The 165642-nt window shown below is 54.2% G+C and carries 152 protein-coding genes, 1 pseudogene and 1 riboswitch (1 of these 154 only partly in view); of the genes and pseudogenes, 101 read left to right on the top strand and 52 right to left on the bottom strand.

Annotated elements, in window-relative coordinates; translation table 11 throughout:
• The 9 genes from EDC54_RS03655 to EDC54_RS03695 form a co-directional block, all read left to right on the top strand.
• Positions 1-226: the 3' end of an iron chelate uptake ABC transporter family permease subunit gene (locus tag EDC54_RS03655; protein WP_132453290.1), read on the top strand. 782 nt of this gene lie to the left of the window's left edge; the window shows 226 of its 1008 coding nt (coding positions 783-1008); its start codon lies beyond the left edge, outside the window; its stop codon occupies positions 224-226.
• On the top strand, positions 223-981 hold the full coding sequence (locus EDC54_RS03660) for an iron ABC transporter ATP-binding protein (protein ID WP_132453291.1): 759 nt from the start codon (positions 223-225) through the stop codon (positions 979-981). Before EDC54_RS03655 ends, EDC54_RS03660 begins: the two co-directional genes overlap by 4 nt.
• A 131-nt stretch (positions 982-1112) precedes the next feature.
• Positions 1113-1430 (top strand): PTS system regulator TmaR, encoded by a 318-nt coding sequence (gene tmaR, locus EDC54_RS03665; RefSeq protein WP_132453293.1) that lies wholly within the window; start codon positions 1113-1115, stop codon positions 1428-1430.
• 352 nt (positions 1431-1782) lie between these two features.
• On the top strand, positions 1783-4056 hold the full coding sequence (locus tag EDC54_RS03670) for a ComEC family protein (RefSeq protein WP_132453662.1): 2274 nt from the start codon (positions 1783-1785) through the stop codon (positions 4054-4056).
• A gap of 36 nt (positions 4057-4092) precedes the next feature.
• Positions 4093-5841, top strand: coding sequence for a lipid A ABC transporter ATP-binding protein/permease MsbA (msbA, locus tag EDC54_RS03675; RefSeq protein ID WP_132453295.1), 1749 nt, complete (start codon positions 4093-4095; stop codon positions 5839-5841).
• On the top strand, positions 5838-6833 hold the full coding sequence (gene lpxK / locus EDC54_RS03680) for a tetraacyldisaccharide 4'-kinase (RefSeq protein WP_132453297.1): 996 nt from the start codon (positions 5838-5840) through the stop codon (positions 6831-6833). Before msbA ends, lpxK begins: the two co-directional genes overlap by 4 nt.
• Before the next feature lie 227 nt (positions 6834-7060).
• Positions 7061-7243: a Trm112 family protein gene (locus EDC54_RS03685; protein WP_132453299.1), complete on the top strand. Its 183-nt coding sequence runs from the start codon at positions 7061-7063 to the stop codon at positions 7241-7243.
• On the top strand, positions 7240-7992 hold the full coding sequence (kdsB, locus tag EDC54_RS03690; protein WP_132453301.1) for a 3-deoxy-manno-octulosonate cytidylyltransferase: 753 nt from the start codon (positions 7240-7242) through the stop codon (positions 7990-7992). The genes EDC54_RS03685 and kdsB overlap by 4 nt, the downstream gene beginning before the upstream one ends.
• A gap of 343 nt (positions 7993-8335) precedes the next feature.
• Positions 8336-9229: a YcbJ family phosphotransferase gene (locus tag EDC54_RS03695; protein ID WP_132453303.1), complete on the top strand. Its 894-nt coding sequence runs from the start codon at positions 8336-8338 to the stop codon at positions 9227-9229.
• On the opposite strand, the gene elyC is transcribed toward EDC54_RS03695, so the two are convergent.
• Positions 9181-10020 (bottom strand): envelope biogenesis factor ElyC, encoded by an 840-nt coding sequence (elyC, locus tag EDC54_RS03700; RefSeq protein ID WP_132453305.1) that lies wholly within the window; start codon positions 10018-10020, stop codon positions 9181-9183. The genes EDC54_RS03695 and elyC overlap by 49 nt on opposite strands.
• Positions 10021-10187: 167 nt before the next feature.
• On the opposite strand from elyC, the gene cmoM reads away from it, so the two are divergent.
• The 7 genes from cmoM to EDC54_RS03735 all read left to right on the top strand — a co-directional run bounded on the left by cmoM (position 10188) and on the right by EDC54_RS03735 (position 21036).
• Positions 10188-10973: a tRNA uridine 5-oxyacetic acid(34) methyltransferase CmoM gene (gene cmoM, locus EDC54_RS03705; RefSeq protein ID WP_132453307.1), complete on the top strand. Its 786-nt coding sequence runs from the start codon at positions 10188-10190 to the stop codon at positions 10971-10973.
• Entirely contained in the window at positions 10970-12295 is a 1326-nt protein-coding gene (gene mukF / locus EDC54_RS03710) for a chromosome partition protein MukF (protein ID WP_132453309.1), read from the top strand. Before cmoM ends, mukF begins: the two co-directional genes overlap by 4 nt.
• Positions 12276-12998 carry a chromosome partition protein MukE gene (mukE, locus tag EDC54_RS03715; RefSeq protein ID WP_132453311.1) on the top strand — a complete coding sequence of 241 codons (723 nt, stop codon included), beginning with the start codon at positions 12276-12278 and terminating at the stop codon, positions 12996-12998. Before mukF ends, mukE begins: the two co-directional genes overlap by 20 nt.
• Before the next feature lie 19 nt (positions 12999-13017).
• Positions 13018-17460 carry a chromosome partition protein MukB gene (mukB, locus tag EDC54_RS03720; RefSeq protein ID WP_132453313.1) on the top strand — a complete coding sequence of 1481 codons (4443 nt, stop codon included), beginning with the start codon at positions 13018-13020 and terminating at the stop codon, positions 17458-17460.
• A gap of 388 nt (positions 17461-17848) precedes the next feature.
• Positions 17849-19582, top strand: a complete 1734-nt coding sequence (gene ldtD / locus EDC54_RS03725) for a L,D-transpeptidase (RefSeq protein ID WP_132453315.1) — start codon at positions 17849-17851, stop codon at positions 19580-19582.
• Positions 19583-19760: 178 nt separating this feature from the next.
• On the top strand, positions 19761-20309 hold the full coding sequence (locus EDC54_RS03730; RefSeq protein WP_132453317.1) for a YcbK family protein: 549 nt from the start codon (positions 19761-19763) through the stop codon (positions 20307-20309).
• 79 nt (positions 20310-20388) lie between these two features.
• Complete coding sequence (locus tag EDC54_RS03735) at positions 20389-21036, top strand: MBL fold metallo-hydrolase (RefSeq protein WP_132453319.1); 648 nt, start codon at positions 20389-20391, stop codon at positions 21034-21036.
• Between the two features lie 81 nt (positions 21037-21117).
• Here EDC54_RS03735 and EDC54_RS03740 read toward each other — a convergent pair whose 3' ends face one another.
• The 4 genes from EDC54_RS03740 to pncB all read right to left on the bottom strand — a co-directional run bounded on the left by EDC54_RS03740 (position 21118) and on the right by pncB (position 26752).
• Entirely contained in the window at positions 21118-22308 is a 1191-nt protein-coding gene (locus EDC54_RS03740) for an amino acid aminotransferase (protein ID WP_132453321.1), read from the bottom strand.
• Between the two features lie 244 nt (positions 22309-22552).
• Positions 22553-23656 carry a porin gene (locus EDC54_RS03745; RefSeq protein ID WP_329957838.1) on the bottom strand — a complete coding sequence of 368 codons (1104 nt, stop codon included), beginning with the start codon at positions 23654-23656 and terminating at the stop codon, positions 22553-22555.
• A 295-nt stretch (positions 23657-23951) separates the two neighbouring features.
• Positions 23952-25352 carry an asparagine--tRNA ligase gene (asnS, locus tag EDC54_RS03750; protein ID WP_132453323.1) on the bottom strand — a complete coding sequence of 467 codons (1401 nt, stop codon included), beginning with the start codon at positions 25350-25352 and terminating at the stop codon, positions 23952-23954.
• 194 nt (positions 25353-25546) lie between these two features.
• A complete protein-coding gene (gene pncB, locus EDC54_RS03755) occupies positions 25547-26752 on the bottom strand; it encodes a nicotinate phosphoribosyltransferase (RefSeq protein WP_132453325.1) in 1206 nt (401 codons plus the stop codon).
• A 231-nt stretch (positions 26753-26983) separates the two neighbouring features.
• On the opposite strand from pncB, the gene pepN reads away from it, so the two are divergent.
• The 3 genes from pepN to EDC54_RS03770 all read left to right on the top strand — a co-directional run bounded on the left by pepN (position 26984) and on the right by EDC54_RS03770 (position 31601).
• Positions 26984-29599, top strand: a complete 2616-nt coding sequence (gene pepN / locus EDC54_RS03760) for an aminopeptidase N (protein ID WP_132453327.1) — start codon at positions 26984-26986, stop codon at positions 29597-29599.
• A 203-nt stretch (positions 29600-29802) separates the two neighbouring features.
• Entirely contained in the window at positions 29803-30813 is a 1011-nt protein-coding gene (pyrD, locus tag EDC54_RS03765) for a quinone-dependent dihydroorotate dehydrogenase (RefSeq protein ID WP_132453329.1), read from the top strand.
• A gap of 200 nt (positions 30814-31013) precedes the next feature.
• Positions 31014-31601, top strand: coding sequence for a cell division protein ZapC (locus EDC54_RS03770; protein ID WP_132453331.1), 588 nt, complete (start codon positions 31014-31016; stop codon positions 31599-31601).
• A 45-nt stretch (positions 31602-31646) separates the two neighbouring features.
• On the opposite strand, the gene EDC54_RS03775 is transcribed toward EDC54_RS03770, so the two are convergent.
• Positions 31647-32750, bottom strand: coding sequence for a YcbX family protein (locus EDC54_RS03775; protein ID WP_132453333.1), 1104 nt, complete (start codon positions 32748-32750; stop codon positions 31647-31649).
• A gap of 114 nt (positions 32751-32864) precedes the next feature.
• Here EDC54_RS03775 and rlmKL point away from each other — a divergent pair, with 114 nt between their 5' ends.
• The 6 genes from rlmKL to rmf all read left to right on the top strand — a co-directional run bounded on the left by rlmKL (position 32865) and on the right by rmf (position 40961).
• Positions 32865-34982 (top strand): bifunctional 23S rRNA (guanine(2069)-N(7))-methyltransferase RlmK/23S rRNA (guanine(2445)-N(2))-methyltransferase RlmL, encoded by a 2118-nt coding sequence (rlmKL, locus tag EDC54_RS03780; RefSeq protein ID WP_132453335.1) that lies wholly within the window; start codon positions 32865-32867, stop codon positions 34980-34982.
• Between the two features lie 3 nt (positions 34983-34985).
• Positions 34986-36896, top strand: a complete 1911-nt coding sequence (locus EDC54_RS03785; protein WP_132453337.1) for an ABC transporter ATP-binding protein — start codon at positions 34986-34988, stop codon at positions 36894-36896.
• Between the two features lie 120 nt (positions 36897-37016).
• Positions 37017-38318 carry a membrane integrity-associated transporter subunit PqiA gene (pqiA, locus tag EDC54_RS03790; RefSeq protein WP_268991089.1) on the top strand — a complete coding sequence of 434 codons (1302 nt, stop codon included), beginning with the start codon at positions 37017-37019 and terminating at the stop codon, positions 38316-38318.
• Positions 38305-39948, top strand: a complete 1644-nt coding sequence (gene pqiB / locus EDC54_RS03795) for an intermembrane transport protein PqiB (protein ID WP_132453339.1) — start codon at positions 38305-38307, stop codon at positions 39946-39948. Before pqiA ends, pqiB begins: the two co-directional genes overlap by 14 nt.
• Positions 39945-40508, top strand: a complete 564-nt coding sequence (gene pqiC / locus EDC54_RS03800; protein ID WP_132453341.1) for a membrane integrity-associated transporter subunit PqiC — start codon at positions 39945-39947, stop codon at positions 40506-40508. The genes pqiB and pqiC overlap by 4 nt, the downstream gene beginning before the upstream one ends.
• Positions 40509-40793: 285 nt before the next feature.
• Positions 40794-40961, top strand: coding sequence for a ribosome modulation factor (gene rmf / locus EDC54_RS03805; RefSeq protein ID WP_132453343.1), 168 nt, complete (start codon positions 40794-40796; stop codon positions 40959-40961).
• Here the strand turns inward: rmf and EDC54_RS03810 are convergent.
• Entirely contained in the window at positions 40951-41157 is a 207-nt protein-coding gene (locus EDC54_RS03810) for a hypothetical protein (protein ID WP_132453344.1), read from the bottom strand. The two genes, rmf and EDC54_RS03810, sit on opposite strands and share 11 nt — an antisense overlap.
• Positions 41158-41185: 28 nt before the next feature.
• Here EDC54_RS03810 and EDC54_RS03815 point away from each other — a divergent pair, with 28 nt between their 5' ends.
• Together EDC54_RS03815 and EDC54_RS03820 are read left to right on the top strand one after the other, a co-directional pair.
• The gene (locus tag EDC54_RS03815; protein WP_132453346.1) at positions 41186-41353 is read left to right on the top strand and encodes a YqaE/Pmp3 family membrane protein; all 168 of its coding nucleotides are present in this window, start codon (positions 41186-41188) and stop codon (positions 41351-41353) included.
• 185 nt (positions 41354-41538) lie between these two features.
• Positions 41539-42444, top strand: coding sequence for a lipid kinase (locus EDC54_RS03820; RefSeq protein ID WP_132453348.1), 906 nt, complete (start codon positions 41539-41541; stop codon positions 42442-42444).
• A gap of 64 nt (positions 42445-42508) precedes the next feature.
• Here the strand turns inward: EDC54_RS03820 and EDC54_RS03825 are convergent, their stop codons facing one another.
• The 3 genes from EDC54_RS03825 to moeA form a co-directional block, all read right to left on the bottom strand.
• Entirely contained in the window at positions 42509-43108 is a 600-nt protein-coding gene (locus EDC54_RS03825) for a nitroreductase family protein (RefSeq protein WP_132453350.1), read from the bottom strand.
• A 92-nt stretch (positions 43109-43200) separates the two neighbouring features.
• Positions 43201-43953 carry a molybdopterin-synthase adenylyltransferase MoeB gene (moeB, locus tag EDC54_RS03830; RefSeq protein ID WP_132453668.1) on the bottom strand — a complete coding sequence of 251 codons (753 nt, stop codon included), beginning with the start codon at positions 43951-43953 and terminating at the stop codon, positions 43201-43203.
• Positions 43954-43955: 2 nt separating this feature from the next.
• Entirely contained in the window at positions 43956-45191 is a 1236-nt protein-coding gene (moeA, locus tag EDC54_RS03835) for a molybdopterin molybdotransferase MoeA (protein WP_132453352.1), read from the bottom strand.
• A 439-nt stretch (positions 45192-45630) separates the two neighbouring features.
• On the opposite strand from moeA, the gene EDC54_RS03840 reads away from it, so the two are divergent.
• The 4 genes from EDC54_RS03840 to gsiD all read left to right on the top strand — a co-directional run bounded on the left by EDC54_RS03840 (position 45631) and on the right by gsiD (position 51049).
• Positions 45631-47532, top strand: a complete 1902-nt coding sequence (locus EDC54_RS03840; protein WP_132453354.1) for a dipeptide ABC transporter ATP-binding protein — start codon at positions 45631-45633, stop codon at positions 47530-47532.
• A 25-nt stretch (positions 47533-47557) separates the two neighbouring features.
• Positions 47558-49102, top strand: a complete 1545-nt coding sequence (gene gsiB / locus EDC54_RS03845; RefSeq protein WP_196238432.1) for a glutathione ABC transporter substrate-binding protein GsiB — start codon at positions 47558-47560, stop codon at positions 49100-49102.
• A gap of 111 nt (positions 49103-49213) precedes the next feature.
• On the top strand, positions 49214-50134 hold the full coding sequence (gene gsiC / locus EDC54_RS03850; RefSeq protein WP_132453356.1) for a glutathione ABC transporter permease GsiC: 921 nt from the start codon (positions 49214-49216) through the stop codon (positions 50132-50134).
• A gap of 9 nt (positions 50135-50143) precedes the next feature.
• Complete coding sequence (gene gsiD / locus EDC54_RS03855; protein ID WP_132453358.1) at positions 50144-51049, top strand: glutathione ABC transporter permease GsiD; 906 nt, start codon at positions 50144-50146, stop codon at positions 51047-51049.
• A 52-nt stretch (positions 51050-51101) separates the two neighbouring features.
• Here the strand turns inward: gsiD and EDC54_RS03860 are convergent, their stop codons facing one another.
• From EDC54_RS03860 to bioA, 5 genes are all read right to left on the bottom strand, one after another.
• Entirely contained in the window at positions 51102-52799 is a 1698-nt protein-coding gene (locus tag EDC54_RS03860; RefSeq protein ID WP_132453360.1) for an NAD-dependent malic enzyme, read from the bottom strand.
• Positions 52800-53007: 208 nt separating this feature from the next.
• Complete coding sequence (gene cdd / locus EDC54_RS03865) at positions 53008-53904, bottom strand: cytidine deaminase (protein WP_132453362.1); 897 nt, start codon at positions 53902-53904, stop codon at positions 53008-53010.
• Positions 53905-54062: 158 nt separating this feature from the next.
• Positions 54063-54764: a CidB/LrgB family autolysis modulator gene (locus tag EDC54_RS03870; RefSeq protein ID WP_132453363.1), complete on the bottom strand. Its 702-nt coding sequence runs from the start codon at positions 54762-54764 to the stop codon at positions 54063-54065.
• Positions 54764-55171: a CidA/LrgA family protein gene (locus EDC54_RS03875; protein WP_132453365.1), complete on the bottom strand. Its 408-nt coding sequence runs from the start codon at positions 55169-55171 to the stop codon at positions 54764-54766. Before EDC54_RS03875 ends, EDC54_RS03870 begins: the two co-directional genes overlap by 1 nt.
• 298 nt (positions 55172-55469) lie before the next feature.
• The gene (bioA, locus tag EDC54_RS03880) at positions 55470-56774 is read right to left on the bottom strand and encodes an adenosylmethionine--8-amino-7-oxononanoate transaminase (RefSeq protein ID WP_132453367.1); all 1305 of its coding nucleotides are present in this window, start codon (positions 56772-56774) and stop codon (positions 55470-55472) included.
• A 95-nt stretch (positions 56775-56869) separates the two neighbouring features.
• Between bioA and bioB the strand changes: the two genes are divergently transcribed.
• From bioB to EDC54_RS03910, 6 genes are all read left to right on the top strand, one after another.
• A complete protein-coding gene (bioB, locus tag EDC54_RS03885) occupies positions 56870-57907 on the top strand; it encodes a biotin synthase BioB (protein WP_132453369.1) in 1038 nt (345 codons plus the stop codon).
• A 39-nt stretch (positions 57908-57946) separates the two neighbouring features.
• Complete coding sequence (bioF, locus tag EDC54_RS03890; RefSeq protein ID WP_132453371.1) at positions 57947-59104, top strand: 8-amino-7-oxononanoate synthase; 1158 nt, start codon at positions 57947-57949, stop codon at positions 59102-59104.
• On the top strand, positions 59085-59846 hold the full coding sequence (gene bioC, locus EDC54_RS03895) for a malonyl-ACP O-methyltransferase BioC (protein WP_132453373.1): 762 nt from the start codon (positions 59085-59087) through the stop codon (positions 59844-59846). Before bioF ends, bioC begins: the two co-directional genes overlap by 20 nt.
• Entirely contained in the window at positions 59839-60531 is a 693-nt protein-coding gene (bioD, locus tag EDC54_RS03900; protein ID WP_132453376.1) for a dethiobiotin synthase, read from the top strand. Before bioC ends, bioD begins: the two co-directional genes overlap by 8 nt.
• Positions 60532-61484: 953 nt before the next feature.
• Positions 61485-63497: an excinuclease ABC subunit UvrB gene (gene uvrB / locus EDC54_RS03905; protein ID WP_132453378.1), complete on the top strand. Its 2013-nt coding sequence runs from the start codon at positions 61485-61487 to the stop codon at positions 63495-63497.
• Between the two features lie 28 nt (positions 63498-63525).
• Positions 63526-63957 carry a VOC family protein gene (locus EDC54_RS03910; RefSeq protein WP_132453380.1) on the top strand — a complete coding sequence of 144 codons (432 nt, stop codon included), beginning with the start codon at positions 63526-63528 and terminating at the stop codon, positions 63955-63957.
• Here EDC54_RS03910 and yvcK read toward each other — a convergent pair.
• Positions 63933-64865: a uridine diphosphate-N-acetylglucosamine-binding protein YvcK gene (gene yvcK, locus EDC54_RS03915; protein ID WP_132453382.1), complete on the bottom strand. Its 933-nt coding sequence runs from the start codon at positions 64863-64865 to the stop codon at positions 63933-63935. The two genes, EDC54_RS03910 and yvcK, sit on opposite strands and share 25 nt — an antisense overlap.
• Before the next feature lie 285 nt (positions 64866-65150).
• Positions 65151-65299: riboswitch (molybdenum cofactor riboswitch) on the top strand.
• On the opposite strand from yvcK, the gene moaA reads away from it, so the two are divergent.
• The 6 genes from moaA to EDC54_RS03945 all read left to right on the top strand — a co-directional run bounded on the left by moaA (position 65287) and on the right by EDC54_RS03945 (position 68859).
• A complete protein-coding gene (gene moaA / locus EDC54_RS03920) occupies positions 65287-66276 on the top strand; it encodes a GTP 3',8-cyclase MoaA (protein ID WP_132453384.1) in 990 nt (329 codons plus the stop codon). (Overlaps the previous riboswitch by 13 nt.)
• Before the next feature lie 34 nt (positions 66277-66310).
• On the top strand, positions 66311-66829 hold the full coding sequence (moaB, locus tag EDC54_RS03925) for a molybdenum cofactor biosynthesis protein B (protein ID WP_132453386.1): 519 nt from the start codon (positions 66311-66313) through the stop codon (positions 66827-66829).
• 18 nt (positions 66830-66847) lie between these two features.
• The gene (gene moaC, locus EDC54_RS03930) at positions 66848-67342 is read left to right on the top strand and encodes a cyclic pyranopterin monophosphate synthase MoaC (protein WP_132453388.1); all 495 of its coding nucleotides are present in this window, start codon (positions 66848-66850) and stop codon (positions 67340-67342) included.
• Entirely contained in the window at positions 67339-67584 is a 246-nt protein-coding gene (gene moaD / locus EDC54_RS03935; RefSeq protein ID WP_132453390.1) for a molybdopterin synthase sulfur carrier subunit, read from the top strand. The genes moaC and moaD overlap by 4 nt, the downstream gene beginning before the upstream one ends.
• A gap of 2 nt (positions 67585-67586) precedes the next feature.
• On the top strand, positions 67587-68039 hold the full coding sequence (moaE, locus tag EDC54_RS03940; protein ID WP_132453392.1) for a molybdopterin synthase catalytic subunit MoaE: 453 nt from the start codon (positions 67587-67589) through the stop codon (positions 68037-68039).
• A gap of 112 nt (positions 68040-68151) precedes the next feature.
• The gene (locus EDC54_RS03945) at positions 68152-68859 is read left to right on the top strand and encodes a Bax inhibitor-1/YccA family protein (protein ID WP_132453394.1); all 708 of its coding nucleotides are present in this window, start codon (positions 68152-68154) and stop codon (positions 68857-68859) included.
• On the opposite strand, the gene EDC54_RS17855 is transcribed toward EDC54_RS03945, so the two are convergent.
• Both EDC54_RS17855 and EDC54_RS03950 read right to left on the bottom strand, forming a co-directional pair.
• The gene (locus EDC54_RS17855) at positions 68856-68993 is read right to left on the bottom strand and encodes a hypothetical protein (protein WP_165904259.1); all 138 of its coding nucleotides are present in this window, start codon (positions 68991-68993) and stop codon (positions 68856-68858) included. The two genes, EDC54_RS03945 and EDC54_RS17855, sit on opposite strands and share 4 nt — an antisense overlap.
• Positions 68994-69060: 67 nt before the next feature.
• Positions 69061-69270 carry a hypothetical protein gene (locus tag EDC54_RS03950; protein ID WP_132453396.1) on the bottom strand — a complete coding sequence of 70 codons (210 nt, stop codon included), beginning with the start codon at positions 69268-69270 and terminating at the stop codon, positions 69061-69063.
• A 39-nt stretch (positions 69271-69309) separates the two neighbouring features.
• Between EDC54_RS03950 and EDC54_RS03955 the strand changes: the two are divergent.
• The 8 genes and pseudogenes from EDC54_RS03955 (at position 69310) to EDC54_RS03990 (ending at position 78256) form a co-directional block, all read left to right on the top strand.
• Positions 69310-71414 (top strand): annotated as a pseudogene (locus EDC54_RS03955) (TonB-dependent receptor).
• Positions 71404-72423 (top strand): ABC transporter substrate-binding protein, encoded by a 1020-nt coding sequence (locus EDC54_RS03960; RefSeq protein ID WP_132453398.1) that lies wholly within the window; start codon positions 71404-71406, stop codon positions 72421-72423. The pseudogene EDC54_RS03955 and the gene EDC54_RS03960 overlap by 11 nt, the downstream one beginning before the upstream one ends.
• A complete protein-coding gene (locus tag EDC54_RS03965; RefSeq protein ID WP_132453400.1) occupies positions 72420-73409 on the top strand; it encodes a FecCD family ABC transporter permease in 990 nt (329 codons plus the stop codon). The genes EDC54_RS03960 and EDC54_RS03965 overlap by 4 nt, the downstream gene beginning before the upstream one ends.
• A complete protein-coding gene (locus tag EDC54_RS03970; protein ID WP_132453402.1) occupies positions 73402-74433 on the top strand; it encodes a FecCD family ABC transporter permease in 1032 nt (343 codons plus the stop codon). Before EDC54_RS03965 ends, EDC54_RS03970 begins: the two co-directional genes overlap by 8 nt.
• Positions 74434-74445: 12 nt before the next feature.
• Positions 74446-75297 carry an ABC transporter ATP-binding protein gene (locus EDC54_RS03975; protein ID WP_132453672.1) on the top strand — a complete coding sequence of 284 codons (852 nt, stop codon included), beginning with the start codon at positions 74446-74448 and terminating at the stop codon, positions 75295-75297.
• Complete coding sequence (locus tag EDC54_RS03980) at positions 75287-76093, top strand: IucA/IucC family C-terminal-domain containing protein (RefSeq protein WP_132453404.1); 807 nt, start codon at positions 75287-75289, stop codon at positions 76091-76093. Before EDC54_RS03975 ends, EDC54_RS03980 begins: the two co-directional genes overlap by 11 nt.
• A gap of 240 nt (positions 76094-76333) precedes the next feature.
• The gene (rhlE, locus tag EDC54_RS03985; protein WP_132453406.1) at positions 76334-77719 is read left to right on the top strand and encodes an ATP-dependent RNA helicase RhlE; all 1386 of its coding nucleotides are present in this window, start codon (positions 76334-76336) and stop codon (positions 77717-77719) included.
• A 201-nt stretch (positions 77720-77920) separates the two neighbouring features.
• Positions 77921-78256: a YegP family protein gene (locus EDC54_RS03990; RefSeq protein ID WP_132453408.1), complete on the top strand. Its 336-nt coding sequence runs from the start codon at positions 77921-77923 to the stop codon at positions 78254-78256.
• Between the two features lie 96 nt (positions 78257-78352).
• Here EDC54_RS03990 and EDC54_RS03995 read toward each other — a convergent pair whose 3' ends face one another.
• Entirely contained in the window at positions 78353-79024 is a 672-nt protein-coding gene (locus EDC54_RS03995; RefSeq protein ID WP_132453410.1) for an epoxyqueuosine reductase QueH, read from the bottom strand.
• A 204-nt stretch (positions 79025-79228) separates the two neighbouring features.
• Between EDC54_RS03995 and dusC the strand changes: the two genes are divergently transcribed.
• The 6 genes from dusC to pbpG all read left to right on the top strand — a co-directional run bounded on the left by dusC (position 79229) and on the right by pbpG (position 83726).
• Entirely contained in the window at positions 79229-80215 is a 987-nt protein-coding gene (gene dusC / locus EDC54_RS04000) for a tRNA dihydrouridine(16) synthase DusC (protein ID WP_132453412.1), read from the top strand.
• 20 nt (positions 80216-80235) lie between these two features.
• Complete coding sequence (locus tag EDC54_RS04005; protein ID WP_132453414.1) at positions 80236-80784, top strand: hypothetical protein; 549 nt, start codon at positions 80236-80238, stop codon at positions 80782-80784.
• Between the two features lie 337 nt (positions 80785-81121).
• Positions 81122-81685 carry a class IV adenylate cyclase gene (cyaB, locus tag EDC54_RS04010; protein ID WP_132453416.1) on the top strand — a complete coding sequence of 188 codons (564 nt, stop codon included), beginning with the start codon at positions 81122-81124 and terminating at the stop codon, positions 81683-81685.
• A gap of 36 nt (positions 81686-81721) precedes the next feature.
• Entirely contained in the window at positions 81722-82072 is a 351-nt protein-coding gene (locus EDC54_RS04015) for an FMN-binding protein (RefSeq protein ID WP_132453417.1), read from the top strand.
• Between the two features lie 48 nt (positions 82073-82120).
• Entirely contained in the window at positions 82121-82639 is a 519-nt protein-coding gene (locus tag EDC54_RS04020) for a DUF6622 family protein (RefSeq protein ID WP_132453419.1), read from the top strand.
• A 139-nt stretch (positions 82640-82778) separates the two neighbouring features.
• Complete coding sequence (pbpG, locus tag EDC54_RS04025) at positions 82779-83726, top strand: D-alanyl-D-alanine endopeptidase (RefSeq protein ID WP_132453421.1); 948 nt, start codon at positions 82779-82781, stop codon at positions 83724-83726.
• Positions 83727-83771: 45 nt separating this feature from the next.
• Here pbpG and EDC54_RS04030 read toward each other — a convergent pair whose 3' ends face one another.
• Entirely contained in the window at positions 83772-84458 is a 687-nt protein-coding gene (locus EDC54_RS04030; protein WP_132453423.1) for a glutathione S-transferase family protein, read from the bottom strand.
• A 389-nt stretch (positions 84459-84847) separates the two neighbouring features.
• Between EDC54_RS04030 and bglX the strand changes: the two genes are divergently transcribed.
• A complete protein-coding gene (gene bglX / locus EDC54_RS04035) occupies positions 84848-87154 on the top strand; it encodes a beta-glucosidase BglX (RefSeq protein WP_132453425.1) in 2307 nt (768 codons plus the stop codon).
• A gap of 86 nt (positions 87155-87240) precedes the next feature.
• On the top strand, positions 87241-87780 hold the full coding sequence (gene idi, locus EDC54_RS04040) for an isopentenyl-diphosphate Delta-isomerase (RefSeq protein ID WP_132453427.1): 540 nt from the start codon (positions 87241-87243) through the stop codon (positions 87778-87780).
• Positions 87781-87824: 44 nt separating this feature from the next.
• On the opposite strand, the gene EDC54_RS18280 is transcribed toward idi, so the two are convergent.
• The 3 genes from EDC54_RS18280 to EDC54_RS04050 form a co-directional block, all read right to left on the bottom strand.
• Positions 87825-87932, bottom strand: coding sequence for a hypothetical protein (locus EDC54_RS18280; protein ID WP_230514451.1), 108 nt, complete (start codon positions 87930-87932; stop codon positions 87825-87827).
• Positions 87933-88022: 90 nt separating this feature from the next.
• Complete coding sequence (locus EDC54_RS04045; protein ID WP_132453429.1) at positions 88023-88685, bottom strand: LysE family translocator; 663 nt, start codon at positions 88683-88685, stop codon at positions 88023-88025.
• A gap of 52 nt (positions 88686-88737) precedes the next feature.
• Complete coding sequence (locus EDC54_RS04050; RefSeq protein ID WP_132453431.1) at positions 88738-89583, bottom strand: helix-turn-helix domain-containing protein; 846 nt, start codon at positions 89581-89583, stop codon at positions 88738-88740.
• 147 nt (positions 89584-89730) lie between these two features.
• Between EDC54_RS04050 and dinG the strand changes: the two genes are divergently transcribed.
• The 26 genes from dinG to EDC54_RS17995 all read left to right on the top strand — a co-directional run bounded on the left by dinG (position 89731) and on the right by EDC54_RS17995 (position 113624).
• Complete coding sequence (dinG, locus tag EDC54_RS04055; RefSeq protein WP_132453433.1) at positions 89731-91833, top strand: ATP-dependent DNA helicase DinG; 2103 nt, start codon at positions 89731-89733, stop codon at positions 91831-91833.
• A 569-nt stretch (positions 91834-92402) separates the two neighbouring features.
• On the top strand, positions 92403-93833 hold the full coding sequence (locus tag EDC54_RS04060; protein WP_132453435.1) for a serralysin family metalloprotease: 1431 nt from the start codon (positions 92403-92405) through the stop codon (positions 93831-93833).
• A 103-nt stretch (positions 93834-93936) separates the two neighbouring features.
• On the top strand, positions 93937-94248 hold the full coding sequence (locus EDC54_RS04065) for a protease inhibitor Inh/omp19 family protein (protein ID WP_132453674.1): 312 nt from the start codon (positions 93937-93939) through the stop codon (positions 94246-94248).
• A 17-nt stretch (positions 94249-94265) separates the two neighbouring features.
• Positions 94266-95993, top strand: coding sequence for a type I secretion system permease/ATPase (locus EDC54_RS04070; RefSeq protein ID WP_132453437.1), 1728 nt, complete (start codon positions 94266-94268; stop codon positions 95991-95993).
• A gap of 27 nt (positions 95994-96020) precedes the next feature.
• Positions 96021-97349, top strand: a complete 1329-nt coding sequence (locus EDC54_RS04075; protein WP_132453439.1) for an HlyD family type I secretion periplasmic adaptor subunit — start codon at positions 96021-96023, stop codon at positions 97347-97349.
• A gap of 2 nt (positions 97350-97351) precedes the next feature.
• Positions 97352-98689, top strand: a complete 1338-nt coding sequence (locus tag EDC54_RS04080; RefSeq protein ID WP_132453441.1) for a TolC family outer membrane protein — start codon at positions 97352-97354, stop codon at positions 98687-98689.
• 75 nt (positions 98690-98764) lie between these two features.
• The gene (locus EDC54_RS04085) at positions 98765-99094 is read left to right on the top strand and encodes a putative holin (RefSeq protein ID WP_132453443.1); all 330 of its coding nucleotides are present in this window, start codon (positions 98765-98767) and stop codon (positions 99092-99094) included.
• A gap of 1 nt (position 99095) precedes the next feature.
• Entirely contained in the window at positions 99096-99692 is a 597-nt protein-coding gene (locus EDC54_RS04090) for a transglycosylase SLT domain-containing protein (RefSeq protein ID WP_132453445.1), read from the top strand.
• Positions 99682-100335 carry a hypothetical protein gene (locus EDC54_RS04095; protein WP_230514453.1) on the top strand — a complete coding sequence of 218 codons (654 nt, stop codon included), beginning with the start codon at positions 99682-99684 and terminating at the stop codon, positions 100333-100335. Before EDC54_RS04090 ends, EDC54_RS04095 begins: the two co-directional genes overlap by 11 nt.
• On the top strand, positions 100325-100654 hold the full coding sequence (locus EDC54_RS04100; protein ID WP_132453447.1) for a hypothetical protein: 330 nt from the start codon (positions 100325-100327) through the stop codon (positions 100652-100654). The genes EDC54_RS04095 and EDC54_RS04100 overlap by 11 nt, the downstream gene beginning before the upstream one ends.
• Positions 100647-100958: a hypothetical protein gene (locus tag EDC54_RS04105; protein WP_132453449.1), complete on the top strand. Its 312-nt coding sequence runs from the start codon at positions 100647-100649 to the stop codon at positions 100956-100958. Before EDC54_RS04100 ends, EDC54_RS04105 begins: the two co-directional genes overlap by 8 nt.
• 210 nt (positions 100959-101168) lie before the next feature.
• The gene (locus tag EDC54_RS04110) at positions 101169-101633 is read left to right on the top strand and encodes a Gp37 family protein (protein ID WP_132453451.1); all 465 of its coding nucleotides are present in this window, start codon (positions 101169-101171) and stop codon (positions 101631-101633) included.
• Positions 101630-101827: a hypothetical protein gene (locus EDC54_RS04115; RefSeq protein WP_132453453.1), complete on the top strand. Its 198-nt coding sequence runs from the start codon at positions 101630-101632 to the stop codon at positions 101825-101827. The genes EDC54_RS04110 and EDC54_RS04115 overlap by 4 nt, the downstream gene beginning before the upstream one ends.
• Positions 101817-103244 (top strand): phage tail sheath subtilisin-like domain-containing protein, encoded by a 1428-nt coding sequence (locus EDC54_RS04120; protein WP_132453456.1) that lies wholly within the window; start codon positions 101817-101819, stop codon positions 103242-103244. The genes EDC54_RS04115 and EDC54_RS04120 overlap by 11 nt, the downstream gene beginning before the upstream one ends.
• Complete coding sequence (locus EDC54_RS04125; protein ID WP_132453458.1) at positions 103244-103768, top strand: phage major tail tube protein; 525 nt, start codon at positions 103244-103246, stop codon at positions 103766-103768. The genes EDC54_RS04120 and EDC54_RS04125 overlap by 1 nt, the downstream gene beginning before the upstream one ends.
• Before the next feature lie 138 nt (positions 103769-103906).
• Positions 103907-104227 (top strand): phage tail assembly protein, encoded by a 321-nt coding sequence (locus EDC54_RS04130; RefSeq protein WP_132453460.1) that lies wholly within the window; start codon positions 103907-103909, stop codon positions 104225-104227.
• Positions 104172-104318: a GpE family phage tail protein gene (locus EDC54_RS18175; RefSeq protein ID WP_132453678.1), complete on the top strand. Its 147-nt coding sequence runs from the start codon at positions 104172-104174 to the stop codon at positions 104316-104318. The genes EDC54_RS04130 and EDC54_RS18175 overlap by 56 nt, the downstream gene beginning before the upstream one ends.
• Before the next feature lie 215 nt (positions 104319-104533).
• Positions 104534-106918, top strand: coding sequence for a phage tail tape measure protein (locus EDC54_RS04140; RefSeq protein ID WP_132453680.1), 2385 nt, complete (start codon positions 104534-104536; stop codon positions 106916-106918).
• Positions 106918-107844, top strand: coding sequence for a phage tail protein (locus EDC54_RS04145; RefSeq protein WP_132453462.1), 927 nt, complete (start codon positions 106918-106920; stop codon positions 107842-107844). The genes EDC54_RS04140 and EDC54_RS04145 overlap by 1 nt, the downstream gene beginning before the upstream one ends.
• Positions 107834-108046, top strand: a complete 213-nt coding sequence (locus EDC54_RS04150; protein ID WP_132453464.1) for a tail protein X — start codon at positions 107834-107836, stop codon at positions 108044-108046. Before EDC54_RS04145 ends, EDC54_RS04150 begins: the two co-directional genes overlap by 11 nt.
• Positions 108034-109188, top strand: coding sequence for a phage late control D family protein (locus EDC54_RS04155; protein WP_132453466.1), 1155 nt, complete (start codon positions 108034-108036; stop codon positions 109186-109188). Before EDC54_RS04150 ends, EDC54_RS04155 begins: the two co-directional genes overlap by 13 nt.
• The gene (locus EDC54_RS04160; RefSeq protein ID WP_132453468.1) at positions 109185-109766 is read left to right on the top strand and encodes a phage baseplate assembly protein V; all 582 of its coding nucleotides are present in this window, start codon (positions 109185-109187) and stop codon (positions 109764-109766) included. Before EDC54_RS04155 ends, EDC54_RS04160 begins: the two co-directional genes overlap by 4 nt.
• A 58-nt stretch (positions 109767-109824) precedes the next feature.
• Positions 109825-110172 carry a GPW/gp25 family protein gene (locus EDC54_RS04165; RefSeq protein ID WP_132453470.1) on the top strand — a complete coding sequence of 116 codons (348 nt, stop codon included), beginning with the start codon at positions 109825-109827 and terminating at the stop codon, positions 110170-110172.
• The gene (locus EDC54_RS04170; RefSeq protein WP_132453472.1) at positions 110163-111266 is read left to right on the top strand and encodes a baseplate assembly protein; all 1104 of its coding nucleotides are present in this window, start codon (positions 110163-110165) and stop codon (positions 111264-111266) included. The genes EDC54_RS04165 and EDC54_RS04170 overlap by 10 nt, the downstream gene beginning before the upstream one ends.
• Complete coding sequence (locus EDC54_RS04175) at positions 111259-111840, top strand: phage tail protein I (RefSeq protein ID WP_132453474.1); 582 nt, start codon at positions 111259-111261, stop codon at positions 111838-111840. The genes EDC54_RS04170 and EDC54_RS04175 overlap by 8 nt, the downstream gene beginning before the upstream one ends.
• Before the next feature lie 2 nt (positions 111841-111842).
• Positions 111843-113624 (top strand): pyocin knob domain-containing protein, encoded by a 1782-nt coding sequence (locus tag EDC54_RS17995; protein WP_230514454.1) that lies wholly within the window; start codon positions 111843-111845, stop codon positions 113622-113624.
• A 570-nt stretch (positions 113625-114194) separates the two neighbouring features.
• Here EDC54_RS17995 and EDC54_RS04185 read toward each other — a convergent pair.
• Complete coding sequence (locus EDC54_RS04185; RefSeq protein ID WP_132453476.1) at positions 114195-115118, bottom strand: IS5 family transposase; 924 nt, start codon at positions 115116-115118, stop codon at positions 114195-114197.
• Positions 115119-115141: 23 nt separating this feature from the next.
• Here EDC54_RS04185 and EDC54_RS04190 point away from each other — a divergent pair, with 23 nt between their 5' ends.
• The 3 genes from EDC54_RS04190 (at position 115142) to EDC54_RS04200 (ending at position 118841) form a co-directional block, all read left to right on the top strand.
• Entirely contained in the window at positions 115142-115696 is a 555-nt protein-coding gene (locus EDC54_RS04190; protein WP_132453478.1) for a recombinase family protein, read from the top strand.
• Positions 115697-115915: 219 nt separating this feature from the next.
• Complete coding sequence (gene ybiB, locus EDC54_RS04195) at positions 115916-116884, top strand: DNA-binding protein YbiB (protein ID WP_132453480.1); 969 nt, start codon at positions 115916-115918, stop codon at positions 116882-116884.
• An 88-nt stretch (positions 116885-116972) separates the two neighbouring features.
• The gene (locus EDC54_RS04200) at positions 116973-118841 is read left to right on the top strand and encodes a M3 family metallopeptidase (protein ID WP_132453482.1); all 1869 of its coding nucleotides are present in this window, start codon (positions 116973-116975) and stop codon (positions 118839-118841) included.
• A 53-nt stretch (positions 118842-118894) separates the two neighbouring features.
• On the opposite strand, the gene glnQ is transcribed toward EDC54_RS04200, so the two are convergent.
• From glnQ to rhtA, 5 genes are all read right to left on the bottom strand, one after another.
• Complete coding sequence (gene glnQ, locus EDC54_RS04205; protein ID WP_132453484.1) at positions 118895-119617, bottom strand: glutamine ABC transporter ATP-binding protein GlnQ; 723 nt, start codon at positions 119615-119617, stop codon at positions 118895-118897.
• Positions 119614-120273, bottom strand: coding sequence for a glutamine ABC transporter permease GlnP (glnP, locus tag EDC54_RS04210; protein WP_132453486.1), 660 nt, complete (start codon positions 120271-120273; stop codon positions 119614-119616). Before glnP ends, glnQ begins: the two co-directional genes overlap by 4 nt.
• 26 nt (positions 120274-120299) lie before the next feature.
• Complete coding sequence (gene glnH, locus EDC54_RS04215; protein WP_132453488.1) at positions 120300-121046, bottom strand: glutamine ABC transporter substrate-binding protein GlnH; 747 nt, start codon at positions 121044-121046, stop codon at positions 120300-120302.
• Positions 121047-121438: 392 nt separating this feature from the next.
• Positions 121439-121942 (bottom strand): DNA starvation/stationary phase protection protein Dps, encoded by a 504-nt coding sequence (gene dps, locus EDC54_RS04220; protein WP_132453490.1) that lies wholly within the window; start codon positions 121940-121942, stop codon positions 121439-121441.
• A gap of 409 nt (positions 121943-122351) precedes the next feature.
• Entirely contained in the window at positions 122352-123218 is an 867-nt protein-coding gene (rhtA, locus tag EDC54_RS04225; RefSeq protein WP_132453492.1) for a threonine/homoserine exporter RhtA, read from the bottom strand.
• A gap of 382 nt (positions 123219-123600) precedes the next feature.
• Here rhtA and ompX point away from each other — a divergent pair, with 382 nt between their 5' ends.
• Positions 123601-124116, top strand: a complete 516-nt coding sequence (gene ompX, locus EDC54_RS04230; protein ID WP_132453494.1) for an outer membrane protein OmpX — start codon at positions 123601-123603, stop codon at positions 124114-124116.
• An 80-nt stretch (positions 124117-124196) separates the two neighbouring features.
• Here the strand turns inward: ompX and EDC54_RS04235 are convergent, their stop codons facing one another.
• Positions 124197-124694, bottom strand: a complete 498-nt coding sequence (locus EDC54_RS04235; RefSeq protein WP_132453496.1) for a MarR family winged helix-turn-helix transcriptional regulator — start codon at positions 124692-124694, stop codon at positions 124197-124199.
• An 86-nt stretch (positions 124695-124780) separates the two neighbouring features.
• Between EDC54_RS04235 and EDC54_RS04240 the strand changes: the two genes are divergently transcribed.
• A complete protein-coding gene (locus tag EDC54_RS04240) occupies positions 124781-125950 on the top strand; it encodes an MFS transporter (RefSeq protein WP_132453498.1) in 1170 nt (389 codons plus the stop codon).
• 43 nt (positions 125951-125993) lie between these two features.
• Here EDC54_RS04240 and EDC54_RS04245 read toward each other — a convergent pair whose 3' ends face one another.
• Positions 125994-127397: an EmmdR/YeeO family multidrug/toxin efflux MATE transporter gene (locus tag EDC54_RS04245; protein WP_132453500.1), complete on the bottom strand. Its 1404-nt coding sequence runs from the start codon at positions 127395-127397 to the stop codon at positions 125994-125996.
• A 400-nt stretch (positions 127398-127797) separates the two neighbouring features.
• A complete protein-coding gene (locus tag EDC54_RS04250; protein ID WP_132453502.1) occupies positions 127798-128619 on the bottom strand; it encodes a TIM barrel protein in 822 nt (273 codons plus the stop codon).
• 352 nt (positions 128620-128971) lie between these two features.
• Between EDC54_RS04250 and EDC54_RS04255 the strand changes: the two genes are divergently transcribed.
• Positions 128972-130474 carry a CoA-acylating methylmalonate-semialdehyde dehydrogenase gene (locus tag EDC54_RS04255; protein ID WP_132453504.1) on the top strand — a complete coding sequence of 501 codons (1503 nt, stop codon included), beginning with the start codon at positions 128972-128974 and terminating at the stop codon, positions 130472-130474.
• 19 nt (positions 130475-130493) lie between these two features.
• Positions 130494-131303, top strand: a complete 810-nt coding sequence (gene iolB / locus EDC54_RS04260) for a 5-deoxy-glucuronate isomerase (RefSeq protein ID WP_132453506.1) — start codon at positions 130494-130496, stop codon at positions 131301-131303.
• Positions 131304-131457: 154 nt separating this feature from the next.
• Here iolB and EDC54_RS04265 read toward each other — a convergent pair whose 3' ends face one another.
• Entirely contained in the window at positions 131458-132303 is an 846-nt protein-coding gene (locus EDC54_RS04265; protein ID WP_132453508.1) for a MurR/RpiR family transcriptional regulator, read from the bottom strand.
• Positions 132304-132447: 144 nt separating this feature from the next.
• A complete protein-coding gene (locus EDC54_RS04270; RefSeq protein WP_132453510.1) occupies positions 132448-134364 on the bottom strand; it encodes a bifunctional 5-dehydro-2-deoxygluconokinase/5-dehydro-2-deoxyphosphogluconate aldolase in 1917 nt (638 codons plus the stop codon).
• A gap of 618 nt (positions 134365-134982) precedes the next feature.
• Here EDC54_RS04270 and EDC54_RS04275 point away from each other — a divergent pair.
• Both EDC54_RS04275 and EDC54_RS17860 read left to right on the top strand, forming a co-directional pair.
• Positions 134983-136476: a sugar porter family MFS transporter gene (locus EDC54_RS04275; protein WP_230514455.1), complete on the top strand. Its 1494-nt coding sequence runs from the start codon at positions 134983-134985 to the stop codon at positions 136474-136476.
• Positions 136477-136664: 188 nt separating this feature from the next.
• Positions 136665-136808 carry a hypothetical protein gene (locus EDC54_RS17860; protein WP_165904260.1) on the top strand — a complete coding sequence of 48 codons (144 nt, stop codon included), beginning with the start codon at positions 136665-136667 and terminating at the stop codon, positions 136806-136808.
• Between the two features lie 121 nt (positions 136809-136929).
• On the opposite strand, the gene EDC54_RS04280 is transcribed toward EDC54_RS17860, so the two are convergent.
• On the bottom strand, positions 136930-137415 hold the full coding sequence (locus EDC54_RS04280) for a cupin domain-containing protein (RefSeq protein ID WP_132453512.1): 486 nt from the start codon (positions 137413-137415) through the stop codon (positions 136930-136932).
• Positions 137416-137659: 244 nt separating this feature from the next.
• On the opposite strand from EDC54_RS04280, the gene EDC54_RS04285 reads away from it, so the two are divergent.
• Both EDC54_RS04285 and EDC54_RS04290 read left to right on the top strand, forming a co-directional pair.
• Complete coding sequence (locus tag EDC54_RS04285) at positions 137660-138718, top strand: malate/lactate/ureidoglycolate dehydrogenase (protein ID WP_132453514.1); 1059 nt, start codon at positions 137660-137662, stop codon at positions 138716-138718.
• Positions 138719-138762: 44 nt separating this feature from the next.
• Complete coding sequence (locus EDC54_RS04290) at positions 138763-139458, top strand: extensin-like domain-containing protein (protein ID WP_132453516.1); 696 nt, start codon at positions 138763-138765, stop codon at positions 139456-139458.
• Between the two features lie 16 nt (positions 139459-139474).
• Here the strand turns inward: EDC54_RS04290 and EDC54_RS04295 are convergent, their stop codons facing one another.
• From EDC54_RS04295 to yebS, 4 genes are all read right to left on the bottom strand, one after another.
• On the bottom strand, positions 139475-139666 hold the full coding sequence (locus EDC54_RS04295) for a YdfD/YebW family protein (RefSeq protein ID WP_132453518.1): 192 nt from the start codon (positions 139664-139666) through the stop codon (positions 139475-139477).
• Positions 139667-139793: 127 nt separating this feature from the next.
• A complete protein-coding gene (gene rsmF / locus EDC54_RS04300; protein WP_132453520.1) occupies positions 139794-141248 on the bottom strand; it encodes a 16S rRNA (cytosine(1407)-C(5))-methyltransferase RsmF in 1455 nt (484 codons plus the stop codon).
• 102 nt (positions 141249-141350) lie between these two features.
• The gene (locus EDC54_RS04305) at positions 141351-143984 is read right to left on the bottom strand and encodes a PqiB family protein (protein ID WP_132453522.1); all 2634 of its coding nucleotides are present in this window, start codon (positions 143982-143984) and stop codon (positions 141351-141353) included.
• A complete protein-coding gene (gene yebS, locus EDC54_RS04310; protein ID WP_132453524.1) occupies positions 143974-145251 on the bottom strand; it encodes a membrane integrity lipid transport subunit YebS in 1278 nt (425 codons plus the stop codon). The genes EDC54_RS04305 and yebS overlap by 11 nt, the downstream gene beginning before the upstream one ends.
• Positions 145252-145535: 284 nt before the next feature.
• Between yebS and EDC54_RS04315 the strand changes: the two genes are divergently transcribed.
• The 3 genes from EDC54_RS04315 to prc all read left to right on the top strand — a co-directional run bounded on the left by EDC54_RS04315 (position 145536) and on the right by prc (position 148860).
• Complete coding sequence (locus EDC54_RS04315; protein WP_132453526.1) at positions 145536-146042, top strand: GAF domain-containing protein; 507 nt, start codon at positions 145536-145538, stop codon at positions 146040-146042.
• Positions 146043-146126: 84 nt separating this feature from the next.
• On the top strand, positions 146127-146825 hold the full coding sequence (gene proQ / locus EDC54_RS04320; protein WP_132453528.1) for an RNA chaperone ProQ: 699 nt from the start codon (positions 146127-146129) through the stop codon (positions 146823-146825).
• Between the two features lie 19 nt (positions 146826-146844).
• A complete protein-coding gene (gene prc / locus EDC54_RS04325) occupies positions 146845-148860 on the top strand; it encodes a carboxy terminal-processing peptidase (RefSeq protein WP_132453530.1) in 2016 nt (671 codons plus the stop codon).
• Positions 148861-149001: 141 nt separating this feature from the next.
• Here the strand turns inward: prc and potD are convergent, their stop codons facing one another.
• The 4 genes from potD to potA all read right to left on the bottom strand — a co-directional run bounded on the left by potD (position 149002) and on the right by potA (position 152863).
• On the bottom strand, positions 149002-150045 hold the full coding sequence (gene potD, locus EDC54_RS04330) for a spermidine/putrescine ABC transporter substrate-binding protein PotD (protein ID WP_132453532.1): 1044 nt from the start codon (positions 150043-150045) through the stop codon (positions 149002-149004).
• Positions 150046-150130: 85 nt separating this feature from the next.
• Positions 150131-150907 carry a spermidine/putrescine ABC transporter permease PotC gene (gene potC, locus EDC54_RS04335; protein WP_132453534.1) on the bottom strand — a complete coding sequence of 259 codons (777 nt, stop codon included), beginning with the start codon at positions 150905-150907 and terminating at the stop codon, positions 150131-150133.
• On the bottom strand, positions 150904-151764 hold the full coding sequence (gene potB, locus EDC54_RS04340; protein WP_132453536.1) for a spermidine/putrescine ABC transporter permease PotB: 861 nt from the start codon (positions 151762-151764) through the stop codon (positions 150904-150906). Before potB ends, potC begins: the two co-directional genes overlap by 4 nt.
• The gene (potA, locus tag EDC54_RS04345; protein ID WP_132453538.1) at positions 151748-152863 is read right to left on the bottom strand and encodes a spermidine/putrescine ABC transporter ATP-binding protein PotA; all 1116 of its coding nucleotides are present in this window, start codon (positions 152861-152863) and stop codon (positions 151748-151750) included. Before potA ends, potB begins: the two co-directional genes overlap by 17 nt.
• 365 nt (positions 152864-153228) lie before the next feature.
• Between potA and pepT the strand changes: the two genes are divergently transcribed.
• Positions 153229-154461 carry a peptidase T gene (gene pepT / locus EDC54_RS04350; RefSeq protein WP_132453540.1) on the top strand — a complete coding sequence of 411 codons (1233 nt, stop codon included), beginning with the start codon at positions 153229-153231 and terminating at the stop codon, positions 154459-154461.
• Between the two features lie 56 nt (positions 154462-154517).
• Here pepT and EDC54_RS04355 read toward each other — a convergent pair whose 3' ends face one another.
• The 8 genes from EDC54_RS04355 to rluE all read right to left on the bottom strand — a co-directional run bounded on the left by EDC54_RS04355 (position 154518) and on the right by rluE (position 162671).
• A complete protein-coding gene (locus EDC54_RS04355; RefSeq protein WP_132453542.1) occupies positions 154518-155639 on the bottom strand; it encodes a ribosomal protein uL16 3-hydroxylase in 1122 nt (373 codons plus the stop codon).
• Between the two features lie 123 nt (positions 155640-155762).
• Positions 155763-157217, bottom strand: coding sequence for a two-component system sensor histidine kinase PhoQ (phoQ, locus tag EDC54_RS04360; RefSeq protein WP_132453544.1), 1455 nt, complete (start codon positions 157215-157217; stop codon positions 155763-155765).
• A complete protein-coding gene (phoP, locus tag EDC54_RS04365; protein WP_132453546.1) occupies positions 157214-157903 on the bottom strand; it encodes a two-component system response regulator PhoP in 690 nt (229 codons plus the stop codon). Before phoP ends, phoQ begins: the two co-directional genes overlap by 4 nt.
• A gap of 242 nt (positions 157904-158145) precedes the next feature.
• Positions 158146-159516, bottom strand: coding sequence for an adenylosuccinate lyase (gene purB / locus EDC54_RS04370; protein ID WP_132453548.1), 1371 nt, complete (start codon positions 159514-159516; stop codon positions 158146-158148).
• A 206-nt stretch (positions 159517-159722) separates the two neighbouring features.
• Positions 159723-160361: a high frequency lysogenization protein HflD gene (hflD, locus tag EDC54_RS04375; protein ID WP_132453550.1), complete on the bottom strand. Its 639-nt coding sequence runs from the start codon at positions 160359-160361 to the stop codon at positions 159723-159725.
• A 2-nt stretch (positions 160362-160363) separates the two neighbouring features.
• Entirely contained in the window at positions 160364-161470 is a 1107-nt protein-coding gene (mnmA, locus tag EDC54_RS04380; protein WP_132453552.1) for a tRNA 2-thiouridine(34) synthase MnmA, read from the bottom strand.
• A 135-nt stretch (positions 161471-161605) separates the two neighbouring features.
• Positions 161606-162052 carry an NUDIX hydrolase gene (locus EDC54_RS04385; protein ID WP_132453554.1) on the bottom strand — a complete coding sequence of 149 codons (447 nt, stop codon included), beginning with the start codon at positions 162050-162052 and terminating at the stop codon, positions 161606-161608.
• The gene (rluE, locus tag EDC54_RS04390; RefSeq protein WP_165904268.1) at positions 162045-162671 is read right to left on the bottom strand and encodes a 23S rRNA pseudouridine(2457) synthase RluE; all 627 of its coding nucleotides are present in this window, start codon (positions 162669-162671) and stop codon (positions 162045-162047) included. Before rluE ends, EDC54_RS04385 begins: the two co-directional genes overlap by 8 nt.
• A gap of 131 nt (positions 162672-162802) precedes the next feature.
• Between rluE and icd the strand changes: the two genes are divergently transcribed.
• Entirely contained in the window at positions 162803-164056 is a 1254-nt protein-coding gene (icd, locus tag EDC54_RS04395; RefSeq protein WP_132453558.1) for an NADP-dependent isocitrate dehydrogenase, read from the top strand.
• A 51-nt stretch (positions 164057-164107) separates the two neighbouring features.
• Here icd and EDC54_RS04400 read toward each other — a convergent pair whose 3' ends face one another.
• Complete coding sequence (locus EDC54_RS04400; RefSeq protein ID WP_132453560.1) at positions 164108-165211, bottom strand: 4Fe-4S binding protein; 1104 nt, start codon at positions 165209-165211, stop codon at positions 164108-164110.
• Positions 165212-165642 lie beyond the last annotated feature (431 nt).

Here is a 165642-nt window from a genome sequence, read left to right on the forward strand (position 1 = left end):
CACCTTTTTAGGTTTTATGGTCGCCAACCTTGCCTATCTGGTGATCGGTTCCAGCCAGCACCGCCTGTTGTTGCCTGCGGCTTTCCTGTTGGGGGTGATTTCACTGGTTGGCGGGCAACTGGTGCTTGAGCACCTGCTTGATATGTCCGGGGCGCTGTCGGTCGTGATCGAATTTGTGGGCGGTTCGCTGTTTATTGTGTTGTTACTGAAAAAGGTTTCTGTGTGATTGAGATCGACAATGTAACGAAAACGTATCATAACGTGACGGTGTTAAATCATGTCACGGCAACGGTGCCTCGCGGTGGCGTCACGTCGATTATCGGCCCGAATGGCGCAGGCAAATCGACATTATTGTCCATCATCAGCCGCCTGCTGGCAGCGGATCAAGGACAGGTCAAGGTCAACGGTATGGATGTGACCACCACGCCAAGCGATAAGCTTGCCATGTGTTTGTCCGTGCTGCGGCAGGAAAACCAGTTTACCAGCCGCCTGACCGTGGCGGAGCTGGTGGGGTTTGGTCGCTATCCTTATACCAAAGGGCGATTGAATGCGGACGATCGTGAACGCATTGGCGCTGCGCTGGCTTTCCTTAACCTGACTGAACTGAAGGACCGGTTTTTAGATGAACTTTCCGGCGGCCAGCGTCAGCGAGCCTATGTGGCAATGGTACTGTGTCAGGATACGGAATATGTGCTGCTGGATGAGCCGCTGAATAATCTGGATATGAAACACGCGGTGGCGATGATGAAGCAGATCCGTCGTGCCGCCGATGAATTAGGCAAAACCATTGTGCTGGTAATCCACGATATCAACTTTGCCTCCGCCTATTCCGACTACATTATCGCGATGCGCAAAGGGCAGATCGTCTATACCGGGAAGCCGGAAGAGATTATGGTTTCCGAGATACTGGAAGATATTTTCGATACGCAAGTGGCGATTGAGCAGCTTCATAACCAGCGCATCGCAGTATATTATCGCTGATAAGTGATGACAGGTTATCCGCTTAGCGGCACGTTTACGCAATGGTTGAAGCATGACTTGAAAGTAGTCGGGTATAACCTGTATGGTGACGACATAATGCATTTATGTATGACTTGAGGTAGGGGTAAAAGATGGATAAGGACACTAAGCCGTGCTTCCAGGATGTGCTGGAATTCGTGCGCATGTTTCGTCGTAAAAACAAGCTTCAGCGTGAAATCATCGATAATGAAAAGAAAATTCGTGATAACCAGAAACGTGTTCTGTTGCTGGATAACCTGAGCGAATACCTTAAACCCGGTATGTCTATTGAGGATGTGCAAAATATCATCGCCAATATGCGCAGTGATTATGAAGATCGCGTTGATGACTACATCATCAAAAATGCCGATCTGTCCAAGGAGCGTCGTGAACTGTCGAAGAAATTGAAAGCCATGGGTGAGTTGAAGTAGGCTCAGGCACAAGACGTTTACCGTTTTTTGACCGGAAAGGATCGCGCAAGCGATCCTTTTTGTCTTTTTGTCCAGAGAAAGCCCGACGCGGCGTATTTATTGCTTTTTGCTTCTGCGCGCCGCTTACTTTTCCTTTTCTTCCCCTTCTGATTCAGCCGCCCGTCGCGATTGCAAACTGTACGGATGACTGGAATCGCGTTCGCATAATGGATATGACTCGCTGAAACGACAGCGTTTTATTGCGAGGCGTTTCCTTGTCTGACGATTCTGCGCTGTTGAGCCATCAGGGTTTACGGCACCATGCCGCGAGAACCTCTTGGGAAGGGAGAAGAAAGTGTCATGGCAATGGAGGATGTCGCTCAATCGTCTGGCCTGCGCGAGCACACTGGGCATTCTGCCACTAATTTTTTTCGCGCGGCTCCCCGCGCCGGAAGCGCTGTGGTGGATTACCGGATGCTCTTTCGTTGCCATGTTCATCGGTTATCGCTGGGCTGGCGTTCGATTTCTGACGATTACTGCACTGGGCTGTTGCTGGGCATCTTTTTGCGCTCACACTCTGTTGCTGCAAATTGAACGCGCCACGCAAGATGCCGTTCATGCCGTGGTAACGATTAGCAGCGTTCGCTTTAGCGAACATGACGACGCACAGATAACGGTACGTCTGGACGAGGTGAATCAGCGCCGGGTTTTCCCTCCGCTCTACGCCCAACTGAGGTTATCTGCCGACATGCAAGACTGGTGCGGCGGTCAACGATGGGCGATAGCCGCACGCTTTCGCCCCGTTCACAGCCGGTTGAATGAAGGCGGTTTTGATAGCCAGCGCTGGGCGGTTGCCAAACGCCAGCCGCTTTCGGGGCGAGTGCTTTCGGCAACGCTCGTTGACCGCCGCTGTGATTTTCGTCAGCGTGCGATTGCACAGGCGGAACAGCAGACGCTCTCGCTGCCCTGGCGCTCGATTCTGTTAGCACTGACGTTTGGTGAGATGAAAACAGTCAGCCCGGAACTGAAAGCCTTGCTTAAGAATACGGGGACGATGCACCTGATGGCGATTTCCGGTCTGCATATCGCGCTTGCCGGCCTGTTGGGTTGGGGAATGGCGCGGGCGCTACAGTATTGCTTTCCCACTTCGTGGATCGGCTATCGCTTTCCGCTACTGACTAGCGCGCTGGTTGCCTGGGGATATGTCTGGCTGGCGGGAGGAAACCCGCCGGCGGTGCGCTCGGCGCTCGCGCTGAGCGTCTGGATTTGCCTGAGGTTGCGGAGCATCACCTGTTCAGCCTGGCAAGTCTGGCTATGGTGTGTTGCGCTGATTCTGGTCAGCGATCCATTAAGCGCATTATCAGACAGCTTCTGGCTCTCCTGTTTTGCGGTCGCTTCACTGATTTTCTGGTTTCAATGGGCGCCGCTTCCCCATCGGCTACAAACCCGACGACGCTGGTTCTGGCTACGCTGGATCCATCTGCAAACCGGGATTACCGTGCTACTGATGCCCTTGCAGCTTCACATTTTCCACGGGTTCAGCATGGTGTCGCTGCCAGCCAATCTCTGGGCGGTGCCTTTGGTATCATTTGTGACGACGCCGCTCATATTATTGGCATTGAGCACCATCGCGTTCAGACCGCTGAGTGAAATGCTGTGGTGGCTGGCGGATATCTCATTGCAATGGGTGTTTGCGCTGTTGACCCCCTTACAGAAAGGGTGGATCGACCTTGGGGACTCGTGGCTATTCACGAGCGTCGCGGGGTGGGGGGCGGTCGTGATATGGCGCTTTAGCTGGTGGCGGAGCCATCCCTTAAGCGTTGGCGTTTTCGTGCTTGTCCTGCTGGCTTTTCGCATGAAAAGTCATGAACCCGACTGGCGTGTGGACATGTTGGATGTCGGCCATGGTCTGGCCGTCGTGATCGAACGGCATGGAAAAGCGGTGCTGTACGACACGGGGAATCGCTGGGAAAATGCGGATATGGCGACGCGGGAGATTTTGCCGTACCTACGCTGGCGCGGCTTAAGTGTGGAAAAAATTATCCTCAGTCATAGCCATATGGATCACGTAGGCGGCCTACAGACATTACAGGCGGCTTACCCGGCAGCGGAAATATACAGCACGACTAACGATAAGGCGCATTATCGCTGCCAGCGGGGAGAACGCTGGCATTGGCAGGGGCTCACTTTTACGGTGCTGTGGCCGCTGACCCGCGTTGTAAGAGCGGAGAATAACGACTCCTGCGTTATTCGCATTGACGATGGAAAATATCGCGTTTTGCTTACCGGCGATCTGGAAGCGGACGCGGAAAAACACCTGATCGGGTTAGGACGCCATGCGCTGCGTGCCAATTTGTTACAAATCCCTCACCACGGCAGCAATACGTCTTCATCACCGCCTTTCATTCGGGCAGTGAATGCTGAGGTTATCCTGGCCTCTGTGGCGCGTTATAACCCATGGCGGCTGCCTTCGGTGAAAGTTGTCGCGCGCTATCGGCACTACGGCTATTCCTGGCTTGATACCGCATCATCCGGGCAGTTAAGTGCGCGTTTTTTCAGCGATTCATGGCGGGTTTTGTCTTTCAGAACGCACATATCGCCGCGTTGGTATCATCAGTGGTTTGGCGTAGAGAGGGATAATGAGTAAAATGAGCGGCTATTCTTTCCAATTCAGGTTTACTACATGCTGAATGATAAAGATCTCTCCACCTGGCAGACATTTCGTCGCCTATGGCCGATGATCTCTCCTTTTAAAGCAGGGCTTGCTGTTGCTGCCGTCGCACTCATTATTAACGCAGCGGGTGATACATTGATGATCTCGCTGCTTAAACCTCTGTTGGACGAAGGATTTGGCAAAGCCGAACGTTCCGTATTGCTCTGGATGCCGATAGCGGTCATTGGATTGATGCTGGTACGCGGGGCGTCAGGGTTTGTCTCCAGCTACTGCGTTTCCTGGGTTTCAGGTAAAGTTGTCATGAATATGCGCCGCCGTCTTTTCTCCCATATCATGGGGATGCCGGTGTCCTTCTTCGATCAACAATCAACCGGGACGCTGTTATCCCGCATTACCTATGATTCGGAACAGGTTGCGGCCTCTTCCTCCGGCGCGCTGATTACCGTCGTTCGGGAAGGGGCGTCGATTATCGGCCTGTTTGTGCTGATGTTTTATTATAGCTGGCAGCTTTCCATCATCCTGATTCTGATTGCGCCGATTGTGTCGATCGCGATGCGCATGGTGTCTAAGCGTTTTCGCAGTATCAGTAAAAATATGCAGGATACGATGGGGCATGTCACCACCAGCACGGAGCAGATGCTGAAAGGCCATAAAGAAGTGCTGATGTTTGGTGGTCAGGAAGTTGAGACCCGACGTTTTGATCAGGTCAGCAACCGGATGCGTCAGCAGGGGATGAAAATGGTGTCCGCCTCCGCCATTTCCGATCCGATCATTCAGTTGATTGCTTCGCTGGCCCTGGCGTTTGTGCTGTATGCCGCCAGTTTCCCCAGCGTGATGGAGTCGTTGACCGCCGGGACGATCACGGTGGTGTTTTCTTCCATGATTGCCCTGATGCGTCCGTTAAAATCACTGACTAACGTTAACGCCCAGTTCCAACGCGGCATGGCCGCATGCCAGACGCTGTTTGCTATTCTGGATATGGAACAGGAACGCGATACGGGAAAATTAGCGATCGATCGTGCGAAAGGCGAGCTTGAATTTCGTCAGGTGAACTTTGCCTATCCGGGGAAAGAAAATCTGGCGCTGAAAAATATCAATCTGCATATAGCGCCGGGGAAAACGGTGGCATTGGTGGGGCGCTCCGGTTCGGGTAAATCGACGATCGCCAGTTTGATCACCCGTTTTTACGATATTCAGTCCGGAGAAATTCTGCTCGATGGGCATGATTTGCGCGAATACCGTCTGCCTTCCTTGCGTAATCAGGTCGCGCTGGTTTCACAAAGCGTCCATCTGTTTAACGATACGATAGCAAATAACATTGCCTATGCGTGTAACGACCGCTACAGCCGCGAGGAAATCGAGCGTGCGGCGACAATGGCCTATGCGATGGATTTTATCAGCAAGATGGAAAATGGTCTGGATACGATCATTGGTGAAAATGGCGTGATGCTCTCCGGTGGTCAACGCCAGCGTATTGCCATTGCTCGTGCGCTATTACGCGATTGTCCTATCCTGATACTGGATGAGGCCACCTCGGCGCTGGATACCGAGTCGGAACGCGCTATTCAGTCTGCGTTAGATGCGTTGCAAAAAGATCGTACCGCATTGGTGATCGCTCATCGCCTTTCCACCATTGAAAAAGCGGATGAAATTCTGGTGGTTGAAGAGGGGAGAATCATTGAACGAGGCAATCATGCAGCCTTGCTGGCCGAAAACGGCGCCTATGCGCAGTTGCACAAAATGCAGTTTGGCGAATGATTGAACGCATCTGGTCTGGACGTTCGCGACTCTATTGGTTGCTACTGCCGCTGTCGTTGCTATACGGATGCATCACGTTTCTTATCCGTCAGAGTTATCGTCTGGGGTGGCGGAAACGTTGGCGAGCGCCGGTGCCTGTCGTGGTCGTCGGCAATTTGACCGCCGGTGGAAATGGTAAAACGCCGCTGGTTATCTGGCTTGTCGAGCAACTGCAACACAGAGGCTACCGCGTTGGTGTCGTGTCGCGTGGCTATGGCGGCAAAGCGGAACGCTATCCGCTGCTGCTGGAGGATAACGTGACAACGGCGCAGGCCGGCGATGAGCCGGTGCTGATTTTCCAACGTACCGGTGCGCCTGTCGCCGTCGCGCCTCGTCGTCGAGAGGCTGTTGAGGCTCTGCTTTCACAGCACGCGCTGGATGCCGTGATTGCCGATGATGGGTTGCAGCACTATGCGCTGGCGCGGGATGTTGAGCTGGTTGTGGTTGATGGCGCGCGTCGTTTTGGCAACGGGTGGTGGCTGCCGGCCGGGCCGATGCGGGAAAGGGCAAGCCGTCTGGCGTCGGTGGATGCGGTCATTGTCAATGGTGGCGTTCCGCGAGCGGGCGAGATCGGGATGACGCTAACGGCAGGAATGGCGGTTAACTTACTGTCTGGCGAAACCCGCCCGCTGAACCAGTTGCATGATGTGGTCGCGATGGCGGGGATTGGGCATCCCCCGCGTTTTTTTGCTACGCTGCGTGACGCCGGCGTCAGTATTTCACGTGAAGTCGCGTTTGCAGACCATCAATCCTATCAGCCGGAACGACTTGAACGGTTGACTCGCGATGCGGATCAACCGTTGTTGATGACGGAAAAAGACGCGGTAAAATGTCGCGCATTCGCCCGGCATAACTGGTGGTATTTACCGGTTGATGCAGTGCTATCTGAGCCACTGGCCACACAATTGCTCGTCAGGCTGGAAAATGTATTGAATCGGAATAGCAAAGAGTAGCGTATGACGCTCCCTGCTATCACGGTTTTAGGCCCCATCTGGGGATATCCTTATTCGTTCGCTGCCATACCCGAAAGCGTCGCGTTGCGTGATAAAACATTAGCGGTTGAAACAAGGTGATGCTTTAGATCGTGAGGACAAGTCTCATTTGTACCAGAGACGGGAAGATGACGGGTATAGAGTGGAAAAGCAGTAAGCCGGTCGTGTGCCGGCCAAATGGAGGAAGCATGGATCACCGTTTACTTGAGATAGTCGCCTGTCCTGTTTGTCATGGCCGGCTGTATTTTAATAAAGAGAAACTGGAACTGATTTGTAAGGCTGATGGACTGGCTTATCCGGTCCGCGATGGCATCCCGGTATTGCTGGAGAACGAAGCGCGAAAACTCGACGCTGATGAGATAACGCAATGAAATTTAACGTGATTATCCCTGCCCGTTTTGCGTCAAGCCGCTTGCCGGGCAAACCGCTGGCGGATATCAACGGTAAACCGATGATCGTTCATGTGATGGCCAGAGCTCAGGAGTCAGGCGCGCAGCGCATCATCGTGGCAACCGATCATCCTGATGTCGAGGCGGCGGTGCGCCAGGCCGGCGGTGAAGTTTGCCTGACGCGAGCCGATCACAATTCGGGTACGGAACGTCTGGCTGAAGTGATTGAGCGATATGGTTTTGCCGATGATGAAGTGATTGTTAACGTTCAGGGGGATGAGCCGCTGATCCCTTCCGTCATCATCCATCAGGTGGCGGAAAACCTCGCTGCCAGCAGCGCGGGGATGGCGACGCTGGCGGTGCCGATTGACACGCCAGAAGAAGCATTCAATCCGAACGCGGTAAAAGTGGTGACGGATGCCGAAGGATACGCACTGTATTTTTCCCGAGCGACGATCCCCTGGGAGCGGGAGCGCTTTGCACGGTCGAAGGAGACCATCGGCGATCATTTTCTGCGCCACATTGGCATTTATGCTTACCGTGCGGGTTTTGTGCGTCGCTATGTCAGCTGGGCGCCCAGCCAACTGGAGCAAATTGAATTGCTGGAGCAGTTGCGTGTGCTGTGGTATGGCGAGAAGATCCATGTCGCGGTGGCTAAAGCGGTTCCGAGCGTGGGCGTTGATACGCCGGAAGATTTGGCGCGTGTGCGACAGGCGATGGCGGGTCAGTAAGTTCGCAAGTGTTTATTCAGCACACCTGTTATCAGGAAGGAATTTATTCGGATTAGAATACGTTTCTTCCTTCAATATCTTCTTGCCTGATGGTGGGTTCCCTTCATTTTTTTGTGACTATTCTCTTCTCCCTCTCTTAAAACGGTTTGAATGACACGACCATTTCTTTATTCATGCCAGAGGCGTATCTTCGTTATGTGGGATGTGTTGGCGAGTAACGATAACGATGGGGATGTCCTGCGACATTGATCCCGGCTTGTTTGATCTGCGTTGATGAATCTGTCACTCGCTCGCCGCATCATGGTACACGGAACCATTTGGTTCAACTGAGGTAGCGTCGTTTATGGAACAGTTGAAAACGGAACTCAGTGCGGTGTTGGGCGAAAGCCTTAGCCGGCTTGAACGTATAAGCGAACAGCCCTATGCAGACCTGTATGCCTTATATGATAAAGAAGGCAACGCGATTCCGTTATTGGCTAAAAGTTACGTTTGCCAGGGGGTGGCGCAACAGGAAGCTTACAAGCTCTCCATGCTGGCGCGTGAAGGGGATGTTCGCTTGCCAACCGTTTACGGGCTGGTATTGACGCAGCAGCATCCTTACCGGGAATTACTGCTGATTGAACGCCTGCGCGGCGTGTCGGTGGAAGCGCCGCCAAGAACGCACCAGCGCTGGGTTCTCCTGATGGATCAAATTGTTGAAAGCGTGCTGGCCTGGCACCGTATTGATAGCCACGGTTGTGTGGGATCCGTCGACAGTACACAGGATAACGATTGGGTGAGTTGGTATCGGCAACGCCTTGAAGTCCTCTGGTCGACGTTGCTCAATGTCAGCGCGCCTCAACTCACGCAGCAGGATCGGACGGTGCTTTATCGTTCCCGGCAGTGTCTGGACAGGCTTTTTGAAGATTTTGAAGACAGCTGCGTATTGGTGCATGGTAACCTGTCGCTGCGCAGTATGCTGAAAGATGCCCGCAGCGATCAGCTATTGGCGATGATTAATCCGGGTATGATGTTATGGGCGCCCAGAGAGTATGAGCTGTTCCGGCTCTGTCAATCGGGCATGCCGGAACAGTTGCTCTATCACTATTTGAAACAGGCGCCGGTTTCTGAATCTTTTGTCTACCGGCGCTGGCTGTATGTGATTTGGGAAGCGGTAAGCCGCTATATCCATACGGGCCAACTGGATCGTCAGCTCTTCGATGTGGCATCCCGCGAGCTGTCGCCCTGGCTGGAATGATCTGTCGGCGCCGCACTAGGTGGCGTAGCCCCTTTCAGTGACTGCCAGATTCGACCCAGCGTTTCATACCAGACCCTCTCGCTGTGCGATAAATAGTAAGCGGAAGGGAAGGTTTTTTCCCACGGGTTAAGGGCGGAGGTGATTGCCATCTGATTCGCGGGTGCGGGGATCGGGATTAACCCCTGAGCCTGAAAGAAGCGTAGGGCGCGGGGGAGATGGTTAGCCGAGGTCACGAGCAAAAAAGGCTGCCTGCCGACAATCTTTGCCGTAGCCGCGGCTTCTTCCTCGGTATCTCTTGGCGTATCCAGAATGACAATGTCCTGATTGGGGATCCCCAGACTTTCCGCCACCAGCGCCGCGGTTTTCGCATTGCTTACCGGGTTTCCCTGTGCCGCCGCGCCGGTAAAAATCAGTTTTGCCCCCGGGTTGGCATGATAGAGGCGAATCCCTTCCGTGACGCGTGGCAGGCTGTTGCCGATGAGATTAGAACTGGGTGCCCATTCCGCGTTATAGGTATATCCCCCTCCGAGCACGACAATATAGTCGATATCGTTCGTCTGTGTCGTTTTTCGCCAGGTCGGATAGTGTGATTCCAGCGGTAGCAGCAGCCGATCGGCAACGGGTTGCAGGCTAAGCAAGATCAGCAACAGCCAACTGACTGCGATTATCGTCTTCCCCGCGCGTTGCCGCTGGGTGAACCAGAGTAACAACAGACCGGCACCCATCAGAAGTAATAGCAATGGCAACGGCTGCAACAGGCTGCCAACGAACTTTTTGAGTGCGAAAAGCATAAAATCGCGTTCCTTTTGAGTGAAAAACCCGCATCCGGGAAGATATCATGCGGTAAGGCCATTTATTCTAGGCTAGCCTGTGCCAAAATGGCAGGCTGGAAAAACTCATCGCGCGGACATTCGCAGCACGAGACAAACCCGTTTATTATGATGCGGAACAATGACTGATGCAGGATCGCAATTTTAACGATATTGCCGAAAAATTCGCTCAGAATATCTACGGCACGACGAAAGGGAAACTTCGGCAGGCGGTATTGTGGCAGGACCTTAGCGACCTGTTGACTCAACTCCCGGCCCGGCCTTTGCGCATCCTCGATGCGGGGGGCGGCGAAGGGCATATGGCATGCCGTCTCGCGGCTTTAGGACATCAGGTATTGTTGTGCGATGTCTCCGATGAGATGATTCAGCGCGCGAAAAATGCGGCGATGGCGCAGGGCGTCATTGATAATATGCGTTTTGTCCCCTGTTCCGCTCAGGATATTGCACAATATATGGAAAGTCCCGCCGATCTGATATTGTTCCATGCGGTGTTGGAGTGGGTGGCACAACCACAGCAAGTGCTGAAAATATTGTATGATTGTCTGTCGCCGGGAGGCGCGCTGTCTCTGATGTTCTATAACTATCACGGGCTGTTGATGCGTAACATCCTGCTGGGCAACTTTGATTACGTCCAGGCAGGTATGCCGAAGCGCAAGCGGCGCTCGCTATCGCCGGATCATCCGTTGGATCCGCAAGAGGTCTATAGTTGGCTTGAAGCGATGGGGTTAACGATCAGCGGCAAAACCGGCGTGCGCGTGTTTCATGACTATTTGCAGAATAAGCAGCAGCAAATTGATAGGTTTGCCGACATTCTGGCGCTTGAACAGCAGCATTGCCGGCAGGAGCCTTTTGTCAGTTTGGGCCGTTATATCCATGTCATGGCGCATAAACCCCATTTGAAGGATGCATTATGAGTGATTTTTCCCAGACTGTACCCGAACTGGTCGCCTGGGCACGCAAAAATGATTTTTCCATTTCCCTTCCCACCGAGCGCCTGGCTTTTCTGATGGCGATCGCCACGCTGAACGGCGAACGTATGGACGGTGAAATGAGCGAAGGCGAACTGGTCGATGCCTTCCGCCATGTGAGTCAGGGATTTGATCAGACGAATGAGACCATTACTGTCCGCGCCAATAATGCAATCAACGATCTGGTGCGTCAGCGGTTAATTAACCGTTTTACCAGCGAACACGCGGAAGGTAACGCGATCTATCGTCTGACGCCGCTGGGGATCGGCATTACCGACTACTATATTCGCCAGCGTGAGTTCTCGACGCTGCGGCTTTCCATGCAGCTTTCTATCGTCGCACAAGAGCTACGTCGTGCAGCCGACGCGGCGGAAGAAGGCGGCGATGAGTTTCACTGGCACCGCAATGTGTTCGCGCCGCTGAAATATTCCGTTGCCGAAATTTTTGACAGTATCGATCTGTCACAGCGCGTGATGGATGAGCAGCAGCAAGGCGTTAAGGATGATATCGCCGCGCTGTTGAATCAGGATTGGCGGGCGGCGATTAGCAGCTGTGAACAACTGCTGACGGAAACCTCATCCACGCTGCGTGAATTACAGGACACGCTCGAAGCGGCGGGCGATAAGTTGCAGGCAAGCTTGCTGAGTATTCAGGATGCGATTCTGAATAATCCGCATAACCTGGAGGTTGTCGACAAGCTGGTGTTTGACCTGCAAAACAAACTCGACCGCATTGTGAGCTGGGGACAGCAGACGATAGATCTGTGGATTGGTTACGATCGCCACGTGCATAAGTTTATCCGTACCGCGATCGACATGGATAAAAACCGCGTCTTTGCCCAGCGTCTGCGTCAGTCGGTGCAGAGCTATTTCGAACACCCCTGGGCATTGACGTTTGCGAATGCGGATCGCCTGTTGGATATGCGCGACGAAGAATTGACGTTGCGTAGCGAAGAAGTGACCGGTGAATTGCCGCCGGAGCTGGAATACGAAGAGTTTAGTGAAATGCGCGAGCAGCTTATCGCGTTGGTTGAGCAGGCGCTGCAAAAATACAAAACGCAGCAGATCCCGCTTGATTTGAGTGAAGTGATGCGGGCCTACCTTGCTCAGCATCCGCGCTCGCGGCATTTTGATGTTGCACGAATCGTGGTCGACCAGGCGGTACGTCTGGGCGTTGCCGAAGCCGATTTTACCGGATTGCCCGCGTTGTGGCAGGCAATCAATGATTACGGAGCCAAGGTGCAGGCCCATGTCATCGACAAATATTGAACAACTTATGCCAGTGAAGCTGGCAACCGCGCTGTCAAATAATCTGTTCCCTGCGCTGGACAGCCAATTGCGCGCCGGGCGCCATATTGGCGTTGAAGAACTGGAAAACCACGTTTTTTTGATGGATTTTCAGGATGTGCTGGAAGAATTCTACAGCCGCTACAACGTGGAGCTGATTCGCGCGCCGGAAGGGTTTTTCTATCTGCGTCCGCGTTCCACCACGCTGATTTCCCGCTCGGTGTTGTCTGAACTGGATATGATGGTGGGGAAAATCCTCTGCTACCTTTACCTGAGTCCGGAGCGCCTGGCGCACGAAGGGATTTTTAGCCAGCAGGAGCTTTACGAAGAGCTGCTGAATCTGGCGGATGAAAGCAAGCTGTTGAAGCTGGTTAACCAGCGCTCTACCGGTTCCGATCTGGATCGTCAGAAATTGCAGGAAAAAGTCAGAACCTCGCTTAACCGCCTGCGCCGGTTGGGGATGATCTACTTTATGGGCAGTGACAACAGCAAATTCAGAATTACCGAATCGGTGTTCCGTTTCGGTGCTGATGTACGCAGCGGCGATGATGCTCGCGAAGCGCAGTTACGCATGATTCGCGATGGTGAAGCGATGCCTGTTGAAGGTAGTTTGTCGCTGAAAGATGACAGCGAAGATAACGATCGCACCGACGATGCCGCGCCAGAAACGGGCGAGGATGAATAAGTGTTGAGGATGAACAGGAATGATTGAACGCGGTAAATTTCGCTCATTAACGCTGGTCAACTGGAATGGTTTTTTCGCCCGTACCTTCGATCTGGATGAGCTGGTGACGACATTGTCCGGCGGTAATGGCGCGGGGAAATCCACCACGATGGCGGCTTTCATTACGGCACTGATCCCCGACCTGACGCTGCTGCACTTCAGAAACACCACGGAGGCCGGCGCCACCAGTGGTTCACGCGATAAGGGTTTGCACGGCAAGCTGCGGGCCGGCGTCTGCTACTCCACGCTGGATGTGGTGAACTCGCGCCATCAGCGCGTGCTGGTTGGCGTTCGTCTCCAGCAGGTGGCTGGTCGCGATCGTAAGGTCGATATCAAACCTTTCACGATTCAGGGGTTGCCGACGGCGATACAGCCCACGCAGATTCTGACGCAGGTTGTCGGCGATCGTCAGGCGCGCGTGCTCTCGCTGCAAGAGTTGAAAGACCGCGTTGAGGAGATGGAAGGCGTTCAGTTCAAGCAGTTTAACTCCATTACCGACTATCACTCGCTGATGTTTGATTTAGGCGTGGTGCCGCGCCGTTTGCGCTCGGCCTCCGATCGCAGCAAATTTTACCGATTGATTGAAGCTTCGCTCTACGGCGGCATTTCGAGTGCGATTACCCGATCGCTGCGCGACTACCTGCTGCCGGAAAACAGCGGCGTGCGTAAAGCGTTTCAGGATATGGAAGCGGCGCTGCGTGAAAACCGCATGACGTTGGAAGCGATCCGCGTGACGCAGTCCGACCGCGATTTGTTTAAGCACCTGATTTCTGAAGCAACCTCCTACGTGGCCGCTGACTACATGCGCCACGCCAATGAACGCCGCATTCATCTGGATGGGGCGTTAGCGTTGCGTCGCGATCTGTTTTCCAGCCGTAAGCAGCTGTCCAGCGAGCAATATCGCCATGTGGAAATGGCGCGCGAACTGGCGGAGCAAAGCGGAGCGGAAGGGGATTTAGAAACCGATTATCAGGCCGCCAGCGACCACCTGAATCTGGTGCAGACGGCGATGCGTCAGCAGGAGAAAATCGAACGTTATAACGCCGATTTGGAAGAGCTGAGCTATCGCCTCGAAGAACAGAACGTTGTGGTGGAAGAGGCGCGGGAACAGCAAGCGGAAAACGAAGAACGCGCCGATGCCGCAGAATTAGAGGTGGATGAGCTCAAAAGCCAGCTTGCCGATTATCAGCAGGCGTTGGACGTACAGCAAACGCGCGCGATTCAGTATCAGCAGGCGCAGCAAGCGCTGGAGCGCGCCCGGACGCTGTGCCAATTGCCCGATTTGACGGCGGATAATGCGGATGAGTGGCTGGACAGCTTTCAGGCGAAAGAGCAGGAAGCCACGGAGATTCTGCTGATGCTGGAGCAGAAACTGAGCGTAGCGGATGCCGCGCACGATCAGTTTGAGCAAGCCTACCAGCTCGTGAGCAACATCGCCGGGGCGGTTAGCCGCAGCGAAGCCTGGCAGGTCGCGCGCGATCTACTGCGTGACAGTTCCTCCCAGCGCTATCAGGCGGAGCGGGTGCAGCCGCTGCGCATGCGTCTGTCGGAGTTGGAACAGCGCCTGCGTGAGCAGCAGGAGGCCGAGCGGCTATTGCAGGATTTCTGCAAACGCAGCGGTCAGGACTATCAGCCGGAGGAGCTGGAGTCGCTTCAGCAAGCGCTTGATGAGCGGATCGCATCGCTATCCGCACTGGTGGCGGAAGCGGGCGAACGTCGCATGGCGTTGCGACAGGAGCTGGAGCAAACGCAGCAGCGCATTCAGCAACTGACGTCACGCGCGCCGATCTGGTTGGCCGCGCAAGAAATGTTGACGCAGTTGAGTGAGCAAAGCGGCGAAACCTTTGAAGATGGCCGTCAGGTGACGGAATACATGCAGCAACTGCTGGAGCGTGAGCGCGAAACCACGGTTGAACGTGATGAAATCGCTGCGCGTAAGCGGCAGGCAGAAGCGCAGATCGAGCGCTTGAGTCAGCCGGGCGGTTCGGAAGATCCGCGTCTTAATGCGCTGGCGGAACGCTTTGGCGGCGTGCTGCTGTCTGAAATTTATGATGACGTGACGCTGGATGACGCCCCGTATTTTTCGGCGTTGTATGGTCCCTCCCGTCATGCCATTGTGGTCGCCGATCTCTCACTGGTGCGGGAACAGCTGGGCGGTCTGGAAGATTGCCCGGAAGATCTGTATCTGATCGAAGGCGATCCGCAATCCTTTGATGACAGCGTCTTTGCCGTCGAAGAGCTGGAGCGGGCGGTGGTCGTTAAGGTAGCGGAACGCCAGTGGCGCTACTCTCGTTTTCCCGAGGTGCCGCTATTTGGCCGCGCCGCGCGGGAAGCGCGTCTGGAAAGCCTGCGCGATGAGCGCGAAGCGCTGGCGGAACAGTACGCGACGCTCTCTTTTGACGTACAAAAAACCCAGCGTTTGCATCAGTCTTTCAGCCGTTTCATTGGTGCGCATCTGGCCGTTGCTTTTGATAGCGATCCTGAGGCGGAGATCCGCACGCTCAGTTCCCGTCGTGGTGAACTGGATCGCGCGATGGCCAGTTTTGATGGTGAAAATCAGCAGCAGCGCCAACAGTTCGAGCAGGCGAAAGAGGCCAGCGTGCTGCTGAATAAATTGATCCCGCGTATTAGCCTGCTTTGCGACGACACCTTGCAGGATCGCGTGGAAGAGATCCGCGCCGAATTGGATGAGGCGGAAGAGTCCGCGCGTTTTATTCATCAACACGGTGGGGCGCTGACTAAACTGGAGCCGTTGATTTCGGTCTTGCAAAGTGACCCGCAGCAGCACGAACAGTTGCAGGAAGATTATGCTCAGGCGCAGAACGCACAGCGGCAGGCGAAACAGCAGGCGTTCGCGCTAACGGAAGTTGTACAGCGTCGCGCTCACTTCAGCTACGCGGATTCCGCCGGCATGTTAGGCGAAAATGCCGATCTGAACGACAAGCTGCGCCACCGTCTGGAACAGGCGGAAGCGGAGAGAACACGCGCACGTGAACAGTTACGCCAGCATCAGGCTCAGTTGACGCAGTACAGCCAGGTTCAGGCATCGCTGAAAAGTTCTTACGACGCCAAGCAGGACATGTTGAAGGAACTGACGCAGGAACTTCAGGATATCGGTGTGCGTGCCGATGCTGATTCTGAAGCGCGCGCCCGTCAGCGCCGTGATGAACTTCATGCCGCATTGAGCGCCAACCGCTCACGCCGCAATCAGTTGGAAAAACAGATTACGTTCTGTGAAGCGGAAATGGACAGTTTGCAAAAGAAATTACGCAAGCTGGAACGTGATTATCACCAGATGCGCGAGCAGGTAGTAACGGCGAAAGCGGGCTGGTGTGCGGTCATGCGTCTGGTGAAAGATAACGGCGTTGAACGTCGTCTTCACCGCCGTGAACTGGCGTATATGGATGGCGACGAGCTGCGTTCCATGTCGGATAAGGCGCTGGGCGCGCTGCGTCTGGCCGTTGCGGATAATGAACACCTGCGCGATGTGCTGCGGCTTTCTGAAGATCCCAAACGACCGGAACGCAAGATCCAGTTCTACATTGCCGTTTATCAGCATCTGCGTGAGCGTATCCGGCAGGATATTATCCGTACCGATGACCCGGTAGAAGCGATTGAACAGATGGAGATCGAGCTCAATCGTTTGACTGAAGAACTGACGGCGCGTGAGCAGATGCTGGCAATCAGCTCACGCAGCGTAGCCAACATCATTCGCAAAACGATCCAGCGTGAGCAGAACCGGATCCGTATGCTGAATCAGGGGTTACAGGCGGTGGCTTTTGGTCAGGTGAAGAGCGTTCGGCTTAACGTCAACGTGCGTGAAACGCATACTACGCTGCTTAACGTGTTGTCTGAACAGCAGGAAATACATCAGGATCTGTTCAACAGTAACCGTCTGACCTTCTCAGAGGCGTTGGCAAAACTGTATCAACGTCTGAACCCTGAAATTGATATGGGACAGCGCACGCCGCAAACTATCGGTGAAGAACTGCTGGATTACCGCAACTACCTTGAAATGGAAGTGGAGGTTAACCGCGGAGCGGATGGTTGGCTACGGGCGGAAAGTGGCGCGCTGTCAACCGGGGAGGCGATCGGTACCGGTATGTCGATTCTGGTCATGGTGGTTCAAAGTTGGGAAGAGGAATCTAAACGTCTGCGGGGTAAAGACATTATCCCATGTCGTTTGTTGTTCCTGGATGAGGCGGCCCGTCTGGATGCCAAATCGATTGCGACGCTATTTGAGCTTTGCGATCGATTGGAAATGCAACTGGTTATCGCTGCGCCAGAGAATATCAGCCCGGAGAAAGGAACGACCTATAAGCTGGTGCGTAAAGTTTACCAGAACCATGAACATGTTCATGTGGTCGGGCTGCGTGGTTTCGGCGCCGAAGCGTCAGAAACACAAGAACAACTCTCGCAGTGATTTACCGTCGTCATGCAAAAGCCGCTTTTAAGCGGCTTTTTTTTTTGGGGTGCGGCGCTCGTCTTTTGCACAAACTTCGTCGCGCGCAACCGCAAGATAAATCGCGGGAAGAGGAAGCAAAAATCGTTTTCTCTTTATATACTGACGATGTAACAATTACAGGGCGTTAGGGATCCCCGGTTGTGTGCTGTAAAAAGCGGCCCTCATAACGGGCGCCATAAATATATAAGATGATTTTTTCATTCTTTAATCGTTTTGACCGTAGGGATACGTCATGGTGATGTTTGGCCAGCATGATCTTAATGCGGGCGAATTCAGTTTGTTATTTCCACATTCAATGTAGATTGTCGTGAAGGCACGGTGGTTGATGAGTTCAGGGGATAAATGGATGTTGTTATATAAGCGAAAAGTCGTCAGGCTGCTGTTAAGCGCAGGTTGTGTTTTTGCGGGTAGCCTGTCTCCTTCGTTTTCGGTGCTGGCAGCATCTCCGGCTGTCTCCGGTTTCTCGCAAAATGCTGGCGCAGTTTCTGCAGGGGATAGCCGGGCGGCGCTTTTGGCGGCGTTGCCGAAGGGGATGATGCCGTACTATCTTTCCGAGCTGTCCTCGCTTTATGCACAATACCAGATGCAACCGATGTGGGCGGATAATCGGGCGGTTCAGCAATTCCAGCAGCAGCTCGCCGAGCTGGCTATCGCGGGGGTACAGCCGCAGTTTTCGACGTGGGTGACCTGGTTGACCGATCCACAGGTAACGGGGTTCGCGCGTGATGTGGTGTTATCGGACGCGATGCTGGGCTATTTGCAGTTTGTTTCGGGAGTGGAGCGCAACGGTAACGATTGGCTGTACAGTAGCGTGCCTTATCGCCTGAGAGCGCCGGCGGCCAATATTGTCGATCGATGGCAGCAGGCGGTGAAATCCGGCACCGGAGCCGCTTTTGTCGTTTCTCTGGCGCCTCAGCATTCGCAATACGCCAAAATGCATGAGGCGCTCAAAACGATGCTGGCCGATAATCGCCCGTGGCCGAATCTGAATCTAACGGAGTCTCTGCGGCCTGAGCAGCAGAGTCGCGAGCTGGCGGTGCTGCGTGAAATTTTACAGCGTACCGGCATGTTGTCATCGACAGAAAATATCACGCTGTTTAACGAAAATGTCGCCGCGGCGCCGACAGTCACTGAACCGACGTCCGCCGTTGAAGACGTTGCCGCTTATGACGAACGCTACACGGGCGAATTGGTTGAAGCCGTTAAGCGATTTCAGCACTGGCAAGGGCTGGAGAGTGACGGGATCATCGGTAAGCGCACGCGGGAGTGGCTCAATGTTTCGCCGCAAATGCGGGCGACACTGCTGGCGCTGAATATACAGCGTCTTCGTCTGTTGCCGGATAATGTCCACACCGGCATCTTGGTCAATATCCCCAATTATTCGCTGATCTATTATCAGGATGGCGCTGAACGCCTGTCATCACGCGTCATCGTCGGGCAGCCCAGACGCAAGACGCCCTTGATGAGTAGTTCGCTGTATAACGTAGTGGTTAACCCGCCGTGGAATGTCCCGACGACGCTGACCCGGCAGGATATTATTCCGAAAGTCGTGCGCGATCCGGGCTATCTGGAGCGTCATGGTTATACGGTTTTGTCCAGTTGGGGGCAGGATGCCGAAGCGATCGATCCCGCGATGATCGATTGGCAGATGGTGGCGCCAGAGCGTTTTCCATACCGTCTGCGTCAGGCGCCCGGCACGAATAATGCGCTTGGACGCTATAAATTTAATATGCCGAATTCGGAAGCGATTTATTTGCATGATACGCCGAACCACAACCTGTTCCGGCGTGATATCCGTGCGCTCAGTTCTGGTTGCGTGCGCGTCAATAAAGCATCGGAACTGGCTGGTATGCTGTTGCAGGATGCGGGATGGAATAGTAACCGCATTTCATCCACGCTGGATCAGGGGAATACCACCTATGTTTCAATGAAACACCGGATTCCGGTAAACCTTTATTATCTGACGGCGTGGGTGGCGGAAGATGGTCGCCCGCAGTTCCGTACAGATATTTACAATTATGATAATAGCGCGCGCGCTGGGGCGAAAGTGCTGCCCAGTGCGGGGTTATTGCTCCAGTAAGTCTTGAAAATACGAGCATTAGGCGTATTGAAATTTTTGCGTTCTGTGGGGGAACGGTGCGATCTCCCGCAAACGTAGAAGCAAAGCGGGTTGACTCACTTTTCTCTGGCGGTTAAGGTTCAAAGCGGTGCATTTTGCGCCGCCTTTATACCGTTCTTTTAGCCTGGGTATTTGTTCTATGGATCACATTGACAATCATCGCCGTAAGTGGCTTGCGCTGGGCGGCGCCGCGTTGGGCATCGCACTGCTTCCCGGTCAGGCATTTGCGACGTTCTCTACGCCCCGACCGCGAATTCTGACGCTGAATAATCTGAATACGGGTGAACGACTAAAAGCAGAGTTCTTTGATGGCAAAGGCTATAACAAAGCAGAACTTTCCCGCCTGAATCATTTTTTCCGCGACTATCGTGCCAATAAAGTTAAAACCATTGACCCACGACTGTTCGATCAGCTCTATCGTCTACAGGTCATGCTGGGAACCAACAAACCCGTACAGCTGATTTCTGGCTATCGCGCGCTGGATACCAATAATGAACTGCGTGCGCACAGACGGGGTGTGGCGAAGCAGAGTTACCATACGAAGGGGCAGGCGATGGATTTCCACATCGAAGGCGTTCAACTGGCAAATATTCGCAAAGCGGCTGTGAAGCTGCGTGCCGGCGGCGTTGGCTACTATCCACGCAGTAATTTCGTTCATATTGACACCGGCCCAGTCCGAACCTGGTAATTCGCTATCGTCGCGCTAAGTTTTTGATCAGGCCCGCTCATCGCTAGCGGGTTGTTCAGCGTATGCAACATGGAGTGGTATGAAATATCAAATTGTCCCGGTGACGGCATTTAGTCAGAATTGCACGTTGTTATGGTGTGAAAAAACCAACGATGCGGCCATTGTTGATCCCGGTGGTGACGCGGAGAAAATTAAACGTGCCGTCGAGGATGCGGGAATTTCAATCAAGCAGATTTTACTGACGCACGGCCATCTGGATCACGTGGGGGCCGCAGCAGAATTGGCTGAGCATTATCAGGTTCCTATCGTTGGCCCACAGATTGACGATACTTTCTGGCTGGAAGGGTTGCCGGCGCAGAGTCGTATGTTTGGTCTTGAAGAGTGTGCGCCGCTAACGCCATCGCGTTGGTTACAGGAAGGTGATGAAGTCAGGGTAGGTGAGACGACGTTGGCGGTTTTGCATTGTCCTGGTCACACGCCTGGGCACATTATCTTCTTTGATGCGCAATCGCGACTGGCTCAGGTGGGTGATGTCATTTTCAACGGTGGTGTCGGACGGAGTGATTTCCCGCAGGGTAACCATCAGGCGCTGATTGCTTCCATCAAGGATAAGCTACTGCCGCTGGGGGATGATGTGACGTTTATTCCCGGGCATGGCCCGATGTCGACATTCGGGCACGAACGTCAGACAAATCCTTTCCTGCGTGAAGATGCCGCAATCTGGTAGTTTGCCGCGTTTTTCATGAGCACAGGCAGAAACGAAAAAGCCGACACTCAGTGTCGGCTTTTTCGATTGCAGAATGCGCAATCAGAGTACGGCAACAATCGCTTCGCAAAGCGGCGCCATGTTTTCCGGTGTCATACCGGCGACGTTAATACGACCAGAATTCACGGCATAGACGCCAAATTCATCGCGCAGGCGCAGAACCTGCTCTTTCGTCAAACCGCTGAATGAGAACATCCCGTTCTGCTCGATGATGAAAGAGAAATCCTGTTTTGCACCTTTTTCCTGTAGCGTGTTAACGAACAGCTGACGCATGCGTTGGATGCGTTCGCGCATCGCTGTCAATTCCTGTTCCCAAATGGCTTTTAACGCGTCGTTACCCAGGATCGTGGCAACAATGGCGGCACCGTGTGACGGCGGGTTGGAGTAGTTCGCGCGGATGGCCGCTTTCACCTGGCTGAACGCGTTGTCGGCCGTTGCAGCATCGGCGGCGACCAGCGTACAGGCCCCGACACGCTCATTGTACAAACCAAAGTTCTTGGAATAGGAACTGCATACGATCAGTTCATCGTGAAGGGCAGCAAAAATGCGCAGACCTTCCGCATCTTCTTCTATGCCGCGAGCAAAGCCCTGATAGGCAAAGTCAAACAGCGGTAACCAGCCTTTCGCTACCGACAGTTCGGCCAGTTTAGTCCATTGCTCAGCCGTAGGATCGATACCTGTAGGATTATGGCAGCAGCCGTGGAACAACACGACGTCACCCGCCTGCGCGGCGTTCAGGCTGGTGAGCAAGCCATCAAAGTCGAGTGCATGGTTGGCGGCATCATAGTAATTGTATTCGCACACATCCAGACCGACAGCGGAGAAAACATTCTTATGGTTAGGCCAGGTAGGGTTACTGATCCAAATGCGCTTTGCAGAGGTCTGATGAGCGATGAAATCCGCGGCCACGCGTAAGGCCCCGGTACCGCCAGGCGTTTGAGCGGTGCGGGCTCGTTTGTTCGCAATAATGGCATTCTGCTGACCAAATAATAGTGTCTGCGTGCACTGACCGAAAGCCGGTAAACCGTCAATACCCAGATAGTTTTTGGTATTTTCATTTTCCAGCAGAAAGTGTTCTGCTTTTTTTACGCTCGTCAGAACCGGCGTTTTACCGGTTTCATCTTTGTAAACGCCAATCCCCAGATTGATTTTATTCGTACGATCGTCGGCGCGAAAAAGATCGGTCAGCCCGAGAATAGGATCGGCTGGTGCAGCAGAAATATTTTCAAACATTGCCAGAATGTTCCATAACTGAGAAGAAATAAGAATTCTCAGAGTACCGTCAGGCGCGGGCTTTGCCAACCGTTGCTCATAAAAAGAAGCTGAAATAACAGAGAGAACGAAAGAGACGAAATAAACGACTGCTTACAGCGTGATAATTGGCGCAGCGTGAGGAAAAACAGAAACAAAAAAAGACAGAGCCAAAGCTCTGTCTTTTTATGCAATACGAACGATTAACTCGTTACGTCATGCTCACTTAGAACTGGTAAATGATACCTACGTCAACGCGATCGCCGTAGTTGCTGGTTCTGCTACGATAATCGCTGTCGTCATCCAGCAGATCGATATCGTATTCAGCATAGGCAGAGAAGTTTTTGTTGAACGCATAAGTGCCGCCGACGCTGACATACTGTACAGAGTAGTCATTGGCACGGGTGCTGTTGATACCGCTTTCAACTTTGTCTTTTCTGGAAACATAAGCCAGTTGAGGAGTCAGACCGAAGTCGAAGGTGTACTGAGCAACGGCTTCGAAGATTTGGCTCTTATCGGCGATGGTTTTAGTATCCGCGTCGCTATAGCCCGTTCTGAAGAAGTTACGACCTTCGCCATAGGTGGCAGCCAGATAGACGTTGTTGGCATCATATTTCACGCCGGTCGTCCAGATTTCTGCTCTGCGACCTTTGCCATCGTTTTGTTGGTTCAGCGTACGCTTATAAGAAGCGTAAGAACCGACGAAGCTCAGACCGATGTCTGTGTCATAAGACAGAGAAGTACCCCAAGCGTCGCCGTGCTGGCGATCGATACGGGTGGTGCCGTTATCCTGATCTTTGGCAACATACTGCAAACCGAAGTTCAGGCCGTCCACCAGACCAAAGAAGTTGTTGTTACGGTAAGTTGCTGCGTTACCGGTACGGCCAGTCAGCGTATCAGTGATAGACGATTCACCGCCGTTTTCTGGCAGGACGTCGGTATAAGCCAGACCGTCGTAGGCAATACCCAGGTTACGACCATAGTCGAAAGAACCAAAATCGCCGAATTTCAGACCGGCAAAAGCGTAGCGGGTTTTGCTGTCAGAACCGTCAGTTTCACTTTCCGGAACGCTGCCGTCGAATTGGTATTCAAAACGACCATAACCAGTCAGTTCGTTAGAGATTTGAGTTTCACCTTTGAAGCCCAGACGAGCATAGGTGTTATCGCTGTTTGTATCGTCTTCAAAACTAGAATTGAACGTATAGCCTGCATGCACACGACCATTCAGATCCAGCTTGTTGCCATCTTTGTTATAGACTTCTGCGGCGTTTGCTGCGCCTGCGGCTAACAGAGCTGGGATTACTACTGCAAGAATATTGCGTTTCATCATTATTACCCTCATTGGTGTTATTTAGACACCTGCCACTGCCATAAACAATTCTTTACGGAACCATTCCTGAAAGTTTGGTGTCTTCCTGTGTCTGAACGCAGTTTTCCATTCACTCGGCTGTTAATCCACCCTAAAGATGCTACAAACTTCTTAATCAGGTAACAAATGGAAAAAATGTGTTTCTAAATGTAAAAATCAGGGAACTTTGTGAGGTATAACAAAAATTCAAAAAAAAGAGCCGGGAGACCCGACTCTTCTTTTCTACATATTTGTTTTACTTATATTAAATTTTTATTTAGAAACTGGCATTTCTCGGCGTGCGTGGGAAAGGGATCACGTCGCGCACATTTTGTACACCGGTAACATAGGCGATTAATCGTTCGAAGCCTAATCCGAAACCCGAATGTGGGATGGTGCCGTAGCGGCGCAGATCACGATACCACCAGTAATCTTCCTGATTAAGCCCCATCTCTTCCAGACGACTATCCAACTGCGCCAGTCGCTCTTCACGCTGGGAACCGCCGATGATTTCGCCGATTCCCGGCGCCAGAACATCCATCGCGGCGACGGTTTTGCCGTCGTCGTTCATGCGCATGTAGAAGGCTTTGATGTCTTTCGGATAGTTTTTAACCACAACCGGGGCTTTGAAGTGTTTCTCCGCCAGATAGCGCTCATGTTCTGAGGAGAGATCCACGCCCCAGTAAACCGGGTTCTCGAACGTTTGTCCGCAGTTCAGCAGGATGTCCACGGCATCGGTGTAATCCACCTGCGCGAAATCAGAGCTGATGAATTTTTCCAGCCGGGTGACCGCGTCTTTATCGACCCGCTCGGCAAAAAACGCCATGTCGTCCGCGCGTTCATCCAGTACAGCCTTGAAAACGTATTTCAGCAGATTTTCAGCCAATCCGGCAATATCATCCAGAGAGGCGAACGCCACTTCCGGCTCGATCATCCAAAATTCGGCCAGGTGACGGCTGGTATTGGAATTCTCCGCGCGGAAAGTCGGGCCAAATGTATACACCTTGGACAGCGCACAGGCATACGTTTCCCCATTTAACTGACCCGATACGGTAAGAAACGCTTCCTTACCGAAGAAATCTTCGCTGAAATCGACCTTGCCTTGCTCGGTACGCGGCAGGTTTTCCAGATCGAGCGTGGACACGCGGAACATTTCACCAGCGCCTTCGGTATCCGATGCGGTAATCAGCGGCGTCGACACCCAGAAATAGCCGTTCTCGTGGAAGAAGCGATGAATCGCCTGCGCCAGCGTATGGCGCACGCGCGCAACCGCCCCGATAAGGTTAGTGCGCGGACGTAGGTGTGCCACTTCACGCAGGTATTCGATACTGTGACGTTTCGCCGCCATCGGGTAGGTGTCGGGGTCGTCAACCCAGCCCACAACGTTAACGCGGGTCGCTTGCAGCTCAAAGCTCTGACCCTCACCCGGTGACGCGACAACATTTCCGGTGATTTCAACCGAACAGCCGGTCGTCAGGTGCAGGACGTCATTCTGGTAATTAGAGAGATTATTATTAACAACAGCCTGTAATGGATTAAAGCAGGAGCCGTCATAAACGGCGATAAAGGAGATACCGGCTTTAGAATCTCTCCGGGTACGTACCCAGCCGCGCACGGTGACTTCACTGTCAACGGCAACACGGCCTTGCAGTACATCGACTACAGGCACTACGCTCATAAAATTCTCTCTTTTAATTAATCGTGTTTAAGAAATAGATCGTGTTTAAACGGTAAATGGCCCAAATCCGGGCCATTAACTATGTTACTTGCGATGCAACAGGACACAAGCAGAAATCGCCGGAACAGCGCGAAGTTTTCGCGCATTGCGGCGAATCTGCTGTAAAGTTAGCCAATGCCTGTGGTAAGCGGGTATCAACTGGCCTTTTTCACGCGGGGTAAATCAAACGCCTTGCGCAACTCACACACGAAATTCTGATCCTGACAGATCGTTTTGCCCGGACTATCGGAGAGTTTCGCCACCGGCTTGCCGTTACATTCCACCAGCTTGATCACGATATTCAGCGGCTTCACGCCGGGAATATCGCACGTCAGCCGCGTACCGATGCCGAACACCAGATTCACGCGCTGCCAGAAATGACGGTACAGCGCCAGCGCTTTATCCAGATTCAGATTATCGGAAAAGACCAGCGTTTTGCTCATTGGATCGATATTCAGGCGCTGATAGTGTGCAATGGCTTTCTCTCCCCAATCGATGGGATCGCCGGAATCGTGACGCAGCCCCTGATAGGCTTCGGCGAACGGTAAATCGAAATCGCGCAGGAAGGCATCCATAGTAATGCAGTCGGTCAGCGCGATCCCCAAATGCGCGGGATATTCTTGCAGCCACATTTGCAGCGCGGCGCGCTGGCTATTTGCCAACGTCGGGCTGATCTGCTGGTGCGCCTGAAACCACTCATGCGCCTGCGTGCCGACAGGGGTAATGCCCAAACGACGCGCCAGATCGTAATTACTGGTGCCGATGAAATGAGGTAATTCGGCCTTGAGGGTTGTGACAATCGTCTGCTGGACTTCACGTGAGAAGCGGCGACGTGTGCCAAAGTCCATCAATTTGAATGGCGTGAGATCGACATCCCCACTCTTGTGGCGGAACGCCTCCAGCGAGGTTGAAAGCTGAGCGACAGCCTGTTCAGTCGTAACGTCTGGCGAGCGGTGGCGATGGACGACTTCACTGATCACCGCTAACAGCGGGACTTCCCATAAAATCACCTCACGCCACGGCCCGGCGATACGGATATCCAGCTTGCCGGCATTATTCCTAATGATGACCTGCTGTGGGTTAAAGCGGAAGCTCCGCAGCCAGTGAAGATAATCCTGCTTAAAGAAGGGCAGGGAAGAAAGATAGAGAAATTCGTCATCGCGCAATGACAAGAAACGCATCAGGTCAACCTGGTGGGCGATCTCATCGGCATAGGCGCCTAATAACTCATCACCACGGCAGCGAAATTCAGCCGCAACGTCAACGTCATAATAATGATGGTATACCGCCTGCTGCATATGCAGCTTGTAGGCATCGGTATCCAGTAATGAGTGCAGAATCGGGGAAGTGTGCGAAGTCATAATGCGTTACAGCATCCTCGTTAGATGCATATCCACCATCGGGACAATCAGCAAGGTTTGATCAGTATACCTTGATTATCTTCTTATTACATTATGACAACATAGCCAGATGTGCGCCGGTGAGGCGAGTGAACGGCGGGCGCCGATGATCCGCATGTTTTTGTCGTGGTAACATTGGGGAGACAAGCCTAGACTGGAACTTTGATGCTGATAACGAGGTGGAAACTTTATATGAATCAACAGCCGCAAATAAAATATCGCCATGACTACCGGGCGCCGGATTATACCATTACCGACATTGCACTGGATTTCGATCTTCATGCAGACAAAACCCGGGTGAAAGCGGTTAGTCAGGTGGTGTTACAGGGAGAGCAGGGCGCGCCGTTGAAGCTGGATGGAGAGGGGCTAACGCTGATTAGCCTGAGCGTTGATGGTCTGCCGTGGACGCACTATCAGCAACAGCGTGATGGCCTGCTCCTGACGCAATTGCCTGCTCGTTTTACGCTCAGCATTGAAACGGAAATCAATCCGGCAACGAATAGCGCGCTGGAAGGGTTATATCAATCCGGCGACGCGTTGTGCACACAGTGCGAGGCCGAAGGTTTCCGCCATATTACCTATTATCTCGACAGGCCGGATGTGCTGGCGAAATTCACGACGCGGATTACAGCGGATAAAGCTCGTTACCCTTATTTGCTTTCGAATGGTAATCGCATGGCGCAGGGGGAACTGGACGATGGGCGTCATTGGGTTGAATGGCAGGATCCGTTCCCGAAACCCGCTTACCTGTTTGCGCTGGTGGCCGGCGATTTTGATGTCCTTCAGGATCGCTTTACCACTCGCTCTGGCCGTGATGTCGCGCTGGAGCTGTATGTCGATCGCGGCAATCTGGATCGTGCCGGTTGGGCGATGACCTCGCTGAAAAATGCGATGAAATGGGACGAAGAACGTTTCGGTCTGGAATACGATCTCGACATTTATATGATCGTCGCCGTTGATTTCTTCAACATGGGGGCGATGGAAAACAAAGGGCTGAACGTATTCAACTCTAAATATGTGCTGGCCAAGGCGGAAACCGCCACGGATCAAGACTACCTGAACATTGAAGCCGTGATCGGCCATGAATATTTTCACAACTGGACGGGCAACCGCGTCACCTGCCGCGACTGGTTCCAACTGAGCCTGAAAGAAGGGTTGACGGTGTTCCGCGATCAGGAGTTCAGTTCCGACCTGGGGTCACGCGCGGTGAATCGCATTAACAATGTACGCGTAATGCGTGGCGCCCAGTTTGCCGAAGACGCCAGCCCGATGTCGCATCCGATTCGTCCCGATCAGGTGATCGAGATGAATAACTTCTACACGCTGACGGTCTATGAAAAGGGATCGGAAGTGATCCGCATGATGCATACCTTATTGGGTGAAGAAGGCTTCCAGGCTGGTATTCGGCTGTACTTTGAACGTCACGACGGCAGCGCAGCGACCTGTGATGATTTTGTTCAGGCGATGGAAGATGCCTCCGGCGTCGATCTCACGCAGTTCCGTCGTTGGTACAGCCAGTCGGGCACACCGGTGCTGACGGTGCGTGATGATTACGATCCGCAGACGCAACAGTACTTGCTGAGCGTGAGCCAGATGACGCCGGTCGGCGCGGATAAGCAGCCGAAACTGCCGCTGCACATCCCGTTCGATATTGAGTTGTACGATGCGCAAGGGCAGGTGATCCCGCTACAAAAAGACGGTCAACTGCTGTCGTCAGTGCTTAATGTGACTGAATCAGAGCAGACGTTCATTTTCGATCGGGTGCCTGGCCGTCCGATTCCTTCTTTATTACGTGAGTTTTCTGCGCCGGTAAAACTGAACTATGCCTGGAGTGATGAGCAACTGACGTTCCTGATGCGTCATGCGAGCAATGCGTTTTCACGTTGGGACGCCGCACAGAGCCTGCTGACCAACCATATCCGGCTCAATGTCTCCCGTTATCAGCAGAAACAGCCGCTGTCCGTTCCGCTGCACGTGATCGATGCCTTCCGCGGCGTGCTGCTGGATGAGGAATTGGATCCGATGCTGGCCTCTCAAATTCTGACGCTGCCGAGTGAAAATGAGATAGCCGAAATGTTTGATGTCATCGATCCTACCGCGATTGCCGCGGTTCGTGACAGCATGACGCGCACAATGGCACAAGAGATGGCGGATGAATGGCTGGCGGTCTATCGCGCGAATCATGCGCCGCAGTATCGTATCGAACATGCGGACATGGGGAAACGTGCGCTGCGCAACATCTGTCTGTACTATCTGGCCTTCAGTGATGAGGCGCAGGCGGACAAGCTGGTGCAGGCGCAGTTCCGTCAGGCGGATAACATGACGGATTCACTGGCGGCGCTGTCGGCGGCCGTGGCGGCGCAGCTGCCCGCGCGTGATGAGCTGCTGGCGCAATTTGATGGTCGCTGGCATCAGGATGGTCTGGTGATGGACAAATGGTTTGTATTGCAAGCCACCAGCCCCGCAGCCGATGTGTTGAGCCGCGTGCGCGAACTGCTGCAACACCGTTCATTCAGCCTGAACAACCCTAACCGATTGCGCTCTCTTATCGGGGCTTTCGCGGCGTCGAATCCGTCAGCTTTCCATGCAGAGGACGGTAGCGGTTATCGTTTCCTGACAGAGATTCTGACCGATCTGAATACGCGTAATCCGCAGGTTGCGGCGCGGATTATCGAACCGCTGATCCGCTTGAAACGTTATGATGCTAAACGTCAGGCGCTGATGCGTCAGGCGCTGGAGCAGTTGAAAGCGTTGGACGGTTTGTCTGGCGATCTGTTTGAGAAGATAACGAAAGCGTTACAAGACTAAGACCGAAGCGTTTCGAGTACAGCCACGCGCGCGCGTCTGCCGCGTGTGGCGATGATTCCCCCACGCGTTTCCTTTTCCCGCAAACGTTTTACTTTCCGCAGAGATGGAATTACCATCACCGACCGTGAGTTAAACCATCATCCACCGTTGCTTACTTTCCGCGTAGGCAAAATACCTTTGCGATAGGGATCTCAGGAGACAATATGTTCTATCCCGTTATCAAAAAAGCCCTGTTTCAGCTCGATCCAGAGCGCGCACATGAGCTGACCTTCCAACAATTACGCCGCATAACCAATACGCCTTTTGAATTTCTCGTCCGCCAGTCAGTGCCCACCAAGCCGGTAACCTGCATGGGGTTATCCTTTAAAAACCCGCTCGGTCTGGCGGCAGGATTGGATAAAGACGGGGAATGTATTGATGCGTTGGGCGCAATGGGATTTGGTTTTATTGAAGTGGGAACGGTAACGCCGCGTCCGCAATCGGGTAATGATAAACCGAGATTATTCCGCGTAGTGGAAGCGGAAGGATTGATCAATCGGATGGGCTTCAATAATAAAGGTGTGGATCATCTGATCGAGAATGTAAAGAAAACGCGTTTTGGTGGAGTATTGGGGATCAATATCGGCAAGAATAAAGATACGCCGGTTGAACAAGGAAAAGATGATTATTTGATCGGTATGGATAAGGTTTATCCTCATGCAGGCTATATCGCGATTAACATTTCATCACCCAATACGCCGGGATTACGCAGCTTGCAATACGGTGAAGCGCTTGACGATCTTTTGTCGGCAATAAAGAACAAGCAGACGGAATTAAAAGACAAGCACCAGAAATATGTGCCGGTCGCCGTGAAGATCGCGCCGGATCTTTCTGAGGAAGAATTGATCCAGATTGCCGATAGTCTGGTTCGTCATCATCTTGACGGTGTTATTGCCACCAATACGACGCTCGACAGGACGTTAATTCAGGGATTAAATCACTGTGGGCAGACGGGGGGATTAAGTGGCCGTCCGTTACAGGCCTCTAGTACGGCTATTATCCGCCGCTTGTCGCAGGAATTAGCCGGACGTTTGCCCATTATCGGCGTGGGCGGAATTGATTCTCTGGTTGCGGCGCGCGAAAAAATGGATGCAGGGGCAACGCTGGTACAAATATATTCAGGTTTTATTTTCCACGGCCCTCGTCTGATTAAAGATATCGTTACGCATATTTAATCCTATATTCCTTTCATTTTACGCTGGGGGTTTATTTATTCCCCCAGCTAGTCTATATTTTATTCGTTTGCGTAAATAACCGACATGTTGATGTTTGGTTTTGTTACTGTGACGTTTATGGCGATGAACGATTATTGCAACGTAAGAAATGCAATCAGCCATTTCCGATATTTTCACTGTGAAAGCGAAAGGTAAATAATATGAAGTTAAAACCTGATGATAACTGGCGCTGGTATTTTGATACCGAACACGACCGCCTGATGTTGGATCTGGCTAACGGCATGTTATTTCGTTCTCGTTTTCCCGCTAAAATGTTAACGCCGGATGCTTTTAATGAATGTGCATTTTGTGTTGACGACGCCGCGTTATTTTTTACCTATAACGAGAAATGCCAGAAAACGGCGTTGAGCCGCGACCATCAGGGGGAGTTAGTGTTGAACGCGCTGGTGGCGAGCCGTTTCCTGAAACCGTTAATGCCGAAGAGCTGGCATTTCGTTCAGCAGTCTGACACCGACGGATATTTGCCACAGACTGGCGATGTTGTGCAGGTACAGTTAACCGAAACCCATGAAACGGCCTGTTTTCTGGTGGCGGAAGCGGGGGAGAAAGCCTGCCTCTGTCTGCTGGCGCAAGCGCAGTTGTTATTGGGCGGTAAGACGATGGGGCTGGGCGACGCCATAAAAATTATGCATGACAGGTTGATGCCCGTGGTTGTACAACGCAGCCAGGTGCAGGAGAGTTCGCTGGGTGACGGCACATCGGCATTTGAGTATGCCAGGGTTGTCTAAACCGCCGATGCTCCCTCGTCAGCTTGTGCGTTGGCTTTTCTTTGTCTATTGCAGATGAATGTCACTCCGCGGAATACAGCTACAGGCGAGAATTTCGCCGTTTTCTCTGATTGCGCTTTGTTTTAGCGCCGCAACGTCCCCGCTGACCAGCGTCAATTTACAGCAGCCGCAAAGTCCTGCCCGACAGGAATAGGGGATTCGCACACCGTGTTGTTCCAACTGTTCCAGCAAAATTTGCTGATTATTCCCTTGTAATGTTTTTCCCTGATAGTGAATAGTGACCGCCTGTTCATGGGTTTCGGGGGTCGCAAGGCTTTCTCCCGCCTCAGCGGAACCGTAAGGACGCGGCGGTTTGGTCGCCAACACCTCCACAGTGTCACCTACTCGAATAATGCCGGTATTTCTGGCGACCAGATTTTGTCCGAAATCGACGTCCCCGTTTGCGGCCGTACGGAAAGATTGCAGCGTTGCCAACGGTTCTGCGGATGGGTGTTTGCGGCCACGCTCGGTGCTGACCGTGGTCAGAATACAACGGCTACAGGGTTTCACCACGTCAAACGTCACCTCGCCGATGCGAAGGGTTTTCCAGCCGTCTTCGGCAAAAGCCTCCGCGCCGGTCACTACCAGATTGGGGCGGAATTGTTCGATTTTAATGCCGGCGGCGCAGCGCTGGCGCAGCGCCTGAAAGGATGCGTTATTGATTAATAGGTAGGGGTAGCCGTCGGCAAACGCCAGGGGGACATCAGGATAACCTTTCACTCGCCGCGACGGTTCACCGCCCACCCAGCGAAGCTGGACGGCGCGCTGAAAATAGCGGCTTAGCCAGACATTGATGGCATCGGGCGCCACCTGTGCCGTGAAGTTGTTGCCCCAGACCTCTGTCGGTTGTGGCGCCTCGGTGAAGTCGGCAAAACGAATCGTGGCAGTTTGACCATCCGGCGCGGCGATAAACAGCCCGTCCGGCAGCAGCGCGGGAGTAAATAGCACCATCTGTGGATACTGGCGAGCGGTAATAAAGGTTCCATCAAGATCGGTAATCATAAAGGCGCGATCGTTCGCCAGACCGCTGACGGACGCCATCGCATGGGAAAGCTGTAGCCCCCGCATTGATTTTACCGGATGAATATAAAGCCGTGCTACGCCAATCACTGAGTCTGCTCCTTGCTCGTGTAAAACGGCAACTTTATGACAAGCGTCTCGGATTAGCTATAATGCGCCTCAATTTCTTCCTTTAATGTATTTCTTTTTGGTGATAGTGACGACATGAATGCTTTGTTTGCCAGCACGGCGCGGGGACTGGAAGAGTTATTAAAAAGCGAGCTCGAAGCACTGGGAGCGCAGTCCTGTACGGTGGTGCAGGGTGGCGTCCACTTCGAAGGGGATGACCGCCTGCTGTACCGGAGCCTGCTGTGGAGCCGTCTGGCGTCGCGCATTCTGCTGCCGCTCAATGAATTTAAGGTACACAGCGATTTGGATTTGTATCTGGGCGTGCAGGCGATTGACTGGTCCGTGGTCTTCAGCGTCGATAAAACCTTTGCCGTGCACTTTACCGGTACGAATGACGATATCCGTAACAGCCAGTACGGTGCGTTAAAAGTGAAAGATGCAATTGTGGACAGCTTTACGCGCAAAACCGGACAGCGACCGGATGTGGCGAAACAGCAGCCCGATATTCGCATTAACGTCTTTTTACAGCGTGATACGGCCAGCGTCTCATTGGACTTAAGCGGTGACGGACTGCACCAGCGCGGTTACCGCGATGTGGCCGGTCTGGCGCCGCTAAAAGAAAATCTGGCGGCGGCGATTGTGCTGCGCTCCGGCTGGCAAAATGGCACGCCGCTGGTCGATCCGATGTGTGGTTCCGGGACGTTGCTTATCGAAGCGGCGATGATGGCGGCCGATCGCGCACCGGGTTTACATCGTACACACTGGGGGTTTAACGCCTGGTTACAACACAATGCCGAACTGTGGCGCGATGCGATCGCGGAAGCGCAGCAGCGCGCCCGTCAGGGGCTACAGGCGACCACGTCACGCTTCTTCGGATCGGATAATGACCGTCGGGTGATAGACATCGCCAAAGCGAATGCCCGCCGCGCAGGGGTCGCTGAACTGATTTCCTTCAGCGTGAAAGACGCGGCGCAGTTACAGAACCCGCTGCCGGAGGGCCCGAAAGGGACCGTTATCAGTAATCCGCCTTACGGTGAGCGTCTGGAAAGCGAACCTGCGCTGATTGCCCTGCATAATATGCTGGGGCGTAAGATGAAAAGCGACTTCGGCGGCTGGCAACTTTCGCTGTTCAGCGCATCGCCGGAGCTGCTGAGCTGTCTGCAACTGCGCGCTGAGCGCCAGTTCAAGGCGAAAAACGGCCCGCTGGACTGCGTGCAGAAGAATTATCAACTGGCGGAAACCCAAGGGGAGTCCGCCGGGCAAATCGCGGAAGATTTCGCCAACCGACTGCGTAAGAATCGGCGTAAGCTGGAGAAGTGGGCGAAGCAGCAGGGGATTGAGTGCTATCGCCTCTATGATGCCGATCTTCCTGAATACAATGTGGCGGTCGATCGCTACGGCAGTTGGGTTGTGGTTCAAGAGTATGCGCCACCGAAAACCGTTGATGCGCAGAAAGCGCGTCAACGCCTGTTTGATGTGATTAACGCTACCCTCAGCGTGCTGGAGTTGCCGTCAAATCGTCTGGTGCTGAAAACGCGCGAACGTCAGAAAGGGAAAAACCAGTATGAGAAACTGGCGCAGAAAGGCGATTTCCTGCTGATGGAGGAATTTGGCGCCAAACTATGGGTCAACCTGACCGACTACCTTGATACCGGCTTGTTCCTTGATCATCGGATCGCCCGTAAAATGTTGGGTGAGATGAGCTGCGGTAAAGATTTTCTCAACCTGTTTGCCTACACCGGCACGGCGAGCGTGCACGCCGGGTTGGGCGGCGCCCGTTCAACGACCACCGTCGACATGTCACGCACCTATCTGGAATGGGCGGAGAAAAACCTGCGGGCGAACGGCCTGACCGGGCGTCAGCATCGGCTGATACAGGCGGACTGCCTGTCATGGCTACATAACGCGCATGAGCAGTTTGACGTGATTTTCATCGATCCGCCGACCTTCTCTAACTCAAAACGGATGGACGAATCGTTTGATGTTCAGCGCGATCATCTGGCGCTGATGAACGATCTTAAACGTTTGTTGCGCCGTGGCGGCACCATCATGTTCTCGAATAATAAACGCGGTTTCCAGATGGATATCGCCGGGCTGACCGCGTTGGGGCTGAACGCCAAAGAAATTACCGCGCAGACTCAATCGCAGGATTTTGCCCGTAATCGTCAGATTCATAACTGCTGGCTGCTGACGCATGCCGGTGAGGAAAAGTAACCGATGTCTTTAATCAGTGTTTCAGGCGCGTGGCTGTCGTTCAGCGACGCACCGCTGTTGGATAACACCGAACTCCATATCGAAGAGAATGAGCGCGTTTGTCTGGTGGGGCGCAATGGCGCGGGTAAATCGACGCTGCTGAAAATTCTGGCCAAAGAGATCCCGCTGGATGACGGGCGCATTACCTACGAACAGGATCTGATCGTGGCGCGACTGCAACAGGATCCCCCGCGGGATGTGGCCGGCAGCGTCTTTGATTTTGTCGCTGAAGGTGTCGCGGAACAGGCGGATTACCTGAAAAGTTACCATGCGATGCTACGTTTGGTCGAAAGCGATCCCAGCGAGAAGAATCTCAATCAGTTGGCGAAGTTGCAGGATATTCTGGAACATCAGGGGTTGTGGCAGTTGGAGAGCCGCATTCATGAAGTGCTGGAACAGCTTGGGCTGTCGGCCGATGTGCCGCTGGCGTCGCTTTCGGGCGGCTGGCTGCGTAAAGCGGCGTTAGGCCGGGCGCTGGTGAGTTCACCGCGAGTGCTGCTGCTGGATGAGCCAACCAACCATCTGGATATTGAAACGATCGACTGGCTGGAAACCTTTTTAAAAACGTTTCAGGGGAGCATTGTCTTTATCTCCCATGACCGTTCGTTTATTCGTAATATGGCGACGCGCATTGTCGATCTCGACCGGGGTAAGCTGGTTTCCTGGCCGGGTAACTACGACCACTATCTGGAAGGGAAGGAAGAAGCGCTGCGGGTGGAAGATCTGCAAAATGCGGAGTTCGATCGCAAACTGGCGCAGGAAGAAGTGTGGATCCGTCAGGGCATTAAAGCACGCCGTACCCGTAATGAAGGGCGTGTGCGGGCGCTGAAGGCGATGCGTCAGGAACGCGCTCAGCGCCGTGAAGTGATGGGGTCGGCGAAAATGCAGGTTGAAGAAGCCGCCCGCTCCGGCAAGATTGTGTTCGAGTTGGAAGACGTTAATTATCAGGTTGGTCATAAAATACTGGTGCGTGACTTTTCTGCGCAGGTGCAGCGCGGCGACAAAATTGCGCTGGTCGGGCCGAATGGCTGTGGTAAAACGACGCTGCTAAAATTAATGTTGGGCGAACTGGCGCCCGTCAGTGGGCGACTGCACTGCGGCACCAAACTGGAAGTGGCGTATTTCGATCAGCACAGGGCCGAGCTTGATCCTGAACGCACGGTGATGGATAACCTGGCGGAAGGCAAACAGGAAGTGATGGTCAACGGTCGTTCGCGGCATGTGTTGGGCTACTTGCAGGACTTTCTGTTCCATCCGAAGCGGGCAATGACGCCGGTAAAAGCGCTGTCGGGAGGGGAACGCAATCGCCTGCTGCTGGCGCGTTTGTTTCTCAAGCCCAGCAACCTGCTGATTCTTGATGAACCGACCAACGATCTGGACGTGGAAACGCTGGAACTGCTGGAAGAGCTCATTGAGAGCTATCAGGGGACGGTGCTGCTGGTCAGCCATGACCGTCAGTTCGTCGATAACTCGGTCACCGAATGCTGGATTTTTGAAGGCGAGGGCAAGATTGCTCGCTATGTCGGCGGATATTACGATGCACAGCAGCAGCGTGCGACGACAACGCCGTTGCGTACAACGGCCGCGCCAGCCGTCACCGCATCAGCGCCGACCAAGGGGACCGCACAGCCCGCTAAACGCAGCGCCGGAAAATTAAGTTATAACCAGCAGCGCGAGTTAGAGCAATTGCCGCAGCGGATTGAACAGCTGGAGCGGGATATTGAGGCATTGCAGGCGCAGATGAATGATGCCAGCTTCTTTAGTCGTCCGCATGAAGAGACACAGCCGATTCTGGCTGCGCTGGCGGAAAAGGAAAGCGAGCTGGAAACCTGCTTTGAGCGCTGGGAGGCGTTGGAAGCACAGAAAAACGGCTGAATTGTGCCGTTTTCACCGACGGATCCGCGGAACTCAAACCGTGTATTTTGTCGCTGGCTTTATCGGTATTGATAGCGATACTTTTGGTCAGACGCTGACGAGTTTTGAAGGAGATGATGAGTGTGTTCCCATCACGATCGGCATGACCATGGTTCTCAACATCATCATGATGATTATATGCTCTGCCCGCAGTGCGATTTGCTGTTGGCGTTGCCGGTGTTGTCGCATGGGCAGAAGGCGACCTGTCCACGCTGTAAAACGGGTTTAACCAGCCGCCAGATTGAACCGCGTAAACGATTGATCGGTTACGCGGTCAGCGCGCTGTTTATGCTGCTGCTGGCGAATCTGTTTCCCTTTGTTTCGATGCGGGTGGCGGGGATCGCCAGCGAAATTACGCTGGCGCAAATTCCCAAAGTGATGGTCGCGGAGGACTACGTTAGCCTGGCGACGGTGTTTATGCTGTTTGTTCAACTGGTTCCGGCCTTCAGCATGGCGACGCTGATCTTGCTTTGTTTGCCTGTCTCGCTGCCGCTGACGTTGAAAAAAAGCATGGGTAAAATCCTCTTCCACCTTAAAAGCTGGGGGATGGCGGAAATCTTTCTCGCCGGCGTGTTGGTCAGCTTCGTTAAGCTGGTAGCCTATGGCGATATTGGCATCGAAACCAGCTTCATTCCGTTCGTCCTGTTTTGTGTGCTGCAACTGATGGCCTTTCAAAAACTCGATCGCCGCTGGTTGTGGAACACTATCCTGCCGCCGCCAACGCTTCCTGCGGCGGCCGCGGTGGGGCAAAGCGGTTTATCGCAAGGGCTGCGCTCGTGCTCATGCTGTAGTGCGATTTTGCCTGCCAACCAGCTCGTATGCCCGCGTTGTCGCTCTCGGGGTCATGCGCGCAAGCAGCATAGCCTGCAATGGACGTTGGCTTTGCTGATCACTTCTATAATGCTGTATATCCCCTCGAATGTGCTGCCTATCATGGTGACGGAAGCGTTAGGCGAGCGGATGGGATCGACGATCATGTCGGGGGTGATTGCCCTGTGGGGGATGGGATCTTATCCCGTCGCGATGGTAATTTTTGTCGCCAGCGTTATGGTGCCATCGCTAAAAATGCTGGCGTTAGCCTGGCTTTGCTGGCAGGCGAATGGCAAAACCAAAGGCACGAAAGACAGCGAACGGATGCATGTGGTGTATGAAATTGTTGAGTTTGTCGGGCGCTGGTCAATGATTGATGTGTTCGTCATTGCCGTACTGTCTGCAATGGTACGCATTGGCCGGCTGATGGGTGTTTATCCCGCCATTGGGGCGGTATTATTTGCGGCCGTGGTGATCTTGACCATGTTTGCCGCTATGGCGTTCGATCCCCGGCTTTTGTGGGATCGTCGCGATGATGTTCTTCATAAGGAGTCTTCCGTTGACGAAAGATAATCATGCCGTTGCGGATGTAGAAACGATTAAACGCTGGTCGCCAGTCTGGATTGTACCGATCGTTACGGTGCTCATCGGGGCCTGGATACTGTTCTATCATTTTAGCCATCAGGGGCCGCAAATCACGCTGGTCACCAGCAACGCCGAAGGCATTGAGGCGGGGAAAACCGCCATCAAAAGCCGTAGTGTCGATGTGGGGGTCGTCGAGAGCGTGGTGCTGAGTAACGATCTTCATCAGGTGGAGATCAAAGCGCGACTGCATGATGGTATGGATAAGCTGCTAAAGCAGGACTCGGCTTTTTGGGTAGTGAAACCACAGATTGGACGGGAAGGGGTGTCCGGACTGGGTACGCTGCTATCGGGCGCCTATATTGAGCTACAGCCGGGTACCCATAAGGAGGAGAAGCGCGCGTTTACCCTGCTGGATTCGCCGCCGCTGGCCTCCCCGGATGCAAAAGGAATTCGGGTGATTTTAGATAGCGATCAATCCGGCCAGCTGAACGCCGGCGATCCGGTACTGTTTCGCGGCTATCGGGTCGGATCGGTGGAAACCAGCGAATTCGATCCGAAAGCGCGCAAGATGCGCTATCAGCTCTTTATTTCAGCCCCGTATGACGGCCTGGTGACGACCAACGTGCGCTTCTGGAAAGATAGCGGCGTGGCATTTGATATGTCGGCGCAGGGAATGCGTGTCGAGATGGGATCTCTTACCACGCTGTTCAGCGGCGGCGTCAGTTTTGATGTCCCTTCTGGTTGGGAGCTGGGCGAAGCCGCGACGGAGAAAGCGCAGTATCGACTTTTTGATAATCAGCGCAGTATTCAGGATTCGCTGTATACCGAATATAAAGAGTATCTGCTGTTCTTTAGCGAATCGATTCGTGGTTTGCAGTCGGGGGCGCCGGTGGAATTCCGTGGGATCCGACTGGGAACCGTTGCTGAAGCGCCGTTCTTCCCGCGTAATCTGACGCAGACGCTGGATGATGATTATCGCATTCCTGTGATGATCCGCATTGAGCCCGATCGCTTTGATAAGAAGGTCGGTGGTTCATTTGATTTTGAGCAGCATCTGAAGCAGGCGCAATCACTGGGTCTGCGCGCCTCGTTGAAATCGGCAAATCTTCTGACCGGCGCGCTCTATATCGATCTTGATTTTTATCCGAAAGAAAAAGTGGATAAAGCGCTGTATGTCGTGGATGGCTATCCTGTGCTGCCGACGATCGATGGCGGACTGTCGCAGATCCAGCAGAAGTTGATGGCGGTGCTGGATAAGGTGAATAACTTGCCGCTGAACCCGATGATCAACGAAGCGACGAAGACGCTGGCCTCAAGTCAGGCGACGATGCGTGAGATGCAAAAAACGCTGGCGGCGCTGAACAACATCACGAGCAGCAAGGCCATGCAGGACCTGCCGCAAGACATGCAAAAAACGCTGCTTGAACTGAACCGCAGTATGAAAGGCTTCCAGCCCGGCTCGCCTGCGTATAACAAGATGGTGGCGGATATGCAGCGGCTGGATCAGGTGTTGCGGGAGCTACAGCCGGTACTGCGCACGTTGAATGAGAAAAGTAATGCGTTGATTTTTGAGGCATCAGGCCGTCAGGATCCTCAGCCGAAGAGGGCAAAACAATGATGAAAGGATGGGCGCTGGCGCTGGCTTTCGTGTTAAGCGCATGCAGCAGCAGTAATGAGAAAACGTACTATCAGCTTCCGACGGTGGTGGAAACCAATGCCACGCAGGCGAGGGGGGCTCACGTTCACCCGCTTTGGGTTGAGCATGTGAGCGTGTCGGACTACCTCGCTAACGCAGGGCTGGTTTATCAGACGAACGATGTGCAATATGTCATCGCGAGTAACAACCTGTGGGCCAGCCCGCTGGATCAACAATTGCAGCAGGCGCTGGTGACGAATCTGGGGCATCAGCTGCCCGGTTGGACTGTGACCACGCAGCCGCAGGGCGTCGATCAGGCCGTACTGAATGTCTCTGTCAGCGGTTTTCATGGTCGTTATGACGGCAATGTCGTGATCCGTGGCGAGTGGCTGCTGACGCATCAGGGTAACGTGATTAAGCGGCCATTTGATATCGTGCTGCCACAGACAGACGATGGCTATGACGCACTGGTAAGAGCGTTGGCGCAGGGCTGGAAGCAGGTCGCCCAATCGATCGCCCGTCAGGCGGGAGAACTGAATTAAGCGTTAGGTCCGTTGTACCGCTGATGGTTGTTTGAAATGCCTGAACCCCTGAAAAGGTAATGCCGTGATTGCATTATGTTTCAGGGGTTTTTTATTTTTTTTTTCAATGGGTTATATTTTTCTCCCCCGGGCGGGGGAAAATTCCTATTTTTGATCACAAATATGACACTGGCGTGAATTTTGCGCCTTGACCTTTGATGACAGAATCGGTATTGATACTCTGTGGTTGCTTATAAAGTAATCATTGTTTTCTTTCCACCAGATAAATAATGAGGGAAATAAGGCATGAAGAGACAGAAACGCGATCGCCTGGAACGGGCTCATTCACGGGGTTACCAGGCCGGTATTGTCGGTAGACCGAAGGAGTTATGTCCTTATCAATCAATTAATGCCCGATCTCACTGGTTGGGAGGCTGGCGAAAAGCCATGGAAGACAGGGCTGTTACTGCTTAGTCGCCTTGTCATGAAAGGGAACGCCTCCGCCTTGGCGGAGGCTTTTGGTTGTACGTTTGCGCCCACCAGGATTTATTCCTGTCCTGCCTTCCGCCGCCATTGCCAGTGCGAAACGCTCAGACTGGTTGTTCTGCAACGATTTATCCCAATTATCCCGACCCGTGATGACAAACGCCATTATCTGAACTAGTTTCATAAATAATCATTACGTTACGGAGATTGATATGGGATTCTGGCGCATTGTATTTACCATCCTTCTGCCCCCGCTGGGCGTGTTATTGGGGAAAGGCGTGGGTGGCGCGTTTATTCTGAATATTATTTTGACGCTGTTAGGTTACTTTCCCGGATTGGTGCACGCCTTTTGGGTTCAGATGAAAGACGATGGCATTTAATCGGTAAAACGCGCGAGTCAACGGTAATGATGAAATCACGGGGAAGCTCATGGCTTCCCCGTCGTTTTTTATCTGTTCTGCTGTGTCATGTTTTGTATTTTATTGTGGGCTTGTTAAAGCACCCTTGTCGGTCTGGTTATCTCTGTGGTTATATTCAATCTGATAACGATGTTGGGTGGATAACCATGAGCAATTCTGTAGCAGAGACGGGATCAGGCCCAACAGCGCTTTTATTCATTAATAAACATGCGCGAAGCGGCGAAGCTTCTGCCCGTTACGTGAAGCAATTATTACAGGAAAACCGGATTTCCATCATTGAACCGGATGAGAAGGCCGGTTCATGCAGCGATATTATCCGAGCCTATGCGGATCGGGTCGATTTTGTCATTATCGGCGGCGGTGATGGTACGCTCAATTCCGCTGCGCCCGCGTTGATGGAGACGGGATTGGCGTTGGGGGTACTGCCACTCGGAACGGCAAATGATTTTGCCCGCACGGTAGGGATCCCCAGAGAGATTCGGCAGGCGGTTCAGGTGATTGCCGCGGGTCAGCGGCGTGCGGTTGATTTGGGCGAGGTCAACGGGCACCTGTTCTTTAATGTGTCCAGTATCGGATTTTCTGCGGCGCTGGCGCGTGGCTTGTCGGCAGAGTCTAAGAAGCGCTGGGGCACGCTGGGCTATGCGCTGGCGGCGTTTAAGCTGCTGAAGCAAAGCCGCCCTTTTCGCGTTGAGATTGAGCATGATGGGGTGAAGGAGCAGGTTAAAACGGTGCAGGTCTCGGTGGGGAACGGGCGTTTTTACGGCGGTGGAATGGCGGTCGCGCGCAGTGCGGCCCCGGACGATGGTCAGTTGGATGTGTACAGTCTGGAAGTTTCTCACTGGTGGGAAATGGTGGCGTTGATCCCCTTTATCCGGCGGGGGACGCATGGCCGCTGGCGCAACGTTCGTGCGTTTTCCGCCAGACAACTGACGTTGCACACCCCAAAGCCGCACGATATTAATGCGGATGGCGAGTTAATCGGCAAAACGCCGGCGGTGTTTGGTATCCGGAAAAAAGCGATTCAGGTTTTTGTCCCGCCGACGGCGAGGTAATTGCGCGAGTGGGAAAAGAGGGGCACCGTACGGGCCTCTCTTTGTTAATGATGAGATTTCTGGATTATTTAAATACGCGGAAACGTTCGTCAAACGAGATGTAGGTCTTTTCTCCAGCCGGTTGTTCGATGGAGCCGAAGGGCAGTTGGGCACGCAGCTTCCAACTGGCAGGGAGATTCCACTGCGCCTTGACGTCATCGTCGATCAGCGGGTTATAGTGCTGGAGCGATGCGCCAATCTTTTCCTGTGCCAGCGCGGTCCACACGGAAAATTGCGCGATCCCGGTTGAATGTTCGGACCAGATCGGGAAGTTATCCGCATAGAGCGCAAATTTTTCCTGTAGCGCCTTTATCACGTCGGTATCTTCAAAAAAGAGAACGCTCCCCGCGCCGGCGGCAAAAGAGGCTAGTTTCTTTTCTGTCGGCGCAAACGCATCCGCAGGAACAATTTTCTTCAACTGCTGCTTAACGATATCCCACAGTTTGTGGTGTTGCTCGCCGAACAAAATCACAACGCGGGAGCTTTGGGAATTAAAAGCGGAGGGGCTTTCATTAACCGCTTCGGTAATGAGTGCGGTAACCTGATCTTCTGATATCGGTAACTTATCACCGATGGCATAGATTGAACGACGAGCCTTGATTGATTGCAAAAAAGCGTTACTCATGGTGTGTTCCTCAGTTTGCTTAATAGCTTACTTTTATACTGTGTCACTGATTTTCGCCGTGTTCAATGGCTTTTGCGGCGGGCGTCTTTTCCTTATCCGCTGCAAACATCGCAGTGCGGGTTTTTCGGCAGCGTGATTTTGCGAAATTGCAGCGTCATCGCATCGAAAATCAGCAGTTGACCGGTGGCCAATTTACCATAGTGAGTGAGCAGTTTAATGGCTTCCATCGCCTGTAAACTCCCGATCGTTCCCACCAGCGGCGACATCACGCCCGCTTCGACGCAGGTCAGCGCGTTGGCCCCGAACAGACGACTGAGACAATGATAGCAGGGTTCATCACTTTGGTAGGTAAACACGCTGATTTGACCTTCCATGCGAATGGCGGCTCCGGAGATCAGCGGTTTTTTAAGCTGGAAACCCATCCGGTTCAGGCGGTCGCGAATGGCAACGTTGTCCGTGCAGTCCAGTACCGCATCGTGCTGGCTGATCAGGTCGCGCAAGGCATCGTCATCTAAATCGGCATGCACCGTTTCAAGCGAAAGAAAAGGGTTCATCTCCGAAAGCGTTATGCGGGCCGATTCGACCTTAGCCATGCCGATGCGGGCGTCGCGGTGCAGCACCTGACGTTGCAGATTGGACAAAGAGACGGTGTCGAAATCCAACAGCGTCAGGTGTCCGATGCCCGCGGCGGCCAGATATTGCGCCGCTGCGCAACCCAACCCCCCCAGCCCGACAATGAGCAAGCGTGACGCTTTGAGTTTTTCCTGCCCGTCAAAATCAAAACCGCGCAGCACAATTTGTCGATTGTAGCGCAGCATCTCTTCGTCGCTCAGTTCCGCTTGCATCATCAGTGTCCCAGCAGTGCATTGAAGGGTTCGATCTCGACCCACTCGCCGGCAGCGACGTTGCCGCGCGCCTGCTCAAGAACGATAAAGCAGTTGCCGAGACTGAAAGAACTGAAAACGTGCGACCCCTGGTGTCCGGTGGTTCTCACTTCCAACTCCCCCTGCGCGTTGCGGCTGAAAATACCACGCTGGAAATCGGTACGGCCCGGCGTCTTTTTCAGCGCGCTGACGGTTTTAACCCGTATACGCGGCGGCTGACGCCATTGTGTGTAGCCAGACAGGCGCGCCAACAGCGGTTGAACCAGCTGATAGAATGTCAACGCGGCGGAAACCGGATTCCCCGGCAGCCCGCAGAACCCGCTATGCTGCAATTTGCCAAAGGCAAAAGGTTTACCGGGCTTGATCGCCAGCTTCCAGAAATGGATATCACCCAGTTCATCGAGTATCTGTTTGGTGTAGTCCGCTTCGCCAACGGAAACGCCGCCGCTGCTAATGACCAGATCGGCAAGCTGGTCAGCCTTCTGGAAGGCGGCGCGCAAGGCTGCTGGATCGTCGCGGACAATCCCCAGATCGTGTACGTCGCAGCCAAATTTCTCCAGCATCAGGCGAACGGTAAAACGGTTGGTGTCATAAATCTGCCCCTCTTCCAGCGCTTCGCCGACGGGTTGCAATTCATCGCCGGTGGAAAACACCGCGACCTTCAGACGACGAATGACGTCCACCTGCGTAATGCCCAGCGAGGCCAGCAGCGGCAGCTCAGCCACCCCCAACTTGCTGCCGGCGGGCAGCACGCGGGCGCCCGCGGCGATATCTTCACCCGCCAGACGAATGTTCTGACCGGGCTTCACTTGATGCGGAAAACGGATGCCGTCTTCGCTGACTTCCGCCTGTTCCTGCATGATCACCGCATCGGCCTGAGCGGGGATCGCCGCGCCGGTCATAATGCGAATGCAGGTTCCGGCAGGCCATTCGCCGGTGAAGGGCGCGCCCGCAAACGCTTTACCAGCCAACGGCAGCGGCGCAGCGGCGGATAAATCCGCGCAGCGCACGGCATAGCCATCCATTGCCGAGTTGGCGAAAGGCGGGACGTTAATCGGGGAGGTGATGTCATGGGCGGCGATCCGGCCAATAGCGTCGAACAGGGAGACACGCTCTGTCTCGGTGAGGGAAGAAACCTGAGAAAACATGTTTTCCAGAGCTTGTTCAAGAGTCAGTAAACCTGAGTTAACGCTTTCCATCTGCACTCCACTGCTTATTTCACCAATACGGATGTTGTTTCGCCAGCATGGCATGCATGGGCGAAAATCGGTTTCATATACCCGTTACCAGCGTCGATTATGTCAGAGTTCCTAACGTGGGTGAATGTAAGCAGGTCAATGAATACGGATTTTGCCGTCAGATTACGCTCAGACTTCAAGGGCGAGCCTGTGCTTCAGAACCGCAATGTTTACCCGGTATCTGACCTATTCGAGCGGTGCGCGCCGCTCCGCGAAACACGCCGACATGATATTAACTTAATGAATTTATTCGTTTAATGTTACAAGAGGTGTTTGTTTTGATGATTTCAGTTTCTGCTTTACATCACACCTTGCGCTAAATATAGTCAAAATTGTTGGTAACTTGTCTCTGACTGCGCCGGGCTGATTCCAGCCGTACTTATATGGAGATTCACTGTTCATGTCGCTCACACAGGATCGCTATACCTCTCTGTCCCCGCCTGAACCGAGGCTTATGCTGCCTGAAGCGCGCATTCTGGATGTGCGCGATCTGAGTGTTTCTTTCGAGCAGCAAGGGCGGCGGACGGAAGCCGTCCGCGACTTGACGTTTCACGTGGATCGGCATGAAACCTTAGCTATCGTGGGGGAGTCGGGCTCGGGTAAGTCGGTCACGTCCTTGGCGTTGATGCGTCTGGTTGAACAAGCCGGCGGGGTGATCCAGCAGGGGGAGATGTTGTTTCGTCGTCGCGATGGGCAGGTGATGGATCTCCGGCAGGCCCGTCAGCGGGTGATGCGCAAACTACGCGGGGCGGATCTGGCGATGGTTTTTCAGGAGCCGATGACATCGCTGAATCCGGTTTTCCCGGTCGGCGAGCAGATCGCCGAGTCTATTCGCTTGCATCAGGGGATGGACAGGCGCGCCGCACGGGCGGAAACCCTGCGTATGCTGGATCGCGTCAGAATACCGGAGGCGCGCAATGTACTGGATCGCTATCCTCACCAACTCTCCGGCGGTATGCGTCAGCGGGTCATGATTGCAATGGCGCTCTCCTGTAAGCCGTCGCTGCTGATTGCCGATGAACCGACAACCGCGCTGGATGTCACCATTCAGGCGCAAATTCTGCAATTGATTCGCGTGCTCCAGCATGAGATGTCCATGTCCGTGATTTTTATCACGCACGACATGGGCGTGGTGGCGGAAATGGCCGATCGCGTGCTGGTCATGCATCGCGGCGAGCGCGTTGAAGCGGCAAACGTCGGGGACATTTTTACTGCGCCGCAGCACCCGTATACGCGGGGGCTTTTATCGGCTGTGCCCAGATTAGGCGCCATGCGTGGGCAACCGTTTCCGGCCGCCTTTCCCTTGCTGAGTCAGCAAACGGCGCCGGAGGCGGACAACCCGACGCAGGATACCATTCCTGCTCATGCAGCGCCGATATTGCAAGTCCGTAATCTGGTCACCCGCTTCCCGATGCGCAGCGGGCTATTGAACCGCGTGACGCGTCAGGTGCACGCGGTGGAAAATGTGAGCTTCGATCTCTGGCCGGGAGAGACGCTTTCACTGGTTGGCGAGTCAGGGTGCGGTAAGTCGACAACCGGTCGGGCGCTGCTACAGTTGGTTGACAGCCAGCGGGGCGACATCACGTTTAACGGCCAGAAAATCCATCAGCTAAAAGGTGCGGCGCTACAGCATCTGCGCCGTGATATCCAGCTTATTTTTCAGGATCCGTATGCTTCGCTGGATCCCCGGCTGACCGTCGGTTTTTCCATTATGGAGCCGCTATTGGTGCATAACATCTGCCGTCGGCAGGAGGCGGAAAAACGGGTTGACGCATTGCTGACTCGCGTAGGGCTGAGTCCGGAGGCGGCGCGGCGCTACCCGCACGAATTTTCCGGCGGGCAGCGCCAGCGCGTGTGCATCGCCAGAGCGCTGGCGCTGAACCCCAGAGTGGTGATTGCGGACGAGGCGGTGTCCGCGCTGGACGTGTCGATTCAGGCGCAAATCATCAATCTGATGATGGAATTGCAGCGCGAGTTTGGCATCGCGTTCCTGTTTATCTCACATGATATGGCGGTGGTCGAGCGTATCAGCCATCGTGTGGCGGTGATGTACATGGGGCAGATTGTCGAGATTGGCCTGCGGCAGGACATTTTTGAACGGCCTCAGCATCCGTATACCCGCAAACTGATGTCGGCAGTACCGATTGCCGACCCTTCGCGCCGCCAGCGTGAGCAGGTGTTGCTGGTTGATGAAATACCCAGCCCGATCCGGGCCATTGGCGACGAGCCGATAACCGCGCCTCTGATTCAGGTTGGTGAGCGACATTTTGTTGCGCACCACCCGATAGCAGGGGCTTATTGATAGCGATTCATAAGGAGAAGATAGCATGAGGGGAATGACAAGACAGCGGCGCTGGTTAGTGGCCGCATGGGTGGCTGCGGCCATGGCGGCATCACCGGTTTGGGCCGCTAAAGATGTGGTTGTTGCCGTAGGTTCCACGTTCACCAGTCTGGATCCGTATGATGCCAATGATTCGCTGTCGCAGACGGTGGCGAAATCGTTTTATCAGGGATTATTCGGCTTCGATAAAGACATGAAGTTGGTGAACGTGTTGGCGGACCGCTATGAAGTCAGCCCGGATGGCCTGACGTACACGATCACGCTACACCCCGGCGTTAAATTTCACGATGGCTCGGCTTTTAACGCCGCGGCTGTCAAAGTGAATCTGGATCGCGCGAGCAATCCGGATAATCGTCTGAAGCGCTACAACCTGTTCAAGATGATCGATAAAACCGAGGTGGTGGACGACCAAACGGTCAAAATCACGCTGAAGGCGCCATTCTCGGCGTTTATCAACAATCTGGCGCATCCGGCGGCGGTCATGATTTCGCCGGCGGCACTGAAACAGTACGGCAAGGAGATTGGTTTTCATCCGGTCGGTACGGGGCCATACCGCTTTGTGAGCTGGAACCAGACCGATTTTGTCAAAGTGGAGAAGTTCAACGGTTACTGGAAGGCGGGGCTGCCGAAACTGGATAGTATTACCTGGCGTCCGGTGGTGGATAACAACACCCGTGCGGCGATGCTGCAAACCGGTGAAGCACAGTTCGCTTACCCGATCCCGTTCGAGCAGGCCAAGGTGCTGGAGAAGAATGACAAACTGTCGCTGGTGGCGTCTCCGTCGATTTTGCACCGCTACATCAGTATGAATGTGACACAGAAGCCGTTTGATAACCTGAAAGTACGGCAGGCGTTGAATTACGCCATTAACAAGGAAGCGCTGATTAAGGTGGCGTTTTCCGGCTATGGGACGCCAGCCGAAGGGCCGCTGCCGACCAGCATCGATTATTCGGTGAAATTCAACCCGTGGCCTTACGACCCTGCTAAAGCGCGTGAACTGTTGAAAGAGGCGGGTTATCCGAATGGCTTTACCACCACGCTCTGGTCATCGCATAACCACAGTACGGCGCAGAAAGTCTTGCAATTTACCCAGCAGCAACTGGCGCAGGTAGGCGTGAAAGCGCAGGTCACTGCGATGGACGCAGGGCAACGCGCCGCCGAAGTGGAAGGCAAGGGGGTTAAAGAGACGGGCGTGCGTCTGTTCTACACCGGGTGGTCCGCCTCAACGGGGGAAGCGGACTGGGCGCTGTCGCCGCTGTTTGCTACCGCTTCCTGGCCGCCAGCTCAGTTCAACACCGCCTTTTACAGTAATCCTCAGGTTGATGCCGATCTGGCTAACGCGCTGAAAACCACGGATCGGGCCGAAAAACAAAAACTGTATCAGGATGCACAGGAAAAAATCTGGGCTGACGCGCCGTGGATTTTCCTGGCGACGGAGCGTTTGGTCTCGGCTAACAGCAAGAAACTGACCGGATTCTATGTCATGCCGGATACCCTGTTCAGTTTTGAGGATGCCGACCTGACGGAGTAATCCGCCGGGGAAAGCAGGATTAAAATCATCGGGTGGCCATAAGGCTGCCCGTTATTTTCAGTCTGTGTTTATTTACCGGAGAGTCTGACGCATGCCTGTGGAAAACCGTTCATGCTGAATTATTTTATTAAACGGTTATTGGGACTGATCCCCACGCTCCTGATTGTTATGGTGCTGGTGTTCCTGTTTGTCCACCTTTTGCCCGGCGACCCGGCGCGTTTGGTCGCCGGACAGGAAGCCGACACCACGGTTGTTGAGATGGTTCGACAGGATTTGGGGTTAGATAAACCGCTGCCGCACCAGTTCTGGCACTTTTTAACCAATATCCTGCAAGGGGATTTGGGGACATCGATGGTGTCAAAGCGGCCGGTAACGGAAGAGATCGCCATGCGGTTTATGCCGACGTTCTGGCTGACGGTATGCAGTATGGCGTGGGCCGTGATGTTTGGGATGACGATTGGCGTGGTGTCTGCCGTATGGCGTAACGGCTGGCCGGACAGAATCGGGATGACGCTGGCGGTGTCCGGCCTCTCGTTTCCCGCGTTCGCGCTGGGTATGTTGTTGATGCAGGTTTTTTCCGTCGAGCTCGGGTGGCTGCCAACGGTGGGGGCGGACAGCTGGCGACACTATATTTTGCCGTCCCTGACGTTGGGCGCGGCGGTTGCGGCAGTGATGGCGCGCTTTACCCGCGCATCCTTTGTCGATGTCTTGCAGGAAGATTATATGCGCACGGCACGGGCGAAAGGCGTGCGTGAATGGCTGGTGGTCGTCAAGCACGGGTTGCGCAACGCGTTAATTCCGGTTGTGACGATGATGGGGCTGCAATTTGGCTTTTTGCTCGGTGGTTCCATTATCGTGGAGAAGGTTTTCAACTGGCCGGGACTGGGAAGGTTGCTGGTTGATTCGGTAGAAATGCGTGACTATCCGGTGATTCAGGCTGAAGTGTTACTGTTTTCACTGGAGTTTATTCTGATCAACCTACTGGTCGATATGTTGTATGCCGCGATTAACCCCGCTATCCGTTACAAATAAGGAAAGAGAATGAAACACTGGCGACGCAAAGCCGTGCTGGCGACGCTTCCTGTCATCACGGGTAAACCGGTTCGTACACCGTGGCGTGAATTCTGGCGGCGTTTTCTTCGGCAACACGTCGCGGTTGTTGCCGGGGTCGTCGTACTCCTGATGATGGCGCTCGCGATTCTGGCGCCGCACCTGACGCCTTACGATGCCGAAAACTATTTTGACTATGAACGGTTAAATGAAGGCCCCTCTGCGGCGCACTGGCTGGGCGTCGACTCGCTGGGACGCGATATTTTTAGCCGTATCCTGATGGGGGCGCGCATCTCGCTGGCGGCAGGGGTGTTCTCCGTATTGCTGGGGATGGTGATAGGGACGACGCTGGGCCTGCTCGCGGGCTATTACGAAGGGTGGTGGGACCGAATCATTATGCGCATTTGCGATGTGCTGTTTGCCTTTCCTGGCATCCTGCTGGCGATTGCGGTCGTGGCGGTCATGGGCAGCGGCATGACGAATGTCATCGTCGCCGTCGCGATTTTCAGCATTCCGGCCTTTGCACGTTTGGTGCGGGGGAACACGCTGGTGCTTAAGCAGCTTACCTATATCGAGTCTGCCCGGAGCATTGGCGCCAGTGATTGGACGATCCTGTTTCGGCATATTTTGCCCGGTTCGGTATCGACCATCGTGGTGTTTTTCTCCATGCGGATTGGCATGTCGATCATTACCGCCGCCAGCCTGTCATTTTTAGGGCTTGGCGCGCAACCGCCGACGCCGGAGTGGGGCGCGATGCTGAATGAAGCGCGCTCGGACATGGTAATAGCACCGCACGTAGCGCTCTTTCCCAGTCTGGCAATCTTTCTGACGGTGTTGGCGTTTAATCTGTTAGGCGACGGCTTGCGTGATGCGCTGGACCCGAAACTGAAAGGCTAAATGAAAAAAGCGCGGCACAGGCCGCGCTTTTCAGTAGTAAAACGCAGAGCGCTTAGAACGAGGTGCGTTTATAACTGCGGTACTGTGGCTGCCAGAAATTGTGATCAATGGATTTCTGCAATGCATCCGCGGATGTCACGACGGCAACGCCTTGCAACTGTGCGGCTTTGCCCACTTCCAGCGCGATACGTTTGGACACCTGCTGGATGTTAGCCAGATCCGGCAGCAGCGCGCCTTCGCCGTTGTTCGCCAGCGGTGAGCAATCAGCCAGGGCGCGGCTGGCGGCCATCAACATACCATCAGTGATACGTTTGGCGCCTGACGCCAGCACGCCTAATCCAATACCCGGGAAGATATAGGAGTTGTTGCATTGGGCGATCGGGAACACGTTGTCCTGATAGTTCACCGGCGTGAACGGACTGCCGGTCGCGACCAGCGCCGCGCCTTCCGTCCAGCGAATGATATCTTCAGGGCGCGCTTCAACGCGCGATGTCGGGTTAGACAGCGGCATTACGATAGGACGCGCGCAGTGTTTATGCATTTCACGGATGATTTCTTCCGTGAACAGTCCCGGCTGGCCGGACACGCCGATCAGGATAGTCGGCTTGGCATTACGTACCACTTCCAGCAGTGAGATGGCATCGCTGTTGCAATCCCAGTCCGCCAGCAACTCGCTCTTCTGTACCAGCTTGGTCTGGAAATCGAGCAGGTTTGGCAGTTTGTCGGTCAGTAGCCCGAAGCGGTCAACCATGAAGACGCGGGCGCGTGCTTCTTCTTCACTCAGCCCTTCGGACTTCATCTGCGCGATGATTTGCTCGGCGATACCGCAACCCGCGGAACCCGCGCCCAGGAAGGTGACGGTCTGGTCGCGCAGTTGCGTCCCCGCGGCACGACTGGCGGCTATCAGGCTGCCCAGCGCAACCGCAGCGGTGCCCTGAATATCATCGTTAAAGCTACAGATTTCATCGCGATAGCGGTTCAGCAGCGGCGTGGCGTTTTTCTGTGCGAAGTCTTCGAACTGCAACAGCACATTTGGCCAGCGGCGTTTAACGGCCTGAATGAATTCGTCAACGAATTCGTAATATTCGTCATCGGTGATACGTGGATGGCGCCAGCCCATATACAGCGGATCGTTTAAACGCTGCGGGTTGTTGGTGCCGACATCCAGTACAACCGGCAGGGTATAGGCCGGGCTGATGCCTCCACAGGCGGTGTACAGCGACAGTTTACCGATTGGGATCCCCATGCCGCCGATGCCCTGATCGCCCAGTCCGAGGATACGTTCGCCGTCCGTGACCACGATGACTTTCACGTTCTGCTTAGTGGCGTTTTGCAGCATATCGTCGATATGGGCGCGGTTGGGGTAGGAGATGAACAGGCCGCGAGCGCGACGGTAGATATCAGAGAAGTGTTCACAGGCTTCCCCCACGGTCGGGGTGTAGATGATGGGCATCATCTCGCTGAGGTGCCCTTCCAGCAGGCGATAGAACAGCGTTTCGTTGGTGTCCTGAATGTTGCGCAGGTAAACGTGTTTCTCAATATCGTGTTTGAATTCCTGATATTGGCGCCAGGCGCGTTCTGCCTGTTCTTCTATGGTTTCAACGGCTTCTGGCAGCAATCCTGCAAGATTAAAATCCGCGCGTTCTTCTTCGGTGAATGCGCTGCCTTTATTCAGCAAGGGAAATTCGAGTAAGATCGGACCAGCATAAGGGATGTAGAGAGGGCGTTTGCTTTCGTATTCTAATTCCATGACTTTTTTACTCTTCGGATAACGGAAAAGAAGTTCAGGTGTTGTCGATGAAAAACTGTTGCGGATCTTAAATTACCCAGAGAATATGTACAGAAATTGTTAATTAAAATAGTTACAGATGGCTTGCATATTCGCTGAAACACTGGCTTTATCGATTCACCCCACGTTTTTCACTCTTTTTTGCTCAACATCTGCGCTTATCTCGCCGCTACTCCTTAATAAAATACAGTTCAACATCCGTGCAACCCAGCTCGGCCAGCATCGTTTGCGAAATGGCCCCGTGGCTGACAACCGCATTGCGACGTTCCACGACCGCGCCGCGTTTAATCGTGCATAGCGCTTCGCCGGCAAGACTCATCAGATTTAACGCAGCTTGCAAAGGGGGCAGGCTGGGGTTGAAAGCGGCATTTTCCGCGTAACGTCCGGTGTAAATGCGGCCGCTTGTCGTTTCCAGAGCAATACCGCTGATGGCGTTGCTGTAGGGGGCATGGCTGCGATTGGCGGCATCGAGCGCCTGACGCGCCAGCGCGTTCGCATTCGCGTTTTGCAATGTTGCGCCGTGATTAATGTCATCCATCAATAGCGTATCAATGTTCAGATCGACGGGGCCAAAGGCATCCGGCAGATAGTGGCTGAGAACGGCAGGCTGGCGACCCGGCAACTGAATACGCAGCGTGTCAGCATGGCGCAATTCATTCATGAACTGACGACAATGCCCGCACGGCGTGTAGTTCACCGTCACCGAACGCAGCCCGCGCTCGTTGCGAAGCCAGGCATGACTAATGGCGCTCTGTTCGGCGTGAACCGTCTGCTGAAGCTGAACACCGTTAAACTCCATATTCGCGCCAAAGTAGAAATTACCGCTCAACCCCTGTGCAATCGCGCCAACCTGAAAATGGGAGATTGAGGGCTGCGCGCAGGCGGCGGCCAGAGGTAAGAGTGCAAACGCCAGCGCATCGGTATCTAACCGGCTGGCTTCACAGAGAGTATTGACCTCATCAGCGGTGAGCATAGCGGCGAAGTCCGGTTGGCTGATGAGTGGAGCGAGTGCGGTTTGCAAATGAACAGGTAGCTGCTGAAAGGCATTTTCAAAGCGTGCGTGCATGGCGGATTACTCTTTTTTACCCGTTTAATGAAAGAATGTTAGGCGGCAGAGTAGCAATAATTTGTGATTTATATCTCGTTATTCGGTGAATATGTGCAAATTAAATTATAAATGTGAGAGTTATCTCAACTTTATAACCGTCGTGCGCAAGGCTTCCCTCAGTACGCACCAAAGAAATGCAGCAGCATCGGGAACATCAACGGCGCAATCAGTGAGGTAATGATGCCGCATATGACCAACGCCAACGAGCTGAAAGCGCCTTCCTGATGATCCACTTCTGCACAACGTGCCGTGCCGAGCGCGTGCGAGGCGCTTCCCATTGACAGCCCTCGCGCCGCTTTGGTTTTGATGCCGACGCAATCGAACAGGCTGTGTCCCAGTACGGCGCCCAGAATGCCGACAAAAATCACACAAGCCGCGCTAATCGCCGGAATACCGCCAATGGAACTGGCGATGGCCATCGCAATGGGCGTCGTGACGGATTTAGGTAGTATCGAGGCGGCAATTTCGGGTGATGCGCCCATCCATAGCGCCACCAGCGTACCGGAGATAATGGCCGTCAGGCTACCGATGAAGCACACGCTGATGATGGATTTCCACCGCATCCGAATTTGGTGCAGCTGTTCATAAAGAGGGTATGCCAGAGCAACCACTGCCGGTTGCAGCAGGTCGTTAAGGACACGGCTGCCTTGAAAATAGTGTTGGTAAGGTATGTCCAGGACCAGCAGCAATGGAATGATGATCGCCATCGATACCAGCAGCGGGTTCAGAAAGGTGAGTCGGGTCAATACGAACAGCTTGCGCGCAGCAAAAAAGACCAGCAACGTCAGAGGAAGAGACCACCACAGATAGCTAAACATTATTTGTTGTCCTTTGGCGGTGTGCGATCGCGAAACGCGGGGCGTTCGCGCTGCATGATCTGGGTACTGAAACCCACCGCAAGCATTACAATCAACGTACTGATCGCACAGGACACCACAATGGGGCCAAGCTGTTGGCTGACGAGATCGTAATAATTCATGATGCCGACGCCGATGGGAACGAACAGAAGCGCCATATGGCGAATCAGAAGGCGACAACCTGGCTTTACCCACTGCGCGGGTAAAATCTGCGAGGCGAGGAGGACGAACAGTATCAGCATGCCGATGATACTGCCGGGAAGGGAGAACGGAAGTAACGCGGAGACCGCGTTGCCAGCCAGCAGACAGAGATAAATCAACGCGAAAGCGCGTAAATACTGCCAGAAAAACACGAACTTATTACGCATGGGACATTCCTGATCGACGGAAGTATCATCATAGCGCTAATGAAATTAACGTGCCACAGATCACGAATTTTGCCGGGTAAAGGCGAGTAAAGGTATCGCTGCCGGGCGATTTTTATCCAGTCAAAAAGGGATGGGATAAATTGGGTGAGATCCCGGCTGGCGTGAGTCAGGGTACTGAGCCAGCGGGGGGGAAGACCGCTTTACGGTTTCACACCACTCCTATCTCGGCGCCAAGCCCAACGCTGCGTATCTCCTTTTCGTTACTCATCCAGCGCTGTTATCCAACTTCATGGGCTAATTATTGAAAGTGCTGCTCGTGATGAAGGGCGGCGCCGACGGCGTCGGTCAGCTTACGCAGTTCATCGGGCTGAATGATAAACGGCGGCATCAGATAAATGAGTCGGCCAAAGGGGCGGATCCAGACGCCGCGCGCCACGAAAAAATGCTGTAGTCGCGCCATATTAACTGGCCGTCGTGTTTCCACCACGCCGATAGCACCCAGTACGCGAACATCCGCCACCCTGGAGGAGTCCTTGCAGGGGTGCAGGGCATCGCGCAACTGCTGTTCAATATTTTTCACTTGCTGCTGCCAACGTTGCTCTGCCAGCAGCGACAGACAGGCGTTTGCCGCGGCGCAGGCCAGTGGGTTGCCCATGAACGTAGGGCCGTGCATAAAACAGCCGGCCTCACCGTTGCTGATGGTTTCGGCGATCATCCGGGTGGTCAGCGTGGCTGAAAGCGTCATATAGCCACCAGTCAGCGCTTTTCCCAGACAGAGAATATCGGGTGAAATGTCTGCATGTTCGCAGGCAAATAGCTTGCCGGTACGGCCAAACCCGGTGGCAATCTCATCGGCAATCAGTAAAACTCCCCATTGGTCGCACAGTTCACGTACCCGACGCAGGTAGGTTGGATGATAAAAGCGCATACCGCCCGCGCCTTGCACAATGGGTTCCAGAATTACGGCGGCTATCTCATGAGCGTACGCCGACAGCTTCGCCTGTAGCGGTGCAATATCGGTTTCCTGCCACACATCGCTAAAGCCGCCGTTGTTGAGGGAAGCACATGGAGGCGCGTCGACGAACAGGTGGTTCGGCAAATAGCCCTGATACAGACTGTGCATCGAGTTCCGTGGATCGCACACGGACATGGCGCCGAAAGTATCGCCGTGATAGCCATGGCGCAGCGTGAGGAAGCGTTGACGCACGTTACCGCGAGCCTGCCAATATTGCAGCGCCATTTTCATCGCCACTTCCACGGCCACCGAGCCGGAGTCGGCCAGAAAAACACATTCCAGCGCATCCGGCGTGATGTCCACCAGTTGACGACACAGCGCCACCGCGGCCGGATGAGTAATCCCGCCGAACATGACGTGTGACATCTGGCTAAGCTGCGCCTTCACCGCCCGGTTGATCGCCGGATGGTTGTAACCGTGGATCGCGGCCCACCACGATGACATCCCGTCGATCAGACGGCGACCATCATCCAGATGAAGCTCGACGCCACGGGCTGATGTGACCGGATAGCAGGGCAGTGGTTCGGTCATCGAAGTATAGGGATGCCATATGTGGCGCCGATCAAATGCCATGTCTTCTGAGTCCATAATGACCTATTGTAAATCAAATTAAACCATATTTGGTTGACAGTGTATCGCGATAATTTACACTGGCGAAACTTTTTTAGTTTGGAGATGCTGAGATGGCTGACCGCATATACTGGACGCTTGAGCAGGCGCAGGACTTATTCAATAAACCTTTTCTGGAACTGATGTTCGAGGCGCAGCAGATCCATCGTCGGCATTTTGATCCGCGCCAGGTGCAGGTCAGTACGCTGTTGTCGATAAAAACGGGCGCCTGCCCGGAGGACTGTAAATATTGTCCGCAGAGTTCTCGCTATCGTACCGGGATAGATACCGAGCGCTTAATGCAAGTTGAACAGGTGCTGGAATCCGCTCGTCAGGCGAAAGCCGCAGGGTCGACGCGCTTTTGTATGGGCGCGGCGTGGAAAAACCCGCACGAACGCGACATGCCGTATCTGGAACAAATGGTCAAGGGCGTTAAAGCGATGGGGATGGAGACCTGTATGACGCTGGGGATGCTGCACAACGACCAGGCCGAGCGTCTGGCCTCAGCTGGGTTGGATTTCTATAACCATAACCTCGATACCTCGCCGGAATTTTACGGCAATATCATCACTACCCGCACATATCAGGAACGTCTGGATACGCTGGAGAAAGTGCGCGGCGCGGGTATTAAAGTCTGCTCGGGCGGCATCATCGGGCTGGGGGAAACCGTGCGCGATCGTGCCGGGCTGTTGGTGCAACTGGCTAACCTGCCAACGCCGCCGGAGAGCGTGCCAATCAACATGCTGGTTAAAGTTAAAGGGACGCCGCTGGCGGAAAATGATGATGTCGATCCCTTTGACTTCATTCGGACTATTGCTGTGGCGCGCATCATGATGCCTGCTTCCTATGTACGCCTGTCCGCCGGACGTGAGCAGATGAGTGAACAAACGCAGGCGATGTGCTTTATGGCCGGCGCGAATTCTATTTTCTACGGCTGCAAGCTGCTTACGACGCCAAACCCGAAAGAAGATAAGGATCTGGCGTTGTTCCTCAAACTTGGTCTTAATCCGCAGCAAACGGCGACCGAATACGGCGATAACCAACAGCAGCAACGGTTGACGGAACGGCTGATTAACGCCGATAGCGAGCAGTTTTACAATGCTGCGGTATAAGCGCCGGTCTAGTAACCGTCAGGTAAGGCGCGGTCTATCATGAGTTGGCTACAACGTATTGAGGCCGCGCTGGTTCAGCGTCAGCATGCTGATGCTTACCGTATGAGACTGGCGAATCAGGGCGGTAGCGGGCGCTGGCTGATGCAGAATGAACGGCGCTACCTGAATTTTTCAAGCAACGACTATCTGGGACTGAGCCACCATCCAGAGGTGGTGCGCGCCTGGCAGCGGGGCGCTGAGCAATACGGCGTGGGCAGCGGAGGTTCCGGGCATGTAACGGGGTATACGGAAGCCCATGCCGAGCTGGAACATCAACTGGCCGTCTGGCTGGGTTATCCACGCGCGCTGCTGTTTATTTCCGGCTATGCCGCGAATCAGGCCGTGGTGGCCGCGCTGGCACAGGCAGACGATCGTATTTTGGCGGACAAGTTCAGCCATGCGTCGCTGCTGGAAGCGGCTGCACAGTCACCCGCGACACTACGGCGATTTCAGCATAATCGAGCAGATAGCCTGAAGATGCTGCTGGAAAAACCGGTGCAAGGCCAGACGCTGGTAGTCACCGAAGGCGTATTCAGCATGGATGGCGATACCGCGCCGCTGCCAGCGTTGCAGGCACAGTGCCGTGCGCATCATGCCTGGCTGATGGTCGACGATGCGCACGGGATCGGCGTACTGGGTGATGAAGGGCGCGGGAGCTGCTGGCAGCAGGGTGTTAAGCCTGAGATCCTGATCGTTACGTTCGGCAAAGCGTTTGGCGTGAGCGGTGCGGCGGTACTGTGCGCCGAGCCGTTGGCTGAATACTTGCTGCAATTTGCTCGTCATTTGATTTACAGCACCTCGATGCCAGCGGCACAGGCTTGTGCGCTGCGGGCGTCGCTTAACTGTGTCCGCCAGGGCGACGCGCGACGTGAAGCGTTACGGCGTAACATTGCGCAGTTTCGCGCGGGCTTCTCCCAATCGTCTTATCGGCTGATGGATTCGCGGAGCGCCATTCAACCGCTGATTGTCGGTGAGAACGCGCTGGTGCTGGCGTTGATGCGCCATCTGCGTGAGCTGGGCGTATGGGTGAGCGCGATGCGGCCGCCGACGGTACCGCCCGGTAGTGCGCGCCTGCGAATTACGCTGACGGCGGAACACCAGCCGGAAGATATCAGCCGCTTACTCACGGTATTACATCATGCTGACAAAAAACCATAACAAGCAGGCGATTGCGCAGGCGTTTGGACGTGCGGCGGGAGGCTATGATCGCTTTGCCGAGCTGCAACGTACTAGCGGAGAACGCCTTCTGGCACTGATGCCATCACATTGCGGTACGCGGGTGCTGGATGCTGGGTGCGGTACCGGGCACTTTAGCCGTCATTGGCGTCAGCAGGGAAAAACGGTGATAGCGCTGGATTTGTCGGGGGAGATGCTGAGGTATGCCCGTCAGCAGCAGGTTGCGGACCATTATCAGGAAGGCGATATCGAAAACCTACCGCTGGCGGATGGCAGCGTGGATATCACCTATAGCAATCTGGCTGTGCAGTGGTGTGATTCGCTACCGCGTGCGCTGGCGGAGTTGTACCGGGTTACGCGCCCGGGGGGCGTGATTGCGTTTACGACGCTGGCGGAAGGCTCCTTAAGCGAGTTGGCGCAGGCATGGCGGCGGTTGGACGGCACACAGCGGACGAATCGTTTTCTTCCGCTCACCGCTATCGAGGTCGCCTGTCAGCCCTATCAGCACCAGTTGGTTCATGAACCTGAGGTCTGCGTTTTTCCCGAGGTATTGACGCTGCTTAAATCCCTGAAGGGGATTGGCGCCACCTGGCTGCATCAGGGAAGATCCCGCGGCTTGCTGAGTCGGGCGCGTTTGGCGGCGTTATCCGCCCACTATCCGCGCGAGCAGGGCGGCTACCCGCTTAGCTATCAACTGGTCTATGGCGTGATTAATCGTGATTGAGCGTTGGTTTGTGACGGGCACGGATACCGAGGTTGGAAAAACGGTTGCCAGTATGGCGCTACTTCAGGCGGCGGGCCAGGTCGGGTATCGTACCGCCGGCTATAAACCTGTGGCGTCCGGTTGCGAGATGATGGTCGACGGTTTGCGTAACAGCGATGCGCTGGCGCTTCAGGCCAATAGCCGCGTTCAACTGGATTATCAGGCGGTGAATCCGGTGGCGTTCAGGACGCCAACCGCACCGCATATCATCAGCGCGGAAGAGCAGCGGCCTATTCTGCTGTCAACCTTATCCGCGGGCCTGCGCGCATTAGAAACACAGGCCGATTGGGTACTCGTTGAAGGCGCGGGGGGATGGTTTACGCCGCTATCGCCGCAGGACACGTTTGCTGACTGGGTGGTTCTGGAACAGCTTCCGGTGATTTTGGTGGTCGGAATCAAATTGGGCTGCATCAATCACGCGATGTTAACAGCGCATGCCATTCAGCATGCGGGCCTGCGGTTTGGTGGCTGGATCGCTAACAATGTCATGCCCAAGGGAAAATGGCACCAGCCGTATCTGCAAACGTTGCAACAGCGCCTGCCCGCCCCGATGCTGGGCGAGATCCCTTATGTATCAAATCCTAACCAGCATGATTTGGGGCAGTATATGATGATTACACGATTAAGAAATGAACAAAATCGCTAAAAATGTTGGGAGGTGTTTTTCTCTGTTGGCGGATGAATATCATGTAAAGGGTAAGGGGGGAATTTCTCCTGTAATGGGTAATGGCGACAGAGTTAATCGGGCGCTAATCGTTGGCTTTATCCTAAACGCCATCGGCTGAATTTTTTGACCGACCAACGTTCATGCGGATAAAAAATAAATTTTATGAATATTGATAGTTAAAACCTTCTTGAATTCTTCTCTGATTCCCCGTTTTACCTGAATCGGCGTGATAGCGTCCCTTTCCGCTTTTAGTCTTTTTCCGTCTAACACTTATGCAATAAATCACAGAAAGAGTGTGAAGAAAACCCATGTCAGGGGAGATCGTGAACGAAGCCGGCATTTCTCTAACTCAGGGCTGATGCGGGGTTGTGGGAGTTATCCACTATTTCTGTGGATAACTGTGTGTATTATGGATAGAAAAAGTGTGCTAGCCGAGAGCTGGCGCGGTCTGTCGCCAGGTTGGCGCTATTCTCCACCGTTTTTCTAATCTATTTATTATCATATAGTTAAGTAAAATCAAGCCGCTCGTGCACGTGCAGCGCGTCGTTGCATAAATTAACGCCATAGGTTTTCCCCTTAGTCTCCAGGTTTATTGATCCTGGGGATAAACCATGTTGATTTTGTCTGGTAGATTGCGCCTGAATGTGCTAGCAGATTTATTTGTTGGCTAATCATCCGTTTCTGCGATAATTCCTTTCAATGCTGTTTTTATCCCCAGTATTATGACAGTGGCAAATTTCGTTTCCGGCGGTCAAAATAAAGTGCTTATGCTTAATCTTGTTGGCATGAATGCGTGTCATTAGCGGCAATGTTGTCCGTGCTGGCGTCGTCAGCCGGTGCCATTTGCCTGTCTCCGGGCATGAATCCACGAATATCAATCCACGAACATCGTCTCTGGCGATGAGTCATAACGATAAGTAGCGTGCTTAACGATGAGTAAGGTATTTACACTGCATTCCGAATTTAAACCGGCAGGCGACCAGCCTGAGGCTATTCGTCGCTTAAAGGAAGGGCTGGAAGACGGTCTGGCACATCAGACGCTGCTTGGCGTGACCGGCTCGGGTAAGACATTCACGATTGCCAATGTGATCGCCGATCTGAATCGGCCCACGATGATGCTGGCGCCCAATAAAACGCTGGCGGCGCAGCTGTACAGCGAGATGAAGGCGTTCTTTCCCAATAACGCCGTTGAGTACTTCGTGTCGTACTACGATTATTACCAGCCGGAAGCCTACGTGCCGAGTTCAGACACCTTTATCGAAAAAGATGCCTCGGTTAATGAACACATTGAACAGATGCGTCTTTCCGCGACAAAAGCGTTGCTGGAGCGGCGCGATGTGATCGTCGTGGCCTCCGTGTCCGCTATCTATGGTCTCGGCGATCCCGATTTATATCTGAAAATGATGCTGCACCTGACGCAGGGGATGTTGATTGACCAGCGTGCGATTTTGCGGCGTCTTACTGAATTACAGTATGCCCGTAACGATCAGGCCTTTCAGCGCGGCACATTCCGCGTGCGCGGCGAGGTGATCGATATCTTCCCGGCGGAATCCGATGAGATTGCGCTGCGCGTGGAACTGTTTGATGAGGAAGTGGAGAGGCTGTCGCTGTTTGACCCGCTGACCGGCCATGTGATCCAGACCGTGCCGCGCTACACCATCTACCCCAAGACGCACTACGTGACGCCACGCGAGCGTATTTTACAGGCGATGGAAGAGATAAAAGTCGAGCTGGCCGAGCGCAGAAAGGTGCTCCTGGCGAATAATAAACTGCTGGAAGAACAGCGTCTGAGCCAGCGTACTCAGTTCGATCTGGAGATGATGAATGAGCTGGGTTACTGCTCCGGCATCGAAAATTATTCTCGTTATCTCTCCGGTCGCGGCCCCGGCGAACCGCCGCCGACGCTGTTTGATTATCTGCCTGCCGATGGGCTGCTGGTCATTGATGAATCCCACGTGACGGTGCCGCAGATTGGCGGTATGTATCGTGGCGACCGTGCGCGTAAAGAAACGCTGGTTGAATACGGTTTCCGGCTGCCTTCGGCACTGGATAACCGGCCAATGAAGTTTGAAGAATTTGAAGCGCTGGCGCCGCAGACGATCTACGTGTCTGCGACGCCCGGTCACTACGAGCTGGAAAAATCAGGCGGTGAAGTCATCGATCAGGTGGTGCGCCCAACCGGGCTGCTCGATCCGATTGTGGAAGTGCGGCCCGTGGCGACGCAGGTGGACGATCTGCTTTCCGAAATACGTAAGCGCGTCGAGATTAACGAACGTGTGCTGGTGACGACGCTGACCAAACGGATGGCGGAAGATTTAACGGAGTATCTGGAAGAGCACGGCGAGCGGGTACGCTACCTGCATTCCGATATTGATACCGTTGAACGTGTGGAGATCATCCGTGATTTACGTCTGGGTGAATTTGATGTGCTGGTGGGTATCAACCTGTTGCGCGAAGGGTTGGATATGCCTGAGGTGTCGCTGGTGGCGATTCTGGATGCCGATAAAGAAGGCTTCCTGCGCTCCGAACGTTCGCTGATCCAGACCATTGGACGCGCGGCGCGTAACCTGAGTGGCAAAGCCATTCTCTACGGCGACAAAATTACCCCGTCGATGGCGAAAGCGATCGGTGAAACGGAGCGTCGTCGAGAGAAACAGGAAGCCTACAACGCGAAACACGGCATTATCCCGCAGGGGATCAATAAGAAAATTTCGGATATCTTGCAGTTAGGGCAACCCGTCAATAAAGGGAAAGGGCGAGGCAGCCGTAAAGCGGCGGAACCGTCGGCACGTTATGAGCTGATGACGCCGAAGGCGCTGGAGCTGAAAATCCGCGAGTTGGAAAGCAGGATGTTGACGCACGCGCAGAATCTTGAATTTGAAGAGGCAGCCGCGCTGCGCGATGAGGTACAGGCGCTGCGCGCGCAATTTATCGCGGCATCCTAACGTTATTAACGCTCACTGAGGCTCAATAATGGAACACGTTATTCCGGGGGTGAATGTGTTATTTGTGGCGGGGTTCGGGCCGATTGTGAAATCGCTGTCTGCCAGCCACGCGCTCTATGTCGATACGCTGAGATTACCGCTGAAACCGATTGCGCAAGATAACGACTATCTCGTGACAGATGCGATCGATGGCGTGAAGCATTTTGCGCTGTGGCCGCTGTCACAGGCCAGTGAATCCTGTTTTGGGCAGGAAGATTGGCCCGCGGATCGTCCTGAACCGCAAAGTTGGTTGGAATTCGAAGTGTCTGACATGACGGAAGCGACCAGAACGCTGAAAGCGCAAGGCTACGAACTGTTGGTGGAGAATCGTCTTGAGCCTTGGGGACAACAGGTCACGCGCTTCCTGAGTCCCGAAGGCATGCTGCTTGGCGTGACTCATACGCCATGGCTGCGGGACTGAGAGCCCAGCAGCTGTAGCGCACGTTCGATGGCCTGACGCAGCAACGCCCGGTCGTGATGATGGGGGACATCTTCTGCGGCCAGCGCCTGCTGTACGATCAAGCGGTCACCGATGTCGCTGATATCGACTTTCGGACCGACGATGGCGACATCCACCATGGATTTACCCACCTTGCGCTCAATCCAGGACAGTTTCTCCGCCAGCGTCAGGCGAGCGGCAGGGTTGCTTTGCTCACCGCCGAGATTCCCGATGTAGACCATGGGCGCGGGCGTACGGCGCAGCGCCTGCGTCAGATCCTCCAGCAGTAACAGTGGCATCAGGCTGGTCAGAAAACTGCCGGGGCCAATCAAAATCAGGTCGGCTTTTGCGATAGCATCAATCGCCTCGCGCGTCGCCTGCACGCTTGGATATAGCATCAAATCCTGCGGTAACGCCGCCAGTTGGTCGATCTCGACTTCGCCATAAACGGGATTGCCCAGTTCATCAATCGCCATTAAATCGACAGGCTGCTCGGACATCGGAATTAAAAAAGCCTCGACCTTGAGCAGGTTGCGAATCAGGTTGATCGCTTCCAGCGGTCGCACGCTCAGGTGATCGAGCGCCTTTAGCATCAGATTCCCTAAATTGTGCCCGGCAAGTTCGCCGTTACCGTTAAAGCGGTATTCAAACATCGCAGACGCCACGCTCGGCGTCGTAATCAGTTGATTCAGGCAATTGCGGGTATCGCCCCAGGCGATGCCGCCTTCAGATTGGCGAATGCGGCCGGTGGAGCCGCCGTTATCCGTCGTGGTAACAATGCCGGTCAGCCGTGACCCCAGAGAAGAGAGTGAAGACATCACACGGCCCAAGCCGTGCCCGCCGCCTAATGCGACAACCCTATCGAGATCGGCCAACGTGCGATTGCGCATAGAAAACCTTATGAATGAGCCAGAGAAAGAGGAATAACCTGTGACGATCGCCGCTAAGGTAGCGGATTTTGCCCTAAAAGGCGAAAAATCCGCATGCAGGCATGACCTGAAACAATATCTGCTACCTATTTTCCCGTATGCTGCGCATCATAAGGTATTGAAAAATCGATATGTATTTATTTATATAGCGTTTTTCAGAGTGGTTGACTGCACTTTTTCGCAGTAAACTGTTAATGAAAGCACGGTTCTTGATCGGTTTCTTTGCTGCTGTCCAAAGAACAACCGGCAGGAATCAAACTCCTAGCCTTGGTGCCTAAGTGATGCGCTTCTTGCGTGTGATACGGTGCCCTGGCCGTGGTCTTTGAGGCCACCAGGGTGCGAGGTAGAAATGCCTGCATCTCCCGTATTTGGAAAGGTGTTTATGGCGAGTCAACTGACTGATGCGTTTGCGCGCAAGTTCTATTATCTGCGTTTATCGATTACCGACGTCTGCAATTTTCGTTGTACCTACTGTCTGCCGGACGGCTATCAGGCCAATGGCGTTAATCCGCGTCGCTTTTTATCGCTCGATGAGATCCGTCGCGTCAGCCGCGCTTTTGCTGAATTAGGCACGGAAAAAGTCCGTCTCACCGGCGGCGAACCCTCCCTGCGGCGTGATTTTGTCGACATCATCGCGACGATCCGTGAAAACCCGGCGATTCGCACGCTGGCGGTAACCACCAATGGCTACCGGTTGGCGCGTGACGTTGCGCACTGGCGCGATGCCGGACTGACGGCGCTGAATGTCAGCGTCGATAGTCTGGATGCGCGCCAGTTTCATGCCATTACCGGGCAGGATAAATTCCGGCAGGTGATGGCGGGCATCGACGCGGCCTTCGCCTGCGGGTTTGAGAAAGTCAAAGTCAACACCGTACTGATGCGCGACGTGAATGCGGGTAGCCTGCACACGTTTCTCGACTGGATTAAACACCGTCCTATCCAGCTCCGTTTTATTGAATTGATGGAAACAGGGGAAGGGGGCGAGCTGTTTCGCCGTCACCACGTTTCCGGCGCGGTGATCCGCCAGCAGCTGTTGCAACAAGGCTGGCAGCCGCAACAGCGCGCGCGCAGCGACGGCCCGGCACAGGTATTCCGGCACCCTGACTTTCAGGGGGAAATCGGGCTGATTATGCCTTACGAGAAAGATTTCTGTCTGAGCTGCAACCGTCTGCGCGTTTCCGCTGTGGGTAATCTGCACCTGTGCCTGTTTGGCGAACAGGGCATTCCTCTGCGCGATTTGCTGGCCGACGATCGCCATATCGAGGATTTGAAGATGCGCATCTCCGGCGGACTGTCGGCGAAGAAGCAGACGCATTTCCTGCACGAAGGCAACAGCGGCATCACGCAAAATCTGTCATTTATCGGCGGTTAATCCGCGACATCATTGATTCTTAAAGGAGCCTGACATGAGTAGCGTCAGCAGCGAATTCATTCCACTTAATCTTGCGGTGCTTACCGTATCCTCGCGTCGCACGGCGGAAGATGACACCTCCGGCGACTATCTGCGCGAAGCGGCGCAGTCCGCAGGGCACCGAATTGTCGATAGCGCCATCGTGAAAGAGAACCTGTACCTGATTCGGGCAACGGTCTCGGCGTGGATTGCCAGCGATGAGGTGCAGGGCATTCTGATTAATGGCGGAACGGGCTTTACGGCGGGAGACGTCGTGCCGGAAGCGATTAGCGTCTTGTTCGATCGCGAAATTGAAGGTTTCGGCGAACTGTTCCGCATGGTGTCGTATGAAGATATCGGCACGGCGACGCTGCAATCCCGTGCGCTAGCCGGTCTGGCGAATCAGACGGTGATTTTTGCGATGCCGGGGTCGACGCGCGCCTGTCGAACCGCATGGGAACGCATTATTCAGCAACAGCTCGATGCGCGTCAGAAACCGTGCAACTTCTACCCACACTTGAAAAAATCCTCTTAACGGTGAGCCTGATTCATTATGTCATCATCTAAGCCACAATTGACCCACCTTAACGCCGCAGGGGAGGCCACCATGGTGGATGTTTCCGCAAAAGCGGAGACCGTGCGGGAGGCCCGTGCGGAAGCCTTCGTCGAGATGGCGCCGCAGACCCTGGCTATGATTATCGACGGCCGCCACCACAAAGGCGACGTGTTCGCCACGGCGCGCATTGCCGGCATTCAGGCTGCGAAACGCACCTGGGAGCTGATCCCGCTCTGTCATCCGCTGTTGCTGAGTAAAGTCGCTGTCGAACTGGAGGCTCAGCCAGCGTACAACCGGGTGCGTATCGAATCCGTCTGTCGACTGACGGGAAAAACCGGCGTAGAGATGGAAGCGCTGACGGCTGCTTCCGTTGCGGCGCTGACAATCTATGACATGTGCAAGGCCGTGCAGAAAGATATGGTGATTGGCCCGGTGCGTCTGCTGGCGAAAAGCGGCGGCAAATCCGGCGATTTTACGGCGGAGGACGCATGATTACGGTTCTGTTTTTTGCCCAAGTGCGTGAACTGGTCGAGACTGACAGCCTGTCGCTGCCCGCCGATTACGCCACCGTGGAGGATGTTCGGCAGGCGTTGTGCCAACGCGGCGCGCGCTGGGCGCTGGCGCTGGAGCCCGGCAAGCTGCTGGCCGCGGTAAATCAGTCGCTGGTTGAGCCGTCGCACCCGCTACAGGACGGCGATGAAGTGGCGTTTTTCCCGCCGGTAACGGGGGGCTGATCGTGACAGAAACACGCATTCGGGTTGGCGAAGCAAACTTCAATGTCGGGGATGAATACCAGTGGCTGGCGCAGTGTGATGAAGATGGCGCGGTCGTCACGTTTACCGGTAAGGTACGTAATCATAATCTGGCGAAAAACGTCAGCGCGTTGACGCTGGAATATTACCCCGGTATGACGGAAAAGGCGCTGGAGGAAATTGTGGCGCTGGCGCGTGAACGCTGGCAACTGCCGCGTGTGAGCGTAATTCATCGGGTAGGCGCGCTCTATCCGGGGGATGAAATTGTGTTCGTCGGCGTCAGCGCCGCACACCGCAGCGCGGCGTTTGATGCCGCCCAGTTTATTATGGACTACCTGAAAACCCGCGCGCCGTTCTGGAAGCGCGAAGCGACGCCGGAAGGGGAACGCTGGGTGGAATCACGCGACAGCGATAAACAGGCCGCGCAGCGCTGGTAGTGGGTTTCTGTGTTAGGATTGAAGGTGAGTGGGGGCGCATCTTCAGTCTCGATCCTCTAAACGAGCGGGTTGTGCCGCGTTAATCAGATAACTTTATGTAAAAGGTAACATCATGGACAGATATCCACGTTCGGATTCGATCGTTGAACGCTCGCAGTCGGGTCTCCAGACCTATATGGCACAAGTTTATGGCTGGATGACCTGCGGTCTGCTGCTGACGGCGTTTGTCTCCTGGTATGCGGCGAATACGCCAGCGGTGCTGAATTTTGTTTTCTCCAGCAAAATCACCTTCTTCGGTCTGATCATTGCGCAACTGGGGCTGGTGTTTGTCATTTCCGGCATGGTTCATCGCCTGAGCGGCGCGGTCGCCACCACGCTGTTTATGCTCTATTCCGCGCTGACGGGGCTGACGCTTTCCAGCATTTTTATCATCTACTCCGGTGAGTCCATCGCCAGCACGTTTGTGATCACCGCGGGGATGTTCGGCGCCATGAGTCTGTACGGCTACACCACGAAACGCGACTTAAGCGGCTTTGGCAGCATGCTGTTCATGGCGCTGATCGGGATTGTGCTCGCCTCGCTGGTGAACCTGTGGCTGAAAAGTGAAGCGCTGATGTGGGCGGTGACGTATATCGGGGTGGTGGTGTTTGTCGGTTTGACCGCGTATGACACCCAGAAGTTGAAGAACATCGGCGAGCAACTGTCTGTCGATGACAAAGAGAGCTTCCGTAAATATTCCATCGTGGGCGCGTTGACCCTGTACCTCGACTTCATCAACCTGTTCCTGATGCTGCTGCGTATTTTCGGTAACCGTCGTTAATTTATCTTTCCTGTCTGGCGCGACGCGTTGCGCCAGACATCTTCCTCTCCGCTATTTCCCTTTCTTATACGATATTTCGCCGGAACATCGCGCAGGCCGCCGAGCGGATAGTCAGCGTGACGAACAGTAGCCATATCAGCACGCATCCTCCCCTTGTGTATCCACGGCAGGCTTGTCGGCGGCTGCGATACCTATTGTAATTCACTTCATTGAATGATAATAATTGTCATTAGCAATTACATAACGTTCTGTCGGCATTGATTCAGTGTAAGCGTAGAGGGGCATACCCCTGCGTTCAGTGCCTGACTGGTAATCACCGCCAAAGTGTTTCGCGTAAGGCGAAGCAGTTTGGCGTTTTTTTGTCTCTGCGGCGAGAGCAAATCGCTCGTTAAAGATGATGACTTCATTCATGCCTGGATACTTAACCAAAGGGGAAAGACAGTGAACCAGATGCGTACTTTATTCGCATTGATGCCATGCGTGCTGATTGCGCCAGCCTATGCACAGGATGACACGACGAAACAGGATGAGGGGAGCGATGATGAGATGGTGATTACCGCTTCACGCTCGAACATCCAGCAGCAAAAAGCGCCGCAGGTGGTCACTGTGATTACCAAAGAACAAATCGAGCAGCAGATGCAGGTCACGTCCGACTCGTCGCAGATCCTGAGCAACCTGCTGCCTTCGTTCTCCCCCAGCCGTCAGAAAATGAGCGGCAGTGGTGAAACGTTCCGTGGTCGTGCCGCTTTGGTGATGATTGACGGCATTCCGCAATCAAACCCGCTGCGTCCTACCGGGCGTGAGATGCATACGGTGGACTACTCGATGGTCGAGCGTATCGAAGTCATTCACGGCGCTAATGCCACCAATGGCATGGGCGCGACGGGCGGAGTGATTAATATCATCACGCGTCGACCGGAAAACGGTTCGTTTAATCAGCATGTCAGCGTGCAGACCACGCTCCCGTCCGAGAAAATTCGCGGCGAAACCGCCAGCTATAAAACCACCTATCGGGTTGACGGACGTGAGGACTATCTCGATTACCTGTTCTCGATCGGCTATGAGAATCAGGGGTTATATCTGGACGGCAACAACCGGCCTGTCGGTGTGGATAACACGCAGGGCGATACCATGGATTCGCGGGCTTACGATCTGCTGGCGAAGGTTGGCTATTGGCTGGATAACTATCAGCGAATCCAACTGAGCGTAAATCGCTACCACATTAAAAATGAAAATAACTACCTCAGCGTAGACGGTATCCGCGATCGGGGTATCCCGACGACATCGGTACGCGGCACGCCGCCGGGCGAAGCGCCGAATAACAGTATCTGGACGACGGGATTAACCTATGAACACCACGATCTGCGGGTATGAAGCTGTCCGCACTGGTGTTTAACCAGCGCTATGAAGCGCTGTTTGGGGCGACACAGTCATCGTCATTTCAAGATCCTGCCATTGCTCCAGTCGGAACGCTGTACGATCAGTCCCGCTCGGTTGCCAATAAGTACGGCACCAAGCTGGCGCTGACCAAAGACGACTTACTGGATGACACGCTGAAAGTCACGCTGGGCTTCGATACGCTGTACGATAAGGGCAAGCAGGATCTCTATCTGACCAAACGTACCTACGTGCCGGAGATGGAATACATCAACTATTCGCCGTTTATTCAGGGCGAATATCGACTGCTCGATAACGTCACGCTGCACGCGGGTGTACGTCATGAGATCGCCAAACTCAAGGTCGGTGACTATCAAACGCTGGCATCCAACAATAGCGTGACGGTACAAGGCGGTAGCCCGAAATTTAATGAAACGCTGTATAACGCCGGTATTGTCTATGCGGCGACGGAGTCGCTGAGCCTGTTTGCCAACTACTCGGAAGGGTTTGGCATGCCGGATGTCGGCCGTGCGCTGCGTTCCATCAACCGTACGGGTGTTAGTCTGAAAAATTTTGACGGCTTTAAACCGATAGTGACGGATAACGTCGAGACGGGATTCCGGTTCAAGAAAGATCGTTTCGATCTCGAAGCCAGCTACTATGAGTCGAAATCGAAGCTGGGCGAACGCGTCAGGCAACAAGGCGATGTCTTTGTGTCCGATCGCCAGCGCACGCAGATTCGTGGTGTGGAAGTGAGTGCAGGTTACCAGATTAACCCGCAGCATAAAATTAATGCTTCCTACGCGCACAGTGAAGGCAAGTATGACAGCAATGGTGATGGCAAGGTGGATAAAAAGCTCAATGGCCTGAATATCGCGCCGGATCGCGTCATCGCCAGTTGGTCGGCGAACTGGAATGACCAATGGAGTTCATTCGTGCAGGCAAACTACGCCTTTAGCCGCAGCTTTGACGATGCAGGTATGGCGTTTGATGGCTACCTGCTGATGGATGCGGCGGTGGGGTACAAGCTGCCGTATGGTCGCCTCAACGTCGCGGTGGCGAATCTGCTGGATAAGCAGTACATCACCTACTATTCGCAGGCGGGTCTTGTTAACGATACGCGCTATTTCTCCGGGCGTGGCCGCACGGTAACGCTGGGTTATTCGATTGATTTCTAAGCTTAACCGATTAAATTCTGTCCTCAATTCAGCAACACGGCAGCGCTCTCTGCTGGCCGTGTTGTTGTCTTTTCTGCTGGTGACGCTGGCGCAGGCGGCGGAATCACCGCGTCAGATTCGGCATGCGCTGGGCGTGACCACCGTGGACGGGACGCCGTTACGTATCGTGACGCTGTTTCAGGGGGCGACCGACTCTGCCGTGGCGCTGGGAATCAAGCCGATTGGCGTGGTGGAATCGTGGACGGAGAAACCCATTTATCGCTACCTTCGTCCCGCCTTGCAAGACGTGACGTTGGTCGGGCTGGAAACGCAGCCCAGTCTGGAAACCATTGCGTTACTTAAGCCCGACCTCATCGTGGCCTCCGCTTTCCGGCATGAAAAAATTTACGGCCTGCTGTCGCAGATCGCGCCGACGATTGCGCTGGACAAGGTGTCTGAATTTAAAGAAACGGTACAAATGATGGGGGTGGCGCTGAACAGGGAAGATAAGGCGCGCGCGATGTTATCCCACTGGAAACTACGCGTGGATTCGCTGCGCGATCGGCTGAAAACCCGATTTGGCGAGCGTTGGCCACTTAGCGTTTCCATTCTCGAATTCCGGGAAGATCATCTGCGTCGCTATCTGCCCGCCAGCTTTGCCGGTTCGGTGCTGTCGGAAATCGGGTTTGTCGGGTCGCGACCAGAAAGCGACAGGGTCGGGGTAATGCAAAAGCTCACAAGTAAAGAGAGCATCCCGGTGGTGGACGCCGATCTGTTCTTTATTTTGCTGCGTTCAGACAAGCCAGCGGTGGCGCAGAATTATCGCGACTGGCAGGCGCACCCGCTCTGGCGGCGGCTGCGTGCGCCTCAGCAGCACCAGGTCTATCCGGTGGATAACGTGGCCTGGAGCCTGTCTGGCGGTATGTTGGGGGCGAATCAGATGCTGGACGATATCGAACAACAGCTTGCCGGCGAGGCAGCGCCTGCGGGCAAGCAACCCGATCGCGCTGAGGAGAACGCTACGCGATGAGACAGAGCATCGTGACGGCAGCGGGCATCGCATTGTTGCTGCTGAGTATCATCGCCAGCCTGATGTTAGGGCAGACGACAATTTCGTTAGGCACGGTGTTCAGCGCACTGTTCGATGACAATCCGCAACAGATCGATCAGATATTGGTACTGACGACCCGCCTGTCGCGGACGGTGATGGCTATCGTCGTCGGCGCCAGCCTTGCCGTTGCCGGGGCGCTGATGCAGGCCTTGACGCGTAATCCGCTGGCCTCGCCGGGGATATTTGGCATTAATGCCGGGGCCATGTTTGCTATTGTGCTGCTGTCGTCGCTGTTGACCTTTTCCTCGCAAATCGCGCTGGCGTGGACGGCCTATCTGGGGGCAGCCGTTGCGGGCGTCATGGTATACGCGCTGGGAACGCTGGGCAAGTCCCGTACCAGCCATTTACGCATTGTGCTGGCCGGTGCCGCGATTAGCGCGCTGTTTAATGCGTTTACACAGGCGCTGCTGGTGATCAATCAGGATGGATTGGACAGCATGCTGTTCTGGCTGGCCGGTTCGGTATCCGGGCGCAATCTGTCAATGCTGTTACCGCTGCTACCGTATTTTTTTATCGCGTTATTTCTCGCGCTGCTGCTGGCGCGTCACCTGAATATTCTGGTGGCCGGCGATGAGATCGCTAAAGGGCTGGGGCAGCGTACCGCGCTGGTGCGCGCGCTGTCCGGGCTATGTGTGATTGGTCTGGCGGGCGGCGCGGTCGCCATCGCCGGAAATATCGGTTTTGTCGGGCTGATTGTGCCGCATATGGTGCGCCGCGCGCTGTCTGCCGATCACCGCTGGTTGTTGCCCGGCTGCGCGATTTTCGGTGCCACGCTGTTGCTGCTGGCTGATGTCGTCTCGCGTTTGCTGATTATGCCGCAGGAAGTGCCGGTCGGTGCGATGACTGCGCTGCTCGGCGCACCTTTCTTTATTTATCTGGCGAGAAGGGGAATGCGGCATGGGTAAGGTCTATACCCTGCGCATGGGGCGCATTTCACGCCAGATTGATCTGCGCACGTCCGCAGTAGCGCTCTCGCTTCTGCTGGTGCTGTTAGCCGTGGTGTTCGTCTCGCTGTCGCTGGGGCAGGTGGTGCTGTCTCCCGTGCAGGTGATGTCGGCGCTGCTGGGAAACGCGGATAGCAGCGTGCATTTTATCGTCAATGACCTGCGTTTGCCGCGTGCGCTGCTGGCGCTGCTGGTGGGCGGCGCGCTGGCGATTTCCGGCTTGATTCTGCAAAGCATTGTGCGCAATCCGCTGGCTTCGCCGGATATTCTGGGGATGACCAGCGGGGCCTCGGCGGCGGCGGTTTTCTTCCTCTCGTTTCTGGCGACGGCGATAAGTCAGCGTTGGCTGCCGTTGGCGGCAATGGGTGGGGCGTGGGTGACGGCGATCGCCATCTATCTGCTGGCCTGGAAACAGGGCGCGTCGCCGCTACGACTGGTACTGGTTGGCGTTGGGCTGTCGGCCATCATGGGCGCGGCCGTCACCATGATGCTGGTGTTTAGCCCGATAGGCACCACGCTGACGGCCTATGTGTGGCTGACCGGCAGCATTTATGGCGCGCAGTGGCAGCACGTGTCTGAGCTGGCTGGTTGGTTGTTGCTCGGCGCACCGTTTCTGGTGGGGTTGGCGCGACACGTTAACGTGCATGAGCTGGATGATGCGCTCGCCTGCGGCGTCGGGCAATCCGTCGGGCGCATCCGACTCGCACTGTTAACGCTGAGCGTCGCGCTGGCCGGCGCGGCGATTGCCTATGCGGGGGCGATGGCATTTGTCGGCCTGCTGGCGCCGCATATCGCGAAAAAGCTGGCAAGCCGGTCATTTCCCGGTCTGGCGCTGGTGTCGGCGCTGACGGGCGGATTATTGGTGATGGTGGCCGATTTGATTGGCCGTACGGCGTTCTTACCGTTGGATCTGCCTGCCGGCATTTTTATCGCCGTGCTCGGAACACCTTTTTTTATCTATTTATTGCTTCGGCAACGTGACTGAGATTGCAAGATGATGCGAGAGAATGCGCTGCCAACACCCGTATATCCAACTAATGGCGAAGCCATTGCTGGTCAGTCGCTGACGTTGAGTTACGAAAAACAGATCGTGATTGATTCGCTGGATATCGCGCTGCCAGCCCGGAAAATTTCGGTGCTGGTGGGCAGCAACGGCTGCGGTAAGAGCACGTTATTGAAGTCATTTGCCCGTCTGCTGAAACCGACAGGCGGGACGATTATTGTCAACGGGGCGGATATCCATCGGCAATCCACCGTTGAGGTGGCGAAATCGCTGGCGATACTTCCGCAAACGCCGACGGCGCCGGAAGGCCTGACGGTCTATCAACTGGTGAAGATGGGGCGTTACCCGCACCAGTCGTGGCTAAAGCAGTGGTCGGAAACGGATGAAGAAAAAGTGCTTCAGGCGTTGTGCAGTACCGGCGTGCAGGCATTAAAGGATCGTGCGGTGGACTCGCTGTCCGGAGGACAGCGCCAGCGGGTATGGATCGCGATGACGCTGGCGCAGGATACCGATATCGTTTTACTGGATGAGCCGACGACCTACCTCGATCTGGCACATCAGATGGAGGTGCTGGATTTACTCCGCGAATTGAATCTCCGGCAGCAAAAAACCATCGTCATGGTGCTGCATGACTTGAATCTGGCGTGTCGCTATGCGCATCACATGGTGGCCGTGCATAATCGGACCGTATTTGCGCAGGGCAACCCGCGCGATATTCTTACGGAAGCGACGGTGAAAACGGTGTTTAACCTGAATTGCCGCATTATTGACGATCCGTTTTTCGGCACGCCGCTGTGCATTCCATTTGGACGCGACGCGGCGGAGACGGCAGTCGATGTCGGCTAATCGCCTGACGGCGCCGCAGTGGGCGATGCTTTCCGGCACGCTGCAATTAACGGATGCCTCACAGTGCAAAGGGCAGACGAGTTGTCCGAGCCGTAGGATATTAGATCCCGACGATTGCCGCCGACTGCTGGAAGCGCTGACGCCGCCGCTGCTATCGCCCTCGCTCAAGATTACCGCCTCGCTGCTGGCGAAGCGGATCGGGTTTTTGACCACTACCGCCAGCCTGTACGCCATGTCGGTGTATAACAAGAGGCTGAACATGACGTTGGATAACTGCGTGCTGGAATTTGGACATGACCGACAGTGGACATCCACCATGCCGCTTTACGATCTGACGGTGTCCCAGCCGGAATGGGGGATGCGCGACGCATGGCGTGATAGCCTGTTCGATATGCTGTTTGCGCAACACCTGTCGCCAGTCCTGCATTCGCTGTCAGCGGTGTCGGGCGCGCCGCTGCGCATGCTGTGGGAAAATGTCGCGGTGCGGGTGTTTTCATTATACGAACGGCGCATTGAATGGGACGATCCGGCGGCAGTGTGTGCGCCGGGGATGATGTTGGCGCAGCAGGTACAACAGGACTTTGACGCCTTGCTGGCGGCGCCCGGCGAACGTTTCGGCTGTGAGGATAACCCGTTGAAGCCGTTTTTTCGTACAAAAACGTCAGTTCCCGTGGCGGGATGTTCGCTGACCTTTCGCGAGGTGCGTTTTCGCCGCACCTGCTGCTTTTATTACAAGACCTCACAGCCGCAGGAATACTGCCAAAACTGCCCCTTATTGCGCCCCACTAAAAAATAGGCTGATGCAGATAAAAATCCCTTAGTCACCAGAATCTCTGCTACAATCATCGGCAGTCATGCACTGTAGTTGTGCCCGTTCATCGTGGTTGTTGCGTATGTCGTTGTTTTACGTTCATTTTTACGTAAATTATTACGTGAGTTGTTACGTTAATAGTGGCCCGCCAAACCCGTCTTATTGACCCTCTGAAAACTACACCGGCCGTTGTCCGGTCAGAGCGGATCTGGAGTTGTTCTTTTTATGTCATTTGATTCTCTCGGCCTGAGTGCCGATATCCTGCGCGCGATTGACGAACAGGGCTATCGTGACCCGACGCCCGTTCAGCGTCAGGCGATCCCTATTGTGCTGGAAGGGCGCGATTTAATGGCCAGCGCGCAAACAGGAACGGGCAAAACCGCCGGCTTTACGCTGCCGTTGTTGCAGTTGCTGGGCAGTCGTGAAGCGCAGAATAAAGGGAAAGGGCGTCGCCCGGTACGGGCGCTGATCCTGACGCCAACCCGCGAGCTGGCCGCGCAGATTGATGAGAATGTGAAGGCGTACAGCAAATATTTGCGCCTGCGCTCGTTGGTGGTTTTCGGGGGCGTGAGCATTAACCCGCAGATGATGAAACTGCGCGGCGGCGTGGATATTCTGGTAGCGACGCCGGGGCGCCTGCTCGATCTGGAGCATCAAAATGCCGTTGATTTATCACAGATCGAAATTCTGGTGCTGGATGAAGCGGACCGGATGCTGGATATGGGCTTTATTCACGATATCCGTCGTGTACTGGCGAAGCTGCCGGCCAAACGCCAGAATCTGCTGTTTTCCGCCACCTTCTCTGACGAGATCAAGGCGCTGGCGAACAAACTGCTGACCAACCCGGCCTCGGTTGAGGTTGTGCGCCGTAATACACCGTCTGAGCTGGTGACGCAGCACGTACATTTTGTCGATAAACGCCGCAAACGCGAACTGCTGTCGCAGCTGATTGGCGAAAATAACTGGCAGCAGGTACTGGTCTTTACCCGCACGAAACACGGTGCGAATCACCTGGCTGAGCAGTTGGAAAAAGACGGCATCACCGCCGCCGCTATCCACGGGAACAAGAGTCAGGGGGCGCGTACCCGCGCGCTGGCCAATTTCAAAGACGGCACGATCCGCGTGCTGGTCGCGACGGACATCGCGGCGCGCGGTCTGGATATCGACCAGTTGCCACACGTCGTGAACTATGAGCTGCCGAACGTGCCGGAGGACTACGTGCACCGCATTGGTCGCACGGGCCGTGCCGAAGCCACCGGCGAGGCGATTTCTCTGGTGTGTGTCGATGAGCACAAGTTACTGCGTGATATCGAACGTCTGCTGAAGCGTGAGATCCCGCGTATCGCGCTTCCGGGCTATGAGCCGGATCCGTCAATCAAGGCCGAGCCGATTGTGAATGGCCGTCAGGGCAATCGTGGCGGCGGGCGTAACGCCGCACCGCGCGCGCCGGCGGGTGCCGCGCGCAGTCAGTCCGATCGCGGCGAACGGCGTCAAGGCCAGGGCGAGCGCCGTACGACAGACGGTAATCAGGCCCCGCGCAAAACCGGCGGTCACGCTGGAAAAAGCGGCAGTAGCGCCCCGCGTCGTGCACCACGTCAGCCAAATCGATAAGTAAAACAGACAGGGAGCCAATGGCTCCCTGTTTTGTCCCGACAGTGTTTGTGCGTGCATGACAAAACGGGACGAGCACATTGCTGTGCGGTTGGTCTCAATGCATGAGGATAATTTCCTGGGTGATAGTTGACGTTTTACCATTCATCACTACGCTTTATTCAGGCACTTATGCCAGTAAAGAAGAGATTGGGGGATGAGATGAGTGCGAAGTTCGAAATTTTCCGCGGTAAAAACAATCAATTTTACTTTCGTCTTAAGGCAGGAAACGGTGAGCCCATTCTGGCAAGCGAAGGCTATACCACCAAGGCCAGTGCGGAAAACGGCATAGAGTCAGTCAAGGAAAATGCCCCGCACGACGCGCGTTACGAGCGTTTGACGGCCAAAGACGGTTCGCCTTACTTTACGTTGAGGGCGGCAAACCATCAGGTAATTGGACGTAGCGAAACCTACAGCTCCGTATCCGCACGCGACAACGGCATTGAATCGGTGAAAAAGAATGCGCCGGGCGCGCCGACTGTCGATCTGACGGAATAAAGAACGCATTGCGCCCAACCATAAACGCGTTAGGCGCTTTCTTATGAAGCGGCACATCCTACGGCGACGGTGTTGCCCGCCGCTCGCGGTATACGGTTACTCGGCCTCGTCGCCGTAATACAGCTTGCCGATGCGAATGATGTCCCGTCCCTGTGATTTTCGGTGCTTATTGGTGTCGCGCAGCGAGTAGATACAGCCGCAATACTCTTGCTGATAGAAGCGTTCGCGTTTGCTGATTTCGATCATCCGCGCCGAACCGCCGCCTTTACGCCAATTGTAATCCCAGTAACTCACGCCGGGGTACTTCTGTGCGGCGTTGTGCCCACATTCGTTAATTTGCTGCATGTTCTTCCAGCGGGATATCCCCAGCGAACTGGAAATGACGCTAAACCCATTCTCAGCCGCATACAGCGCAGTGCGCTCGAAGCGCATATCGAAGCACATCGTGCAGCGAACGCCACGTTCTGGCTCCCACTCCATCCCTTTCGCGCGCTCGAACCAGTTATCCGTGTCGTAATCCGCATCGACGAAAGGGACGTTGTGCTGTTCGGCAAAACGAATATTTTCCTCTTTGCGGATCAGGTACTCGCGCTGCGGGTGGATGTTGGGGTTATAAAAGAAAATAGTGTAGTCGATGCCAGAAGCCGTGATGGCTTCCATGACTTCACCGGAACATGGGGCGCAACAGGAGTGTAACAGCAACTTATCTGCGTTGTTCGGCAGCGTGAGCGTCGGGCGTGTAAAGCCTGCGGTTTTGACAGTCGACATAAGTAATAACTTCGTAGTCCGTTAGCGATATCGATATACAGGTAGTGAATTATTGATGACATGCGGCGATGAAGCAACTTTTGCTGCGCGTCTTCGCTATCTTTCCCGTTGCGTTCCCGGTACATTGACCAGTACCATTCTCTGTTTTTGGGTCAATACTATAACGGTCGTATTATTAACGATCGCATTGTTATCGAGTAGCGTATGCGTGTACTGCTTGCCCCGATGGAAGGGGTTCTCGACTCATTGGTCCGGGAACTGCTGACCGAAGTGAATGATTATGACCTGTGTATTACCGAATTTTTGCGCGTGGTGGATCAGCGTTTGCCGATCAAATCTTTTTATCGTCTTTGTCCTGAGTTGCATCATGCCAGCCGCACGCCGTCGGGTACGCGGGTGCGCGTGCAGTTGCTGGGGCAATATCCGCAGTGGCTGGCAGAGAATGCGGCGCGGGCGGTTGAATTAGGATCGTATGGCGTCGATCTCAACTGTGGTTGCCCGTCGAAACTGGTGAACGGCAGCGGGGGCGGCGCAACGCTGCTAAAAGATCCCGAACTGATTTATCAGGGAGTGAAAGCCATGCGAGAAGCGGTGCCTGCACATTTGCCGGTGACGGTCAAGGTCCGGCTCGGCTGGGATTCCGGCGAGCGGCAATTTGAGATTGCCGACGCGGTACAACAGGCGGGGGCAAGTGAGCTGGTGGTGCATGGCCGCACGAAAGAAGATGGCTATAAAGCCGAGCGCATTAACTGGCAGGCGATAGGGGAGATCCGCCGGCGCCTGCGTATTCCGGTGATCGCCAATGGCGAAATCTGGGACTGGCAAAGCGCGCAGGATTGTATGGCGGTCACGGGCTGCGATGCCATTATGCTGGGACGGGGAGCGCTTAACGTGCCTAATCTCAGCCGCGTGATTAAATATAATGAACCGCGTATGCCGTGGACGGATGTCATGCTGCTGCTACAGAAATATGTGCGGCTGGAAAAACAGGGCGACACCGGAATGTACCACGTTGCGCGCATCAAGCAGTGGCTTGGGTATTTGCGCAAAGAGTATCATGAGGCCAGCGAGCTGTTTCGCGACGTTCGCACGCTGAAAACTTCCGCACAGATCGCGCGGGTCATCGGTGAGTCATCATCGCGAGAGGGGCGCGATGCCGATGGATATCGTCAGTCTTGCGGGCGGTGGTAATACCAAGAGAGGATACCGGGATGGAAAATGAGGCGAACCTGAAATATCGGTATGCGCTTGCCAGACAGCGCGTCGCGCCGGATGCGCCGGTAACGGTACTGCATATAGGTGAACAGCAGACGACGTTTATCTGCGGCGTGTCGCCGCAGCCGTCGGCAACCCTGCATCTGAGCGTTGGTTTTGGCAAGGCGGCGATGGCCGCGTTCAAACATTGTCCTCCAACCCCGTATGAGATGGAGTTGGCGATTATGGCGGTGGAAGAGGCGATCATGCGGATCCGCGATGATATCCCCGTTGGCTCCGCACTGTTTTCTTTCGATCCCGAAGTGATGAGCATCGCACTGATTTCGGAAATAGAAGAAACGGACGAGGGCTGGAGGCTACCGCAGGATGACGTAGAGCGCACATTTAAGCGTCTGGAACGCGTCATTCAGGGCAGTCCGGCAAGCTGGGAAGGGCTGCCGCTGGATAATGCCTTTTCTGCCCGACTGCTTATTTTGCGCGAATTTATGCACCACCACGATTTCGCTTCAGTCCTGATTTTACCTTCAACGGCATTTGTCCCGTGAAGCGCTAGCGGTTTTTTCCTTCTCGGCTACTATTAACGGCGGCGTGCGTCCGGCGTGAAATTCGCCGTAGCATCCTGATGGGATTGAGCACAGGATGCCCGACATTGTGCGTAATAACACGATAAAATGAAGGCGGCAGTCAGTAAGGTACGACAGGATGTCGTTTGCAAAATAGGGAGGCGGTGAGTAAGGCGACTAAAGTCAGCGCCTCTATGATTTATTTTTCGGATGTCTGAATCATTACTCCCTTGAATTTCCGTACGTCAGTGTAATAAAAATACTGAATGGCGTGGCGGAGGGAGATTTTAATTTCAGGTAATCCAGTAAGGGGAAAGAAATGGCTGAACATTTTACAGGGAAATATGAAGTTGAACTAAAATTCCGCATCGAGGATATCGTGATTTTCAGAAATACGCTCTTCAGTCTTCATCCTGAAGCGTTTGTATTTGAAAATAAAGAACACGATGTTTATTACGATGATGAACAGAATAGGCTGCAACGGCAGAATATCAAGATGCTGGTGCGCCGTATGGAGCCATCGGGCATTAAACTGTGGATTATCAAAGGCCCAGCGGCGGAGCGCTGCGAGGCGGTTAACGTCGAGGCTTTTGAAAAGACGGACAGCATGTTACAGACGTTAGGGTATAAGCCGCTTTTTGAAATTCAGAAAACCCGCAGCATCTATTTCTTGAATGATTTTCATATTACGCTTGATTATATTGAGTCCCTTGGGCACTTCGTGGAAATATCCCTCATGACGGATGATGAAACGCAGTTGGACGCGCTCAGAGATCGGTGTATAGAATGTGCGCTACGGCTTGGCTTATCGCTGGATAATATTGAAATGAAATCGTACTATCAATTATTAGGTTTTAATTTTTTGTTATCTTCTGGTTGTTGAATGGTGTTTTATTGTTTGAATTTGTGTAGGGAAATAATGAAAAAATCTATTCCGGCGGTGTTAATTGCGTTGATGATGAGTTTTCCCCTGTCTGTTTACAGCAGTGAGGTCGCGCAATATAAAGACGGTACTTACACCGGCAAAGCGCAGGGTAAGGCCGCGGAAATTGTGGTCTCCGTCAGCATTAAAGACGGTAAGATCGTAAACGCAGAGGTGCTGGAACACGGCGATACCAAAGCGATGATGCTGAGCGCGATGGATCACATTGTGCCAGACCTGATCGAAAAGCAGGACATCAATAAAGTGGATGCGGTAACGGGCGCGACATTATCGAGCCAGGGGGTCATTAACGCAGTGAAACAGGCGTTAGAACAGGCAAAACCGTAAGTGAACGGGTGCTTGTCCCGTCGCTGCTGAACAAGGCGTTATTTTACCGTGGAAAACCTGCCAGCCATTTTGCGTTACACCCCTTATTGGGTTTGGGGCGTATTGGCTTATCTGCTGTATGCCGGCGTCAGCGCTAGCCGGCCAAGGCTGCAATCACCGGCGCGTATGCTGGTTGTGCCGACGGCTTTTATGGTATGGGGCGTGAGCGCGATTTTCCATTCGCGGCTGCTCCCGTTTGCGGCGACGGGGGGATTTCTGCTGGCGTTGGCGGTTGGGCTGGGTATTGGATGGAAAACGGGGATCGCGTCAGGGACTTATCAGCCGGAAGCGCGCTGTTTTCAGCGTACCGGGTCGTGGTGGCCCTTGCTCTTGATGTTGCTGACATTTTTTTCCCGCTTCTGTTTTTCCGTCCAGTTGGTCAGGTTCCCTGCGTTAGCGCTCGATCCCGCGTTCTGCCTGTTGTCCGGCGCGGCGAGTGGAATTACCGCCGGGATATTTAGTGGCGTTAGCCTGCGGTTGCTCAACGAGATGCGGAAAACAAACGCGGCTTTCAGCCGTCGCGTGTGAAAACAGTCTCTTGCCAGAACAGTCTGTCAACATTTGTCACAAAGCTTTCTCCGCGGCATGAGTGCGCGGAAAAGGGCGGTAAATTATAATGCCGAGGCCTTTCCCTTTCTTTTAACAGAACACTGTTTACGCGATTGAAATGACGAAAAATTTTAAGCTTTCACTTTTTGGCCTGTTGATGCTTTCAACCCATACCCTGATGTTGCCGCTGGCCGCGGCTAAGGCGCCGACGTATTCCGCCGGCGCAGCACATCAGGAAATCGCCTCCGGTAGCGCCATGGTCGTCGACCTGCGTGATAATCATATCCTCTATTCCAGCAATCCTGACGTAGTGGTGCCCATTGCCTCGGTGACGAAGCTGATGACCGCGCTGGTCGTGCTGGAGGCCAACCAGCCGTTGGACGAAATCATTTCTGTGGATATCAGTCAGACGAAAGAAATGAAAGGGGTGTATTCGCGCGTTCGCCTGAACAGTGAAATCCGCCGCCGTGACATGTTGCTGCTGGCGCTGATGTCATCCGAAAACCGTGCGGCGGCCAGTCTGGCGCACCACTATCCGGGCGGCTATCAGGCGTTCATCCATGCGATGAATGCCAAAGCCCGCGCGCTGGGTATGACCCACACTCGTTTCGTGGAGCCGACCGGCCTGTCCATCCATAACGTCTCGACCGCGCGCGATCTCATCAAACTCCTGATTGCCAGCAAGCACTATCCCTTGCTGAGCGAGCTGAGTACGACGCAGGAGAAGACGGCGACGTTCTCTCATCCGACGTACAGTCTGCCGTTCAGAAACACGAACCATCTGGTCTACAACGCGGATTGGCGCATTCAGCTTACGAAAACCGGGTTTACGAATCAGGCCGGGCATTGTCTGGTCATGCGTACGGTCATTAATCAACGGCCTGTTGCGCTGGTGGTTCTGGACGCGTTCGGAAAGTATACGCACTTTGCGGATGCCAACCGTCTGCGTAAGTGGATGGAAACCGGTAAAGTCAGCGCGGTGCCCGCCGCGGCCCTGAGCTATAAAAAACAGAAAGCGCTCGCTTCTCGTCAACCGCAGAGTATGGCGAGCACTGAGACCGAATAAAGCCGTTTTCCCTTCCTGATTCAGGAAGGGAAAGCGTTGGCGCGGCTACTCGCGAGCGCGCAAATCCTCAATGATTTCACCCGCATTGCTGACCTCTTTTTCGTGCTCGGCTTCGCGCCAGATCTCCGCCAGCGCGTCCTGTCGCCACTGCTGCATCGCGGGCTGCGCCAACAGATGTTTGTAATAGGCGGCTGCTTGTGGTGAGACGGGAAGCTGATAGGTGTTGATGCGGAAAACCACGGGCGCGAAAAAGGCATCAACCGCCGAAAAGTGTTTCCCCGCCAGAAACGGCCCGCCAAATCGCGTTAATCCTTCCTGCCATAGTTCGTTGATACGGTTAATATCCTGATCAAGCGCGGGAGATATCGTCTTCATCTTGACGCGCACGCCGCAGCTCATGGCGCAGGCGTTACGTAATGCGGTAAAGCCGGAATGCATTTCGGCTGCGGCACAGCGCGCCCAGGCACGGGCTTTGGTATCGGCTGGCCAAACGCCCGGATGCCGTTCCGCCAGATATTCGGTGATTGCCAGGGAGTCCCAGACGGTGGTTTCGCCATCTATCAGGCAGGGGACTTTGGCCGTCGGTGAAAAGGTTTTAAAAGATGGTTGTGTGATGCCGGGCGCAAAGACGACCTGCTTTTCTTCAAAAGAAATAGATAAGGTTTTCAACAGCAACCACGGACGCAGTGACCAGGAGGAGTAGTTTTTATTGGCGATATATAACTGATACATCTCTGAGGCTCCTTGTGTGAATGACGCGTTAGCATTAGCACGAAAGAGGGCGGAAATCATCCTCTGTACCGACGCTTGCCCGCCTGTTTGGACGGCGCTCGCGGGATGCTGGCGGCAGAAAAAAACGGTAAAAAGGCGTTATGCGTGTCGTATAGCATAATTCTTGCGGTTTTTAGTCAATGAAATACCAATAAATGCACTATATTACGCGCTGTGCATTTAAGTACGTCGGTACGACAGCCATTATCGGGATGCCTTATTACGTTAAGGCGAGCAGACGTTTTCCGTCTTGTCAGAGAAGGGATGCGACCGTCGAAATCTTTCACCTGTCTGGTGCTTCAGCGCGTTGTACTGATCTGACGCCGGGATTAACTGGGTTTTTATAACGAATGACATGGCTTACTTCACTGACGATAGCCATCGGGCTTGTTTGTCATCCGGTGGTTGCGCAAGCATTGACGCCTGCGTCTGCATCTATATCGCCTGCACATCAGCAACGCGACGCGTTTGTCACGGATCTCCTGAAAAAAATGACGCTGGAAGAGAAGGTCGGTCAGCTCCGATTAATCAGCGTCGGTACGGATAACCCGAAAGAAGCCATCCGGGAAATGATCAGAAAGGGTCAGGTTGGCGCGATTTTTAATACGGTGACTCGCCCGGATATTCGGGCGATGCAGGATCAGGTAATGCAGCTCAGCCGCCTGAAAATCCCGCTGTTTTTTGCCTACGATGTGGTACACGGCCATCGCACGATTTTCCCGATTGCGCTGGGACTGGCTTCCAGTTGGGATATGGCAGCGATTGCGAAAAGCGCGCGGGTGTCGGCGTATGAAGCGACGGAAGACGGTCTGAACATGACCTGGGCGCCGATGGTGGATATCACCCGCGATCCGCGCTGGGGGCGCGTGTCGGAAGGTTTCGGTGAAGATACCTGGCTGACCAGCAAGATTGCCGGAGTAGTCGTGAAGGCCTTCCAAGGTGACAACGTCACCGGCCGCCACTCGCTCATGACCAGCGTAAAACACTACGCGCTCTACGGCGCGGTGGAAGGTGGGCGCGACTATAACACGGTGGACATGAGCCCACAGCGTATGTTTCAGGACTATATGCCGCCGTACAAAGCGGCGATTGACGCCGGTAGCAGCGGCGTGATGGTCGCGCTGAACTCAATCAACGGTACGCCAGCCACCTCAAACCGCTGGTTGCTGAAAGATATCCTGCGCGATCAGTGGCATTTTCAGGGGATTACCATTACCGATCACGGCGCGATTAAAGAGCTGATTAAGCACGGCGTAGCCAGCGACCCGCGTGATGCCTCACGTCTGGCGGTGAAATCCGGTATCGGGATGAGCATGAGCGACGAGTATTTTGTGCGCTATCTGCCGGAGCTGGTGAAAAGCGGGGCGGTGAGTATGCAGGAAATTGATGATGCCTGCCGTCAGGTGCTGAACGTGAAATACGATATGGGATTGTTTGACGATCCCTATCGTCATTTGGGGCCGGCCGGATCTGACCCGGCGGATACCAATGCAGAAAGCCGCTTACATCGTCTGGAGGCGCGTGACGTCGCGCGCAAGAGTCTGGTGCTGTTGAAAAACCGCCTGCAAACGCTGCCGCTGAAAAAACAGGGGACGATTGCGGTCGTCGGGCCGCTGGCCGACAGCCAGCGTGACACTATGGGAAGCTGGTCGGCGGCGGGTGTGGTAAAACAGACGATCACGGTTTATCAGGGCATCAAAAACGCCGTCGGTGATAAGGCTACCCTTCTTTATGCCAAGGGCGCCAACGTCAGCAATCACAAGGGCATTATCGATTTTCTGAACCTGTATGAAGACGCCGTTCAGGTGGATACGCGTTCGCCGCAGGTCATGATTGACGAAGCCGTTCAGGTTGCGAAGAAGGCGGATGTCGTTGTTGCCGTGGTCGGCGAAGCGGCCGGGATGGCGCATGAAGCTTCCAGCCGTTCGAATATCGTCCTGCCGCAAAGCCAGCGCGACCTGATCGCGGCGCTGAAAGCGACGGGCAAACCGCTGGTGCTGGTGTTGATGAACGGTCGTCCTTTGGCGCTGGTGCGTGAAGATCAACAGGCCGATGCGCTGCTGGAAACCTGGTTCAGCGGCACGGAAGGCGGCAATGCCATCGCCGATGTGCTATTTGGCGATTATAATCCGTCCGGTAAATTGCCGATGTCTTTCCCGCGATCCGTCGGGCAGATCCCGATTTATTACAATCACTTGCCGTCAGGCCGTCCCTACACGCCGGAAAATCCGGGCAAATACACATCCCATTACTATGACGAAGCCAACGGACCGCTCTATCCGTTTGGTTACGGCCTGAGCTATACCACGTTCAGCGTATCGGATGTGCGATTATCCAGCCAGACGATGAAGCGCAATGGGACGGTCGACGCCAGCGTGACGGTCAAAAACACCGGCAGCCGTGCCGGGGAGACCGTGGTGCAACTGTATCTGCACGATGTTGTGGCCTCGATCAGTCGTCCGGTAAAAGCGTTGCAGAGCTTTGAAAAGGTCATGTTGCAGCCGGGCGAGTCCCGCACGGTAACCTTTACTATCGATAAGGATGCGCTGACATTCTACAATGCCCGTATGCAGCAAGTGGTGGAGCCCGGCCAGTTTGATGTCATGATCGGACTGGATTCACAGCGCGTGAAGCGTGGCAGTTTTACCCTGTTATAATGACGTTCACTTCGCCGCCGGTGCCCCCGGCGGCGAAGTGATATGCGTTGTGACTGGCGGAGAGTAAGGTATTACAGGAGGAAGGTATGCCGTTGACTGAGGTTGTACTGGTGGATGAAAATGACAAGCCAACGGGCGTAATGGAAAAGCAGGAAGCGCACATGAAAGGAGCGTTACACCGTGCGATAACCGTCTACATATTTAACTCGCGCCAGCAGTTGCTCTTGCAGCAGCGGGCGGCAGGGAAATATCATAGCGGCGGACTGTGGAGCAACACCTGCTGTAGTCACCCCGCGCCCGGTGAAGGGACGCTACAGGCGGCGCATCGTCGGCTGTATGAAGAAATGGGATTACGTTGTGCGCTGACGCCGATGTTTACGTTGAATTATCGCCTGCCGTTGGATAATGGGCTGATCGAGCATGAATTCGGACACGTGTACTTTGGCGTAACGGATGAAACGCCGCAGCTCAATCCCGATGAAGTATCGGACTACGACTACCAGTCGTTAACGCAGATCGCCGCGCGGATGGCGGCAGTCCCCGACCAGTTTACGTCCTGGTTCCAACTGACTTTCGCGCGAATTCCCAAATACTGGCAGCTTTTTCAGTCAGGCCAGCCGCGCTGATGCGTCTCTCCTGCGCGGCTTCTTTAACGCGGTGGCCGCAGGTTTCAGCCGCCGTGAATGATAATAATGTAGCCCACCAGCATCAGGCCGGAAATGCCTCCCAGCGCAAGCAGAGCAAAGAGGCCGATAATACCGATTTTGCGAAGAGTCATCAGGTTATCCTTTTGTTAATTGCCCCGAATTATAAAGCCTTCCCTCTGTGAAACAAGGTCGACGCGTTTCTCTCGTTTCAATGCGCCTCATTACCGGAATAACAGCAACAGACCGAAAAACATCAGAATGACCCCGGCTCCGCGCTCAATCGGGTTGATCCAGCGCGTTAAACGCAGTTGAACCCACGGACGCGCGATCAGCGCGGCGATCAACAGGTCCCACACCAGAACGACGGAGAACATCCAGCTACCGCAGACGAGTTGCTGTATCGGCGTCACGTTTTGCCCAAGAATACTGGTCATCAGGCTGATGTAGAACAGCATGTTTTTGGGATTCAACAGCGCCGAACCGAGCCCCAGCAGGAGTTGTTGACGCAGTGTCGGGCACTGGGCGGACTGTTGTTCCGCCTGTAACGATAGCGCTGAACGACTTTTCACTAACTGATAGCCAATCCAGATCAGATAAGCCGCCCCGCCTGATTTGATGACGGTAAACAGCGTGGGCGAGTGCTGAATGCCGGCCCAGCCCAGCGCCGCCAGCAGGATGTAAATGCCGTTGCCCAGTGCGATGCCCAGACAAATTCCCGCGCTGCCGCGTAGCCGGTAGCGAATGGCATAGGCTGTTAGCAGAAAGAAGTCCGGGCCTGGACTCAGTAGCGCCACAAAATGCGCCAGCGCGAGAGCAGGAAAATGGGCGGGAAAGAGTGCGTCGGTGGAAAAAAGGGAACTGGTGAGCGGGGGGATGATCGACATCGTATTTCTGGCCTCGATAAATAATCGAGGCCAGTCTAGACAAGGCGTTCTGCTATTTATTGTCAAATATTGATCGCGCGTACTGACCCGGCGTCGCGGCAGTGTATTGCACAAAGGTTTTGTGGAAATGGCTTTGATCGCAGAAGCCGCTCTGATAGCTGGCATCAACCAGCGGCGTGCCTTGCTTCAGTAGCGATTTGGCATACTCAATGCGGGCATTATTAAGGAATGCCATCGGTGTTATACCGGTATCGCGACGAAACTGGCGCACAAGGGTTTCACGTCGCAGGTTGAGCTCCTCTGCCAGCGTTTCCAGCGAGGGCGCCGCCTGTAAATTGTTCAGCAGGCGTTCACGTATGTGGCGAGTGGTGGTTTGCGACGCATGAGGCGGCAATGCGGGTAAACGGGTTGGCGCCGGCAGGCAGTATTGTCGCCAAATAGGGAGCAGCATCGCGTTGAGCTGACGATCCGCCGAGGCGATGTCTCCCCGATGCAGCAAGGCAATGACATGTTGATAATGCGTGAATCGTGCGGGATCGCGTAAGACGACGCAGTTGCAATACAGAGTATCGACCTGATAACCACAATGCGCGGCGATCTGATCGCGGCACCATTCGGCATCCAGATAAAGCATATGATAACTGCGTGTTTTGCCGGGCAATGGATTACAGCTGTGCGGCTGTTGGGGATCGATAAAAATCAAATCGCCGGCCTGTAAGTGGTGAACATTGTTACGGTAATGGCATCGCGTCTCGCCTTGCACTATCGCCCCAATCGAGAATTGCGTATGGCTGTGTGTTTTGTAAGCAAGGCTGCTGTTGTGCGTGCTGCGGCTTTCAACATGCGGTAACCGCGGCGAAAACCAGTAGGATTGGTTAATGGCGTGGACCGAAGACATAGTATACCGCTCACGATAACGACAGAGGGTTTTTACCCTAATCGCTGGCGGGGAAATTGTCGAGGCCGGGATCCGCCATGATATCGGCTGACGTCGCCGGGCGTCTGTGGGACAATACGGTTCGGATTACACAGATACAGAGTAGGCATGACGCTGTCCCCCGCAATAAAATTGCAGATTGGTCAATGGTATAAGGCCCTGCAACAGCAAATTCCGGATTTTGTTTCCCGCGTCCCCCAGCGACAGATGATTGCCGAAGTGGCGAAAACGCTGGCGGGCGATTATCCACGCCATCTGGTGATTGAAGCGCCGACCGGCGTCGGGAAAACGCTGTCTTACCTGATTCCGGGCATTGCCGTGGGGCGTGCTGAAGAGAAAACGCTGGTGGTCAGTACGGCGAATGTCGCCTTACAGGATCAGATTTACAGCAAAGATCTACCGCTGTTGCAGCGGTTTATTCCGGAACTGAAATTTACCGCCGCATTTGGTCGTCGTCGTTATATTTGCCCGCGCAATCTGGCGATGTTGGCAACCGATCCCGATGCGCAGGGGGATTTGCCGCTCTTTCTGGATGATGAACTGATGTCCGCCAGCAAGGAGGAAAAGCGCACCTGTGTACGGCTTGAGAAAGCGCTGCAAGGCCACGTCTGGGACGGACTGCGCGACCATTATCAGGATTCGATTGACGATAGCCTGTGGCAGAAGCTGAGTACCGACAAAGCGAACTGTCTTGCGCACAACTGCCATTATTATCGTGAGTGCCCGTTCTTCATCGCACGGCGTGAGATCGAACAGGCCGATGTGGTCGTCACCAACCATGCTTTGGTGATGGCGGCGATGGAAAGCGAGTCGGTACTGCCTCCCCCCAAAAATCTCCTGCTGGTGCTTGATGAAGGGCACCACATTCCCGACGTTGCCCGCGATACGCTGGAGATGTCCGGTGATATTCATCCGGCTTATATGATGGCGCAGCTAGAACAGCTGGTGCAGCTCATCGGGCAATGTATGGCGCAGTTTGCCCCTAAATCACCGCCGCGACTGGCTAACAGCGAACGGTTAACCAGCCACTGTGAGGAGATCCGCGAGTGCGTGCTGTCTTTCTCGCAAATGTGCGGGCTGTTTCTTCCGCCTGACGGGCAGGAAACCGAGTACCGCTTTGCGATGGGCAAAATGCCGGATGAAATGCGTGAACTCTGCGTGCGGTTATTCAAATTAACCGACACGCTGCGGGCGCTGGCGGAGTATATGCTTAATGACCTGAGTGAGAAAACCGGGAAGCATGACGTGGTGCGCGTCTATCAGGCGCTGCTGAAAATGAGCCGCCAACAGGGCTACCTTGAGTCTATGAGTAAACTGTGGCGGCTGGCGGCAATGGAGAAGTCATCAAACGCGCCGGTGTCTAAATGGGTCACGCGGGAAATGCGTGATAACCAACCGCATCTTCACCTGCACTGTGCGGGGATCCGCGTCTGCGATCAGCTTGAAAGGCTGCTGTGGAGTAAGGTGTCGCACATCGTGGTCACCTCGGCAACGCTGCGCTCGCTGAACAGTTTTGCGCGCATACAGGAGCTTTCCGGTCTGGGCGAAGAGGAAGGGGATACATTCATCGCGCTGGATTCGCCGTTCAACCACCGCGAGCAGGGACGGCTGGTGATCCCCAACCTGCGTTATGAACCGCTGATGGAATCTGAGGCGCAGCATATTGCTGAAATGGCGCAGTTTTTCCGGGCGGAGTTAAAACAGGATAAGCATAAAGGCATGCTGATGCTGTTTGCCAGCCAGCGCGCCATGCAGCTTTTTCTGACCCAGGTCAGCGACTTACGCCTCATGCTGCTGGTTCAGGGAGATAAGCCGCGCTACAGACTGGTCGAGCTGCATCGCCAGCGGGTACGGGAAGGGCAGACGAGCGTACTGATGGGGTTACAATCTTTCGCAGAAGGACTGGATTTGAAAGGAGAACTGCTGTCTCAGGTGCATATCCATAAAATCGCGTTTCCGCCCATCGACAGCCCGGTGATTGTAACGGAGGGCGAATGGTTGAAAAGCCTCAAACGGCATCCGTTTATCGTACAAAGTTTGCCCAGCGCCTCGTTTAACCTCATTCAGCAGGTTGGACGTCTTATTCGCAGCCACGACTGTTTTGGTGAGATCGTCATTTACGATCGCCGCCTGCTGACTAAAGGCTATGGCGCACAACTGCTGGCGGCGCTTCCCGTGTTCCCGATTGAACAGCGGAATATGCCGAAATAAAAACGTCTATTCTCTAAATAATGGGGGTATTGCCGAAATGAAACCGCTAATTCTGGCGAAGGCAATATTGTCGTTCGCCGAATAAGAGGGTATTTAGTCCCTATTTAGCGCTATATTTTTTTATGCTTATTTGCTAAGTTTGCCTTCTGACGGATAAGGATGGCGTAAGGCCGTGTGGCGACGAAATTGTCGTCTGGTACGGTTTTATTAATCAGGGATAGGTGGTCTGTGCTAATTAAAACGGCTGACACATTTTCTTTCCTTTATCGAGGTAACCGCCTTTGTATGCGGGGGTTTTTCATTTCCCGAATGCAGAGGAAAAATAAAATCCTCAGACATGAGTAGTAGCAATCTAATTATTTTATTCAATGATGAAAAATAATTGGAAATCTTTTCTTAATAATTTCTTTATAAATTAAATTTTATTTATAGACGTTTTTATATAAATAGTGAACTGATTTCATCTACGCAGCAAACGGTCGGCATACAATATTTGCCGTGTAAGGCAATATATGGCATGTGGGATTTAGGATTCTGATCATCCCGATCAGACTTATGGAGAAGAAAATATGGCTTTACGAGATGAAGATAGCGCAGTATCCGCATTGAATGCGGCAGGTACTGGGTATAGCGACGTGTACGATCTGGTTCATTACCACACGCGTGGCGATCAGACGATCAATGGCAAACCGTCGTACACCAGCGATCAGGCAGGCGAACAGATTGTGCGCGACGGCCTGACCTGGAACGGCACAGGCGTATTTGGTAAATCCGTTAATGTGACCTATTCGTTCTTACAGAATGTCACTTCCATCCCTTCTGGCGATCAGGGCTTTGTTAAATTTAACGCCGCTCAGATTGAACAAGCCAAACTGGCTCTGCAATCATGGTCAGACGTAGCTAATATCACGTTTACCGAGGTTAGCCCCGATCAGGACGCCACCATCACCTTTGGTAACTATACGCGTAATTCAAGAGGCCAACTGGATAACGAAACGCAGGCCTATGCCTATATGCCGGGCGAGCATCCCGTGGCCGGCAGCGCCTGGTTCAATTACAACGTGGATAACATTCGCAGCCCGGACACCATGGAGTATGGTCGTCAGACGCTGACGCATGAGATCGGCCATACACTCGGTCTGAACCACCCCGGCGATTACAATGCAGGTCAAGGCAACCCAAGCTACCAGAACGCCGTCTATGCGGAAGATACGTACCAGTTCAGCCTGATGAGCTACTGGAGTGAACAACACACCGGGGCCGATTTCCAGGGGCACTATTCGGCAGGCCCGATGATCGATGACATCTCGGCGATCCAGCGTCTTTACGGTGCCAATATGACCACCCGTACCGGTGATTCGGTCTACGGTTTCAACTCCAACACCGATCGTGATTTCTATTCAGCGAATAGCAACAGCGATAAGCTGATCTTCTCCGCGTGGGATGCGGGTGGTAATGATACGTTTGATTTTTCTGGTTACAGAGACGATCAGCGCATCAACCTCAATGAAGGCGGGTTCTCCGATGTGGGTGGCCTGAAAGGTAACGTTTCCGTTGCTCACGGCGTCACGATCGAAAATGCCATCGGTGGTTCCGGCAACGATGTTATCGTCGGGAACGACGTGGATAATATATTGCAGGGCGGTGCCGGGAATGACGTTATTTTTGGCGGCAGCGGCGCGGATACGCTGACGGGCGGCGCCGGAAAGGATATTTTCGTCTACGCCTTTGCCAGCGACTCTTCCGCGACGTCGGGCTATGATGTGATTACGGATTTCCAACGGGGCATCGATAAGATCGACCTGTCGGCGTTGAATCAAAACGGGGATTTCCGTTTTGTCGACGATGCGTTCACCGGGCGTGGTAACGAGGCTATCCTGAACTGGGATGCCGGTACGAATACCAGCAACCTGTGGCTGCACATGGAAGGCCAGACAACGCCGGACTTCTTTGTGCAAATCGTTGGTCAGCCAGTGGTAGCAACCGATTTTATTGTGTGATGTATCAAGGACGGGGGAACCCGTCCTTTTCTTATTTTGGTCTGGGGCCTCTATGAAAAAGTTAATCATCGCGGCGCTGTTAAGTGCGATAAGCGGAGGATGTATGGCAAGTAGTCTGAAGTTGCCTTCGGCAAGTGAGCTAAGCGGCGTATGGCAATTGCGCGGCGGGGAACAGCAATGTGACGTTGTGCTGCGCGATATGCCGTTGGTGGATAATACCTGGCGTCTTGATGGCGACGCGCAGTGCTTGAAAACGCTGCTGCCGGATGTACCGGCCGGATGGCGACCGACGCCGGACGGTATCACGCTGACGCGTGAGCAGGGGCAGGCCGTGGCGTTTTTCAGCAAGGGAAAAGAGGGCTATACGTTGATATTGCCTGATGGCGATACGCGAACTCTGCACAAACAGCCCTGACAGGAGAGACAAACGCAGTGAGTCAACTATCAGATAAGGAACGTTCATTGTTGAGTATACTGCGTCCTTTCCGGCGCAGCTTCTGGAGCATCGGTATTTTCAGCGCCATCGTTAATCTGCTGATGTTGTCGCCTTCTCTCTATATGCTCCAGGTCTACGATCGCGTGCTGGCTTCGGGCAATGGCACAACGCTGTTAATGCTGACCTTGCTGATCGCCGGGTTAGGGGTATTTATGGCGGCGCTGGAATGGGTAAGGAGCCTGATCGTCGTCAGGTTGGGAACCCGGATCGATCTGCAACTCAATCAACAGGTCTTTAATGCCGCGTTTGAGCGCAATCTGGAAGCGGGTGAAGCCAAGGCTGGTCAGGCATTGAACGACCTCACGCTACTACGGCAGTTTATTACGGGCAATGCGTTGTTTGCCTTTTTCGATATTCCCTGGTTCCCGTGTTTTCTGCTGGTGCTGTTTATGATCCACCCGACGCTCGGTCTGCTGGCTTTAGGGGGAACAGGAGTATTGGTATCGCTGGCGTGGCTCAATCAATTTCTCACCACGTCGGCGTTGGAAAAAGCCAGTGACGAGGCGCGACAGGCGACCCACCTTGCCGATACGCAATTACGTAATGCAGAAGTCATTGAATCGATGGGGATGTTGCCCTATTTGCGCCAACGCTGGCTGAAGCAGCACTACCGTTTTATTACTCAGCAAAACCTTGCCAGCGAGCGGGCTGCGGTCGTCGGCGCCGCCTCAAAGCATTCGCGGATTTTTCTGCAATCCTTGATGCTGGGCGTGGGGGCGATGTTAGCGATAAAGAATGAGATTACGCCGGGAATGATGATTGCGGGATCTATCCTTGTCGGACGCGTCCTGAGCCCCATCGATCAGCTTATCGGCATCTGGAAGCCACTGAGCAGCGCACGGCAAGCCTGGCAGCGCCTTAACCGTATTATGGCGGCCTATCCGCCGAGAGCGGATAGCATGGCGTTGCCCCCGCCAGTTGGTCAGCTTAGCGTTGAAGGCGTGTCATTGCTGACGCCGCAGAGAAGCGCCAGACTACAGGATATCCACTTCTCGCTTCAGGCGGGGGAAACGTTGGCTATTCTCGGGGCGTCGGGTTCCGGTAAGTCAACGCTGGCGCGCCTGCTGGTCGCGACGCAAGCGCCGACGCGCGGTAAAGTCCGGCTGGATGGCGCCGATCTCAGTCAGGCGGATAAGACCGCGTTTGGCCCGGCAATGGGCTATCTGCCGCAAGATGTACAGCTGTTTAAAGGCACGCTGGCTGAAAATATCGCCCGGTTCGGTGAGCACGATGCGGAAAAGATTGTCGCGGCAGCGAAGCTGGCAGGTGTGCATGAAATGATCCTGAATCAGCCTCAGGGGTACGACACGCCGCTGGGGGAGGATGGCAATGGGTTATCTGGCGGCCAGCGCCAGCGTATCGCGCTGGCGCGCGCGGTCTATGGCGGCCCTCGCTTACTGGTTCTTGATGAACCTAACGCCAGTCTTGATAGCGAAGGGGAAGTCGCGCTGGCTCAGGCGATTTCACAGCTTCAGCAACGTGGGGCAACCGTCGTGCTGATTACCCATCGCCCGGCGTTGACGACGCTGGCGCATAAGATTCTGGTACTTAACCAGGGGAGGCAACAGCGTTTCGGGCCTGCGCGCGATATTCTGAGCGAGTTACAGTCTCGCCGTGCCGCCAACCAACCACAAATGGCGCCTTTTGTCGCTGCCCGGCAGTAGCAGGAAACACGGTAAACAGGGAACGTTATGTCCGCACTTGAATTGAGCGAAGAGAATAGGGACCAGATAGCGCAGCGCGATGAGCAGCGCGCCGTGCGTCTGGGATGGTGGCTGGTGCTGGCCGGTTTTGGCGGGTTTCTTCTTTGGGCGCTGTTTGCTCCGCTGGATAAGGGAGTAATGGTAAAGGGCAGCGTCGTGATCTCCGGTAACCGCAAGGTGGTACAGCATAATCAGGGCGGTATCATCGATCGGATTAGGGTGAAAGATGGCGATAGGATCGAAGCCGGGCAGGTTCTGTTCACGCTGAACGCGGTGGATGCGCGTTCGGCGAGTGAGGGGTTGGACGGTCAGTATGTGCAACTGGTGGCGAGGGAAAGCCGGTTGCTCGCCGAGCAGCGCCGCCTGAATGATATCGTGATGACGCCCCAACTGGGACAGATAGCGGCAAGGCCGGCGGTGGGCGTGATTACGGCGTTACAGCGCGACTTACTGCGCAGCCGTCAGCAGTCGCTTAAGCTGGAAGCGGAAGGGATACGCACCAGTATCGCGGGGATGGAAGCGTCGCTTAGCGCGCAGCAGCAGGTGATGGCCAGTAAGCAGAATCAGCGTGATACGTTGGAACAACAGCTGCAAGGGCTGCGTTCACTCGCGGCGGAAAATTATGTGCCGCGCAACAAAATGCTGGAGAGCGAGCGTCTGCTGGCGCAGCTCAAAGGGGATATCGCGCAACTAACGGGGGAGATGAACCGGACGCGTCGCGATATTGAACAGCAGACGTTATTGATCGCACAGCGCCAGCAGGAGTATGACAAAGAGGTGAACAGCGAACTGGCGGAGGTTCAGGCGCTGTTGAACGACGTTGCCAGCCAGAAGGAAAAAGCGGATTTCAATCTGGCGAATATACAGTTACGGGCGCCCGTTTCCGGTACGGTCGTCGGACTAAAAGTGTTTACCGAAGGGGGCGTGGTTTCGCCCGGACAAACGCTTCTGGAGATCGTACCAGACGATCAGCCTTTACTGGTGGATGCGCGTCTGCCTGTTGAACTGGTGGATAAAGTCTGGTCGGGGCTCCCCGTCGAGCTTCAATTTGTCGCGTTTAACCAAAGCACGACGCCGCGCGTAGCGGGAACCGTCGAGCTGCTTTCTGCCGACCGCCTGCTGGATGAACGAGACGGCTCACCCTATTACAGCCTGCGCATACAGGTGGATGAGGCAGGGAAACGTGCATTGCAGGGACTGGCGATTAAACCGGGTATGCCAGTGCAAGGCTTTATTCGTACCGGAGAACGTTCGTTCGTCAATTATTTATTTAAGCCTTTAATGGATCGCCTGCATCTGGCATTAACGGAAGAGTAATCATGCAAAGGATCGCGATAATTGTGCTGGCCGGGCTATTTTCTTCCGGCGTCAGCGCGTTAGGACTACTTGATGCCTGGGAATTGGCGCTGCGTAATGATGCTCAGTTCCGTGCTGCGGGGTATGCGCGTGAGGCTGGTCAGGAAGAACCGGCGATCGGACGCGCCGGCTTACTACCGGCGCTCCAATATAGCTATGGCGCAAACCGCAGTCATTCCAAAGTCACCCAAACGGACAGTCTGGCGGATAGCACGCTAAAACGCGATTACAACAGCTACACCTCAACGCTGTCGCTACGTCAGCCGCTGCTGGATTATGCCGCCTGGGCGCGCTATCAGCAGGGGATGGCCCGTAAATTGATGGCCGATCAGCGTTTTCGCGAACGCAGTCAGGATCTCATGGTTCGGCTATACAAAGCGTGGAGCGACGCGCTACTGGCGCAGGAAAAACTGCAACTGCTGGATGCACAGCAGCGGGCCTATCAGGCACAACTGGCGCTAAATAAACGTCTGCTGTCGGCGGGGGAAGGCACGCTGACAGACATGCGGGAAACGGAAGCGCGTTTTATGCTGACCGAAGCGCAGCGCATCGAACAGCAGGATAATCTGGATGCCGCGTTAACCGAGCTGGAAAATATGATCGGTACGACGCTGGATATTAGGGCGCTGCACTCTCTGACGTTCACTCAATTGCCGTCTTCAGCGTCGGACCGGCGGACATTGGCGCAGTGGCGCGATCTTGCCATACAGCATAATGCTAATCTGGGGGCGCAGCGCGAGGAGTTGGCCGTTAGCCGCTATGAGATAGAGCGGAGTCGTGCGGGGCATCTGCCTACGCTGTCGCTGGTCGCGTCGTCGCGTAATAGCCGCTCGGAGAGCGAGTATAACTACAACCAGAAATACAATACGCAGAGCGTCGGCCTGCAACTGAATGTCCCGCTCTATTCTGGTGGCGGGGTGTCGGCATCCATGCGGCAGGCGGCGGCGGAATACCAGCAACATCAGGCGGAGCTGGACGATCAGACGCGGCAGACGCTGGCTGAATTGAAAAAGTACTATAACTTGTATAACAACGGCGTGGCGAAAATAAAGGCCTGGCAAATGACGGCAGCGTCCGCGCAAGAGGCGGTCAACGCCACACGACTGAGCGTGGCGGGCGGCGAACGTATTAATCTGGATATCCTGCTGGCCGAGCAGGATTGGTACAACGCTCGACGGGAACTGGCGGAAGCAAAATACAGCTGGTTGCAGGCGTGGCTGTTGCTGCGTTATACCGCGGGGACATTGAATGAGAAAGATATCCTGCAATTGGCGGCATGGTTCCAGCCGATCCCTGCGTGATACTTAAACCCCTTTAAAATCACCCGTTCTCGTTATTTTACATAATGGCCTCCATTCTTATCAGGAGGCATTATCGTGAAAAAAATCAAAAAACCGCGCCTGACCGGCTGGATTGTGACATCGGTCTTGCTGTTTGGCGTTATCGGGCTGTTTTCCCCCCAGCAGCTACCGGTCACTGTCTATAAACTCTCACTGATCTCTCTCGCCGCCGTATTAGGTTACTGGCTGGATCGGTCGCTCTTTCCCAAAGCGCGCCCTGGCCTGTTTCTCGAACAAGGCGATATTCCCGCCCGTCAAGGGCGTTTTCCGGTTCGGGAAGGGCACCACACGGTTTTTGCCGCCGCGATGTTACGCCGCGCGCTGATTGTCTCAGCCGTTTGCATCGGCGTGGCGATGGGGCTGTGATATGCGATACCTCCTCATCACGCTGTTTTTTAGCGCAATGGCCTGTGCCGATATGGTCCCTCGCGCCGCACAGGGCTACCGCAGCGAAGTGATCCGTAGCGCACGTTTAGACTGGGGGATGAATGCGCCGATTGCCGACTTTGCTGCACAGTTGCATCAGGAAAGCGGCTGGAATCCAAGGGCAATATCACCTGCTGGCGCACAAGGCCTCGCTCAGTTTATGCCGGCGACGTCCGACTGGTTCAGCGGTCTCGTTCCTGAACTTCGCGCTAATCAGCCGTTTAATCCTTCCTGGGCTATCCGCGCGTTGACGGGCTACGATCGCTGGCTGTGGACGCGCATCCGCGCCCGTAATGATTGTGAACGTATGGCCATGACGTTGTCGTCCTACAACGGCGGCCTCGGTTGGTTACAGCGCGATAAGCAACGCGCGAAGATCGCAGGGAAGGACAGGCTCCGCTGGTTCGATCATGTGGAAACCGTTAATGCGGGACGCAGTGCCGCCAACTGGCGTGAAAACCGACACTATCCTGAGCGTATTTTGTATCAGTTGGCGCCACGTTATCTGCATTGGGGGAGGGCAAGCTGTGTGGAATAGCCTGACAACCTTTCTGTCACCGCGCGTGGCGATGGTTCTGCTCGCTATCGCGCTCATGTCCGCCGCCTATTTGACGGGGCGCAATCAAGGCTATCAGCTGGCGCTGGCGCAGGGTAACGCCGCATTGTCGCAACAGCAGGCGGCATTCCATTTACAGCAGCAGCAACAGGCCGAAATGCAAGCCCGGCGATTACGTGCGGCGGCGGACCAATATCAGCAGCAGGTCGTGCGCGGGAATCAACTTGAACAGCGCTATGTGGCTGTACGGCAAAAACTGGCGGCGGATAATGCTGCGTTGCAACGGAAAATTGACCATGTTACTCAACAGTATCTTGACGAAAAAGGGAAGGCTCAGCCTGTGCAGTGTGTGTTTACTCGTGGCTTCGTGCAGCACTACAACGCCGCCTTCGGTTTGTCCTCCCCCGCAAAGATTACCGCCACTGCCCGCCGCGCTGGCTCAGAGACCGGTAGCGGCGCAACCACTGACGCCGAATTACGGCTTTCAGGCGTCACCCAACGCGATATTCTCGCCAACATCAGCGACAACGGAGAACGCTATCAGGCGCTAAGTGCGCAGGTTAATGCGCTGCTCGACTATATTGAGGCGCTACAACAGGCAGGAGAAATAACACGTGAAGATTGAAGTGGAGTTCTGGTCGCTGGTCGGTCTGCTGTTGTCGTTCATGAGTTTCCTGTTTGCCGCGGGGCGTATTCTGCTGACTCAAATTGAAAAACGTCTGAACGAACGCTTTGCCGCATTGGAGGGAGCACGACAAAAGAGCGAGCAAGGGTGGACGCGGCTGGAGCGCGAATTTCTGGAGTTTCGTGCTGATTTACCGCTGATTTACGTGCGGCGTGAAGATTATATTCGCGGCCAGACGGTGATAGAAGCCAAGCTGGACGCGCTTTATAACAAGCTGGAACTGGTGCAGCAGCGGCACTCAGGAGGCAACCATGGCTGACACGCAGCGTACCCGGCAGGAATCGATGCGTTGGCATTTGCTTATCGCCTTAAACAAAACTCGCCCCTATACCGCAAATGAACGGTTTCTGTTGGCGCTGATGCAGAGGCTTTATACCGACGCATCAGTGCCGGAGTTGCGTCATGCGTTGGACTATCTTGCCGAGCGCAAAATGGCGGTGCTCACCAAAGAGGTGGGTGGGATATGGCTGGCTAATCTTACTCGTCTTGGTGTCGACGTCGTCGAATACGCGGTTGATTGCATAGCCGGCATTGCCCGACCGGAAAAATACTGGGAACGGTGATCCTGCACCGTTTTTTTTCCTCCTCTCTTTTCACTTCACCGGGTTTTTACGCCAGCGCCGCACGCTGGCTTTTTTTGTATGAATAATTTTATTTTTCATCGGGTTACTTGTTTTTCAGGACGCTGATACGCCCGTTTTTCTAAAGCAAATTAAAAGCCGTCGTTCGCGCCTGTCCGGATAATCGTCCCATCAACACCACGGGATGAACGGATGAATACCAAACCACTTATTGATGCAGTGATTGCTCACCTCCAGCAACGCTTACCCGCCCGCCGGATTGTGCCATATCCGGAACACCTGCAAACAACCGGAGGGGGGGCGCAGGGCGATGTGCTGGTCGGGTATCGCGGCTCCGAGTTTTCCGCACCGGAAGATGTGCATTCCCCGGTGCAGACACAGCGTCCGCAGTTAATGGTTGCCGTGTTGCTACCGGAGTTGGATGGAGAGGATGGCGTGCTGGCCACGCTCGATATTCTCCGTCAGACGCTGGGAGGATACCGGCTGCCTGACTGTCATCGCGGTATCCGGCTAATACGCGACCGCTACGTGGGCTACACCGAAGGGCGCTGGCATTACGCCATCGACTGCACCACCGAGACCCTTTTTATTGAAGACCGGGAGCTAACGGATGGTCCGCTGCTTACCACGGTTAATTATGAGGAGAAAGACGCATGAAATACCGCTATACCGGCCCTGCCAGCGGCGTCACGCTGGCCGATGGTCAGGAAATTCTGCTTTGGCCCGCTCAGGTGACTGAACTGCCGGCAGATCATGAATATGTGAAAACGCTGATCGCACTGGGCTATTTGCAGCCCGTCGCGGGTCAGAATCAGGCTGATAACGCAACGGAGGTGACCCTTGGCCGCTAATTATTTACATGGTGTCGAAACGGTTGAAGTCGAAACCGGCGCCCGTCCGGTGAAGACGGTGAAATCTGCGGTGATCGGGCTGATTGGTACGGCGCCGCAGGGTGCGGTTAATGAGGTTACGCTGTGTCTGTCTGAAAAAGACGCGGCGCAGTTTGGTAGCCAATTCGGCGGCTATACCATCCCGCAGGCGCTGGAGGCGATTTACGATCATGGCGCAGGGACGGTTCTGGTGATCAACGTACTGGATCCGGCTCTGCATAAATCCTCTGTGAGCGCAGAAAACGTCACGTTTGATAAAGCGACCGGGACGGCGCAGCTGGCGAATCGCGTCATCGCTAATCTGGTACTGACGGCAAAAGAAGGCGGTGAGCCGTTCATCGAAGGTCAGGATTACACGCTGGATGCGCAAACCGGTAAGCTGGAAAACTTGGGTAAAAATATTGACGCTGCCGCCGTGGTCAGCGCGTCCTATGACTTTGCTGATGTCACGAAAGTGACTGCCGCCGACATCATCGGCAGCATCAACGCCGCGGGCAAACGCACTGGTATGAAGCTGTTGAACGATACCTACAACCTGTTCGGATTCTTCGCCAAGATTCTGATTTCGCCGGTGTTCTGTACGCAAAACAGCGTAACGACCGAGCTGATTTCTCTGGCGGATAAACTGGGCGCGATGGCCTACATCGATGCGCCAATCGGTACCACTTTTGCACAGGCGCTGAGCGGCCGTGGTCCGGAAGGCACGATCAACTTTAACACCAGCTCTGAACGCGCTCGTCTGTGTTATCCGCACGTCAAAGTGTACGACGCACAAACCAACAGCGAACGTCTGGAACCGCTATCGGCGCGTGCCGCCGGTCTGCGCGCCAAAGTCGATCTGGAAAAAGGTTTCTGGTGGTCGTCGTCCAATCAGGAAATCAAAGGGATCACCGGCGTAGAGCGCCAGCTGTCCGCGATGATTGACGATCCGCAGAGTGAAGTGAATCTGCTGAACGAACAGGGCATCAGCACTATCTTCAACAGCTACGGTTCCGGTCTGCGTCTGTGGGGCAATCGCACCGCCGCCTGGCCAACCGTGACGCACATGAAGAACTTCGAAAATGTGCGCCGTACCGGCGATGTGATTAACGAATCGATCCGCTATTTCAGCCAGCAGTACATCGACATGCCGATCAATCAGGCGCTGATCGATGCGCTGGTGGAATCGGTCAACGCCTACGGTCGCAAGCTGATCGGTGACGGCGCGCTGCTGGGCTTCAAGTGCTGGTTTGATGCCGCGCGTAACGAGCAAACCGAGCTGGCGGCAGGGCACCTGTTGCTTAACTACAAATTCACTCCGCCGCCGCCGCTTGAGCGTCTGACCTTTGAGACGGAGATCACCTCGGAATACCTGGTAACGCTGGAGGGCACTCACTGATGGCCGGGAAAATTGAAGTAAACCGTATTACCAACGCCAACATCTACATCAATGGTACTAACCTGCTGGGGCGCGCGCAGGAAATCAAACTGCCGGATGTCGCCATGATTATGCAGGAGCACAAGGCATTGGGGATGGTCGGCAAAATCGAACTGCCTGCGGGCTTCGACAAGTTGGAAGGCGAGATCAAGTGGAATTCCTTCTACCGCGAGGCGATGCTGGCGGCGGCGAATCCGTACCAGTCGCTGGCGTTGCAGTGCCGATCCAGCGTGGAACGCTATGGCTCTCAAGGCCGTATCGAAGAAGTGCCATTGGTGACGTACATGACCATCATGTTCAAAAAGAACCCGTTGGGAACGTTCAAACAGCATGAAAACCCGGATTTCAGCAGCGCGTTCAACTGTACCTACATCAAGCAGGTAATGAACGGTGAAGATCTGCTGGAGTTGGATTACATGGCCAACATTTTCATGGTGGGCGGCGTGGATCAACTGAACAGCTATCGCGCGAATATCGGCGGTTAATTCAGCGTTTATTCATTAAAACGAGAAAGGGGCTTCGGCCCCTTTCTCATGCCCGTCATCCCCGTTTTCTAATTTGCTTTAAAATCATGCTGGCCTACCGCGCGCGATACTGCTCCCGTCATTTACTAAGGAGCTGTTATGCACACTGAAACTTATTCTCTGCAATTCCCCTATACCACCTCTGCCGGTCAGCGTGTGGAGTCTATTTCGCTCAAGCGCCTGAAAGTCAAAGACATCAAGGCCGTGAAAAAAATCAGCGATGATCCCAGCAACTGGGACGATGCCCTGCTGTCGCGTATGACGGGGCTGGTGCCGGAAGACATCGATGAGATGGACGCGCAGGACTACATGGCGCTGCAAAAACGATTTCAGCAACTTCTTGGGTTGGATAACGCAGCCGGCACTGCTGTGGAAAGCACAGGCTCTGCTGGCGAGGTGGTTTCGCTTTCAGCCGAGTGAGATTGATGCGCTGGAACTGGATGATTTTGAACGCTGGCTGGATGAGGCTGGCGAACAGATAAGACGTGAGAACGGTGAGGAAGACGAATGACTGACAGGATTAAGTAGGCCCTCTCCACCATAACCCGGCCAGCGACAGGACGCTGGCCGTTTTCACCCTGATCACCTGTCTTCTTCTCTCTTGTTTAGCGTCCGACCTTTCCTCGCTGTATCCCCGTTGTGATGGGAAATCAAACCGGAACGGCGCAAGCCGCCGTCTCCAATCCGCCCCATAAGGGGTTTTCTGAATGAGAGTGAACCGTGGATATGCTTTTAAACGGTGTCATGCTGGGCAGGGCGTTGGGCGCCGTGCTGGATGACACGAAAAAATCGCTATCGTCGCTTAGCGATAGCGTCAGACAAATGCAGGAGTGGCAGCGCCTGCTGAATCAGTCGTTGGAGCGTTTTGTCACCGTCAGTTCGCAGTTGACGTCCCGGTTGAACCGGTCGCTACGCGAATTAGAGATCAATCAGGAACGGTTGGCGCGTAGCCAGCCACGCCAGGAAACGCTGCTCAATCGTCGGGATGAACTCGCCGGTGATTTTCAGACCAAACGTGGGCAGTTCGGTTCTGTTATGAAACCGATCGTGGCGTCGGTCACGCGCTATGCGTCATTTGAGGCGCAATTGCGTGACATCAGTGTTACCAATGGGATTGCGAGTGAACAGGAAAAGCTGATGGGGCAGCGCCTGCGTCAATCTGCACAGTTGGTGAACCAAACGCCGGATGCGTTGCTCGGCAGCGCCGGACAACTGCTCGCGCGCGGCATGTCGCCGTATCAGGCGACGGATGCGGCGGCGGTGCTGGGGAAAACCTCAACGGCCTCCGGCGCGGCGCTGTCCGATCTTACCGCGCTGGCGAGTACGTTGGATAAGGTGTTTAACCAGAAAGGGGCGAAGGCACTGGAAGAATCCTTCTCCCGCATGCTGGCGGGAACCAGGCAGGGTTTTTCCATAGCGTCGATGGCGCAGTATGCGAACGCGCTGGCGCCGGGATTTGCCGCTATGGGAGCGACGGGGGATCAGGCGCTGAGCCAGTTGGTTTCCAGCCTGAGTGCCACGAAAGGCGCGGAGACGGAAGTGCACACGGCCGCTCGGCTGGAAAGCTTTATGAATGCCGTGGGGCGAACGGACATTGCCGATAGCTACAACAATGCTGGCGTGGATTATCACGCGTCGCTGAACAGCTATATGAAAGGCGGATATTCGCAGTATGACGCGGCGGTTCAGATCGGTAACCGGTTTATCGACAGCAAAGGCAGCCAATTCCGGCAGCAGTGGGACAGGGCCAGCAACGCAGGCAATGTGGACGCGCAGCAAAGTCTAATGCAGCGCTACGGCTTGCAGGCGGTGTTCCGTACGCCAGAGGCAGTGAACCATACGCTGTCGATGAAGCAAAACTGGGAACGCTATCAAGCGAATCAGCAACGGATGAACAGCCCGGCAGCCACGCAAACGCTGGGTCTGGACTTTGCCCGACAGAACGACACGCTGACCGCACGCTGGAAGCAAATGAGCCTATCCGTTCTGAATATCGCACTTAACGTGGGGGAAGCGCTGACGCCGGTGCTGCTTTCTCTGAGCGATATGCTCATCCCCATTCTGAACCAATTAGTGACCTGGACCGCGGCGAACCCGGAACTGGTTCGTGGGATCGTGGTGGCGGTTGCGGGTTTCTTTGGGCTAAGAATGGCAGTGAGCGGAGTGAGGCTGGGAATTACCGCGCTGCTTTTACCTTTGCAGAGCGTTTGGCGCGGCATTCTACAGATTCAGCGTGGCTGGCAGTTATTCAATGCGGGATTAAAAACGACGGGCGCGTTGCAAGGTATCGGGGCGACGTTGAATAGGCTGGTTGGCGGAGCCGCAACATTAGCGCGCATGCTTGGCGGTACATTGCGTAGCGGCCTCATGATAGCAGGCCGGGCGGTGGTGTTTCTGGGGCGTATGCTGCTGATGACGCCTATTGGCCGGATAATTACCGTAATTGTGGGCGTAGTGACGTTGATTTACCAATATTGGGAGCCGATTGTCACCTTTTTCAAGAGCCTGTGGTCACGCGTCAGTCAGGCGTTTAATGCGGGGGTAGCGGCGCTCAAAAATGCGGTATCCGGCGGTGTAATGGGGATTGCGGCTTTCCTGCGCGACTGGTCACCGTTCGGCGTGCTGTATTCCATCTTTGCTGATACCGTCAGCGAATTGGGCATTCAGCTTCCGGGGCGCTTCAGTGCACTTGGCGGCGCGATGATTGACGCGCTAGTCAATGGGCTAACGAATGCGTTTCCTGAGTTAAAAAACATTCTGCAAACGATCGACAAGTTTCTTCCCGATAGCGTTAAAGACTTTCTGGGCATCGGCTCGAAAACGGTTGCTACTGTCACTCGCGGGCAATCTGCGCCTGTCAGTGCCGTCACGCCGCCAACCCCGCAACAGCGGGTCGCAATGGCGCCATCCGTCGGACGAGCGAAGGGAAACGCCGGCAGCGAAAATCCTTCCGAACGTGTTCAGGTTGCCTTTTCTCCCACCATTTACCTCAACGGCCAGAAGGGCGCGCCTACGCCTGAAATGACCAGGACGCTGACGCTCAGCATGAATGAACTGGAAAATATGTTGAATAAGCTGCTCGCTCAGCGCGAGCGCAGGGGGTACGCCTGATGTTTGCAGTATTAGGAAATATTGAATTTAACGTGATCGCCTACTGGGATGGTTTTGATGCGTCATTCGGTGCCGATTATGCCGAGCATAGTCGTATCGAAGGCAAACCCGGTCTGCAATTCATCGGCGCGAAGCTGGACGAAATTCGTATTAGCCTGGCGTTTCACCAACAGTACTGCACGCCGGATGTGGAGCTGATGCGGTTGAATGAGGCGATGCGGGCGCATCAGGCGATGGCGCTGGTCTTCGGTAACGGCGATTATCGCGGTTGGTTTGTGATAACCGCACTCACCTCAACCAGCCAGCACACCGACGCGAAGGGGAACATATTGGCGATGAATGCCGAGCTGACGCTGCGGGAATACATTGGCGACCCGAAGGATCCGCTCAAGCCGCCCGCGATAAAAGCCCCGATGCCTAACGTCAGCGCCATCACCAAGGCGGTCGAGAAAATGAGTGACTTTGCGACCTCGCTACGCACGGCCGTCACGTATGCCAGGAAGGCGCAATCGGCCTTTAAAGCGGTGAAAACCACCGTGCAGTTGGTAAAACGGATGAAGAAAAATCCCGAAACCGCACTGTTGCAAATTCCCGGGTTGCTCACGCAAGTCGGAAATGTATTGACGCCGTTAAGTGAGGTGGAACCGGCGTTTAAAAAAACGGCGGAAACCATAACTGAGGCGGCGGCTCAGGCAGAGAAGATGATGCCTGAAATTACCGCGGTCAATAACGCAGCGAATGACACGCTGAAACAGGTCAGGAAAATTGCCGAGTTGTTGCAGGACGTCAATAGCAAAAACGTCATCGAGACGCTGGAAGCCATCAGTAAACATGTTGATGCCACTAGCGACACCTTTAAAAAGGCCGAACCTGCGTTGAGCAAGCTGACGGCGGAAATCGTGAAGAGGGTTAAAGATGCATATTGAACATGTCACCACGCAGAGTGAGCGATGGGATACCTTGTCCTATCGGTATTACGGCGATCCGCTTGGCTATCCACGAATTATTGCCGCTAACCCGCATGTCCCCATTGTGCCGCTGTTGCCATCGGGTCTGGTGGTGCGGATCCCGATTATTGAGCAAGCAGAGACCCGCAAGACGGAGGATACCCCACCATGGCTGCGTTAACGGAAGAACGGTTTTCTCCTGGGATATCTGACGTCCTGCAACCGACGTTCACGCTGTGGTATCAGCAAAAAGATATCACCAATGATATCGCGCCGTATGTCACCAGCGTGACCTATACCGACAGCATCAAGAATGAATCGGATGCGATTGAGGTCAGACTGGATGATACCGACGGCCGCTGGCTGGATAAGTGGTATCCCGGTACCGGCGATACCTTGTCGCTAAAGCTAGGCTATCGCGGTGAAACGCTGTTTAACTGCGGCACGTTCTCGATTGATGAGATTGAGGTCAGCGCGCCGCCCAGCGAAGTGACAATTCGCGGCGTGGCGACATCCGTTAATCGTGCGCTGAGAACCCAATCAAGTCGGGGATTTGAAGGGACAACGCTCGCCGCCATTGCGACGCGTATTGCGAAAAAGCATCAGTTGATACTGGTAGGAACGATTCAAAGTATCAGAATCGATCGCGTGACGCAGTATGCGGAAACCGATGTCGCATTTCTAAAGCGGCTCGCCAGCGAATATGGCTATGCCGTGAAAGTGGTCAGCGACCAACTGATCTTTTCCCATCTGGCGACGCTACGCGGTCAGGAGCCGGTTCGACAGGTTACACCGACGGATGTCACACGTTTTTCACTGCGCGACACCATCAGCCACGTCTACAAAAACGCCAAGACGAAATATCAGAAAGGGAGCGAAAAGAAACTGATGGTTTATAACGTCGACGGGCGTGTGGAAAACGCCATGAAGTCTGCCGGTGTGGCGACCAGTGCGGATACGTTGAAAGTGAACGCGCGCGCGGCAGATGCCTCAGGGGCAAAAATAAAGACGGCTGCCGCGCTGGATGCGCACAACGAAAAACAGCAAACGGGATCGATGACATTGATGGGTAGCCCGCAACTGGCGGCGGGAAATAAAATTGAGCTGGTGGCGTTCGGTCAGCTTTCGGGGCACTGGCTGATCGATTCGGCTCGCCATGTTCTGGAACGTGGCCGTGGTTACACCACAGAGATTGGACTGACTCGCGGGCCGATTACGGCGGGCAAGCGAAATCCGGACGGCGGAAAAACGCTGGTGACATACCACCCGGATGGCAGTTCGACAACGCGGAAAGTCAATAACCATAAGGAGAGGACATCATGAGTTTATCTCGCCGAATTGGCACCATCAGCGCGGTGGATGAAAAACTTGTCATGGTCCGCGTGCGTCTACCGGAGTGCGACAACCTGCGCACTGCCTGGCTGCCGGTATTACAGCGCAATACGCAGAATAATCGGGATTATTGGTTGCCGGATATTGGCGAACAGGTCGAGGTCTTGCTGGACGGCAACGGTGAAGACGGTCTGGTATTGGGCGCGATTTATTCCGCGACGGATGTGCCAGCCTTGGCGGATAAAAACAAAAGGGCGGTGACGTTCGCTGATGGCGCACAGATTGAATACGATCGCCGAACGCATACGTTAACGATCAACGGCGGCGTGCAGCACATCGCGATTAGCGGCGGTATCGACGTGGTGGTTAATGCTGAACGTGTCACTCTCGATGCGCCAGAAACGACGGTGACTGGCAAGCTCGTGGTACAGGGTGCGTTATCCTACGAGAATGGGATGTCCGGTTCCGGCGGCGTCAGCTTCAGCGGCGATGTCACCGTCTCCGGCAACGTCAGCGCCAGCGGCAGCGTCATGGACGCCGGCGGCAACTCCAATCATCACTCGCACTAACGTTTTTCTAAACCGCTTTAATATTTCTTCCTCTCACCGGGGGCGACAATAGCCCCCTATGAAAACTCAATCTGTTTTTTGGCAACCGGCGCTGCAACGTCCCGGCGACATCGTCGAAGGAACGGCAGATATCCGGCAGGCGATTCACATCATCCTGCGGACTCCCTGCGGCAGTGACCCACATCGGCCTGACTTTGGTAGCCGTCTACATCTGTATCTCGATTATCCGATCGATCGTGCGATCCCGCATGTCGTCAGAGAATCGGTAGAGGCGATCAAACGATGGGAACCTCGCTGCCAGCTATTGGCGGTTAAACCTTCTGTGAATGGGGATCACCTGACACTGCTTGTTAGCTGGAAAACTGCTAACGGCGCGACACAGACCACGGAGTTGTTATGGCGCTGACAGAACCCGATTTTATTGAACGCGATGCGGCGAAGATCACCGCTGAAATGATCGCGAAATATGAAGCTGACTCAGGGAAAACACTCTATCCGGCGCAGGCGGAACGCCTGCTGATTAACCTTTTTGCCTACCGGGAAACCTTATTGCGTAGCGCGGTTCAGGAAGCCGCCAAGCAGAACCTGGTCGCGTTTGCTCGTGCACCGATGCTGGATTATCTGGCTGAACTGGTTGGCGTCTACCGTTTGGCGGCGCAACCGGCGCGGGCAGAGCTCCGTTTCACCGCCGAAACGCCCTTACTCAGCGATCTGCTGATCCCGGCGGGTACGCGCGTCAGCGCCTCTGATAGCGTAATTTTCGCGACAGACAACGACGCGTTACTGCGAGCGAACGGCAGCGGCGTCACGGTGGTGGCGACCTGCACCGAGACTGGTGACGTCGGCAATGACTGGTTGCCCGCCCAAATCAGTACGCTACTGGATGATATTGGTGATAGCGATTTAAGCGTCACGAATATCACTAAGAGCAGCGGCGGTTCCGCCGAAGAAGATGACGATCGCCTGCGTGAACGTATTCAACTGGCGCCGGAATCGTTTAGTACGGCGGGCTCGAAGCTGGCGTATCGCTTCCACGCGATGCGTGCACATCAAAATATTGTCGACGTCGCGGTGCTGTCGCCCGAACCGGGCGAGGTGGTGCTTTATCCGTTGCTCAGTACCGGCCTGCCGGACAATAGCCTGCTTTCGCTGGTGGAAAGTTTTTGCTCCGACGAACAGGTGCGTCCACTGACCGATTTTGTCTCCGCCAAATCCCCCACTCAGGTGGATTACGCTATTAACGCCAAACTGACGCTGTTTAACGGTGAACAGGCTGGCGTCGTTCAGGCTGCGGCGGAGAAAGCGGTACAGGCCTGGGTTGAGACCCGTACTGCAACGTTGGGACGGGACATTGTCCCAAGCCAGATTATCGCCGCGCTCTCCATCCCCGGGGTGTATCAGGTGGAGCTCGTTTCTCCAACATTGATGGTACTTGATGACAGCGAATGGGCGAACTGCACGGGTATCAGTATCGGCGTCGTCGGGGTGTCGAATGGTTGATTCATTGCAATTGCTGCCGCCACCGCTGGCTGCCGATGCCCGTTTTCGTTCGTTGGCGAGGTTGGCCGATCGATTTGATGACATCGATCTGAATGCTTTGTTGGTTTATCTGGTCGACATCGCGGATGAAAGTGCTTTGCCCTGGCTGGCCGAACAGTTCTCGTTATTTGGTGACGGCTGGGAACTGGCGGAGTCGGATGATTCCAAACGTGCCTTGATCAAAGCCGCCATTGACCTGCATCGCAGCAAAGGTACGCCCTGGAGCATTAAAGAGATCATCCGCCGTCTTGGCTTCGGCGACAGTACGTTGATCGAAAATATTGGTCGTCTGAGCTACGACGGTGAAACCACCTACAACAGCCTTTATGTACACGGCGACAAAGCGGCGTGGGCGGTTTATCGCGTCCTGCTAAAACAACCGATTACCAACGATCAGGCCAGAATGTTGCGCAATGCCATTGGGGCGTTTGCTCCGGCGAGGTGTCACCTGGCCAGCATCGAATATTGGGAAGTGCCTATCCGCTACAACCGGACGGCAATATACGACAGTAACTACAATCACGGGAGCGCTTGAACATGGCGAATTTGTCAGAGAACCCACAGTGGGTTGACGGCATTTATCAAATCGAAACGTCGGATCCGGTCGTGGGTGGACCCGACGGCATTTCAAATCGGCAGGCTAAAGAACTGGCCAGTCGCACCAGTTATTTGAAGAAAGAGCAGGAAAAAACAGGCAGCGATCTGGCGGCTCACGCCGCCGCCGCCGATCCGCATACGCAATACGCGCCGAAGGCGAATCCAATCTTCACCGGCACGCCGAAAGCGCCAACGCCAGCAACCGACAGCAATAGCCAGCAGGTGGCGACAACGGCGTTTGTGAAATCTGTTGCGGCAGCGTTAGTGAATGGCGCGCCCGCGGCATTGGATACGTTACAGGAACTGGCGAAAGCGATTGGCAACGATCCAAATTTTTCGACAACCGTATTAGCAGAGTTAGCGAAAAAGCTCCCGCTGTCTGGCGGAACGATGAACGGAACGCTGGTTTCCTCAATAGCTGACGCATTGCGCATGGTGAATGGTGGCTACGGTGTCACCCTGCGTAATGATGGTAGTGATTTTTACTTATTGCTGACCGATAAAGATGATCCGTTAGGTAAATGGAACAGTTTGCGCCCGTTCAGGATTAATCTGGCTACGGGTGATGTCGCGCTGGGGCATAAAGTTGATGCCAACACGCTGCTGGAAAAAGGCCAGCGCGTTTATAGTCCCAATAATAAGCCGACTGCCGCGGATATCGGTGCTTTGCCTGCAAATGGAACAGCGGCATCGGCGACCAAACTGTCAATGGCCAGGAAAATTGCTGGTGTGGCATTTGACGGCACTGCGGACATTGTGCTCACACCAGCTAATGTGGGGGCGCTACCTGCCGCAGGCACGGCGGCGGCGGCGACTAAACTGGCTGTTGCGAGGAAAATTGCAGGCGTGGCGTTTGATGGTACGGCGGATATAGATATTAACTCTCAGGGTGTTTTCGCTACCTCTTTATCTATTGGCAATGCCGTGGATTTGAATACCTATACTTCCCCAGGGTTATACCATCAGGCGCAAAATGTGCAGGCCGCTTCAGGAAAAAACTACCCAGAAGCGCAAGCGGGGTCTCTTGAAGTACTGAAACATGCTGGTATTACGCAGATTTACCGTATCTACAATAATTCCCGTTGTTACAAACGGACCCAATATTCGGGGGCGTGGTCTGCATGGGTGCTGAATTACGATACGGCAAATAAGCCTACAGCGGCGGATGTTGGTGCTTTACCTGCAGGCGGGACGGCAGCAGCCGCAACCAAACTGGCGACAGCTCGAACCATTAACGGCGTGGCATTTGACGGCACAGCGAATATCGCTCTAACGCCGGCAAATATCGGGGCATTGCCAACTGCAGGAACGGCAGCGGCAGCGACTAAACTGGTGACAGCACGCAAGATCAATGGTGTTGCATTTGACGGGACAAAAGATATCACCCTTACTCCCGAAAACCTCGGTTTTAAAGAAATCATTGAAACGGGGACTGGTACTGGATATTACTGGCGAAAATATGCAGGTGGGGTAATTGAGATTTTTGCAAATGTTGATGTCATCATAGGTGTGACACAAGATGTTTTATTTCCTGTAAAAACGAAAGACGTGATCTTTATTGTTACTAATGACATTGGGGGATATGCAGGACCTAATGCGTATACAGTGCGCGTGAGTAATGTGACTAACGCCGGATTTTCCGTTTCCTGGGATCGTTTTAATGAACACGGCAGTGGTAATACAAAAAGGCTGTACTATCACATTATTGCCAATGTTGCATGAATTAGTGGCCCACTGGGCCACAATACACACTACGCCAATTTAATGACTCGCAAACGGTATTTTGCACTGTTTATAGCTGAGTTCCACGGGTTAACGTCCCATACCCCACCTCGACTAATTGCATTTGTGCCAGTTTTCACAATGATTGTTTTTTCATTTAAAAATCCGGCAGCGATGCCAAATGTCGAACCAGCATTAGTTCCCTCATAGATGCAGTTAGGTGCTACCCCCCATTCATTATCAACCTGCAGCTCAACCTGAATTACGCAACCCAATGTTTCGAATGGGCTGGCCACCTCTAACCGACTATTTACTGTAATTGTGGCAGGAGCGCTGGCAGAGCCATTTGGATAAATAACAGATTCTACAAAACCGAGGTTTTCAGGAGTGCTTACTCGTTCCTAATTTGAAAGAATCGCTGCTTTTGTGATGAATGGGAACTTGTTAAACATGGCGAAAATCGGTTACATGCGTGTATCAACAAATGACCAACGGAGTGATTTGCAGCGTGATGCGGCTTTGTTGAATAAATAAGATTCCGTGCGAACATCCCTGTAGCGGGTCGGATTATCAGGCAACACGCACGCTTTCTGGCATACCTGCCTTCGTCATTTTGTTCAGTGCACGTACCATGGCCAGAGCCTCTGCAACCTGACCATCGTAGTCACGTAGTGTCAGTGAACCTCCGAACAGCTGTTTTACCCGATACATGGCCGTTTCCGCTATAGCGCGACGGTGATATTCCGTTGTCCATTTCCACCGTGCATTGCTTCCGCTCAGCCGCTGATTAGCAACGGCACAGTTGCGGTCCGCATACTCACCGGGCCAGTAACTCGCTCCCTTTCGGGGAGGAATGAGGGCGCTGATTTTCTTACGGCGCAGTTCATCGTGACATAACCGGGTGTCGTAAGCGCCATCGGCGGCGACTGACCTGATTTTCCGGTGGGTCTGCCGGATTAACCCGGGGAAGGCCTCTGAGTCTGTAACGTTGTTAAGCGACAGGTCGGCACAGATGATTTCATGTGTTTTGCTGTCAACGGCCAGATGCAGCTTTCGCCAGATACGCCGGCGTTCTTTGCCGTGTTTTTTGACTTTCCATTCGCCTTCACCGAAGACCTTCAGCCCGGTGGAATCAATCACCAGATGCGTGATTCTACCCCGGGTGACGGTTTTAAAACTGACATTGACCGACTTTGCCCGCTTGCTGACGCAGGTGTAATCCGGACAGCGTAGCGGAACGCCCATCAGGGTAAAAATGGAATCAATGAAACCCTGTGCAGCCCGCAGGGTCAGCCGGAATACGCGTTTAATCACCAGAACGGTAGTGATGGCAAGGTCTGAATAGCGCTGAGGCCGTCCGCGTGATGCGGGCGTAGCTGACTCATACCAGGCCTTAATTGCTTCGTCATCCAGCCAGAAAGTCATGGAGCCACGGTTGATAAGCGCTTTGTTATAGGTGTGCCAGTTGGTGATTCTGAACTTCTGCTTTGCCACGGGACGACCTGTGTTGTCAGGGAATGCGTGATCTGATCCTTCAACTCAGCAAAAGTTCGATTTATTCAACAAAGCCGCGTGATGCACTAATTTGTGCAGAATGTGAACAGATTTTTGAAGATAAAATGAGCGGAACAAAAGCTCAGCGGCCAGGGCTAAAAAGAGCATTAAGGGTTCTAAAGGCAGGCGATACTCTTGTCGTATGGAAGCTTGATAGGTTGGGGCGTTCGATGCGTAATCTCGTCCTGCTGATTGATGAATTACGCCAGCGCAACGTGCATTTTAAAAGCCTAACGGACAGTATCGACACGAACACCCCAATGGGACGGTTCATGTTTCATATCATGTCTGCGCTAGCCGAGATGGAGAGGGAATTGATCGTTGAGCGTACATGTGCTGGGTTAGCGGCTGCACGTGCACAGGGGCGTGTTGGCGGCAGGCCTGCCGTTTTTACACAGGAAGATAAGGTGATGGTTAAACAACTATTGAACAATGGTTACAGCAGACAGCAGGTGGCCATTATTTATGATGTAGGGTTGTCCACGTTGTATAAGTATTTCCCGGCCAGCGATGTGTAATTTTGTGATTCTTTTACCGTATTCGTAACGGAGTCGGCTTTTATTTTTTCACAAAGGATGCGCCGCATTTATTGCGCGGCGCATTGTTAGAACGTTTCTGCCATCGGTTAAAGCTGGTGCAATAGCAATTTCTACTATTCCAGAATGACCAGAACCCCACCAAACATGTTATTTTCATTGCTAAGTGCTTTACTGTGTCGCCGACAATGAGAGGGCCGCATGGATTACACCAAAATTATCAAAGAAGTTGGGCGCGGGAAAAATCATGCGCGTGATGTCGATCGGGCTACGGCCTATGAACTGTATGGCGCAATGCTGCGCGGTGAGGTGCCGGATCTGGAGCTTGGTGGACTGTTAATCGCCTTTCGCATTAAAGGTGAGTCCGAGGCCGAGATGCTGGGTTTTTATCAGGCCATGGATGAGCATGTATTGCGCCTGAACGCGCCTGCGGGCTTTCCCATGCCCATTGTGGTTCCCAGTTATAATGGCGCACGCAGGCAGGCGAATCTGACGCCGCTTTTAGTGCTGCTGTTGTCCAAATTGGGTTTTCCGGTGGTGGTGCATGGCGTAAGCGAAGACCCGACCCGTGTGACCAGCGCGGAGATTTTACGTAGCCTTGGTGTGACGATTGCTGAGAACGCCGAACAGGCTCAGCAGGAGCTGAATAACGGTAGCCCGGTATTTATCCCTGTTTCCGTACTGTGTCCGGCCATCGAGCGTCAGCTACAGCTGCGCTGGCGTATGGGCGTGCGTAACAGTAGCCATACGCTGGCCAAAGTCGCAACGCCGTTTGGCGAAAGTGAAGCGCTGCGTATCGCCAGCGTGTCCCATCCTGAATATGTCGCCCGAGTGGGGACGTTTTTTCAGGATATCAACGGGCGAGCGCTCTTGATGCACGGTACGGAAGGGGAGGTGTATGCCAATCCACAGCGCTGCCCGGAGATTCACTTTATTCATCAGCAAAATACGCGAGTGCTGCAACTTCGGCAGGATGTCAGCGTCGCGCCCGATGCGTTGCCCATCGCGAAGGACGCTGCGACTACGGCGCGCTGGGTGGCGCAGTGCCTGACGGGGGAAATTGCCATACCGCAGGCGATTCGTCTGCAACTGGCGTGTTGTCTGGTCGCCGCTGGCGAAGCGGCGACAATGGAACAGGCTATCGCGACGATCAAAAAACGACTTGGCTGATCGATTGACCAACGCGGATTCGGACGCGGTTAGTCGCGTCGCTTTACGCAGTCACGCGGCTGCCATCGGGAAGAGAAGAAGGAAGATCATGCAACAGGTAGCGGACTATTTTAACGCATTGAATCGCGACTATCTGGCGGTTCATCAGGCAAAAGAAGAACTGTTTTGGCAACAGTATATGGGGACGGGAGACGCGGATGTCTCTGAACGCTTTTCCGCCGCAGAGCGTGATTACAAACGTTTTATTTCGCATCCGCAGCGTTTGGCTGAGTTAAGAACCCATCTTGCGACGCTGGAAAACAGCCCGCGTGATGAGCAGCAGCAGGCGCTGTTGCACGGCTTAAAAGGGTGGTATCGATTTTTCGACTGTAATGTGATTGAGGATCCCCGGGCGCAGGCGCTGATGGATGAGATTATTGCGGCGGAAAGCGTGTTATATGCCAAACGTCAGGCATACGAAATGACGCATTTAAACGCGAAAGGGGAGCGCGTCAGCGCTTCTCTTGGCGAACTGTTGACCAATCAGGCGACGAACGATACGGAAGCTTATCGTCAAAGTTCCCAGCAGGCGCTGCGCGATCTTGAACAGTGGCTGTTACAGAACGGTTTCCCTGAGTTGATTTCACTGCGTAATCGCTTTGCCCGCCAGATGGGTTACCGGAACTATTTTGACTACAAGGTCAACAAGACGGAGCGAATGACGCCAGAGCAGCTTTTTGCCATTCTCGATGCTTTCGAAGAACAGACCCGAGAGGCAAATGCCCGTAGCCTGAAAAAACTGGCGGATGAAAAAGGCGAAGATGCCCTGCAAGCGTGGAATATTCGCTATGCCAGCGCGGGAGATGTGACGCGTCAGCTCGATCCCTATTTTCCCTTCTCGGCATCGTTGGAACGCTGGGTCAACAGCTTTAAGCGTTTGCATATCGGGTTTAATGGGGCAGAAATGCAGCTTGATTTGCTGGTGCGTAAAGGCAAATACGAGAATGGCTTCATGCATGGCCCGGTGCCGCCGTTTGTGCAGGAAGGGAAATGGGTTCCGGCGCGCATTAATTTCACCAGTCTGGCAAAGCCGGATCAAATTGGCAGCGGTGCCAGCGGCATCAATACGTTATTCCATGAGGGCGGGCATGCCGCGCATTTTGCCAATATCCGGCAGAACGCCCCCTGTTTTTCACAGGAATACCCACCCACCTCAATGGCTTATGCGGAGACGCAATCCATGTTTTGCGATAGCCTGTTAGGTGACGCTGACTGGCTAAAACGTTATGCGAAGAATGCGCAGGGAGAGACGATCCCGGATGAATTGATTCAGGCGGATATCCGTACGCAGCAGCCGATGCGGGCCTTCAATGAGCGGCATATCCTGCTGGTGCCGTACTTTGAGTGGCAACTTTATTCGTGGGACGACGAAGCGCGTACCCCGGAAGCGATGACGAAACTGGCCCGCGATACCGAGCTGCGTATTTTGGGCATCAGCGGTAGCCCGCGTCCGACGCTGGCTATTCCTCATCTGCTGTCTATGGAGTCGGCGTGCTCTTATCAGGGATATCTGCTGGCGCTGATGGCGGTGGAGCAGACGCGGCACTATTTCCTGCAACGTGACGGCTATCTGACGGATAACCCGGCTATCGGCCCTGACTTGGCGCGGCACTATTGGCAGCCGGGGAATAGCGTGAGCCATGATGATACGCTGCGTAGCCTGACCGGCGAAGGATTCAATCCGGCTTATCTGGCGCGGGCCTGTAATCTGACGGTTGAAGAAGCCTGGCGACTGGCGCAAGAGAAGATGACGCAGGCCGCCCGACGTCCTCAGCCTGCCGCGGATTTCGACCTGTCCGCCCGTATTCGCGTGGTGGATGGATGTCGCATATTGGCCGATAACGAGCAGGGCGATGAGAAGATGTGTCGGGATTTCGCGGCGTTTATCGAGCGGACGTATCCACGTTCGTTAGCATAGCTTCCGCTAACATGGCGCGTCGTAAAAAGGGGGGCGGAAGCCCCCCGGATTGTTCAGGATACGTGTTGCAGGAATTCACGCAGACGGTCACTGGGCGGATTCGCGATCAGCGTTTCCGGGTCACCATCTTCTGCGATGCGGCCTTTATCAATAAAGATAAGGCGTGACGCCACCTTATGAGCAAAGCCCACTTCGTGGGTAACGATCACCATCGTCATACCTTCCTCAGCCAGATCTTTCATGACGGTCAGCACTTCATGACGCAGCTCCGGGTCAAGCGCGGACGTTGGCTCATCAAACAGCATCAGTTTGGGTTTAACCGCCAGCGCGCGGGCGATAGCCACTCGCTGCTGCTGACCGCCGGAAAGTTCGGAAGGATAGTGGTGGGCGCGCTCCGACAGTCCCACTTTCTCCAATAACGTCAACGCCAGTTTTTCGGCGTCCGCTTTGGCTGCGCCACGGACTCGAATGGGACCAAACGCGACGTTCTCCAGTGCGGTAAGGTGCGGGAACAGATAAAACTGTTGAAAGACCATCCCCGCTTCCTGACGGATTAAACGTTCGTCAACGCGAGGATCGTTGACTTTAAGCCCATCGACGATCAATTCCCCGCTGGTAATCTCTTCCAACTTATTGATGCAGCGTAGCAGCGTGGATTTCCCCGAGCCGGAAGGCCCGATGATCACCACGACTTCTCCCTGGCCGATTTTCAGATCGATATCGTGTAAGACTTTTGTCTTGCCAAAGTGTTTGGAAACGTTTTTAAATTCAATCATATAATCTTAAGTCTTCTTTCCAGACGACGCAGAATAAAGCTGAGGGCCAGCGTGATGCACAGATAAATCACGGCAACCGCGGTCCAGATTTCGAGTGCGCGGAAGTTGCCTGCGATAATTTCCTGACCAGAACGCGTCAGTTCTGCTACGCCGATAACGATAAACAGCGACGTATCTTTAATACTGATAATCCACTGGTTTCCCAGCGGCGGCAGCATACGGCGCAAGGCGAGCGGCGCGATGACATGGCGTAACGTCGCACGGCGAGACAGCCCAAGCGCCAGGCCTGCTTCGCGAAAGCCGTTATGGATAGACAGCACTGAACCACGCGTAATTTCCGCGATGTAGGCGCCGGAGTTAATCATGATGGTGACGACAGCGGCGGCAAAGGGGTCGATCCGGACGGAGGTGAAGATCATCGGCAAGGCGAAGTAAATAAACATCACCTGAACGACAATCGGGGTACCGCGGATAATTTCAATAAACACAAGGGCAATGCGGCTGGAAAGCCAGCCGCCGTAAGCGCGGGCAAACCCCGCAAGCACGCCAATGACCAGACCGCCTAGTAGGCCAAGAACCGAAATCAACAACGTCATTTTTGCCCCTTCCATCAGGAGGGGCAGAGAAGGCCATATGGCACTCCAGTCAAACTGCATGGAATATCTCCAGATTCAATCGGCAATTACTTCGGTTCTACACCAAACCACTTCTTGTAGATCTCAGCATAGGTACCGTTTTCACGCAGTGTTTTCAGCGCATCGTTCACTTTTTCGCGCAGCTCGTTGCTGCCCTTCGGGAACGCGATGCCGTATTGCTGGGCTTTAATGGAATCACCCACCGCTTTAAATTGGCCGTTGCCTGCGGTTTTGATGAAATAGAGAATATTTGGCGTGTCGTGCAGCACGGCGTCAGCACGGTTGGTGCCCAGTTCCATGTAGGCGTTGTCGATGTTGGGGAACTGACGCAGATCTTTGGTTTTGATATTGGCTTTCGCGTAATCGACGGAGCCGGTACCGCTCTTCACCGCAACCACTTTGCCCGCCAGATCCTGTTCGCCTTTGATCTCGTTGTTCTCAGCTTTTACCATCACCAGCAGGCCGCTGTCGTAGTAGCCGTCGGAGAAATCGATCGCTTTTTTACGTTCTTCGGTAATCGTAATCCCCGCCAGTGCCAGATCGACATTACGTGTTTGCAGCGCGGGGATGATGCCGCCGAAATCCATTGGCTTCAGGGTGTATTTCAGATTGAGTTGTTTCGCGATCGCATCCCAGAGGTCGATGTCAAAACCGACGTATTTATCGCCTTGTTTGAACTCAAAAGGGACGAAAGCGGTGTCTGTTGCAACAATCAGCGCTTTCTCAGCGGCAAAACTGGACACGCTTACCATTAGTGTCAATGCGGCCAAAGAGGCTTTAAGTCGTAATTTCATCAAATCCTTCCTATTTAGCAGTTGTGGGAGGCCATTTGTTTTACAGGCATTATCAAGCATAGTACGAAAGTAAAACCTGATTTTCGCTGGCTTCCGTTACGTACCCGGCCTGTCGCAAGGCGACCGTTTTTATTTTATGCCCGCTGCCAGCGGTGAAATATTCATCTCCAATTCACTCAGGTAAAGCGCCGCTATGATTAACTGATTCCGACTGGGGAAACAACCGTTGATTGGCGTTATCGCCAATTATTGCAGGTGAAAGCTAATTTTTTGAGCAGCGAAAGAGATAAAACCGACGGATTGCGTAGAGGACAGGCGTTTGAATCAGGAACGGAAGATGGGCAGGGAGAAAAGGCTGCCTGAGCAGCCTTAACGTAGGGATGGCAATGTGATTATTCGATGTTTGACTCAATGAACCATAGGAACTGATCCAGGTCGCGTGATGCGGCGGTCAGAATGTCTGCTGACGCCTCATCGTCTGTTTTGCCGATGGCTTCACGGACATGGTTGGCCACCGTTGCGTAACGATCGGCCAGCGCCTTCAGATGATCCTGAACGCTATGGATATTGGTCGGGTAGCTTTTCAGTGAGGTCTGTTTGCCCACAATCTGTACCGTACCCAGCGCGATGCCGCCCAATTGTACGACGCGTTCAGCGATAGTGTCCTGATGGTCAATAATAGCGGTGCGAAAGCCATCCAACATTTCATGAACGGCAATAAAATTTGCGCCACGCATGTTCCAATGCGCCTGTTTGGTAATTAATGACAGGTCAATGAAATCCACAACCAGTTGGTTTAATAAGGCAATTGTCGAGGTCTTTACGCTATCGTCCAAATCATTGCGAGTGTAAAGCAGTTCGGACGATGCTGGTTTGATGAGTTTAGCGGTAGACATAATGCTTATCCTCTCTTTAATTATTGATAATCTTGCTGTTCAACGTGACTAATTATAGCAGCGATAATACGTTAATATTGCAAAGAATCGCCTATTAAATGGATAGCTATAGCATAATAACTGTAGGGTTATTTGTTCCTGATATTCGTCTGTGACAATAACAACTTTGTTAAAAATACAGGATAAGTCAATGTGGTTTACATATTTTAACGCTCCCTGAAACATAACTTCATAAATTAACGGATCTCGTCATGAGTTTATGAAAATCGTTATTATTTTTATTTGGAAGAAGGTATGGGATGAGAAAAATTTTGCCGATGAACGTGAATATGATGCGTCGGTGGCGGGAGTAAGCCAGCGTCGGCTTGTTATCCGGCGGACGCTGGCTGCATGGCGTTATGTATTCTCTTTAATTGGCGTTTGCCGGTTTGATTGTCAATGTTGCGCCTATTGATGCGGTAATGATGAAAGTGAGCGCCATCCACTGTAGAAGCGACAGGTGTTCGCCGAGAAACAGTATACCGGATAAGGCCGCAATTGCGGGCTCCATACTCATCAGGGTGCTGAAGGTTCTGGCCGGCAGGCGTGTCAAAGCGATCATTTCAAGTGAGTAAGGCAGCGCGGTGGACAAGATGGCAACGGCGATGCCCAGTGGCAGAATCGTCGTGGAAAACAGCGTACTCTCTGCGTAATACACGCCAACAGGACAGAATACCAACGCAGCGATAAAGGTGCCGATGGCGACGGTTCCCGGGCCGTGATTCGCGCCGGCTTTTTGTCCAAAAAGAATATACAGTGCCCAGCAGGCCCCTGCGCCAATAGCACAGGCTGCGCCGGTCAAGTCAACATTACCGATACTGTGGCCGAGAGGTAACAGGAACCATAATCCGGCGACGGCCAGAAATACCCAGAGAAAATCAATGATACGGCGCGACGATAGCATTGCCACGGCGAGCGGGCCGGTGAATTCCAATGCGACGGCAATGCCGAGCGGTACTGTCCGCAAGGAGAGGTAAAACAAGAAATTCATGCCGCCCAGCGTAATGCCGTAAATCAGTAACGGCAGGCGATGGCTGCTAAAGCGCATACGCCATGGTTTGAAGACAGCGCAAAGAATAATCGTTCCAATACACAGGCGCAGTGCTGTTACGCCCGATGCCCCAATAAGTGGAAACAGGCTTTTTGCCAGCGCGGCTCCGCTTTGGATAGAAAGCATCGCGACAAAAATGAGTAATACCGGGATAAGGGACGATGAACGATGGGGAAATAAGGTCATTCTCTTGGCCTTGGTGCAAAAATGGGCATTAAGATTCCGTTGTTATTATATTCATATGTAAACAATTTGTCTGGTGAGAATAGACATTTATTGACCTTTATTTACGTATCCTCGCCTGGTTTATTTTTGTGCAATATTATTAGCGCACAAACTGAACGAAAAATTCGGAATTGTCTGTTTTATAACCCAGCGGTGAATTTATTTTTAATCTCGCTGTCACAATAAAAAATCGATAATAATTAGGGTGATAGCTTAATTTTGACAATGTTTGTTACATCTAAGTCCTAATTGAAAAATATTTACAGGGCAGCAAGTTTTGGACTTCTTTGTTATATTTACTGCGTTAGTTAGTCTTTCATAAGATGAATTTGAGGCTGTAAATATGAAAAAAATCGCGTGTCTTTCAGTTCTGGCTTGTGTATTAGCCGTTGGCGCAGGTTCTGCATTTGCTGGTCAAAGTACGGTAAGTGCGGGCTATGCTCAAGGTGATGCTCAGGGCGTAAAAAATAAAGTTAAAGGTTTCAACCTGAAATATCGTTATGAGCAGGACAATAACCCACTTGGTGTCATTGGTTCATTCACCTATCTGGACAAAAGTGGTAGCGATGACGGTTTCTACAGTAAAGGTCAGTACATGGGCTTCACCGCTGGTCCTGCTTTCCGTCTGAATGACTGGGCAAGCCTGTACGGCGTTGTCGGTTTCAGCCACGGTAAGTTAACCAATAACAATTCCAACGGTCTGGATAACAAGAGTAACGACGATTACGGCTTTACTTACGGTGCTGGTGTCCAGTTCAACCCGATCCAAGACATTGCCGTGGATGTCGGCTACGAACAAAGCCGTATCCGCAGTGTTGATGTCGGTACCTGGGCTGTGGGTGTAGGTTACCGTTTCTAATCTCACTCGTGAGGTTAACCCTTAGTATTGGTTGTTAGATGTGTCGGAAGAATCCGCTCTGAAAAGAGCGGATTTTTTTACTATGGCTGCTTGCATAAACCCCCGGCAAGTTTCAACAGTAATTGATTGAGCTGTTGTTGCTCCGTTTCGCTTAAGGCCGCTATCAGTTGACGTTGATTCTCAACGTGCAGGGGGAGCAGTTTTTCTATTCGCTGGCTGCCTTTTTCCGTCAGTTTTACCAGCGTGCCTCTGCGATCGTTGGGATTGTTTTGCCGTTGCACCAATCCGGCGCTCTCCAGCCGATCAATCCGATTCGTCATCCCGCCCGATGATGTCATTAGCGCATCATACAAGTAGGTCGGGGTCAGGGCGTAAGGTGGACCCGCTCGTTGCAGGGTCGCCAGAACATCGAATTCGCCGGGGCGAAGATCAAACTGGCTAAAAAACGGATTCAGATAATCGCGCTCAATGCGCTGTGCGACGTCCCCGAGATGGCCGATAAGGCTAAGAGGAAAGAGGTCGAGGTTTGGCCACTCTTCCTGCCATTGAGCATATGCGTGTTGTGCCTGTTCAGTCATAAGATTTTATCTTGACGTTAAGATACTTTATGTGAAGATGATTATAATCAGACAGCAGTAATTCGCTCAAGCGATTGAGGTTATAAATGGTCGTGACATTAACAGCCCGTAAGCGGGCTTTTCTTTTCTTTAGTATTATCCTGTTGGGATTGAATTTACGCCCCGTGCTGGCAGGAATTGGCCCTTTACTGAACCAGATTCAAGCGGCAACGGGGCTGGGCGATAGCATGGCGGGTATGCTGACCACGCTGCCGGTCTTTGCTATGGGGTTCTGCGCGCTCTATGGCGGTCAATTGCAGGCGCGTCTTGGCGAGTATCGGGGCATTATGCTGGGGATTGTGGTGATTGCTCTGGCATGCGGTAGCCGCGAGTGGCTGAATAGCGGCATCTCACTGCTGGTGAGCGCCGCCTTCGCGGGTATCGGGATCGCGCTGATTCAGGCGTTGGTGCCGTCATTTATCAAGTCTCATTTTAGCCGCCACAGCAGCCTTTTGATGGGGTTTTATACCACGGCCATTATGGCAGGTGCCGCGACCGCGGCCGCCTCGGTGTCTCCATTGGCAAATGCGTTTGGCTGGCAACGTGCGCTCGCATGCTGGGGGATTGTGGCGCTCGTTGCCGCACTGGCCTGGCGCTGTATCCCTAAAACCTGTACCCGGAAACAGGGCGCGGTTGTTGTTACCCCCACGCGCCGGACGGGAATCGACTGGCTGTTGATGGCGTTTTTCGGTGTGGGTACGGGGGCTTATACGCTGGTGTTGGCGTGGCTCCCACCGTACTACATCCAGTTGGGGCTGGATGCGACACAAAGCGGCCTGATGCTGGGGGGGCTGACGCTGACGGAGGTGATTTCCGGCCTGCTGGTGTCGACATTCATTAATCGTTTCCCCGATCGACGCCAACTGTTGATCCCTGTTCTTCTTACGATGCTGGCGGGAATGATTGGGTTGATTGTCGCGCCGCTGACGCTGACGTATCCGATTATCATTATGTTGGGTATTGGTATTGGCGCGCTGTTTCCGCTGTCGCTGATCGTGGCGCTGGATCGGGTCACCGAATCACACAAAACCGGATCGCTGATGGGCTTTGTTCAGGGCGGGGGTTATATCATGGCCAGCCTGATGCCGTTGCTGGCCGGCTTTATTCGCCAGCAGACGGCAGGTCTGGAGCAGGCATGGATGATCATGGCCGCCGGGGCGGTGGTGCTGATTGTCATGGCGACCCGATTTGCACCGTCGAAGACGTCGGGTCACTAAACGGTTTGCATATATTTTAGCGCGCGGCGCGGCCTGTTCGTCCTCATGTATCGCCCGGTGAGCGGTAGCGCCACAGCCAGCGCCCGCTCATCAGGCGGCGGTAATAGAAAAAACCGCGTACAATCCAGTCAAAGAACATGCCCATCCAGACGCCGATCACGCCAAAACCCAGCATGACGCCAAGGATGTATCCGGCAATAACCCGACAGCCCCACATGCCCGCCATCGCCACCCACATGGTGTAGCTGGCGTCTTTTGCACCTTTCAGCCCGGCGGGCAACACCCATGAGGCCGCCCAGATCGGCATAAAGAGCGCATTAAGCCACAAAAGGTGTTTGGCTACGTCGATGACTTCCGGTTCATCGGTATAAAGTGATGCCAAAAAACTGGCGCTGGGCACGGAAAGTACCGCGAGCGCACATAGCCCAACGTTCGACAGCCAGAAAATATGTTTCAGTTGTCGGGTCGCTTGCATAATCTGGCCTTTGCCCAGTCGTGTGCCGACGATGATAGTGGCGGCGGCGCCGAGCGAATTGCCGGGGAGGTTGATCAGCGTCGCGAGGGAAAAAGCAATAAAATTACCGGCAATGACTTCCGTTCCCATGCCGGCTACAAAGCGTTGTGTGATCAGTTTACCGACGTTGAACATCACGGATTCAATGCTGGCGGGTACGCCGATGCTGAGCACTTCATAGAGAATCGCCAGGGTAAAAGGCGCGAAATAAGACCGGAAAGGGATGCGTGACGCGCCGTTAAAACCGTGCATCAATGTCAGAACGACGAAAACTGCGCCGATATAGCGGGAAATGGTAATACCTATTCCTGCACCGATGAACCCCAGTCCATCCCAGGAAAATATGCCGTAAATCAGCAGACTGCTGATGGCGATGTTGAGGATGTTCATCCCAATGTTGATGAACATGGGAAGCTTGGTATTACCCGCGCCCCGAAGTGCGCCACAGCCGACCAGCGTGACGGCGACGGCGGGATATCCCCATACCGTCCAGCGAAGAAACGAGAGCGCATAGGCTTTAACATGCGCATCGGCCTCTCCGGCGATCAGATCGATAATCGCAGAGCCGGCGAATTCAACCAGCGCAACCAACACAAACGATGACAACACCAGTAGTGACATTGATTGACGTGCGGCAGAGCGGGCCTGCTTTCTGTTACGCTGTCCCAGACTGAAGGCAACCACAACCGCCGTCCCCAACGCGACGGCAGTAAAAAATGCGATAACGACCATATTGAAACTGTCGGCCAATCCCACGGCCGCCATCGCCTCTTTACCCAGCCAGCTCACCAGAAAGGTGCTGAACACGCCCATCAGCACCACGCAGAGGCCTTCAATAAAAATCGGGAAGGCCAGCGGAGTGATTTCTCGCCAGAAGAGGACGCGGTTGGAATAACGTTTTTTATACCAGTCTGTATCTTTTATTTTTTTCATGAAACGATCTTGGTGATATCTCAAGCTTCCCTGTTGACAGCGTGAACGGCGTCACAACGGGCTCGCAATCAGCATGAGGGCGCAATTAGTTCATTACGCGCCGACAACGCCTGTGTGCAAGGACATGTCGTAGCGCGAATACGGGCGAAATTTTTTAAAATGGCGTTTCTAATTATAGAGTATCAGCCACCCCATTGATGTCCAGCCTGGATTGCTTGCCCGGCTGGAAAGTGGCTGGGCGATCACACCCTTTGATTCGGTTTGTTATTCGCGTGATCTTGACGCGTGGGGAGGGGCGAACAAGCGATAGGGTTTCCTGCATGATAAGGCGTCGTGGTCAGACCGGCGGTACGACGCTGACGAAGTGACGAAAGCAGGGCGCCGCCGGACGCTTCCCGCCTTAGTCGACGTGTTGCTGAATCAGCGCGATGCTTTGTTCAATTTCACGGCGGATGTCAGCTTCGCGCCAGTTCACCAGCTCTGGCGCGAAAGGTTCGAAGGCATAAACGCCCCGGTAGCCGCGAGCTTCCAGATTCTTAATTTGTGCGCAGGTGAACAGCCGATCCTGCGATGTCAGCATGATTCGCTCATCATCGGTGAGTTTCTCACGCGGGCGCGTATCCTCGACGCCGGAAAGATGCACCAGACCAATTTCGTCAACGTTTATCTGACTGAACTCCTCATCGGCCTGCGGATAAAGGTGGTGATGGAACGTATCGATCAGCAGCTTGAAGGGCACGCCAGCGTCATGGATTAACGCCTGCGCCTGCGCCGCAGAGCGCAGGGAGCTTTGTGGGAAACCCAGAGGTTCAACCAGCGCTTCCACGCCATAAGCGGCATAGAGCGGGGCGAGGTCGCGCATGGCGTTCAGCGTCTCGCTTGCCGGAACCGAGACGCCTTCGTTCAGCGGACACATCACCAGTGCTTTCGCGCCAATCGCTTTCGCCTCTTTGAGCAGCGACTCGGTTAACTGACGAACCTGCTCGGTACGGCAGTTAAAGGGATAGACGGCGTTGATGGTAAGAATGTCAATCTGATAGCGCTCTGCCAGTTCGAGGACCTGCTGGTGGCTCAGATCGTCGGTGACTTTTCCACCGGGCAAATCATTACGCAATTCGACTTTGTTGAGGCCAAGGCTGTTTACCAGACGGAAAAAGGCTTCAATGCTCAGCGCGGGCGCGATTTTACGATTGATGCAGAAACGTTGCAGTGCGATAGCCATGCGGACTCTCCTGAAAAAAGGGCGGGTACGTTCACTTTTTTATCATTTAAAACATTTGTTCCATGATTGGCAATCTATGAAATCATGATTCTTTGAGGCGCTTCGCAAAATCGTCGTGAATAATGGATTTTTACCGGACTGGCACGCTGTGCTTGTCGCCTGCTCTCATGCCGTACACCGCCCGGCGGCGACGGCGGGTGAAGGAACGAAGGAAAATGCGACCGTCATCACCAAAAGGTTATTTCATTTTAGTTTTATATTGAAATATAAATTTCATTTTACTACGGTTAAGACACACCGGAATCAGTCGTGGGCCGCATAGCCCAGCCGTTATATATGATGAGGCGAGAAGATGACGATCACAGGAAACTTTATTGGTGGGAAAATCGTTCTGAGCAGTAAGGAAACGTTACCCGTGTACGATCCCGCGACGGGGGACGCGATCCGCGAAGTGGCGCTGTCTACTGCACAGGATGTCTCTGACGCGATTCAGGCAGCGGAAGAGGCTTTCAAAGGCTGGTCGCAGACAACGTCGCTGCGTCGGGCGCGTGTCCTGTTTAACTTCAAAATGCTGATGGAACAGCATGTTGATGAGCTGGCGGGGATTATCGTCAGCGAACACGGCAAGGTATGGTCGGATGCGCTGGGCGAGTTGACTCGCGGTATCGAAGTCGTGGAGTTTGCCTGCGGCATTCCGCATCTGATGAAAGGTGAGTATTCGTCGGATGTCGGCTCTGGCGTTGACAGCTATTCATTGATGCAGCCGTTAGGCGTGGTGGCCGGCATTACGCCGTTTAATTTTCCGGCGATGGTGCCCATGTGGATGTTCCCGCTTGCGCTGGCCTGCGGCAACAGTTTTGTCCTCAAGCCCCCGGCGCTGGCCCCAACGGCGGCGGTGCGCATGGCAGAGCTATTGAAAGAAGCGGGGCTGCCGGATGGCGTCTTTAACGTGGTGCATTGCAGTAATGAAGACGCCGAGCAGCTCTACACAGATCCGCGGGTGGCGGCGGTCAGTTTTGTCGGCTCTTCCGGCGTGGCGGAATATATCTACAAAACCGCCAGCGCGCACGGTAAACGGGTACAGGCGTTTGGCGCAGCGAAGAATCACGCGATTGTCATGCCAGATGCCGATCTCGATGCGACGGTAAACGCGATCATGGGCGGGGCATTTGGTTCGGCGGGAGAGCGCTGTATGGCGTTGCCGGTGGTGGTTGCCGTCGGTAATGAAACGGCGGACAAATTAATTACGCGCTTGAAGCCGCTGATTGAAGCATTGAAAGTGGGACCCGGCTGTCTGCGCGGCGGAGACGAGAATGAAATGGGGCCCGTGGTTTCCGACACCCACCAGAAAAAAGTGATCGGCTATATTGATAAAGGCGTGAGCGAAGGGGCGACCATTGTGGTGGATGGCCGTAAGCTGCGCGTTCCCGGTTATGAAAAAGGGTACTACATCGGCGGCACGCTGTTTGACCACGTGACGCCGGAAATGACTATCTGGCGTGAAGAGATTTTTGGCCCGGTGCTGGGGATTGTACGGGTTGCCGATTACGCCAGCGCACTGGCATTGGTGAACAGCCATGAATTTGGCAACGGTAGCGCCGTCTTTACTCGCAGCGGTCATACCGCGCGGGAATTCGTCCATGACGTGCAAGCCGGAATGGTTGGCGTCAACGTGCCGGTGCCGGTGCCGATGGCGTTCCACAGCTTTGGCGGCTGGAAGCGTTCGGTGTTCGGCGCCTTGAACGTGCACGGTCCGGATGGCGTGCGCTTTTACACCCGAATGAAAACCGCGACCGTCCGCTGGCAGCAGGGAGAGCAAACCGTCTCTGAATTCAGCATGCCGACGTTAGGCTAACGGGAAGAGGGAGCAAGCCATGTCGCTACTGGCTAAAGCACGAAAAGAAGGGCACATCCAGCACATCACGCCACAAAGCGCCGGCTGGCGCTATATCGGCTTCGATGTCTGGATGTTGAAGCAAGGGCAGCGCCTGACGCTGGAAAGCGGCGAGCGTGAGCTGTGTCTGGTGCTGGTCGCCGGATGCGCCTCGGTGAAAACGAAGCAGGCGGATTTCCCCGGTCTGGGACAGCGCATGTCGCCGTTTGAGCGCACGCCGCCGTGGTCGGTCTACGTGCCGCCGCAGGAGAGCATTGAGGTGACGGCAGATTCCGATCTCGAACTGGCCGTTTGCAGCGCGCCGGGTCAGGGAACGCTGCCCGCGCGCGTGATCCGCCCTGAAGAGGTCGGCGTGGAGCATCGCGGCAAAGGCCGTAACCAGCGTCGCGTACATAATATTCTGCCGGACAACGCACAGGCGGACTGCCTGCTGGTGGTGGAAGTGTATACCGATGAAGGAGCTACCAGTTCCTGGCCCGCCCATAAGCACGATACCGCCTTGCCGGGTAAGGAGACCCAACTGGAAGAAACGTATTACCATCGTTTCGACCCGCCGCAGGGCTTTGCGTTCCAGCGGGTATATACCGATGACGGGAGTCTGGACGTGAGTATGGCACCCTATAACCACGATGTGGTGATGGTGCCCCGCGGCTACCATCCTGTCGCGGCTATTGCTGGTTATGACAGCTACTATCTGAATGTGATGGCCGGGCCTGAGCGCCGATGGTTGTTTAGTTGGGAAGCAGATCATGCGTGGATCAATAGCGCTGATTATCCCCGCCGCGCGTAGTGCGGAGCTGTCGCGAGAAAGAACCAGTCAGTGTTACTGACTGGTTCTTTCTTTGTCTGTGCAAGGTCGTCGTGTCGGTGATGTCGCTGGATAGTGTGCCGCCATTGCCGGGATCTGGCGTTTTTTACCGTACCATCATTCGGGTGATGGACACTCAGGCTCGCGGCTCTTTGCTGCTATTCAGCGCCAGTGATACCGCCAGCGTTTGCGCCAGACACAGTGACGCCACCTGCGAGCGGAAGCCATCCACCTGCGCCTCACGCACGACAAAACAGACGTCGCTAAAAGCGGCGAGCGGGCTTACCTGACTGTCGGTAATCGCAATCTGTTGCGCTTTGCGCTGGGCGCCCAGTTCAACAAGTTCAACCACTTCACGGGAATAGGGCGAGAAGCTCACCGCGACCACCACATCTTTTGGTCCCACCAGACTTAATTGCTCGGTAAACATGCCGCCGAGGCCGTCGATTAAAAAGGCCCGACGGTCAAGGTGGCGTAAGGCATAGGTCAGGTAGGACGCCACGCTGAAGGAACGGCGCAGGCCGATGACATAGATGTTTTCTGCCTCCGACAGCAGCGTCACCGCCCGTTCCAGATCGTTAGCGGAGGTCTGCATCGCTAATTGTTGCAGCGCCTGACTGTTGACCATGGTGAACATGTTCAGGATCTCCGCTGGCGTCTCAGGCGCTGCCGCATCTGCGCTGGCGGTCTGACGGAACAGACGCGCGCGTTCGGTGTAGTTGGCGGTCTCCTCCATCAGATGCTGTCTGAACATCTGTTTCATTTCATTGAAGCCGCTAAAGCCAAAAGCGTTAGCAAAGCGAATGAGCGTGGAGGGAGGAACATCAGCCTGCCGGGCGATAGAGGCAACGGTGTCAAATGCCACGCTATTGCTGTTGTCCAGAATATAGCGCGCTACCTGTTTCAGACGTTTGCTTAATGTATCGAAGCGGCGGCGAATTTCGTCCTGAAGGATGGTGAGTTGGGTCGGGTTATTAGCCATAACTATGCTCTGAGAGAGGAAAATATAATCTTGTTACCAGTGTACCAAATGAATTGAATTTTTCATTTGTTACGCTGAAATACGCGATTCATTTCACGGAGAAACAGAAAGCGTCCGCTCCTGCGAGCGGACGAAACGGGGGCGTCAGGCACGGCGCGCTTCTCGCCAGTAGCCGATTAAGGTCAGATAATTGTGTTTCACTTCATTCACCAGCGCGTCATCGCTGAGTTCTTGCCGCATCCAGCGGCGTGAGGGGCCGCCGAAGATAGTGCGCCCCACGGCAAACCCCTTAACCATCGGATGCGCGGCGGCTTCGGCAAAACCGGCTCGCAGACGTTCTGGCGGCGCATCGAGACCGAGAAGCAGGATCCCGCGGCTCCATGGATCTTCGCGTTCGATCAGCGCCGAGATACTGTGCCAGCTACTGCCGGAAAGCGGCGGGAGCTTCCACCAGTCCGGCTTGATGCCGAGCTGATAGATGTGCGTCAGCAACTGTAAGTAATGGCGCTCGTCTTTATCCGGACCATTTTCCGGGAGGATCACTTCCAACAGCAGTTCATGACCGGATTTGTTACAGGCCTGCCAGACTTCCAGCAGTAGCGCATCCTGTTCGGCGCGTAGGGCAGCGGGATCGTCCGGGTGATAAAAAACCAGACATTTCACCACGTGCTCCAGCGGCCAGTCGATGAGCTGTGAACCAATGTTGCCGTGTTCGAGACGCAGAGGGCGCGAGCCCGGCAGTTCAATCGGGCGGCCAATCCACCATCCCTTACCGGTAATCGCGTTCAGGGTATGCTGACCATAGGTGCTGTCGGCGAGTATACCGCTGCGCCCTTCGAGGCCCGCTTCTTTAGCCGCCGCTTCGGCAGCGGCCAGCAGCAGGCGTTTGAGCGGCGGGATGCAGGCTTCGTCGCGCCCCGTTTCTCTGGCCAGATCGGCCAGTTGCTTACGGTGGTCAAAGGCGAAAATACACAGCTCCGGCCACTGCTGACGGCGGCTGGTGACGCGGTGCAGGTGATTCAGCGCCTCGTCAAGATCCGGACGCGGCACCTGCTGCGCGCGCGACAGATAGTCATCAAGCTCGGCTTTGGTTGGCATCGCCGGTGCGCAGCCGTGGCGTGAAACCACCAGTGCGCCACAGGCGTTGGCGTAACGGCAGGCCTGTTCCCAACCCTCGTCATTCAGCCAGCCGCGCAGTAACCCGGACATAAAAGCATCGCCCGCGCCCAGCACGTTCAGGACTTCAACCCGCACGCCTTGATGAAGACGGACGTTGTCCCAGCTAGTGGGTATCGCGTCTTCCAGAACCACGCAGCCCAGCGGTCCGCGCTTGCAGACCAGCGTCGCTTTAGTGGCATTGCGCACGTTTTTCAGCGCGGTGAGGGTATCGGTACTGCCCCCGGCAATATGAAACTCCTCTTCGGTTCCGACCACCACGTCGAACAGGTGTAGCACCTCCTGCAACTGGCGGGTGACCTGATCGGATGCAATGAAACGTGTTTCGCCGTCGCCCAACGATGTCAGACCCCATAGCACCGGGCGATAATCAATATCCAGCGCGGTGCGCAAACCGTGACGACGCGCGTATTCCAGCGCTTTCAGTACGGCGTCGCGGGTATTGATGTGCGACAGGTGCGTGCCGGTGACGGCCAGCGCCCGGGAAGAGGCGATGTACTCTTCATGAATATCCTCCGGCGTCAACGCCATATCGGCGCAATTATCACGGTAAAAAATCAGCGGAAAGGTGTCCTGATCTTTAATCCCCAGCATAACCAACGCCGTCAGTCGCTCTTTATCGGTGATGAGATAGTCGGTATTAACGCCGGCACGGTTTAACGTTTCCCGCAGGAAGCGACCGTTATGTTCGTCGCCCACGCGGGCCAGCATTGCTGACTTTAATCCCTGAATCGCGGTGCCGAACGCGACGTTACCGGAGGAGCCGCCCAGATATTTAGAAAAACTGGCGACGTCTTCCAGCCTCGCGCCGATCTGCTGGGCATAGAGATCGACGGCCACCCGGCCAATACAGATGACGTCGAGCCGCTTCACTGCTGCATTCATAGCTAGGATTTCCTTTTTTACATATCTGCTGAGCGGGGAGGGCCTCTCCGTACACAGCCTGAAGGTTAACAATCATTTATAGTTTGAGAAATAAAAATTTCATTTGCAAATTAGATTGAAATTTACACTTCAAAAGTGTGAAGGATCTACCACTCTGCCGCGTGAGAAGGGCGTTCGAACGGCATCGCGCTCTCTGTAGGCAATGGGGATTTCTGGTTCGGCGGTTCCCATCTTCCTCAATGATTTTCAAAGGAAAAGGCCTGATAGTTTTGTCCGGAACACAAGGGGGATGAAAGTGAAACGGATGAAACGCGGATCGCGCCTGACGCTGCTGTAGAAATGAAAAAACGGCGCTGCATCATGGCGTATTTTCTGACACACCCGTTTATTTTCCCGATTTCCAGCGTGTTGTTTGCCTCGAAACTGCGTGCAGGATCATGTTTCTATCACAAATTGACAACAAAATATGATCTATTACTCAAAACTAATTTTCCATATATGACCGATATGAAATTTTTGATCTAATTTGAGCCTGTGTAAAACAACGTCAATGAGGCCGATGCCTCTGCTGTCAGACACGCGCTTATCTTCCTATAAGGCAGGTTACTGGAGTCTCCTATGACAAAAGAACAATATCTCACACCTAACAAGGCGTCAGGGCCGAATAGCGATGTCCCGACGACGCCTTTCGTTAAAGTGATTGCCATGATCGCAACGTTGGGCGGTCTGCTTTTTGGTTACGACACCGGTGTTATTTCTGGCGCATTGCTATTTATGGGCAAAGAACTGCATCTTACGCCGTTTACCACCGGGCTGGTCACCAGTTCATTGCTGTTCGGCGCGGCTTTTGGCGCGTTGCTCTCTGGCCATCTGGCTGATGCGGCAGGCAGAAAGAAAATCATCCTCGGCCTTGCGGTGATCTTCGCTGTCGGCGCTATCGGCACCGCGCTGGCGCCTGACGTGACCTGGATGGTTTTCTTTCGTCTGGTACTGGGCGTCGCGGTAGGTGGCGCGGCGGCGACGGTGCCGGTGTATATTGCTGAAATCGCGCCAGCGAACAGACGCGGCCAACTGGTGACCTTACAGGAACTGATGATCGTTACCGGTCAACTGCTGGCCTACATTTCTAATGCCACGTTTCATGAGCTCTGGGGCGGGGATCACTCCTGGCGCTGGATGCTGGCTGTGGCGACATTTCCTGCCGTACTGTTGTGGTTCGGCATGATGTTTATGCCTGATACGCCGCGTTGGTATGCGATGAAGGGGCGTCTGGCAGAGGCGCGTCGGGTGTTGGATCGTACCCGTCGACCAGAAGACGTTGACTGGGAACTGATGGAGATCAGCGAAACGCTGGAAGAGCAGCGCAGTCTGGGTAAGCCGAGGTTACGCGAGGTGATGACTCCGTGGCTGTTTAAGCTCTTTATGATCGGCATCGGGATTGCGGTTATTCAGCAAATGACCGGTGTCAATACCATTATGTACTATGCGCCGACGGTGCTGACCTCGGTGGGGATGACGGATAACGCGGCATTGTTTGCGACCATTGCCAACGGCGTGGTATCGGTGCTGATGACCTTCGTCGGCATCTGGATGTTGGGTAAAATCGGTCGCCGGACGATGACCATGATTGGTCAATTCGGTTGTACCGCCTGTCTGGTCTTTATCGGTGCGGTGAGTTTTCTGCTGCCGGAAACGGTAAACGGCCAGCCGGATGCGCTGCGTGCCTATATGGTGCTGGTCGGGATGCTGTTGTTCCTTAGTTTCCAGCAGGGGGCATTATCACCGGTGACCTGGCTTCTGCTGTCGGAGATCTTCCCGACTCGCATGCGCGGTATCTTTATGGGCGCCGCCGTCTTTTCGATGTGGATCGCCAACTTCCTGATTTCGCTATTCTTCCCCGTGTTATTGGTATGGATAGGCCTGTCCGGCACGTTCTTTATTTTCGCCGGGATCGGCGTCTTTGGCGCGATCTTTGTCATCAAATGCGTGCCGGAGACCCGCAACCGTAGTCTGGAGCAGATTGAACACTACTTGCGCGAAACGCTGAGTTCTCACGACGGGGGAAAAGGAAAGATTAGCGACTGGTCTTCTTCTCAGGTGAAGAAGGTGTAAAGGGCGTCGCTTCACCCGTTTTGTTCGCCGCGGCAGGCATTGCCGTAACGCCGACGCGGCGAACCATCTCCAGGTGTGACCTCTTTGGCATTCGGGCTGTGGCATAGCGCACGAAACTTGATGGGTTGATAGCCTGTTTTCAAAATTATCGGCTAAATTTATCCCATACGATGTCACGGGAGGCCGTAATGACCGAGAAAAAAAGTAATACTCACCCCAAGGATGAAAACGAACATCCGGCGAAGGACGCCCCGAGGGATCGCGGAGAGATTCCCCGTAAGCGCGATGACAGCAAGGATGACGTTGAGGATCCTTTCGATATCGAAGAATAGACCTGTACGCTGGCTTGACGGGGAGTGAAGAGCACACTGCTTCGCGGATGTCCTCCGCACGGGCGGAACGTGATGATTGAACGGGTTGGCGACAAACTGGCGGCCAACCCGTTGAAGAATGCTAGTGTGCGGCAGTCGAATTGATGACCTGTGGATCCGGGATGAAGTGGTCGTCATCACCCACCACGGGAATATAAACTCTGACCCATTTATCGCCCTTAACCATCTCCCAACTGTGACCTTCGCTCTTGGTATCGTCGGCAATCAAAATCGTTCCGGGAGACAGCAGGAAGGTCGAGCCATCGCTGACCCGGAATTTCAAGGTGCCTTGCAACGTAATGACATATTGCTTACGCGGCGCTGGGTGGGTATTCATCTCCCATGCTTCGGTCGAGTTGCTTAGCCAAAATTTTTGGGCGGTTATTTTTTCCAGTGCGGGAACGCTGCCGACGACGAAGGCAGCGTGATGGTCTGCGGTGTTGATGAGCTTGATAGCCGGTATCCGGGTGGCGGGCTCGACGTGAGACGAAGAGGGGACCGCGGAGCAGGCCGTGAATGAAACGAACAATCCGGCAAATGCCAGAAGAAAACGCGGTATTTTTCTCATTTACTGTATCCCACCTTATTTGTACCCGATAGACAGGCAACCTGTGTCTGTCAACGGTTGGCGCATTGGTTATTCAACGGCGAGATAGTACTGCCGGCATCAATCCTTCGCCAGATGGTTAAAACGATTGCAGCGATGGGCGCTCCTCTGTGGTTTGTACTGTCTGTCTTTTCTCTGCCATCCCTTCCGGTTCCGCAGTAGGATGAATCTTTGAAACATAAACCGAGACATCAAGGGAGAATGTATGCAGATATCAGCCCATCGTTTGACCGTGACGGCCCAGCGCCTATTGCAGCAGGCTGGCTGTGAAGAAAACGAAGCCTGCACGGTGACTGAGCACCTTGTGGCGGCCAACCTGAAAGGCCACGACAGCCACGGCGTCGGAATGTTGCCGCATTACGTGGAATTCATCCAAAAAGGTATCATGCACCCAAATACGCCGGCCCGTCTGTTGCGTGACGGCGGCGCGGTATTACAGTTCACCGGCGATCGCGGCTTTGGGCAGCGCACGGGGAAAGAGGCGATGCAGGCGGCGATTGAACGGGTGAAAACGACGGGCGTGTGTCTGATGACGTTATCGTCTACCTGCCATCTGGGCCGTATCGGCACGTATGGGGAAATGGCGGCGGCAGCCGGGCTCGTGTCTATCCATTTCGTCAACGTCAACGATCTTGACCCGATCGTGGCCCCCTGGTGCGGAAGTGAGGCGCGCTTTGGGACGAATCCTCTCTGTATTGCCTTTCCTCCAACGGATCGTCACGGGGCGTTTATCCTCGATTTTGCCACCAGCATCGTGGCATTGGGGAAAACTCGCGTCGCCTATCTGGCAGGAAAAACGTTTGATGAAGACGTCATGCTGGATTGTCACGGCGTTTCCACCAATGACCCGAAAGTCATGTGGGAAGGGGAGCGGCACGGCGCGCTGAAACCGATAGCGAAACATAAAGGCGGCGGATTGATTTTAGCGGCCGAAATGCTGGCGGGGTTGTTGTCGGGGGGCGGGACAATCCAGCCGGAGAACACACGTCAGGGTGCGATAGTGAATAACATGACGACGATAGTTATCGATCCGGCCGCCATGGTTTCCATGGCATGGCTGCAACAAGAATATGATGCGATGTTGGCGTACGTGCGTTCTTCCGCCGTCCCCGATCCAACGCACCCTATTTTGATTGCCGGCGAACCGGAAAGAATGACGCAGGCGCAACGCAGCGCGGAAGGCATTTATCTCTCCGATCAGGAATGGCAGAAAATTGTGGCGGCAGGCGTATCGCTGGGGATGGAACCGACCGAATTTGTATAAATAGGCTATTGTTAAATAAGGAAAGTTAACCGGGAGCAAACCTGATGCGGAAAGGGGGGATATTGGCGGTGGTCATGGGCGTGCTGATTGCTCTGTCTCCCTGGGTTCAACGTCAGCTTCCACCCGGTTACGATCCGTTTTCCCCCTTGTCGGTTGATGATCCTCCCACGTTTATTACCCGGCTGAAAATGAAGCATGCGGCTAACCATCCCGCCACCTGCCTGACGGTGTTAAAGCAGGCTCAGGCAAGCGGACGCTTACGCTTCAACGAGGTCGATGACATCAGCGGGCAGTGCCCGCTGCTTGCTTCTGTGCGGGTGCAAGGTTTTGGTTCGGTCACGCTCAGTTCCAGCTTCCTTGCCAGTTGTCCGCTGGCATTGAGCAGCACGATGTTTGTGACGCAGGTCGCCGTGCCGCAGGCGGCATCTCTGGGCATTGCGCTGACGCGTATCGATCATTGGGGAAGCTATGCCTGTCGCAATATCTACCATCGGACAGAAGGTCGCCTGAGTGAACATGCGACGGCGGATGCGTGGGATATCGCAGCTTTTCAGCTGTCAGATGGGCGACAGGTTAGCGTGCTGAATCACTGGTCGGCGACAGACGATCGGGGGCGCTATTTGCGCGCCACATTCCAAGAGAGCTGTCGTTTTTTCGGCAATGCATTGGGGCCAGAGTATAACGCCGCCCATGCCAATCACTTTCACTTTGGGATGCGCGGCTTTGGCGTGTGTCGGTGAGCAGCAGGCGGCGGCGTTAAAAATCAGCGTACTCCTGAGCGGGGATCCAGAAACCGTCAATAAATTCTTCGATAGGGAAACACCCCGCGTGACGCAGGCGTTGTTCATCCATCGCGTGTAGACACTGCCCTTCGGTATTGTAGGCGCCGACAACCAAATCATCGCAGCCATGCCCGAGATAACAAACAAATATCACTAACGCAAACATGTCGCTCTCCAGACATTACAGAGATTTTCCTCCGTCTATCAGGATAATTGTAGATGAAAATCAGGGGTAAAGGGGATAGAGGCCGTGCATCAGGTGGTTTTATCGCCACCTGATGCATAAATCACATTTATGGTTCGGGCGAACGCAGGAAAGGAGACGCTCCGTCCCGAACCCGATCGCGCGGCAGGCTGTTTTTTATCCGGTTGCCGAGACGTTTTGCCAGACCAACGGGGGTGTTATGGTAGGTCAAAACCACGTCATTTGCGTCAGGGAGATCTTCCGGGTAGCTGTCTTTGCCCTGAAACCATTCCTGCGCCGTTTGATCGTTCAGGGCATAGGCGTTATCGGCATTCGGATCCGCCAGCGCGATAACCGCTTCGTGTTGCCAGCGAAACCCCTTGGAAAAGCGTTCGGCAAGTTTCAGGCCAATTCGCGAGAATTTAATCTTGCCGAATGCATCGGCGAGTGCCGTAGGAAAGAGCCATATCTCGCTATCACGCTGCCATAACTGGCGCTGCGCGCTGTCCCAGTGAATGCCGAGTCTGTTCGCCGCCTGTGTGATTAGCGCGCCATCTTTGGCGGCAACCGGAGAGAAGGGGAATTTGCCGACTTTATAATGGGGGGGCGGTAGCGGGGGAACGCTGGCCGTTTTACGCAGGCGGGCGACGAAAAAGCCTTCGCTGTCATAAATTTGCGGGAAAACGTGCAGGAAGCCTTCTTCCGTTGTGGCCAGTTCGGCGCCGGCGAAAAGATCGCGTAGCGACTCGACTTCACACGCATCGGGAAACTGCGACTGTAACCAGCGGCACACCTGCTGGTTTTCCTGACTGTTTAGCGTACAGGTGGAGTAAATCATCACGCCGCCGGGTTTCAGGGCATGGAAGGCGCTCAGGATCAGGTCGCGCTGCGTGGCGGCAATCTCGTCAATGCTCGCCGGCGACCAGTGGCTCATCGCCGCCGGATCTTTTCGCACCACGCCTTCACCCGAACAGGGGGCATCCAGTAGTATCGCGTCAAAATAGTCCGGCAGCGCGGCGCCGAATACCCGCCCGTCAAAGTGAGTCATCGCGGTATTGCTGACGCCGCAGCGGCTGATGTTGGCATGCAGCACTTTGACCCGGCTGGCTGAATATTCGTTGGCGACGATAGCCCCTTCATTATTCACGCGTGCCGCGATCTGCGTCGTTTTGGAGCCCGGCGCGGCCGCGACGTCAAGGATCCTGTCTGGCGCATTATGATGATGGAACAAGGCGCTGACGGGCAGCATGGAGCTGGCTTCCTGAATGTAAAACAACCCGCTCAGGTGCGCTAACGTATTGCCTGGTCGCGTGCCTTCTTCTTCCGCATTCAGCAGCCAGAAACCCTCTGCGCACCAGGGGATCGGCTCAAGCTGCCAGCCATAAGGCTGCACGAGCTGAAGAAAATCTTCGACGCTGATTTTTAACGTATTGACGCGGAGACTGCGGCGCAGCGGACGCTGGCAGGCGGCGATAAAATCGTCCATGGACAGCGATGACGGCATGATGTCGCGCATCGCATCGAGAAATTCGGCAGGCAGGTTGGCTGGGGTAAATTTTGCCACGGTGTGGTTCCGTATCGTTATTCGGTAAAACGCGGCGAAGTGTAGCACGGATCTTTCGCGCATCGGGTAAAAACGAGAGGGCGGCGATTGCCGCCCTGAGTGCTAATGATTTGGGATGGCCGTTCCCCACTGTCGCCACTCTTTGGGTTCTTCGTTCCTCAACAGGAAATGTTTTCCTTCCTGAGCTGTCGGTGCGAGTGGCGTGCTGGGCGGCGTGGCGAAAGCGATACCGCCGCGGATGAACTGCTGAAAGGTGCCGCTTTTCACCACGCCGCCCGTCAGACCGAATTCCAAATTGTAGCCGGAGGCTAGCCAGAAGACGGAATTGTCGCGCACCAGATGTTGATAGCGTTTGCTGATACGCAGCGCCACGGCGACGCGATCGGAAAGCACGCCCAGCGACAGCCCGGTGACGGTGCCCACTTCAATACCGCGGAACAGCACCGGCGTACCCACCTGCAATGCGCCTGCTTCCGGCGCATCCACGCTGATGTTCAGCCCGTCCTGATAGCGAGAATCCGAAATGGTGGCCTGTTGCAGTTCAAAACTGCGCGTCACGCGGCCATTGCCCGGTTCGACGTTGATATAAGGCTGGAACAGGGTTTCCAGATGGTTGACGCCGGCGGCGGAAATCTCCGGGGTGACGACCGAAAAGCGCGTTCCAGACCGAGCGAAATTACGCACGTATTCCGGGTAGAGCACGGCCTGCACCAGCACTTCGCTACGCTGTTCGGACAGCTTCAGCGAATCCAACTGGCCGATATCGATACCCAGATAGCGGATCGGCATCCCCGGCGCGAGTTTACTGGCGTCAAAGGTGCGCAGAATAATGCGACTGCCCACCGCCCGCGCCGCCGTTTCGTTGTTGTACAGAACGCGTTTGCCGCCTTTAATTTCGGGCGCGCCTTCCAGATTGTCAAAACTGATTGCCCCCTTCAGCGCCCGATTGAGCGGGGATGCCTGCACGGTCAGGCCGGAGGTATTCAACTGCACGCGCGCGCCGCCTTCGGCCCAGAACACGCTGTTTTCCGTCAGCAGCTTGCGGTGTTCCGGGCGGATATAGACATCGACTTCAAAGGTCTCCGCTTTGGGCCGTACCCGCATGATTTCGCCCACCTGGAATTTTCGGTATAGCACGATGGAACCGTCCTGAATATCCGGCAGGCTATCGGTAACCAGCGTCAGCGTGGGCGAGGGGGTGGAGCCGCGAATGCCTTCTTCTGCTTTTTCGCTATCGCTGAACAGCGGGTAGCGTGGCTGAATGTCGCCTTTGCTGCCCGGCAATACCTGAATACCGCCGTTGAGCCACTCCTGCGCGCTGGCGCCCTGTACCTGAATGCCGTCCAACCCCATCTTGACATTCACACGGCTGTTAACGATGAATTTGCTGTCGCGGTGTAACAGCTGACGATACTGAGGATCGATCACCACCACAAAGCTGACGCCCTGTTCGTCCAGCGTCCGCTTCACCACCTGACCGATTTGCACCCCATGCAGTCGCACAGGCTGACCGCGGTCGATGCCATAGCTTTGTGCGGCGGTAAGCTGGAGGGAAACGGCGCCGGGCTGGGCGAGCTGTTGCTGGGCGCTGTCCAACACCTCAAAATGTTGTCGCGGTTCGCCGTCTCCGGGGATGAGCGTGAGCGTGGGGCCGCTCAGCAGGCGTGAAACGTTCAGGTCGCTGAGGGAAAGCTGCGGCTTGCTGAGTTCGATACGCGTGCCTTCCCGCATCAGCGACACGACGGAGGGATCGATGATTAATGTCCCGCCGATCTTGCCATCCGCCGGGTTTAACGTGATGTTATTCAGCGTGCCGACTTCCAACCCCTGATACATCAGCGGCGTGCGCCCGGCGGAGAGGTTGTCGCCGGAGGGTAAATCCAGCGTGATTTGCACACCGCGCTGACTCTGGGCCAGGTCGGGATAGAGGCGGTAGGACTGTTCGGCGCCGGCGTCATCGCTCTCTTGCGGCGAATCGAACGCAATCGCGCCGTTGACCAGCGCCGCCAGACTCTCCATTTCGACCTTCGCGCCGCCGGCGCTGATGTCGGCACTCAAGCCGGACACATTCCAGAAGCGGCTGTCTTTTTTCACCAAATGCGTGAAGCGACGTTCAATCAACACATCAATCATGACGCCGTGGCGATCGTGAGAGACGGTATAGTCGTAGACTTTCCCCACCGGAATTTTACGGTAGTAAACCAGTGAGCCGGTATTGAGTGAACCGAGATCGTCCGCATGCAGATGAATCAATAATTCGCCGGTGTTGACACGGTATTTCGGCTGCGTATCCAGCGCGGAAAAGTGTTCCTGCGGATCGCCTGAGCCGGGCATCATGCCGATGTAGTTGCCGCCCACCAGCGCATCCAGCCCTGAAACCCCGGCAAGCGACGCCTTTGGGGTGACCAGCCAGAACTGCGTGCCGCTGCGCAACGCGTCTTTCATATCGCTTTTGATGCTGGCTTCAACCTGTATTGTTCGCAGATCGTCGCTGAGGGTGATGTTTTGTACCGTACCGACTTCCACCCCCTGATAGCGCACCGGCGTGCGGCCGGCGACAATGCCGTCAGCAGAGACGAAATCAATCGTGACCGTCGCGCCGCGCTCCTGCTGATTGGTATAAACCAGCCACCCGGCAATCAGCAGCGCAATGAGCGGCAGTAGCCAAAATGGAGACAGGCGACGCTTGTTCTTCACGGTCGCTTTGGTCGGTGACCCGGACAGATTATCTTGCATTGTTATCCCACATCAGTCGGCTATCCAGCCATTCAACGGCAAGGATAGTGAGAATGACCGCTGCGCCAAAGTAGAAGGCAGCAGGCCCCATGGTAAAAGCGAGTAATTGGTCGCGATTGACCAGCGACATCGTCAGCGCAATCACAAATAAATCGAGCATAGACCAGCGACCAATCCAACGGGTGATGCGCAACATGCTCATGCGCAGCATCAGGCGATTTTCCGTCCTGATATGAATACTCACCAGTAGCCAGAACAGGATAATCACTTTCGTAAAAGGCACTAAAATACTGGCGATAAAAACCACTAACGCAACCGGAATATTGCCCGACGCGAGTGAAAGGATACCGGAAAATATCGTGTCTTCCGTGCGGACGCCGTTGACATAAATAATCGAGATGGGCAGCAGGTTGGCGGGGATCAATAAAATCACGGATGCAATCAATGCCGCCCAGGATTTTTGCAGGCTTTGCCGCTGTCGCAAGCGCAGAGGGAGGTGGCAGCGGGGACAGCGTCCCAGGTGGTCAGGCGCGCTGGTGAAATGACAGGCAAGGCAGACGCGATAGCGATTCGGCGTCATCAGCGGTTTCAGGCGCGGATAGAAACGTTGCCAGAGTTGGTCGGTATTCAAATGAATCAGCGTCAGCACGCTTAATGTCGTCAGCGCCAGATAGGCAACCAGTCCGATGCCTACCTGAACCTCCGCGAATTCGCGGACTTTGATCGCCGCGACCGCCATTCCGACCAGATAGATATCCAGCATCATCCACTCTTTCAGCCGGTGCAGAATCAGCAGAATCGGTCGTCGATTCATGCCGATACGCGGGGCAAAAAACAGGTACAGCAGAGAAAAAACCAGCGTCAGGGGCGCGCCAACGGTACAAAAGGCGACCATACTTGCCGTCACCGGGTGCCCCTGACGGGTGATTTGCCAAATGCCTTCAAACAGGCTGGCATGGATGGTAACGCCAAGCAGGCGAATACTGATCAGGGGTTCGGTGAAGGCAAAGGGCATCAGCACCAGCATCGCGGCGGCCATGGCTGCAAGGCGTGAAATCGGCCAGTCGCGGCCTGAACTGACTTTGGCGTCGCAGCGCGGGCAGTTTGCGGTCTGGTTTCGTTTCAGCGCCGGAAGCGCAAAAAAAGCATCGCATTCCGGACAACGGTGATAACGATCTGGCATCCGCAAGGGGGATGACGCGCGCTCTGCGAGCGGCGGTTGGGGCGCGTGAGACGGCGCAGGGCTGGCGATGTGGTGTATTTTCATTTTCCTGCGGCCTGATGATCGGTGGCGAGTCCCATTTCCGCGCTTGATAACGTATGCACAGCTATTCAGTGTAACCGAAGGTTAACTGAATGATAAATTCATAAAAGACTGCGCCCTGACCAATGTTATCCTGAAAGGGGGAATAGCACGATATGCGCGATAAGTGTCGGGTGACGTGAATGATTCTCCGCGCGAAGGCGCGCATCTTGTGGCATGCTGTCACCGATGCTGATGCAGTCAGTGTGTGATCATCAAAACTGTTTTGAAAAGACAACGATTATTTTATGAATAAACACGCGTTTTATCAGGATCTGATCCGCGATATGTCATCGCTCATCGCGGGAGAAGACCGTTTTATCACGATTTTGTCAAACAGTAGCGCGCTGCTGTTTGAACGTCTGGATGGCGTTAACTGGGCAGGGTTTTATCTGCGGGACGGCGAGACGCTTTTTCTGGGGCCGTTTCAGGGCAAAGTCGCCTGTGTCCGTATTCCGGTCGGTAAGGGCGTATGCGGCACGGCGGTGTCTGAAAACCGCATACAGCGCGTGGACGATGTCCATGCCTTCCCCGGCCACATTGCCTGTGATGCCGCAAGCAATGCTGAGATCGTACTGCCGCTTGTCGTCAACGGACAAACGATTGGCGTGCTGGATATTGACAGCACGCTTTATCAGCGCTTTGACGCAGACGACGAAGCAGGGCTGAAGGCCGTCGTGCGCGTACTTTGTGAGCAACTGGAAGCGAGCGATGTGATGACATTCATCAATTCTCTCACGTTGAGACAAGGTTAACGTGGCAATTGCCGATGGCGTCATTATAATGACGCCTGTTCATGCCCGCGCTGGTTGGCAAACCCGTTGTAATCAGGAAATTTCATGGAAAATCAACCTAAGTTGAACAGTAGTAAAGAAGTCATTGCCTTTTTGGCAGAGCGGTTCCCGCTTTGTTTCACCACTGAAGGTGAAACGCGTCCGTTAAAGATCGGTATTTTTCAAGATCTTGTTGAGCGCGTATCGGAGTCTGATAACGTCAGTAAAACGCAACTGCGCTCTGCGCTGCGTCTTTATACGTCAAGCTGGCGATATCTGTACGGCGTGAAATTAGGCGCTCAGCGTGTCGATCTGGATGGCAATCCGTGTGGCGAGCTGGAACAGCAGCATGTCGAACATGCCCGCAAACAGTTGGAAGAAGCGAAAGCGCGAGTTCAGGCCCAGCGTGCCGAACAGCAGGCGAAAAAACGTGAAGCTGCCGGAGAATCGGCGGAAACGGCACGTGCGCCTCGTCCGGCTCAGAAACGTGCGCCGCGCCGCGATGGCGCGAATAATACGCCGCGCAAGCCTGCTGCCAAGCCATCTGCGAATGTTCAGCCTCGTCAGACAAAACCTGCCGACAATACGCGTCAACGGGTAGCGGTTACGGATGTTTCCAAACTGCAAATCGGTCAGGAAATCAAAGTCAGAGCCGGCAAAGACGCCATGGATGCCACCGTGCTTGAAATTGCCAAAGGCGAAGTCAGAGTGCAGTTGGCTTCCGGGTTGGCGATGATTGTGCGCGCAGAACATTTGCAGTTCTGATACGGAGGCCAACCTGGGCATGAACAACTTAGTCAGAATCACCGCCGTTGCAGGCCTGCTGCTGGCGGGCTCAAGTTTTGCGAATGAAAATATTACGCGCGTTGAGCAAATTCCGCAGATGCATCAGGAACCGCAACATGCAACGGTCAGCGACAGGGTCGCTTCACGTTTCCTGCGTTCTCATTATCGCCAATTTATGCTCGACGCGTCATTTTCCGAGAAAATTTTTAACCGCTATCTCAACATGCTGGACTACAGTCACAATGTGCTGTTGGCCTCTGATGTCGCGCAGTTTTCCGGGCAGAAAGCCCGACTGGGCGACGCGCTGAAGTCCGGTCAGTTGGACGTGCCTTACGCGCTGTACAATCTGGCGCAGAAGCGGCGGTTTGAGCGTTTTCAATATGCGTTGTCGCGGTTGGATAAACCGGTGGATCTGACAGGCAGCGATACGTTCGAGCTCGATCGCAGTAAAGCCCCCTGGCCGCAGAACGTGGATGAACTCAACCGTCTGTGGGATGCCAAGGTGAAGTATGACTGGCTCAACCTGAAGCTGACCGGTAAAGATGATAAAGAGATTAAAGAGACGCTGACTAAGCGTTATCAGTTTGCCATTCGTCGTCTGGCGCAGAGCAACAGTGAAGATGTTTTTCAACTCGTCATGAATGCGTTTGCGCGTGAAATCGATCCGCACACCAGTTACCTGTCCCCCCGCAATACCGAACAGTTTAATACTGAAATGAGCCTGTCGCTTGAAGGGATTGGCGCGGTATTACAGGCGGATGACGACTACACCGTGATCAACTCCATGGTGCCCGGCGGTCCGGCGGCGAAAAGTAAGAACATTACCGTTGGCGATCGAGTGGTCGGCGTAGGACAAAGCGGTAAACCGATGGTCGATGTGATCGGCTGGCGTCTGGACGATGTGGTCGCGCTGATCAAAGGGCCGAAAGGCAGTAAGGTGCGGCTGGAAATTCTTCCTGCCGGTAAAGGGACAAAAACCCGTATCGTCACGCTGACGCGCGAACGTATTCGTCTTGAAGACCGCGCGGTGAAGATGTCCGTTAAGACGGTGGGTAAAGATAAAGTCGGCGTGCTGGATATCCCGGGGTTCTATGTCGGCCTGACGGATGACGTAAAAGTTCAGATCCAGAAACTGGAGAAACAGAACGTCAGCAGTATCGTCATCGACTTGCGTGCCAACGGCGGCGGTGCGCTGACGGAGGCGGTAGGGCTCTCTGGCCTGTTCATTCCTAGCGGCCCTGTGGTGCAGGTCCGCGATAACAATGGCAAGGTGCGTGAAGACAGCGATACCGACGGCATTGTGTATTACAAAGGCCCGCTGGTGGTGCTGGTCGATCGCTTCAGCGCTTCAGCCTCTGAAATTTTTGCCGCGGCGATGCAGGATTATGGTCGGGCGCTGATTGTCGGAGAACCGACCTTTGGTAAAGGTACGGTACAGCAATACCGTTCCCTGAATCGGATCTACGATCAGATGCTGCGGCCTGACTGGCCGGCGCTGGGTTCCGTGCAGTACACCATTCAGAAATTTTATCGTATTGATGGCGGCAGTACGCAGATGAAGGGCGTGACGCCTGACGTGATGATGCCAACCGGCACTGAAACGGTCGATACCGGTGAGAAATTTGAGGATAACGCGCTGCCCTGGGACAGTATTAAAGCGGCCAGGTATACGAAAAGCAGCGTTCTGAAGCCGTTGATTGGTGAGCTGAATGAGCGCCATCAGGTGCGTATCGCGCAGGATCCTGAGTTCCAGTATGTCGCACAGGACATTGCCCGCTATAACGCAATGAAGGACAAGCGCAACATTGTGTCACTCAATCTCGCCGAGCGCGAAAAAGAGAATGACGATGATGAAGCGATGCGACTGAAGCGGATTAACGACCGGTTGGCGAGAGAAGGTAAGAAACCACTCAAATCGCTGGACGATCTGCCAAAAGACTATCAGGCGCCCGATCCTTATCTGGATGAAACGGTAAAAATCGCCCGCGATCTGGCGAAGGAACAGAAAGAGTAATACGCTAACACCGTTCTGGTCATCTGAGATTATCAAGCGCCCTGTCTGGTTTATCCGACAGGGCGCTTTTCTCTATACGAAAAACGGCTTCCGATAAGGAAGCCGCCATGATTCAACGAAGGTGTATTACTAAGCGCGTGATTAACGACCGGCTTTTAGCTGCTGAAAATAGGTTTCGTACAGCGTGCTGGCGCTGCCGACGTCATTCTGCCATTCGCCTTTGGCGATGATATCCTCATCCGGGTACAGCGTTTTGTCGTTTGCCACTTCCGGCGGCAAGCGTTTTCTTGCGGTCAGATTCGGCGTCGGATAGCCGATGGTTTCGGCAACCTGCGCCGCCACTTCCGGGCGTAGCAGGAAATCAATCAGTTTCATCGCGCCGTCGACGTTTTTGGCGTTAGCCGGGATAGCCAGACTGTCCATCCAGAAGATGCCGCCTTCTTTCGGCCAGATGACCTCCAACGGCGTCCCCGCCTGACGCGCCACATAGGCGGAGCCGTTCCACACCATGCCCAGATTGACTTCCCCTTCCATGAACGGGTTGCCGGGGTTATCTGAGTTAAACGTCAGCACGTTCGGCATCAGCGTCTGTAGCGCGTGATAAGCGGCCTCAATCTCTTTGGGGTCGGTCGTGTTAGCCGAATACCCCAGCTTACGCAGGGCGATTTGGAACACTTCACGCGCGTCGTCCGTCAGCAGCAGGCTGTTTTTATACTTTTTATCCCACAGATCGGCCCAGCTTGTGACGCTGGCAGGATCGAGCGCCTCATTGTTGATGCCGATCGCCGTGGCGCCCCAGATATAGGGAATCGAATAGTCATTATTCGGGTCGAAAGATTTATGCAGCAGGTTCGGATCGAGATGATGAAAATTGCTGAGCTTGCTGGTATCGATTTTTTGCAGCATGCCTTCTTTGCTCATTTTGGCGATGAAATAGGTCGAAGGCACGACGAGGTCATACGCGCTGTCCTGATAAGTTTTCAGCTTGGCGTACATACTTTCATTGGATTCGTAGGTGGAGTAGATCACCTTGATGCCGGTTTCCTTGGTGAACTGTTCCAACAGGCCCGGCGGCACGTATTCGGTCCAATTATAGAAATAGAGCGTTTTGTTGTCGCTGGCATTGGCGGTACTGATGCCAAATGCTATCGCACAGGCTGCCAGCAGGCGTGGCCACTTTTTCATGATGTTTACCCCTTACAGTCCCAAAGGAAATACCGGTCTGATGCAGACAGGCATGAACATTACTATCATCGCCGGCACGGCGACCTTATTTTCCGGTACGGTCACGTAAAATCAACTGACTGCTGAGCACCAGCCCAAGCGACAAAACGAGCAGGATAGTCGCTAACGCGTTGACTTCCGGCGACACCCCGACCTTCACCATTGAGTAGATTTTCAATGGCAGGATTTCATAAGCCGGCCCGGTGACAAACGAGGAAACCACCACGTCGTCCATCGAGAGCGTGAAGCTGAGCAGCCAACTGGCGGCGACGGCCGGCATCGCCAACGGTAGAATGATCTTGCGCAGAATAATGACTTCACTGGCGCCCAGATCGCGCGCGGCCTCCAGCATTCGCACATCAAAACCTTTCAGACGCGAATAAACCGTGACGACCACGAACGGCAGGCAGAACGTAATGTGGGAAAAGAGCAACGACCAGAATCCCAGCGAGATCCCCAACAGCATGAATAGCACCAACAGCGAGATTGCCATCACAATATCCGGCGACATCATCACCACAAACAGCATGCCGCCGACGAAAGGCTTGCCGCGAAACCGGTAGCGATACAGCGCGACTGCCGTGAGCGCGCCGATAAGCGTCGCGAAAGTCGCGGAAAACACGGCCATCGTCAGTGAATGCTTTGCCGCCTGTAGCAAACTGTCGTTGTTCAGTAACAGGCGATACCAGTCCAGCGTGAAGCCTTGCCAGTTGATGCCGAAGCGTGCCTGATTAAAGGAATTCACGATCAGAATGACAATCGGGATGTAAAGGTAAGCGTAAATGATGGACATGAATCCACCACGCAGCAGGCGTCCGGTCATTCCAGCTCCCCCTTTTTATTCAACAGGCGGGCTGTACGGTAGTAAATAAACAGCAATATGCCCATGATTAACGTCAGGCAGATGCTGGTTGCGGCGCCAAACGGCCAGTCGCGGATGTTAAGAAACTGACTTTTTATCACGTTGCCGATCAGCAAATTCTTCGCTCCCCCCATCAGATCGGCGACGAAAAACAGCCCCATCGCCGGCAGAAGCACCAGCAGACACCCGGCGATAATGCCGGGCATCGTGAGCGGGATCACGACGCGAATAAAGGTTTGCCACTTGTTGGCCCCCAGATCGCGTGCGGCTTCAAGGTAGGATTTATCGAGCTTTTCAATACTGGAATACAGCGGCAGCACCATGAAAGGCAACAGGATATAGATCAGACCGAGGATCACCGCTTCGGAGGTGTACATAATCCGCAGCGGTTTATCGATAAGGCCGGTCCAGAGCAGAAATTCATTCAGATGCCCGCGTGTGCTCAGAAAAATTTTCAGGCCGTAAATGCGGATCAGCGAGTTAGTCCAGAAGGGCACAATCAGCAGAAACAGCATCAGCGGCTGAATTTTCCTGGGCAGTCGGGCCAGAATAAAGGCGAACGGATAGCCTAGCAGCAAACAGCAGAGCGTGGCGATAACGGCCATATTCAGCGAATGCAGCAGCACAGACGCGTAAAGCGGGTCGGCCAGTCGCGTGTAGTTTTCCAGCGTGAAGACCAGACTGATGAAGCGGGTGTCGTCACGCGTCAGAAAGCTGGCGCCGATAATCAGCAGGTTGGGGAGAAAAACAAACAGCACCAGCCAGGCGACGATAATAGTGATAATGATATTTTGAAAGCGTTTACGCGGCGTCTTCATCGTGCAGCACGACCTCCCAGCTTTCCACCCAGGTGACGGCAACCTTCTGGTTGAGCGAGTGATCGAAATCGGGGTCGTCTTCGTTAAAAAATTCGCTGACCATGACCATCTTGCCGTTTTCCAGTTCGATGCTGGACTCCAGCGTCATGCCTTTATAATTGCGCTCGCGTACATAGCCCACCATGCCTTCCGCCCGCGCGCCGTCACTGATTTCCTCCACGCGTAAATCCTCCGGGCGAAGCAGCACGTTGAGGTGCTGGCCGACATTCACCGGAAAGCCGACGGTAAGCACGCACTCGTGGCCTTCTACGCGGGCGCGTACCCGCTGTTCGTCCAACTGCGCCAGTACGACGGCATCAAAGATATTGATTTCGCCGATAAAGCTGGCAACAAACAGATTTTTAGGCTCTTCGTAAATTTCACGCGGCGTGCCGTCTTGCTCTATATGTCCGTCGCGCATCACCACGATGCGGTCAGACATGGTCAGCGCTTCTTCCTGATCGTGCGTAACGAAAATAAAGGTGATGCCCAGTTTGCGTTGCAACGCCTTCAATTCGTTCTGCATCTGTTTACGCAGTTTATAATCAAGCGCGGACAGGGACTCATCCAGCAGCAGCACTTTCGGCTGATTCACCACGGCGCGGGCGATCGCGACGCGCTGTTGCTGGCCACCGGATAATTGATGAGGGCGGCGCTGCGCTAATGCTTCCAACTGCACCATTTTCAACGCTTCCGTCACGCGCGGGGCAATATCCGCGGCGGGCGTTTTCTGCATTCGCAGGCCAAACGCAACGTTATCGAACACGCTGAGATGAGGAAACAGAGCGTAACTTTGAAATACGGTATTGATGTGCCGGTGCTCGGCGGGCTGGTGGGTGATGTCCTGATTTTCCAGCATAACCTGGCCGCTATCGACCGTTTCCAGGCCTGCAATCAGGCGCAGCACGGTGGTTTTACCACAGCCGGACGGCCCGAGGATCGTCAGAAACTCACCGTGATTAATGGTGAGATTAAAATGTGAAATGATGTCTTTGCCATCAAAGCTCTTGTGGGCGTTGAGCAGTTCAACGACCGGCACATTCAGGGAGTTTTCTTTCATTAAGGTTATAGCTCATTTCCTGGTTTGGCAGATCAACGGCATCTCCGTTGCGATCGTGCCAAGGGTTATCACCTTTCAGCCAGCGTGCGCAGTTAAGGGCGGCATTTTACGGGAAACGCTGCTTCACGCCAACTTGTGTGAGCCCGCTTCCTGCCAATCGGGTGCGAACTGCCGGTGATTCAGTCAATCTTCCAATCAGTATGTTTCCTAATTGTTACTTTATGTGGATATCTTTCGTGATGCCGCCGCTTTTTTACGCATCGAATTCTGCCAGTGCGGTTCGTTAAATCGGCAAAAACTGACCTGACGCAATATCTGCCGTGATAGCCCTATCCATAATGCCACTCAGGTTCAGGGGGCACATAATGGATAAATTACTCGACAGATTTTTAAACTACGTATCGTTTGATACACAATCCAAGTCTGGTGTTCGGAAAGTGCCGAGCACCGACGGCCAGTTGAAACTGGCGCACGCGTTACAACAAGAATTGATGGAGCTGGGGTTTGAACAGGTGGTGCTGAGCAAGCAAGGGTGCCTGATGGCAACGCTTCCGGCGAATGTGGCCTGGTCGGTACCGACGATAGGCTTTATTGCACATATGGATACCTCGCCGGACTTTAGCGGCAAAAATGTTCGTCCACAGATTCTGGAAAATTATCGTGGTGGTGATATCGCGTTGGGAAACGGGGATGAGGTGCTGTCTCCCGTCATGTTTCCGGTGCTGCATCAACTGCTTGGCCATACGCTGATTACCACCGACGGCAAAACGCTGCTGGGGGCCGATGATAAAGCCGGGATCGCGGAAATCATCACCGCGCTGGTGCGCCTGAAGAAAAACCAAACGCCGCACGGCGATATCCGGATCGCCTTTACGCCCGATGAAGAGATAGGCAAAGGCGCGCAGTTTTTTGATGTAAAAGCGTTCGACGCGCAGTGGGCCTACACCGTGGATGGCGGAGGGATCGGCGAACTGGAGTATGAAAACTTCAATGCCGCCTCGGTACAGGTGAAAATTGTGGGCAACAATGTGCATCCCGGCAGCGCCAAAGATGTGATGGTGAACGCGCTGACGCTGGCGACCCGTTATCATCAGCATGTGCCGCAGGACGCGACGCCGGAACGGACGGAGGGCTATCAGGGCTTCTACCATCTTCACAACATGAAAGGGTCGGTGGAACGGGCGGAGATGCATTATATCGTGCGGGATTTTGACCGTAGCGGTTTTGAAGCGCGCAAACAGACGATGGTGGATATTGCCGAGAAGGTCGGTCAAGGGCTGCATCCGGACTGCTATATTGAAGTCACGATTACCGATACCTATTACAATATGCGTGAGCAGGTCGAGCAGCATCCTCACATCATCGCGTTGGCGCAGCAGGCGATGCGGGATTGCGACATTGAGCCGAATATCAAGCCGATCCGCGGCGGTACTGACGGCGCTCATCTGTCATTTCTGGGGCTACCGTGCCCCAATCTGTTTACCGGGGGTTACAACTATCACGGCAAACATGAATTCGTCACGTTGGAAGGCATGGAAAAAGCGGTTTCTGTGGTGATGCGTATTGCCGAATTGACGGCGCAGCGCGCAAAGCCGTAAGCGATGGCTGGTGCTGATAAGGCGGGGGCGTCCCCGCCTACAGTGATGGTTTCGCCTTAATCGGCAAAGTACCAATAGCCGCTGTTAATCAGCCCCGTGAGCAGCGCCAGAAAAGCAGGATCTTCCCGCGCATCGCCTAACTGCTCCGCATTGAGGCTCATGTGCTCTGCTAAGGCAAGCAGCGCCGCGTGATGCGGGCTGTTTATCTTCTCGCCGTTAACGAAGCAGCTCTCCCCGACGCAGATCACCCGCAAGCCTCCCAGGCGGCGCAGGGTTTCACCCTGTTGCAGCAACTCATAGACCTCGCCAGCTTGATAAGGCGGCTCGGGCGGGGACAGATCGAGCTCATGACGGGATTGGGAAATAAATTCGCCAAACCAGTTCTGGAACTGTTCCGGCTGTTGCACCAGATCCCACATCATTTTTTGCAGCGCATCCAGCTCTTGCGGCAATACGCTGGCCATATGCTGGCGGGGCGGGATATCGGGATCGCTGTAGCGATAGCTGCCAAGATCACGGGCAAGCACATAATCAGCAAAGCCGCTCACCAGCTCGCGCGCATTCGGCGCACGGAAACCAACCGAATAGTTCAGCGAGTTTTCCAGCGAATAGCCTTCGTGCGGGAAACCCGGCGGAATATACAGGATATCGCCCGGCATCAGCTCTTCATCAATAATGGCGTCAAAAGGATCGACCTGGAGCAGGTCGGGATGCGGGCTGTGCTGTTTCAGCGGCGTTTTTTCACCGACGCGCCAGCGGCGACGCCCTGTGCCCTGAATGATGAACACGTCATACTGATCGAGGTGTGGGCCCACGCCGCCGCCGGGAACAGAGAATGAGATCATCAAGTCATCGGTACGCCAGTCCGGCAGTTTCCGGAAAGGCTGCATCAGGGAAGAAGAGGGTTCATGCCAGTGATCGACGGCCTGAACCAGCAGCGACCAGTTGCTTTCCCCTAAGTGATCGTAACTGGTGAAAGGACCGTGACTGACCCGCCAGCGCCCATTCTGATGGCTGACTAACCGGCTATCCACTTCATTTTCTAATGCCAGTCCGGCGAGTTCGTCCGGTGAAATCGGGTCAACAAAATGAGTGAAACCCTGTTTAATCAGGAGCGGACGTTTTTGCCAGTTGTTCGCCAGAAAATCCTGCCAGTCGAGATTGAGCTGATAGTCCATATTGTTTCCCAGAAATTCGTGTTTTGAGGAAATAACCGTTCTTAAGACATGACTTTCTTGAAACAATCAGTATCTTGGAGGCAAGTATACACGAAATGCTTCATGTGGCTGATCGCCGCATTTTCACCCTTCAGGCTGACCCACATTCTGGCGCGAGAAGATGGCCTCGACGCGGGTACCGCCCAGCGCACTATCGCCGACAAGGATTTCTCCCTGATATTGTTCGATGATTTCGACGGCCACGGCAAGGCCAATACCTTGTCCCGGACGCATACGGTCGGCGCGTTGGCCGCGTTGAAAAATCATGTCACGCTTACTTTCGGGAATGCCGGGACCGTCATCATCAATAATCAGATGCAGTTTGTGATCGGAATACTGCACGCTGATTTCAACAAACTCCAGACAGTATTTGCAGGCGTTATCCAGAATATTGCCTATCACTTCCATAAAGTCATTTTTCTCGCCGACGAAAGTTAACTCTGGCGGAATATCCAGCGTTATCACCACGCCTTTGCGCTGATACACTTTATTGAGCGCGGAGCACAGGCTGTCCAGCAGTGCGGAAACCGAGTGAACCTCGCGTATTAAGAGATTATGTTCAGCGCGCATGCTGGCTCGGTGCAGGTAATAGCCTATCTGTTGGGATATGCGGCTAATCTGCGCCAGCATGATAGGCTCCGCCTGATCGATAGTCAGTTCCTTACCGGTACGCAGCGCGCGCAGGGTTGTCTGCAAAACCGCCAGCGGCGTTTTCAAACTATGGGTGAGGTCGGTGAGCGTTGTACGGTACTTATGATAACGCTGGCGTTCGTTATTGAGCAGGATGTTCAGGTTTTTCACCAGACTGTACAATTCACCCGGCGGTTTTTCATCCAACTGTTCGCGAGTGCCTTGTTCCAGCTCGGCAATCTGTTTAACCAGATGTTGAATAGGACGCAAACTCCAGTGTGCGGCGAGCCAAAGAAGAGGAAGCACCAGCAGGAGGTTGGCGAGCAAAACATAGCTAAACCATTCCCAGACCATATCTTCCTGTTGCAGCTCCTGTGGGATACGGTCGACCACGACAATCGTAATGGAGGGGAGGTGCTCGGTCTTGGGGTAAACGTTAACGGCGATAGAGTGCGTTAGCACATCATCATGCGCGCTTTCCATCGTCCGCAGGCTATTCAGTAATAAGGCGTTGCCCGTTAAGACGGCGCTGCTGGTATTGCTGTCGGTATCCAGCTCGTGATAGGCCGTCCGACTTAGCCATTCCGGCTTTATCAGCGCTTCCAGCTCAGGGACATGCTTCTCACGCCACAGCACGTTGCCGTTTTCATCATAAATCAATACCAGCGTAGGGAAGTTGATATCAATATCGGGTGGTGTGACGATATCAAGATGGTTATCACGCCATTGCGCCAGACTGTAATAGAGATTGCTTTCCCCACGCAGTAGACGGAACGACGTTTTATCGAAATTGAGGCTGTAGCCGATGATCGCGACAATGCCATAAGCCAGCGACAGGGCCAACACGATAACGACCGTTGCTAATAAAAAACGAAAACGCAGCGAAACGGGCTGTTTTTTATCACTCATACAGCATTTGCAGATGTTTCAATATCAAAACGATACCCTTGACCCCGCACCGTCGTGATGACATCGGGGCCATTTGCCTGTTGAATTTTCTTGCGCAGCCTTCCCATTAGCACATCTATGGTATGGCCTTCCCGCAGTTCTGCATCAGGGTATAGCTGCAACATCAGCGATTCTTTGCTGACAACTTTACTTTTATTGCGGATCAGCGTTTCAATGATGGTGTATTCAAACGCGGTCAGTTTGATCGGTGAACCGTGAATCATCAGCTCGCGCCGCGACAGATCGATCTCAAAAGGGGACAGGTTGATGATTTGCGACGCTAACCCGCTATTACGGCGCATCAGCGCCTGCAGGCGCGCGACCACTTCTTCCATATGAAACGGCTTGGTGACGTAATCATCTGCCCCTGCTTCCAGCACTGCCACTTTGTCCTGCCAGCCTTCACGCGCGGTCAGGACCAGAATAGGGAGCTTGACCTGATGAGTGCGCCAGCGGCGGATCATGCTCATGCCGTCTTCATCGGGCAGACCAAGATCGACGATAGCGATGTCGGGCATATTTTCATGCAAAAAATAGTCGGCTTCTTTGGCGTCGGATGCCGCGTCAACCTGATGCCCCATTTCGTTCATTTGCACAGTCAAATGGTGACGTAATAATACATTGTCTTCAACGACCAAAATCCGCATCGTTATATCCTCTGTCGAACAGAAATGGCGACGTGTATCACAATGATCTCATGCACCCTGTCTTTCATCGAAATCGCCTCTATGTAGCATAATTATAGGTAAGGAAAATAGTTTATTTTGTTGTGCTGAATTATCCACAGCGGAAATAAACCGAGAATAAACGGGCGGGAAATGTTAGGGCAGAGACTAAGGCTGGCGGGCCGGTTGCCCGCCAGAGAGGGTGCGCGAACGCGCCAGAACGGTTATTTCAAGTCATCGACCATGGCGATAGCGCGGCCAAGATAGTTGGCAGGCGTCATCGCTTTCAAACGCGCTTTTTCCGCTTCATGGAGTTGCAGCCCGTCGATAAACGCCTGAATACCGGCGGCATCAACGCGTTTCCCGCGCGTCAGTTCTTTCAGTTTTTCATACGGCTTTTCGATACCGTAACGGCGCATGACCGTCTGGATCGGTTCTGCCAGCACTTCCCAGTTATGATCCAATTCGTCAGCAAGATGGTCACGGTTCACTTCCAGCTTGCTAATGCCTTTCAGCGTAGCCTGATACGCAATCAGCGCATAGCCGACGCCGACGCCCAGATTGCGCAGCACGGTGGAGTCGGTAAGGTCGCGCTGCCAGCGGGATACCGGCAGTTTACTGGCCAGATGCGCCAGCACGGCATTCGCCAGCCCCAGGTTGCCTTCTGAGTTTTCGAAGTCAATCGGGTTAACTTTATGCGGCATGGTGGATGAGCCGATTTCGCCCGCAATGGTTTTCTGTTTGAAGTGATTCAGGGCGATATAACCCCAGATGTCACGGTCAAAGTCGATCAGAATGGTGTTGAAACGCGCGAGGCAATCGAATAATTCCGCGATGTAGTCGTGCGGCTCGATTTGCGTGGTGTAAGGGTTCCAGTTGATGCCGAGAGAGGTAACGAAGCTTTCGCTGAACGCGTGCCAGTCAACTTCCGGATAGGCGGCAATGTGGGCGTTATAGTTACCAACCGCGCCGTTGATTTTACCTAAAATCTCAACCTGTTGCAGTTGGCGATACTGGCGTTCCATACGGTAGGCCACGTTAGCGAACTCTTTACCGATGGTTGACGGCGTGGCGGGCTGACCGTGGGTACGGGAAAGCAGCGGGATATCTCGATATTCCTGAGCCAGCGTTTTCAGCGCGTCAATGATTTGACGCCAGTGCGGCAGGATGACATCGCGCCGCGCGGTGTCCAGCATCAGCGCGTGGGACAGGTTATTGATGTCTTCGGAAGTGCAGGCGAAGTGAATGAACTCGTTAACCGCATGCAGCGCCGGGATCTGCGCCACTTTTTCTTTCAGGAAATACTCAACGGCTTTCACGTCGTGGTTGGTGATACGCTCGATAGTTTTAATGCGTGCGGCGTCTTGTTCACTGAATTCGGCGACGATGTTATCAAGGAAAGCGTTTGCGTCAGCGTCAAATGCAGGAACTTCCTGGATCTCTGCGCAGGCGGCCAGTTTTTGCAGCCAACGGACTTCAACCTGCACACGGAATTTCAGTAAACCGAACTCGCTGAATATGGTGCGCAATGTGCTGACTTTATCGCCGTAGCGTCCATCGATAGGGGAAACGGCGGTCAGTGAGGATAATTCCATCGCAAGCAACTCCTGGGATTAGTTTCAATAACAATGAGTTTCAATAACAATTTTCAAAAACAATGAGTTTCAATAATAACGCACTTCAATCATCGTCGGCTTCAGGCACGGTTTGGCTTAACCGCCGCGACCATGATGCGGAGCCAAACCCTTCGCGTCTGGCATCACGCGTGGACGCGAGACAATCTGATGCGGCAAGAATAGCATCAAACGGATGCGCAGCGCGCCAAAATCTGCTTCGCTTCCTTGACTAACTGGCCGCGTGAAAACATCAGCTGTAAGCGGCCACCGCCGATTTGTTGCCACAGCACGGCAGAACGGATACCGGCCAGCAGCGCAGCGCGGACTTTCGCCTGTACCTGAGGGTTTTTCAGCACCTCCGGCGAACCCGTCACCTGAATACGCGGCCCTAACGTGCTGATGATATCGACGTAAATCGCCGCCAACGCGCTCACGATGGTGTCGGAAAGCAGCTCGAAGTGTTCCAGTTGCCGCGACAATTGCCCGATGCGGGTCCCCAGTTCGTCAAGCGCGGCGGATTTCGAATGCAGCTTGCGCTCCAGCGCGATCAGACTGAAAGCATAGCGTGATAATTCTGCGCCCGCGCCCTTATTGCTGCTGGTGTTCAGAATGCCGAGTAACGCCTCCAGCCCCGTTTTAAGGTTTTGCTCATCATTGCCATAAACGGCCAGCGTGGACGTCGGGTTGACGTTTAAGATGCTGTTCAGCGAGGTATACAGAACGTCATTATTACTGTGCCCGGTGTGCGCCAACTGCTGGACCAGCTGCGCCGATTGGCAAACGCCTGCCAGCGCCAGCGTGATTTCATAATAGTTCTTAGCCACGGTTACTCCTGTATACGTTCTTCAATGATGCCGCCGCCCAGACACACATCGTCCAGATAAAAGACGGCGGACTGACCCGGCGTAACCGCCGCGACGGGTTCATCAAAACGCACGGTGATGCGGTCGTCGCCAAGTGGCGTGACGGTGCAGGGGATATCCCCCTGACGGTAACGGGTTTTCACCGTACAGCGTAATTCGGTGGTTAACGGTTGACGATCGACCCAGTGTAGCTGCTGCGCGATTAAGCCGTAAGACATCAGGCGAGGGTGCTCGTGCCCCTGCGCAACATACAGAATATTGTTGGCGACATCCTTATCCACCACGTACCAGGGATCCTCACCGCCGTCTTTGACGCCGCCGATGCCCAGACCTTTGCGCTGCCCCAGCGTGTGGTACATCAGCCCCTGATGTTGTCCCATCGGTTTGTTGTCGTCGACGGACAGAATCGGGCCCGGTTGCGCGGGGAGGTAACGTGCCAGGAAATCGGTAAACTTACGTTCGCCGATGAAGCAGATACCGGTGGAATCTTTCTTTTTCGCGGTCGCCAGTTCAAGTTCTTCGGCAATCTTGCGCACCTGCGGTTTTTCCAGCTCGCCGACCGGAAACAGGCTCTGGGCGATCTGTTCATGGCTCAGCGTATAGAGGAAATAGCTCTGGTCTTTGTTGCCGTCCATGCCGCGCAGCAAACGGCTCTTTCCGTCAACGTCTTGTCGACGAACGTAGTGGCCTGTCGCGATATAGTCCGCGCCGAGATCCTCGGCGGCGAATTCCAGAAAGGCTTTGAATTTGATCTCTTTATTGCACAGGATATCGGGATTGGGGGTACGGCCCGCTTTATATTCTTCAAGGAAGAGTGCAAAAACGTTGTCCCAATATTCGGCGGCAAAGTTGACGGTATGCAGTTCGATACCCAGTTTGTCGCAAACGGCCTGCGCATCGGCAAGGTCAGTGGCCGCTGAACAATATTCCGTGTCGTCGTCCTCTTCCCAGTTCTTCATGAACAGGCCTTCAACATGATAGCCCTGCTGTTGTAACAGGTAAGCGGAAACGGAGGAGTCAACACCGCCGGACATACCGACAATCACTTTTTTCTGGCTGTTATCTGACATGGAGATCTCACGAACTGAAATTTACTGACGCATTGATGCGAAAAACAAGCGGCATATTTTAGCATGTTGAACTGAACGCTGCATCGCTATTCCTGCCGGGGATGGGGCGCGCGTCTGGCAGGAATCGCAATCTGCTTAAAAAGGCCAGTTGAACGCGCCCAGTACGGTTAACGGATAGCGTTCCGGCTGCTGATAGCAGCGAATACTTTCGGCCACCAGCGGCGAGCGAAGTTGACGAGAATGAAGAATCTCCTCGGCGCTCAGCCAGCGGCAACATTCGATGTCGCTGTCGTGCGGCTGGGTGTCGACCCGGACAGGCAGATCGAGCGCAAAACAAAAGCGCAAAAAAGGCGTGCTGTCGGGGGCGATCCATTGATGAAGACGTAAAAAACTCTGCGGTGTGGCCTGAATGCCGGTTTCCTCCCACAACTCGCGACTGGCGGCCTGAATCAGCGTTTCGTCGGCTTCCAGATGGCCAGCGGGCTGATTCCACAATAACTTGTCGTTAATCAACTCTTCGACGACCAGAAAATGGTTTTCGGCCTGAACCACACAGGCCACGGTTACATGGGGTTTAAACATCCGCTATCTCCTTCCATTCTCCGGGTAACAGGTTTTCCAGCGTCTGATTAGCCATACCGTAGCGAATCAGACGCAGTGTAGGATAGCCGATATTGGCCGTCATACGGCGCACTTGCCGATTGCGACCCTCATACAGCGTGATTTTTAGCCAACAGTCAGGGATGCTTTTGCGTTCGCGTATGGGCGGATTACGCGGCCACAGCCAAGAGGGCTCCGGTACAATCTCGGCACCGGCGGGCAGCGTTTTGCCGTCATTCAGTTCCAGACCGCAACGAAAACGCGCCAGCGCGGCGTCGTCAGGAATCCCTTCGACCTGAACATAATAAGTCTTCGCCGTTTTTTGCGTTGGCTGCGTCAGTCGCGCCTGAAGTTTGCCGTCGTTGGTCAGAATCATCAGGCCTTCGCTGTCGCGATCCAGACGGCCAGCGGCATAAATACCGCTAACCGGAATGTAATCTTTCAGCGTGCGGCGTCCGGCTTCATCAGTGAATTGCGGCAACACATTGAAGGGTTTGTTGAACAAAACAATTCGGCGCGGCGCGTTGTCAGGCAGCTTTTTTTTCGTTGATGGTGAGCTGAATCGTTTAACTTTGTGATTTTTAACAGGGAATTTATTCATCATCTTTATCGTCGCGGATAACAAAAGCATTATACTCGAAATGGTTTGCGATTGGCGTGGACTTAATATTCAAGTAGTATTGACACGCATCTTACAAGTCATTAACAAAATTGCGCTCGAAGGAGAGGTTAATGGAAAGCAAAGTAGTTGTACCGACAGAAGGTCAGAAGATCACGGTTGATGCCAAAGGTAAACTGGTTGTTCCAGACAACCCGGTTATTCCATTTATCGAAGGTGATGGCATTGGCGTTGATGTGACGCCTGCGATGATCAACGTGGTAAACGCTGCGGTAAAAAAAGCCTATCAGGGCAAGCGCGCGATTTCCTGGATGGAAATCTACACGGGTGAAAAATCGACACAGGTTTATGGCAAAGATGTCTGGCTGCCAGAAGAAACGCTGGAATTGATCCGTGAATATCGCGTGGCGATCAAAGGCCCGTTGACGACGCCGGTTGGCGGCGGTATTCGTTCTCTGAACGTGGCGCTGCGCCAGCAACTGGATCTGTATATCTGCCTGCGTCCGGTACGCTACTACGAAGGTACACCTAGCCCGGTTAAGCAGCCAGAGCTGACCGATATGGTGATCTTCCGTGAAAACGCTGAAGACATTTATGCCGGAATCGAGTGGAAAGCGGGTTCTGCTGAAGCAGATAAAGTGATCAAATTCCTGCGTGAAGAAATGGGCGTTAACAAAATCCGTTTCCCTGAGCAGTGCGGCATCGGCGTGAAGCCCTGTTCTGAAGCGGGCACCAAACGTCTGGTACGTGCCGCGATTGAATATGCCATCACCAACGATCGCGATTCCGTCACGCTGGTGCACAAAGGCAACATCATGAAATTCACCGAAGGCGCGTTTAAAGACTGGGGCTACCAGCTGGCGCGCGAAGAGTTCGGCGGTGAGCTGATTGACGGCGGACCTTGGGTGAAAATCAAGAACCCGCAAACCGGCAAAGATATTGTGGTAAAAGACGTGATCGCCGATGCATTCCTGCAACAGATTCTGCTGCGTCCTGCTGAATACGATGTGATCGCCTGTATGAACCTGAACGGTGACTATATTTCTGATGCATTGGCGGCACAGGTCGGCGGTATCGGCATTGCGCCGGGCGCGAACATTGGCGACGAATGTGCACTGTTTGAAGCCACGCATGGTACGGCGCCGAAATATGCCGGTCAGGATAAAGTGAACCCAGGTTCTGTTATCCTGTCTGCTGAAATGATGCTGCGTCACCTGCAATGGTTCGAAGCGGCTGACCTGATTGTTAAGGGCGTTGAAGGCGCGATCAAGAACAAGACCGTGACTTACGATTTCGAACGACTGATGGAAGGCGCTAAGCTGCGGAAATGTAGCGAGTTTGCGCAGGACATCATCGATAACATGTAATCCGCTATTTAGCGTAGATGCACATCAGGGGCCAATTTGGCCCCTTTTTCTTTATGGGTGACCAATGCTCTGTGAACCGGGAATAAGCCGGAAGTATATCTGTTCGGGGATCGGGCTGTCCCAACCGCCGATGTACATTGCGAAGCCGATGATGCCAAAAAGGATACCGAGCACCAACACCGTCATCGCAATCCCGGACAAGGCGGTTTCTCGCCATAGCGGTTTGGCGCTGTCTCCGGTTTGTGAACCTGAGGGGTTGATCAGCGAAAAATGGAGTGTCGACGCCACCGGACAGGATTCGATACAGGTCATACAGGCGGTACACTCTGCGTTTCTTACCTGAATAAGCTTATCTACCGGTATATTGGCAGGACAGGCTTTGGCACACTTACCGCAATCTATGCAGCTTGTCGGGTTGCGGCGGATTTTGAAGGGAGAAAGCAGTGAAAACACGCCCAGCAGAGCGCCGTAAGGACACAAATAGCGACACCAGAAGCGGCGTATAAACAGGCTGGAAAAGACCAAAATGCCTACGCAAACCAGCGTGATCGTGCCAATGTTACGGAAAAACCCCAGCATTTTGACGTCGGCGATCAGACCGTAGGGCGACATCAGGAACATATAAATGCCCTGAGCCGGCATCGACAGCGCGATGTAGAGAAAAAAACTCAATAGCAGGTATTTCAGGCTACGCAGTGGTCTGTCCAGCCATATCGGCAGGGTGAAGTGGCGACCAAAGATTTTTCCCCCCAGCGCCGCCAGCCACTCGGAAAGTGTGCCGATGGGGCACAACCATGAGCAGAACGATTTTTTCAGCAACAGGCTGATTGTTATAAAGGCGAGCAGTAAGAGCATTGAGGTAAGGTGAACCGGAGGAGGGGTGCCGGTTTCCCAGGTAAACCTGATGTTCATCAGCCCGGCTATCGGTAACCAACCTTCAATACCGCCCGGTCTTGGCAAATAAACGCTCGCGCCGCCGGTTTCAAAGTAACGCACCCAGAAATAGAAAGTGACGCCAATATAGATGTTGATCGCCAGCAGCAGAATTTGCGTTGCTCTGCGCCAGGTCAGAGCGTTACGCCAGTCATGCCAAAGACGTTTACCGCCCGTTGTGCCGGGACGACGCTGCCATCGCTTTCTTATTTCCTCGCTCATTATTCTTACAGGCTCCGTTTATTTTTTCATCCGACTGCGAGTTACGGAAGAAAGGGTTAAAAAACGTTATCACGCGGCAGGTAATTAAAAATTGATTTGTGTATTACAAATGCATGTTTGTTGGTTTTTGGGATTTTTATAAGAAAGCGGAGACAGAAAGCGCCTTGTTTCACGGTAAATCAGAGCGATGTACAAGGCATTGGGCGCAATATCTGACGGTTGGAAATAAAGCAACACCGTTAGCCAATAGGGTTGTCGTGCGTGGCGGTATGGCACAATAAAGACTGGGCGTGATGGCTAAACGTCGGGCACCCATGCGATGATAAATAAAGGGTAGAGACTGTAATTTAAATTGTGTAATTGCCTGTTTTTGATATGTTCACGCCAATAGCGGAGACAGGCAGAATATGGACGAGAAGAAACTCAAAGCC

It is taken from the genome of Samsonia erythrinae (genome assembly GCF_004342665.1).
GTDB lineage: Bacteria > Pseudomonadota > Gammaproteobacteria > Enterobacterales > Enterobacteriaceae > Samsonia > Samsonia erythrinae.

Bases quoted from the DNA above. Each gene is read 5' to 3' on its own strand.
- EDC54_RS03815 (WP_132453346.1), top strand. From the start codon at position 41,186: ATGGGATTCTGGCGCATTGTATTTACCATCCTTCTGCCCCCGCTGGGC.
- EDC54_RS03950 (WP_132453396.1), bottom strand. From the start codon at position 69,270: ATGAATGAAGTCATCATCTTTAACGAGCGATTTGCTCTCGCCGCAGAG.
- pbpG (WP_132453421.1), top strand. From the start codon at position 82,779: ATGACGAAAAATTTTAAGCTTTCACTTTTTGGCCTGTTGATGCTTTCA.
- EDC54_RS04305 (WP_132453522.1), bottom strand. From the start codon at position 143,984: ATGCAAGATAATCTGTCCGGGTCACCGACCAAAGCGACCGTGAAGAAC.
- rlmKL (WP_132453335.1), top strand. From the start codon at position 32,865: ATGAATGCTTTGTTTGCCAGCACGGCGCGGGGACTGGAAGAGTTATTA.
- potD (WP_132453532.1), bottom strand. From the start codon at position 150,045: ATGAAAAAGTGGCCACGCCTGCTGGCAGCCTGTGCGATAGCATTTGGC.
- rhtA (WP_132453492.1), bottom strand. From the start codon at position 123,218: ATGACCTTATTTCCCCATCGTTCATCGTCCCTTATCCCGGTATTACTC.
- EDC54_RS03770 (WP_132453331.1), top strand. From the start codon at position 31,014: ATGAAGTTAAAACCTGATGATAACTGGCGCTGGTATTTTGATACCGAA.
- EDC54_RS04150 (WP_132453464.1), top strand. From the start codon at position 107,834: ATGCATATTGAACATGTCACCACGCAGAGTGAGCGATGGGATACCTTG.
- EDC54_RS17860 (WP_165904260.1), top strand. From the start codon at position 136,665: ATGACCGAGAAAAAAAGTAATACTCACCCCAAGGATGAAAACGAACAT.
- glnH (WP_132453488.1), bottom strand. From the start codon at position 121,046: ATGAAATTACGACTTAAAGCCTCTTTGGCCGCATTGACACTAATGGTA.
- bioC (WP_132453373.1), top strand. From the start codon at position 59,085: ATGCTGACAAAAAACCATAACAAGCAGGCGATTGCGCAGGCGTTTGGA.
- EDC54_RS04060 (WP_132453435.1), top strand. From the start codon at position 92,403: ATGGCTTTACGAGATGAAGATAGCGCAGTATCCGCATTGAATGCGGCA.
- mukF (WP_132453309.1), top strand. From the start codon at position 10,970: ATGAGTGATTTTTCCCAGACTGTACCCGAACTGGTCGCCTGGGCACGC.
- EDC54_RS03685 (WP_132453299.1), top strand. From the start codon at position 7,061: ATGGATCACCGTTTACTTGAGATAGTCGCCTGTCCTGTTTGTCATGGC.
- ldtD (WP_132453315.1), top strand. From the start codon at position 17,849: ATGTTGTTATATAAGCGAAAAGTCGTCAGGCTGCTGTTAAGCGCAGGT.
- dusC (WP_132453412.1), top strand. From the start codon at position 79,229: ATGCGTGTACTGCTTGCCCCGATGGAAGGGGTTCTCGACTCATTGGTC.
- EDC54_RS04030 (WP_132453423.1), bottom strand. From the start codon at position 84,458: ATGTATCAGTTATATATCGCCAATAAAAACTACTCCTCCTGGTCACTG.
- dinG (WP_132453433.1), top strand. From the start codon at position 89,731: ATGACGCTGTCCCCCGCAATAAAATTGCAGATTGGTCAATGGTATAAG.
- bglX (WP_132453425.1), top strand. From the start codon at position 84,848: ATGACATGGCTTACTTCACTGACGATAGCCATCGGGCTTGTTTGTCAT.
- EDC54_RS03965 (WP_132453400.1), top strand. From the start codon at position 72,420: ATGAGACAGAGCATCGTGACGGCAGCGGGCATCGCATTGTTGCTGCTG.
- EDC54_RS04145 (WP_132453462.1), top strand. From the start codon at position 106,918: ATGTTTGCAGTATTAGGAAATATTGAATTTAACGTGATCGCCTACTGG.
- EDC54_RS04200 (WP_132453482.1), top strand. From the start codon at position 116,973: ATGCAACAGGTAGCGGACTATTTTAACGCATTGAATCGCGACTATCTG.
- EDC54_RS04400 (WP_132453560.1), bottom strand. From the start codon at position 165,211: ATGAGCGAGGAAATAAGAAAGCGATGGCAGCGTCGTCCCGGCACAACG.
- proQ (WP_132453528.1), top strand. From the start codon at position 146,127: ATGGAAAATCAACCTAAGTTGAACAGTAGTAAAGAAGTCATTGCCTTT.
- EDC54_RS04140 (WP_132453680.1), top strand. From the start codon at position 104,534: ATGCTTTTAAACGGTGTCATGCTGGGCAGGGCGTTGGGCGCCGTGCTG.
- EDC54_RS04090 (WP_132453445.1), top strand. From the start codon at position 99,096: ATGCGATACCTCCTCATCACGCTGTTTTTTAGCGCAATGGCCTGTGCC.
- EDC54_RS04165 (WP_132453470.1), top strand. From the start codon at position 109,825: ATGAAAACTCAATCTGTTTTTTGGCAACCGGCGCTGCAACGTCCCGGC.
- yvcK (WP_132453382.1), bottom strand. From the start codon at position 64,865: ATGCGCAATCGCACGTTGGCCGATCTCGATAGGGTTGTCGCATTAGGC.
- EDC54_RS04080 (WP_132453441.1), top strand. From the start codon at position 97,352: ATGCAAAGGATCGCGATAATTGTGCTGGCCGGGCTATTTTCTTCCGGC.
- EDC54_RS04285 (WP_132453514.1), top strand. From the start codon at position 137,660: ATGCAGATATCAGCCCATCGTTTGACCGTGACGGCCCAGCGCCTATTG.
- EDC54_RS04250 (WP_132453502.1), bottom strand. From the start codon at position 128,619: ATGGCTATCGCACTGCAACGTTTCTGCATCAATCGTAAAATCGCGCCC.
- cyaB (WP_132453416.1), top strand. From the start codon at position 81,122: ATGGCTGAACATTTTACAGGGAAATATGAAGTTGAACTAAAATTCCGC.
- EDC54_RS03970 (WP_132453402.1), top strand. From the start codon at position 73,402: ATGGGTAAGGTCTATACCCTGCGCATGGGGCGCATTTCACGCCAGATT.
- EDC54_RS04115 (WP_132453453.1), top strand. From the start codon at position 101,630: ATGAAATACCGCTATACCGGCCCTGCCAGCGGCGTCACGCTGGCCGAT.
- EDC54_RS03825 (WP_132453350.1), bottom strand. From the start codon at position 43,108: ATGAGTAACGCTTTTTTGCAATCAATCAAGGCTCGTCGTTCAATCTAT.
- icd (WP_132453558.1), top strand. From the start codon at position 162,803: ATGGAAAGCAAAGTAGTTGTACCGACAGAAGGTCAGAAGATCACGGTT.
- gsiC (WP_132453356.1), top strand. From the start codon at position 49,214: ATGCTGAATTATTTTATTAAACGGTTATTGGGACTGATCCCCACGCTC.
- EDC54_RS04170 (WP_132453472.1), top strand. From the start codon at position 110,163: ATGGCGCTGACAGAACCCGATTTTATTGAACGCGATGCGGCGAAGATC.
- EDC54_RS03945 (WP_132453394.1), top strand. From the start codon at position 68,152: ATGGACAGATATCCACGTTCGGATTCGATCGTTGAACGCTCGCAGTCG.
- EDC54_RS04245 (WP_132453500.1), bottom strand. From the start codon at position 127,397: ATGAAAAAAATAAAAGATACAGACTGGTATAAAAAACGTTATTCCAAC.
- asnS (WP_132453323.1), bottom strand. From the start codon at position 25,352: ATGAGCGTAGTGCCTGTAGTCGATGTACTGCAAGGCCGTGTTGCCGTT.
- pepN (WP_132453327.1), top strand. From the start codon at position 26,984: ATGAATCAACAGCCGCAAATAAAATATCGCCATGACTACCGGGCGCCG.
- ybiB (WP_132453480.1), top strand. From the start codon at position 115,916: ATGGATTACACCAAAATTATCAAAGAAGTTGGGCGCGGGAAAAATCAT.
- mukE (WP_132453311.1), top strand. From the start codon at position 12,276: ATGTCATCGACAAATATTGAACAACTTATGCCAGTGAAGCTGGCAACC.
- EDC54_RS04190 (WP_132453478.1), top strand. From the start codon at position 115,142: ATGCGTGATCTGATCCTTCAACTCAGCAAAAGTTCGATTTATTCAACA.
- EDC54_RS03740 (WP_132453321.1), bottom strand. From the start codon at position 22,308: ATGTTTGAAAATATTTCTGCTGCACCAGCCGATCCTATTCTCGGGCTG.
- tmaR (WP_132453293.1), top strand. From the start codon at position 1,113: ATGGATAAGGACACTAAGCCGTGCTTCCAGGATGTGCTGGAATTCGTG.
- EDC54_RS04280 (WP_132453512.1), bottom strand. From the start codon at position 137,415: ATGAGAAAAATACCGCGTTTTCTTCTGGCATTTGCCGGATTGTTCGTT.
- EDC54_RS04240 (WP_132453498.1), top strand. From the start codon at position 124,781: ATGGTCGTGACATTAACAGCCCGTAAGCGGGCTTTTCTTTTCTTTAGT.
- EDC54_RS04355 (WP_132453542.1), bottom strand. From the start codon at position 155,639: ATGGACTATCAGCTCAATCTCGACTGGCAGGATTTTCTGGCGAACAAC.
- pncB (WP_132453325.1), bottom strand. From the start codon at position 26,752: ATGACTTCGCACACTTCCCCGATTCTGCACTCATTACTGGATACCGAT.
- EDC54_RS03980 (WP_132453404.1), top strand. From the start codon at position 75,287: ATGTCGGCTAATCGCCTGACGGCGCCGCAGTGGGCGATGCTTTCCGGC.
- EDC54_RS04265 (WP_132453508.1), bottom strand. From the start codon at position 132,303: ATGGCTAATAACCCGACCCAACTCACCATCCTTCAGGACGAAATTCGC.
- cmoM (WP_132453307.1), top strand. From the start codon at position 10,188: ATGCAGGATCGCAATTTTAACGATATTGCCGAAAAATTCGCTCAGAAT.
- EDC54_RS04015 (WP_132453417.1), top strand. From the start codon at position 81,722: ATGAAAAAATCTATTCCGGCGGTGTTAATTGCGTTGATGATGAGTTTT.
- pepT (WP_132453540.1), top strand. From the start codon at position 153,229: ATGGATAAATTACTCGACAGATTTTTAAACTACGTATCGTTTGATACA.
- EDC54_RS04290 (WP_132453516.1), top strand. From the start codon at position 138,763: ATGCGGAAAGGGGGGATATTGGCGGTGGTCATGGGCGTGCTGATTGCT.
- EDC54_RS03990 (WP_132453408.1), top strand. From the start codon at position 77,921: ATGAGTGCGAAGTTCGAAATTTTCCGCGGTAAAAACAATCAATTTTAC.
- moaC (WP_132453388.1), top strand. From the start codon at position 66,848: ATGTCATCATCTAAGCCACAATTGACCCACCTTAACGCCGCAGGGGAG.
- bioB (WP_132453369.1), top strand. From the start codon at position 56,870: ATGGCTGACCGCATATACTGGACGCTTGAGCAGGCGCAGGACTTATTC.
- uvrB (WP_132453378.1), top strand. From the start codon at position 61,485: ATGAGTAAGGTATTTACACTGCATTCCGAATTTAAACCGGCAGGCGAC.
- phoP (WP_132453546.1), bottom strand. From the start codon at position 157,903: ATGCGGATTTTGGTCGTTGAAGACAATGTATTATTACGTCACCATTTG.
- EDC54_RS04065 (WP_132453674.1), top strand. From the start codon at position 93,937: ATGGCAAGTAGTCTGAAGTTGCCTTCGGCAAGTGAGCTAAGCGGCGTA.
- EDC54_RS04255 (WP_132453504.1), top strand. From the start codon at position 128,972: ATGACGATCACAGGAAACTTTATTGGTGGGAAAATCGTTCTGAGCAGT.
- mnmA (WP_132453552.1), bottom strand. From the start codon at position 161,470: ATGTCAGATAACAGCCAGAAAAAAGTGATTGTCGGTATGTCCGGCGGT.
- phoQ (WP_132453544.1), bottom strand. From the start codon at position 157,217: ATGAGTGATAAAAAACAGCCCGTTTCGCTGCGTTTTCGTTTTTTATTA.
- dps (WP_132453490.1), bottom strand. From the start codon at position 121,942: ATGTCTACCGCTAAACTCATCAAACCAGCATCGTCCGAACTGCTTTAC.
- EDC54_RS17855 (WP_165904259.1), bottom strand. From the start codon at position 68,993: ATGGCTACTGTTCGTCACGCTGACTATCCGCTCGGCGGCCTGCGCGAT.
- EDC54_RS04125 (WP_132453458.1), top strand. From the start codon at position 103,244: ATGGCCGGGAAAATTGAAGTAAACCGTATTACCAACGCCAACATCTAC.
- EDC54_RS04105 (WP_132453449.1), top strand. From the start codon at position 100,647: ATGGCTGACACGCAGCGTACCCGGCAGGAATCGATGCGTTGGCATTTG.
- EDC54_RS03840 (WP_132453354.1), top strand. From the start codon at position 45,631: ATGTCGCTCACACAGGATCGCTATACCTCTCTGTCCCCGCCTGAACCG.
- EDC54_RS04160 (WP_132453468.1), top strand. From the start codon at position 109,185: ATGAGTTTATCTCGCCGAATTGGCACCATCAGCGCGGTGGATGAAAAA.
- EDC54_RS04050 (WP_132453431.1), bottom strand. From the start codon at position 89,583: ATGTCTTCGGTCCACGCCATTAACCAATCCTACTGGTTTTCGCCGCGG.
- glnP (WP_132453486.1), bottom strand. From the start codon at position 120,273: ATGCAGTTTGACTGGAGTGCCATATGGCCTTCTCTGCCCCTCCTGATG.
- EDC54_RS03995 (WP_132453410.1), bottom strand. From the start codon at position 79,024: ATGTCGACTGTCAAAACCGCAGGCTTTACACGCCCGACGCTCACGCTG.
- EDC54_RS03820 (WP_132453348.1), top strand. From the start codon at position 41,539: ATGAGCAATTCTGTAGCAGAGACGGGATCAGGCCCAACAGCGCTTTTA.
- EDC54_RS04175 (WP_132453474.1), top strand. From the start codon at position 111,259: ATGGTTGATTCATTGCAATTGCTGCCGCCACCGCTGGCTGCCGATGCC.
- EDC54_RS04155 (WP_132453466.1), top strand. From the start codon at position 108,034: ATGGCTGCGTTAACGGAAGAACGGTTTTCTCCTGGGATATCTGACGTC.
- moeA (WP_132453352.1), bottom strand. From the start codon at position 45,191: ATGGAAAGCGTTAACTCAGGTTTACTGACTCTTGAACAAGCTCTGGAA.
- mukB (WP_132453313.1), top strand. From the start codon at position 13,018: ATGATTGAACGCGGTAAATTTCGCTCATTAACGCTGGTCAACTGGAAT.
- moaD (WP_132453390.1), top strand. From the start codon at position 67,339: ATGATTACGGTTCTGTTTTTTGCCCAAGTGCGTGAACTGGTCGAGACT.
- moaA (WP_132453384.1), top strand. From the start codon at position 65,287: ATGGCGAGTCAACTGACTGATGCGTTTGCGCGCAAGTTCTATTATCTG.
- EDC54_RS18280 (WP_230514451.1), bottom strand. From the start codon at position 87,932: ATGACTCTTCGCAAAATCGGTATTATCGGCCTCTTTGCTCTGCTTGCG.
- bioF (WP_132453371.1), top strand. From the start codon at position 57,947: ATGAGTTGGCTACAACGTATTGAGGCCGCGCTGGTTCAGCGTCAGCAT.
- idi (WP_132453427.1), top strand. From the start codon at position 87,241: ATGCCGTTGACTGAGGTTGTACTGGTGGATGAAAATGACAAGCCAACG.
- prc (WP_132453530.1), top strand. From the start codon at position 146,845: ATGAACAACTTAGTCAGAATCACCGCCGTTGCAGGCCTGCTGCTGGCG.
- EDC54_RS04110 (WP_132453451.1), top strand. From the start codon at position 101,169: ATGAATACCAAACCACTTATTGATGCAGTGATTGCTCACCTCCAGCAA.
- EDC54_RS04385 (WP_132453554.1), bottom strand. From the start codon at position 162,052: ATGTTTAAACCCCATGTAACCGTGGCCTGTGTGGTTCAGGCCGAAAAC.
- moeB (WP_132453668.1), bottom strand. From the start codon at position 43,953: ATGCAAGCGGAACTGAGCGACGAAGAGATGCTGCGCTACAATCGACAA.
- moaB (WP_132453386.1), top strand. From the start codon at position 66,311: ATGAGTAGCGTCAGCAGCGAATTCATTCCACTTAATCTTGCGGTGCTT.
- gsiD (WP_132453358.1), top strand. From the start codon at position 50,144: ATGAAACACTGGCGACGCAAAGCCGTGCTGGCGACGCTTCCTGTCATC.
- elyC (WP_132453305.1), bottom strand. From the start codon at position 10,020: ATGCTTTTCGCACTCAAAAAGTTCGTTGGCAGCCTGTTGCAGCCGTTG.
- glnQ (WP_132453484.1), bottom strand. From the start codon at position 119,617: ATGATTGAATTTAAAAACGTTTCCAAACACTTTGGCAAGACAAAAGTC.
- kdsB (WP_132453301.1), top strand. From the start codon at position 7,240: ATGAAATTTAACGTGATTATCCCTGCCCGTTTTGCGTCAAGCCGCTTG.
- EDC54_RS04295 (WP_132453518.1), bottom strand. From the start codon at position 139,666: ATGTTTGCGTTAGTGATATTTGTTTGTTATCTCGGGCATGGCTGCGAT.
- lpxK (WP_132453297.1), top strand. From the start codon at position 5,838: ATGATTGAACGCATCTGGTCTGGACGTTCGCGACTCTATTGGTTGCTA.
- rhlE (WP_132453406.1), top strand. From the start codon at position 76,334: ATGTCATTTGATTCTCTCGGCCTGAGTGCCGATATCCTGCGCGCGATT.
- EDC54_RS03975 (WP_132453672.1), top strand. From the start codon at position 74,446: ATGCGAGAGAATGCGCTGCCAACACCCGTATATCCAACTAATGGCGAA.
- EDC54_RS03695 (WP_132453303.1), top strand. From the start codon at position 8,336: ATGGAACAGTTGAAAACGGAACTCAGTGCGGTGTTGGGCGAAAGCCTT.
- EDC54_RS03785 (WP_132453337.1), top strand. From the start codon at position 34,986: ATGTCTTTAATCAGTGTTTCAGGCGCGTGGCTGTCGTTCAGCGACGCA.
- EDC54_RS04075 (WP_132453439.1), top strand. From the start codon at position 96,021: ATGTCCGCACTTGAATTGAGCGAAGAGAATAGGGACCAGATAGCGCAG.
- pyrD (WP_132453329.1), top strand. From the start codon at position 29,803: ATGTTCTATCCCGTTATCAAAAAAGCCCTGTTTCAGCTCGATCCAGAG.
- EDC54_RS17995 (WP_230514454.1), top strand. From the start codon at position 111,843: ATGGCGAATTTGTCAGAGAACCCACAGTGGGTTGACGGCATTTATCAA.
- purB (WP_132453548.1), bottom strand. From the start codon at position 159,516: ATGGAATTATCCTCACTGACCGCCGTTTCCCCTATCGATGGACGCTAC.
- EDC54_RS04130 (WP_132453460.1), top strand. From the start codon at position 103,907: ATGCACACTGAAACTTATTCTCTGCAATTCCCCTATACCACCTCTGCC.
- EDC54_RS04045 (WP_132453429.1), bottom strand. From the start codon at position 88,685: ATGTCGATCATCCCCCCGCTCACCAGTTCCCTTTTTTCCACCGACGCA.
- EDC54_RS04235 (WP_132453496.1), bottom strand. From the start codon at position 124,694: ATGACTGAACAGGCACAACACGCATATGCTCAATGGCAGGAAGAGTGG.
- EDC54_RS03745 (WP_329957838.1), bottom strand. From the start codon at position 23,656: ATGATGAAACGCAATATTCTTGCAGTAGTAATCCCAGCTCTGTTAGCC.
- bioA (WP_132453367.1), bottom strand. From the start codon at position 56,774: ATGGACTCAGAAGACATGGCATTTGATCGGCGCCACATATGGCATCCC.
- EDC54_RS03730 (WP_132453317.1), top strand. From the start codon at position 19,761: ATGGATCACATTGACAATCATCGCCGTAAGTGGCTTGCGCTGGGCGGC.
- rluE (WP_165904268.1), bottom strand. From the start codon at position 162,671: ATGAATAAATTCCCTGTTAAAAATCACAAAGTTAAACGATTCAGCTCA.
- ompX (WP_132453494.1), top strand. From the start codon at position 123,601: ATGAAAAAAATCGCGTGTCTTTCAGTTCTGGCTTGTGTATTAGCCGTT.
- potA (WP_132453538.1), bottom strand. From the start codon at position 152,863: ATGAAAGAAAACTCCCTGAATGTGCCGGTCGTTGAACTGCTCAACGCC.
- EDC54_RS03810 (WP_132453344.1), bottom strand. From the start codon at position 41,157: ATGAAACTAGTTCAGATAATGGCGTTTGTCATCACGGGTCGGGATAAT.
- yebS (WP_132453524.1), bottom strand. From the start codon at position 145,251: ATGAAAATACACCACATCGCCAGCCCTGCGCCGTCTCACGCGCCCCAA.
- iolB (WP_132453506.1), top strand. From the start codon at position 130,494: ATGTCGCTACTGGCTAAAGCACGAAAAGAAGGGCACATCCAGCACATC.
- potB (WP_132453536.1), bottom strand. From the start codon at position 151,764: ATGAAGACGCCGCGTAAACGCTTTCAAAATATCATTATCACTATTATC.
- EDC54_RS03670 (WP_132453662.1), top strand. From the start codon at position 1,783: ATGTCGCTCAATCGTCTGGCCTGCGCGAGCACACTGGGCATTCTGCCA.
- EDC54_RS04315 (WP_132453526.1), top strand. From the start codon at position 145,536: ATGAATAAACACGCGTTTTATCAGGATCTGATCCGCGATATGTCATCG.
- cdd (WP_132453362.1), bottom strand. From the start codon at position 53,904: ATGCACGCACGCTTTGAAAATGCCTTTCAGCAGCTACCTGTTCATTTG.
- EDC54_RS03875 (WP_132453365.1), bottom strand. From the start codon at position 55,171: ATGCGTAATAAGTTCGTGTTTTTCTGGCAGTATTTACGCGCTTTCGCG.
- rmf (WP_132453343.1), top strand. From the start codon at position 40,794: ATGAAGAGACAGAAACGCGATCGCCTGGAACGGGCTCATTCACGGGGT.
- EDC54_RS03870 (WP_132453363.1), bottom strand. From the start codon at position 54,764: ATGTTTAGCTATCTGTGGTGGTCTCTTCCTCTGACGTTGCTGGTCTTT.
- EDC54_RS04005 (WP_132453414.1), top strand. From the start codon at position 80,236: ATGGAAAATGAGGCGAACCTGAAATATCGGTATGCGCTTGCCAGACAG.
- EDC54_RS03910 (WP_132453380.1), top strand. From the start codon at position 63,526: ATGGAACACGTTATTCCGGGGGTGAATGTGTTATTTGTGGCGGGGTTC.
- EDC54_RS03735 (WP_132453319.1), top strand. From the start codon at position 20,389: ATGAAATATCAAATTGTCCCGGTGACGGCATTTAGTCAGAATTGCACG.
- EDC54_RS04270 (WP_132453510.1), bottom strand. From the start codon at position 134,364: ATGAATGCAGCAGTGAAGCGGCTCGACGTCATCTGTATTGGCCGGGTG.
- gsiB (WP_196238432.1), top strand. From the start codon at position 47,558: ATGAGGGGAATGACAAGACAGCGGCGCTGGTTAGTGGCCGCATGGGTG.
- EDC54_RS04275 (WP_230514455.1), top strand. From the start codon at position 134,983: ATGACAAAAGAACAATATCTCACACCTAACAAGGCGTCAGGGCCGAAT.
- msbA (WP_132453295.1), top strand. From the start codon at position 4,093: ATGCTGAATGATAAAGATCTCTCCACCTGGCAGACATTTCGTCGCCTA.
- pqiC (WP_132453341.1), top strand. From the start codon at position 39,945: ATGATGAAAGGATGGGCGCTGGCGCTGGCTTTCGTGTTAAGCGCATGC.
- potC (WP_132453534.1), bottom strand. From the start codon at position 150,907: ATGACCGGACGCCTGCTGCGTGGTGGATTCATGTCCATCATTTACGCT.
- EDC54_RS03860 (WP_132453360.1), bottom strand. From the start codon at position 52,799: ATGGAATTAGAATACGAAAGCAAACGCCCTCTCTACATCCCTTATGCT.